Source organism: Syntrophobotulus glycolicus DSM 8271 (assembly GCF_000190635.1).
Taxonomy (GTDB): Bacteria; Bacillota; Desulfitobacteriia; order Desulfitobacteriales; family Syntrophobotulaceae; genus Syntrophobotulus; species Syntrophobotulus glycolicus.
Map to the genome: position 1 here is coordinate 2,531,274 of NC_015172.1, position 229,278 is coordinate 2,760,551.

The 229,278-nt window shown below is 47.2% G+C and carries 243 protein-coding genes and 5 tRNA genes (2 of these 248 running past the window's edge); 49 read left to right on the forward strand and 199 right to left on the reverse strand.

What is annotated here, in order from left to right; all coding sequences use genetic code 11:
* From lon to trhA, 7 genes are all read right to left on the reverse strand, one after another.
* Positions 1–552: the beginning of an endopeptidase La gene (lon, locus tag SGLY_RS12495; RefSeq protein WP_013625637.1), read on the reverse strand. The gene continues 1,863 nt to the left of window position 1, outside the view; 552 of the gene's 2,415 nt are visible here — the first part of the coding sequence; the start codon lies at positions 550–552; the stop codon falls past the left edge of the window.
* Positions 553–617: 65 nt separating this feature from the next.
* Positions 618–2,327, reverse strand: a complete 1,710-nt coding sequence (gene lonB, locus SGLY_RS12500) for an ATP-dependent protease LonB (protein WP_013625638.1) — start codon at positions 2,325–2,327, stop codon at positions 618–620.
* A 172-nt stretch (positions 2,328–2,499) separates the two neighbouring features.
* A complete protein-coding gene (locus SGLY_RS12505) occupies positions 2,500–3,048 on the reverse strand; it encodes a DUF2238 domain-containing protein (RefSeq protein WP_013625639.1) in 549 nt (182 codons plus the stop codon).
* A gap of 225 nt (positions 3,049–3,273) precedes the next feature.
* A complete protein-coding gene (gene clpX / locus SGLY_RS12510) occupies positions 3,274–4,527 on the reverse strand; it encodes an ATP-dependent Clp protease ATP-binding subunit ClpX (RefSeq protein WP_013625640.1) in 1,254 nt (417 codons plus the stop codon).
* Positions 4,528–4,568: 41 nt separating this feature from the next.
* Complete coding sequence (gene tig / locus SGLY_RS12515) at positions 4,569–5,906, reverse strand: trigger factor (RefSeq protein ID WP_013625641.1); 1,338 nt, start codon at positions 5,904–5,906, stop codon at positions 4,569–4,571.
* Positions 5,907–6,086: 180 nt separating this feature from the next.
* Positions 6,087–7,256, reverse strand: a complete 1,170-nt coding sequence (locus tag SGLY_RS12520) for an MGDG synthase family glycosyltransferase (RefSeq protein WP_013625642.1) — start codon at positions 7,254–7,256, stop codon at positions 6,087–6,089.
* A 194-nt stretch (positions 7,257–7,450) separates the two neighbouring features.
* Positions 7,451–8,098 (reverse strand): PAQR family membrane homeostasis protein TrhA, encoded by a 648-nt coding sequence (gene trhA, locus SGLY_RS12525; protein WP_013625643.1) that lies wholly within the window; start codon positions 8,096–8,098, stop codon positions 7,451–7,453.
* A gap of 218 nt (positions 8,099–8,316) precedes the next feature.
* Between trhA and SGLY_RS12530 the strand changes: the two genes are divergently transcribed.
* Entirely contained in the window at positions 8,317–8,814 is a 498-nt protein-coding gene (locus SGLY_RS12530; protein ID WP_013625644.1) for a DUF1836 domain-containing protein, read from the forward strand.
* An 89-nt stretch (positions 8,815–8,903) separates the two neighbouring features.
* Here SGLY_RS12530 and SGLY_RS12535 read toward each other — a convergent pair whose 3' ends face one another.
* The gene (locus SGLY_RS12535; protein WP_013625645.1) at positions 8,904–11,030 is read right to left on the reverse strand and encodes a glycosyltransferase family 39 protein; all 2,127 of its coding nucleotides are present in this window, start codon (positions 11,028–11,030) and stop codon (positions 8,904–8,906) included.
* Between the two features lie 406 nt (positions 11,031–11,436).
* Here SGLY_RS12535 and SGLY_RS12540 point away from each other — a divergent pair, with 406 nt between their 5' ends.
* Complete coding sequence (locus SGLY_RS12540) at positions 11,437–11,835, forward strand: type II toxin-antitoxin system HicB family antitoxin (protein ID WP_013625646.1); 399 nt, start codon at positions 11,437–11,439, stop codon at positions 11,833–11,835.
* 146 nt (positions 11,836–11,981) lie between these two features.
* A tRNA-Leu gene (locus SGLY_RS12545) sits at positions 11,982–12,064 on the forward strand.
* Positions 12,065–12,320: 256 nt separating this feature from the next.
* On the opposite strand, the gene SGLY_RS17620 is transcribed toward SGLY_RS12545, so the two are convergent.
* The 12 genes from SGLY_RS17620 to SGLY_RS12600 form a co-directional block, all read right to left on the reverse strand.
* Positions 12,321–12,509, reverse strand: coding sequence for a 4Fe-4S binding protein (locus SGLY_RS17620; RefSeq protein WP_083811233.1), 189 nt, complete (start codon positions 12,507–12,509; stop codon positions 12,321–12,323).
* Positions 12,510–12,647: 138 nt separating this feature from the next.
* A complete protein-coding gene (locus SGLY_RS12550) occupies positions 12,648–13,007 on the reverse strand; it encodes a NifB/NifX family molybdenum-iron cluster-binding protein (RefSeq protein ID WP_013625647.1) in 360 nt (119 codons plus the stop codon).
* On the reverse strand, positions 12,985–13,845 hold the full coding sequence (locus tag SGLY_RS12555; RefSeq protein ID WP_013625648.1) for an Mrp/NBP35 family ATP-binding protein: 861 nt from the start codon (positions 13,843–13,845) through the stop codon (positions 12,985–12,987). The genes SGLY_RS12550 and SGLY_RS12555 overlap by 23 nt, the downstream gene beginning before the upstream one ends.
* A gap of 46 nt (positions 13,846–13,891) precedes the next feature.
* The gene (locus tag SGLY_RS12560) at positions 13,892–14,779 is read right to left on the reverse strand and encodes a nucleotide-binding protein (RefSeq protein WP_013625649.1); all 888 of its coding nucleotides are present in this window, start codon (positions 14,777–14,779) and stop codon (positions 13,892–13,894) included.
* On the reverse strand, positions 14,757–15,614 hold the full coding sequence (locus SGLY_RS12565) for a nucleotide-binding protein (protein ID WP_013625650.1): 858 nt from the start codon (positions 15,612–15,614) through the stop codon (positions 14,757–14,759). The genes SGLY_RS12560 and SGLY_RS12565 overlap by 23 nt, the downstream gene beginning before the upstream one ends.
* 1 nt (position 15,615) lies before the next feature.
* Complete coding sequence (locus SGLY_RS12570; RefSeq protein WP_013625651.1) at positions 15,616–15,984, reverse strand: NifB/NifX family molybdenum-iron cluster-binding protein; 369 nt, start codon at positions 15,982–15,984, stop codon at positions 15,616–15,618.
* 94 nt (positions 15,985–16,078) lie between these two features.
* The gene (locus tag SGLY_RS12575) at positions 16,079–16,300 is read right to left on the reverse strand and encodes a DUF5320 domain-containing protein (RefSeq protein WP_013625652.1); all 222 of its coding nucleotides are present in this window, start codon (positions 16,298–16,300) and stop codon (positions 16,079–16,081) included.
* 285 nt (positions 16,301–16,585) lie between these two features.
* Entirely contained in the window at positions 16,586–17,332 is a 747-nt protein-coding gene (locus SGLY_RS12580) for a Rossmann-like domain-containing protein (RefSeq protein ID WP_013625653.1), read from the reverse strand.
* 39 nt (positions 17,333–17,371) lie between these two features.
* On the reverse strand, positions 17,372–18,466 hold the full coding sequence (locus SGLY_RS12585; protein ID WP_013625654.1) for an ABC transporter ATP-binding protein: 1,095 nt from the start codon (positions 18,464–18,466) through the stop codon (positions 17,372–17,374).
* A complete protein-coding gene (locus tag SGLY_RS12590) occupies positions 18,463–19,278 on the reverse strand; it encodes an ABC transporter permease (protein WP_013625655.1) in 816 nt (271 codons plus the stop codon). Before SGLY_RS12590 ends, SGLY_RS12585 begins: the two co-directional genes overlap by 4 nt.
* Positions 19,253–20,038 (reverse strand): molybdate ABC transporter substrate-binding protein, encoded by a 786-nt coding sequence (modA, locus tag SGLY_RS12595; protein WP_013625656.1) that lies wholly within the window; start codon positions 20,036–20,038, stop codon positions 19,253–19,255. The genes SGLY_RS12590 and modA overlap by 26 nt, the downstream gene beginning before the upstream one ends.
* A 489-nt stretch (positions 20,039–20,527) precedes the next feature.
* On the reverse strand, positions 20,528–20,914 hold the full coding sequence (locus SGLY_RS12600) for a DUF134 domain-containing protein (protein ID WP_013625657.1): 387 nt from the start codon (positions 20,912–20,914) through the stop codon (positions 20,528–20,530).
* 915 nt (positions 20,915–21,829) lie between these two features.
* Here SGLY_RS12600 and SGLY_RS12605 point away from each other — a divergent pair.
* The 7 genes from SGLY_RS12605 to SGLY_RS12635 all read left to right on the forward strand — a co-directional run bounded on the left by SGLY_RS12605 (position 21,830) and on the right by SGLY_RS12635 (position 27,662).
* Entirely contained in the window at positions 21,830–22,840 is a 1,011-nt protein-coding gene (locus tag SGLY_RS12605; RefSeq protein ID WP_013625658.1) for an ABC transporter substrate-binding protein, read from the forward strand.
* A 114-nt stretch (positions 22,841–22,954) separates the two neighbouring features.
* Positions 22,955–23,743, forward strand: coding sequence for an ABC transporter ATP-binding protein (locus SGLY_RS12610; RefSeq protein WP_013625659.1), 789 nt, complete (start codon positions 22,955–22,957; stop codon positions 23,741–23,743).
* Positions 23,740–24,720, forward strand: a complete 981-nt coding sequence (locus SGLY_RS12615) for an asparaginase (protein WP_013625660.1) — start codon at positions 23,740–23,742, stop codon at positions 24,718–24,720. The genes SGLY_RS12610 and SGLY_RS12615 overlap by 4 nt, the downstream gene beginning before the upstream one ends.
* Positions 24,721–24,743: 23 nt before the next feature.
* Entirely contained in the window at positions 24,744–25,523 is a 780-nt protein-coding gene (locus SGLY_RS12620) for an ABC transporter permease (protein WP_013625661.1), read from the forward strand.
* A gap of 24 nt (positions 25,524–25,547) precedes the next feature.
* Positions 25,548–26,303, forward strand: a complete 756-nt coding sequence (locus SGLY_RS12625; protein ID WP_013625662.1) for a GntR family transcriptional regulator — start codon at positions 25,548–25,550, stop codon at positions 26,301–26,303.
* A gap of 75 nt (positions 26,304–26,378) precedes the next feature.
* Positions 26,379–27,122, forward strand: a complete 744-nt coding sequence (locus tag SGLY_RS12630; protein ID WP_013625663.1) for a sulfite exporter TauE/SafE family protein — start codon at positions 26,379–26,381, stop codon at positions 27,120–27,122.
* A gap of 72 nt (positions 27,123–27,194) precedes the next feature.
* Complete coding sequence (locus SGLY_RS12635; RefSeq protein WP_013625664.1) at positions 27,195–27,662, forward strand: hypothetical protein; 468 nt, start codon at positions 27,195–27,197, stop codon at positions 27,660–27,662.
* Between the two features lie 68 nt (positions 27,663–27,730).
* Here SGLY_RS12635 and SGLY_RS12640 read toward each other — a convergent pair whose 3' ends face one another.
* The 37 genes from SGLY_RS12640 to SGLY_RS12825 all read right to left on the reverse strand — a co-directional run bounded on the left by SGLY_RS12640 (position 27,731) and on the right by SGLY_RS12825 (position 63,665).
* Entirely contained in the window at positions 27,731–28,657 is a 927-nt protein-coding gene (locus SGLY_RS12640; protein WP_013625665.1) for a hypothetical protein, read from the reverse strand.
* 70 nt (positions 28,658–28,727) lie between these two features.
* Positions 28,728–28,801: transfer RNA gene (locus SGLY_RS12645), tRNA-Gln, on the reverse strand.
* A 134-nt stretch (positions 28,802–28,935) separates the two neighbouring features.
* Complete coding sequence (locus SGLY_RS12650; RefSeq protein ID WP_013625666.1) at positions 28,936–30,351, reverse strand: FAD-binding oxidoreductase; 1,416 nt, start codon at positions 30,349–30,351, stop codon at positions 28,936–28,938.
* Positions 30,352–30,378: 27 nt separating this feature from the next.
* Positions 30,379–31,656 (reverse strand): FAD-binding oxidoreductase, encoded by a 1,278-nt coding sequence (locus SGLY_RS12655; protein WP_013625667.1) that lies wholly within the window; start codon positions 31,654–31,656, stop codon positions 30,379–30,381.
* Between the two features lie 97 nt (positions 31,657–31,753).
* Positions 31,754–32,989 carry a (Fe-S)-binding protein gene (locus tag SGLY_RS12660; protein ID WP_013625668.1) on the reverse strand — a complete coding sequence of 412 codons (1,236 nt, stop codon included), beginning with the start codon at positions 32,987–32,989 and terminating at the stop codon, positions 31,754–31,756.
* 202 nt (positions 32,990–33,191) lie between these two features.
* Positions 33,192–34,076 (reverse strand): NAD(P)-dependent oxidoreductase, encoded by an 885-nt coding sequence (locus tag SGLY_RS12665; protein WP_013625669.1) that lies wholly within the window; start codon positions 34,074–34,076, stop codon positions 33,192–33,194.
* A gap of 191 nt (positions 34,077–34,267) precedes the next feature.
* Positions 34,268–35,206, reverse strand: coding sequence for a transketolase family protein (locus tag SGLY_RS12670; RefSeq protein ID WP_013625670.1), 939 nt, complete (start codon positions 35,204–35,206; stop codon positions 34,268–34,270).
* A gap of 1 nt (position 35,207) precedes the next feature.
* Positions 35,208–36,032 (reverse strand): transketolase, encoded by an 825-nt coding sequence (locus SGLY_RS12675; protein WP_013625671.1) that lies wholly within the window; start codon positions 36,030–36,032, stop codon positions 35,208–35,210.
* A 206-nt stretch (positions 36,033–36,238) separates the two neighbouring features.
* Positions 36,239–36,868: a hypothetical protein gene (locus SGLY_RS12680; RefSeq protein WP_013625672.1), complete on the reverse strand. Its 630-nt coding sequence runs from the start codon at positions 36,866–36,868 to the stop codon at positions 36,239–36,241.
* A gap of 187 nt (positions 36,869–37,055) precedes the next feature.
* On the reverse strand, positions 37,056–37,844 hold the full coding sequence (locus tag SGLY_RS12685) for an IclR family transcriptional regulator (protein WP_013625673.1): 789 nt from the start codon (positions 37,842–37,844) through the stop codon (positions 37,056–37,058).
* 193 nt (positions 37,845–38,037) lie between these two features.
* Positions 38,038–38,343: an AAA family ATPase gene (locus tag SGLY_RS12690; RefSeq protein ID WP_041444805.1), complete on the reverse strand. Its 306-nt coding sequence runs from the start codon at positions 38,341–38,343 to the stop codon at positions 38,038–38,040.
* A 70-nt stretch (positions 38,344–38,413) separates the two neighbouring features.
* Positions 38,414–38,842, reverse strand: coding sequence for a M67 family metallopeptidase (locus tag SGLY_RS12695; RefSeq protein WP_013625674.1), 429 nt, complete (start codon positions 38,840–38,842; stop codon positions 38,414–38,416).
* A gap of 8 nt (positions 38,843–38,850) precedes the next feature.
* Positions 38,851–39,657, reverse strand: a complete 807-nt coding sequence (gene moeB, locus SGLY_RS12700) for a molybdopterin-synthase adenylyltransferase MoeB (protein ID WP_013625675.1) — start codon at positions 39,655–39,657, stop codon at positions 38,851–38,853.
* Positions 39,657–39,863 (reverse strand): sulfur carrier protein ThiS, encoded by a 207-nt coding sequence (gene thiS, locus SGLY_RS12705; RefSeq protein ID WP_013625676.1) that lies wholly within the window; start codon positions 39,861–39,863, stop codon positions 39,657–39,659. The genes moeB and thiS overlap by 1 nt, the downstream gene beginning before the upstream one ends.
* Before the next feature lie 103 nt (positions 39,864–39,966).
* The gene (locus tag SGLY_RS12710) at positions 39,967–40,212 is read right to left on the reverse strand and encodes a sulfurtransferase TusA family protein (RefSeq protein ID WP_013625677.1); all 246 of its coding nucleotides are present in this window, start codon (positions 40,210–40,212) and stop codon (positions 39,967–39,969) included.
* Complete coding sequence (locus tag SGLY_RS12715) at positions 40,205–41,065, reverse strand: 4Fe-4S binding protein (RefSeq protein ID WP_041445404.1); 861 nt, start codon at positions 41,063–41,065, stop codon at positions 40,205–40,207. The genes SGLY_RS12710 and SGLY_RS12715 overlap by 8 nt, the downstream gene beginning before the upstream one ends.
* Before the next feature lie 34 nt (positions 41,066–41,099).
* Entirely contained in the window at positions 41,100–42,143 is a 1,044-nt protein-coding gene (locus SGLY_RS12720) for a LacI family DNA-binding transcriptional regulator (RefSeq protein ID WP_013625679.1), read from the reverse strand.
* A 128-nt stretch (positions 42,144–42,271) separates the two neighbouring features.
* Complete coding sequence (locus SGLY_RS17625; RefSeq protein ID WP_013625680.1) at positions 42,272–43,186, reverse strand: glycyl-radical enzyme activating protein; 915 nt, start codon at positions 43,184–43,186, stop codon at positions 42,272–42,274.
* Positions 43,173–45,458 carry a pyruvate formate lyase family protein gene (locus tag SGLY_RS12730; protein WP_041444808.1) on the reverse strand — a complete coding sequence of 762 codons (2,286 nt, stop codon included), beginning with the start codon at positions 45,456–45,458 and terminating at the stop codon, positions 43,173–43,175. The genes SGLY_RS17625 and SGLY_RS12730 overlap by 14 nt, the downstream gene beginning before the upstream one ends.
* A 45-nt stretch (positions 45,459–45,503) precedes the next feature.
* Positions 45,504–46,442 carry a 4-hydroxyphenylacetate decarboxylase activase gene (hpdA, locus tag SGLY_RS12735; RefSeq protein WP_013625682.1) on the reverse strand — a complete coding sequence of 313 codons (939 nt, stop codon included), beginning with the start codon at positions 46,440–46,442 and terminating at the stop codon, positions 45,504–45,506.
* Positions 46,439–46,702 (reverse strand): 4-hydroxyphenylacetate decarboxylase small subunit, encoded by a 264-nt coding sequence (gene hpdC, locus SGLY_RS12740; protein WP_013625683.1) that lies wholly within the window; start codon positions 46,700–46,702, stop codon positions 46,439–46,441. Before hpdC ends, hpdA begins: the two co-directional genes overlap by 4 nt.
* Before the next feature lie 42 nt (positions 46,703–46,744).
* A complete protein-coding gene (hpdB, locus tag SGLY_RS12745; RefSeq protein ID WP_013625684.1) occupies positions 46,745–49,447 on the reverse strand; it encodes a 4-hydroxyphenylacetate decarboxylase large subunit in 2,703 nt (900 codons plus the stop codon).
* A 19-nt stretch (positions 49,448–49,466) separates the two neighbouring features.
* Positions 49,467–50,480 carry a methylcobamide--CoM methyltransferase gene (locus tag SGLY_RS12750; RefSeq protein WP_013625685.1) on the reverse strand — a complete coding sequence of 338 codons (1,014 nt, stop codon included), beginning with the start codon at positions 50,478–50,480 and terminating at the stop codon, positions 49,467–49,469.
* Positions 50,481–50,484: 4 nt separating this feature from the next.
* Positions 50,485–51,150 carry a corrinoid protein gene (locus SGLY_RS12755; RefSeq protein ID WP_013625686.1) on the reverse strand — a complete coding sequence of 222 codons (666 nt, stop codon included), beginning with the start codon at positions 51,148–51,150 and terminating at the stop codon, positions 50,485–50,487.
* A 26-nt stretch (positions 51,151–51,176) separates the two neighbouring features.
* Positions 51,177–52,229, reverse strand: coding sequence for a uroporphyrinogen decarboxylase family protein (locus SGLY_RS12760; RefSeq protein ID WP_013625687.1), 1,053 nt, complete (start codon positions 52,227–52,229; stop codon positions 51,177–51,179).
* The gene (locus SGLY_RS12765; protein ID WP_013625688.1) at positions 52,226–52,999 is read right to left on the reverse strand and encodes a uroporphyrinogen decarboxylase family protein; all 774 of its coding nucleotides are present in this window, start codon (positions 52,997–52,999) and stop codon (positions 52,226–52,228) included. Before SGLY_RS12765 ends, SGLY_RS12760 begins: the two co-directional genes overlap by 4 nt.
* 10 nt (positions 53,000–53,009) lie before the next feature.
* Positions 53,010–54,674, reverse strand: a complete 1,665-nt coding sequence (locus SGLY_RS12770) for an ASKHA domain-containing protein (protein WP_013625689.1) — start codon at positions 54,672–54,674, stop codon at positions 53,010–53,012.
* Positions 54,675–54,740: 66 nt separating this feature from the next.
* Positions 54,741–55,769 (reverse strand): uroporphyrinogen decarboxylase family protein, encoded by a 1,029-nt coding sequence (locus SGLY_RS12775; protein ID WP_013625690.1) that lies wholly within the window; start codon positions 55,767–55,769, stop codon positions 54,741–54,743.
* Positions 55,770–55,781: 12 nt separating this feature from the next.
* Positions 55,782–56,813, reverse strand: coding sequence for an ABC transporter substrate-binding protein (locus tag SGLY_RS12780; RefSeq protein ID WP_013625691.1), 1,032 nt, complete (start codon positions 56,811–56,813; stop codon positions 55,782–55,784).
* Positions 56,814–56,829: 16 nt separating this feature from the next.
* Positions 56,830–58,425 (reverse strand): rhodanese-like domain-containing protein, encoded by a 1,596-nt coding sequence (locus SGLY_RS12785; protein WP_013625692.1) that lies wholly within the window; start codon positions 58,423–58,425, stop codon positions 56,830–56,832.
* A 12-nt stretch (positions 58,426–58,437) separates the two neighbouring features.
* Positions 58,438–59,211, reverse strand: coding sequence for an ABC transporter permease (locus SGLY_RS12790; RefSeq protein WP_013625693.1), 774 nt, complete (start codon positions 59,209–59,211; stop codon positions 58,438–58,440).
* On the reverse strand, positions 59,211–60,047 hold the full coding sequence (locus SGLY_RS12795; protein WP_013625694.1) for an ABC transporter ATP-binding protein: 837 nt from the start codon (positions 60,045–60,047) through the stop codon (positions 59,211–59,213). The genes SGLY_RS12790 and SGLY_RS12795 overlap by 1 nt, the downstream gene beginning before the upstream one ends.
* A 644-nt stretch (positions 60,048–60,691) precedes the next feature.
* A tRNA-His gene (locus SGLY_RS12805) sits at positions 60,692–60,767 on the reverse strand.
* A gap of 9 nt (positions 60,768–60,776) precedes the next feature.
* Positions 60,777–60,853: transfer RNA gene (locus SGLY_RS12810), tRNA-Arg, on the reverse strand.
* 359 nt (positions 60,854–61,212) lie between these two features.
* A complete protein-coding gene (locus SGLY_RS12815; protein WP_013625695.1) occupies positions 61,213–61,776 on the reverse strand; it encodes a DoxX family membrane protein in 564 nt (187 codons plus the stop codon).
* 339 nt (positions 61,777–62,115) lie between these two features.
* Positions 62,116–63,321: a threonine synthase gene (locus tag SGLY_RS12820; protein ID WP_041445407.1), complete on the reverse strand. Its 1,206-nt coding sequence runs from the start codon at positions 63,319–63,321 to the stop codon at positions 62,116–62,118.
* Positions 63,322–63,359: 38 nt separating this feature from the next.
* Entirely contained in the window at positions 63,360–63,665 is a 306-nt protein-coding gene (locus SGLY_RS12825; RefSeq protein ID WP_013625697.1) for a hypothetical protein, read from the reverse strand.
* 324 nt (positions 63,666–63,989) lie between these two features.
* On the opposite strand from SGLY_RS12825, the gene SGLY_RS12830 reads away from it, so the two are divergent.
* Entirely contained in the window at positions 63,990–64,646 is a 657-nt protein-coding gene (locus SGLY_RS12830) for a helix-turn-helix transcriptional regulator (RefSeq protein ID WP_041444813.1), read from the forward strand.
* A 24-nt stretch (positions 64,647–64,670) separates the two neighbouring features.
* Here SGLY_RS12830 and SGLY_RS12835 read toward each other — a convergent pair whose 3' ends face one another.
* The 9 genes from SGLY_RS12835 to SGLY_RS12875 all read right to left on the reverse strand — a co-directional run bounded on the left by SGLY_RS12835 (position 64,671) and on the right by SGLY_RS12875 (position 74,981).
* The gene (locus SGLY_RS12835; RefSeq protein ID WP_013625699.1) at positions 64,671–65,810 is read right to left on the reverse strand and encodes a M20 family metallopeptidase; all 1,140 of its coding nucleotides are present in this window, start codon (positions 65,808–65,810) and stop codon (positions 64,671–64,673) included.
* Between the two features lie 22 nt (positions 65,811–65,832).
* Positions 65,833–67,866 (reverse strand): S9 family peptidase, encoded by a 2,034-nt coding sequence (locus SGLY_RS12840; protein ID WP_169312026.1) that lies wholly within the window; start codon positions 67,864–67,866, stop codon positions 65,833–65,835.
* Positions 67,776–68,807: an ABC transporter ATP-binding protein gene (locus SGLY_RS12845; RefSeq protein ID WP_013625701.1), complete on the reverse strand. Its 1,032-nt coding sequence runs from the start codon at positions 68,805–68,807 to the stop codon at positions 67,776–67,778. The genes SGLY_RS12840 and SGLY_RS12845 overlap by 91 nt, the downstream gene beginning before the upstream one ends.
* The gene (locus SGLY_RS12850; protein ID WP_013625702.1) at positions 68,807–69,850 is read right to left on the reverse strand and encodes an ABC transporter ATP-binding protein; all 1,044 of its coding nucleotides are present in this window, start codon (positions 69,848–69,850) and stop codon (positions 68,807–68,809) included. Before SGLY_RS12850 ends, SGLY_RS12845 begins: the two co-directional genes overlap by 1 nt.
* A gap of 41 nt (positions 69,851–69,891) precedes the next feature.
* The gene (locus SGLY_RS12855; protein WP_013625703.1) at positions 69,892–70,743 is read right to left on the reverse strand and encodes a polysaccharide deacetylase family protein; all 852 of its coding nucleotides are present in this window, start codon (positions 70,741–70,743) and stop codon (positions 69,892–69,894) included.
* A gap of 13 nt (positions 70,744–70,756) precedes the next feature.
* Complete coding sequence (locus SGLY_RS12860) at positions 70,757–71,545, reverse strand: SDR family NAD(P)-dependent oxidoreductase (RefSeq protein ID WP_013625704.1); 789 nt, start codon at positions 71,543–71,545, stop codon at positions 70,757–70,759.
* A gap of 15 nt (positions 71,546–71,560) precedes the next feature.
* Positions 71,561–72,460, reverse strand: a complete 900-nt coding sequence (locus SGLY_RS12865) for an ABC transporter permease (protein WP_013625705.1) — start codon at positions 72,458–72,460, stop codon at positions 71,561–71,563.
* Positions 72,457–73,386, reverse strand: coding sequence for an ABC transporter permease (locus tag SGLY_RS12870; protein WP_013625706.1), 930 nt, complete (start codon positions 73,384–73,386; stop codon positions 72,457–72,459). Before SGLY_RS12870 ends, SGLY_RS12865 begins: the two co-directional genes overlap by 4 nt.
* A gap of 65 nt (positions 73,387–73,451) precedes the next feature.
* Positions 73,452–74,981: an ABC transporter substrate-binding protein gene (locus SGLY_RS12875; RefSeq protein WP_013625707.1), complete on the reverse strand. Its 1,530-nt coding sequence runs from the start codon at positions 74,979–74,981 to the stop codon at positions 73,452–73,454.
* Positions 74,982–75,803: 822 nt separating this feature from the next.
* On the opposite strand from SGLY_RS12875, the gene SGLY_RS12880 reads away from it, so the two are divergent.
* The 4 genes from SGLY_RS12880 to SGLY_RS12895 all read left to right on the forward strand — a co-directional run bounded on the left by SGLY_RS12880 (position 75,804) and on the right by SGLY_RS12895 (position 79,247).
* Entirely contained in the window at positions 75,804–76,493 is a 690-nt protein-coding gene (locus tag SGLY_RS12880) for a DUF3990 domain-containing protein (protein WP_013625709.1), read from the forward strand.
* On the forward strand, positions 76,459–77,100 hold the full coding sequence (locus tag SGLY_RS12885) for a helix-turn-helix domain-containing protein (RefSeq protein ID WP_013625710.1): 642 nt from the start codon (positions 76,459–76,461) through the stop codon (positions 77,098–77,100). The genes SGLY_RS12880 and SGLY_RS12885 overlap by 35 nt, the downstream gene beginning before the upstream one ends.
* 425 nt (positions 77,101–77,525) lie before the next feature.
* Positions 77,526–77,714 (forward strand): hypothetical protein, encoded by a 189-nt coding sequence (locus SGLY_RS12890; RefSeq protein ID WP_041444814.1) that lies wholly within the window; start codon positions 77,526–77,528, stop codon positions 77,712–77,714.
* Between the two features lie 387 nt (positions 77,715–78,101).
* Positions 78,102–79,247, forward strand: coding sequence for a Fic family protein (locus SGLY_RS12895; RefSeq protein ID WP_013625711.1), 1,146 nt, complete (start codon positions 78,102–78,104; stop codon positions 79,245–79,247).
* A gap of 413 nt (positions 79,248–79,660) precedes the next feature.
* On the opposite strand, the gene SGLY_RS12900 is transcribed toward SGLY_RS12895, so the two are convergent.
* The 8 genes from SGLY_RS12900 to SGLY_RS12940 all read right to left on the reverse strand — a co-directional run bounded on the left by SGLY_RS12900 (position 79,661) and on the right by SGLY_RS12940 (position 85,803).
* A complete protein-coding gene (locus SGLY_RS12900; protein WP_013625712.1) occupies positions 79,661–80,260 on the reverse strand; it encodes a helix-turn-helix domain-containing protein in 600 nt (199 codons plus the stop codon).
* 335 nt (positions 80,261–80,595) lie between these two features.
* Positions 80,596–81,048: a hypothetical protein gene (locus tag SGLY_RS12905; protein ID WP_013625713.1), complete on the reverse strand. Its 453-nt coding sequence runs from the start codon at positions 81,046–81,048 to the stop codon at positions 80,596–80,598.
* The gene (locus tag SGLY_RS12910) at positions 81,041–82,195 is read right to left on the reverse strand and encodes an ATP-binding protein (RefSeq protein ID WP_013625714.1); all 1,155 of its coding nucleotides are present in this window, start codon (positions 82,193–82,195) and stop codon (positions 81,041–81,043) included. The genes SGLY_RS12905 and SGLY_RS12910 overlap by 8 nt, the downstream gene beginning before the upstream one ends.
* 583 nt (positions 82,196–82,778) lie before the next feature.
* Positions 82,779–82,855 (reverse strand) — tRNA-Pro (locus SGLY_RS12920).
* 111 nt (positions 82,856–82,966) lie between these two features.
* The gene (locus tag SGLY_RS12925; protein WP_013625715.1) at positions 82,967–83,572 is read right to left on the reverse strand and encodes an XTP/dITP diphosphatase; all 606 of its coding nucleotides are present in this window, start codon (positions 83,570–83,572) and stop codon (positions 82,967–82,969) included.
* 50 nt (positions 83,573–83,622) lie between these two features.
* On the reverse strand, positions 83,623–84,363 hold the full coding sequence (gene rph, locus SGLY_RS12930; protein ID WP_013625716.1) for a ribonuclease PH: 741 nt from the start codon (positions 84,361–84,363) through the stop codon (positions 83,623–83,625).
* 22 nt (positions 84,364–84,385) lie between these two features.
* Entirely contained in the window at positions 84,386–85,090 is a 705-nt protein-coding gene (locus tag SGLY_RS12935) for a TIGR01906 family membrane protein (RefSeq protein ID WP_013625717.1), read from the reverse strand.
* A 53-nt stretch (positions 85,091–85,143) separates the two neighbouring features.
* Positions 85,144–85,803, reverse strand: coding sequence for an O-methyltransferase (locus SGLY_RS12940; RefSeq protein ID WP_013625718.1), 660 nt, complete (start codon positions 85,801–85,803; stop codon positions 85,144–85,146).
* A gap of 66 nt (positions 85,804–85,869) precedes the next feature.
* Here SGLY_RS12940 and SGLY_RS12945 point away from each other — a divergent pair, with 66 nt between their 5' ends.
* Positions 85,870–87,432: an RsmF rRNA methyltransferase first C-terminal domain-containing protein gene (locus SGLY_RS12945; protein WP_013625719.1), complete on the forward strand. Its 1,563-nt coding sequence runs from the start codon at positions 85,870–85,872 to the stop codon at positions 87,430–87,432.
* Positions 87,433–87,437: 5 nt separating this feature from the next.
* Here SGLY_RS12945 and SGLY_RS12950 read toward each other — a convergent pair whose 3' ends face one another.
* The 6 genes from SGLY_RS12950 to spoIIR form a co-directional block, all read right to left on the reverse strand.
* On the reverse strand, positions 87,438–88,022 hold the full coding sequence (locus SGLY_RS12950; RefSeq protein WP_013625720.1) for a Fe-S-containing hydro-lyase: 585 nt from the start codon (positions 88,020–88,022) through the stop codon (positions 87,438–87,440).
* Positions 88,015–88,878, reverse strand: coding sequence for a fumarate hydratase (locus tag SGLY_RS12955; RefSeq protein WP_013625721.1), 864 nt, complete (start codon positions 88,876–88,878; stop codon positions 88,015–88,017). Before SGLY_RS12955 ends, SGLY_RS12950 begins: the two co-directional genes overlap by 8 nt.
* A gap of 28 nt (positions 88,879–88,906) precedes the next feature.
* Positions 88,907–89,821: a glutamate racemase gene (locus SGLY_RS12960; protein WP_013625722.1), complete on the reverse strand. Its 915-nt coding sequence runs from the start codon at positions 89,819–89,821 to the stop codon at positions 88,907–88,909.
* Between the two features lie 175 nt (positions 89,822–89,996).
* Complete coding sequence (locus tag SGLY_RS12965) at positions 89,997–90,434, reverse strand: MarR family winged helix-turn-helix transcriptional regulator (protein ID WP_013625723.1); 438 nt, start codon at positions 90,432–90,434, stop codon at positions 89,997–89,999.
* A 183-nt stretch (positions 90,435–90,617) separates the two neighbouring features.
* Complete coding sequence (locus tag SGLY_RS12970) at positions 90,618–91,310, reverse strand: GerMN domain-containing protein (protein WP_013625724.1); 693 nt, start codon at positions 91,308–91,310, stop codon at positions 90,618–90,620.
* A gap of 66 nt (positions 91,311–91,376) precedes the next feature.
* Positions 91,377–91,973 (reverse strand): stage II sporulation protein R, encoded by a 597-nt coding sequence (spoIIR, locus tag SGLY_RS12975; RefSeq protein WP_242822951.1) that lies wholly within the window; start codon positions 91,971–91,973, stop codon positions 91,377–91,379.
* A gap of 136 nt (positions 91,974–92,109) precedes the next feature.
* Between spoIIR and SGLY_RS12980 the strand changes: the two genes are divergently transcribed.
* Complete coding sequence (locus SGLY_RS12980; protein ID WP_013625726.1) at positions 92,110–92,865, forward strand: ZIP family metal transporter; 756 nt, start codon at positions 92,110–92,112, stop codon at positions 92,863–92,865.
* 110 nt (positions 92,866–92,975) lie between these two features.
* On the opposite strand, the gene SGLY_RS12985 is transcribed toward SGLY_RS12980, so the two are convergent.
* On the reverse strand, positions 92,976–93,671 hold the full coding sequence (locus SGLY_RS12985) for a GDSL-type esterase/lipase family protein (protein ID WP_013625727.1): 696 nt from the start codon (positions 93,669–93,671) through the stop codon (positions 92,976–92,978).
* A gap of 212 nt (positions 93,672–93,883) precedes the next feature.
* On the opposite strand from SGLY_RS12985, the gene SGLY_RS12990 reads away from it, so the two are divergent.
* Together SGLY_RS12990 and SGLY_RS12995 are read left to right on the forward strand one after the other, a co-directional pair.
* Entirely contained in the window at positions 93,884–94,480 is a 597-nt protein-coding gene (locus SGLY_RS12990; protein WP_041444819.1) for a hypothetical protein, read from the forward strand.
* 52 nt (positions 94,481–94,532) lie between these two features.
* Positions 94,533–95,030 (forward strand): YlbF/YmcA family competence regulator, encoded by a 498-nt coding sequence (locus SGLY_RS12995; RefSeq protein ID WP_013625729.1) that lies wholly within the window; start codon positions 94,533–94,535, stop codon positions 95,028–95,030.
* A gap of 79 nt (positions 95,031–95,109) precedes the next feature.
* Here SGLY_RS12995 and SGLY_RS18165 read toward each other — a convergent pair whose 3' ends face one another.
* From SGLY_RS18165 to SGLY_RS13010, 3 genes are all read right to left on the reverse strand, one after another.
* Entirely contained in the window at positions 95,110–95,964 is an 855-nt protein-coding gene (locus SGLY_RS18165) for a hypothetical protein (RefSeq protein WP_013625730.1), read from the reverse strand.
* 105 nt (positions 95,965–96,069) lie between these two features.
* Entirely contained in the window at positions 96,070–96,741 is a 672-nt protein-coding gene (locus SGLY_RS18580) for a cell wall hydrolase (RefSeq protein WP_013625731.1), read from the reverse strand.
* 113 nt (positions 96,742–96,854) lie between these two features.
* Entirely contained in the window at positions 96,855–98,537 is a 1,683-nt protein-coding gene (locus tag SGLY_RS13010) for a S41 family peptidase (protein WP_013625732.1), read from the reverse strand.
* A 187-nt stretch (positions 98,538–98,724) separates the two neighbouring features.
* Here SGLY_RS13010 and ytvI (SGLY_RS13015) point away from each other — a divergent pair, with 187 nt between their 5' ends.
* On the forward strand, positions 98,725–99,798 hold the full coding sequence (ytvI, locus tag SGLY_RS13015; RefSeq protein WP_013625733.1) for a sporulation integral membrane protein YtvI: 1,074 nt from the start codon (positions 98,725–98,727) through the stop codon (positions 99,796–99,798).
* Positions 99,799–99,809: 11 nt separating this feature from the next.
* Here the strand turns inward: ytvI (SGLY_RS13015) and SGLY_RS13020 are convergent, their stop codons facing one another.
* The 18 genes from SGLY_RS13020 to SGLY_RS13100 all read right to left on the reverse strand — a co-directional run bounded on the left by SGLY_RS13020 (position 99,810) and on the right by SGLY_RS13100 (position 116,334).
* The gene (locus SGLY_RS13020) at positions 99,810–100,394 is read right to left on the reverse strand and encodes a TetR/AcrR family transcriptional regulator (protein WP_013625734.1); all 585 of its coding nucleotides are present in this window, start codon (positions 100,392–100,394) and stop codon (positions 99,810–99,812) included.
* A gap of 67 nt (positions 100,395–100,461) precedes the next feature.
* Entirely contained in the window at positions 100,462–103,719 is a 3,258-nt protein-coding gene (locus SGLY_RS13025; protein WP_013625735.1) for an efflux RND transporter permease subunit, read from the reverse strand.
* Positions 103,716–104,930 carry an efflux RND transporter periplasmic adaptor subunit gene (locus SGLY_RS13030; RefSeq protein WP_013625736.1) on the reverse strand — a complete coding sequence of 405 codons (1,215 nt, stop codon included), beginning with the start codon at positions 104,928–104,930 and terminating at the stop codon, positions 103,716–103,718. The genes SGLY_RS13025 and SGLY_RS13030 overlap by 4 nt, the downstream gene beginning before the upstream one ends.
* Before the next feature lie 242 nt (positions 104,931–105,172).
* On the reverse strand, positions 105,173–105,310 hold the full coding sequence (locus tag SGLY_RS18170) for a CD1375 family protein (protein WP_013623800.1): 138 nt from the start codon (positions 105,308–105,310) through the stop codon (positions 105,173–105,175).
* The gene (locus SGLY_RS13035; protein ID WP_013623799.1) at positions 105,310–105,498 is read right to left on the reverse strand and encodes a hypothetical protein; all 189 of its coding nucleotides are present in this window, start codon (positions 105,496–105,498) and stop codon (positions 105,310–105,312) included. Before SGLY_RS13035 ends, SGLY_RS18170 begins: the two co-directional genes overlap by 1 nt.
* Entirely contained in the window at positions 105,498–107,366 is a 1,869-nt protein-coding gene (locus tag SGLY_RS13040; RefSeq protein WP_242822952.1) for a hypothetical protein, read from the reverse strand. The genes SGLY_RS13035 and SGLY_RS13040 overlap by 1 nt, the downstream gene beginning before the upstream one ends.
* Positions 107,293–108,459 (reverse strand): reverse transcriptase/maturase family protein, encoded by a 1,167-nt coding sequence (locus SGLY_RS13045; protein ID WP_013623797.1) that lies wholly within the window; start codon positions 108,457–108,459, stop codon positions 107,293–107,295. Before SGLY_RS13045 ends, SGLY_RS13040 begins: the two co-directional genes overlap by 74 nt.
* Positions 108,460–108,679: 220 nt before the next feature.
* Complete coding sequence (gene avd / locus SGLY_RS13050; RefSeq protein WP_013623796.1) at positions 108,680–109,015, reverse strand: diversity-generating retroelement protein Avd; 336 nt, start codon at positions 109,013–109,015, stop codon at positions 108,680–108,682.
* Positions 108,996–109,226, reverse strand: a complete 231-nt coding sequence (locus tag SGLY_RS13055) for a PDZ domain-containing protein (protein WP_013623795.1) — start codon at positions 109,224–109,226, stop codon at positions 108,996–108,998. Before SGLY_RS13055 ends, avd begins: the two co-directional genes overlap by 20 nt.
* A 31-nt stretch (positions 109,227–109,257) precedes the next feature.
* Positions 109,258–109,572 (reverse strand): hypothetical protein, encoded by a 315-nt coding sequence (locus SGLY_RS13060; protein WP_013623794.1) that lies wholly within the window; start codon positions 109,570–109,572, stop codon positions 109,258–109,260.
* Entirely contained in the window at positions 109,556–109,879 is a 324-nt protein-coding gene (locus SGLY_RS13065; RefSeq protein WP_013623793.1) for a hypothetical protein, read from the reverse strand. Before SGLY_RS13065 ends, SGLY_RS13060 begins: the two co-directional genes overlap by 17 nt.
* A 2-nt stretch (positions 109,880–109,881) precedes the next feature.
* The gene (locus SGLY_RS18270) at positions 109,882–110,721 is read right to left on the reverse strand and encodes a hypothetical protein (RefSeq protein WP_013623792.1); all 840 of its coding nucleotides are present in this window, start codon (positions 110,719–110,721) and stop codon (positions 109,882–109,884) included.
* A 4-nt stretch (positions 110,722–110,725) separates the two neighbouring features.
* Positions 110,726–111,856 carry a baseplate J/gp47 family protein gene (locus SGLY_RS13075; RefSeq protein WP_013623791.1) on the reverse strand — a complete coding sequence of 377 codons (1,131 nt, stop codon included), beginning with the start codon at positions 111,854–111,856 and terminating at the stop codon, positions 110,726–110,728.
* Positions 111,849–112,262 carry a hypothetical protein gene (locus SGLY_RS13080; protein ID WP_013623790.1) on the reverse strand — a complete coding sequence of 138 codons (414 nt, stop codon included), beginning with the start codon at positions 112,260–112,262 and terminating at the stop codon, positions 111,849–111,851. The genes SGLY_RS13075 and SGLY_RS13080 overlap by 8 nt, the downstream gene beginning before the upstream one ends.
* On the reverse strand, positions 112,262–112,546 hold the full coding sequence (locus SGLY_RS13085; protein WP_013623789.1) for a hypothetical protein: 285 nt from the start codon (positions 112,544–112,546) through the stop codon (positions 112,262–112,264). The genes SGLY_RS13080 and SGLY_RS13085 overlap by 1 nt, the downstream gene beginning before the upstream one ends.
* Before the next feature lie 17 nt (positions 112,547–112,563).
* Positions 112,564–113,319 (reverse strand): serine/arginine repetitive matrix protein 2, encoded by a 756-nt coding sequence (locus tag SGLY_RS13090; protein ID WP_013623788.1) that lies wholly within the window; start codon positions 113,317–113,319, stop codon positions 112,564–112,566.
* Positions 113,320–113,335: 16 nt separating this feature from the next.
* Complete coding sequence (locus tag SGLY_RS13095; RefSeq protein ID WP_013623787.1) at positions 113,336–113,929, reverse strand: splicing factor 3b subunit 2; 594 nt, start codon at positions 113,927–113,929, stop codon at positions 113,336–113,338.
* Between the two features lie 2 nt (positions 113,930–113,931).
* Entirely contained in the window at positions 113,932–116,334 is a 2,403-nt protein-coding gene (locus SGLY_RS13100) for a phage tail tape measure protein (RefSeq protein WP_242822953.1), read from the reverse strand.
* A gap of 87 nt (positions 116,335–116,421) precedes the next feature.
* Between SGLY_RS13100 and SGLY_RS13105 the strand changes: the two genes are divergently transcribed.
* Complete coding sequence (locus SGLY_RS13105) at positions 116,422–116,661, forward strand: hypothetical protein (protein ID WP_013623785.1); 240 nt, start codon at positions 116,422–116,424, stop codon at positions 116,659–116,661.
* A 16-nt stretch (positions 116,662–116,677) separates the two neighbouring features.
* Here the strand turns inward: SGLY_RS13105 and SGLY_RS13110 are convergent, their stop codons facing one another.
* The 28 genes from SGLY_RS13110 to SGLY_RS13245 form a co-directional block, all read right to left on the reverse strand.
* Positions 116,678–116,866 carry a hypothetical protein gene (locus SGLY_RS13110; protein ID WP_013623784.1) on the reverse strand — a complete coding sequence of 63 codons (189 nt, stop codon included), beginning with the start codon at positions 116,864–116,866 and terminating at the stop codon, positions 116,678–116,680.
* Between the two features lie 17 nt (positions 116,867–116,883).
* A complete protein-coding gene (locus SGLY_RS13115) occupies positions 116,884–117,264 on the reverse strand; it encodes a DUF6848 family protein (RefSeq protein WP_013623783.1) in 381 nt (126 codons plus the stop codon).
* A gap of 34 nt (positions 117,265–117,298) precedes the next feature.
* Entirely contained in the window at positions 117,299–117,736 is a 438-nt protein-coding gene (locus SGLY_RS13120; RefSeq protein ID WP_013623782.1) for a hypothetical protein, read from the reverse strand.
* 19 nt (positions 117,737–117,755) lie between these two features.
* Positions 117,756–119,186, reverse strand: a complete 1,431-nt coding sequence (locus tag SGLY_RS13125; protein ID WP_013623781.1) for a DUF2586 domain-containing protein — start codon at positions 119,184–119,186, stop codon at positions 117,756–117,758.
* Positions 119,187–119,405 (reverse strand): hypothetical protein, encoded by a 219-nt coding sequence (locus SGLY_RS13130; RefSeq protein WP_013623780.1) that lies wholly within the window; start codon positions 119,403–119,405, stop codon positions 119,187–119,189.
* Positions 119,395–119,907: a hypothetical protein gene (locus tag SGLY_RS13135; protein WP_013625737.1), complete on the reverse strand. Its 513-nt coding sequence runs from the start codon at positions 119,905–119,907 to the stop codon at positions 119,395–119,397. Before SGLY_RS13135 ends, SGLY_RS13130 begins: the two co-directional genes overlap by 11 nt.
* Before the next feature lie 2 nt (positions 119,908–119,909).
* A complete protein-coding gene (locus SGLY_RS13140) occupies positions 119,910–120,410 on the reverse strand; it encodes a phage virion morphogenesis protein (protein WP_013623778.1) in 501 nt (166 codons plus the stop codon).
* The gene (locus tag SGLY_RS13145) at positions 120,411–120,860 is read right to left on the reverse strand and encodes a gp436 family protein (RefSeq protein ID WP_013623777.1); all 450 of its coding nucleotides are present in this window, start codon (positions 120,858–120,860) and stop codon (positions 120,411–120,413) included. It abuts the gene before it with no gap.
* A 14-nt stretch (positions 120,861–120,874) separates the two neighbouring features.
* Positions 120,875–121,762, reverse strand: coding sequence for a Mu-like prophage major head subunit gpT family protein (locus tag SGLY_RS13150; protein ID WP_013623776.1), 888 nt, complete (start codon positions 121,760–121,762; stop codon positions 120,875–120,877).
* Between the two features lie 27 nt (positions 121,763–121,789).
* A complete protein-coding gene (locus SGLY_RS13155; RefSeq protein ID WP_013623775.1) occupies positions 121,790–122,200 on the reverse strand; it encodes a hypothetical protein in 411 nt (136 codons plus the stop codon).
* Between the two features lies 1 nt (position 122,201).
* Positions 122,202–123,257 carry a phage protease gene (locus SGLY_RS13160; RefSeq protein WP_013623774.1) on the reverse strand — a complete coding sequence of 352 codons (1,056 nt, stop codon included), beginning with the start codon at positions 123,255–123,257 and terminating at the stop codon, positions 122,202–122,204.
* 137 nt (positions 123,258–123,394) lie between these two features.
* The gene (locus SGLY_RS13165) at positions 123,395–124,138 is read right to left on the reverse strand and encodes a phage head morphogenesis protein (protein ID WP_013623773.1); all 744 of its coding nucleotides are present in this window, start codon (positions 124,136–124,138) and stop codon (positions 123,395–123,397) included.
* Complete coding sequence (locus SGLY_RS13170) at positions 124,131–125,744, reverse strand: DUF935 domain-containing protein (protein WP_013623772.1); 1,614 nt, start codon at positions 125,742–125,744, stop codon at positions 124,131–124,133. Before SGLY_RS13170 ends, SGLY_RS13165 begins: the two co-directional genes overlap by 8 nt.
* A 14-nt stretch (positions 125,745–125,758) precedes the next feature.
* Positions 125,759–127,519, reverse strand: a complete 1,761-nt coding sequence (terL, locus tag SGLY_RS13175) for a phage terminase large subunit (RefSeq protein WP_013623771.1) — start codon at positions 127,517–127,519, stop codon at positions 125,759–125,761.
* Positions 127,512–128,072 (reverse strand): DUF3486 family protein, encoded by a 561-nt coding sequence (locus tag SGLY_RS13180; RefSeq protein ID WP_013623770.1) that lies wholly within the window; start codon positions 128,070–128,072, stop codon positions 127,512–127,514. The genes terL and SGLY_RS13180 overlap by 8 nt, the downstream gene beginning before the upstream one ends.
* The gene (locus tag SGLY_RS13185; protein ID WP_013623769.1) at positions 128,072–128,386 is read right to left on the reverse strand and encodes a hypothetical protein; all 315 of its coding nucleotides are present in this window, start codon (positions 128,384–128,386) and stop codon (positions 128,072–128,074) included. The genes SGLY_RS13180 and SGLY_RS13185 overlap by 1 nt, the downstream gene beginning before the upstream one ends.
* Before the next feature lie 4 nt (positions 128,387–128,390).
* A complete protein-coding gene (locus tag SGLY_RS13190; RefSeq protein WP_013623768.1) occupies positions 128,391–128,687 on the reverse strand; it encodes a hypothetical protein in 297 nt (98 codons plus the stop codon).
* 12 nt (positions 128,688–128,699) lie between these two features.
* Complete coding sequence (locus SGLY_RS13195; protein WP_013623767.1) at positions 128,700–129,134, reverse strand: hypothetical protein; 435 nt, start codon at positions 129,132–129,134, stop codon at positions 128,700–128,702.
* A 120-nt stretch (positions 129,135–129,254) separates the two neighbouring features.
* A complete protein-coding gene (locus SGLY_RS13200; RefSeq protein ID WP_013623766.1) occupies positions 129,255–129,584 on the reverse strand; it encodes a Mor transcription activator family protein in 330 nt (109 codons plus the stop codon).
* Positions 129,585–129,602: 18 nt separating this feature from the next.
* The gene (locus tag SGLY_RS17190; RefSeq protein WP_013623765.1) at positions 129,603–131,093 is read right to left on the reverse strand and encodes an N-acetylmuramoyl-L-alanine amidase; all 1,491 of its coding nucleotides are present in this window, start codon (positions 131,091–131,093) and stop codon (positions 129,603–129,605) included.
* A 12-nt stretch (positions 131,094–131,105) separates the two neighbouring features.
* A complete protein-coding gene (locus SGLY_RS13210) occupies positions 131,106–131,492 on the reverse strand; it encodes a hypothetical protein (protein WP_013623764.1) in 387 nt (128 codons plus the stop codon).
* Positions 131,467–131,937: a regulatory protein GemA gene (locus tag SGLY_RS13215; protein WP_013623763.1), complete on the reverse strand. Its 471-nt coding sequence runs from the start codon at positions 131,935–131,937 to the stop codon at positions 131,467–131,469. The genes SGLY_RS13210 and SGLY_RS13215 overlap by 26 nt, the downstream gene beginning before the upstream one ends.
* 11 nt (positions 131,938–131,948) lie before the next feature.
* The gene (locus tag SGLY_RS13220) at positions 131,949–132,461 is read right to left on the reverse strand and encodes a host-nuclease inhibitor Gam family protein (RefSeq protein ID WP_013623762.1); all 513 of its coding nucleotides are present in this window, start codon (positions 132,459–132,461) and stop codon (positions 131,949–131,951) included.
* Positions 132,461–132,769: a hypothetical protein gene (locus SGLY_RS13225; protein WP_013623761.1), complete on the reverse strand. Its 309-nt coding sequence runs from the start codon at positions 132,767–132,769 to the stop codon at positions 132,461–132,463. Before SGLY_RS13225 ends, SGLY_RS13220 begins: the two co-directional genes overlap by 1 nt.
* Positions 132,770–132,789: 20 nt before the next feature.
* Positions 132,790–133,764 carry an AAA family ATPase gene (locus tag SGLY_RS13230; RefSeq protein WP_041444955.1) on the reverse strand — a complete coding sequence of 325 codons (975 nt, stop codon included), beginning with the start codon at positions 133,762–133,764 and terminating at the stop codon, positions 132,790–132,792.
* Positions 133,765–133,781: 17 nt separating this feature from the next.
* The gene (locus SGLY_RS13235) at positions 133,782–135,866 is read right to left on the reverse strand and encodes a Mu transposase C-terminal domain-containing protein (protein WP_013623759.1); all 2,085 of its coding nucleotides are present in this window, start codon (positions 135,864–135,866) and stop codon (positions 133,782–133,784) included.
* Between the two features lie 158 nt (positions 135,867–136,024).
* Positions 136,025–136,336 (reverse strand): hypothetical protein, encoded by a 312-nt coding sequence (locus SGLY_RS13240; protein WP_013623758.1) that lies wholly within the window; start codon positions 136,334–136,336, stop codon positions 136,025–136,027.
* A 13-nt stretch (positions 136,337–136,349) separates the two neighbouring features.
* A complete protein-coding gene (locus SGLY_RS13245; protein WP_013623757.1) occupies positions 136,350–136,568 on the reverse strand; it encodes a helix-turn-helix domain-containing protein in 219 nt (72 codons plus the stop codon).
* A gap of 130 nt (positions 136,569–136,698) precedes the next feature.
* On the opposite strand from SGLY_RS13245, the gene SGLY_RS17940 reads away from it, so the two are divergent.
* Positions 136,699–136,881 carry a hypothetical protein gene (locus SGLY_RS17940; protein ID WP_148228055.1) on the forward strand — a complete coding sequence of 61 codons (183 nt, stop codon included), beginning with the start codon at positions 136,699–136,701 and terminating at the stop codon, positions 136,879–136,881.
* 197 nt (positions 136,882–137,078) lie between these two features.
* On the opposite strand, the gene SGLY_RS13255 is transcribed toward SGLY_RS17940, so the two are convergent.
* The gene (locus SGLY_RS13255; RefSeq protein WP_013623755.1) at positions 137,079–137,321 is read right to left on the reverse strand and encodes a DUF6906 family protein; all 243 of its coding nucleotides are present in this window, start codon (positions 137,319–137,321) and stop codon (positions 137,079–137,081) included.
* A 154-nt stretch (positions 137,322–137,475) separates the two neighbouring features.
* On the opposite strand from SGLY_RS13255, the gene SGLY_RS17195 reads away from it, so the two are divergent.
* From SGLY_RS17195 to rfbC, 4 genes are all read left to right on the forward strand, one after another.
* Positions 137,476–137,910: a helix-turn-helix domain-containing protein gene (locus SGLY_RS17195; protein ID WP_013623754.1), complete on the forward strand. Its 435-nt coding sequence runs from the start codon at positions 137,476–137,478 to the stop codon at positions 137,908–137,910.
* A gap of 764 nt (positions 137,911–138,674) precedes the next feature.
* Positions 138,675–139,199, forward strand: a complete 525-nt coding sequence (locus SGLY_RS18665) for an FkbM family methyltransferase (protein WP_427916616.1) — start codon at positions 138,675–138,677, stop codon at positions 139,197–139,199.
* A 137-nt stretch (positions 139,200–139,336) separates the two neighbouring features.
* On the forward strand, positions 139,337–140,239 hold the full coding sequence (locus SGLY_RS13270; RefSeq protein ID WP_013625740.1) for an NAD-dependent epimerase/dehydratase family protein: 903 nt from the start codon (positions 139,337–139,339) through the stop codon (positions 140,237–140,239).
* Between the two features lie 17 nt (positions 140,240–140,256).
* Complete coding sequence (rfbC, locus tag SGLY_RS13275; RefSeq protein WP_013625741.1) at positions 140,257–140,805, forward strand: dTDP-4-dehydrorhamnose 3,5-epimerase; 549 nt, start codon at positions 140,257–140,259, stop codon at positions 140,803–140,805.
* Between the two features lie 60 nt (positions 140,806–140,865).
* Here rfbC and SGLY_RS13280 read toward each other — a convergent pair whose 3' ends face one another.
* Complete coding sequence (locus SGLY_RS13280) at positions 140,866–141,228, reverse strand: hypothetical protein (protein WP_013625742.1); 363 nt, start codon at positions 141,226–141,228, stop codon at positions 140,866–140,868.
* 20 nt (positions 141,229–141,248) lie between these two features.
* Positions 141,249–142,058: a hypothetical protein gene (locus SGLY_RS13285; RefSeq protein WP_148228143.1), complete on the reverse strand. Its 810-nt coding sequence runs from the start codon at positions 142,056–142,058 to the stop codon at positions 141,249–141,251.
* Between the two features lie 475 nt (positions 142,059–142,533).
* Between SGLY_RS13285 and SGLY_RS13290 the strand changes: the two genes are divergently transcribed.
* The 3 genes from SGLY_RS13290 (at position 142,534) to SGLY_RS13300 (ending at position 144,804) form a co-directional block, all read left to right on the forward strand.
* On the forward strand, positions 142,534–142,953 hold the full coding sequence (locus SGLY_RS13290; RefSeq protein ID WP_013625744.1) for a glycosyltransferase family 2 protein: 420 nt from the start codon (positions 142,534–142,536) through the stop codon (positions 142,951–142,953).
* A gap of 236 nt (positions 142,954–143,189) precedes the next feature.
* Positions 143,190–143,969, forward strand: coding sequence for a flagellar motor protein (locus SGLY_RS13295; protein ID WP_013625745.1), 780 nt, complete (start codon positions 143,190–143,192; stop codon positions 143,967–143,969).
* A 13-nt stretch (positions 143,970–143,982) separates the two neighbouring features.
* Positions 143,983–144,804 carry a flagellar motor protein MotB gene (locus SGLY_RS13300; protein WP_013625746.1) on the forward strand — a complete coding sequence of 274 codons (822 nt, stop codon included), beginning with the start codon at positions 143,983–143,985 and terminating at the stop codon, positions 144,802–144,804.
* On the opposite strand, the gene SGLY_RS13305 is transcribed toward SGLY_RS13300, so the two are convergent.
* Positions 144,798–145,835 (reverse strand): M28 family metallopeptidase, encoded by a 1,038-nt coding sequence (locus tag SGLY_RS13305; RefSeq protein ID WP_013625747.1) that lies wholly within the window; start codon positions 145,833–145,835, stop codon positions 144,798–144,800. The two genes, SGLY_RS13300 and SGLY_RS13305, sit on opposite strands and share 7 nt — an antisense overlap.
* A gap of 31 nt (positions 145,836–145,866) precedes the next feature.
* On the opposite strand from SGLY_RS13305, the gene SGLY_RS13310 reads away from it, so the two are divergent.
* The 3 genes from SGLY_RS13310 to ytvI (SGLY_RS13320) all read left to right on the forward strand — a co-directional run bounded on the left by SGLY_RS13310 (position 145,867) and on the right by ytvI (SGLY_RS13320) (position 148,438).
* Complete coding sequence (locus tag SGLY_RS13310; protein WP_013625748.1) at positions 145,867–146,310, forward strand: YaaR family protein; 444 nt, start codon at positions 145,867–145,869, stop codon at positions 146,308–146,310.
* Between the two features lie 52 nt (positions 146,311–146,362).
* Entirely contained in the window at positions 146,363–147,163 is an 801-nt protein-coding gene (locus SGLY_RS13315; protein ID WP_013625749.1) for a CheR family methyltransferase, read from the forward strand.
* Positions 147,164–147,331: 168 nt separating this feature from the next.
* A complete protein-coding gene (gene ytvI, locus SGLY_RS13320; protein ID WP_013625750.1) occupies positions 147,332–148,438 on the forward strand; it encodes a sporulation integral membrane protein YtvI in 1,107 nt (368 codons plus the stop codon).
* Between the two features lie 50 nt (positions 148,439–148,488).
* Here ytvI (SGLY_RS13320) and SGLY_RS13325 read toward each other — a convergent pair whose 3' ends face one another.
* The 8 genes from SGLY_RS13325 to SGLY_RS13360 all read right to left on the reverse strand — a co-directional run bounded on the left by SGLY_RS13325 (position 148,489) and on the right by SGLY_RS13360 (position 152,790).
* Positions 148,489–149,502, reverse strand: a complete 1,014-nt coding sequence (locus SGLY_RS13325; RefSeq protein ID WP_013625751.1) for an ABC transporter ATP-binding protein — start codon at positions 149,500–149,502, stop codon at positions 148,489–148,491.
* Entirely contained in the window at positions 149,453–150,301 is an 849-nt protein-coding gene (locus SGLY_RS13330) for an ABC transporter permease (protein WP_013625752.1), read from the reverse strand. The genes SGLY_RS13325 and SGLY_RS13330 overlap by 50 nt, the downstream gene beginning before the upstream one ends.
* Positions 150,291–151,058 carry a hypothetical protein gene (locus SGLY_RS13335; protein WP_013625753.1) on the reverse strand — a complete coding sequence of 256 codons (768 nt, stop codon included), beginning with the start codon at positions 151,056–151,058 and terminating at the stop codon, positions 150,291–150,293. The genes SGLY_RS13330 and SGLY_RS13335 overlap by 11 nt, the downstream gene beginning before the upstream one ends.
* A 94-nt stretch (positions 151,059–151,152) precedes the next feature.
* Positions 151,153–151,356, reverse strand: coding sequence for a hypothetical protein (locus SGLY_RS13340; protein WP_013625754.1), 204 nt, complete (start codon positions 151,354–151,356; stop codon positions 151,153–151,155).
* Positions 151,357–151,544: 188 nt separating this feature from the next.
* Positions 151,545–151,754 carry a helix-turn-helix domain-containing protein gene (locus SGLY_RS13345; protein ID WP_013625755.1) on the reverse strand — a complete coding sequence of 70 codons (210 nt, stop codon included), beginning with the start codon at positions 151,752–151,754 and terminating at the stop codon, positions 151,545–151,547.
* Between the two features lie 57 nt (positions 151,755–151,811).
* Positions 151,812–152,075 (reverse strand): type II toxin-antitoxin system RelE/ParE family toxin, encoded by a 264-nt coding sequence (locus SGLY_RS17640; RefSeq protein WP_242822954.1) that lies wholly within the window; start codon positions 152,073–152,075, stop codon positions 151,812–151,814.
* A gap of 66 nt (positions 152,076–152,141) precedes the next feature.
* Positions 152,142–152,567, reverse strand: a complete 426-nt coding sequence (locus tag SGLY_RS13355) for a type II toxin-antitoxin system HicB family antitoxin (protein ID WP_013625756.1) — start codon at positions 152,565–152,567, stop codon at positions 152,142–152,144.
* A gap of 67 nt (positions 152,568–152,634) precedes the next feature.
* Complete coding sequence (locus tag SGLY_RS13360) at positions 152,635–152,790, reverse strand: type II toxin-antitoxin system HicA family toxin (protein WP_013625757.1); 156 nt, start codon at positions 152,788–152,790, stop codon at positions 152,635–152,637.
* Between the two features lie 177 nt (positions 152,791–152,967).
* Between SGLY_RS13360 and SGLY_RS13365 the strand changes: the two genes are divergently transcribed.
* Entirely contained in the window at positions 152,968–153,864 is an 897-nt protein-coding gene (locus tag SGLY_RS13365) for a site-specific integrase (RefSeq protein WP_013625758.1), read from the forward strand.
* A gap of 222 nt (positions 153,865–154,086) precedes the next feature.
* Here SGLY_RS13365 and SGLY_RS13370 read toward each other — a convergent pair whose 3' ends face one another.
* From SGLY_RS13370 to SGLY_RS13380, 3 genes are all read right to left on the reverse strand, one after another.
* A complete protein-coding gene (locus SGLY_RS13370) occupies positions 154,087–154,404 on the reverse strand; it encodes a helix-turn-helix transcriptional regulator (protein ID WP_013625759.1) in 318 nt (105 codons plus the stop codon).
* A gap of 1 nt (position 154,405) precedes the next feature.
* Positions 154,406–154,765, reverse strand: coding sequence for a type II toxin-antitoxin system RelE/ParE family toxin (locus SGLY_RS18535; RefSeq protein ID WP_013625760.1), 360 nt, complete (start codon positions 154,763–154,765; stop codon positions 154,406–154,408).
* Between the two features lie 66 nt (positions 154,766–154,831).
* Positions 154,832–155,035, reverse strand: coding sequence for a helix-turn-helix domain-containing protein (locus tag SGLY_RS13380; protein WP_013625761.1), 204 nt, complete (start codon positions 155,033–155,035; stop codon positions 154,832–154,834).
* A 405-nt stretch (positions 155,036–155,440) separates the two neighbouring features.
* Here SGLY_RS13380 and SGLY_RS13385 point away from each other — a divergent pair, with 405 nt between their 5' ends.
* The 4 genes from SGLY_RS13385 to SGLY_RS17210 all read left to right on the forward strand — a co-directional run bounded on the left by SGLY_RS13385 (position 155,441) and on the right by SGLY_RS17210 (position 157,168).
* Positions 155,441–155,818, forward strand: coding sequence for a hypothetical protein (locus SGLY_RS13385; RefSeq protein ID WP_013625762.1), 378 nt, complete (start codon positions 155,441–155,443; stop codon positions 155,816–155,818).
* Complete coding sequence (locus tag SGLY_RS13390) at positions 155,815–156,408, forward strand: hypothetical protein (RefSeq protein ID WP_013625763.1); 594 nt, start codon at positions 155,815–155,817, stop codon at positions 156,406–156,408. The genes SGLY_RS13385 and SGLY_RS13390 overlap by 4 nt, the downstream gene beginning before the upstream one ends.
* Positions 156,395–156,646, forward strand: coding sequence for an Arm DNA-binding domain-containing protein (locus SGLY_RS17205; RefSeq protein WP_052298647.1), 252 nt, complete (start codon positions 156,395–156,397; stop codon positions 156,644–156,646). The genes SGLY_RS13390 and SGLY_RS17205 overlap by 14 nt, the downstream gene beginning before the upstream one ends.
* 84 nt (positions 156,647–156,730) lie before the next feature.
* A complete protein-coding gene (locus tag SGLY_RS17210; RefSeq protein WP_052298648.1) occupies positions 156,731–157,168 on the forward strand; it encodes a site-specific integrase in 438 nt (145 codons plus the stop codon).
* Positions 157,169–157,267: 99 nt separating this feature from the next.
* On the opposite strand, the gene guaA is transcribed toward SGLY_RS17210, so the two are convergent.
* The 3 genes from guaA to SGLY_RS13410 all read right to left on the reverse strand — a co-directional run bounded on the left by guaA (position 157,268) and on the right by SGLY_RS13410 (position 160,238).
* Positions 157,268–158,800: a glutamine-hydrolyzing GMP synthase gene (guaA, locus tag SGLY_RS13400; protein ID WP_013625764.1), complete on the reverse strand. Its 1,533-nt coding sequence runs from the start codon at positions 158,798–158,800 to the stop codon at positions 157,268–157,270.
* Positions 158,801–158,870: 70 nt separating this feature from the next.
* Entirely contained in the window at positions 158,871–159,416 is a 546-nt protein-coding gene (gene hpt, locus SGLY_RS13405) for a hypoxanthine phosphoribosyltransferase (protein WP_013625765.1), read from the reverse strand.
* A 153-nt stretch (positions 159,417–159,569) separates the two neighbouring features.
* The gene (locus tag SGLY_RS13410) at positions 159,570–160,238 is read right to left on the reverse strand and encodes a hypothetical protein (RefSeq protein ID WP_013625766.1); all 669 of its coding nucleotides are present in this window, start codon (positions 160,236–160,238) and stop codon (positions 159,570–159,572) included.
* A 260-nt stretch (positions 160,239–160,498) separates the two neighbouring features.
* Here SGLY_RS13410 and SGLY_RS13415 point away from each other — a divergent pair, with 260 nt between their 5' ends.
* Positions 160,499–162,112 (forward strand): ABC-F family ATP-binding cassette domain-containing protein, encoded by a 1,614-nt coding sequence (locus tag SGLY_RS13415; protein WP_013625767.1) that lies wholly within the window; start codon positions 160,499–160,501, stop codon positions 162,110–162,112.
* A 228-nt stretch (positions 162,113–162,340) separates the two neighbouring features.
* Here SGLY_RS13415 and SGLY_RS13420 read toward each other — a convergent pair whose 3' ends face one another.
* Complete coding sequence (locus SGLY_RS13420) at positions 162,341–162,508, reverse strand: nucleotidyltransferase domain-containing protein (protein WP_083811240.1); 168 nt, start codon at positions 162,506–162,508, stop codon at positions 162,341–162,343.
* 161 nt (positions 162,509–162,669) lie between these two features.
* Entirely contained in the window at positions 162,670–163,050 is a 381-nt protein-coding gene (locus SGLY_RS13425; protein WP_013625768.1) for a hypothetical protein, read from the reverse strand.
* A 233-nt stretch (positions 163,051–163,283) separates the two neighbouring features.
* Here SGLY_RS13425 and SGLY_RS18670 point away from each other — a divergent pair, with 233 nt between their 5' ends.
* Complete coding sequence (locus SGLY_RS18670; RefSeq protein WP_427916617.1) at positions 163,284–163,520, forward strand: tyrosine-type recombinase/integrase; 237 nt, start codon at positions 163,284–163,286, stop codon at positions 163,518–163,520.
* Between the two features lie 102 nt (positions 163,521–163,622).
* Here the strand turns inward: SGLY_RS18670 and groL are convergent, their stop codons facing one another.
* The 22 genes from groL to SGLY_RS13540 all read right to left on the reverse strand — a co-directional run bounded on the left by groL (position 163,623) and on the right by SGLY_RS13540 (position 183,345).
* Complete coding sequence (groL, locus tag SGLY_RS13435; RefSeq protein ID WP_013625769.1) at positions 163,623–165,266, reverse strand: chaperonin GroEL; 1,644 nt, start codon at positions 165,264–165,266, stop codon at positions 163,623–163,625.
* 66 nt (positions 165,267–165,332) lie between these two features.
* Positions 165,333–165,617, reverse strand: coding sequence for a co-chaperone GroES (gene groES, locus SGLY_RS13440; protein ID WP_013625770.1), 285 nt, complete (start codon positions 165,615–165,617; stop codon positions 165,333–165,335).
* Positions 165,618–165,858: 241 nt separating this feature from the next.
* Complete coding sequence (locus tag SGLY_RS13445; protein ID WP_013625771.1) at positions 165,859–166,269, reverse strand: hypothetical protein; 411 nt, start codon at positions 166,267–166,269, stop codon at positions 165,859–165,861.
* Positions 166,270–166,298: 29 nt separating this feature from the next.
* The gene (locus SGLY_RS13450; RefSeq protein ID WP_013625772.1) at positions 166,299–166,631 is read right to left on the reverse strand and encodes a P-II family nitrogen regulator; all 333 of its coding nucleotides are present in this window, start codon (positions 166,629–166,631) and stop codon (positions 166,299–166,301) included.
* On the reverse strand, positions 166,618–167,250 hold the full coding sequence (mobA, locus tag SGLY_RS13455) for a molybdenum cofactor guanylyltransferase (RefSeq protein WP_013625773.1): 633 nt from the start codon (positions 167,248–167,250) through the stop codon (positions 166,618–166,620). Before mobA ends, SGLY_RS13450 begins: the two co-directional genes overlap by 14 nt.
* On the reverse strand, positions 167,247–167,504 hold the full coding sequence (locus tag SGLY_RS13460) for a glutaredoxin family protein (RefSeq protein WP_013625774.1): 258 nt from the start codon (positions 167,502–167,504) through the stop codon (positions 167,247–167,249). Before SGLY_RS13460 ends, mobA begins: the two co-directional genes overlap by 4 nt.
* 93 nt (positions 167,505–167,597) lie before the next feature.
* A complete protein-coding gene (locus SGLY_RS13465; protein WP_013625775.1) occupies positions 167,598–168,431 on the reverse strand; it encodes a DegV family protein in 834 nt (277 codons plus the stop codon).
* A 57-nt stretch (positions 168,432–168,488) separates the two neighbouring features.
* A complete protein-coding gene (locus tag SGLY_RS13470) occupies positions 168,489–168,956 on the reverse strand; it encodes a MarR family winged helix-turn-helix transcriptional regulator (protein WP_013625776.1) in 468 nt (155 codons plus the stop codon).
* 144 nt (positions 168,957–169,100) lie between these two features.
* Positions 169,101–169,925 carry an NYN domain-containing protein gene (locus SGLY_RS13475; RefSeq protein WP_013625777.1) on the reverse strand — a complete coding sequence of 275 codons (825 nt, stop codon included), beginning with the start codon at positions 169,923–169,925 and terminating at the stop codon, positions 169,101–169,103.
* 144 nt (positions 169,926–170,069) lie between these two features.
* A complete protein-coding gene (gene fdhF / locus SGLY_RS13480) occupies positions 170,070–172,754 on the reverse strand; it encodes a formate dehydrogenase subunit alpha (protein WP_013625778.1) in 2,685 nt (894 codons plus the stop codon).
* Positions 172,755–172,777: 23 nt separating this feature from the next.
* On the reverse strand, positions 172,778–174,730 hold the full coding sequence (nuoF, locus tag SGLY_RS13485; protein WP_013625779.1) for an NADH-quinone oxidoreductase subunit NuoF: 1,953 nt from the start codon (positions 174,728–174,730) through the stop codon (positions 172,778–172,780).
* Positions 174,731–174,742: 12 nt separating this feature from the next.
* On the reverse strand, positions 174,743–175,228 hold the full coding sequence (gene nuoE / locus SGLY_RS13490) for an NADH-quinone oxidoreductase subunit NuoE (protein ID WP_013625780.1): 486 nt from the start codon (positions 175,226–175,228) through the stop codon (positions 174,743–174,745).
* A 46-nt stretch (positions 175,229–175,274) separates the two neighbouring features.
* Positions 175,275–175,850 carry a 5-formyltetrahydrofolate cyclo-ligase gene (locus tag SGLY_RS13495; RefSeq protein ID WP_013625781.1) on the reverse strand — a complete coding sequence of 192 codons (576 nt, stop codon included), beginning with the start codon at positions 175,848–175,850 and terminating at the stop codon, positions 175,275–175,277.
* 336 nt (positions 175,851–176,186) lie between these two features.
* Positions 176,187–177,206: a tRNA (adenosine(37)-N6)-threonylcarbamoyltransferase complex transferase subunit TsaD gene (tsaD, locus tag SGLY_RS13500; RefSeq protein ID WP_013625782.1), complete on the reverse strand. Its 1,020-nt coding sequence runs from the start codon at positions 177,204–177,206 to the stop codon at positions 176,187–176,189.
* A gap of 30 nt (positions 177,207–177,236) precedes the next feature.
* Positions 177,237–177,728, reverse strand: a complete 492-nt coding sequence (gene rimI, locus SGLY_RS13505) for a ribosomal protein S18-alanine N-acetyltransferase (protein WP_013625783.1) — start codon at positions 177,726–177,728, stop codon at positions 177,237–177,239.
* Between the two features lie 11 nt (positions 177,729–177,739).
* Positions 177,740–178,492, reverse strand: a complete 753-nt coding sequence (gene tsaB, locus SGLY_RS13510) for a tRNA (adenosine(37)-N6)-threonylcarbamoyltransferase complex dimerization subunit type 1 TsaB (protein WP_013625784.1) — start codon at positions 178,490–178,492, stop codon at positions 177,740–177,742.
* 65 nt (positions 178,493–178,557) lie between these two features.
* The gene (tsaE, locus tag SGLY_RS13515; RefSeq protein WP_013625785.1) at positions 178,558–179,019 is read right to left on the reverse strand and encodes a tRNA (adenosine(37)-N6)-threonylcarbamoyltransferase complex ATPase subunit type 1 TsaE; all 462 of its coding nucleotides are present in this window, start codon (positions 179,017–179,019) and stop codon (positions 178,558–178,560) included.
* A gap of 5 nt (positions 179,020–179,024) precedes the next feature.
* Entirely contained in the window at positions 179,025–180,272 is a 1,248-nt protein-coding gene (locus SGLY_RS13520) for an amidohydrolase (RefSeq protein ID WP_013625786.1), read from the reverse strand.
* Positions 180,273–180,437: 165 nt separating this feature from the next.
* Positions 180,438–180,788 (reverse strand): type II toxin-antitoxin system PemK/MazF family toxin, encoded by a 351-nt coding sequence (locus SGLY_RS13525; RefSeq protein WP_013625787.1) that lies wholly within the window; start codon positions 180,786–180,788, stop codon positions 180,438–180,440.
* Positions 180,778–181,065, reverse strand: a complete 288-nt coding sequence (locus SGLY_RS13530) for a hypothetical protein (protein ID WP_013625788.1) — start codon at positions 181,063–181,065, stop codon at positions 180,778–180,780. Before SGLY_RS13530 ends, SGLY_RS13525 begins: the two co-directional genes overlap by 11 nt.
* A 148-nt stretch (positions 181,066–181,213) precedes the next feature.
* Positions 181,214–181,948: a type 1 glutamine amidotransferase gene (locus tag SGLY_RS13535; RefSeq protein WP_013625789.1), complete on the reverse strand. Its 735-nt coding sequence runs from the start codon at positions 181,946–181,948 to the stop codon at positions 181,214–181,216.
* Complete coding sequence (locus SGLY_RS13540; protein ID WP_013625790.1) at positions 181,945–183,345, reverse strand: Mur ligase family protein; 1,401 nt, start codon at positions 183,343–183,345, stop codon at positions 181,945–181,947. Before SGLY_RS13540 ends, SGLY_RS13535 begins: the two co-directional genes overlap by 4 nt.
* A gap of 289 nt (positions 183,346–183,634) precedes the next feature.
* Here SGLY_RS13540 and SGLY_RS13545 point away from each other — a divergent pair, with 289 nt between their 5' ends.
* Positions 183,635–184,150: a gamma carbonic anhydrase family protein gene (locus tag SGLY_RS13545; protein WP_013625791.1), complete on the forward strand. Its 516-nt coding sequence runs from the start codon at positions 183,635–183,637 to the stop codon at positions 184,148–184,150.
* A 184-nt stretch (positions 184,151–184,334) separates the two neighbouring features.
* Here SGLY_RS13545 and SGLY_RS13550 read toward each other — a convergent pair whose 3' ends face one another.
* The 8 genes from SGLY_RS13550 to SGLY_RS13585 form a co-directional block, all read right to left on the reverse strand.
* Positions 184,335–184,961, reverse strand: coding sequence for an HD-GYP domain-containing protein (locus tag SGLY_RS13550; RefSeq protein WP_013625792.1), 627 nt, complete (start codon positions 184,959–184,961; stop codon positions 184,335–184,337).
* A gap of 9 nt (positions 184,962–184,970) precedes the next feature.
* A complete protein-coding gene (locus SGLY_RS13555) occupies positions 184,971–185,279 on the reverse strand; it encodes a DUF2325 domain-containing protein (protein ID WP_013625793.1) in 309 nt (102 codons plus the stop codon).
* A 295-nt stretch (positions 185,280–185,574) separates the two neighbouring features.
* Positions 185,575–187,059, reverse strand: a complete 1,485-nt coding sequence (locus tag SGLY_RS13560; protein WP_013625794.1) for a glutamate synthase subunit beta — start codon at positions 187,057–187,059, stop codon at positions 185,575–185,577.
* A gap of 39 nt (positions 187,060–187,098) precedes the next feature.
* Positions 187,099–191,655, reverse strand: a complete 4,557-nt coding sequence (gltB, locus tag SGLY_RS13565; RefSeq protein WP_013625795.1) for a glutamate synthase large subunit — start codon at positions 191,653–191,655, stop codon at positions 187,099–187,101.
* Positions 191,656–191,959: 304 nt separating this feature from the next.
* Positions 191,960–193,090 carry an alanine racemase gene (alr, locus tag SGLY_RS13570; RefSeq protein WP_013625796.1) on the reverse strand — a complete coding sequence of 377 codons (1,131 nt, stop codon included), beginning with the start codon at positions 193,088–193,090 and terminating at the stop codon, positions 191,960–191,962.
* A 31-nt stretch (positions 193,091–193,121) separates the two neighbouring features.
* Positions 193,122–194,693 carry a bifunctional ADP-dependent NAD(P)H-hydrate dehydratase/NAD(P)H-hydrate epimerase gene (locus SGLY_RS13575; RefSeq protein WP_013625797.1) on the reverse strand — a complete coding sequence of 524 codons (1,572 nt, stop codon included), beginning with the start codon at positions 194,691–194,693 and terminating at the stop codon, positions 193,122–193,124.
* A 20-nt stretch (positions 194,694–194,713) separates the two neighbouring features.
* Complete coding sequence (acpS, locus tag SGLY_RS13580) at positions 194,714–195,070, reverse strand: holo-ACP synthase (RefSeq protein ID WP_013625798.1); 357 nt, start codon at positions 195,068–195,070, stop codon at positions 194,714–194,716.
* 83 nt (positions 195,071–195,153) lie between these two features.
* Positions 195,154–195,753, reverse strand: coding sequence for a GntR family transcriptional regulator (locus SGLY_RS13585; protein WP_041445428.1), 600 nt, complete (start codon positions 195,751–195,753; stop codon positions 195,154–195,156).
* Positions 195,754–196,035: 282 nt separating this feature from the next.
* On the opposite strand from SGLY_RS13585, the gene eam reads away from it, so the two are divergent.
* Positions 196,036–197,286, forward strand: a complete 1,251-nt coding sequence (gene eam, locus SGLY_RS13590; RefSeq protein ID WP_013625800.1) for a glutamate 2,3-aminomutase — start codon at positions 196,036–196,038, stop codon at positions 197,284–197,286.
* Here eam and mnmL read toward each other — a convergent pair.
* Entirely contained in the window at positions 197,271–198,209 is a 939-nt protein-coding gene (mnmL, locus tag SGLY_RS13595) for a tRNA modification radical SAM protein MnmL/YtqA (protein WP_013625801.1), read from the reverse strand. The two genes, eam and mnmL, sit on opposite strands and share 16 nt — an antisense overlap.
* Before the next feature lie 168 nt (positions 198,210–198,377).
* On the opposite strand from mnmL, the gene SGLY_RS13600 reads away from it, so the two are divergent.
* Positions 198,378–200,600 (forward strand): sensor domain-containing protein, encoded by a 2,223-nt coding sequence (locus SGLY_RS13600; protein ID WP_013625802.1) that lies wholly within the window; start codon positions 198,378–198,380, stop codon positions 200,598–200,600.
* 103 nt (positions 200,601–200,703) lie between these two features.
* On the opposite strand, the gene SGLY_RS13605 is transcribed toward SGLY_RS13600, so the two are convergent.
* The gene (locus SGLY_RS13605) at positions 200,704–201,957 is read right to left on the reverse strand and encodes an ammonium transporter (protein WP_013625803.1); all 1,254 of its coding nucleotides are present in this window, start codon (positions 201,955–201,957) and stop codon (positions 200,704–200,706) included.
* Positions 201,958–202,156: 199 nt separating this feature from the next.
* Entirely contained in the window at positions 202,157–203,419 is a 1,263-nt protein-coding gene (gene amrA / locus SGLY_RS13610; RefSeq protein ID WP_013625804.1) for an AmmeMemoRadiSam system protein A, read from the reverse strand.
* 444 nt (positions 203,420–203,863) lie between these two features.
* Between amrA and SGLY_RS13615 the strand changes: the two genes are divergently transcribed.
* The gene (locus tag SGLY_RS13615) at positions 203,864–205,954 is read left to right on the forward strand and encodes a glutamine synthetase III family protein (protein WP_013625805.1); all 2,091 of its coding nucleotides are present in this window, start codon (positions 203,864–203,866) and stop codon (positions 205,952–205,954) included.
* 123 nt (positions 205,955–206,077) lie between these two features.
* Here SGLY_RS13615 and SGLY_RS13620 read toward each other — a convergent pair whose 3' ends face one another.
* Positions 206,078–206,599, reverse strand: coding sequence for a DUF2179 domain-containing protein (locus SGLY_RS13620; RefSeq protein ID WP_013625807.1), 522 nt, complete (start codon positions 206,597–206,599; stop codon positions 206,078–206,080).
* 351 nt (positions 206,600–206,950) lie between these two features.
* Here SGLY_RS13620 and SGLY_RS13625 point away from each other — a divergent pair, with 351 nt between their 5' ends.
* From SGLY_RS13625 to hydF, 4 genes are all read left to right on the forward strand, one after another.
* Positions 206,951–207,205 carry a TM1266 family iron-only hydrogenase system putative regulator gene (locus tag SGLY_RS13625; RefSeq protein ID WP_013625808.1) on the forward strand — a complete coding sequence of 85 codons (255 nt, stop codon included), beginning with the start codon at positions 206,951–206,953 and terminating at the stop codon, positions 207,203–207,205.
* 295 nt (positions 207,206–207,500) lie between these two features.
* Positions 207,501–208,964 (forward strand): [FeFe] hydrogenase H-cluster radical SAM maturase HydG, encoded by a 1,464-nt coding sequence (gene hydG, locus SGLY_RS13630; RefSeq protein ID WP_013625809.1) that lies wholly within the window; start codon positions 207,501–207,503, stop codon positions 208,962–208,964.
* A 122-nt stretch (positions 208,965–209,086) separates the two neighbouring features.
* Positions 209,087–210,490: an aspartate ammonia-lyase gene (locus SGLY_RS13635; protein ID WP_013625810.1), complete on the forward strand. Its 1,404-nt coding sequence runs from the start codon at positions 209,087–209,089 to the stop codon at positions 210,488–210,490.
* Between the two features lie 28 nt (positions 210,491–210,518).
* Positions 210,519–211,772 (forward strand): [FeFe] hydrogenase H-cluster maturation GTPase HydF, encoded by a 1,254-nt coding sequence (hydF, locus tag SGLY_RS13640; RefSeq protein ID WP_013625811.1) that lies wholly within the window; start codon positions 210,519–210,521, stop codon positions 211,770–211,772.
* Here the strand turns inward: hydF and SGLY_RS13645 are convergent.
* The 10 genes from SGLY_RS13645 to nrdR all read right to left on the reverse strand — a co-directional run bounded on the left by SGLY_RS13645 (position 211,757) and on the right by nrdR (position 221,121).
* On the reverse strand, positions 211,757–212,437 hold the full coding sequence (locus SGLY_RS13645) for a response regulator transcription factor (RefSeq protein ID WP_013625812.1): 681 nt from the start codon (positions 212,435–212,437) through the stop codon (positions 211,757–211,759). The genes hydF and SGLY_RS13645 overlap by 16 nt on opposite strands.
* Before the next feature lie 58 nt (positions 212,438–212,495).
* A complete protein-coding gene (locus SGLY_RS13650) occupies positions 212,496–214,856 on the reverse strand; it encodes a sensor histidine kinase (RefSeq protein ID WP_013625813.1) in 2,361 nt (786 codons plus the stop codon).
* Positions 214,837–215,778, reverse strand: coding sequence for a polyprenyl synthetase family protein (locus SGLY_RS13655; protein WP_013625814.1), 942 nt, complete (start codon positions 215,776–215,778; stop codon positions 214,837–214,839). The genes SGLY_RS13650 and SGLY_RS13655 overlap by 20 nt, the downstream gene beginning before the upstream one ends.
* A 7-nt stretch (positions 215,779–215,785) precedes the next feature.
* Entirely contained in the window at positions 215,786–215,980 is a 195-nt protein-coding gene (locus tag SGLY_RS13660) for a hypothetical protein (protein ID WP_013625815.1), read from the reverse strand.
* A gap of 236 nt (positions 215,981–216,216) precedes the next feature.
* Entirely contained in the window at positions 216,217–216,603 is a 387-nt protein-coding gene (locus SGLY_RS13665; protein WP_013625816.1) for an SHOCT-like domain-containing protein, read from the reverse strand.
* A gap of 18 nt (positions 216,604–216,621) precedes the next feature.
* On the reverse strand, positions 216,622–216,984 hold the full coding sequence (locus SGLY_RS13670; protein ID WP_013625817.1) for a DUF2089 domain-containing protein: 363 nt from the start codon (positions 216,982–216,984) through the stop codon (positions 216,622–216,624).
* Positions 216,985–217,052: 68 nt separating this feature from the next.
* Positions 217,053–217,334: a hypothetical protein gene (locus tag SGLY_RS17945; protein WP_169312027.1), complete on the reverse strand. Its 282-nt coding sequence runs from the start codon at positions 217,332–217,334 to the stop codon at positions 217,053–217,055.
* 485 nt (positions 217,335–217,819) lie between these two features.
* Complete coding sequence (locus SGLY_RS13680; RefSeq protein WP_013625818.1) at positions 217,820–218,488, reverse strand: anaerobic ribonucleoside-triphosphate reductase activating protein; 669 nt, start codon at positions 218,486–218,488, stop codon at positions 217,820–217,822.
* A 12-nt stretch (positions 218,489–218,500) separates the two neighbouring features.
* Positions 218,501–220,624: a ribonucleoside triphosphate reductase gene (locus SGLY_RS13685; protein WP_013625819.1), complete on the reverse strand. Its 2,124-nt coding sequence runs from the start codon at positions 220,622–220,624 to the stop codon at positions 218,501–218,503.
* 32 nt (positions 220,625–220,656) lie between these two features.
* Positions 220,657–221,121: a transcriptional regulator NrdR gene (nrdR, locus tag SGLY_RS13690; protein WP_013625820.1), complete on the reverse strand. Its 465-nt coding sequence runs from the start codon at positions 221,119–221,121 to the stop codon at positions 220,657–220,659.
* Positions 221,122–221,434: 313 nt separating this feature from the next.
* On the opposite strand from nrdR, the gene adhE reads away from it, so the two are divergent.
* Together adhE and SGLY_RS17215 are read left to right on the forward strand one after the other, a co-directional pair.
* A complete protein-coding gene (gene adhE / locus SGLY_RS13695; protein ID WP_013625821.1) occupies positions 221,435–224,002 on the forward strand; it encodes a bifunctional acetaldehyde-CoA/alcohol dehydrogenase in 2,568 nt (855 codons plus the stop codon).
* Positions 224,003–224,030: 28 nt separating this feature from the next.
* Positions 224,031–224,873, forward strand: a complete 843-nt coding sequence (locus tag SGLY_RS17215; RefSeq protein WP_169312028.1) for a hypothetical protein — start codon at positions 224,031–224,033, stop codon at positions 224,871–224,873.
* 88 nt (positions 224,874–224,961) lie between these two features.
* Here SGLY_RS17215 and SGLY_RS17220 read toward each other — a convergent pair whose 3' ends face one another.
* The 5 genes from SGLY_RS17220 to cysK (SGLY_RS13725) all read right to left on the reverse strand — a co-directional run.
* Positions 224,962–226,107 carry a DUF4349 domain-containing protein gene (locus tag SGLY_RS17220; RefSeq protein ID WP_013625823.1) on the reverse strand — a complete coding sequence of 382 codons (1,146 nt, stop codon included), beginning with the start codon at positions 226,105–226,107 and terminating at the stop codon, positions 224,962–224,964.
* Positions 226,100–226,603, reverse strand: a complete 504-nt coding sequence (locus tag SGLY_RS13710) for an RNA polymerase sigma factor (protein ID WP_013625824.1) — start codon at positions 226,601–226,603, stop codon at positions 226,100–226,102. Before SGLY_RS13710 ends, SGLY_RS17220 begins: the two co-directional genes overlap by 8 nt.
* 274 nt (positions 226,604–226,877) lie before the next feature.
* On the reverse strand, positions 226,878–227,762 hold the full coding sequence (gene pdxS, locus SGLY_RS13715; RefSeq protein ID WP_013625825.1) for a pyridoxal 5'-phosphate synthase lyase subunit PdxS: 885 nt from the start codon (positions 227,760–227,762) through the stop codon (positions 226,878–226,880).
* A 57-nt stretch (positions 227,763–227,819) separates the two neighbouring features.
* Positions 227,820–228,749: a cysteine synthase A gene (gene cysK / locus SGLY_RS13720; RefSeq protein WP_013625826.1), complete on the reverse strand. Its 930-nt coding sequence runs from the start codon at positions 228,747–228,749 to the stop codon at positions 227,820–227,822.
* Positions 228,750–228,869: 120 nt separating this feature from the next.
* Positions 228,870–229,278 carry the end of a cysteine synthase A gene (gene cysK, locus SGLY_RS13725; RefSeq protein WP_013625827.1) on the reverse strand. 521 nt of this gene lie beyond the right edge of the window, so only the last 409 of its 930 coding nucleotides appear in the window; the start codon falls outside the window, past its right edge — the gene reads right to left on this strand; it ends in the stop codon at positions 228,870–228,872.

The following is a 229,278-nucleotide window of genomic DNA, read 5'->3' on the forward strand; positions in this document are numbered from 1 at the left end:
GATGTTCATTGCCTCCAGAACAGCTTGTTTATCTTCTATTTTAAGGTTTAAATGAGAAGCGACCAGGTCTGCCATTCTCCCCGGTTCTTTGACCGCAAGGACTGAGCCGATGGTCTCCGGTGAAATGCGCTTGCTTAACCGGGCGTATTCCTCGAATTGGTGATGCAGGCTCCTGCACATCGTCTCAATTTCACGCGTCAGATTATCATCATTGGTCATCCTGATGACTCTGGCCTTAAAGAACGGCTCTTCCTCGATAAATTCATCTACTTGCCCTCTGGTGATCCCTTCCACCAGCACCCTGAGCGTCCCTCCCGGAAGCCTGAGGAGCTGCTTGATCTCGACAATTGTCCCTACAGTATACAGGTCGTCCGGCGTAGGGTTATCAATCTCGATTTCCTTTTGAGCCAAAAGCAGTACCTGCTTATCCTTCAGCATAGCATCCTCAATGGCAGCCATTGAGCGTTCCCTGCCTACATCAAGATGAATCAGCATATATGGAAAAACGAGTATCCCTCTCAATGGGAGAACAGGAAATTCAAGTTTAGGCATTTTTCTATCTCCTCTCGATTATCCTCGGTTCAAATATTCTACCATTTTTACTTTAGGCAAGCAAATCACACCGGCATTTTGATGCCCTTTAAAAGGTTATGCAGAGAAGTGTTCTTTTCTGCCAGATTCACTTCCACCGTTTCCACCCGCGTATTCGGAATCAAGACAGCGGTCAAAACCTCTGTCAGAGAATCGACAGGGATCACCTCCACCCCGTCTTCCATATCTTCAAACTTCATTTGCCAGTTTTCCCGGGGAATGAAAATCCTTTTGCATCCGGCTTGAATCGCTGCTTCTATTTTGGCGCTTACCCCTCCCACAGGCATGACCTTCCCTCTGATCGACAATTCGCCGGTTACAGCACAGGTGTTATCCGCCTTTAACTTTGTGATTGCCGAATATACGGCCGCAGCCATGGCTACCCCCGCTGAGGGACCGTCGATCGGTGTGCCGCCGGGGAAATTGACATGAATATCAAAATTACGGGGTTCCACACCGAACTCTTTGCGCAGTACAGTCATGGCATTCTCCACAGAAGAGCGGGCCATGCTTTTGCGCCGCACTTTCCGGCCTTCCCTGCTGCCCTGTTCTTCTTCTTCAACAATACCGGTTACAAATAAATCCCCCTTGCCGCTGGAGGCGGCATAAGCCGTAACCTCCAATTCCAGGAGCGTACCGGTATTGGACCCATAAACGGCAAGACCATTGACCACTCCGACCTGCGGACTGTCCGGGATCTTCTTTTCGAGGCGCGGTACATACTGTCCGGTTGTCACCACCCATTCAATAATCCGCCGGTCGAGGCAATTCAGCCCTTCATTGCCCGCCACCCCGGCGGCCAGCTGAACGATATTAACAGCCTCCCGGCCATTATTGGCATATTTCTGAATAATATCCAACGCTTCATCACTGATTCGCATTTCAATTTTAGCGGCTGCTTTACTGGCCACTATCCCGATCTCTTCAGGCAATAGATTCCGGAAAAAGATTTCTATGCAACGGGAACGAATCGCCGGCGGGATCTCCGCCGGGCTTTTGGTCGTGGCACCGATCAGCCTGAAATCCGCCGGCAAACCATTCTGAAAAATATCATGGATATGGGCCGGAATATTGTTGTCCTCCGAGCTGTAATAAGAGCTTTCCAACATCACCTTCCGGTCTTCAAGCACCTTGAGGAGTTTATTGATTTGAATGGAATGGAGTTCCCCTATCTCATCAATAAAGAGCACCCCTCCATGGGCCTTACTGACCGCGCCCATCTTCGGTTGAGGGATGCCGGCTACTCCCATGGCTCCCGCTCCCTGATAAATCGGATCATGGACCGACCCGATCAGAGGATCGGCAATCCCTCTTTCATCAAATCTTGCCGTCGCCCCGTCAAGCTCGATATACTTGGCATCAGGAGCAAAAGGGGAAAGATTACTCTTCTTGGCTTCCTCCAGAACCAGTCTGGCCACAGCCGTTTTTCCCACTCCCGGCGGACCGTAAATCAGAACATGCTGGGGATTGGCGCCGCAGATGGCGGCTTTCAGGGCCTTGACCCCCTCCTTCTGCCCGATGATTTCTCTGAGATCCCCCGGTCTCGTTTTTTCCGAGAGAGGAACAGAAAGAGAGATTTTCCGGAGTTTGATCAACCTTTCCCTTTGTTTCCGGGCCTCCTTTTCCAGACTGACTTTGTTTCCCTGCTGCTGCTTAAGGGCAAACCAAAAATAAGCCCCTACAATGATGATAAAGATAAACTGCACGACCATCATCAACATCGCCAATTCATTCATTGCGTATCCTTCCTCCTATGTCATAATATTTCCTAGTATTTACAGGAAGGATCAAAATGAAACATGAAAAGCCGTCAGACCTAAAATCGCCTGGCACCATCATTGCTTTTCTTTACCGTTTGGGATATGATCGATCAATGCTCATTAAAATATGCACTTCAAAATCATTTAATCAAAACAATGTCTTAGAGGATACTACAATAATCGCCGCAATGACAGAACCAAAGGTATTAAATAATAAATCAAAATTCGTATCAGCAAGCCCATCCTGTTCTTTTGTTTTGAATACTGTATCAACAGCAAATTCCATCAGTTCAAACAATACTCCCAACAGGGCCCCTAAAGAAAGAACAAAGATAAAGATCAGTACTTGAGAATGAAATACAGGCTGATAAAGATTACCTAAAACTAAAAATGCAAACAGGCAAAGAGAACAGGTTCCGAACAGGTGAAGGTACCTGTCAAAGACTCTTGACTTTACATAGTAGCCAAGGTTTTTTCCGATAAAGAAATGCATGAAAATCGTCATAACGACCAACAAAACAACGAAATCATAGACCCGGAAATCATATGCGAATTCCAAAAGAATAAAAGCGAGAAAAGCAAAATACGCTAACACAAATCCCAGGAACATTTTCAGATTTTTTCTACGAAAGAAACTTAGAAATGTTGATCCGATCATTAATGTAAAAACAACCAAAGAGATCATTGGCAGATTCATCTGATTTACACCTTTTACAAATTATTCTCACTGTTTTTCAGTGGGCTTATGGTAGCTTTCCCAGATAAAATCAGGTTATACCTCTCTCCATAACCGGTCAGACCGAAGAACACAGCAGGATATTCTGATCAATATTGGAAAATAAAAATGGAACAGCAGATGAGTAATCTCCACTGTCCCAAATCTCTTTTCGTAAAAATAAACTTTGAATCAATGACCTGTCCGTTAAGCCGATTCCTGATTCTTCCCCTCAAGCTTAATCAGCTCGGGATCTGCCTTTTTCACGATGGACTCTTTATTCACGACGCATTTTGTCACATCGGTCCTGGTCGGAATATCATACATGACATTGAGCATGGTTTCTTCCACGATTGCTCTTAGACCACGGGCACCGGTATTACGGCGGATCGCTTCTTCCGCAATCGCTTTGAGCGCATCCTCAGTAAATTCCAACTGTACCCCATCCATCTCCAGCAATTTTTCATACTGCTTGACCAAAGCATTTTTGGGCTCGGTGAGAATACGTACCAAGGCATCCTGATCCAGGGCCTCTAAGGTAACAACCACCGGAATTCTGCCTACAAATTCCGGAATTAATCCGTATTTCAGAAGGTCCCCCGGCATGATCTGTCTGAGCAGCTCGCCGACATTTTTTTCGCTTTTCTTTTGAATCTCAGCCCCAAAACCCATGGTCTTTTTGCCTGTGCGGTTTTGAATGATTTTTTCAATGCCGTCGAACGCACCGCCAACAATGAACAAAATATTTGTTGTATCCAACTGAATAAATTCCTGATGCGGATGCTTGCGTCCTCCCTGAGGCGGTACGCTGGCAACAGTCCCTTCCAGAATCTTCAGCAGTGCCTGTTGTACCCCTTCTCCTGATACATCCCGGGTTATAGACGGATTTTCGGACTTGCGGGCTATTTTATCTACCTCATCAATATAGATGATTCCTCTTTCGGCCTTTTCGATATCAAAATCTGACGCTTGAATAAGCTTGAGCAGGATATTTTCAACATCCTCCCCCACATATCCGGCTTCGGTAAGTGATGTTGCATCGGCAATCGCAAAGGGAACATTCAAAATCTTGGCTAGAGTAGATGCCAGTAATGTTTTCCCGGAACCAGTCGGTCCTAACATGACAATATTGGATTTCTGAAGCTCAACATCGTCAATCTTGCTGCTCTGGCTGATCCTTTTATAGTGATTGTATACCGCCACAGAAAGGACTTTTTTAGCCTGTTCCTGCCCGATTACATATTGATCAAGTATCGCCTTTATTTCGACTGGCTTGGGGATTTCCCCAAAATCGGTATCCATTTCGTCATGCAGTTCCTCTTCGATGATCTCATTGCATAGTTCTATGCATTCATCACAGATATAAACACCAGGTCCGGCAACAAGTTTTTTTACCTGATCCTGAATCTTACCGCAAAACGAACACTTGAGTTGATTTTTGTCATCACCATATTTTGCCAAAATGCTCACCCCTTTTCAGTGAAATATTGTCTCCGGTCAACTTATTCTCCATTGACCTCATTTGCCTCTTGCTTCTGGCCGGCGGATCCTTCCTGGAAATCATTGTTGGCCACCAGAAAATCAATTGTTTTATCGGAAATCATACCCAATTTAAACCAATCTAATTCACCGCGGGCAGCAAGCATTGTCTGTAATTCTTCAACCTTGCGTCCATACTGCTCAGAAAGCCTTGTCATCTCTGCTTGCATTTCTTCATCAGATACTGTAATTCCTTCTTTTTTAGAAATGGTTTCAAGAACAAGCTCTGTTTTTATTCCTTCAACTGCCTGAGGCCGATAGCTTTCTTTGAGCTGATCTTCATTCATATTCAGATATTTCGCGTATTGCTCCATTGTTAAGCCTTGATAAGAAAGGTTTCTGGCCATTTCTTCCACAATGGAGTCTAATTTTGAGGCGACCATGCTCTCAGGAATCTCCACACTGGCATGATTTACCGCCTGATTGACAACCTGGGCACGGAATTCATTTTTCAGCCTTAGTTCAGTTGCCTCAATCATTTTTTCCTTAATATCGGCTTTCAGCTCCTCCAGGGTATCAAATTCACTGATATCCTTGGCGAATTCGTCATCAAGAGGAACCAGCTCTTTACGTTTGATCCCCTTTACCGCGACCTTAAATTCGGCATCTTTACCGGAAAGCTCCGCACTGTGATATTCATCAGGGAAACGTACTTTAACCGTGACCTCTTCACCGATTGAGGACCCGATCAGCTGATCTTCAAAACCGGGTATGAATGTGCCGGAACCAATGACCAGCTCATGATCTTCTCCCTTGCCCCCGGCAAAAGCCACACCATCAACAAAGCCTTCAAAATCAATGGTTACGCTGTCTTTATTCTCAACCTTGCCTTCTTCAACCGTGTTTAACTTGGCATGCGTTTCTTGACGGCGAACGAGCTCTTCATCAACTTTTTCGTCGGTAACTTCCGCCTTCTGGGGTTCCACCTTCAGTCCAAGATATTGGCCAAGTTCAACTTCAGGCTTTACATCAACAATAACCTTGAAAATGAAATCCTTGCCTTCCTCTGCCTGAACCAGATCAACCTCGGGCTTGGAAACAGGAGCAATTCCGCTTTCTTCAACGGCTTTGGCATAAGCAGGCCCAAGCATGGGGTCAATCGCTTCATTAATAATATAATCCTTACCAAGATGTCTTTCTATTATATGACGGGGGGCTTTTCCTTTGCGAAAGCCGGGAATATTTACCTGCCCGGCAACTTTCTTGGCAGCTCTATTGATTGCTTGTTCAAATTCCTTGACATCAACCGTAATTTCCAAAGCCACCTTGTTCTTTTCTACATTCTCCACTTTAACAGACATTGTGCTCCTCCTTGAACCTATCATTGTCATTTATATCTTTTTATATAACCATTCTCTGCTAAAAACAAACCTCGTAAAGTGAATTTCAATAAAAATCTCTGTGTAAAAATCTTTAAAACAGACATTAATATTATCAGAACTTCAAAAAATAATCAACCTTTGCCTCTTATTGATTTCAGCTTAACCACCAATAACCTGTTCCTTGCTGACCCTTTCTTTCTCCCGCAAATTGATGATCGCCCGGGCGGCTTTTTGGGAAGAGCAGTTCGGAAGGGCACTGCCGGCCAGTTTGGACATTTCCCTCAGGATTCCCGGATTTTGCGATAAGTACTGCAAGACTCTGGTCAATTCTTCTGAGCTTAACACCGTCATCCCGCCTCCCGTACTTTCTACAAACTCCGCATTCCCATCCTCCTGCCCGGGAATTGGCTTAAACATTAAAATAGGGAGACCCAAAGTCAAGGCTTCTGATATGGTCAAGGCTCCTCCTTTACTGACCAGAAGATCGGAAGCCGCCATCAATTCCTCAACATAATTGACATACCCCAGGCACTTTAAAGGAAAAAGGCATTCCTTTTCAGATTGCTTCAAGGCCTGATAGTACTCTTCATCTTTGCCGGCTACAATAAGGAACTGAAGCTGGAGCCTGGGATTAAGACGATTAATCGCTTTGATGATCTCAGTGGCTTTAGAGGTGGGCCCATAAGCTCCGCCCATAAAGAGGATTGTCGTTTTATTCGGATCAAAACCCAATTTTTTTCTCAATTCCTCTTTGTCTAAATCCTGCTCGAATTCCAATCTGATTGGGATCCCGGTGATCATAATGCTTTCTTCTTTAATTCCTGCTTCAATCAGTTTCTCTTGAACCTGACGGCAGCCCACAATATACAAATCAATGCCGGGGTGAATCCACATTCCGTGAATGACATAGTCTGTCACTACTGTCACAAGCGGAACCTTAATCAAGCCTTTACGCTTCAGTTCCGCCAGAACACCCGCGGACATAAAATGAGTATTGACGATAATATCGGGTTCCATTTCCCGAATGTAATGAATAAAGCTTTTCTGCCTGAACCCTTTGACAAAATTACGGTATTTATTTTCTGCGTGAGTCGTATTTGTATATTTAAAAATTTTGCCCCAAATTGACGGAGTATTTTTTACCATTTTTAAATAAGCCGTCCGCATAAGAAAATCGGTTCCTTTCGGAAAAAATGAACCGTAATCACAGTGTCTGATTTGCGCGTCCTTCGGAAGCATAGACCTTAAGCCCTCGGCCAAAGCCTCCCCTGCCTGATAGTGCCCGCCGCCGAATTTAGAAGATACGATAAGTATGCGAGGCTCAAACAAATAATTTCCCTCCAAATATAGAAATAATTATTGCTTTTTATATTATAACTGGACAACTATGATTTTTCTTCTTTTTTACATTATATTTTTACATTTATTTTTACAATTTGTTGAAAAAAACCCCATTCACGCGACAGTGAAATGAGGTTTCCTTGACCAATCCGTCCTCTTCTTATAGTGGTTCCCAATTTTCCTTAAACTAAAACATATCGATAAACAAAAACATAATGAGACAGACTGCCTGCCAGAATGAATAAATGAAATATTTCATGGAACCCCAGCTTAAAGACACACAATCTTTTCGGCTTCAGGGCGTAAAAGACTGAGCCCGCGGAATAAAACAGGCCTCCTAAAACCAGCAGGAAGACCCCTTTACCGGGCAGAGCCTGAGACAGGGGGAAAATGAAACCTGCGGCAATCCAGCCTAAAACCAGGTAGAAAGAAGTATACAACCAGCGGGGAGCGTCCAGCCAGACCAGCTTTAAGATTATTCCGATAAGGCTGAGACTCCAAATCGTGATTAAAAGGCCCATGCCCAGCCGGCCATGGAGGGTAACAAGGCATACAGGTGTATAGGTCCCGGCGATTAATACATAGATCATGCAGTGATCCACCTTGCGTAATCCGCGGATCACCCTTTCCCGGGATTTTACACTGTGATAAACAGTTGAGGCAGTATACAGGCAAATCAGGCTTAAACCAAAAATCAGGGCCCCGGTAATCTGCCTCCAGCTACCGGAATCAGCCGTATGAACGATTAAGAAAACCAAACCTGTCAGAGATAGTATCGCACCTGTTAAATGAGACATCGCATTGATTGGCTCCCTGATTCTCGCAAGCATTTGTTAACCTCCTAAATATTCTTGTAATTATATAGTTTTTAAAACTATATACCAGTATATCCATATTATAACTTGTTGTAAACCTCGGCGCAATAGATCTGACGTTAAACGACATCATCATTTAAAAATAGTTCCCGTTTTTTATTTGACGAAATGTTTAATTCAATGATTTTTTGTACTACAATATGAAAATAAGGATTTAGACCGGAGGAAATAAAATGCCCCACAAAGAACTGAAAGACTCGGATATTCCTAATATAGATGTTTACATGGATCAGCTGATCAGCTTTTTTGAAGAGTATCTTGATTCCTACAGAAGAGATCCTAAAGAAAAAGTCCTAACTAAAACCATGGTTAATAATTATGTTAAAAACGGAGTCATGGAGAAACCTACTAAAAGAAAATACAATAAAAATCAGTTAAAGTCTTTATTTATTATTTATCATCTTAAGCAAGTATTATCCCTTCAGGATATTAAAAGTTTTTTTGAGCTTTCTGATTCCATTTATCGCAAAGATGATTTATTCCAAAACTTCCTCGATGCACAAAACAAGGCATCTCAGGATATGGATACCCTTTTAAAAAACACGGAAAACGGAGACCCGAGGGCCATCACCGAAATGATCCTCCACCTGGCTGTCGAGGCTTTTGCCCGCAAACGCCTGGCGGAGAAGCTGATTGATGACATGAATAATCAAAAGCAGACGGAAAACTGAAAGCATTTCTGATGATCAGACATGCTTTCAGATCCTCTCCATCTGCTCTGGCTCTATCGCCGAAATTAAACGGTCTTCATCAATAGGCTTTAGTTTGAACCCATACTGTCTGTATAATCCTTCAAGTCATAAAGCTGAGCGGAGCTTCTGCTCCCCGTATCATTCCCCGCCGACACCGGTTTCCCATTTTCGCTGACCCAGCTCATGATCTCACTGTTGGATCTTCCCCCTCTGTTCCCAGCCATGACATATCTGATTTCCCCTTCAGCCGCCAAAGCTTTGAATTCTTCCAAAGTCAGGGGGCTGTTGTTCCCTAAGAAACCGCCCAGACACATTACGGGCTCTCCGGTCTGAATGATGATATCAGCACAATCATTTGCAGAAGAAACCACAAGAAGATATTTCTGATTGGCTGTTTTATTCTCCTGCAAGAACTCGATCAAAACGGAATTTGCGTTATTTTCATTGATTCTCGCATTGTTCCCATTATTATTGACAGAAGTATTTGTACGATAAAATGATTTAGCCTGTGATAACAATTCTAAACCGGCAGCAGGGAAAGAGCCCCCGCTTCCGGAAAATATTGCTGCCGCTGATCCCACCAACGGCGTGATCAGGATTCCTGTCAAGGCTAAACCGGCCAAAGCTTTCCAGAGCTTATTTTTTTTGTTGCCTCTGTCAGCATCGCTTTCACCTCGAACATCATCATCGTGTTCCTGTTTCTTTCTGAGGTTGATTAAGCCCAAGAGCGCCGAAGAACCGCAACAGGCCAGGGCAACTATCCCCATCAGGATTTTGACAAGATAGCCTGAATCAATAAAATAGCTCAGCATCAGGATGTGCACAGCTCCCGACACAAATAAAGCCGAAGGGAGCAGCCATGATTTCCAGCCTCCCTCTTGATACTGTTCCCACATGGAAGCCATTCCGATACCCGCCAAAGCAGCTGCCGGCGCGGCCATCATCGTCAGGTAATAGGAATGCCAGGTACCTGTGTTATAGCTGAAATAAACAAATTCCGGCAGGAACCACATCAGCCACAAGGCCAAAGCCTGCTTTCTCCGGGTATTCAATCCTGTCCTGAATTTTTCATTGAGGGCGGCCGCAATGAAGCCAAACAGGGCCAGCGGAATAAACCACACGATCTGGTCAGAAAGAATATTTTTGGAGAATAACCTGGACAATCCCGCTGCCGTCTGTCCCCCAAAGCTGCCCGCGAGCCCGCCGCCGGCACCTCTGCCAGCACCGCCGCCAGGCATCATCCCGCCGCCCTGTCCCCCGCCTCCCTGCATCCCTGCAGGCGGCTGTGTGCTCTCACCCTCATTTCCGCTTGTCTCCCGGCCCCTCATCTGCCTGTCATCATTAGTCCCCCCGAAACCGGGACCCCCGCCGGGACCCCGTCCGGAGCCTTTGCTGTCTCCTATTATTCCCGCGATATTAATTCTTTCCAGGCCATTATGTCCGGTGATCAGTTCCATAACCGTATTATTGGTGCTGCTGTCAATATACGGCCTCTGGTTTGCCGGTACAGCATCAACGATCAGGGCCCAGGAAAGAGAGACAACGAGAAGCACCGCGGTTCCTGCCGTCAGATGAAGGATTCTTTTTGGCAAAGAAATTGAGGTAGAAAATAAATAGGTTCCATACAAGGCCGGTAAAATCAAATAGGCCTGAAGCATCTTGATATTAAAACCAAGCCCGACCAGGACCATAGCCGCGATCAGGTATTTGAGCCTGCCTTTTTCAGCCGCGACGGAAACGGCCCAGCAAGCCAGCAACAGAAAGAAAACCAGCATATTATCCACGGTGTTATTTCTGCTTACCGCCACAAAAACAGGCGTCACTGCCAGAAATAAGGCCGAGACCAACCCTGCCGCACTGCCAAAAGACCTTTTGACCAGATGGTACAAAACGATGACTGAAAGCACTCCGGCCAGCGCCTGCGGCAATAAGATACTCCAACCGCTAAACCCGAATATCTTTGCCGAAACAGCCTGAAACCAATATCCCAGAGGCGGTTTGTCGATCGTGACAAAACCGGAGGGGTCAAACGATACAAAAAAGAAGTTTTTCAGATTTAATGTCATGCTTTTCACTGCTGCCGCATAATATGAATTTGCATAACCTTCCTTGCTCAAATTTGTAAAATTAAGAACTGCTGACAACAAAGAAATTAAAAACATGGCCAGTGTTTCTTTGGTCATCTTTTTTTTCATATAGATTCTCCTTTTGATCAAAATCAGCCTGCTCCGGAGAACATTAATTGATTTGAATATCCTATTGAATTAATATACCAAACTACAATAAAAATTTTCTGAATAGCTCCTGAATATTTGCTGAAAAGACTTGAAAATTTTCTTCCATCCTTCATCATCTCTTTTCATTGCGATCATACGTATAAATACACATTCATCTTTACACACGTGTTAACACGTGCTAAAATATTATCAAAAAGAGGGAACAGTAAATGAAAACAGACGAACTGCTCAAGCTCCTAGCACAAAACAACATAAAAATAAAAAGGAAAGAGCAAAAGGTACACTGAACAATATTCTAAAAGACGCGGGATTTGAAATAAGATTCCGTATCTCTCTCAATATAGTTTGAAAGGAGATTCTAATTATGGCTAAATATCTATTTCCCGCAGTTTTTACGCCTGAACCCAACGGCGCCCATTCAATCAATTTTCCCGATATCGAAGGCTGCTATACTCAAGGGGATAACTTGCAAGATGCCTATGAAATGGCTGAGGATGTCTTGTGTTTGCTCCTGTATGATCTCGAGGAATCTAAAGAACCCATTCCCGCCCCTTCAAATCCAACCGATATTGCTTTCGTGCAAGGATCTTTCGTAAGTTTAATTGGAGTTGATACTCTCGAATACAGAAAATTTCATGACAACAAAGCGGTTAAGAAAACACTTACCCTTCCTCAATGGCTAAATACCATTGCAGAAGAAAAGAACGTAAATTTTTCTCAGGTTCTGCAAAACGCTTTAAAGGATCATTTAGGTATTCAATAAGCTCAACAAAAAATAAATCCAGGGATCTAATCATTAAATATGCAAAAGATTATCTTTCATTGATTGATAAATAACCCGATCCAGTGATATAATAGATCAGAATCATTGATGCTGATTAAGGTTTTTACCTTAAACGCTGATTCTATGCGGGAGTGGCGGAATTGGCAGACGCACTGGATTTAGGTTCCAGCGGGAAACCGTGGGGGTTCAAGTCCCTTCTCCCGCACCACAATTTGTCCGAAAACCCGCTGTTCAAGCGGGTTTTAGAGTTTCCTAAGCAACATTTTAACAGTTATTTAACTGTTTTTTTTATTTGCAGACTAAAAGTATAAAAAAAAGAAGGCCATTAAGCCTTCATTGCTTCCACCAATCTTTTCGTTCCCACCATATTGATGGCCCTTTTTAAATTGTATGCAAGGAAACTGAGCCCCAGCTCGCCTGTGGCTTTTTCTATGCCCTTGCATAATAGATTTAGAGTAATATTATTACTTCTTAACTGTTCGAATTGCACCCATAGGACAATAACTTACACATTTTCCACATTCAGTACATTTGGCCGCATCTACAGTTGGAGCTTTGTATCCTTGTTGCTTTAAAGCTCCGACTGGACATACCCTAATAGACGGACACGGATGGTTTTGAGGACACCTATTCTTTTCAACTATAATTGCCATTACAAACAACTCCTTATAAAACAGAATGTTATTATACCCAGTAGGGGTATTGTAGCATTCTGTTTTATAAGAATCAATATATAGCTTTACAACAATTTCATTTGCCTATCTCCCTAGAAGGTATGCCTTTTTGAAATTTTAATGTCCCCCACATTCACCATGATGTTGATGTTGATGGCAAACAGAGCCTGTTGATTGAAGCTGGCCTTGTAAATATTGTTCGACTGCAATTTTGGCATTACCTCTTACACCTGTAATGATTTCAATGTTTTTTTCAGTAAATATTTCGATAGCCCCGGCTCCCATCCCGCCGGCAATAATAACGTTTACTCCAATATCATTTAAGAAGTTAGGTAAAAAACCTGGACGATGACCTGGGTTTTGTACTGCCTCACTTTTAAGGATCTGCTCTTTTTCTGTATCAAAAATAAAGAAACTATCACAATGTCCAAAATGTTCCGAGACCATTGGACCCTCACTCGCTACTGCTATTTTCATTTTCATTTCCCCCTAATCTTTCTAATATTTTCGCTGCATTATCAAGCAAGCTGCCTTCATAAAATTCAATCATTCCTTTATCACAAGCTCCTGCAATTTGGGGATCTATAGGCAGTTTGGCCAGTACAGGCAGTTGCTCTTGAGCAGCTACTCTATCAATAGAGCTTTCTCCGAATATCTGGTAGGTATTGCCGCAATCCGGGCACTTGAAATATGCGAGGTTTTCTACCAAACCAATGATTGGAATGTTCATGGTTTTAGCCATATTTACCGCTTTTGTGACAATCATAGAAACTAACTCCTGTGGTGAGGCAACTACTATAATTCCATCGAGTGGAATGGATTGAAATACAGTCAGCGGCACGTCACCCGTTCCAGGAGGCATATCAATGAACATGAAATCAATATCTGTCCAGATGACATCCGACCAAAACTGTTTAACAACACCGCCCAATATAGGACCGCGCCATATTACAGCGTCTGATTCTCTTGGTAATAATAAATTGGTAGACATGATCTCTATTCCGGTCTTACTTGTGGCAGGAAATAGACCAAACTCGTCTCCTGCGGCCTTCTCCGTAATACCAAAAGCTTTTGGTATTGATGGACCGGTAATATCAGCATCAAGAATTGCGGTATGATAGCCTTTTCGGTTCATTGTTACTGCCAGCAGAGAAGTTACTAAGGATTTGCCCACACCTCCTTTGCCGCTAACAATGCCGATTACTTTTTTGACGTTGCTCATTTCATGCAATTTTTCGCTGAAATCCGTCTCTTCTTTTCTTTCACTGCATTGTTCGCTGCAAGAATTACAATTTTGGCTGCAGTTTTCACTCATTTTTTGCCCTCTATTGTTAATATTCTACATTTATACCATTCCGGGATCACACTTGATTGGAGTACTTTTCTTTGCTGATAAGAAACAGGATTGTCTTTTGAAAAACTTCGCTAACGGCATGACCGGCAAGACAATCCAAGTCTACTATACTTTGCCCGTTATTGATTGCTTTAACAACAGCACTATCAAAAGGAATCTTGCCCATAACAGGGATATTTTGCTCCCGGCACAAAGCTATAATCTTGTTGGTAAGGATCTCATTGGTGTCATACTTATTAATGCAGACACCTATTTTGGGTCCAAAGCTTTGTGCAGTTTTAATTATTCTTTCCATATCACTCAGACCGGAAAGTGATGGTTCTGCAACAATGAGTACCAAGTTTGCACCGCTTATTGAAGCGATTACCGGACAGCCTATCCCGGGAGATCCGTCTATGATTGCCAGATCAACGTTATTGGCATTTTGGAATAATTGTTTTTTAACTTCGGTAACAAGTTTACCAGACGTCCCGCTGCCCATTTTTAACTGAGCCGTAGAAAAAACAGCTTCACCCATATACAGTCTCAGTTCTCCGGCTTTATCCGGCTGAAGAGAAATGGCCTGAACCGGACAAAAAGCTTCACATACCCCACAACCTTCACATTCATAACAACTTACTTCGTATTGGCTGTTATTCTTTTTTATAGCATTAAAGCGGCAGTATTCCAAACAAAGCCCACACGAAATACATTTTCTATAATCTACAACTGCTTTCGGCATGCCAAAATAGTCCTTTTGTTTAGTCAATTTATGGTTTTGAGTTACGAGATGCAGATTTGGTGCATCGACATCACAATCGGCATAAGCTTTTGCCTTGGCTAGTTTAATAAAAGCACCGGTTATCGTTGTTTTCCCTGTGCCCCCTTTACCGCTAAGTATTAATAACTGTTTCATTACCTACCTCCTTAGTCACAGCAGATAATAAATTGCTGAATAATTCCCGGTACTTTTCTTTTTCCCTTATCACAATCAGCCCGTTGGAATTTAGGGTTCCTAATTCAGTGTCAAAGGGAATTTTCCCCAATATATTAATTTCGTTTTTTAGGCAAAAGTCCTCAGCAGGGTTGGCTTCGTCCAGGTATTTATTCAGTATCGCACCATGCGGTTTATTAAAGAGCTTGACTAAATCATGAACCATGCTTAGGTTATGAGCCCCGAATAACGTTGGTTCTGCTACCAGAATGCAATAATCGGCATCTTTTATGCTTTCCATAACAATGCATGCACTCCCCGGAGGGCAATCGATCAAAGTTAGTTCGTTGTCTTGGGAAATAGTTTGCAGTAGTCTTCGGACAATAGGAACTCCCGAAGGCTCCCCGGTATTTAGTATTCCAGTCAAAACCTGAACATTCTCGGATAACCCGCTTTGAATTAAACCTATACTTTGGTCTTTTTCTGTGATCGCTTTATTCAGGCATAGGAGTACACAGCCGTTACAAGAATGGCATATTTCATTAAAAACAATTACTTTGTTTTTGATATATGCAAGGGCGTTAAATTTGCAAAAATCCACACAAGTCCTACATCCATTACATAGATTGTGGTTGATTTCAGGGAGCTTAACCGGCACATTTTCTTCTTTTAGTTTCTCCGGTTTAAAAAACAAATGACCATTTGGTTCTTCAACATCGCAGTCAACATAGATGGAACTTTTGGCGACTGAAGCAAAATTAACAGATACTAAGGTCTTGCCGGCACCTCCCTTGCCGCTTAAGACAGCAATTTTCATTCTAATTCCCTCCGTGCTGGTGAAAACCCGGATGAATATTTTCCAGCAATTCCAGTTTTCCTTCAGCTAAGGCTTTTAGATTATTTTCCAGTGAATCATTTATAGTCCTATACATTTTTATCTCAGCAGCTTTTAATACATCTGCTGCATTCTCACCGCAACGTGGTGTGAGGAGAACATCCGCTCCCGAATCGGCAATTTTTTGTGCTGCCTTAATGCCAGCTCCGCCCTGATTGGCAATTGCGCTGTTGTCTATAAATTTGCTTTCATTTTTTCCCGTATCGTAAATAAGAAAATATGGAGCTCTGCCGAAGGAAAAGCAGATTTTTGCATCCATAGAATTACCTTCGACAGGTATTGCAATCTTCATCGCTCAACCCTCCTATTAAATAATTACTCGGTTTTTCTGCGTAATTACCGCCGCAAGAAATTAACAGGAGCGTCCTCCTGTAATTTTTTCTTTACTATTGACTATTAATTTGTTTATTAATTAAATTAAGTTTCTTTTCTAAAAATTCTTTTTGCTCAAAAAGCAATTCTTTTTTTGTTGAAGAAAAAGTCATATCATCAGTAATCTTTCTGCAAAATCCCTTTCTTCTGCCAGTATTCGCTCTGGTACATAACCCAAAACCATTGCCACTCATTGCTCCACGTCCCAATGGACCCGTTCCGTCTCTGCCAGGCATGAAATCACCTCCTTAGCCAAGTTATTGACATATGCCCTTTATGTTTTATATTATACTGCGTTTTGAACATATGTCAATAACTATAAATAAAAAAACGATGTACGAAAAAGTCATCGGTCCTGTAGATTTAGCATATTAAAATGTTTTTTAAACGAATATATAATTTGAAATATTTTCAATATTTTCCTTTAAGGAAATTTAATAACAGCTTATTGAATGACAATGGTGTAACAGAACTTTAGCCTGTTACACCATTTTTCATATTTATCCGATAATCAGGTTAAACTAAGAAGCCTGCGGACAAAAGCGTTTCAGGCCTAAAAGTGAAGCTGTGCCTGCAATTGTGATACCAAAATAAACAACCGGTTTTTTAATTGGAAGGAAGTTAACAATTGATTTGTTGCAGAGTGTACTTCCCGTGACTAAAAACAAATCTGCCCAAGTCTGAACCTCTTCGAGATCACAGATCCCATCCTCGACCACAATGCCGAACTTTTCTTTGCCGATGTTATCCTGATCCAAGTCAAAAATTCTCAGGCTGTATTTCTCGGATAATACCTCAGACATCGCAGGCTGCAGACCAAAAAGAGCAATCTTAGGATTCCCGTACTCTTTTTCGATCATTTCGACAAGCTCCAAGCTGCATTTCTTGGGGCCCTCATCTTTACAGTGAATCGTCCGGTCAGTCATTTTCAGCTCGCGCATAACTGCATTCAGAGCAGAAATAAAAACTGCCCGTTCAAAGTTTGTCTCAAGCGGCATCGTTGCCAGTTCCTTTAATTTTCCGGAATAAGTGTTAGACATATCTGTAAATGCTTGTCCGCAGGAGCAGCCGAAACACGCCTGCATCATTTTCTCCTTGCCCTTTTGAATTGGAAAATCATCTCTTTCAGGATTTCCGATCGCTTCCTGAAGTGTAAGTACGGAACAGGTAACTTCTACTATTTCCTCATTTAATCCGTTTTTATCAGCCAATTCCTTCAAGGCTCTTTGAAGCTTTAACAGTATAAATTCTGTTTGTTTTTCTTCCATTTTCTTTTCCCTCAGCATAAATTAATTTTTCCCGAGATATCATAGGTTTGCAATCAAATGAATGTCTTCAACATCAATTGATAAAGTTATCTCATCATGAGCTCTGGCAGAAATTCTTTCCCATTCATTCCGGGACAGTACCGCATGCCAGCAACCGTTCCCTCTACAGGTCAACCCTACATAAGAGCTGTTAATGATTACTTTCTCAATCAAAGCATTCCAGCTAATTTTCTTGGAATGGAAACAATCCTCCTTGGAAGATACCTGTATTTGCCCAGCCTGAAGCATAAGGAACAATTCATCAGACATATTTTCCGGAAGCAGATCCTCTGCCAAAGGCCCTGCTGACCAGTTCAGCTCTACATTTTCAAACCAATATGTCCCCTGGATTTTTTTAATTTTACCGCTCACAATGTTTTTATTTTGCAGAAAATCAGCTACCCAAAGGGAGTTTGGTTTGTTAAATACTGTTAAAGGGCTTCCCTGCTGCAAAATCTTCCCCTGATTCATAACAAGCACCTGGTCAGCCAGGTACATAGCATCTTTAAAATCATGGGTTACATGGATAATTCCCATACCTTCATTTTTATGGATATCCTGCAGCAAAGAGCGCAGGGCGTCCCGTTTTTGAGGGTCTAAGGCCGATAACGGCTCATCAAGCAGAAGAACCGGAGGGCAGACAAGAATAGCTCTTGCCAGCGAAACCCGCTGCTTCTCGCCTCCGCTTAAGGTAAGGGGGAAGCAATCCAGCAGGTGAGTAATGCCCATAGCTTCAGCCAACATGGATACTCTTTTGAGAGTACCATGTTCCTTGTGTTTTCTTCGCGCTTTTGCTGCAAATAATATATTTTCCTTTACAGTCAAAAAAGGATAAAGCAAACTATCCTGATAGGCAAATCCAAAACCCCGCATTTCCGGAGGCCAGGCAGAAATCTCCTCTCCTTGCAGAAACACCTTCCCTGATTTGGCTTTGCGCAAACCAGCCAGAGTTTCCAGCATGATCGTTTTTCCGCATCCGGTAGGTCCCAGAATAACAAGATAGTCTTTGCTTTCTAAAGAAAAAGTTATGTCTTGGAGCTTAAATCCTCCAGCCTGAACATTAAGATTTGATACTTCAAACAGAGGTGCTCTCATACCTTTTCCTCATTGTGTACAGCTATTTTTACAACAACTAAAAGAAGTGAAGCCAGGGAGAGCATAACAATAGCCGTTGATATGGCAAATTTTATCTCACCAATTGACATGTTTAAAAAGATAGCTACTGAGAGTGTTTCAGTCTTCATCCGCGTAATTCCTGCTAACATTGCCGTTGCACCAAATTCTCCGAGCGATCTTGCCCACGCCATCATTATCCCGCCAATAATACCCCCTTTAGCCAAAGGCAGGGATACTTTTAAAAAAACCTGAGCGGGTGAAAAACCTAAGGTCCTTGCTACATTTTCCATCCGCCTGTCTACTCCGTTGAATGCCTGCATAAAACTTTTGATGGCATAAGGAGCAGCAATAAACCATTGAGCGACTACTACCCCTAACGGAGTAAAAACAATATTGATTCCGGCCTTAGCTAACCTTTCTCCCAATACCGGGCCAAAACAAATAAGCAGCGCAATTCCGCTGACCAGCGGCGGCAGCACAATTGGAATGTCAACTAAGGTGTCAAATACAGCCCTGCCCGGAAAATTAAAGCGGGACAGAACATAGCCGCAGGGCAAGGCTGTCAGTACCGCAAAAAAGGCAGCTGTCAAAGAAGTCCATAGGGTAAACTTGATCGCAAAATGGAATTCCGGCTGTTTAACGACATTGACGATAGTTGCAAAATCACTATAAGTGCATAACCCAATGATAATAATTAGGAAGAATAAGCTTGTCAGTATAAAAGTCAGCCAAAATGACCCCAAAAATACATGTTTTTTCGCAGCCTTAAGCCATTTTAATTTTAAAGCCATATTTCTCAAAGACTTCCGGGCCATTTTCCTGAAGATATTTCAGAAAATCATTTGCTAAGTCTTTATTGGTCGTATAGACCAAGGAAGCAACAGGAACCTGGTCAATTGCATTTACTTTGGGGTCAATTTCAATAATATCAATTCTATCTTTATCTTTTTGGGTATTGCTAAATTCAACAATTCCAGCATTGCCTTGTCCCATCTCAATAGCAGCTAATACTTTTGCCGGACTTTCTACTACAGCAATAATATTTTTCTCAATTTCTTTGGTTTTACCAATCTTATTAAAGACTATATAAGCGGACTTTCCTATGGCGGTTGCATCCTTATCCGGAATAATCAGTTTAACATTCTGTTTAGCCAAATCCTCTACAGAAGATATCTGGGCTGGGTTTCCTTTGGGAGTAATAATCACTGGAGTGGTATATGCAATCGGACCGGCTACCTGATCAATTAATCCTTTCTGTTTACCCTGATCAATTGCAGCCATTCCGCCCGGTATGTAAATATCGCCTTTTTTAGTTGTCTCAATCTGATTTAGCAAGGTTCCCGAGTTGTTGAAATTGAGCTCAACTTTCACTCCAGTTTTTTGCTCATACGATGAAGCAAGTTCACTGATCGGATCTTTAAGATTAGCTCCGACATAGGCAGTCAATGTTTTCGCCTGAGCAGAGGTTTGGATATTCTGCTCCTTGCTGCAGCCTAAAATGCCAATACAGAATACTATTATTAATATAAATCCACCAATTTTCTTTAACATCCCTTAGATCCTCCTATTATATTTATATATAAATTAAAATGGCGAAGCATTGTATTAATACAAGCCTCGCCATTGAGTTTTTTAAATGACACACATTATAACATGATAAAACTTAATAAAACGCAAAATATTTATTATGTTATGTGTACTTATGTATGGTATATATTATACGCAATTTTTAAACAAAATCAATAATGTTGCCTTACATACATTTATTGTAATAGCATATTTTAGTTCTAATGTTAAATGATCTTTACGTATTGCTTTTCAGGGGTACTTAAGAGTAATTTATTTTTGAAGATATTTTCAAAAATACGTTGGCGTCAGAATTCTTATTATGGCAATTTAGTGAATAGACGATTACCTTAAATTTTGATAGCTTATGTAAAAAAAATCAGGAAAATCAATTCCTGAATTTACAATTTTTATTTATATCAGCTAATACTGTCTGCTTATGGCTTAATGCCACAATAAGCACGGTCTTATCTTCTAATCATCAGTGATTTGTCTGGTATTATCATTATTAAAATTATCGCACCGGTGTTTACGGCACCCTCCGCAAGCGCATGTTTTTTCAATCCCATTGCAAAGTTCGTAATCACCCCCCTCAATTCTCAGAAATTTACCGTTAACTAATGATTCGGCAAGTTTTTTTCGGGCATCATTATAAGTGCGCTGGACTGTTGTTCTTGCAATATGCATTTGCTCAGCACACTCTTCTTGGGTAAATTCCTGTAAGTCAATTAGTCGTATAGATTCATACTCATCTACCGACATAATAACAAAATCCGACTGATTAAATCCAGCATCAAGCGGTCCAAAAAGATTACTCCCGGGCAAGCAGCATACTCGTCTACCTTTTCTCGGTCTTGGCATATTTTACTCCTTTTAAAAGAAATTAGCAGGAGCATATTTGTAATACAATTTACGTTATTATTGCTGCGACCTGCCAACATATTAATAATTTTAGTTATCAACATATGCTCTTTATGCATTATAATAAATTTGCGAACGACATATGTCAACAACTCAATTATAAGGAATTAAAATATGAGGGTATATAGGTTGAAAGACTTTATATTCTCAACGGGATGAGAAAGGCATAACAAAAAGAGCTCCAAAACAGCTGTTTTGAAAAGTGAATATAAGTGAATCGTTATGTGCTGGCGGGAAGATAACTTGTTATACTGAATTAACCATTTCCGCAGAGCCAGCAAATCTACGGTAAAAGTGGAAAACTTTTTGGTTTGGTACTCGGTAGTTCCTGCTTCGCTTGGTGGAGCCAATGGTCGCTATGATAAACTTCTTGTGAACATTATTGACGACAATAACATGTCAAACAATAAGCATCACTATAGATAATGATATTTTTTTGTTTTCAAAATATATTGCATGGATTTAAAAAATCGGTTACAATGTCGTTAGCTTAATAAAATTTGAAATATTGATTTCAACGCTGGCAACGGTGCCTTAAATTATAAGTATTTTATAAAATATTTATAATTTAAGGCATTTTTTGTTTTTGTTGAATGATTATAAGACAAAGAAGTCTTCCGGATCGCTGACGTCAGCGGCAAAGAAGATTTTTTGTGTTATATTAGGCGCCATCAATATTTTAAAAAAGAATCCAACATCAACAAATGACAACATCGCATTTTATTTTTTTAATTGTAAATGTCATGATGTCCGTACAAAGCAAAATGTCTCAAAAGTTAGTAAAAAATGAAAAGGCTCAAAATCAGTGGATTCTTCAGTTCTGTTTTTTAAGCAAAATGAAAGGAACGATGATAAATGAAAAAAATAATAATTGGATTACTCTTATCGATGTTAATACTCTCCGCTGTTGCCACAGGGTGTGCTAAAAAAGAGACTCCGGAGAACAGCGCCGGACAAACAGTAAACTTACCGGCGCCGAAAGTGGTCAAATTTGGCGTTCAACCTTCTTTACAACCGCCTCATATTGCAAATATGAAAGGTTTTTTTACGGAAATTGAAACAAAATATAACACAAAGTTTGAGCTTATCTCTTTTGCATCCGGCGGCCCTGAGAACAATGCCCTGGCAGCGAATGAAATCAGCTGGGCCCAATACGGGATGGCGCCTGCGATTGTTGGAATGGAAAAAGCAGGCGGGATGCTGGTGGCAATAGATATATTGGAACAAACCGCGATTATCTCAGATAAAAGCATCAATACAGTAGCCGATTTGAAAGGAAAAACAGTCGCGTTCCCTGGTAAAGGCTCTCAGCAATATCCGCTTATGCTAAAGGCCTTAGAAGGTGCAGGCTTAAAAGAAGATGATGTTGTCCTTTTAAAGATGGATGCTTCCAATATGTCTACAGCTTTAGAAAAAGGTGAAATATCGGCATACATTGCCTGGGATCCTCATACCACAAAAGCGATAAGCTCGGGGGCGGGAAAGATATTGGTAAAGGCCGAAGAAGTTATGCCGTTGAAAGAAGGCCATTATTTAGGTGAAGGGGTCGTTGTAAGAAAAGATTTCGCAGATGAATATCCGGATTTAACAGAAGATATCGTCAAAGCGATAATGAAGGCAAATGACTATATTGTTGACAATTTATCAGAAACACCGGCTTTGTGGAGCAAAGCGATCGGTTTGGATGAGTCCATTATAAAATTATCCTTAGACAATAACATGTCTGTCTTTGTAAAGGATATTTCTCCTGATTTGGAGGCATTAAATCCATATGTAAAATTGTTGAATGAGTATGGTATTACACAGATATCAGATGTCGACAAATTTTTGGATGAGCACGTGATATTGGATTATACCAAAAAGTAAAAAAGCGGAACTTTCCTATACGATAAGAATGATGATATCAACCATATAGAAATTGAATAGAGCATTCTGTTCAATTTCTTCTTATACAATATAAATTGGCTAGGGGGAAAAATCGTGGATCTAATTGAAATCAAAGACCTTTCTTTAAACTATCAAACGGATGGAGGAGCCTCGTTCCTTGCGTTGGATCAGATCAATCTCAATGTGAGCCAGGGAGAGTTCATTTGCCTGCTTGGTCCTTCCGGCTGTGGAAAAAGTACGTTATTGTATACTCTTGCGCGGCAACTGAAGCCATCCTCCGGAAGCATTAAATTTAATGGAGAGAATTTAGCAAATGTGAGGGATTTTGCCAGAAATGTATCCATTGTTTTTCAGGAGCATGCGCTGTTTCCCTGGCTGACAGTAAAAGAAAATATAGAATTTCCGCTGACCTCAAGGAGCTTATTAAAAGCGCAAATTCATCATACCAGTGACTATTACATGAAGATGGTGGAACTGGAAGAATGGAAGGATAAAAAGCCCCGTCAGCTTTCCGGAGGGATGAAGCAGCGGGTGGGTATTGCAAGGGCCTTGGCGATGGAAACGAATCTGATCCTGATGGATGAACCTTTTGGCGCCCTTGATGCTCAGACAAGGTCAATGCTGCAGGAAGAATTGGTTTCTATCTGGAAGAAGGCAAGTAAGACCATTGTTTTTGTTACTCATGACATCACGGAAGCAATATACCTTGCAGACCGGATTGTTGTGATGGACGCCAATCCCGGGCGTATTAAAGCTGTACTGCCGGTATCCTCAAAAAGGCCCAGAGATACCTCTTCCGATGAATTTAGAATGCTTGAAAATCAAATCAAAGCGATGTTAAAGAAGGATACAAATCTCGTTGATAAGGAAGAAAAGATATGATGAAAAAAATTGTTTTCATTACCACAGGCGGAACCATTTCAATGAAATATGCCCACGAATCAGGTGGCGTTGTTCCTTCTTTATTCGGAAAACAATTGCTGGATTCAATCCGGTTCGAGAACAAGGAAGACTTGGCAATAGAAGTCAACGACTTTTGTCATGTGGGGGGTGGCGAGCTTACGCCGTCCATATATCTTGAACTGTCAAATTTGATTAAGCGGTATCTGGCAAGAGAAGACAAACCGGACGGGTTTGTGATCTCCCAGGGGACCGATACAATGGAAGAAACATCCTTTCTACTTGATCTCTTGCTTGATATTCCGGAGCCCGTCGTGATAACCGGCTCTATGCGAAACGCATCGGAAATGAGTTATGACGGAACAGTTAACCTCTATCATTCCATTCAGGTTGCCGGGAGTGCAAAGGCAATGAATAAGGGGGTAATGGTGTGTATGAACAATAATATTTATGCCGCCATGGATGTCCAAAAGACTCATGCCTTTAATGTTGCCAGCATCGCGGCGCCGGGGAGAGGTCCCATAGGCAGCATATTGGGCGACAGAATGATATTTTATTATCAGCCTCTCTTGAGACAGCATTGTGAACCGGAGCACCTGAATCATAACGTTTTTATTGTTAAGACCGGCATTGGGGAGCTTCCTTTACCGTCAGTATTGCCTGATTACGACGGCTTTGTCATAGAAGGAACGGGATTAGGCAATGGCCAGGCCTGGATGGAGCCCTGGATCAAGGAACAGCTTGCACAGAAAAAACCGGTAATTATCACAACGCGCTGTGCTGAGGGTTGGGTTGACTCAATGTATGCATACCCTGGTTCAATCGGCAGGCTTTTAGAGGCCGGAGTGATTCCAGGCCATGGAGTGAATGGAGTAAAAGCCAGAATAAAGCTCATTGCAGCGCTGGGGAGCAAGATGACCAATAAAGAGATTAAAAGTTTTTTCGAATGGGATCTTTAAACTATAGTGAAGAGGTGCGGAGAATGAAAAAAGATTTATCGTTAGTCAATAAAACCTTTCGTTCAATTCAAAAAATTATCCCTTTTATCCTTGCAATAGCATTCATTTTTATTGTTTGGCAGATTGGTGCGATGATATCGAATAATGCAACATTGCTTCCCGGGCCTACAGTTGTCATGAAAACGTTTCTTGAATTTATCGTATCCGGTGAAGCGATAGAGCATACGGTAGCGAGCCTTTTGAGAATTGTTCTTGCATGGGTCTTATCTGCTTTTATTGCGATTCCTATTGGGGTTATTATGGGCCGGATAGCCCTGTTAGAAAAATTGCTGCATCCTGTTATTGAATTAATTAGGCCCATTTCACCGCTGGCGTGGATTCCGTTAGCTGTTTTGTGGTTTGGTATCGGACTGAGCGGCAAGGTTTTTGTGATCGTGATTGCCAGTTTATTTCCGATTTTATTGAATACGATTTCGGGAATTAAGGGGGTTAATCCCATTTTATTAAAGGCCGGTCAGTCCTTTGGATTTTCACAATTGAGAATTACAACACGTATCTGCTTGCCTGCGGCGATGCCAACCATTGTAACAGGATTAAGAATTTCTTTCGGAAGTGCGTGGATGGCGATTATCGCTGCTGAAATGGTTGCTTCAAGGTCAGGATTGGGTTATATGATTAATGACGGGATGGAAATTCTTCGACCGGATATTGTTATTATGGGAATGGTCATTATCGGTGTGGTTGGTTTTTTGTTTGATGCGGTATTCAGGCATATAGAAAAGTTAATGGGATACAGCCTTTAATAAAATGAAAGTGGGAACACGAGAATGAGTACATTATCGGGACCTTTACCACTGTATTATCAAATTAAGCAGTTTATTCTAGAAAAAATAGAAAATGGTGATTATGAGGTAGGCGAAGCTATTCCGACGGAAGAAACGTTGATGAGAGATTTTGAAGTAAGCCGCACAACGATAAGACAGGCTATTATGGAATTGGTGCAAGAAAAACGGCTGGTCAGAAAAAGAGGAAAAGGTACTTTTGTATCGGAGCCTGCCATTCTGACAAACATGATAAAATACAGTACCTTCGCCGAGGAGATGGATGATCTGGGCAAAAATCATAAAGCCGTATTGATTAAGAAAAGAGTAATAAAAGCCAATGAACAATTGAGCAGGGATCTCAATATTCCCCTGTACAGTGAAGTATATGAAATGATCAGACTGAGGCTGGGAGATAATGAGCCCCTGGTGATTCGAATTTCCTTTATCCCCAAAGAGATCCATCCGTCTTTGTTCGAAAAGAATCTTGAACAAATGCCTTTGTATGAAATACTGAAAAATGATTGTGGAATAATCATCGGAAAAGTCTGCCAAACCTTTCAGGCTGTACTGGCAAGAAGCTGGGAAGCGGAAAAGCTTTCGGTTAAAATAGGCAGTCCGCTTATCTTGTCTACAGGGATCGTATACGATGATCAAAATAATAAGCCCATTGAATGGGTAAAAACACTGTTCAGAGGCGACCGTTATCGATTCTATATCGAGCAAAACCACAATTACGCCGATGAAAACAATTATCGTTAGAATGATGTGCAAATCAAGATAGTGTAAAGCAGCATATGAAAAGTTACACAAACAAATCAAAAAGAGGGGCAATGTATGCAGGCATTATTATTTGGATTGACCGCTCTATTTGCCGGATTCCTCAAAAATGGCTTCGGGATCGGAGCCGGTGCATTTCTTACACCCATTTTATCGCTTTTTTTTGAACCTGCTTATACAATTCCTTTCATGACGGTAATTTTGCTGATTACCGATATCATTGGTGTGAAAAATTGTTGGATGGAATGGGAATCACAGAATTTATTATCATTGATATTTTCCGGCGTAATCGGAACGGTTGTTGGTATCATTCTTCTCATTTATTTACCGGTTCATAATTTTAAAAAGGTCATGGGATTGATCGCCTTGATATACGGATTGTGGATATTGTATACTAAAAGTAAATTTTACCGGCAAAAAAAAGATAATGGAGGCATAAGTCAGGTCTTGGGCTTTCAGACTATTCTATGGGGCAGTGCGGCAGGTGTTATTGGCGCAATGGCTAATGCGGGCGGCATTGTACTAAACATTTACTTATCAAGATTACAGTATGATAGAAGAACGTATATCGGGACGTTAATGATTTTTCTATGTGTCATGGATGGAATAAAGTTCATCGCATTTACGGCATTAGGCTTGTTAGATGTACAAATTTGGTTGAATATCTGGTGGACCATTATCTTAGTGTTTGCAGGAGGTTTTTTAGGGAATAAAATCAATCAATTTATCTCTCAGAATAAATTTGAGCTTTGTGTTTCAATACTGTTATGCTTGTCAGGAACGGCACTGATGTTTACATAAGCTCATCGCTCGGTCGCCAATCCAATCGCTGACACAGGCTTTACCCGCTGGCCTTTATGGAGGAAAAAAGATATGAAATTCCCCCTCGATTCCATCATCGATACCAAGAAAAAGAAAGCAGGTGTTGTCGTTCTGTGCATCGTGCTTATCGCCACTGTCGCTCTGGGAACGAGGTCAGATGATAGGGCTCCACTGTGGGAAAACAGCTTTTATCAATCGGTAAGTTATGATACTGATAAAAAATTATTGAGCTTTACAATCCCTGAAACCATACCAGAAGGTTACCGTTTTTATCTCCATGTCAGCGGACGCATCTTCATGGATGGATCTGACGGCATGAGCTTTCATGCTTTTGATGAAGAAAGCCTAACCTGCAGTTGGAAAGCTGGGAAAACCTACACCTACTCTGTGAACTCAAATGGGCTGGATTATTGTCTGTTATCTTACGGACTTGTGGATCATAACGGAAATGCACAGGAACCTTTGCACGAGATAAAGATTCTTCCTGCCGGGACAAAAACCATTAGTCCTGATCAATAAAAAAACACTTGCGCTTTGACCTTAATCATCGTCAATCGCAAGTGTTTCCGTTTTTCTCTCTTCGTCAATTATAATTTAGTTGTGTTTTCTGTTGTACTTGTGTTATCTTTTCCATTCTGGTCTGTTTTTTCTGGATCTGTCTTTTCCGAATCTGTTTTTTCCTCATCCGTAATGACCAGATTCAGATATTTCTTATCGCTTTCCGGATAAGCAGACCCCTGGAGCTGGATTGTCCCCGTGATCGCGACCACATATTTCCCCGGTTTTATTCCGGAAAAATTCTTTAACAAGATTGTACGGTCATATGTTACATATCTGCCGATAACCGTACCGCTTTCATTGCTTAAAACACACTCCAGCCTGACTTCGGCCTGAGGCCCTGTTACCTTTATTGCCGCGTTCTGATTATTGATTGCAGCCATGGATATTACCGCGGAATTGGCGGGAGAGGTGATTGTTAATGGAACAGCCTTTAAACTGTTCACTGTAAAAGCCGACTGAACAGTTTGGGAAGCAGTGCCGTCTTTTTTGGTGAATTCAATCTTATACTCGTGCGCTTCCGTTAATAAACTGCCGCTCAGAGAATAGACTTGTGCATTATTTAATGAGTTGCTTGCAATTAAAGTTTTCCCGCTATCTGTTGTATCGTAAACAGATAATGCTCCACTGGCCGGGGTGTTAAGCTTAATCGTCACCGTACCTTTCTCCACTACGGCATTATTGGCCGGAGAAGCGATTGTAACGGACTTATCCACGGTTTTATTTGTTGTTGTAGTAACTGATGGAGTCTGTACCTTTTGCTGATATTGCGAAACGTCGGTCGAAGTAATCGGCTGATCGGCGGTTGTGTTTTCAGCGGTTTGATTTTTAGTATATTTCGCATTATGGAATGCGGCGTTGACAGCCGTAAATCCCGTCACAAACACCAGCGTTGTAAACAAAAGCAGGATGGTCAATACCCTTGGTGATCTGCTGATCTTTCGTCCCAAACCCATTCGTCTTCCTCCTTGTAAAAAAAACGTCATTCCTTCATGACGCTCCATTATCCGGGCTTATTTAGATTTCTGGCTGGGGTAGATGGATTCGAACCACCGATGTCGGAGTCAGAGTCCGATGCCTTACCGCTTGGCGATACCCCAGTGCTTAAAACTCATATGTTACCGACCAAGTGAAATTATAATCGATATTTGGGATGATGTCAACCAAAATTCCATAAAGAAAGCAGCCTTAGCCTAACTAAAGCTGCTTTACAAATAACTTGATTATTAAACTTTTATAGATCAATCAGTTTGGTCGGGTTGAAGGTATTTTTGGGGTCAAAAGCTCTTTTGATCTTTTTGAATACATCCATTGTTACAGCACTGAATTCCTGGAAAAGGAGAGGCTTTTTCACAAGGCCGATTCCGTGTTCACCGCTGATTGTACCTTCGAGGCCAAGAGCCAGCTTACAGAGTTCTTTTTCAGCCTTATGAACGACTTCAACTTCATCCTGATTCCTTTGATCAAATAAGATAAGCGGATGAAGATTTCCGTCACCGGCATGGGCAACAACTCCGATTGTTACACCAAAGTCCTTTTTAACCTTTTCAATTCCGGCAATCACCGCCGGGAATTGACTTCTCGGAACCGTAATGTCATTTACACCATAGTTTGGTCTGACACGGGCAACAGATCCGAAAGCAACGCGGCGCGCAAGCCAAATCTGATCCACTTCCGCTGCTGACGACGCAACCTTAAATTCTCTCGCATTGGCCTTCTTCACAATTTCGGAAATTGTCTTGACCTGCTCATCCAGATCTCCCGGATGTCCGTCTACTTCAAGGATGAGAAGAGCTCCGGCATCACGGGGATTCCCCGCATGAACAAAATCCTCAGTGGTATTGATAATCAGATTATCCATCATTTCCAGTGTCGTCGGAATAATACCCGCTGAAACGATATCAGCAACAGACTGAGATCCGTCTTCCGGAGTGTTGTAAATGGCAAGCATCGTCTTTTTGGCCGCAGGAATCGGCAGAATACGAATGGCAATCTTGGTAATAAAACCGAGCGTACCTTCAGAACCAATGATGATTCTCGTCATATCATACATCGGTTCACTGGAAAAATCATTGCCCCCTACCCAGATGACTTTCCCGGTGGGAAGAACAACTTCCAAGCCATAGATAAAGTCACGGGTAACACCATATTTAAAGCATTTCGGTCCACCGGAGCATTCACCCAGGTTTCCGCCTAAAGTTGAAGATTTCCATGAAGCCGGGTCGGGCGGATAATAGTATCCGTATTTAGCGAGGATCTCCTGAATATCCCAGTTTACAACACCGGGTTCTACAAGAGCTACATAGTTATCAACGTCTACTTCAATGACTTTTTTCATCCGGCTGAAGCCTATCGTGATGCTGCCGTTAACCGGAATTGTTCCTCCGGCTTCATTGGTCCCTGCCCCACGGGGAACAAGAGATATGCCCTGCTCACGGGCGAAATTGACAATGTCCACGACTTCCTGGGTTGTTTCAGGGAAAACAATCGCACTGGGTACCCCAAACAACAGTGTTCCGTCATATCCATAAGCATACATCCCGATCTTGCTGGTGATGACATTCTTTTCGCCGCAAATGCTCTTTAATTTGTCAACAGCAGCCTGACTCAATTTAGGGGAACCAACTGTCTGTGTTGCATGACTTGACATATTATAACCTCCTTTTCTAAATTATTCTTATAATTTAATTCCCGGAGCCATGATCCCTTTAGGGTCAAACTCACTGCGGACGGAATTAAGAATACGGGAGATTTCTCCGAGCATTTCATTATCGTTATACGCTTTGCAGCGCAGCTGGCTTCCCAAAAGACCGCTGATATTGCCGCCAAAGCTCATCGCGACCTTATTGATTGCCACAGCATCGGCATCCGGTTTCTTCGTGAATACAGCTATTTTACCGTTCAATCCTTCAACCAGAACGCCCGGATTCTCATCGAGGTTTCCGACGATACCTGTCAGGCCGCTCAGGGCATTGGTCACCTTAGCCGGGCCAACGGTAAATTTAACGGTATTTTGCTCCAAGTTAACCTTTTCGCGGATGAGCAGCCATTTGGCCACAACTTCATCATATTCCGCTTTGTCCTCGACGATCTTGGTTGCGGTTGCCCCGGCTATTCTCAGCTCAGCTTCAATTGTCTTGGCATAGTCCGCGGCAGAAACAGGATAGCTTTCAATGTCCACAAAAACCAAAGCACCGCCTTTTGTCTCCGTCATGATATTGCCAAGAGCCTTACTTACCGCATTCATACGGGTCGGTAAAATTCTGCGTTTCTGAATGGATTTAAACGCAACCGCAGCGGCATTGAGTGAAGGCATATCGGCAATCACGGCCCTGGTCACCTTAGGCACCGGTAATAATTTCACAAGAACCTTAGTAATGATGCCAAGGGTTGCGCGGGTACCGACAATAAAATGGATCATATCATAACCGGATACACATTTAATGCATTTCGTACCGACCTTATAGATTTCGCCTGTGGGAAGCACTGATTCATAAGCAAGAATATAAGTTCTGGTTGGCAAATAGTTAAAGGCTTTGGAGTCGGTATCTCCGATTGCAAAACATCCGGCTATGGAACTTGTGGATACTGCATACGGTTCAGGAGCAAAATATAACTTTTCAGAAGCAAGCTTTTCAACAAGCTCTTGATGATTCATGCCTGCCTGAACCCAGCAGGTAAGGTTTTCATGGTCGATTTCTTCGATAGCCGACATTTTGGACATTACGACAGCGATTCCGCCCTTCAGTCCTTTGGTCTCGACTACCTTACCGCCAACATTGATTTTAACGTTAGCTTCATTCGCAGCGATAACAATTTTAGACACTTCTTCGGTTGAACTTGGAAACACAACAGCGGCCGGCTGCTCATTTCCTCTTAAATATTGTGAAATGTTAGATGTTTCAACATTCTGATCGCCCACAATGGATTTAAGTTTTGAAACAATATCACTCATTACTACCCGCCCTCCCTAAAAATGTTCTTCACTGGCCGGACCAATTCACCAGATGAATGGCCAGACCGTGAGTCAATTAAAAAACCACTTTTTTCATTTAGTTCAATGCAGCAGCCAGAACATCCGCAACATGTTTTACTTCAACATTGGAACCTTTGAGTCTCAGACCACTGTTGATTTTGAGCATACAAGCCGGACAGCTGGTTGCAACAATATCCGCCCCGGTGTTCATAATATTCTGAGCTTTTTGCGCAGTAATCTTTTCCGACATTTCATGATAGAACGCCATAACCAGACCTGCGGCTCCACAACACCTGTTCGCTTCAAACATTTCTACAAAATTCAGTCTCGGAACACTCTTCAGAAGGCTGCGAGGTTCAGCCGTAAGGCTGTTGTAACGGACCATATGACATGGGTCATGCAAGGTCACGCTGACAGGAGTTTCATTTTGAAGCTTATCTGCGATGTCCAGTTCATTAACCACGAATTCAGAGAACTCGTAACATTTTTTAGTAAACGCTTCAGCCTTAGGCAGCATCGAAGCATCCCCATGGAACAGCTCGATAACTTCTTTTTTCAGCATAGATGCACAAGAAGCACAACCGGTAATCACGTAGTCATATTTGCTGAACGTATTGATGATTTTTGTCATCTGTACTTTTGCCTGTTCGAAGTCCCCATAAACATACTGTGGAAGACCGCAGCAGACTTGATCTTTCGGCACAATCACTTCACAATCGTTCTTGGTGAGAACTTTAACAATTGAATGTGCGGAACTCACAAATGCATGGTTCATAAAACATCCGACAAAGAAAGCGACCTTTTTCTTAGGATTAGGGACCGTGATAATCTCCGGCACCTGTTTAGAAAACGGAACCTTTGCCGCAGGCATTGTATAAATGTCAATACCGCGAACAAACTGCAAGGCGTCAACCTTTTTGAGGACACTCTTACCGGTACCGGCAAGGAAACCAAATCCAAACTTTAAGACACCTGGTTTTGCCAAACTTTTTAAGGCAACAGATTTCAGGAACGGCTTCACTCCATGCCTCAGCTTGAGATCACGGCGGGCAGCCAATACGAGTTCATGTCCCCTAACACCGCTGGGACAGGCAACTGCGCATTCACCGCAAAGCAAACAGCTGTTGACCGCATCTTCATAATCATCGTCCGCTTCAACTTTACCGTCTGCCAGAGCTTTGATGAGCTGCACTCTCCCTCTTGCGACCAAGAATTCGGCACCGTCATTCTTGTAGGTCTTACAAGCTCCGTGACAGAACCCACATTTGCCGCAAGTGTTCAGCTTTTCATAAACTTCTGCCAAAACCCCCACGATAATACCCCCCTCTCGCCCAGACTGCTTCAAGTCTAAGCAAAATATTTAAAATATATTGTAACTTAGTTTGTTACCAAGATTATTATATCTTTATTTTACGAACTTTCATAGTATTTGTTGAATTATTCTTACAATTATTTAAAAGAAACTAAATAATTATATGGTAATTGAAAAAATGTCTTGCTACATTGTAATTTTTTTACAATATTTCAATTTTTGTCAAGTTTTCAAGCACTTTCGTGACAGCGGACATATCCTCACCGCCAAAACCGCAAATACTCGCTTCCCGTCCAACCTGATGGGCCAAGGCTCCCAAAAGCAGCCTTACACCCTGATCCCGTGCCAGATTTTCCGCTAACGCCATATCCTTATTCAGCATATCCAAAGTAAATGCCGGTTTAAAATCCCGCTTGAAAACGAAATTCGGAATGTTCCTTCTCAACATCATACTGTCCGCCGTTGCGTTCGACAAAACATCTAAAACCTGATGAGGGTCAAGTCCGGATTTTACAGCCAGAACAAAGGCTTCAGCCAATGCCGCGTTTGCCACTCCGACCAGAAGATTATTCACCAGCTTCATGGCATTGCCACTGCCGGACTCACCCATGTAATAAATGTTTTGCCCCAGAATTTCAAGCAATACGCGCACTCTCTTCAGAGTGGATTCATCACCACCTACCATAATGCTGAGGGTTCCGTTTTGGGCTCCTGTTACTCCGCCGCTGACTGGAGCATCCAGATATTCCGCACCTTTCAGTCTGCATTCCCCGCAAATGCTCTTGGATTCCGCAGGACTAATGGTGCTGTGATCGACAATAACCGTTCCCGGTTGAACCGAATCCAAAATTCCGTTTTTACCACAGACAACTTCGGCTACCTCTTGCCCCGTTGGCAGGCATAGAAAGATCACTTCGGCCAATTCCCCGACCCTTGCCGGGGAGTCGGCCCGGACAGCCCCTAAAGCCGTCAACTCATCCATTACCGGAAGACTTCGGTTCCAAATCGTCAAATCATGGGAGGAATTCAGCAGGTTCACTGCCATCGGCTTTCCCATCTTGCCCAAACCGATAAACCCCAGCTTCATGATTTCATCTCCGTTTCATCTCCACTTATAAAATGATCGATTAAAGAATACGTTCACATTGTCCATTCCTGGTATCTGTAATAGTATATGTATTTATAATTATAATAAATACATATAATTTAGCAAGTATTCTGAAAATTTATTTTTCGCAGTTTTCACCCTCAGGACATGTTATGCTTGTATATCCTTATTTATCCTCTCTTTTGCACTAAAACATTTTTGACGGCTTCAACGATTTTCTCTGCGGTTAAACCCATCGCTTCATGAATTTCATCATATGTCCCGCAAACACCAAATCTGTCTTTTGTTCCGACAAACTGTACAGGAACCGGTTTAGTCGCCGCCAGAAATTCCGCAACGGCTGAACCCAGCCCGCCAATGACACTGTGTTCTTCGGCTGTAACCACTGCCCCTGTTTTATTCACACTGTTCAGGATGGTCTCTTTATCCAAAGGCTTGATGGTATGCATATTGATTACCTCTGCCCTGATGCCTTCCGTAGCCAGTTCCTGAGCCGCAGCCAGGGCCATGGAAAGCATCACCCCACAGGCGATAATCGTCACATCCCAGCCTTCTCTGAGCACATTGGCCTTTCCGATGATAAAGCTGTCCGTTTCCTTTGTGATAACCGGATTGGGAAGCCTCCCTACACGCATATAACATGGTCCCACATGCTCCGCTATCGCTTTAACCGCCTTCTTCATTTCGATACCATCGGCCGGTTCAATGATGGTCATGTTCGGAAGCACCCTGGTCAGAGTGATATCTTCAAAAGGCAAATGTGTCGGGCCGTCTTTACCGGAGGAAGCTCCGATATTATGGCCAATTATCTTTACATTCTGATTGGCATAGCAAACTGAAAGCCTGATCTGTTCCCATCCATTACCAAGCAGGAAATTTGCATAAGCATTGACAAAAGGTATTCTGCCCGCTACCGCAAAACCGGCTCCTGTTCCCACGATATCCGATTCAGAAATCCCTATGTCAAAGAACCTGTCCGGAAAAACCTCTTTGAATAAAATCGTCATTGAAGCCTTGGCCACATCCGCATCAAGAACAATGACGTCCTTATTTTCTTTTCCCAGCTCAACCAGTGCCTCACCATAAGCCTGACGTGGTGCAATCATCATTTTAACTCAACTCCTTTAAGGCTTTTTGCAGCTGTTCATCATTTGGCGCGGCAGCGTGCCAGCCAACTTCATCTTCCATAAAGGATACGCCCTTGCCTTTAATTGTATTGGCAATGATCACGGAAGGGCCTTTTTTATAATTTTCCGCTTCTGCAAAAGCATCATAAATCTGGCTCAAATCATGACCGTCAATCTCAATGGTATGCCAATCGAAGGCATCCCATTTCGCTCTTAAGTCGCCTAAAGATTTCACTTCATCCAGAGAACCGTCAAGCTGCAGCTTATTATAGTCAACAATAGCACAGACATTGTTCAATTTGAAATGGGCCGCTGTCAGCATTGCTTCCCAGCATTGCCCTTCATGCAGTTCTCCGTCGCCCAGCATGCAATATGCTCTCTGATCAGAACCTTTAAGCCTGCAGGACAAAGCAATGCCATTGGCAATCGAAAGTCCTTGGCCAAGCGAACCCGAAGCCATATCAACACCCGGTGTCAATTCACAGCTTGGGTATGCCGGCAATCTGCCTTCCAGCTCCCGGAAATCATTGATTTCTTCCTGGGACAAAAAACCCTTTTCAATCAGCACCGCGTATAAAGCCGGCACTGCATGTCCCTTGGACAATAAAAAATAGTCGCGATCGGGTGATTTAGGATAGGCCGGATCAATTCTCATAAAACACTTGTAAAGAACAGCCAATAAATCTGTTGCCGACAGACAACCACCGGGATGGCCTCCTTTCGCCCTGTGCGTCATGAGCAAGATATTGCGCCGCATATTTGTCGCAGCCCGCTTCGCTTCTTCCAGCTGTTTTTCTTTTTGAGACATTTTTTTAATCCTCCTGGAACATAAAATGTTTATAAAAGCTCAATACATAAATATGTAAGTCCATACTTTAAAATATTACTTTATTTAACGGCAAAATTCCAGTCCTGCCAGTTGTTATTTTGCGTAATATTCCGCTATTTTAAAGAAAAAAGCTGAAAAACAAGACTATTTTTCACCCTTTGCTTATTTTTAGTTTTCATCAGTGGTTATCTTAAAGGATTCCGATAATTTTGGCAAAATGAATAAAATCCGAATAAGTAAGTGGCAGCCTTTTCCGGTCTCAGCCCTTGCCAATCCTTAGTATCCGCAGCCTGACCGAAACGGTTGCGGGCAATACCTTTTTCATTGAGCCAGCCCTTGGCCTGGTCATCACCGATACTGATCTCCCATTCCTTTGTTCTGACAAAATCGACCGGCAGAATACGCAGATTGCAGCGGGCATGAAAAATCTGAACCAGCTTGGCCATAAGAACAAAAAGATAGCTGCCGTCTTTTGCCGGGTTTTCAGTTTGAATATTCGTCATTGTGCATATGCGGTCGGTCAACCCTTTAATACCCGTGAAAGAATCATAGCTTTCAAGCAAACTCATTTGCACAGGGCCCGAAGCAAGCAGACCCGTATAACATCCGATCCCGATTTCCATACCGCAATCCTGAATTGCGAGTACAATTTTATTGCCCTCGATTTGCCATTGGCCGCCGAAACGTGCCAATAGCTCCTCCGCTACTTGAAAAGCAAGAATGTAACGGGAAAGTTCCAGCTCGTCTCTGCCGGAACAGCCCCGGCATTCGCGCTGATGATCATACTGATAATGGGCCAGATCAATAAGGCTCACGGTACTCACTCCTTCTCTATCCATGACGGTTGATCACCATTCACTTCTCGGCAGAGTTTGTTTCATCATTCAAAACTGCGTTTCATAAATTAACCAAAAAAATATCCTTTTATGACTTGTTCAAATCTCCTGTCCACTGATGATATGACCATTAAAAAACTTCCGTCAGAATAAACCAACGGACGTCTTAACTCCTTTGTAAGGTTTTATTGATATGGGAATATCCCATTTGAGCCGATACAGCCTGTCCGGCCTTTCTCAAAACCTCGCTCAGTTTTTCAATATCCTTTTCCAGCATCCTGTTGGTCGGGCCGGAAACACTTATCGCCCAAATCGCCCTGCCGGTATAATTTCTTATCGGAGTGGCCAGACAGAAGATGCCAACCTCATTCTCTTCCGATTCCATGGCAATCCCCTTTTCCCTGATTACCCTCAACTGTTCCAGCAGTTCTTCAGAATCGGTGATCGTTGCCGGGGTAAATTTAAACATTCCCTTTTTCGACAAAATCTGCCTGACCTCTTCTTCGGGCATTGTGGACAGTATCGCTTTTCCGGCGGCGGTACAATGCATATACGCCCTGCGCCCAACCATAGAATGCATACTGATGGTTTTGGGACTTTCCCTCTTATCTATATAGACAATCTCTCCATCTTCATATACAACCAGATTGACAACTTCATCAAAAGTTTTTGCCAGCTGGCTTAAATAAGCTCCGACAATCTTTCGAATCTCCAGGTCATTAAGGAAGCTGATCCCCAGCTCAACAATTTTGATTCCCAAATGATAGCGTTCCCTGTCTTTTTCCTTCTCCACATAACCTCTATAGCATAAGGTCTGCAGAATACGGTGAACAGTGCTTTTATGCAGGCTTATTCTGTGGCCGATCTCAGTTACTCCCAGAGGTTCCTCAGATTGTGCCAATACCTCCAGAATATCCAGCGATCTTTCCAGTGTTTGCACATATCTCTCAGCCATTTACAGTCCCCCATTATCTCAATAAATATATGATTAGCTTTTCTCAAGCAAAATATTTCTAATTTTGTATTTTATCCTATCTAGTATGCAATTAAAAAGCCCATCTGTCAATTGTTTCAAACAAAAAAAATACCGGAATTCGGCTTAAATCCAGGTATCTTTAAGCAGCAGAAAAAGCTTCACGATTTGACGGTTATATCAGCTTGTTTGTCATCGCCGCGTTGTCAACGCCGGCCATATGCTTGAGCAGCCCCGTGTCAAACAGAAAGAGCTTGAAATAAAGCGGCGGGTCTATGGCGGCGATAAATTCATCAAAGGACAGCGGATACAGATTAATCAGGTTGACCATGCCGACCGGATAAGACTTCGGCTTTGCCAAGAGGGTACCGAGCAGGCTTCCGGCTGCAAGGACATGATATTCGTTGGCTTTTTCCTTGAAATATTTCAGGGAGTTCAGCGCGGCGGAGCACTCCTGTATCACAAAAATGCACAGTTTCAAAGGAGAATTTTACACATTATCTCAAAATAATCGACATCATATACACGTTTTCACAAGAAAAAGAGTGCCCTCAGGAAACCGTATTCCATCCAATCTCCAAAATTCGCTGCGTGACCGCGCCGTCCACAATCTCAAAGGCTTTCAACACCGGTGTTTTCTCCGCCAGCGAAAGGATAAGATAGCTTGCCTTGGGATCATAGGCCAGCCGGATATCCTCCTGTGAAGGTCTTGACGGAGTTGACGGATGAGAATGGAAATTCCCCAGCGGCGCAAGCCCTAATTTTCGCATATCTTTGATTGCTTCCAACTGCTCGGCAGGGTCGATGGAAAAATGCTCGGGGCTCTGGTCAGGGTTGGAAAGCAAATATATTTTTTCAATCACCGCATCGCCGTCTTCCAGCTTCCCGGCGATCAGTCCGCAGACTTCGTTCGGCAGCCCGGCCTTTGCGTGACTGACCATCAATTCAAAATCAGATTGTTTTATTGTTATCCTCATCATCGCGCTTCCTACTTCTTTAAATCACATTCCGCCTGCTCATAATCAAACGGCGCCAATATTGCCGGATGTTCGCCGCAGACGGCGCAGTGTTTATCCACAGGCAGCTTGATCTTGCGGAAATCCATTTTGAGAGCGTCGTAGGTGAGCAGATAACCGGTCAGGAGATCGCCTTTGCCGATCATGTACTTTATCGCTTCCATAGCCTGCAAACTGCCGATGATGCCACCCATCGCACCGATTACCCCGGCCTGCTTGCAAGTGGGCACGGCATCCGGCGGAGGCGGCTCTTTAAATACACAGCGATAGCACGGCCCTTCACCCGGCACATAGGTCATGAGCTGCCCTTTGAAGCGGATGATTCCCGCATGAGAAAAAGGCTTTTTAGCCAATACACACGCGTCGTTAATGAGAAATTTAGCCGGAAAATTATCGGTGCCATCGATGATAAAATCATAATCGGCGATCAGATCCATGATGTTGTTTGCGTCCACAAAGACGCGATAGGTTTGGACAGCGATGTCCGGGTTAATCGCCTCCATAGTCTCCCTGGCAGATTGGATTTTCGCCTTGCCGACATCCAGCGTGGTATGGATCACCTGACGCTGGAGGTTGGACAAATCTACCTCGTCGGCATCGGCAATGCCGATTGTGCCGACCCCGGCAGCGGCCAGATAGAGCGCGGCGGGAGCGCCTAAGCCGCCTGCACCAATAATCAGAACCTTGGCGTTCAGCAGCTTCTTCTGCCCTTTTACTCCAACCTCAGAAAGGATAATGTGGCGGGAATAGCGTTCAAGCTGTTCATTGGTAAAAGCCATCAGCGCCCGCCTCCCATGAAGTAAAGAAACTCCACGATATCGCCGTCTTTCAGGACGATCTCTTCAAAAGTTCCGCTCTGGACAAACTCATCATTAATAGAAACCGTAACATACTCCGGGTTTTCCACCTGCTCAAGCTTGATCAGTCCGGCAATGGTCAAGCTCTCTTGATATTCTTTTTTCTCCCCCGCTACAGTCAGTTTCATTGATTAACCCTCCAAAAGTTTATTGACGGTGTTCAGCAAAGCGTCTTTACGGATATAACCGGTCTGCACTCCTGCCCGTCTTTGAAGAAAAGGAGAGCGCCATTTATTCTCCCGCCTTTCTCACGATCAGGTTATAGGTACCGTCGCCGTTGTCAATGAGTTTTAGGATCTGATGCCCCTCATCCTTGATGCTGCGGGGAACATTCTGCACCGGTTCTCCGTCGTTCATGCGGATGGACAGCACTTGGCCGTCATTCAACTCCTCCAGCGCCACCTTTGCCTTGACGAAGGTAACGGGGCAAACGACATCGGTGATGTCAACGGTCTCGTCCACAACAAACTCAGCCATTGTAAGCCGCCTCCATTTCTTTTTTGAATGTGTCCCATCCGGCACGGTCAATCGCCACACGGAAACGCTCGCTTGGATTGGCGTACTGATCGAAGAACGCAAGCGCCGCGTCCGCTGCCCGAAAAAGGACCTCTTTATCGCGGATGATGGGCAGGACCTCCTCACCCTTCGCGATTAAGTTACCGAAGGTTCCGCCAAAAGAGAGGATATATCCCGGTTCGCCCCGCCATGCGTCAAAGGGACAGGACTTCACACAGCGGCCGCAGTTGTTGCATTTGCTCTCATCCAAAAGCAGTTCGGTTTCAGTCTGGGTGATCGCCCCGTCGCGACAGGCCTTGGCGCACACTCCGCAAAGGGTGCAGGCTTCTTTGATCCATTCGATGGTATAGCCGCCCTTGACGCCTAAATCATTCTCCTCGGCTTTCAGGCAGTTGTTCATACAGCCGGTGATCCCGAATTTAAACTTGTGAGGCAGCTCTCGGCCAAAGTAGCGGTCGGAGATTTCACAAGCCAATGGGTATGTCTCAATGCAGCCGCTTGGACATATCGCGCTGCCCTGACAGGCCGTCACAGTGCGCACTCTCGGGCCGCAGACGCCTGTATTCACGCCGCCCGCTTCCAGCTCGGCCTTGACGTCCTCCACGTTTTCCAATTTGACAAACGGAATCTCCACACCTTGCCGGGAAGTGAGATGCACATGCCCGTCGCCGTATTTTTTGCTGATTTCAGCGATGGTCAAAAGCTGCTCCGCCGTAAGGCTGCCGCCCACTACCTTCAGCCGCAGGGAGAAGTGATTCTTCTGCACCTGCCGCATGAATCCGCCGTTTTTCAGCGCCTTGTAATCAGCCTCCATGTTCGTCACCACTTTCCTTTGTTTTTGTTCCCAGTCAAAACGCATTGGCAAGCACCGCAACACTTTGCCTATGTATGAATTCATTTTGCAGGTAGATGCGCAACGGTTTTTTGTGCCGCCGCTCAATTCTGCCAATCAAGGTTTGCACCGCCACATTGCCGATTTCCTGAACCGGCGCCCCCATCGTGGTGAGCATGGGCGATACATACCCGGACAGCTCTATATTATCAATGCCAACGACAGAGACCTGCTCCGGCACCTGGATCTTGGCGTCTTTCAGGCGGTTCATCAGCGCGATGGCGGAGGTATCGCTGGCGCATAAAACGGCGGTCGGTTTGCTCCCGTCGGCCTTGATCAGTTTCTCGGCACCCAAGACGCCGCCTTCGCCGTTGTGTTCGCACGGATACACCAGTTCATCCTCAAAAGCGAGATCATGTTTCCGCAAGAAATTTTGATAAGCGAGAAAACGCACCTCGCTCTCTGTTCCGCCAAGATAACCGATCCGCCTGTGACCCTGCAGGTAAAGATGAGAGAGCGCAATTTCGGCAGCCTCATACGCGTCACAGATGACCTGATCCCATTCCGCGTTGATTCTGCCGCGCCCGGCATAGACAATATTGGCGTAATACCGGTTGAGCAGATCAATCGCGCATTTGTTGAACTGCCCAATGGCAATCGCGCCGGCCGGTTTGAACGATTCAATTTTTTCCCTGATCACATTTGTCATCAGCTTTTCATTGACGTCGAAAATGGAGTAGGAGAACCGAACCGGGTAACCGTGTTCCATGGCTTGCTTCTCAATCACTCTTGAAAGCTGAGATAGAAATGGATTTTCTTCCATGGTATCGGTGCGGCCCAATATACAGCACAGAGAACCGCTGCGCACAGTTTCGCCGCTTTTTTTGCCCTGCTGAAGCTCCCGGGCGCTTTTATTGGGAAGGTAACCGGATTTCTTGACGATTGCCCAAATCCTGTCCCGAACTTCCTTGCTGGCGAAGCTGTCGTTCCGCGAATTGACCACTCTGGATACGGTTGAAACAGATACGCCCGCTTCTTTGGCGATTTCTTTCAGTGTCACCGTTCTCCCCCTTTCCTGTTCCATAAACAAAATCATTATACACAACATTTTCGCAAAAACCAAGGGCAATCAGCGCAAATTTGCGTTACTTTGCGTACATGTTGTGCAAGAATTTCGGGAGCCTTGGTTCAGCGCAAAGGAAGGCAAAATGAACTGCAGATTCTCTTTGCGGTCAGCATAAAATCCTCTGAGGGATGAGGATCGCCGCGCAGTAAATATGGTTTGCCTATTGATTGATATTTTTTCACCCCATAGTCATGAAACGGGAGCAGCTCAACCTGAGCTATGCCTGGTATTTCACTAAGAAAACGCGCAATCGCCGCGATTTCATCCCCTGTATCGTTGATCCCGGCGATTATTGGGATTCTGACCCAAATCTCAGTGCCGAGAGACGAGAGCCGGCGGAGATTTTCTAAAATTACAGCATTATCTGCCCCGGTGTATTTTTTATGAATTTCGGATGAGAAGGCCTTGACATCGAACAAAAATAAATCTGCAAAACAGGCGGCATACTCTAGGCTTGAGAAGGGAACGCATCCGGCTGTGTCAAGCGCAACATGAAAATTTTCTTGCTTCAGCTTTGGCAGGAAATTATGCAGGAAATCAAGCTGCAATAGAGGCTCACCGCCGGAAATTGTCACGCCGCCGCCGGATTCCTGATAATATGGCCGGTCCTTTTTCATGGTTTCCAATAACTCGGACGACGTCTTCCACTCCCCAACGATAGATAGGGCGTCATATGGGCAGATTTTAACACAGCAGCCGCAAAGGACACATTTCGTTTGATCGATATTTCCGCAGCTTCGCATTGCGCCGTTCGGGCAGGAAGCGGAGCATAAATCACACTTTTGGCATACCACGTCATCAAATTGAATCTGCGGATGCATGTCGATGCACTCGGGATTGTGGCACCAGCAGCAGCGGAGATTGCACCCTTTCAGGAAGACGGTAGTCCGTATGCCCGGCCCATCGTTCACTGAAAAGCGTTGGATGTTTGTTACGAGTGCGCTGACCTCATGCCAATCAGGATCAAAAATTCCCATGCTCTGTCCTCGCGATGATTTCGTCCTGTGTTGCGGGCAGCAGTGAACAAAAATATGCTGAAAATCCCGATACGCGCACGACTAAATTTTTGTACTTCTCGGGCTCACGTTTGGCGGCCAGCAGAGTTTCACTGTTGACGACATTGATTTGAATCTCGATTCCGCCGCGGGCAAAGTAGGAATTGATCAAATGGCGCGTCGCCTTGGCGTTCGAAGGATTTTGCAAAAACTGCGGCGAGAATTTCAGATCGAGCACCATGCCGTTGCCGGCGCCTGAAATCTCGGCCTTGACGGCGGAATTGATTAATGCAGTAGGGCCGGAGATGTCCTTGCCCTGCACAGAAGCAAAGCCGTTGGAAAGAGCGGTGCCCGCGAGCCGTCCATCGGGCAGGGCACCGGTAAGATACCCCATTTTGGCGTGATCCTGCACGGTGTACAAACCGATACCGTAGGTCCCTCCGCGGCTGTTCTTCCTGCCCTCGGCCTCATCGATAAAGATATCCACAATGTCGCGGACGAATCTATCGACAGCATCATCATCATTGCCGTATTTGGGACAGGCGCTGATCAAGCGGAGAAGATGCTCATAGCCTTTATAATCTTGATCAAGGGCAACTGCCAACTCAGACAATGTCATTATTTTTTCATCAAACACGAGTTTTTTGATCGCGGCGAGCGAGTCGGCCGTTGAAGCGAATCCCCCGCCGTTTAAGACAGAATTATTGTAGATCGGGCCGCCATCGGCAACATCGCGTCCCTTTTGAACACAGCCTTTCATTGTGAAAGACAAAAAGGGAGCCGGATACAACCTGCCCCAAAAGCTCTCGATGAGATCGGCGCTTTCCAGACCGAGGTTAATATAGGCGCGCAGTTCTCGCTTGAACCAGGCATAGAATTCGTCAAAACTTTCCAGGGAATCAAGGTCGTGACTGTTGTGGAGAGGGAAAACCTCTCCCGTAAGTCGTTGGACGCCGCGGTTGAGCATGAATTCAAGCAGCAGTGGGATATTGATCCTCATGGATTCCGTATTGGAAAAGTCATTTCCGCAGCCAGTCAGCTCTACACAGCCCATAACGGCGAAGTTTACGGCATCTTCATGAGACAATCCCTGTCGTTCTTTGACGGCGATGCAAGCCGCATCGTGAAAAAAGGAAGGAAAGCCGGTGCCGCTTCGCAAGACGTTAAGCGATTCTTCCCAAAGCTCTTCGGGCATATCCGGAGCATAGCGCAGGGCAAGCAGCGGCTGATCACAGCGCAGGCGCTCAGTTGCCCGCAGGCACATAAGGGTAATGGGGTTGCTGATCAATTCGCCGGAAACCGTCGTCCCGCCAATCGTAACATTTTGGTAGCACATCTCGTTGGCAGCAAATTTGAGCCACAAGGCATCGATGATTTCCTGCGCTTCATCCCCGGTAATGTGCCCGGCGGCAAGATCGGCTTGATAGAAAGAGTCGAGATATAAATCCAACCGCCCGACGGAGATGACACAGTTTACGGGCATATCAGTGATCAGAACTTCATGCACCAGCCAGACAAGCTGAACCGCCTCAAAAAAGCTTTGGGGTGGATTTTTTGAGATATGTTTACAGGCCGTGGATATTTTTAACAGTTGCTTTTTTTCAGAAGGATCCTCAATGCTCCGGGCAGAATTTTCTGCTTCTTCCGAATATCTCAGGATATAATTTGAGAACGCCTCAGCACAGCGCAGCATGGCGGAGATATAGCTCTTTTCACTATCCGTATGCTCTCGGCCCAGTTCGGTTTTCGCCTCATCCTGCAGCGCCTTCAAACCTGAGGTCAAAATGCGCTGCTGGCCGGGGATAATATGCCCGCCGCTGTTATGCTTAAACAGCCAGGAATGTACTCCTTTCTGGAAAAAGCGAAGCTTTTTTACCGCGGGATGATGTTCATCGCCGCCGAGATAAGCCTTGATCCGCTCAACCTCATCGTCGATGCAGAAAGGGTCGTAGGGAGGGACTTCCGCCGCATTGTAGCTGTCCGGGGTTTTATGCGGATCGGTGAGATCCCAGGAATACTTGTAAGCGTATCCCGCAAGCACATCACCGGGCAAAACAGATATTTTTTTCTCAGAGAGAAACTCCTCAAAGGCTAAGGCGATTTTTGCAGGGAGATCAAGGGCTGGGTGCCGGGAAAACACCTTGCCGTACACTTGAGCGCGGTGAGGGATGACTTCGCTGTCGTAAAGCTCATTCCTCATTGCATATAGCCTTTGAATCCGGTCAGACAGCCCCGGTTTGTTTGCATTGCTCATCACTATCGCCAGCTTTCGTTTGATTTACACAAGAGCTATGATCGGTCAAAATGGTGTATCCTCGCCGATATAGCACGCAATCCCCTTTTGGGCGAATATCTCTTTCATTCCGGATAGATCAATAGCGGACGGTTTATCATCATATGGGCTCTCCTTGCCAAGCTGACGCCACTTGGATTCCCCCAGGCGGTGAAATCGCAGAAGGTTTATTTCCTTTAAATCCAACCCGCTCATAAACCGGGCGGTGGCGGTCATGTTTTCAACGGTATCGTTATAGCCTGCAACCATTGGAACCCGTATGATCAGCCGCCCTTGATACCCGCTCCTGGCAAGAGCTGTTATATTGCTGAGAATAGGGGTGTTATCGACACCCGTGCGGGAGTGGTGAAGCGTTGGATCCACATGCTTGATATCGATAAAAGCGAAATCAATCTCATCCATCACCGCCTGAAAAACTTCTTCAGCTGCGAAAGCCGATGTTTCTATGGCGGTATGGATGTTTTCCCGCTTTAAAATTGGCAAAAGGGAGAGCAGAAATCCGGCTTGCCTGAGCGGTTCGCCGCCGCTGAAGGTAACGCCGCCGCCTTCTCCCCAAGAACCGCTGTCAATGCGGAGCCGCTCCATAAGCTGGTCTGCGGTGTAATCTTTCCCGCACAGCCTGATCGCGTCCAGGTGACATACTTCGGTGCAATGAAAGCTGATACAATCCGTGCAAATCCCCCGGTCAATCTGCAACGCCCCGTTTGCCGATCTAAGCGCACCGTGGGGGCAAGCCTTGACGCAACGGGAACACCCATCCCTGGCACGGCAGTTTTGCTCTGCAAACAAGATTTTACGCTTTGACTCCATGGCTTCGGGATTGGCGCACCAATCACACTTTAACGGGCATCCGGCAAAAAATATTGTGGTGCGGCAGCCTGGACCGTCATGGGTTGTAAAGCTTTCAATACTGGATATTAACGCTTTATCCTGGATTTCCATCATGCTTTTTCAAAATACCGGCACAGGGAGGCATTAAAGTTCCCGTCGATCCAATAGGGTTTAGCATAACCGGCACACTTACCGAGACCCGCTCCGTCATCGGCATATAACTTACAATGAGCACATTTTGGCAGGGTCTCAAATTCGGGGCAAAGCGGGGCGTCGATCAAAACGATTGCGTCACTCCAGCGGCAGAGCCCTTTTGCCACATCCAAAGGAGCAAAATTTTTGCAATCAGAATGATTGGGGGCAGATTTAATCATGATCTATCAAACTCCTATCCATTTGGATTGTGGACACGCGTCCTAAAGCCCACACTCATATTCAGTACGGGAAATGACCTCGTCTTGAATGGGCTTGCTTAATTCACACCAATAGTGGGTGAATCCTGAAACTCTCACCAGAAGGTCACGGTAATTTTCAGGGTGGCGCTGGGCATCCCGGAGATTGTTGCTGTCCACGATATTATATTGGATGTGGTGACCGCCCAAGCGCATGTAGGCACGGGTAAGGGCGAGAAGCTTTTTTGTTCCGGCATCTCCCGATATCGCGGTTGGGTGGAGCTTGAGATTGAGCATGGAGCTCTGGGTATTGGAATGATCCCACACCGTGGCCGACCGGAAGATGGCATAGGGACCGTTTTTATCGGTGCCCGGATAAGCCGACATGGAAGCGTCGGTATAAGTGGTGCCCGCAAGTCGTCCATCGGGAGTCGCTAAAGTCACACCCCCCTGGGCGTTATGATGGCCGGTGACAAACTGCCCCACTTGGAGTTTCTCGCCGTAGAGCGTTTCCTTGGATGTCACGATTTGCGGGAACCAATCCTCGTAATCGGCAAGGATCGCATCAACATATGGGTCGGCATTGCCGAATTTGGGAGCGCGGAGACAGTCGGCATAAATATCGTCATATTGATCCGAGCCATCCTTCTTGCGGCGGTCAAGTACTGAAAAACTGCCCGATTCCTCGGCGGTATCATAACCGAAATTGTGAAGCAGGGCATCGGTTAATTGCTCCAGACTGTATTTCCCTTCCTCAAAAACCAATTTCTTTATTTGTGCCAGGGAATTGACAAACGTAATTGTGCCGCTGGTTATGGCCAAAAAAGTCGTGTTATAACGGTATCCCTTTTGACCGTTGTGATGGCCGGTTTTTAGGCAGTCAGGCTTCATAAAGGAATTGATAACCGACATGTTGTTCTTGCGTGTGATGTCAAAATAAAGATTATTAAAGCGCGTGAGAACATCAAGGGCTTTGTCGATATAGGCCTTGAGCTGAGTAAGAAACTCCTCGTATGAATGAAAAACCCGGTTGTGAGGCGGAAATATCTGCTTTTTAAGATTGTGGTCATAACCGTTGAAGAGGGTCATCTCCAGCATTTTAGGCAAAGCAAACGGACGAATCCCCCCCATGGTGGTAAGTCCCGCTCCTCCTGGAATTTCATATTTTCTGCCGTTTAAATCGATGGTGTTATAGACCCCCGGAGCAATGGCCAGACAGCCTCCCACAGCGGCGGCGGCGGATTCTTCTTCCGTCATGCCCTCATGGCCAAAGTGCTTGACCAGCATCTTCCTAGAGGTTTGATTGTTGACCCAGGCCGGATATCCCGTGCCTGTCTTGTTGCATTTGGCGCACTGCAGCAGGAAATCCTCGGGCAGTTTCTCATCGTAAAGGCAGGTGATGGTAGGCTGCGGAGTAGAACAGCGGATTCCAGCCTCCACAAAAAGATATTCAAGACGGTTGACCGCCGGCGAGCCGTCCCTTTTAAGGCCTCCTACCGTGAGATTGTTATAGGTGTTTCCGGCATTTCCGCCCACGGTATTGGGGGAAGCGAAGATATCCATTGTGGTTAATTTGATTCTCTGCATCTCCAGGAGCTCAATAACCTCTTCCTCCGTAATTCGCCCCGCCTCGATATCCTGTTCGAACCAGGGATACAAAATCTGACCTAAGCGGCCGGGGGAAACGCCGCAGATCGGATCTTCATTGGACGCGGCAATATGAAGAGCGTGAAAAAGCTGAAGAGCTTCTCTAAACGTGGAAGGCCGATCAAAGGCGATCTTCCGAAGCGTCTTTCCCAATTCGGAATAAATATCGGCGTAGCTTTCCCCTGAATCCTCGACGACATGGCGACGCCGGATCTCATCAGGTAAAGCGCTCTCCCTGGCCGCCAGCTTTTCGGCGAGGGCGGCATGATTTAAAATCCAAGCCTGAATCCCCCGAATGGCAATGATGACGGCCTGATCATAATAAAATCGGTCCATGCCCAGAACACCGTCTCCATCAGCCCTTCCGGCAACGGCGTCTCGTTTTTCTTCCAGCAGCTTGACAAGCCCCTCCAAACCATATTGAAAAGGATAATAGAGGTTCATGGTTTCGCGGCCTTGAACGATGGTAAAGCCGGCATCATCATAGCTGACCTTTGATTCTTGAATCAAATCCTTGAGCGTCTTATCGGGCACAAACTCCTCCATTTGCCTTGATACCGCTTCGGCCGAACGGCCGTCCCAGCTTTGGGCAAGCCGCCGATAGGCCGGAAAATCTTCTTTCCTCAGGCCAAATTTTCCCGCCACCGACTTGACCTCTCCGAAATCGGAGGTGACATTTCCGCCGCCTGTGGCGATCACCCGTTTTCCTCCCGAGAAATTTTCATTCGATCTTGCCAGAAGGAAGCTGTTTTGAATCCAGGGCATAGCGAAAGAACCCCGGTAATTTTTTGATTTCTGCAGGGCAAGCTTCTCGCCCGGCCATATCGTGGGAGTGAGATGTTCAAAGGCGCTTTTGAGCGCTTCGGCGCGCCTTATCACGGGAACGGAACCGTCCAATTCATCCCATCGGCGGGTATACCAATACGTGAATTCATTATCCGCCGAGGAAAGAGATTGATAAAATAACCCTAAAAGCCTTTTGACATTCCCGCCCGTGCCTTCTTTCTCCTCACGAGGTGTATAATCGAATTCGGGCGTGTATGCTTCGGATTTGATCTGCTTTGCAGCCGTCACCGCCATTGTGATTACCCCCTTATGATTAAGATTTGACCGCGCCTGTAAAAGCTTGCAAATTATCCATCGGCGAGGATGTGGATAAGCCGCAGGCAGGAGCGATAATATCAATATTCGATTTGATCAGATGCTCCGTGCGGGCTTCGATAGCCTCTTTCTTCCCTGATTCCAAAAGATAGGTGCTAAGATTCCCCATGGTCAATAGATCGGGATATTCTTCCTTCAGCCCCCTTAAATTGACCATGGCGTCTGTACTGATCACATCGGCATAAAACTCAGGCAGGTATTGCTTCACGCTGTTCATATTGCCGCAGATATGGAGAATCACGCTCCTGTCGGCGGCCTGAACGGCCTCGGTCAATTTATTGATATAGCGCACGGCAAATTCGGAGAACATTTTGGGCCCCAATATTTCGCCTGTAGCGGTGGGATCGGCGATCGAGATGATATCCGCTCCGCTTTCCAGCAGGGTCAGGGCGTAGGCGATCAAAAAATCGGTGACATAATCAAGAACACGGTGCGCTTCAGAAGGTTTTTTCCGAAGCTCTTTCAAAAAAGTCATGGGGTCGACGATCGAAGCCGCCGTGCTGATGGGACCTGTCAGACTGCAAATCAACGGCAAATCCCCCCCGGATAAAGCCGCGGCAGCATTTGCGATGGTTTCAACCCGCCCCTTTTCCAGCAAGGCGGGGATATCCCTGTATTCGACCGCCGATACCGAAGGAAAGAGCTCCCTGGCGATTTTAGGCTCACATTCCAGGGTGCCGAAATCGATTTCCGCCCCCAATATCTCGGGTTCGATTGTCATGCAAAAGGGCACGCCGATGTTCTCGAAGCCGGTAAGCGAGGCCACCCTTTGCGCCAGAGCGCTCATCAGGAGGGCGTCGGAATGAGCGGCAGGCAGAACACTCTCCGAATCCCGCATGACATCAACCACTGCGGCATTCATCATGCCGCCGGGACAGATAACGGGCTTACGGTCGATGGATTTTCGCTTGATCGTTCTGAACAAACGCTCTTTGGGTGATAATTGAGACATGCTATCAAGCTCCTTTATGAGATGAGTCGAACAGCCTGTTCAGCAGTTTCAAGGCATCGGAGGCATTGGTGGAATAGCCGTCGGCGCCGATCTTATCGGCAAAGCGCTGAGAAATGGGACCACCGCCGATAATCACCTTAAAGTGATCACGGATACCCTCCTCCTTGAGCAGGGTGATCACCTCTTCCATGTGCGGCATGGTGGTGGTCATCAGGGTAGAAAGAGCGATGATCTGCGCCCCCGCCTCCTTGGCCTTATCCACGATGATCCGCGGCGGGATATCCCGGCCCAGATCAATCACCTCATAGCCGCCGGCATCAAGCATAATGCGCACGAGATTTTTTCCGATATCGTGGGTATCCCCTTGCACCACAGCGATAACAACCTTTTTCAGATTTTGGCCATCCTCCCGCTCAATATGCGGGGAAAGCACCTGAATGCCGGCATCCATGGCATCGGCGCAGAGCATCAGCTCAGGAATAAAATATTCCTCCTCCTCGAACAAATCGCCCGCCCTTCTCATGCCGTCGGACAGGCCTTTGTCTATGGCCTCGAAGGGGTCATATCCCTCGTTGATCACTTGGTTTGCGGTATCGCGGGAGATGTCCTCATCCATATCCACAACCGCGTCGGACAGCTTTTGAAATAATTCTTCCTTTGCAATCGCCATTACAATATCCTCCTACAGCGCATTCTTCATGCGATATTTTCATCTTTTTTTCGGCCGGCCAAATGGCTGTATTTGCGCACCGCGTCAACCATGGCCTTGAGATTTTCTACAGGGATATTGGGAGCAAGGCCGCAGCCGGGTTGAATGATCACTCCGCTTTTATGCTTCAGTCTCTCTATCATGGCCTTGATATCACGGTCAACTGTTTCGGGCGTACCTAAAAACAAGGTATTGGCGGGATCCACCCCTCCCGCTACCGGAAAACGGCGGTAAAAAATCTTCTGAGCCACCGCAATATCAACCAACTCTGAAAACCAAAAGGAATCGGCCCCGGTATCCTTCATCTGGTCGATGATCGGATACTCGCCGCCGCAGGGATGAAACTGAGCAATCAGCCCCGCGTCATGAATACCGCGCAAGAGACGTCCCTGATGAGGGATCACGATATCGGTAAACATTTTGGGCGAAAGCACCGAAGGACTGCACATGCCGTCCGCCAGCTCAAAAATATCCCCTCCGGCTCTCTTCACTGCCTGGGCCATCCAAATAATGGTGTCCGTTACCTTGTTGCCGATTACATCAAAAAAATCTCTGTCGGTGGCCAGGACATTCATCATTTTCTCGACACCCAACAAACGCGATACGGTGTTGAAAACCCCATGACTTGTGACATGATACACCACCTCGTCTCCCGCTTCCTTCCGCATAAGGCGGATCTGGTCCAACACCACCTTTAAGTGCGGCTCTGTTTCAGGATCGGGGATTTTAATGGCTTCGGCCTGCTCTTTGGTGAATATCGCAGCCTCTCCGAACTGATGATGGTCATCGTGGGGGAAATACAGCTTGCAGCCCAGACTCTTCTGAACGGCATACGCGGTACGAATATTGAAGCAGTCTGCCCGCACCACCTCCCATACCGCCAGCTCGGCTTTGGCCAATGCCTCGGGGTCGTTCAAAATATCCTCGTCAAAATCCCGGCCGATCAGGCGGGGTCCACTGGCCGCGTCATTGGCAAAGACGGGGATATAATCCACTGGTTTGAATTTGTAGGCGTTGAACACACGCTCACGGGAAGTCATCCTATCACTCCTTCCGACATCTCATAGATCGTTTCCGTTACCTTGATATGGGGGCATTGCCGTCCCACAACCACCCGCCTCCCTCTTTCATAACGCTCCAAAACCGCGGCCTGATAATCCTTCCCGGGTATAGGATAACCATGATAGAAAGCAAGGCTATATGTTTCCAGGGGCGAAAATGTGAATGGGCAAACATGGACAACACCACGCCCGCCCTCCGCAAGGAGGCTTTTCAGGAGCAGCACTTGATATTTGGCCGCGAATCGGCGATGATGTTTTTCACCCAGAACAGCAGGCAGAGCCTGCATATCACAAAGAGATATCACCTTGACTCCATGGTCAAAAGCCTTTGCCCCATAATCGGCAAGCGCTTCGGTGAGGGATAAAAGCGCCGCTTCCACCTCGTCAGGATACCGCAGAAGCCATAACGGCAGCCGGGGCGAGCAGACATCACAAAGCAGAGAATAGGGCGCCATCATATTGAGCCAGAGGTTATTTGCTTCCGCGAGAACGTTCAATGAATCCAGCAGATTTTTTAGTTTTTCCTCAAGAAAATGGCATGGGAGACGGTTCAGTTCTTCATGACAATTGATCAAGGGGATCACATCTCCGAAACCGCTGACAGTAGGCGTGATATCAGCCCCAAGAAGGCGGGCCTCAAGAGCCGGGGCCCCTTGATAAGTATAAAAGAGGCCGCCTACTTCCTTTGCGTTTTTTGCCTCATCGGAGCAAAACCGGCTCAAAGCCTCGCGGGTTAATTCAGGATTCATGGGTTATCTCCTAAAAATTCAGTGATTTTACGAACAGCTTCTCAAAATCCGGGGTGTTGGCAAGCTCAACTTTTTCCACCGATTCCACAAGGGCTTTCATCTGTTCTCGGAAGGTCTTATTGAGCAGAAAAGCTGCCGCCCCCGATTGGGATGTGTTTCCGATAAAACGCACTTTGCCCTTGAATACACGCGGCAGAAGCCTGATATCGAGGAGGCTCCTCTCGCGCAGATGATAGCCGAAGGACCCTGCGATCAAAACTTCATCCACCGATTCCGGAGGAACATTCAACTGTTCCAGCAGGGCCACGATTCCGGCGTATACCGCACCTTTGGCAAGCTGAACCTGTCGGATATCCTTTTGGGTGAGATAGACCTTATCCGTGAGATAAAACGTGGTTTTTCCCTCCGTCAATCTGATCTGCTGTTTGATCTTTTCAGAATATCGCGCTTCGCTCTCCTTGACAAACCGTCCGTTTTTGCCTACGATTCCGGTTCGGACAAGCTCACCCACGATATCCAATAGACCGCTGCCGCATATCCCGATCGGTTCCATTCCCCCAATGGTTTTATAGTTGACATTTCCTTCTTCATCAATGGAGAATTCCTCCACCGCCCCCGGCGCGGCTCGCATACCACAGGTAATATTCATGCCCTCAAAGGCAGGGCCGGCCGCCGTTGAAGTGGCCGCAAGCTTCCCGTTCTGCGCGACAGCCATCTCGCCGTTGGTCCCGATATCAATAAAAAAAGTAACACCTTTTCTTTCTGTAAGGCGTGACGCCAATACTCCGGAGGTAATATCCGCTCCCACAAAAGCCGATATGATCGGCGGCAGGTATATGCTGCCAAAGGGGGAAATGCCCAGCCTTTTCGCAGGCAGATAACTGTTTCCCGAAAGATTGGTGTGATAAGGATAGCTGCCCAAAGGGGTGGGGTCAATTCCCGCCGCAAGATGAAGCATTGTCGTATTTCCGCTGTAAACGACGTCATAGATATGAGCGGGATTGATCTCCGCTCTTTTGACGAGTCTATCTCGCAGTTCAGCGAATGCCCCCAGAAAGGCTTCATATAAAGTTGTCAAGCCATCGTCAGAAGCGAAATGGATGCGGGATAGAACGTCTTGCGCATAAGCGCTTTGCGGATTAAGCATAGACTCATGGGCGAAATGTTCCCCCGTTTTTAAATTGACCAGTTCGGCCACCAGGGTGGTCGTACCAATATCAAGCGCGATACCGTATACTTCACCCGCCGTATCGCCCGGTTCGCTCCCCAGAGGCTTTCCATCCCCCAAAATAATCGTATTGCGGCCATCAAACTGTTTCGTAACATAAGGATCCCTATGATAATTGAAAGATTCGCCGCCAGCTAAAATCTGAAGCTTTCTGTTCTCGTCCGCTTTACTTTCCCAAAAAACACCAATATCCTCCAAAACAGCGCTTTGACAAGCTAAAACATACCCTTCCTTCTGCTCGATTTCACTCAGCCGGTGAGAACATTCCCTCTCGATCTCGGAATACCCAAGGGGATCGGCCAACCTGACCTTGCACTTGCCACAAGTACCTACCGCGTTGCAGGGAGCCTCAATTCCAAGGGCCAGCGCACGGGCTGCCTCCAATATAGTCGTACCCTCTCTTACCTCAATTTGAACGTCTTGATTGATAAATCGAACAACCGGCACGATAACACACCTTTCACCTGTGATTGGTTTTCAGCCTATCGAGTTCACCTCGCCAAATGAACCAGATCAATATTTCCCATATTTCTCATGCACCCTGCAAATCGCCCGAATATTCTCCGGCGGAGTATCCCGGGGAACGGAACAATTGGCACTCAGGATAAATCTTCCGCCTGCCTTGCCGTCCTTTATGCATTGCAGGGCCGCTTCCGCCGCTGTTTCCGTCGTTCCCTGATGGAGCACATCCACTGTGTGCAGATTGCCGAAGGCCACAACTTTGTCACTGAATCTTTGCTTGAATTCGGATATTGCTATCTCGTCAAAATGGATGATGTCCACATTCTCCTCACAAACCAGATCCAACCGGTCAGACCAGCAGCCGCAAGTGTGATACATGGTTTTTTTGGCGCCATATTCCTTTAAGGAACCCAAGAACCGCTTTGAATAAGGGTGGACAAACTCACGGTAATGCTTTAAGGATATACATTCGGTATTGGCGACAGGATTGGAGGTGTGGATAATATCAGCGCCTCGGTCGATCAAGGCTTTCCCGTAAGCAATCAGGTTGTCGGTAAGAAAGGAAAGCAGTTCCCTGGCCTCATTCGGATGCCTGATCAAATCGCGGTAGAAATTGGCTTCACCCCTTAGCATACAAGCTGAACGGAAAGGCTGGGACACCCAGGCAAAGAGCGGTACGTCCGGACCGGCTGCCGCTTTTAGCTTTTGCACAAGCGAAAGCATATAGGGCATCCGCCCGTCGGTATTGGGATTGACGAGCTTTAATTTATCCAATTCAGCAAGGGATTTTAAAAAAGGATTGTAATCCACGTATGGAGAATCATCCTCCGGAAATACAAGCTTGGCTCCCAGCGCCTCATCCACCACAGGAACAGCGTTGATATCCCACACCCCGTCTTGATTGAAATCCTGCCTAACCTTGATTTGCGCCCCGATAAAAGAATCGGGGTCCGTGAAAGCCTGGGAAAGGGAGAATCCGGCATATTTCATGCCGAATTCCCTCGTGCTCAAAAGGAATGGGATGCGGTCGGGCAGCTCATGGTTGCAGACCGCCAGTATACGCTCCATAGAAGTCATCATCAGTCTCTCCAGTTATTTCTTATCATATGGATTGTATTCATTGGTATAGATGTCCGAAGGCTTCACCGCGTCCTTCTTGACAATGCCGTTATCGACCATGAAATCAATCCAGTAAGTTACCATGCTTTCAGGCCACAGACCATAATTTACCAATTTAACAGGTTTCCAATACTTGGCCAATTCCGGGTTTTGACCATGCTTCGTCAAGATCTTCTTGACGACTTCCCGCGCTTCATCCGGGTGGGCCTCTGTCCATTGATCGGTCTTCACCAGGGCGGCCACCAGCTTCTTGGTTGTTTCGGGATATTTAGCCATAAGATCGCTGTTAATAAAATATCCCCAACCGGAACCCGCAAGTTCCGGACCCAAGACAGTATAGAGATCGGAGAGTTTTTTTGCGGTGCCGTTTTCAATGAGCTGATCCGCTATTGGGGAACCGTCCACGACCAAATCAGCCTGTTTGCTTTGGAGCACCTGCTCATGCTGGGCGATCGGAACAACGATGATGTTTACATCGTCTACTGTCAGGCCGCCTTTGGCCAGATACTGACGGGTGATGAATTCAAACATGGCACCCTTAGCGCCCAGGGCAATGGTCTTGCCTTTCAAATCCTGCGGGGTTTTAATCGTATCATCATCCGCGCGAATCAATAATTGATAACCGGGGTTCTGGTCGCTGCCGATTGCGGGGCCGCCATAGATAACCTTGATGGGGGTGCCCGCAGCAGCCGCGTTGATGAAGGCCGGAATTGCCGCATTGCAAATATCGGCCTGACCGCCCGCGATCGCCTGGATGGCCGCCGAACCGCCGCCAGCAAGTCCGGCTTCCTCTACCTTCAAGCCTTCCTCGTCAAAAAAGCCTTTCTCCAGCGCGATGTCAAAATTTACAATGTCGCCGTAGTTATTGACAATGTAGCGGAGCGTATAGTCTTCTTCTGTTTTGCCCTTACCCGTCGTCAGAATGACTCCGGCCACAATCGCCACAACGATGACTGCCGCGATCGCGGCGATAACGGTTTTTGTGCTTCTTCTTAATGTTGCCATTGAAAATCCCTCATTTCTAAATAATATTTAATCTTTGGAAATGTGCCATATATTTATTGTCATGGACAAGGCTTTCTTCCCAGGCAAAATATTCCTTTGCCTCTTTCTTGCCATATTCAGAGAGAGGAATATGCCAATCGTCGAGATCAAACCCTGCCGAGCCTTCCTCGAGAGAATATCCTTTTGCCGCCCATGCTGCGCACCCACCCTCAATTACTTTGACGTTCCCATAGCCCAATTCAGACAAGGCAACGGCGGCGAATACCGCTTCAATGGGGTCGGCGGCGGTAAGCAGAATGGAAGTGGCTTTCTCAGGCACTGCCGTGCTGATTCTCTCCTCCAACCTCCCTCTGGGAATCCACCTGCTCTCCTGGATATGTCCCGCGGCAAAATCCCGCCCATAGCTTACATCAATGAGAAGGGGAGGATTTTTACCTGAAAGCGACTCCCGGGCCGCTTCGACGCCGAGCAACTCAACTGAGCCTCGATCGCGCTCATCATCCAGATACCGGTTTGGGGGACTTCCCCGCTCTAATCTGTATCCACGCTCCTTCCAACCATCCAGCCCGTCTTTCAGCACAAAGACATGCGGGAATCCCATTTTGATGTACCAATAAGCGGTGATGGCGGAGCGGGTTTCCCCGTCACTCACCAAAACGATATCCGCGCCGCGGACCGGTACGGCATCTTCGGCGTTTTGTATGGCCTGCCCGCCCGGATAGGACAGGGAATCCGCGATATGCCCCGCTTCATATTCATTTTTTGTGCGCGTATCAATGACATAAAGAGGATTTTTATCTGAATTTTCCTGCCGGAACTTTAGACCCTCAGGTGAGATCAAAGGAATATGATTGGCCTGAGCGAGCTTTTGCGCCGCCAATTCTGCTTTATTCCGACTGTGAGAAGAAGGAACGGATGCGGCAGGCATTTCCTTTTGCAGCTCATAGCCCGCCAGAACCCAGCCAAGGGTGCCGTTGGTCAGATCGAGAACCTCTCCCAAACCCAATTTCTTGACGGTTGCGGAAGCGATAAAGCCCCGGGTTCTGCCGGCGCAGGTCAATACTACCTTCTTGCCGCGTTCCATATAATCAGATATCGCCGCAAAAAGCTCCACGCCCGGGATATTGACCGCCCCGGGTATGCTGCCTGTCTGGTTTACCTCTTCGGCCGGGCGCACCTCAATCACGGTATATCTGGTCAAATATGCATGAAGTTCTTCGGGGGATATCGGTGTCACATCCTGCCAGATCTCGCCAACAATCTCCCCAAAGGCTTTGCTGGGCACATGCAAGCCCTTAACTTCCGGAAATCCTGCGGATTTCCAGCCATCAAGCCCGCCTGCAAGGACATAGACATTGGTATAGCCGCCCTTCTCCAGAGTATTGGCGGCACAAAGCGCCCGATTGCCATCTCCGCTGTATATGACCGTTTTGATTTCCTTATTCGGCACCGATTGAAGAATCTTTCTCTCAAGGGAACGGCGGGAGATAATGGCTGCCCCGAAAATATGGCCTCTTTCATATTCGCAGCGCTCTCTTACATCAATAAGCGCAAAAAGCTCATCGCTTTCCAGAAGATTGTTCAATTGGGCGGGAGATATTGATTTTGCCATGATCGTCTTCCTTTACTCTTCATTTATGGTGGGTTTCCAGAAGGTCAGCTTTTTCTCTATTATCTCTAAGATAAAGTTGAGAATGATCCCGATTAAAGCGATGGTTAAAATAGAGACATACATTTTTGAGATCTGGAAATTATATTGGGAATTGATCACCTGGAATCCGAGGCCAGCCTTTGCTCCGATCATTTCCGCCGCAACAAGAGCCTTAATCGCTGATCCGGAACCGAGCCTCAATCCTGTCATCAAGGAGGGTACGGCCCCTGGCAGCACCACTGAGGAAAGAATCCTTTCAGTATCCGCCCCCATGGAACGGGCGGCCTTAATCAACAGCAAATCGGTGTGCCGGACCCCGCTTATGGTATTCAGCAAGATGTCCCAAACCGATACCCAGAATACGATGGTCACCTTTGATGTCTCTTCGATACCGAAAAACAGGATGAACACAGGAAAGAGAGCCAACGCGGGTATTTGGCGGCAAATATGCACCAGCGGGGAGAAGAAATCAGAAAAGCTCTTAAAATATCCGATCAAAAGTCCTAACGGTATTCCGATCAGAAGGGCAAAGCCGAAACCCAGCAAGGCTCGTTGAAGGCTGATCAGGATGTCGGGAATCAACTCGTGTTCGCCCAAGAAGATCAGCTGAAACCAAGTGATCAGCACATCAGAGAAAGGGGGAAGCAAAGAGGGTCTGATTATTTTCAGACTGGGCAAAATCTCCCACAACGCAAGGATGAAGAAAATCAGAGCACTTTTCTTGATCAATTTTATGACAAATTCCATTATATTCCATCTCCATTATGTATGATCTGCGAGGGCGGGGTTTTGCCGTGAAGAGAATCCGCTATCCTGCGGGTAAGTTCGAGGTAATCTGGTGTGAGGCGCACTCCATCGCGGGGACGGCGGAGTTCTATGGGAAAGATGTCCCGCAAGGTTCCCGGATTTGCGGAAAGAACAACCACCCTGTCGGAAAGATATATGGCCTCGTCTATGCTATGGGTAACAAATATGATGGTTTTTTGAGTCGCCGCCCAAATCCGCAAGAGCTCATCCTGCAATATTTCGCGGGTTTGCGCGTCGAGAGCACCGAAAGGCTCATCCATCAGCAGCACTTCGGGGTCATACGCGAGGGCCCGGGCAATCGCCACCCGCTGTTTCATCCCCCCCGAGAGCTCATATGGATACCTTTCGGCAAATTCCTCAAGCCCCACCAATTCTAAAAATTTCTGGCTGATTTCCCGCCGTTCCTGCTTGGGCATTCCCTTGACCTCAAGTCCATATTCAACATTTTTCCGCACTGACCGCCAGGGGAACAGGGCATAGCCCTGCATCACGATACCTCGATCAAGCGCGGGTCCCTCAACCTTTTTTTCGTCTATATAAATGCCACCCGAGGTAGGCTCAGAGAGTCCTGACAGCAAATCAAGAAATGTAGATTTTCCGCAACCTGACGGGCCTACAATGCTCAGAAACTCCGATTCCCGAACATCAAGACTAAAATCTTTAAGCGCAACAAACTGCTTCACGTTATTGCCCTTTTCCCGTTTGCGGGTAAAACACTTGTTCAGAACCCTAACCGAAATTTTCACACTTTTATCGGCTATTTGTCCAATGCTCATTCAATCTTCTCTCCTTTTGGCACTACAGTTTTCTCGTCATCCTCTTCATCCCATCTACCACTCAAAACAATCTATACAATCCCTATGTGTTTAGTGAGTATTATTGTGCAATAAAATCATCTCCCTGTCAATAGTTTTTTGCTGTAAATTCACGCAAACGTTTGAGTCTTATCGTTTTAAAAAGAGAACCCCATGATCCAAAAATTCATGGGGTTCATTCTATCTTTACTGAATGAGGAACAGCCTCCGAAAAATAAAAAAACTGCTGACAAATACTACTTTGTCAGCAGCCCATTCAGGGAAGTTAGGTCAAAAAAAATGCGTTTGAGCAGCACACATCAATCAATCAATCAATCAATCTTCATAATGACCTTTACATGAAATAATCCACAAGTTATTGTTCTCATCAAAATGATAAAAGCAATTTGATACATTTTATTTAAAATTTCAAAGAAAACAAACTTCATCTTCGATGAAGTTTGTTTTCTTTGGGGTGAATGATGGGGATCACTCCGCTTCGCCTCCGGCTCCGCTTTCATGCCGGGGCGGGAAATTGCTCCCTTTGGTCGCATTTTCTTTTCCGCCCGTTCGATCCCCATCATTCAAAAAAAGAAAACTTCATCTTCGATGAAGTTTGTTTTCTTTGGGGTGAATGATGGGGATCGAACCCACGAATGCCGGAGCCACAATCCGGTGCGTTAGCCACTTCGCCACATCCACCATAATATATGGCGTGCCTGGAGAGATTCGAACTCCCGACGTTCTGCTTAGAAGGCAGATGCTCTATCCAGCTGAGCTACAGGCACAACTCAATTCCGCCGCTGAATCCGGCAGATTTTCAAATAACAGCCAGAGCAGAGGGCCCTGAACAATACTACCTTCGTCTTTGCCCTCAATCGCTTTAATCCCCAGGACTCTGACCATTTTCTGACAGAACCTGTGAATTCCTTTGTCTGTTACCTTGAATATTATGCACAAATTGCACTGAGTTGTCAACCTAAAAAGTTCAGTCCGATCGCAATTCTGGTATGAGTCATCTGCAATTTCAATCGTTCTTTCATTTTAATCCTACCTTGTCAGGCTGCTGTATCTTTTTTCCTGAGACAAAGAAACCGCTGCTTACGGACGGAAAGTTCGTAAACAGCGGTTTCTTTGTTGATATGATTTATTTTGCTGTCTGAGTTCTGGAAACCGGAGCTCTTCCGGCCTTTCTTCCCTTACGGTAGTCGCAGTAGCCGCTCAAGCCGATCATTTCACCGTATTTAGCAAGGTTCATTATAATAATATTCGTCCAGATATAGCCGAAGTTGTTCGCAGATCCAGAAGCAATGAACTGGACATTCAAAAAAAGTCCGAGCAGCGCAGTCCAGAATAATCTGAAGCCCAGAATCATTAAAATGCCAATGGCCATTTCACAAAGAGGAACAAAGAAATCAGTTAGTCCGGGCACACTGTTGAAGATATGGCCCGCAACCCAGGCCCACAATTTATTGATGTATAAAGGGTCGAAACCATGTGCTTTTGGCGGAAGCATGTTGGCCGCCATCGTATCAATCAATTTGGACGCGTGTCCTCCCTGGAAATTCAGCCAACCCGTCGTTGCTTTTCCCCATCCGGCTTGCAGCCAGGCCCAGCCGTAAATAATACGGGCCACCGTGAAAATAACGGCCAAAACAGCTGTCTTGGTCTCTTTAAATTGTTCCTTTATCCAGCTAAAATAATTAAACATCGTCTGATAAAATTCCCTCCTTATATAATTATTAACCAATAACAATATTAATATTATACCTCTGTTTCCCGGAAAAGCGTCCTTAAGCAATCCAATACTATCTTTATAATGTATATAATTTCATAATGATTATAAAGTATTTGCGGGATTAAAGCAAGGATACTGTCAATAAATCTGTCCCTTGATATTGAGTTTTGATGCTTACCGCAAAGCAAATGATCGTCGAACAAGAAGAAAAAACCTGACCATTCCAAGCTGGTTAAATGTGCTGAAAAGGCAGGAGTTAACTTTTCTCCGGTGCTTCAAGATGCTTTGAAGACCGTCTTGGTATTCAGTAAATCAAATTTTAACATCTTCCTCAGGCTTCAATACAGGCAATTCTACCTGCACGGTGTCGGGGTATTTTAATCCCGTACCCGTGTTGAGTATAACAACTTTCTCATCTGCACCAATCCAGCCCTGCTCTCTTAATTTGGATGCAGCAGCTAAGCAGGCCGCCCCTTCTGGGCAGACAAAAGCGCCTTCAGCTGCCGCCAGATCAACCTGAGCCTTCAGGATTTCATCGTCTGCGACGGCGATTGCACAGCCATTCGTCTCATATACAGCCTGTAAAACTAAGAAATCGCCGAGTGCTTTGGGAACCGTAATCCCAAAAGCGATAGTTTTGGCATTTTCCCAGAACACGGAAGCTTCCTTTTTCTCTTCCCAAGCTTTAACGATCGGAGCGCAGCCTGTGGCCTGAACCGCTACAAGCCTGGGCATCTTTTCACCGATCCATCCCATGCTCTGCAGTTCCTTAAGCGCTTTGTAAATTCCGATGATTCCTACGCCCCCTCCCGTCGGGTAAAGAATAACATCAGGGACTTCCCAGTTGAACTGCTCCGCAATTTCCAGACCCATCGTCTTTTTTCCTTCAATTCTATAAGGCTCTTTTAATGTGGACGCATCAAAAATACTGTGTTTGGCCACGGCCCGGCCAACAATCTTGCCGGCGTCACTGATCAGACCATTGACAAGGTAGAGGTCAGCGCCGGTTATCGCGCATTCGTTGCGCGTGATTTCCGGAGCGTCTTCAGGCATTACGATGATGCATTTGATTCCGGCACGAGCGGTATAAATAGACCAAGCGGCACCTGCGTTACCGTTGGTCGGCATGGCCAGGGCTTTAATCCCCACTTCCTTCGCCCTGGATACTCCGACGGCCGCCCCGCGGGCTTTAAAGGTCCCCGTCGGAATAATTCCTTCGTCTTTTAAATAAAGGTTATTCAGACCAAGCTTGGGCCCAATTGTTTTCAAGGGAATGATGGGCGTCATTCCTTCGCCCAAGGAGACAATATTCTTATCGTCTTTCACGGGTAAAATTTCACGGTAACGCCAAAGACTCGGTTCACGGTTTGCCAGATCGCTTTTTTTCAAGGCTTTTCGGGCAGACTCCAGATCATACTGTGCAAGCAATGGACTGCCGCAAAGGCATAACTGTGTTACTTTATCCGCATCGTAGGTTTTTCCGCATTTCGGACATTTCAAATGGGTTAAATAGCTTATTGGCATTTTGGCCCTCCTAAATTTCTTTATTTGATTGGTTATTTGTCTTTTTCAGCGCTGTAAACCTTTAGCTTCCGAGGGTCTTCCTTGCCGTTAAGCCAGCGATTGCGGAAGTAAATCAGAAGATCTGTCGATACCATGATAAAATTGAGCAAGTATAAATATACAACCTCATCATACCGATAGTAAATTTTATTCAGAATCCCCGCAGCATATCCGATGAGGATGACGATCAGGAAAGATGCGCTTTTACCCTTAATGGACCGTGAAGTATAAGCTTTATAAATGGAAAAGGGCCATGCCGCACCGAAACAAACCAGCATAATGATTTCAAAGATGCTCATAATCAGACCTCATTTAGCGATAGACTCTCAGCATTGGCCGAGGCAGTTTGGTCATTTTCTCTCATTTACCTTGAGTTTTCTATCACTCACCTTGGTGTATTTCTCATTTACTTGGATACCTTTCCCTATTTTCTAATTTATTTTATCTATCATACAATTTTATTTTATGTATTACAATAAAATTTTAATTCATGAGTCCGGTTGATCAGACAGTCCCTTCGAAGCGTTGAGATCACAAAAATTAAATTGTATAATTATTTAAGGAGTTTCAACGACAAATAGGGTTTCATGGCTATATGGCTATTAGAGAGGAATGAATTACACTTGGATACGAAAGAGATCCTGCTGGAAAACCTGAAAGCAATCGCCCGGGGGCTTGCTGAAACATACGGACGCAACAGTGAGGTCGTCGTGCACGACCTGAGGGATTTGGAACATTCCGTGGTTTACGTAGCCGGTAATTTAACGAAACGGGAACCCGGTATGCCGATTACCGACCTTGTCGTCAAAGCGCTGCGCCAGGAAGGAAACAGTGCCCAAGATATCATCGGTTATAAAACCGTGACGAAAAACGGCCGCGTTATGAAGTCCTCGACAATTTTCATCCGGGACGATAAGGGAGAAATTTTTGCCTCACTTTGTCTGAACTATGACCTGACAGAGATGTTGAATTTCAAAGCCATTCTGGAAGATTTCTCGCAAATCCGGGGGGCAAATGACGAGAAGCAGGAAACCTTTGCCACCACGGTCCAGGAGACGATCGAATCCTTAGTCAGCCAGGCCGTCGAAATCCTCGGCAAGCAACCGGCTACGATGTCCACCGATGATAAAGTGCGGCTGGTGGGAATTTTGGAGAATAAGGGAGCCTTTCTCATTAAAGGCGCTGTTGACTACGTGGCGGCCGTGCTTGGTGTCTCCAAATTCACCATCTATAACTACCTGAATAAGCTGCGTTCCACCAACGGATTGAATCTGATTTGAGGATTTACGCTGCTTGAAAAGCGCTCAAGTACTGACCATGCTCTCCCCGATCAGACAGGCTAACAAGTTTGAGCGTTGGAGAATATGACTGATTGAAACGAATTCCTGCAGGGAATGGGCCCCTTCCCCTACTGCGCCGAGACCATCCAGCGTCGGAATACCCAGGGCCGCCGTAAAACACCCGTCGCTGGCGCCCCCGGTACCGGCTCCTGCCAGCGAAAAACCAAGCTTTTGGGCAATGTCTTGGGCCCTGGCAAGCAGTATCTTGCTGGTCTCCGCTTCCATGGGCGGCCTCTTGATCGCACCGCTGGCCTGAATCGTCGTCCCCTCGAGATGAGGTTTTAAATGCCGAACCAAACCGGTCAGACGCTCCGCCTCCCTCAGGGATTGGAAACGCAAATCCACTTCGGCATATGCCTTCCCGCTAACGACGTTAGGACCCGTGCCACCGCTGATTACACCGACGTTAACGGTCGAGCCAAGTGTGTAGTCGGTCAGCCCATGCAGGTAGATGACCTGATGGGCCAGCTCTTCAATGGCGCTTCGCCCTTTGCTGTGGTCAATACCGGAATGAGCGGGGATCCCTTGAATCTCAAGTTTATAACGCGCGACCCCTTTGCGCGTGGTCTTTAGCTTTCCCTCGGGCCCTAAAGCAGGTTCGAGCACAAACACCGCGTCGCTTTGACGCGCTTCCTTTTCAATCCATTCCCGGGAAGTCGGGCTGCCAACTTCCTCGTCCGTATTCACCAGAAACACGATTTTTTTCCGCACCACATCGCGCTTAACCAAACTGCCGATGGCATACAAGCCCTGAACCAGGCCGCATTTCATATCAAAGACCCCCGGTCCAAAAGCCCGGCCGCCTGCGATATAAAAGGGCCTTTTTTGCGCTTCCCCTTCCGGCCAGACGGTGTCGGCATGGCCCAGAACAAGAATTTGCCCCGGCCCAGAGCCGACCTGCATTTTAGCATGATCGCCAAAGTCCCTTTGGGCTATGAATTCCACCGCGCCGCCCGTTAATTCCCGGAACCGCTCAGCCGCGTAATGCACCGCTTTATCCGTCAGCCCTTTATTGTTGCTGGGTGAATCCAAATTTACCAAAGCCTCAAGGTCCTTAAGCATCAGGTCCAGATGATTATTTTCCCCATTGAAGATTTCACTCACGAGCCGCCGCCCCCCCTCCTTATCAATGGCTTTCCAACCAGTCCGCGATCGCCTTCAAGCGGGCCCGCCTCTGCTGTGGTCTGCCCGTAGCCGCCATAGCATGCGACGCGCCGGGAAAGCGGATAAACTCAACCTCTTTGCCCAAGCGGCGCAGGGCGTTAAACCATTGTTCAGATTGTTCAATCGGACAACGCTGGTCGTTCTCACCATGCAGTAAAAGAACCGGCGTCGAAACCTGCGGCGCGTACCGGATTGGCGAGCGCTCCATGAGCAGCTCTTCATCCGTCCACAGCTCACCCCCGCCCAGTTCCGCTTTATTGATGCTGAAGCCTAAGTCGCTGTTGCCGAATTTGCTGTACAGATTGCAGACGGTGCGCTCGGAAATGGCGGCTTGGAAACGGTGATCGTGTGCGATCAGCCAGTTGACCAGATAGCCCCCGTAGCTGCCGCCCATCAGGAACAGCGGACCGGTTATTTTTTCCTCCCGGCCGACGGTATCCAGGAACCCCAGGACATCGCCGGCGTCTTTATTTCCCCATTCACCGACAATCGCCCGGGAGAAGCTCTGCCCATAGCCCGAACTTCCCCGCGGATTGCCAAAGATAACCCGGAAGCCTAAGCTGCATAAATAAAGAAAATCATAAAAGAAGGTATCGCCAAAACTCAGGTGCGGACCCCCGTGAATAACCAGCACTGATCCCAAAACCGGCTTGCTGCCCGGACTTCGGGGAGTCATTGTCCAGCCGCGGGTGATGATTTGGTCCTGAGAAGTATATGCATAAGCCTTGATTTCCACTTCCGGCCAAACCAACACCGGGTTATCATTCCAACGGGTCAATTGTTCCGGGCGCACGGAATTTTGCAAGTCCCAGAAGCCGGTATACACTTCCGCCGGCTGCTTGAACGAATCCGCCAGGTAGACGATTTCGCACCCTTTTTCCTCGCAGGAGATGAGATCAAAGGCGATAACATTGGCCGCCAAGGGAACTTCCCGGCATTCCAGCGTATCCAGACGCAGTCTGAAGACGAGCTGCCTGCCTTCCCTGGTTCCGGCAAAGAAAATTTGCCGCTCGTCCTCGCTGATCTGAACGGCGGCGTTAAGCCCGGTTCGCCTTACATCGCTCAAAACCCAGTACCCCACGGGAACGTCCAGATTTACCGCCAGCCATCGGAGCCCTTTTCTTTCTTCAAAAACAAAAAGCTTATCGAACTCCACGCTGTTTTCCGTCGTTTTTTTACCTGCGCCATAAAATTTATCGTTGACCCACAAAAGCGCTGAAATGGATTTTGCGCCCGGACTCAGGGAAGAACGCTGTCCCTGGGCCAAATCCGCAATCTCGATTTGCGGCTGCTTCTCCAGATCATCCCCATCCGAAAATTCCACCACATAAGCAAGACGCCGGCCATCGGCGGAGAAAACCGGACACCGGTGGTCGGACGCGGCAGTGGAAATCCGGGTAAGCTTCGCCGTTTCCACATCAACCAGATAAACATGATCGAAGCCGTTGGGTATCCCCTCCCCATCCAGCTTATAGCGCAGGCGGCGCACCTGGAAGCAAACGCTGTCCCGGTTTTGCTCCCGCGTTATGTAGGCAATTTTGTCGCCCTGAGGGCTCCACGCATAGTCTTTGACCTGCACCCCGGGGACAAGGCATTGCGCCGTGCCCGCGGCAAAGCGATAAAGCCATAATTCATTCACACCGTTCTGATTGCTTAAAAAAGCGATTTTTTCGCCATCCTCAGACCATTTCGGACTATGCCCCCCATAGGGTTCCCCGGTCGTCTGGTCCTGCAGGACAGCCTGCTCCCCGCTTTTTAAGTTGAGCAGGATTAATTCACTGGGATAACTGTCTTTCTCCGCATCGATTCGAGAGCGGGCCAATACCACCCATTCCGGTTGACGGGGATTGACTTGCGGCGCGCCGGGAAGGCGGAGCGCTTCCAGGCCAGGCAGTTCTGCAGCCATCACGCTTCTCTCCCTTCCGTTTTGCTTTTTACTGTTTTGCTTTTCACCAGATGGCAGGCCACCCAGTGCCGGGGTTCGATCTCCCGCCACCGGGGTTCCTCCTGCCGGCACTGCTCCTCGCAGAAATTGCACCGGGTGTGAAAATGGCAGCCTTGCGGCGGATTGAGGGGGCTCGGCAAATCACCGGCCAATATGATTTTCTCGCGGCTGCGCTGGAGCCGCGGATGGGGAACAGGGATCGAGCTCATGAGCGCCTGAGTATAAGGATGCAGCGCATTGGAATATATCCTGTCCACTTGACCCAGCTCAACCAATTTCCCTAAATACATGACTCCGACTTCATCGCTCACATAGCGCACAACAGATAAATCGTGCGAAATAAATAAGTACGTCAGACCCAATTCTTTCTGCAGACTGCTGAACAGGTTGATTATCTGGGACTGAACGGAAACGTCCAGAGCGGAAACCGGTTCATCGCACACGACAAAGCGAGGCCGCAGGGCGATCGCGCGGGCAATCACAATCCGCTGCCTCTGCCCCCCGGAAAATTCATGCGGGTACTTTTGCGCCGAGCTCGGCGGGAGACCCACCAGATCCAGCAACTGCTCAACCTGCGCCCGCAATTCTGCCCCGCGGTACAACCGGTGGATTTTAAAGGGCTCCGCCAATATCTCCGCAACTTTCATCCTGGCGTTAAGCGAAGAATAGGGATCCTGAAAGATCAGCTGAAGATTGCGCCGCGTTTTCCTGAGCTCGTCCCGGTTTAAATGCGTAATCTCCTGTCCGTCAAAAACAATGCTGCCCGAGGTGAGACGGTCCAGATTTAAGATCGTCTTTCCGACCGTAGATTTGCCGCACCCGCTTTCACCGACCAAGCCCATAGTTTTCCCGGCCTGCAGTTCAAAACTGACGCCGTCGACCGCTTTGATGACCTTGCTGTGACCGAAAAACGGCTTCGTATGATAATATTTGGTTAAGTTTTTTACTGCGAGCAGCGGGGTCTTGCCCGCTGTTTCCGTTCCAATATTCATCAGCACTCTCTCCTACTCATCGGGTTCCAACAGGCTACATCATGATTGCGGGCGCCGCCCGCCAATACCGGCGACTTGCTTCTGCAAATATCGGCCGCATATGGGCACCGGGTGTGAAAGGCGCAGCCCGGAGGCAAGTTGTTCAAGTCGGGCACGCTCCCCGGGATCATCTGCAGCTCCCGCGTGCGATCGCCGGCCAAATCCGGAATACTCTTCAGCAAGCCGACGGTATAAGGGTGAAGGGGCTCCAGGAAAAGATCGTCAACTGAAGCAATCTCCACGATCCGACCGGCATACATGACGGCTACCCGGTCGGCTACATCTGCGATCACGCCCATGTTGTGCGTAATCAATAAGATGGCGGTATGGTAATCATCCCGAATCTGTTTCAGGAGATTGAGAATTTGGGCTTGAATGGTCACATCCAAAGCCGTCGTCGGTTCATCCGCAATAATGACTTTAGGATTGCAGGCCAAGGCCAGGGCAATCATTACGCGCTGCCGCATCCCGCCCGAAAACTCGAAGGGAAATTGGCGGTACCGTATTTCCGGATCGGAAATGCCCACTGAATTCAGCAGGTCGATTATCCGCCCATGGATTTCCGGACGTGAGGAAAGCTTCCGGTGCAGCAGCAGAGATTCTTCAATTTGACGGCCGATCTGGATAAGCGGATTCAGGGACGTCATCGGTTCCTGAAAGATCATCGAAATTGAGCCGCCCCGGATCTTGCGCATCGCTTCTTCAGAAATAGCAGGAATGGATATCCCGTCGATTTTAATATCCCCGCCGATGATCCCCGCCCCTTCCGGCAATAACCGCATTACGGATAAAGAGGTAAGACTTTTGCCGCAGCCGCTTTCCCCTACCAGACCGACGATCTCCCGGCGGTTGATTTTGAGGTTGATATTGTGCAGGGCCTTTATTTGCCGGTCCCGCTTCTGAAATGCTACCGATAAATTATTGATATCCAAGACCACATCGGGGTTTTCTTTTTCCATAGCAACCCCGGCAACGTCGCTGTATTCCAAGTTTCCCTGCGCCATCAAAGGTCGTCCCCCTCGTCTATTTCGAATGGCCAAACAGCTTATCCAAAATCAAACACAATTTTCTCCCGGAAGCGATCAGCATACTTGACGGAGTGATAAGCGGCAATATCCGCACAAGTTCCCCACCAAACGGCCGGATCGCGCTTTAAATGGGAGATCAACTGCTCTAAGGCATCGAGCCTGGAAGCGCGGCCGCTCATCCAGGGATGCATGGTAATCAGGAAAAGTCCGCCAAAACGCTTCATCCCGTTAAACTCCTGCTTCCAGAGATCGATGACATTCGCCGGATTTTGCGGAGGACAGCTGCTGCTTCCGCTGGCTGTATAGCGGTAAAAAATAGCGTCGTCCAGCAGCCACTGAACCGGGATTTCCGGAAGACCATCGACCCAATAGGGATGATCATAGCCCATTAAAGAGCTGTCATATAAAACATGGTGCCGCTGCAAAACCTTAAAGGCCGCCTCGGTCATTTCCCAGGACGGCGAGCGGTAGCCCAGGTCTTTTGGGCCGGTGAATTTCCCGAGGGACGCTTTGGCCCTGATCACCGTCTCTTCGATTTCTTCTTCATTCAATTCATCTACCCGTTCATGCAAATACCCGTGCAGGGCAATTTCATGTCCTTGTTCCGCTATTTTCTCTACCGCCTGGGGGTATTTATCCGCAATAAAACCCGGCACAAAAAAAGTCGCGGGCTGTTCCCATCTGGAAAGCATTTCAAGAATGCGGTAAATCCCCTGGCGCGGCCCAAACCTCCGCTGCTCAAGTTCACCAAGGGTACTGGGCCGGGTCTTATGGGTTTTCCAAAGGTAGGGGCTTTCACCGTCGAAGTCAAAGCTGATGCTTACCGCAATTTTTTTGCCATCCGGCCATTGATAGGTCAAATCGTCCATTCCTCTGCCTCCTTCACTTTCCAAGCCCGTGATTTCTTTTATAGGTTCCGGCCGTCCTTCCGCCGTCAACCGTTAAGGTTGCGCCGGTAATAAAGGCGGCCGCCGCAGAGCATAGGAATAAAACAGCCTGAGGCGCGTCCTCTGGTCCGGAGGTCCGTCCCAGAGGAATGCTCTCCACCATTTTGCTCACATAATCATCCGTCAAATGGCTGACCTCGCTGCCCGGAGCAAACCCGGGCGCTACCGAATTCACTCTTATGCCATGAGGCGCCAATTCCAAAGCAAAGGCGCGGGTTAACATCGCCAGGGCCGCCTTGGATACGGAATAAGGACCTCCGCCAACCTGCACGCTGAAAGCAGCGCCGGAAATAATATTGATGACTGAACCGGGGATTTTCCCCTGGATCATCAGCTTTGTCAGATTTTGGGTCAGCAGGAAGGGCGCCGTCAGATTTACGGCCATGAACTCTTCCCAAGCCCGGGGCGGCATATCCATAAGAATCTGCCTGTGATACAGTCCGGCGTTGTTGATCAGGATGTCCGGCGCAGACCATTCTTTTTCGATAACAGCACATAAATCGGCAACCGAGTTTGGTTCCGACAAATCTGTCCGGTGGACAATAAATTCCGTGTTTTTAAACAATGGATCGCGGATCAATTCCTTCAGTTTGTCCTCCCGTATGTCTGATAAACACAGGCTTGCTCCCTGACCGGCAAAGGCTTTGGCGATCCAGGAGCCAAAAATCCCGGCCGCCCCTGTGATCACAACATGTTTCCCCGCGAATTCCTGATCATAGTTCATTGGTCATCAGCTCCTTCATTGCACTTTAGGATCCAAGGCGTCTCTGATCAAATCCCCAATCTGGTTAATCGCGATCACAACCAAAAAGATCGCGCATCCGGGGAATGTGGCGAGCCACCAGGCCTGAGATACGTATTGCTGCCCGGAGGTAAGCATCGAGCCCCAGCTCGGATCGGGCGGCTGAACCCCCAGTCCGATAAAAGATAAGGACGCCTCAAAAATGATCATTAAACCCATTTCGATCGTGGCGACAACCACCAGAGACGGCACAATCTCGGGCAGAATGTGACGGATTAAAATCCTTCCCGTTCCGGCGCCCATCACCTCCGCCGCCTTCACAAAATCCTGGTTGACGGTCGTCAGTGTCTTACCTTGGGCAACCCTGACATACCTGGGCCAGCGCGCTATTCCCAGCACGATGATCATGTTCAAAAGACTGGGTCCTAGGACGGCAACAGTCAAAATCGCCAGCAGAAAAAAAGGAATGGACAAAACAATGTCGGCAAACCGCATGATAACCGTACCAAGTTTGTTGCGGTAATACCCCGCAAGGATCCCCAATAGTCCTCCCGTGATTCCGGAAATCAGCACAGCCGCCACGGAAACCGAAAGTGACACCCTGGTTCCATAGAGCAGGCGGGTAAAAACATCCCGGCCCAATTCGTCCGTGCCAAGCAGATTAAGAGATCCGTCCGCGCTTCTGTAACCCGGGGGCATTAATCTCTGGGTCAGGTCGGTGATATTCGGAGCATGATTGGCAAACCACCCCGGAAAAAGTGCAACGATGATAAATACGGCAATAATCAGAATAAAAGGAACCATCTGGGCAGCATTGCTTTTCAGGATCAAAGGCTTACGATTATTGCGGATTGCAGCCGGCAGTTTCTTCTTCTCCGGCTTAAGTTTTAAGATCATGACGAGGCCTCTTTCCCCAACTTGATTCGCGGATCTACCATCACATACACCAAATCCGTAATCAGGTTAATCACAATGTAAATAACCGATATAAACAGTACGATCGCCTGCACCAAGGGAAAATCCCGGGCATTGATGGCCTGAATCATCAGTTGGCCCAGCCCGGGCCAGGCAAAGATCGTCTCCGTTATCACGGCGCCGCCCAACAAATTCGCTGTTTCCATGCCCACAAGCGTAATAATGGGGATGGCCGCGTTTCGCAGAATATGCCGCCCAATCAGTCTTATCACTCCCGCCCCCTTGGAACGGGCGGTTCTGACATAGTCTTGACCCAGCTGCTCGAGAAAACTCGACCTGGTCATCCGGGCCAGGGTGGCCATGGAAAGGGAAGCCAGCGTGACGGACGGCATAATCAGGGATTTAAACCCGCCGACCCCTGAAGAAGGAAGCCAATGCCAATGAACACTGACCAGCATGATCAGCAGGATTCCCGTCCAAAATGCCGGCATGCTCTGCCCGATCAGAATGAGCGGCATCAATATTTTTTCCACCCATTTGCCGCGGTAAATAGCGCTTAACATGCCCACCGGAATTCCGACCGCTACCGAAAGAAAAAGCGCGCATGCGGCCAACTGGATTGTGTAGGGAAACCGCTGCAGGATAATCTCCGCGACCGGCCGGCTCTGGATGTAGGACCGCCCAAGATCACCCGTAAATAAATTTTTAAGATAATCGATATACTGAACACCCAGTGGCTGGTCAAGCCCAAGCGCATGTCTGAGCACCTCGATATCGTTTGCGCTGGCATCGGGGGGAACCATCAGCAGAACCGGATCTCCAGAAAGATGCAGTGAAAAAAAGACAATCGTGGCAATTCCCAATATCGATATCAAAGCTTGGACAATTCTTCGTCCTATATATGCCATGAGCTTCCCTCCCTCCCACGACGGATCAGCTGCTTCAAAAGGCTCCTGGTTTGCTTACGCCCAAACTAGTTCGTCCACTTCATATCCCGGACAAAGAAATTCTCCTGGGCGTCGGGCTGCCATTGAAGATGCTTCGAAGCGGCGCTGATATTGTAGGCCTGCCAGAGACCGATGCCCGGAACTTCCTCCTGCAGGATCGCGAAAGCTTTTTTATAGTTTTCCAAGCGGACTGCGGTATCGGTTGTTTTACCTGCGGCAGTGACAGCAGCGTCAAATTCCTTATTGGAATAACTGCTCCAGACCGTTCCCGTTCGGAAAAGCGGGAGTATCGTTCCATGGGCGTCCATGGTTCCGCTCGACCAGATGCCGAAGCGGATTCCTCCCCAGTTATGTGCAGGATCCTGTACTTTTTTTAAGTATGTCGCCTGATCGGAGTTGACGATTTTAACATCGATGCCGACTTTGCTCAGGTCCCCCTGAATGGCTTGAATAATGCGCTGGTCATAGGCAGGGGAAGTGGGAAATTCTATAGTAATTTTTTCCAGACCGGCGTCTTTCAATAATTGTTTCGCCTTTTCCGGATTATAGGTGTATCCCTCAACCGTGTCGTCATAACCAAAGGATAAAGGTGTCAATACTTCTTTTACGGGTTTGCCGTATCCTTTTAACAACGAGCTGATGATCGATTCATAATTTATTCCGTAAGCGATCGCTTGCCTCACATTGACGGATTTGGTCGGGGAATCTCCCAGGCAATTTAAAGCTAAATAAGCAACGCGCTCGGTTGCGACGGACAGAGTCTGCAGATCATTGTTTGATTTAAGCACTTCAATATCGTCGGCATTTAAGGCTAAAGCAATATCGGCCTGCCCAGACTGAAGGTCCGCGATCCGACTTGCCGGATTAGATACGAAACGGAAGCGAACACCGGAAATACTTGGCTTGCCTTGCCAATAATCCGGGTTAGTCTCCAGATTAATTTCGACCCCCTTTTGCCAGTCACTGAATTTGTAAGCGCCACTTCCGATCGGATGAAGATTAAAGTTTTCATTGCCGCTTTCCTTCACATACTTTTCCGGCACGATGCTTAGATTGACAAGCTGCGCCAAAAGCGAGGGACTCGGTCCATCCGTCGTGATTGTCACCACGTTCCCTGAAGCATTGACTTCAGTGATCTGACTGTAATTGGCATATTGCGGACTCTTAAAGTCTTTATCCAATATTCTCCGGATGCTGAACGCAACGTCCTGCGCCGTCAGGGGGGCTCCATTTTGAAATTTTATGTCGCTGCGGATTGCAAAGGTCCAGGTGTTCTCATTTTCCTGTTTCCAAGACTCCGCAACCCAGGGCTGTATTTCCAAGGTCTTGGAGTCACGCCGGAGCAAGTTGTCAAAGATATTGCGGTAAACAGTATAACTGTCTGTATTGTATTGCAGGCCGGGGTCCAGGGTAGCCGGCTCATTGGCTAAATCCACCACGAGTCTGTGCTCCTGTTCCGTACCGCCGGTCTGCCCACTGGTTCCACATCCACTGAGCGTCGTCATCAAAACCAAAAGAAGTACGAATGAAAGGGATTTAAATCTTTGTCTTATCATGTTTTCCTCCTTTAAATCATTGCCGCTTAACGACTCGAAATTTGGCCCGTATTTTAGCCGTTCTAAGATTTTGTTACTTTATTCTCTCATTCCTTTCTGCAAAATTTTGTTCTGATTTCCTATGCTTCCTTCTAATTCCGAGTATTTACATAGGATTACTACGTTTTATATTCTAGTAAAGATTACAGAAAGCGTCAAGAACTTTATATCAAATACTCCAAAAAATTATTTCATCTTTAAATAATTTTTTAGTAATTATTACAATAACTTTTATGGCAATGGCCAAAATTAGCAATGAGCTCCAACCACGTCATTTCCTTCTCCTTTTTACTCCCCTCCTTTGCTTCGGCCGAAAAAAGCTGAAGCCCGCAATCAAGCAAAAAACGTATGACTACAGGCTTTATGTAACGTACTCTTTAAATCCTCACCTCGTCAACGCCGGTAAAAGAGAACGCTGATCTTTTCTCATTTTTGTTGCTTTTTGAATTAAATTATATTCAGCTTCAATTGCGCTGTAAGCTTTTCAAATTCAGGATCTTCTTTTTTCAAATTTTTCGTTTCTTCTTTGGAATCACTTTGATCAACGGCATTCATCGTATTCCTCTTGCCTCAAAAAAACACATCATTTATGATGTTATATTTTCATTATCCATTATAAATGGTGTATAACAAGTAGTTTTTTCACTATGAATTTAGGTCAAATGAGCATTGCATTAATATTAAACGTGCAGATTCTTATTGACGAAGTATCGTTATAACGATATACTAAAGTCGTATACTATGCTATCGTTACGGCGATACTGTCTGGGGGAGGAATTTACTATGATTATATATCACGGCTCGTATCAAATCGTGAAACAGCCCGAACTTGGCAAAGGCAAGTCATATAATGATTACGGGCAGGGATTTTATTGCACGGAAAGTCTGGACTTAGCCAAAGAATGGGCCTGCCCGACACAGAAAGACGGTTTCGCCAATAAGTATGCCCTAAATACCGAGGAGCTCTCATTGCTTCACCTTTCCGGCGGCAGCTATCACATATTGAATTGGCTGGCCTTGTTACTCAAAAATCGCACTTTTGACCTGTCTGCGGCACTTGCCGTGCAAGCGCGGGAGTATGTCATACAGACTTTTATGCCGGATTTATCGGGGAAGGATTACATCATAGGCTACAGGGCTGATGATTCATATTTCTCCTTTGCGGAGGATTTTGTCAGCGGAGTCCTTTCTTTGCGAGATTTAAGCGAGGCTATGCGTCTTGGAGCTCTTGGCGAGCAAGTGGTTTTGATTTCTCCAAAGGCTTTTGAGCAAATCCATTTTGAAGGCTATGAAGCGGCAAGCTATCAGGAATATCACATTAAGCGTATGAGCAGGGACAACCTTGCCCGCCAGGAATATCAAAGCAGCAAAAAAGATCTTAAGACATTGAAGAATGACCTGTACATGCTGGATATCCTTAGAGAGGAGATGAAAAACGATGACCCGCGCTTACAAAGAATCCTACCTGAATAAAGCACAGAAAACCCTTGCGGCGATGATGGTCTATGCAGTTTCCGATCTGAAGTACGAACCGGATGAATTCTTCATATTGTTCTTGCAGTCCGGGCTTGTGGATGAATTCGGCAGAGGCAATCCAAAATATATTGCAGGGAAAAGCGGGGTTGAACTTGCCCGCGAAGTCATTTTGATTACAATCGGTCAGTCTGTGGATGTAATTCCTGCGCCGCACTTTGAGCGTTCACCGGTCTATTGGGCTGCTTGGGCGCTGGCATATTATCAATGGTATTCGGGATACAGCTTTAAAGAAATCCATAAAGCCTTGCCTTTTGCCGAACTGTTGAATATGTACTCTACCCTTCACGAGGCCGATATCAATAAGTTTGTTTCAGTAGCGGATAAAGTTTTGATTGAGAACAAAAGGGAAAGCGAAACCAATTTAAGTCGGCTGCGGAAGGCTCGGGGACTTTCGCAGAAGGAGCTTGCTAAAACCTCCGGTGTTGCCCTACGTATGATTCAACTTTATGAGCAGAAGCAAAATGATATTAATAAAGCACAGGCTTCTTCGCTGCAGAGCCTAGCTCAAGCGCTGGGGTGCAAGATAGAAGATTTGTTTGAATGATATTATAGCAACAGACCCTTCGCCACAGTTGAGGAAATGGACGAATCCCTTCTGGCTCAATGGAATAATAGTGTTGGCGAGAGCGACACAATCTATATTCTTGGCCATTTATTTTTCCGTAATGCGGTATCGGCAAACAAATATTTAAACAGACTACACACGCACGCTCTACTTTATTCAACGATTTGCTCATTTCTTCAACTTTTGTGGTATATTTTTCGGCCAAATAGAGCTTATTAATAGAAAAAAGACGTGAATTTGTGTAATTTACCTGCATTTATACCACAAAAGCTGACATAAGTTATCATCATAGCGGTCAGGTCATCCCAAAGGGAACCCTTAATAGTATTGAACGCTCATCAGGAGTTAAGTTCTAATCCCTGATCAAAGCGATTAAATATAAAATCCAGAAGGAGTTGATCATTTTGACAAATCATTTGATCTATCCGGTTGTGGTAGAAAAGGCTGATGAGGCCCAAAATAAATCTGTAACTAAAAATTGTACTTTGCCTAAATGGTTACGTGATGCCGGTGAAGAAGCCGGGCTAAATTTCTCCCAACTTCTTCAAGCATCAATTAAAGATGCTCTTAAAATCAACGAATCTAAATTATGAACTTCATAACCAAATATAAAAATAAGTCCAGGGCAGTTAATTCCCTGGATTTTTTATTGATTTGGATCGCACTATAATCATCTGGTGATACCAACGCTTTAAGCTATCTTATGGTTTGGGTGTTTCATCAAAAAGTGGTCGAGGCAGAGGGCTTTGCTCCGCATTTTGGAGCGGTGCATCTTTAACGATTTCAAATTGTGCATCGCTCGTTTTGTGTAATGTACGTTGATTGTAACATGTTTTGAAAGTTGAAATTCAAACATCTAAATCGCAAACTAAAACAAAAAATCAGCCCCCTCGTTTTTATTTTACTTTATATTTATAAACTAAAATAAAGATGTTATAATGCCCTTGTAATGAACTTTTCGCAAGGGAGGCCGCACAGATATGATGGACAGAGCTGGAAAACTAAAAACAAACCTGTCGGGTGAAGCGGCATATAAATCATTTGCGCCATCGCCGCTGCCGCCCAATCCGACCGTTGAACTCGATAACGAAACAATTGAGCTATTGGTAAAAGCCAATAAGCAGCTTGGTCTTCTGGAAGGCATTGCGGCGAGAATTCCGAACGTTAATTTATTTATATCAATGTATGTCCGCAAGGAAGCGTTGATGTCGTCTCAGATTGAAGGAACACAGGCCACATTGGAGGATGTGCTTGACCCGCTGATTAACGAAAATGCCAATCGTAATGTCGCCGATGTTATCAACTACATCAAGGCAACCGAGTTTGCGATTACCAGGTTGAACGAGCTGCCGTTGTGCAACCGGCTTATTAAGGAAGCACACGCGGTGCTGATGGCAGGCGTTCGCGGACAGGAGAAAAATCCAGGCGAGTTTCGCTATTCTCAAAACTGGATTGGCGGTCAGGGCAGCACATTGAAGAACGCCAGGTTTATCCCTCCAGCGCCGGAAGATATGACGATGGCAATGTCCGACCTGGAAAAATACTGGAGCGACGATGATGGGCTTGATGTTTTGATTCGCGCCGCCTTGATTCACTATCAGTTTGAAGCCATACACCCGTTTTTAGACGGCAACGGATGTATTGGCCGGTTGCTCATCACCTTATATCTGATGGAAAAAGACGTGCTGACAACTCCCGCGTTATATATTTCATATTTTTTGAAAAAGAACCGTATCGAATATTACGACCGTATGAGCGAGGTACGCCGCAACGGAAATTATGAGCAGTGGATCAAATTTTTCTTGCAGGCGATTTATGAATCTGCCGAGGATGCAACGAATACCATTGATAAGCTGACAGTGCTCCATGATAAAAATCTCGTCTCCATCAGCGGGATGGGCCGCGCCTCCAAAACAGCGCTCCGCCTATTCGCTTACCTCGAAGAAAACCCCATCATTGAAATCCAAAAGACAGCGGCGGCCTTGGATACCACATTTAAGACGGTATCCGATTCTGTTCGGCGGCTTTGTGAAATGGGTATCCTGAGACAAAACTCCGGCGAGCAGCGCAACAGGACATTTTCCTATGCCGCCTATCTTGACCTTCTGCGTAACGGGACAGTATAAAAACACCATAAACCATGTGAGAAAATGCTGTGCCATACATAAGCCTAATCGAAACCGCTGCCAAAAAGGTTGTTCAGAAACGCCAACTATTGCTGCAAGAGAAACCGCCCAAACGCAGAAAAGCCCGCAAATAGCGGACTTCCGGACAAAACAAAAACCATCTACAGACAAAATTTCTTTTATCATATAGATAGTATTCTTTAAATGGTCGAAGCAGAGGGATTTGCTCCGCAGCTTCGCTGCTATCACGCCGGGCCAAAATACTCTCTTAGGTCGCATTTTTTGACGGCCGTTCAAATCCCTCTGCCCTGTTAAATTGTATTCATAATGGAATAATAGTGGAAAAAGATTTTTGTTATCAACCTGGATTTATTCGAGGTTTAATCGTCAAATTGGAATTTGCAGCACGACTGTTATGCTCTCTTAGCCCCTCTCAGCAGCACAAAGCTCAGACCAGCTGTAATCAAATATATTGCTGCAAACACAGCGCCGGTGATAATATCTGTCGGATACGGCGCGGCGATACGTCCGAAACAAACGGCAACAATCAAGCTGATGGGCATAAATGCGACCAGCAGAATATTTACCCAATTTATAGCAAACGAAGCTTTTACGCCTGATAACAGCCTGCCGCTGAAATACCCTGCCGCACCAACGACTTGAATAATCATTGACCCCCAAATGCTGGCCGCTGTCTGCTCCTCATACCAAGCACCGAATGCGCAAAACAAGCCGATCGCAAGGAAGGCGGAGGAGGAGATATACAGGATTTTGCTGGTTAAAACGCCATGTGTTCCTTGGTTATTGAGCGCCGGCTCGATGCCCTTGAGGATATAATCCGTCGTCACATCGAAATATTCGCTCATAATGATGATCTTATCCAAATCGGGGACACTCTGCTCGCTTTCCCATTTTGATACGGCCTGACGCGATACGCCAACCTTGTCTGCCAGGTCTTCCTGTGAAATTGCCTTTGCTTTTCTTAAGTTCTGAATTCTGTCCGCAATGTTCATAACTGACACCCCCTTCGTTTGGTAATGCCATTATAAGAAATCTGGCAGTTGCGTCGCCACCATCTGCACTTGGAGATTTGTCAACCGGCGGTTGCGGCGGTGTTTTCATGCTGTGGATGATAGATAAATCCCGGCTCCAAGCCGCTCGACAACTTCTTGTTTATCTGTTTAGCATAAATAATATACATCTTCATAATACCATACTTTATCTACATTAAAAGGATATAGCTCCCTCTTAGCGGAAGCTATATCTTTCTGGTCGGAGTGAAATTATGGGACTTGGAGAAACGCAATAATATTAATGGTTTATAGGTGGTCAGCAAGTAGTGTTTTCACTAAATATTTAAAAAATTTTTTTCAGTTCCAATATACGGTGAAATATTTTCAATATAGTCGAATTGTGTTCGGTTCGTTCCGTTTGCGGTGTAAGATCCAATACGATTTTTAAGCGTCTGAAATTGTTGTCTGGTCGTTGACACGATGGCATGCCGCTCATCTTTAACGACATTTAAATGCATGCCGTTTTTAGAGAACAATTCCGATTTATGCTGGACTTTCTCGCCTTCAGGAAATTCAACCTTGAAAACGTACAATCCAACATCGCGCAAAGAGTCATCGTCTTGAACAGAGTCGAGAGCCTGTTTAACCATTTGCAATCCTTGGCTTAATTTGACCCCATGCTCGGAAAAAATGATATCGCGAACTTTAGGTCGAGCGGTCAACTTCTTTGATACTTGCTCCACTTCTTTATCAGGAATCCAAAAGTGTGGTCGTTGATGTTCATTCATTTATTTTTCCCTCCTTACCAAAACGATAACTCAATGTCGACTTTGGAATACCCGTTATTGCTTCCAATGTCCTAATCGGAATCCCGCTTTTTTGTAGTTTTGATAACGCCCTCATAAAATCGTCACTATCTTCGCTTACATAAAGTGCCGCATGTTTTAGCCAAATCTTTCCGATTTCCTCAATTTCAAGGGTATCTCCCTTTTCCTTGCTCATTACACAATACTTTCCCAATGATTGCAAGAATGTTTGCATTTGTGCGCCGCTCATACCATCAGTCAAAACAATCAATTTTTTGGGGTCAATTTGAAAATCCCGCAAATAAGTCAATAATGCAGAAGAAACAATTTTTTCTCGCTGGCTTTCATTTGGCTCTTCCAAAAGAATAGAAATATCAAACCTCCGCCAAATAGCTGGATCTAACAAGTGATGATGGTTTGTTGCCGCTACCAAAAACACATTGGCTTGCATTTCATCTAAATTCTGCAACAATGTTGTCACAACTCTTTTTAATTCGCCCAATTCATGCGAATCATCTCTCTTTTTAGCAATAGCATCAAACTCGTCAAGAAAAAGCATAATACGTTTTCCTTTTACGAACTCAAAAATCTTCCTAATATTTGTACCTGTTTGCCCTAAGTAAGACGAAACCAAGCCATCTAAACGAACATAGGCTATGGATAAGCCAAGTTCAGCAGCAAGGGCATTGGCTGTCATCGTCTTGCCGCATCCCGGGGGACCACAAAGCAAAATGCGATTTGTTGGAACAACTCCAGATTTGAGTAACTCATCAGATTTCTTTTGTTCGTCAATAATTTGCTGGATAGTATCGCTGGCTTTTTCAGATAACGCCACATCTTTTAACATAATAGTAGGTTGTAATATTTCTACCAAATCCAAAGTGCTATCTTTGTCTTTTGGCAAACCCGCAACAGACTGTACAGAAAACGACATTGAGGATATTGGGCTAATCATGGTACTATTGGCAGGACGCTTCTCAGTTGAATAAGCGTTCTTAAGAGATAGTGCCAGCGAAGAATTCCCTTTCTTCTCCTCATCGTGGATTAAGTCCGAAAGCACCTTTTCAAATTGAGACTCGTTCCCGCTACTGTGCGCTGAAACGAGATTAATTATATAATTAGCCTTCATTATAGTCTCTCCTTCTTGGACACTGCTGTCCATATGATTCATTATAGCCAAATACGAGAGAAATATCAACAGATTTATTGGACACAGTTGGACAGAGATTGTTTGAGTTTGTGTATCGGCGGATTTTTTTGTAAAATGCTCGTAGAATTGTGGCACATAAAGCCATGGAACCGGGTATAGGAAATTATGAGACTGGCCGAGTCGTAACAGGCGGTTTGTTTGTTTTTCTTATCATGTACCAGCGTGACTTTTCGTTTCCAGAAAACATAAAAGCGCCTCTCTCTTTTCGGCTTTGCTGCCGTGTTAGAAAGGGCGCTGACGATGATTTATTTATTCCTTTTCTGTCTAAAAGACCACAGGTGTGGGCTCAAATCCATGGGGATATCAAATTCACTCCTATGATATCCATGAAATCGCAATCTTTTTTGACGGGCATTTTAAGAGTAAAAAAGCCCGGAAATGGTCAAAACAGAGGGATTTGCTCCGCAGCTTCGCTGCTATCACGCCGGGCCTAAACACTCCCTTAGGTCGCATTTTTTGACGGCCGTTCAAATCCCTCTGCCCTGTTAAATTGTATTCATAATGGTCGGGGCAGAGGGATTTGAACCCCCGGCCTCCTGCTCCCAAGGCAGGCGCGCTACCAAGCTGCGCTATACCCCGCCGTTCAGTGACAATGAATAGTATATCCTAAGAAAAAAAGCAAGTCAACTACATTTTCAATGGATTTGATGAATTTTCCGCCGCCGCCGCTTTTATTTGAAGACCGGCAGCCTAACTTTGTTTCGCCAGGTGGTCCAAAACAGAAACAGCCTTGGTGAAAGCCCCGGCCCTGTGGCTTATCCTGTTTTTCTCCTCAAAGGACAGCTCTGCCATTGTTTTTTTGTACTTCTCAAGATAAAATACCGGATCATAGCCAAAACCGCCGCTTCCCATTCGTTCAGACAGGATACGTCCTTCACAGACTCCTTCGGTGACATATTCCCCGCCATCCGGAGTCACTATAGCCAGACAGCATTTAAAGCGGGCTCCGCGCCGCTCTGTGCCAATTCCCTCAAGCAGGTTTAGAAGCCGGTCTATATTGCGGTCATCATCCTTCGGTTCCCCCGCAAACCGGGCCGAACGGACCCCCGGCTCGCCGCCGAGAGCATCTACCTCCAGTCCCGAATCATCGGCCAGTGAAATCAGCCCTGTTCTCGCCGCGGCCTCCCTGGCTTTGAGCAAAGCATTTTCCCTGAAGGTGCTGCCTGTCTCTTCAACCTCGGGGTAATCAGGGAAATCCCCGATAAAGAAAATCCGGCCCAGATTTTTTACCGGGATGAGCATTTCCTGCAGCTCCCTGACCTTTCCTTTGTTCCCTGTTGCCAGCATAATATCCATGAAGCGACTCTCCTCTCTTAAGCTGCCCTTCTTGGGCGGGGGGAGTTTGTTTAACAGATCACCGGCCTGCCGATTTCCTCCAAGGCCTGCCTCTGATAGCCCATCAGGGTTCTGATGCCGTTTTCAGCCAAATCCAAAAGCTCATCCAACTCCTTGCGGTCAAAAGGCTCCTTTTCAGCCGTACCCTGCACTTCAATCAGCTTGCCGGAACCAGTCATGACGACATTCATGTCTACCTCAGCCTTGGAGTCTTCTTCATACGCCAAATCCAGCAAATATTCCCCTCGCACTTTGCCGACCGATACCGCCGCGAGGCTGTCCGTAATCGGATTTGTTTTTAAAAGCCCCGCCCCCAACAGAAATGAGACCGCATCATGCAAAGCGACATAAGCCCCGGTAATCGCAGCTGTCCTTGTTCCCCCGTCAGCCTGGAGCACATCACAGTCCAGCCAGATTGTCTTTTCTCCCAGCTTCGATAAGTCGACAACGGAGCGTAAGGCCCTGCCAATCAGTCTTTGGATTTCCATGGTCCTGCCGCTGAGCTTACCCTTGCTTGACTCCCGTTGATTGCGGACACCGGTCGCCCTCGGCAGCATGGAATATTCCGCCGTTATCCATCCCTTGCCCGCCCCCTTCAAAAAGGGAGGCACCCGGTCTTCGATACTGGCTGTACATAGAACCATCGTTTTTCCTATTTCGATCAGAACAGAGCCCTCCGGGATCTCGGTATACCTCCTGGTTATCCTGACAGGTCTAAGTTCCTGATTATTTCTTTCTGCGATTCTTGGCATTTTAACATCCCCTTCTTGATTACTAAAGCAAGCCTTTTTTTCTCTCGGCCCATTCGACAAATATTCCCGGCACCGTAAGTATAACCAGAAAGACGAAAAAAATAAGAATAATTCTGGCAACCAGGTCAAAAAAGAATTGAGCCGGGACCATTCTGATTAAAACACTGTGCGCGGGGTCAAGCAGCCACAAATCATTCGTGAAAACCAGCCGGTGCATGCTGTCCCAGAATAAGTCAAAATTCAGCGCCATGAAAAACCCGGCCCCCGTTAACAGCAGCAAAAAAAAGCTTGCTCCGGCCAGGCTTCCCCGGGCCAAAAACCGGACAGCCCGGCCCTTGGCAAGAGTTAACATTCCCGCCAGACAGACCATGCTGCACAAGAGACTGATTTTCCTGATCTCATAGCCCTTATTGAGAAGGTCCCGCACATCGGCCATGTGGGCGATTTCCCGCGGAGTCAGGACCTCTTGGCTTACTCCCCCGATACCGGCCTCCATCCGCAAATCATCCCGCCGACCCTGAAGATAGTCAAACAGCCCTTCGGTCACCAAAAGCAGGTCCTCCGACGACATGCCGATTTCCCCGGCCGTACCCAGCTTGAGATATTCCGTCCTGTAATATTCCGCATCAAAAACAGCATATTCAATTATGCTTAATAATACGACCAGAATCAGGGAAAGAGAAAATATGAAACTAAGCAGGTATGCCCAGGCACTCTTTAGCCTCAATCTTTCATCCCTCCCGCCGTCCGGTTATTTATCGGTCAGTTATCCGTCAGTTATCAGTCAGTTATCGGTTCCCGCTCTTTGTGCGCCAGGGCTATTCCGTCTCCCAACGGCAGGACACTGCAGCCAAACCCCTTCAACGCGGTAAGCTCATCTAAAAACTTACGCATTCTGCTGACCATCCGTTCATATTTCGGCTCATATACCGCCCCCGGAACGACCCATCCCCGAAAAAGGACATTATCCACAACCAGAAGTCCGCCGGGATTTAAAAAAGGAACGGTCAGCTCCAGGTACTCCGGATATTCCCCCTTAGCCGCGTCAATGAAGATCAGGTCAAACCTTTCCTTATTCCCCCGCAGAAAATGAAGGGCGTTCTCGGGCCGGAAATCAACAGTTTCCGCCAGTCCGGCTCTTTTCACATATTCCCTGGCCCTGTCCAGCCGGCCCCTGTTCATATCCACGGTCAGAACCCGGCCCCCGTTTTCTTCGGCTCCTCTCCCCAGATAGATTGTGGAATAGCCTATAGCCGTTCCGAGCTCCAGGATCTTGCGGGCCCCGCAGAACCGGACCAGCATCTGCAAAAAATTGCCCACAGCCGGGGTCACCACAGGAATGGTTTCTTCCAGCGCCGTCCTTTCCATTTCCAGTAAAAGCTCGTCTCTGGGGGGAAGCAAATCTTCCAGATATTTTTCCAGGGCGAAAGGATAAAACAAGGTCATTCCTCCGAGTGCTCATTTATGATATACTTCCAAAAAGAATCTTTCCTAAGGAAGAAAAAAATGAAAGAAATATCAACCCTAAGTTTACCACAAACCTTTCAAAAAAGAATGGCCGATTTACTTGGTCCTGAATTGCCTGATTTCCTTGCGTCCTATTTGCGGCCGCGCAGCAACAGCCTGCGCGTAAATACCTTGAAAATCACCCCTGAAGACTTTGCGGCCCTGGGCCTTTTCCCTCTCAAACCCGTACCGTGGTGCCCTGAAGGGTTTTATTACGCGTATCAGGACTATCCGGGAAAACACCCTTATCACCAGGCCGGAGTCTACTATATCCAGGAGCCTTCAGCCATGGCTGTGGCCGCCTATCTTGATCCCCGTCCCGGCGACTGTGTTCTTGATCTTGCCGCCGCTCCAGGCGGAAAATCGACCCAGATCGCCTCTTCCCTGCAGGGACAAGGATTGCTCTGGTCCAATGAGATCGACCGGAAGCGCTCCCGCATCCTCCTGGAAAACCTTGAACGCTGGGGAACCGCCAGGATGATCGTCAGCTGCGAAACACCGGAAAACCTCTCGCAAGCCCTTCCCGGCTTTTTTCATAAGATCTTATTGGATGCTCCCTGTTCAGGCGAAGGCATGTTTCGTAAAGATCCGGGAGCCCTCCGCCACTGGTCTGTCCAGCATGTTCTATCCTGTGCCTTTCGTCAGCAAAAAATTCTGGAATCGGCCGCTTCTCTCCTGAAAGAGGGCGGAACACTCGTCTATTCTACCTGTACGTTTTCTCCGGAAGAAAATGAATACTGCATCATAAATTTTCTGAATAACCATCCTGATTTTGGACTGGAGCCCCTGCCTAAACTTCACCCTGATTTTGTTGAATCGGCCCTTTTGCCCGGTACCATCCGTCTTTACCCGCACCGGGTAGACGGCGAGGGGCATTTTATCGCCAGACTCATGCGCAAACCTTCATCCGCTGTCCCGCTCGGAGAAAAAACCGCCGGACAGCAAAGCAGAGAAAAGCATTTGCCCGGACATCATCAAAATACCACACACCGGCAGGGCCAAGGGAACACTCCAAACAAAAAAACCAAAAGCCCTGACCTCTCCCTCGTGAGCGACAGTGAAATTTTCTCCGACCTGCGGGATCTGCTGCGTCCTGAAGCCGGTGATCTGTTATCCGATGATCCTTCATCCGGCAATCCTTCATCCGGTAATCCTTCATCCGGTAATCCTTCATCCGGTGATCTCTCCTCCGGCGGTCTGTTCTCCTCCGGCCGGCATTCTCTGATTTCTCATGAAGGACACTATTGGCTCGATCCTCTTGCCGGAAAACTCCTGCCTAAGCTCAATATCCTTTGCCGGGGTCTTTATCTGGGCCAAAAAAAGACGGGCAGGTTTCTGCCCGGATACGCACTCGCTCATGCCCAAGAAGCCGGGCATTTCAAAGAATACTCCTCATTTTTAGCAGGATCCCTTGAATTGGAAGCCTACCTCCATGGCGAAGAAATCTCTTCCCCCGGCCCTGACGGCTGGACAGTAATCGGGGTCGACTCTTTCCCTTTGGGCTGGGGACGCCGCAGCGGCGGACGCCTCAAGAATCATTACCCCAAAAACTTAAGACAATAGACCGCTCACCTTAACCTGTACTTTTCCCTTCCTCTTTCATAGAGATTATTTCCTTCACTGTCAATTAAAACAACGGCGGGAAAATCCTCTACGACCAGACGGCAAACCGCCTCGGCCCCCAGATCGGGCCAGGCGATAACCTCCGCTGTTTTGATCCGGGCAGCCAGAAGAGCGCCGGCGCCGCCAATTGCCCCAAAGTAGACAGCTCCATACTCCTTCATCGCCTCTACGACTTGCGGCGAACGCAGGCCTTTACCGATCATTCCCGTGAGTCCGCAGGCGATCAGGCGGGGCGAATAAGCATCCATCCGGCCGCTTGTCGTCGGCCCCGCCGAACCGATCACCCTGCCTTCCGGAGCCGGAGAAGGCCCCATAAAATAAATGATCTGGTTCTGCACATCAAAAGGCAGCTTCTCTCCCCGGTCAAGGGCCTGTACCATTCTCTGATGGGCGGCATCTCTTCCTGTATAGATCACACCGCTGATCAAAACTTTGTCCCCGGCTTTCAGTTCTCTGGCCTGTTCTGCCGTTAATGGAGGATGAACCCGTTGAGGACCGGTATGACAATCCTTCTCCTTCTTTTCAGGCATGATTTTCAATCCCCTCCAAAACAACGCTTAAATGTCTGCTCACATGGCAGTTGATATTGACCGCGACCGGCAAGCCGGCAATATGGGTAGGAAAAACCTCCATATTGACCGCCAGCGCCGTCATTCTCCCCCCAAATCCGGCCGGTCCTATCCCCATCGCGTTAATCTTTGTCAAAAGCTCGTCCTCAATTATGGCCAGCCTTTCCTGGGCATTTTTTTGGCCCTGAGGGCGGAGGAGAGCCTTTTTGGCCAATATCGCCGCTTTCTCCATGGTCCCGCCTACCCCGACCCCGACAATCATCGGAGGACAGGGGTTGGCCCCGGCCTTGTCGACCGTTTCCAGGACAAAACTTTTTACCCCCTCCAGCCCCTCGTAGGGCTTGCACATCTTTAACGCGCCCATGTTTTCGCTGCCAAAGCCTTTGGGCGCAACCGTAATCTTGATTTGTTCGCCGGGCACAAGCTCATAATGGATGACAGCGGGAGTATTGTCGCCCGTATTGATTCTGTCAAAGGGGTCCCTGACAATAGATTTGCGCAAATACCCGTTCACATATCCCCTGCGCACACCTTCATCAATCGCCTCTGTGAGCGGACCGCCGGTAATATGAACATCCTGCCCCAGTTCAACAAAAACAACCGTCATTCCCGTATCCTGACAAATCGGAATATGCTCGGTCTCAGCCAGGCGGGCATTTTCCAGAATAAATCCCAGGGCTTCCTTTCCCAGATCGGATTCCTCTTTGCTTAAAGCGTCTCCCAAAGCTTTCTTTAAATCGCCGTTCATTTTATAGTTCGCTTCAATACACAGTCCTTCCACCGCTTCAATGATCCGGTCAATATGTATCTCCTTCAAGATTCCACTTCCATCCTTTTCCGCTTTCTTATTCAGCTGCCAGATCCTTTAACCGTACATCCCGGAGCCTGATCGAACCATCCATCAGGGTATTTCCGACAGAAACAAAAAGCCCGGGGTCGCCGCTGACAAAATACTTGACCTGACCTTGCTTCCACTGGTCTTCCTTCTCCCGGCTGTTTTGCCGCCGGCTTCCTTCTTTTTCGGCTTTCTCTATTTCCTTAAACGCCTTTCTCAGCTCACTGACGATCTCTACCGCCGGATCGACCAAAACGACCTTTTCCCCGACGAGATCCGTGATCGCAGAATTTAAGAAAGGATAATGCGTACAACCTAGAATGATTGTATCCACACCGGCCTCCGTCAGCGGAGCCAAATACATCCCGACAATATTCCTGGCCTGGTCCGAATCGGCCAGTCCGGCCTCAATCAGCGGCACAAATAACGGACAAGCCTGAGATTTAACCAGAGAAATCGGCTTCTCTCCGCTCTGCCCGCTGGCCCCGCTTTTCTCCGCCAGGGGACGCACCCCCTTTGTCAATACCTTGGTCACGGCCAAATGAAAAGCCTCGCTGGCTACCGTTCTCTCCGTGGCAAGCAGCCCGATCTTCCCGTTTCTGGTCATTTTCACGGCCAAACAGGCCCCCGATTCAATCGGCCCGATAATCGGCAAGTCAAAATCCTTTTTAATGACCGGTAAAGCATTGGCTGAACTGGTATTACAGGCAGCCACAATAATATCCGCTCCCTGGCTGATCAGGAAGGGGATAATCTGGCTGCTGAACGCGATGATCTCTTCCTTGCTGCGGCTGCCGTAAGGGGCCCTGGCCGTATCTCCGAAATAGACAATCCGAGCGTCGGGGATACTGGCCAGAATCTGTTTGACCACGGTCAGTCCCCCAACCCCGGAATCAAATACTCCAATCACATGATGTTTTGCCAATTGATCAACCACCTATGTTTTGTGCTCACAATTCAGTATTATCGTCTAATAATCAAATTTAAATATGATAGGATAATACTCCATTATTATATTCCTGTTCAGACAAATTTGCCATAAGAAAACCTGCCCGGCTTTGGCCTGACAGGCTGTATTGGGAAAAAAAGCTTCCTTGTCCTTATTCCCTCTCAAATTTATGGGCCATTGTCTCCAAAACAGAAATGATTTTTGTCAGTTCCGCCTGGTCATATGTGGAAATGATCCTCTTCAAATGATCCTGCCTTTGCTCGATCGCATCCTTGATCGCCTTTCTCCCTTCGGGCAGGATATTCAGGCGAACGACCCTCCTATCCCTTCTTTCACGAATTCTTTCCACATAACCGGCCTTTTCCAGCTTATCCGCCAAATCTGTGGCCGTACTGCAGGCCGACATAATTTCCTTGCATAATTCGCCCATGGTCATCTGGCCTTTTTCATAAATCAGACACAGCACATCAAATTGCTGTCTGGAAATCCCTATCTTTTCAGCCAGCTGGTTTCTTTGCTTTTGCAAGGATACACAAACCTTTTGAAACAACTGATCAAGGTGGCTGGTCAACTCTATATTTTCAATCACAAGTTCCCACTCCTACCACAAAGAATTTGAAAATTAAAAATATTTTTGCTTTGGCTTATTTTAACATATTTTTCACAGGAATACGAGAGGTATTTCATTTTTTCTTTCAGCCCTGCTGTATCTTTCCAATCGGCAATATTCAAAAATTGAAAAACATTACCCTTTTCTTTTTCGAGGAAGTCTCTAATTGGTAAAAATATTGACCGAGCTGGGTGAACCGCTGTCTGTCCCGGACGAATTGCCCGGTCCTGCCTGAATACTTTCTCCTGACGGATCATTGATCTTTTTTTCCGCTTCCTCAACCAGGTCATTGTTAAAGATAAGCTGATCTGTTTTTTGCCCGCGAAACGTTTTGATTTCCTCTCCCTCTATCCTGATCCGCACCGATTGGACAGTACTGAACTGAGTCAGGGTATTAACCAGTCCGTATAATACGGTTTGCGGCTCCGCTTTGCCATACGCCTGTAAAAACTCTTTACTCAAATCGACAGTCGCCGCTCCATCTTTTAAGGCAATGCCCTTCAAGACGGTTTCAGGATTTGCCGCGGCCTGAACCTCACCGGAAGCTGACTGTGGACCTTTGATCCATTGAACAGCCGATTCCTTAGCCAAACTGACCGTCTTGGGGATGGTTCTGTTTTCCACAATCAAGTTCTTTCCGGTCTTGTCCGGAAAGAACAGCTTGATGCTCTGTTCCCCTTTTACCGCGCTGACCGCCTGATCGGAAGAAAGCGCGGGACTGCTTTCCAGAAGCTGGGCAAGCGGTGTTTTTTCCCCTTCCTGTTTGATCAGACTGCTTAAAACATTGCAGCCTGTAAGCGGAATCAGCAGAAACAGGCCTAAGATGAATACGGAGCGGAACTTTATTTTGCGCATAGAGATTCTCCTTCCAAAGCAATACATTATTCTTCTTGTACAAGCATCATTATTTTAGATATATGCTTACTTCCCGGGAATAGAATGTTTCCCGGCAATAATATTCTTAAAAAACCGGCCCAGAAAGAAAGTGTATTTCCGTGGCTCCTTGCCGTCTACCGGGACCGCGGTCGCCTTTTCCACATTCACGAAACATATCGGCGGAAAAAGAATACACCACCAGTTTGCCCCTTCCGCCTTTCCGATTTTAATGCGGACCGCTTCATATTCTCCCGAAGGAAGGACAATGCTGCCGTAGGACTTGGCCGGAAAGAAATAATTGCCGTGCTCTATTTGCACAGAGTAGTCCCTCCCCCAATTCCGGACTACCCTCTGGGCCGCCGCCAGGATTTCAGGCTCCATGCTTTTCACGATCTCCCTTGACTCGGCAAGAGAAGACGATTTGGCCAAACGGGGAGCGGCCAGCTTTAAGATTTCATCCCTGACGGCATATTTCAGATCCTGATCATCCTCACTGTCGGAATTGGCAATCACATGAAAGCGGATGATTTCCGACGCGTCCGGCTGCGCGGGCAGATCTGCTTTTGCTTCCCCCCGCAATAAGGAAGAAGCCAGAAGCGAGACAATCAATAAAAGTAAAATTATTTTTTTTGTAGTGAACATTTTCATTTTCCCCTTAACGTCATTTTTTCTTTTAAAGAAAGTCTTTCCATTATTTACTTTTTTAAACAAGCAGAATAATCTATTTTTCCGCACAATAGAATGCATTAGCTGATGATTTCAGGAGGAAAACATCCACATGTCTTTGACCTCAGGACTATACCTCATCTATATCAGTACCCTGGCGGGCCTGGCGACTACCTGCGGCGCTTTATTTCTCATGATTCTCGGAGAACCGCCCGATTCTGTTTTTACGCTCATTTTAGGCGGAGCGGCCGGCATCATGTTGTCCGTCGTCACCCTTGATCTGCTGCCTGCCTCCCTCTTCTTTCAGCAGCCGCGACAGTTTTTTCTCGGTTTGGCGGCCGGAATCTTTTTCATGTACCTTACCGAGAAAATCATCAATCACTTGCAGCAGCTGAAAAATCGACATTCCGCGGCGGGCTGCAGCCGTTTAAAAGGGCTGGGCTTTCTGATGGCCGCCGGCATCGCTTTGCATGACCTGCCCGAAGGTATGGCGATTGCCGCCGGCCAGGAGACGACTTCAGCCCTGGGGCTTCTGATTGCCTTAGGCATCGCCCTCCATAACCTGCCTGAAGGCATGGCGATTGCCGCTCCTTTACTGCTGGCAAAGCTTCCGAAAAAAAAGATCGTTCTCTTGAACCTTGGCCTGAGCTTATTTACCCCATTAGGGGCTTTGTTCGGCTTAGGGGCCCTGGCCGTTTTTGAAACGATCATCCCTTTTCTCCTGGCTTCGGCAGCGGGGGCGATGGTCTATATGGCTTTGAACGGGCTTTTGCCTCTTGCCCGCAAGCGCAGCCCGCGCCTGGCCCTGATCGGCAGTGTTCTGGGCTATCTCCTGTTTATGCTCATCCTCTTCCTTCTTCCGCATTAAAAGTGACGCAAAATAAAAACAGACAGCTGCCGGCCCCCCCGCCCGGGGCCAAACAGCTGCCTGTCCTCTTCGTTTTTTCATCTTCCTCTTCTGATTGCGCGTCCGGGTCTCTATTTCAGCATTTTTGCCATATAATCCCCCATCACCTGGTGTCCGGCCGCATTAGGATACCTGTTGTCGCCGGTATCTGTATATTCCGCCTTCAATTTCCCGTCCTGGTCGGCCAATACCTGCTGAAAATCAAGAACAGTGAGATTGTTGTCTTTGGCATAGGAGCCTTCCCAGGCCCTGAAGCTTGCTATACTTTCCTCTGTCCCTGATATCGGCAGAGGAAGCACTAGGATGGGTGTGATCCCTTTCTCCTTCGCCTTACTGACCATTTCCTTGATATTATCCTGAAAGGTTTGGATTCCTACCCCTTTCACCGCGTCGGCATTTCCGGCAAAAAGAATTACCCGGCCCGGTTCCTGCGTGACGACCTTTTGCTCAAACTGCCCCAAAAGATCGGTGGAGGTCAGTCCGCTTTCTCCGGCATTCATCACCTCGACCCCCAATTGACCGGCAAGCTTGCTGGGCCAGGCATTCTCCGCCGTTCCGGGATAACCGGAGGTATAAGAATCACCGATACAAACGATCTTGGTATTCTTCAGCACTGCCCCCTGATTCCCGGCAGCATCCGAGCGGTTATTGACACCCGCTTTATTGTCAGCGCCTTTCCAGACGTCCATCATCCCCACGAATAATACCACACAAGTAATGAGCAATGCTAATTGAATGATTCGCTTTTCCAGTAAATATGTACGCATTTTCATTCCTCCCTCTTCTTTTTTCTACAAAAAAAGTGAGAATCCTTTACTGGAATTGTGATTTCTGTTTATTTTTTAACCACCCTTTTTCGGATCTTCTTCCACACTGAATGAAGTCAAATTGCATACCTTATATGAGGTAATTTATTCCAATAAAGCTTGATGAGGGGGAATGCCCGATCATTTTCCAGAAAAATTTATCTGATGAGGAAATGCGCGAAGCCAACACCCCCCTTACCTTTGCTTTTTATCTTGCCCAGCGTCTAAAGGAGATCCCCTTCAGCCCGGTAAGTCATTTGTTTTTCCCTGTTATTCGCTTTTGGTACCCCAATAGTATCTATTCCCTTATTTTTTTTGATCTTGCCGTGGCTGTTCTGATTAGATTCTCTTCCCTCTACAGCTCCAGCTGCAATCATTTGATCCCCGGCCTCAATCAAGCTTATCCCGACTACGGTACTCTTTGCCGGATTTACGCCAATCAGGCTTTCCCGAATCAGTCTTCTCTCCGGCAGGCTTTCCTGAAACAGCCTCCCTCCAGGCAAACCGCGGCAGCCTCTTCGTCTTCTGTCGAGCCAAAGCCCGATCCTTATACCATCACCTCAATCTTTAATCCTCCTCCCACCATTGAAGCCGATGTTCCTCCCAACCCCAGGAACTTCAGCCTGATTCTTTCCATCTCCGCTCCCTATCCGACTGCCGAGCATGCCGGAATAACCTTTTCCCTGATTCTTTTTGAGCAAGTCAATGTTCCGGCGTTCACCATACCCCTGCTCTCTCTTCTTTACTATTTCCTGGCCAATTTTCTGTAACCGGTAAATCGAAGATGCATAACCTGTTATAAACAGGAGGTGTCGATTGGCTATGGATTATATTGAAAAAGCCCGTGAGCTGGGTATCGCCTTGTCAGAAACTCCGGAAATCCAGCAGTTGAAAGAAGCTGAAGCCGAAATCAAGCAGGAACCGGATGCTTATCAGGGGTTTATCGAATATCAGGAAAAAGAAAAAAACCTGTTATCTTCCCAAATGTTTGGCAAGGTCGTTTCTGAAAAGGATTCTCTGGCCCTCATCGATCTGAAAGTCCGCCTGATCGGCAAATACCCCGTGATCCGCAAATTTTTCAACCAACAGCAGGAATTTGAACGGATCATGGCTTTAGTAAATCTGACCCTGACCACAACCATTTTTGGCATGCCGAGCGCGGACCAGCTGCCCTTTCCCAAGGAAATCAAAGATATGGCCCAAAAAATACTGGAAAATATCGGCGGCGGTCAGGATTCCCCTCCGCTGGACCTGTCCAGCCTCAAAGTTCCCGACGGCTTCAATCTTCCTGAAGAATTGTCTTTTCTGTTTAAAAAATAATCCTATCTTTTCATGAAGGGAAAAGACAGCAGGCCTCTTGCCCGCTGTCTTTTCCCTTTTTTCCGCCGGCCCAAATCTTCTACTCTTCCGGCTGACCGGTCGTCTGCTGCTGCTGGGGTACTTGAACAGGAATGCTCTGCTGGGAATAATTCTGCTGGAGATGGTTCTGCTGCGGATAATTCTGCTGATTCTGCCTCTGATTTTGCAGGCCATATCTGCTCTGCTGATAATCCTGCAGCCTCTGTCCCCCATAGTTCTGTCCCTGATAACTCTGGGACCGGTTAAACACTTGCTGCGGAATAAACTGCTGCTGGACCTGCTGCTGGACCTGCTGCTGAGCCTGCTGCTGAGCCTGCTGCTGAGCCTGAGCCTGGTTTTGCAGCTCACCCGGCTGCCCGGTCTGTTCCTGACCGGATTCCTGGCCGGGGACCTGGCCCTGGCCGGCTCTGCCTTTGAATATTCCGGTGGCCCGGCCTTTGACAAATCCCGCGGCTTTGCCGAATACTGTCCCGCCCGCTTTTTTCAACGGCCCCAGAAAAGCCAGGCCGCCCCCTAATCCGGCCAAAAATCCGGTTTTAACCTGAAGCAGTACGGGACCCTGGGGATAATGCCTGACGGACTGTGGGCTTTCCAAAGAAACGATGACTTTGTCATAGTGAACAAGGGGGACCTGACTTCTGAATCTAAGCTGATATATTCCACTGCCTGCCATAGACAGTGTCCCCGCGCAAAAACCGCTGCTTCCCTTTTCATCCACCAGATAAGCGGCATAGACAGATGGCGCGGAAGCGATCACTGAAGGCTGCGGAAGGTGGGCAACAAGCGAAAAGGAGTTGTCCCCTCCGATTGTCGCTATGCCATTTCCAACGATTCCTTCCACAGATTCCAGAACAAGCTGACGCGGCTGATTCATGGGCTGTCCGAACATCGACATCTCTTTTCCTCCTTATGTATGATATACAGCATATGCCGCGGAGGCCTGAGGTGTTCACCGCACTGACAAAAGCACAACAAACATCAGTTTGCTGTGCCTTCGTTTTTATACACAAAATGTGTGATTCCCAATATTCTTGATCACGGGCCTGGTTTTAATCCACTTATCTGTCGCGATTTTCGGATTATAGTAATACAGGGCCCCGTTCGTCGGATCTTTGCCTTCAAGGGCTGCCTTTGCCGCCGAATACGCGCTTTTGTCAGGAACAAAATCAATCTGGTTTCCGGCGACCGGAGTAAACTGCCCCGGATCAAAGATCACCTTTTTTATGGTTTTCGGGAAACGGGGATCTTCAACTCTGTTCAGGACCACCGCTCCGACAGCCACCTGTCCTTCAAAGCTCTCGCCCCTGGCCTCGGCAAAAATGATTTTTGCCAGGAGCTGCAGGTTTTCTTCCTCTTCATCAGATCCCCTGGACGGTTCTGCCGGGCTGTCCTCCCTTTTCCTTTCGGGGGCGGCTTCTTCCTTCTCCTGACTTTGATCCGCTTTGCCCGCGGGATTTTCATCCAGAAGCTGTACCGAAACAGTGATCTCATCCTGCTGTTCAAAAACTTTTGCGATATTAGGAACAATACATTGCCAAAAACCTGTTTTCAGCCCCATCAATTTGTCTAACAAGCTGTCTTGAGATTCGGAAGCGGCATAAACATTTTGCATACCAAAAATAAACATGAGCGCCGTAATGAAAATCATTTTACGGCATCGTCGGTCAACCAAAAAAATCACCTCTACATGAGAAATATATTCCTATCCTTTCCCATAACAGGTGATTTTTATACATTTGGTTGTTTATTTTCACACAAAGGAATGCTAAATTTTGGGCTGTTTGATCATTTTTCGGCCGTCAGGACCGTTGCCAAAATGCCGTTATGTTCCCTTCCGGCCGTATCCTTTATTCCGGGGTGGATAACCAGCCAGTACTCCGTCTGGGGGCTGAGCAGCTTCGTTGATAATACTTTAAACTGATCCGAAGACCCGTCAAAAATCAGTTCCAGCGGCATCCTTTCACCGGTCTTGACCTCAATCAGTTCGACCTTGTCCAGGGCCACCGAAGCCCGGTCAAGATCTTCCGGGAAGGTAATGGTAAAGGTTTTATTCAGCTCCACCCCGTCCAGCTTGCCGTTATTCAAATAGCCGGGATAAAACACCTTTTGCCGGTCTTTGAGCAGGCTGTCGGGAAAGGCCTCCCAGCCGTTTTTGCTCCCTATCTTCAAAGAACTCGCAGGCAGGGCATCCAAAATCTTATTGGCCGCCTGCCAAAATACTTCTTCCCGCATCTCCGCCAGAGAAAGCACATAGTCGCCGCCGGCGGCCTTGACCTGCAAATAGCCGTTCCTGTCCGCGCCGGTCCCCGTATTTGGGGAAGATTGGGCCAGTCCTCTCTGATTGAGCATCAGGACGGCTGCCGCCAGCTCATCTGTTCCGGTCAGATCAATCTGAGGCTTGATGCCGACCACATCAATCGCTGTTTTTAACGGTGAGTAAAACCTGGATAGGGATGTCTTAAAGATGTCTCCGTTGGACAACGTGAACAAGCCCTTCACCCTGCCCGAGCCATAGGTATTTTCTCCCATCACCAGGGCGCTCCCATAATCCTTCAAGGCGCCCGTCAAAATCTCCGAGGCGCTGGCCGTATACTGGTTGGTTAAGATAATGACCGGATCATTGAGGGTAAACTCCTGCCTGACCGGCAAATATTCCTCATAATCCTGGTTGCGGAACTTGGTATAATAGGCGGCCTGATTTTTAATAAAATACCCCAGGATCTCTTCCGCCTCTTTGGTGTAACCGCCGCCATTATAGCGCAGATCGATAATCCAGCAATCCGCCCCTTCTCCCTTCAGGTTCTTCACCGCCTCGCCGAACTGTTCCGACGCGGAATCTCCAAAGGAATACAGGCCGATATACCCGATGGCCTTATCCAGCATGACCCCTTCCACCTGAGGGAGGTTGATCACCGTCCGCTGTATACTCAGCTCCAAAGGGCTGCCGTCGCGTAATAGCTTGACCTTGACCGTCGTCCCTTCCGCCCCCCTGATCTTGGATACAATCAGCTCCGAGGTCTGGCCGGCCAGGGACTGTCCGTCGGCCTCCGTCATGATATCCCCTTCTTTTATCCCTGCCTGATCGGCAGGATAACCGGCATATACCCTGGTCACAAGGATTCCCTGCGGAACGACCTCCAGCTCGATTCCGATTCCGGTCACCGACCTGTCCAGGGTACTGATCAGGTTATTGTATTCCTGCGCCGTCAGGTACTGGGTATTGGGATCGCCGAGCCGGTTTACCGCCTCTTCGACGGAAGAAGCGTCAAGAACCTCCGGCTTGACCTCATCGACAAAATTATACTGTAAAATTGTTTTTACCTCTTCCAGGACGGAATCACCGGCATAGGCCCTCAAAGGAGACCCGAAAAGAAAGCCGAACATAAAGATCAATGCCGTGAGTGAGGCCAACAAATACGGTTTATTCAAAATTTTTCCGTTTATTATTTTCATTTTCTGAATTTTCATCCCCTGAAATCCCCCTGCTTTTTGTTTTCTGATTGTCTTAATTCAACAAATAAACCGAACCTCCTTCTCTGTTATGGAAAATTTACCGACAGGCCCAAACATTCTGCCCCGGATTGATGGTATAATATAACAATATTAATTATAATAATAACAAAATAATGAATCAATTGATAAAAGGATGAAGATCATGACCAGTTATACAGAATACGCCAAAAAAGTCCTGGTGGTCGTCGGGACCCTTGTTCTGACCCTGCTCGTTCCTTACCTCATCTTTACGACCTTTCCCCATTTTGTACCCTTTATCCTGGCCTATTTTACGGCCACCGCCCTTGACCCCCTGACCTGTCAGCTCGGCAGGCGGTTAAAAATTCCCCTCGTTCCCGCGGTCGTCATCACCAATCTCACTTTTCTCGGATGCCTGGCCTTTCTTTTTTTCTTTCTTGCCAGCCGGATCTATTTGCAGTCCCTGGACCTGTTCTCCTATATCCAGGACCATCTTCCCCAGATTCAGGCCTGGTTCGGCCTGCTCAGCAAAGATATCTCCAGCCTGCTTGAGCTTTTGCCGCCCGGCCTGTCCCTCCAGCTCACCAACGGCTTGAATAATCTGCTCAGCGAGATCACCAACCCGAACCTTTTTGCGGCCCTCGGCCTGTATACCTACGGCCTGTCCACAGCAATTCCCAATTTCTTTTTCCTCGCCATCATCTATTTTGTCTCCGTTTTTCTTTTCCAGCTGAAATTAACGGAAATCCACAGCCGGTTTTACAGCTTTTTCAAGGAATCCTCCAAAAAAAAGGTGCTCTTCATCTTCAGCGACCTGCGTCAGGCCACTTTGGGCTTTTTGAAAGCCCAGCTGATTTTGAGCACCTTAACTTACATTCTTTCTTTCGCCGGCTTAACCCTGCTCGGAGTGAAATATGCCTATGTGATTGCCTTTTTCATCACTCTGGTCGATGTTCTGCCTATCCTTGGCACAGGCTCGTTTTTTGTTCCCTGGGCTTTTGTTACGCTCCTTTTGGGCAACACCTTCCTGGCCGCTGGACTGCTGGTCGTGTTTATCATCATTCTGGTCATCAGAAGGGCTCTGGAGCCGAAAATCCTCGGTGAAAGCATCGGCCTGAGCGCCCTGGCCACGCTGATGAGCATCTGGCTGGGGTTCAAAATCATCGGGGTCGTCGGCATCTTCCTGTTCCCTCTGGCCCTGATCCTGTTAAAGGCCCTGGCCAAAGTGGGGATCATCAACCTGAACTTCAAGGTGTAAGGCCGGCCAGACTACCTGCTCGTTCCATTGATGCCGTGAAAAATCATATCGGCGACTTCCTCATATAAAATCGTCTCCGGATTTTCCTGCTGGAAAATCACGCTCTTGTTGCAATATTGATTGATTGTCCCGATAATGACCGCTGCCGCCAGCTCTTCATTCAGGCCTTCCTTCAGTTCCTTTTCAGCCTTGGCTTTTTGCAAAACCTCCCGCCAGAGCTGTGTAAGCCTGGCGTTCTGCTGGAGGATCGCCGCCCCCATTTCCCTGGCCTTCACCTGGGAGGAGCACAGGATCTTCAGCACCGGCGAATGCTTATGAATGAAGGAAGTCTGATACCGGGCAAAAGCGATGATCTTGTCTTTGATGGTCTCTGCGCCGTCCATACTTTCCTTCATCTCTTGAATAAAAATATTCGCGGCAAATAACATCGTTTCATCAAAAAGCTGCTGCTTGCTTGGAAAATATTCATAGACCGTTCCCTTACCGATCCCTGCGGCCCCGGCGATCTCCTCGATCCGGGCCCGTTCAAAGCCCTGCTGAAAAAATACCCTGACCGCCGCTTTAAGAATCTGAATTTTGCGTTCCTCCCTGCCCATGCTCCAACCCCTTCTTCTGTTATTCATCCTGCTGAGAATGTTTTCATGCCGGCTTCCGGGTCCCGGTCTACCCCTGAACAGGGTTTCCGGGATCAATTGCTACTGCCGGTTTTTCGCTGTCCCCTGTTTTGTCCCCGCCCTTGCCGGAAAAGAACATCCCCTTCACCTTGTTGCTGAAATCGTCAAAGAGGGTATACATCACAGGAATCAGCACCAGGGTCACAACTGTGGATAAGGTTAACCCGAAAACAACGACGATTGCCAGGGGGGCCTGCAGCTCCGCTCCTTCGCCAACCCCCAGCGCCATCGGCAGCATAGCGAGAATGGTCGCCAGCGCCGTCATCAGAATAGGCCGCAAACGGATGGGCCCGGCCTTGATAATGGCCGTATTGCGGTCTTCATGATAGACCTTGCGCCGGGTATTGATATAGTCTACCAGGACAATGGCATTGGAGACGACGATCCCCGCCAGCATAATCAAACCAATAATAGAGTTTACGCTTAACGACTTGCCGGTGAGAAACAAACCCAGAATCCCTCCGGCAAAGCCAATCGGCATCGAAAACATGATCACAAACGGATAGAGCAGGGACTCAAACTGCGAGGCCATCACCATATAAACCAGGAGAACGGCCAGGATCAAGGCCAGGCCCAGATCGCCAAAGGCATCCATCATCTCTTTCTGCTGACCGGTCATCTCATAGGTGTACCTGTCCGGCATCTGGTAAGTATCCAAAGCTTTTTGAATATCCGTGGACACGCTCCCGACATCCCTGCCGCTGAGCTGGCTGCTGACCGTAACTGTGCGCACCTGGTCCTGGCGGGCAATGGAAACCGGCCCTCTCTTGATTGAGATATCGGCGACCTGGTTCAGGGAAACCGTATTTCCCGCCGTATTGTTAATCGGGATTTGCTCCAGGGCCTGAATATTTTGCTTGAAATTCTCATCGCCCCGGATAACCACATCGATTTCCGTTCCGTCATATTTGTAGCTGGTCGCCGTTGTTCCGGCCAGAGAAGCCCTGACCGTCGAAGCGATCTGTCCCGCCGTCAACCCGTACTGGGAAGCGGCCTGGCGGTTGACACTGATCTCAACCTCCGGGATTCCGTCCTCATAGCTGGATTTGACTTCACGGGTGCCGGGGACCCCTTTAACAATCCCCACAACATCATCCGCGACCTCCTTCAGGGTCTCCAGCTCCTCACCTTTGAGGATAATGCTGATCGGCTCCCCGGCATCCCCCATGGACATGCTCTGCAAAGGAGCAACCTTAAGCTCGGCCCCCGGAGTATCCTGAATCAGTCTCCTGATCTCATCGGTGATCTCCTGAACACCGCGGCGCTGAGCCAGAGGCACCAGCTTGACGTTCATGGTGCCGGTATTGCCCTTGGCCGCGACCAGGCCGCTTTCACCGGCAGAACCGGCTTCGATAAATACCGTGTCGATTCCCTGCACATTTTCCATTTTCCCCTCAAGCTCATTCATGAAAGCCGCCGTATTCTCCACCTTTGAGCCATCAGGCAAAGTTACCGTCACCTGGACATAGCCCTCATCAGACTGGGGCATAAACTCCGACCCGACAAAAGCCAGGGAAGACATACAGAGAAAGAAAAACACGGTTGTAAACAAAACCACCTTGACTCTGTGGGTCAAAGACCAGGCCAGGATATCTTTATAAACACTGAGGAGACTCTCGTAGCCCTGGTCAAATTTGGCGTAAGCTTTATTGAACAAGCCCCGGATTCTCAGAAAATACCTGGCGGGCTTTTCCTCAGGCGGACGCATGCCGCCCTCGGCTTTGGCCATGGATTCCACATCAAAATCCTCCCCATCCGGGGCCTTGTCCTGATGATTGATCTTCAGCAGTTTAGCGGCCAGCATCGGCACCAACGTGACGGCCACCACCAGAGACGCGGCCAGCGAAAAGCTGACGGTCAGGGCAAATTGTTTGAATAAGGTTGACGTCAGGCCCTGCACGAAAACAATTGGCAGAAAAACCGCCAGAGTGGTGAGTGTGGAAGCCATCACCGCCACGATCACCTCCGAGGAGCCCTTGACCGCGGCCTCGGTTCTTGAGTACCCGTTCTGACGGAAACGGTAAATATTCTCCAGCACAACGACCGAATCATCGACCAGCCTGCCCATTCCCAGGGCAAGCCCCCCCAGAGTCATCATATTCAGGGTAATATCCGAGAAATAGAGGATGCTGAAGGTCGCGATAATGGAAATCGGGATAGAGGTGGCAATAATCAAGGTTGTGCGGACATTGCGCAGAAACAGGTACAAAATCAGGACCGCCAGCAGCCCGCCGACCATGCCTTCATGAAATACCTGGTTGAGGCTCTTCTTGACATAATCGGCAGAGTCATTGACTAAGGTGATATTTACACCGTCAAGCTCTTTTTCCAGACCGGCGATTTCCGCCTGGGCCGCTTCCGAAACCTTGACCGTATTGGAACCGGATTGCTTCATCAGGGAAATATTGATACTCGGCTTGCCATTGGCCTTGGAAATCGTCGTCTGCTCATCCGGCTTCAGCTCCACATCCGCAATGTCCATCAGCTGGATATTGGCCCCGTTCCCCAGCGGAACCAGGAGCTGTTTAATATCGTCCACCGACGAAAACTCTCCGGTGGTTTTTACCGTAAGCTTTTGGGACCCTTTTTGGACATCTCCGCCCGGCAGGTTGAGGTTTTCCGCCTTCAGTATCCCGGCCAGGGTATCCAGGCTGATCCCGTAACCCTGCATTTTTTCGGCTTTGGTGCGGATCTCCACGATATCCTCGGTCCCGCCCCTGACATCGACCGAGGCTACACCTTCCGCCCTCTCCAGCCTGGGCTTCACCGTATCCTCCGCCAGCTTCTGCAGCTCGGAGAGGCTTTTCCCCTCTGAGGACAAAGACAGGGTCAGGATCGGCATAGACGTCGGATCGAATTTAAAAACCATGGGACTGCTGACATCATCCGGCAGTGCCCCTTTGACCAGATCCACCTTTTCCCTCAGATCGAGGGCGGCGTTATTCATATCCACTCCGTAATTGAATTGGACAATAATGAGCGAGCTGCCCTCAGAAGAGGAGGAGGAAATGGTTTTTAAGTTCTGTACGGTGCCCACGGCCTGTTCCAGCGGCTTGGTCACAAGCTTTTCCACTTCCTGAGGACCGACCCCCTGGTAAGAGGTGCTGACGACCGCCACCGGAATATCCATATCCGGCAGCAAATCAAGAGGAATACGGGTATAGGAAACTATCCCCAAAATAATCACAATGAGGACACACATTAATACCGTAACCGGTCTTTTGACCGAGGATTCAGATATTCTCACTGCTGAGCTCCTCCTCCCGCTTTACCGGGTTCTGCCGTGCCGGCAGCATTCCCTTCCACCGCCTGCCCGTCTTTGGTCACCACCTTGATCTCCGCTCCGTCACTGATCAAGCTCTGGCCTTTGACCACAATCACATCACCGGCAGCCAAGCCGCTGACGATCTCGGATTGCGTGCCGTTTTCCAGCCCCACGGCGACCTCCTTCTCCGTGACAAGGTTATCCTTGACCAGATAAACCACATTCTTTTCCTCGTGGAAGACCACGGCATCGGTAGGAATGACCAGGACATTGCTTTTGGAGGCCACACTCAGGGTCACATTGGCAAACATCCCCGGTTTGATCTTTCTTTCCCCGTTACTAAGATAAACCTTCAGGCTGTATTTTCCCCGGGCATCCGCGGCCACGCTGAGCTCCTCAATCTTGCCCCCGGTTTTCAGGGACGCGGACGGGATCGAGACCTCTGCTTCCTGCCCGTTCTTAATCTGATTGATCTCTTTTTCACTGATACTGACCTCGACATAGACCCTGTTCAGGTCAACCACGGAAGCCGAAGGAGCGGCACTCGTCGCCATCGTGCCGATACTGACATCGAAAGAGGTCAAAATCCCGTCAATCGGGGCCTTGACATCCATATCGGACATCGTCTGCTCTACGGTATCATACCCTGCCTTGGCCTGAGCCAGCTGGCTCTCAATGGCGGCTTTTACCGCGTCCGACGCCGCTAATTCCGCCTGATCCAGCTCCACCTTGCTGATGGCCCCGGCCGCATATAATTCCTTCATCCGCTCTACATTTTTCCTGCTGTTTTCATAATTATCCATACTGGTCCGGTAATTGGCCTCAGCCATCTGAAGCGTGGCCGCAGCCTGGTTGTAGGCACGCGTGACATCCGTTTTATCCAGACTGAACAGCACCTGGTCCTTTCTGACATAGTCCCCGACTTTGCCGTAGACCGCGGTCACCTTACCGGGAGTTTTGGCCAAAACCGGCGCTTCCTTATCGGCCTGAACCTTGCCGCTTAAGAGAACATTGGAAGCAATATCCTGAGCTTTGACCGTCAGGACCTCGACAGGAGTATAGGTCTGTCTGTTTTGCTCCTCAGCCAGTTTCGCCGCTTTATCCCCCATGGCCTTGACCACCTTCAGGCCGATAAGGGCAAGCAAGATGATCACTACCGCAGCGATAATGATCCGTTTCTTTTTCTTGTCCATTTCTTTCCCCCTGCATCTATGTAATCACTGATTTATTGTAGCCGGACAAAATTTTTGGCAAAAAGGGACAAGATTTTTGGCAAAAATTACACCGTTTCTCAGAAGTATTTCCGAGGTATCGTTCGCTTGCATCGACCGCCCCGGAGGGGGTGATTCATGCAAAAGAGCGAGGCCATTTAAGACATCCGGGAGGGAGCAGCCGCGAGGCCGCCCCTCCTTTTGTCTTGCCCGGTTTAAGCGGTCTATGCGCCTTCCACTTCAGCCGCCAGATACTCAGCCACCGGGACGATGTACTCTTCAGGGAGGGACTCGATGTCCCTTTTCTCCCTCTTAATGAGTGCAGCGTATACGGGAATCATGTAATTCTTGACTGCTGCCATTACTGCCCGCCTCCTTGTGTTAGTGTATTGACACGCTCTTCAAGCGCGGCAATCCTTGCATTTGCTTCAAGCAATTCCTCAAACAGTCCGGCCACGGCCTCATAGAGGTCGATATTTAGTTCTTGGGCCTTTTCTACCTTTTCCCTCTTGATTTCAGAGAGAGGCTTTGGATTTAACAATTCAGGCATTACTCAAACGCACCTCCAAATCCATTTATTGAGACTTCGCCTTCATATCCGGGGTTTTTGACAATATGGAAGCGGATGTTTACGCCCCATCTTGTCGCCGTTTTCTCCGCATTGATGAAGTTATAGACTCGGTTGATGAAGACCTGCGCTGTGATGTCTTCCCATGTCGGATTGTCGTCAAAAGCGTTATTACAAGCGTACACGTAGGCCTCCGCGCCCTCGATGTGCCATGTTGGAGTGACAAGGACTTTGGTTGCCATCGCATCGGTCTCGAACGGAGTCGGGAACTCGAACAGGATTTCCGTCTCGTTCTTGCTGAAGTTGAAGACTCTAATCGACGTCGCAAAATTGGTGTCTACAGCCTCAATCTTGAGGGAGTGTGACCCGTTTGTCAGCATGAGCCACTTTTCCTCCGTGAGGGTGATTGTGGCCTCTGTGCCGAGCTCTGCGGTGTATGCTCGGATGACAGTATCGTCAATTTTTTCGGTGATAATCACCGCATCGCCTTCGACGTCGTTCACAATGTAGGTCTTTGAGAAGGCTCCCGTCTGTTGACCGAGGTCTTCATCCACTCCCGAGATGCTCGGCGCGGCGTTTACGCGCTTGAAAGTGTATGTCCTGTACGCCGTGCCACCCTTGCCGTCGCTGACCTCAATCCGAGCCGTGTTGACCGAGTTGAGAGCTAAGCTGAAGAGCTTTTCGTTCGTGATTTCAAGCGTGAGCGTCTGTCCTTTCGGGGCGTTGTTTATCGTTCTGAGCGTTTCAGTATTGAGTTTCTCGACAACTGTCAGTGTGTCTCCGTCCGTGTCATTAACCGTGTACTCAATCTGAAAGCCGAGGTTTTTATCCCCGAGGTTTTGGTCACTTCCCGAGACGGTCGGAGCTGCGTTCACTCTTTGGAACGTCCATACTCTTGTAGCCGTGCCGCCCTTGCCGTCATTGACCGTTACGGAGACGGTATGAGTGCCGAGGCTGAGGCTTGTGACCGGGACGTTGATGCTGTATGTTTGCCCCCGGACTGCATTCGTGAAGGTGTTTGTCTGCACGCCGTCGCGGTATTCCGTTACTGTGAGCACGTCGGACGCATCGGTGTCATTGACCGTGTAGGTGATTACAAAGTCCGCGTTTTTGTCCCCGAGATTTCGGTCTATGTCAGAAATCAATGGGGCAGTATTCAGTACTTCAAGGACGGGCCGCCAGCCGACGATGTCGGTGCGATTCGACTGCCCATTGTTGTTCCAATAGCGGGCCGAAATGTAGCCGCGAAGCGCACGGGTAGCGGTGTTGCCTGTGTAGGTCTCTTGACACCATGAATACATACCCGCCCAATGCCAAAAATCGCCATGAGTGCTCGTGTAGTCAGCCGTTGCAAGGGTAGAGTCAAGGTCTGCCGAAGTGGGAGCAGGGAGCCCTGTGATGACCTCCTCGCGGGTGACGAATCTGTCCCACTCGTTTGTAGCCGGAGAACCGCCGGAGTAGGCGTCCGTTCCGCTCCTGTAGTTGCTGCCGCCCGTCAGAGCTCTCAGCTTGTACTCGGCCCCGTCAATAGTGATGGTTTTGCCAAAAATACGATTGTCGCCGTTGAGGTCGTCCCACGACACATTAGCCAGGATGACCCTGTCACAAATAAGAAGGGTCTTGTCTCCGTCCTTGATTTTGTGCCATTTGAGCTGATTCGCTTCAGTTCCCGGAGTGTTGCCGATAGTCCAGCTTGACATCGTGGTCAAGGTGTTAAAGTCGGCAATGTCTCCGACTGTACTCTGACCTGTCGGCGCGGAGCTGATGCGCCACGGTTTAGTGGGGCGAGGTTGGATTACTCCGCTCTTGTACAGGCCGCCGAGATTGATTGTTCCGAGATATTCTGCCAAAATAAATCTCTCCTTCCACTTTGATATAGGGGTATGGTGCGAAAATCTTCTTGCAGAGGTTGAAGCTGCATGACCAGCGTGCATATCCGAGCCATGAGCTCACGGCCTGAACGACTTCCTTCTTGGTCATTTCCCCGGCCTTTTGCTTTTCGTCCATACGCTTAATGCGTCGCTTCATCGCCTGTTTTGATTTATCCCTCAATAGGCGGTGAGTCGTCCAGATTTTGAAGCCATAGGCATTGACGCCCTGCTCCAACGGGAAAATCTTGGTCTTTTGGTTAGTCTCAAGCCCGAGTCGCTCCTCAAGGAACGTCTTGATTTTTTTGAGGTACTCCTGGGCCTGTTCCTTCGTTGGCGTCACGATGCAAACATCGTCCATGTACCGGGTGTAATACTTCACCTTGAGGAACCTCACGCAATACTGGTCGAGCTTGTCGAGGTAGATGTTCGCCATGTCCTGCGAGGTCACGTTCCCGAGCGGTATTCCTTTTTCTCCTTCCGGGCTTGAGTCAATGATTTTGTTAAGGAGCCGGAGAAGTTTTTCGTCCTTGATTTTCTTTTGAAGGATTCTCTTCAGGATGTCCCTGTCGATAGAGTAAAAGAACTTTTTGACATCTATTTTGAGAATCCATCCTCCGCCGTGCTTCCATTTGCACAACCTCATGTTATGCTGAAGGTGTTCGACCGCCCTGTGATTCCCTTTGTCCTCTTGGCAAGCAAACGAGCCTTTGATAAATACCGGCTTATAGACTTCCTTGAGAACGCTGTGAACCGCGAATTGCACGGTCTTGTCCCGAATATGAGGAGCGGAGATATTTCTCTCTTTCGGCTCGAAAACCTTGAATCGAATGTACTTCCCGACCTCATATTCTTCATCCTTGAGGTCTCGCCACAAGTGGACGAGATTCCTCTCCCTGCACATATCGAAGATGACGGCTTCCTTTTGGAATTTCCGCGCTCCTCGTTGTGTCTCACGGTATCCTTTCGCTATGTTGTCGTAGTCAACAACTGCGTCAAACAGCGGGCTTTTAGTAGTGTTCGTCATAATGGCATCCCTTTCATGAAGCGGCTTGGCAGTTATGACATTGTTCATGTGTTTACACCGTTTCCACAGTGAAGGATTGCCCCTCCCTTGAAGTATAACAAGGACTCGCCGATGAAGCCGTGACCGCATCGGACGAAAGACTTACAGGGCGGGCCGCCAGCCGACGTTGTCGTTGCGATTCGACTGCCCATTGTTGTTCCAATAGCGGGCCGAATTGTAGCCGCGAATCGCACGGTTAGCGGTCAAACAGGGACAACCCTGTGAGTAGTTACTTTTTCCCGTAGTGGGCCTTTATCAGACCCCCGCATATGCGCCCGAGCTCGGAGATTTTCTCTTGCAGCTCATAGGCTTTCTTTTGGGTGATGTACTTCTGATTCCTCGCCATCCCAAAATGAATGAGCAGGAGCTTCAGGTCTGCGTCCACCTCCCGGAGGTAATGGATGCGGTCATCCGTCTTGAGTGCGCTGTACATCATAGTGTTTCGGATGACCCTGTAACATGCCTGTTTTATCTCTTGGCAGAGGCAAAACTTCTCGGACTGCGGGAAGTTCCTCAAAAGGGGATAAATCCTGTCAAGGAAGATTTCAGCTTTCTTCTGAAGCATGGAAGGCTCCACGAATCAAACACCTCTTTTCCCGCAATCTCTCAAGTTCTTGGACGTCTCCGTAATACTCGCATCCGTAGTCGGTGAGCTTGATTGTCGCTTTCTTGTCTGTCCCTGTGATGATGCCGGAGATGATGAAGTCATCATCCTTGAGGCCGGAGCAATCACCGTCGCATAAAGGAACCAATTCACTGAACAAGTTCCCTATCATGCAGCTCAGCTCCCTCCTCGGGCACGCCACTTTATACATAGATTTTCCGCGCCACCGGGTCATAGATGCCGTTGCTGAGCTTGATGTTGCTGAGCGAGCTGAAGTTCTCAATAAACACGTTGTTGGTCATATTATTCAAGGTTGCATCCTTGACGACCTTGAGCTCAGCCTGAAGCTGTGCAATAGAGGCATCCTGAGTTATGGTCTGCGCGGTGACTGCCTGGATGCCGTCGTCCATATGACCGAGATTGTTCTCGCTCAGCGGCGTCCCGTTCTGGATGACTTCGCCCGTTTCCTCGTCGACGACATGGTCTTTCCATCCGACTTTGCTATAAGGATTCAACACTTTCAACCTCCATTTCTGTAAAGCGGTACTTAAAGGCTACATAGAGCCCCTTGCTTTGTGGTTTCGTAAAGACCCTGTCGGTCAGCGCGACCACATCGCCGTCATTGTCGACGAGCTGCACGTTTGAGACGCTGCCGACAACCGCATCGTCAAAGTAGACGTAAATCTTCACGACGTCTCCTTCAACGATAGACTTGAAAATCGGCCTTGTCTGCGGAGCTCCGTTGAGGCTGTACGCCGCATGATGGATAGAGCTCGCGAACCTTTGGGCCTGTTTGTTTAGGCCGATGCCCGTCAATGTCTTCATGGTCATTCATCTCCTTTCGTCATGGTTTTCTCTGATGCGAGAGGATAAGTCACTTCACCATCGCGGGCCGAAGACTTGACCTCCGAGACGGAATCAAAGCCATAATAAAGCGAACAATTCTCCTCGTGGTATATCCTCCGCGATGTCATTGTCCGGCCTGTCAGAGGATAATCCTTGATAGCTCCGCCGCTTTGGGACTGAGCCACGCCCGCCGAGGCGACCATATGGCCGACACACACCGCGATCGGGAAGACGCCGCACACGATAGTCCCGCAAAGGGGATAACGGGAAAATCCCGTCTGCTCCTTGGAACGGATTCCGATGACGTTTCCGCTGTCCACACCGTAGTTAGGCTTTGCACTCGCTTCCTTGACCTTCATCACCTCGGCGTCTATGATGCGGATGTCATTGACGCCACTCGGATTCTTGCCCCGGAGGAAGATGATAAACTCAGCCCATCTCTCCGGGTCTGTCTTATAAAACGGCTCTATGTAGGATTGTTCATATCCGAGAGCCTTGAGGGCAAGGAGGACGCCCGGCCTTGTCCCGGCCTGCTCCGCGATAATGGCCTTCATGGAAAGCCGTGTCCTGTAGGCTTCGGCATCCTCGCCCTTGAGCCGGGGCATTTCCCGGTCTTTACCGTGTTCCGGGAGCATGACCTCGCTTGCGCTGATGACCATTGACTCGGCCCGCACCCGGAAGATGTCCCTCTTGGTGTCGTCAAACAGCTTCCCGACGACCTTGAAAAAGATATAGAACTGATTCGCTGCCTTTTTCCCTTTCCTCAGCGGAGTAAAGAGGAGGCTGAACATGTACTCGCCGAACCTCTCAAATCTCGCCATCGCCTCACGTCCTTTCCACTGTCACCGATACCTCACCGAGGATGATGACCTTGTCGCTGTCAAGGAAGACGTCCTCACTTGGAACCGTAACCTTGACATTGCGGACGGATGCGACCTTGCTTTTGACAGCGTGGACGATGTCGGCGTGAGTGAGCTCGTTGAGCTCCCGGTTTTTCCGTATCTGAAGCAGCTCCGAGATAGCAGCCTTCACGCTGTCGGCGATGCCGTCATCCGAAACGGTGTCCGGGATGGTCACGGTTACGGAGACAGGCTGCTCTATGGTCGTAGAGCTCTTCACGAGCACGTCGTCATAGTTGCCGATAATCTTGTCGACCTCGGCCCGCACCTGTGCAAGGAGGCCCTCCGTCGCTTCTCCCGCCGTCCCTGTGACGATGATGTCGACCGTTCCTTGACCTCTCGGGTGCATATCGTTCACCTTGACAAAGAGCACGCCCGGAACCTGTTCACAAGCGTTTTGATACTTCTCGGCGATGGGCCTTGTGGCAAGCTCAGACCACGAGCGGAGGGTGCGCTCCCGGAGGCTCTCAACGTCCTCAATGTCGCTGCCTTCCCGGACTATCCAGTCAGAACCATTGGAGACCGTGCAGCCGCCCTCTAAATGCGTCAGGGAGCGCGTTATCTGCCCGGGTGGTACATTGTACCTTGAGCCCTCCCGTTCGGCCTCCACGAGGACGCCGACCGTCTCCGCGCCCTTCTGAAGGACGGTATCCTTCAGGACAAAGAATCGGAGCTCCTCGCCGTTGACGTCCTTGATGGTCTTGAAGACGTGCCCTTTGGCAATGCGAACGGCCTCCGCGCCTTCTCCCCTTGTCACAGTGACATAGCCTTGCGTTTTGAGGGCTTCCTTTTGTTTCTTGCCGAAGTCCGCCGCTTTGAGCTTGAGCCATATCCCCTCAGCATGAGCGACAAACATGTTATTGAGCACACGGCGGAGGAGGTTGATGAGCTCGATGCGGATGCGGAGGACTATCATCAAGAGGGTGTAAAAGATGCCGCCCGAGCTGAAGTTCGTTATTGAGAAGCCCTCGCTTTTAAGCTGCGCGACCGTCTCCTCCTTGAGCTTCTCGATGTCCGGGACGGGAAGAATCTCGTCAAGAACCTTTTCATCAATCAATTTCAATCACCTCCACATTTACCCTGTCGACCGTGACGCTCACGCTGTAGGTCTGAGAATCCCCGATAAAGCAAAAGGTAGTGAACACCTTGAGCGCGTCATCCTCAAGCTTTACCTCGGTTGAGATGGTCTCAGAGTCGACGATTTCTCTTCTTTCAAGCTTTTCTCTTATGCGCTCCCCGACCTCTATGATGGTGAGCTCGTCGTCCTCGCTCTGCACGAAGTCGAGAAGCGACCATCCCCACTCAGTATCATAGAAGAGCTCGCCCGCCTGTGTCATAGCCTCAAGCCGGATGTCCTGCATGATGCAGTCGAACCCGGACACAAGAGGCGCGTCGCCAGTGGCCGCCTGGGTGAGCTGCCACGAGGGGTCAAGCTTAATGTCTGTGTCGTTTAACCCTGCCATCAAACCACCTCCCCGATAATGCACGGATTGAGCTCACCGTACAGAAGGCCGACCGCGACGGTTTTCCCGAGCTCGACGTTTACCTTGGAAAGCACTCCGGGAATCTCCGGGAAGCGTTCGTCAATCTCGCCCGTTTTGTCAAGAATCTTGAGGCTGTATTCGTACCACTCGCCCGTGGACGCTGCTCTTGTGACCCTTGCACGCATAAGGCCGGGGAGCTGCAAGTGAGGGAAGTCGGCGGCGAGCTGCTTTGCTATTACACTTTTGACCATTTCCTCAAGCATTGCTCTCCCTCCTTCGGTTAAAAATAGATGTAGGTGCGGATGAACCCCGCCTCGTTGGTAGTAAAGACGACCTTCTTGACCTCGAACTCGCCGGACACCTGCGGGTGTGAAACGCTTATTTTGTGCGAGTGCTTGATGAACGGTGCGGAGACCGTTTCGAGTTCCCACACGCCCCCCGGCCTGTTGAGGGTGATGATGTTCGTCCCGTACTCAAACGAGAAAACCTTTGTTTGTTCGGGCTTCTCTCCCCAATAGAAGACTCCGCCCGAAAAGAAAAACTTCTCAGCGATTCCCCATGCGGCGTGTATCTCGTTAATGACCGAGACCACGTTCTTTTGAAAGATGGGGATTCGCGCCTTTGCCGGATGTGCCGCCGCCGAAAGCTTCATCTTCTGAACCCCGGCCTTTGCGAGGCAAAAGGAGATAATCTCCTGCGGCGTCGCATCTAAAAACGTGTTGTTAATGGCCGTTTCCTCAAGGAGAATCATGTCGTCCTTGAGGAGGATTTCGTTCATGTAACCGCCGCTGTCATACGGCTTGGTGATATATCCTTCGAAGACATCGTCGAAAACCCCGTTGTAACCGAGCTGGATGAGGGCCTTTTCTTTGACGTCGAGAGTGAGCTTCTCTTTGAACTGCCGGGTAAACCTCACCTTCGCCCAATCAAAGTAACTGTCTTTGCTTGAATAAACCTCGATTTCTACGCCTTCCCTGAAGGTGTATTTCCCGAGCTCTACGCTGATTTCGGGATAGAATAATTCAGCCGTTTCCACTCTTAGAATCACTTCCTTAGTACGGCATCATTGAGAGCCTGTTCGCATAGGCCGTCGTGCTTACGTCATCCACAGCGGGGGAGTTGTTGGTCTTGGGAGCCGTCCCCCGGCTGCCGCTCAAATAGCTTTGATATGCCGGGTCGAGCTTGCTTACCGCCGATGAGGTGCTCGTCTGCGAGCTGCCGCTCTTGGATTTTGTCGCCGTGATGGTCATTGGATTGTACGACCAGAACTCAAGGCTCACCGTGAGCTGCTCCTTTTTGCTTTCCTCCTTCGAGCTGAGGCTCTTGAAGATGACCTTCTTGACCCGGCGCGCTGCCGTGTGCTCGTTGATGATTTCATGAACGACAGGCTTCTCCTGTCCTGCCTTTTTGAAAAGGTTTTGTATCTTGTCGAGCTTCTCTTTCCTCGTGGCGTTGGGGCCGTCTTCTAGGATGAGCTCAATCGTCACCTTTGCGTCCTCGTACCCCTCTGCCTGTTTCGCCTTCGCGGAGCTCCCTTCGACTGTCTGCTCTTCGATGAGAGCGTCATCCCTGACCTCTATACTCTTGATGAGGCCGGGGAGGATAACCCCGCTCACTTTAATCGAACTGTCGTCGACAAATATCAAGATTATCCCTCCCCTTCAGCGACGAGCCCGTTGCTGTTGACGTAGTCCTCAATCTCCTTGAGGAGCTTGAGGAGCAGCGGGAGCTCTTTGATTTTGGAGAAGTCCACGTTTAGGAGCAGTTTCTCGATGATGATGCGCCTGTCTCTTTCCGTGGTCGTCTCCGATGTTTCTTTCTCCCGGGAGATTTCCTTGAGGTTGACCTTCTTGACAGGCTCCCGGCCTCCTGTCGTGTCAATTTTGCCGAGCCCCTTCTCCACGGCTTGAGCCGGGAGGTCTGCACCCTGTTCGATGCCCTGCGCCAGCGTGGACATTGTCCTGTGCCCCGAAAGCGTCAGCTCCGCGAGAGGCCCTTCCTTCGCATCCGAGAACGGAAGAAGCTTTCTAACCTTCTGGAAGATGCCTTTTACCGCCTCGACGGGCTTCATGGCCGCGCTCTTGATGCCTTCAACGAGGGTGTCGATGATTCTCGCGCCGCTTTCCCTGAAGAACGCCGGAACACCCATAAAGAATTCCTTGATTGCATTGATGCCGTTGACAAAGCCTTCCTTGATGCGGGTCCACATATTCGAGAAGAAGGCGACTATTGAGTCCCAATGCGTGATAATGAGCATCGGAATCCCTATGAACGGCAGGAATGCGGCGATTGCTATTTGCAGCCAGGTCGGCATCCCCGAGAAGAGATTCCGAATCCAGTCAAACCCGGCCTTTATGCCGTTGACGAAGCCGTTCCAAACGCCTTGTATCCACGAGACCACCGAGTCCCAATTCCGCCAGAGTAGAATAATCGCGGCCACTAAAGCGACGATGCCTATAATAATCCACGTGATAGGATTCGCGAGCAGGGCCGCCGTGAAGCTCCACACCGAGGCGATAAGCTCGGGCATCGCTGTCACCGCCGTCGTGATTGCTTGCTTTGCCATCCCCACAAGGCCGAGGGCCATGTTCTTTAATGCCGTGACCCCGTTAATGGCTGCCGTCCTCGCCATGCTTGCGATATTGACGGCGACGTTTCTGATGCCAGTAACCGCCGACGAGGCAAAGGTCTTAACCGCGCTGAAGCCTCTCTTTAGACCGTCCCCGGCATACAGGGCCTTTATTTGGATAGTTGTAAGCAGGTCGGGGATTCCCCGTATCGCCCGGTAAAAACCTGTCGCAAGTCCCGCCGTCTTGGTGAACACAAGCCCCACGCCGCCGACGACCGCGATTGTCGTCCCGGCCACCATCAGGAAGCCTCCCAGTGCGAGCACAATAATCATGATGACTTTGACGAGCTCCTGATTCTTCTCAATCCATGAGCCAACCTTTGTCAGGACTTCCTCGCCCCTGCCGAGCAGTTCGTTGACGGTGGGGAGGAGGCTGTTGCCGATGGACTCCTTGACGTTCTGGATGCGTTGCTGTAACCGCTGGTACTTCTCGGGCTCCGTGTCGTTGATAGCCGACGCCATTTCCCGGGCGGCCCCGACTCCTTCGCCCATCGACGAGTAAAGGCCGAGGATGTTGTTCTGCAAGTCTCCCGTCTTGGAGTACATGAGGTCAATGAGGGCGACCGCCTCCGTATCACCGAAAGCTTTTTGCAGTTGCATTTTTTCGGCTGCGTCCATCGTCTCTCCGAACTTGCCCCGGAGTTTACCGAGGATTTCCGGCATAGAGAGGAGCTGGTTGTTCGCGTCCGTGAACTTGAGGCCGAGCTCCTCGCCGCCTTTGACAGCCGAGCGGAGGAAAGCTTTGTATTTCGTTCCCGCCTCGGCTCCGCTCATTGTGGCCTGAAGCATACCCAATATAGAGAGCTGCTCCTCAAGGGGCACGTTGGCCGTCGTTGCCGAGGCCCCGAGGGTCTGAATCGCTTGTGCCATCCCTGAGCCCGTGGTCTTGAAGTTCTTGACCGAAGCCGCAATCCCCGCCGAGAACACTTCCCCGAACTCCATATCCGAAAGGTCGGAATAGAAGTTCTTGTATATGCCGTAACCCGTGGCGAAGAGGTTTGTCATCTCCGCGATGCTGGACTTTGTTCCCTTCGCGGTGATACCTGCAAGCTCCGTATACCCGGCGACGCCCGCATCCGTAAGGGAGGAGATGCCGCTCTTGATGTCATAGGCCGCCGTGATGAAGTCGGCTTTCGATGTCCCGGCCCACTGTTCGGAGAAGCTGCGCGCCGCATCCTCAAGGACGCCGAGGTCTTTGACGCCCACCGAGGCAAGCTCACCGAGAGCCCTTTTTGTCGCGAAGGTTGCCTCCACCGGGGCGAGAGCTGAGGCGGTTATCTGTGCGCCGATACCCGCCATCGCCGCCCCGGTCTTGGTCATGTCGCCGAAGGTCTGCTCCATGCTCTGAAGCTTCGAGACAGAGCCGCCGACCGAAGACTGCACACGGCCCATCGGGCCTGTCAGGTGGTCGACCATGTTCATAATGAGGGACAGCTTGAAAACGGATTCTAAGCTCACACTATTCCTCACCCCTTTCGTATGGTATAATTAGGCAAAGGAGGGATTACCATGACCTTGATAATCGTAATGCTCAAAGTTCTCATATTCGCCCTGTGCGCCGGAGCTGCCATCTCCGTCCTTGTATATGTTCCGCTTATGGTCTATACGATTCCCTATGCCTTATGGGTAGGCCATCAAAACACGATGGGAAGGCAGAAGGACAAGGACAAAGAGAGCATCTTCCAGGCCGGGAGGAACGCGACCAAACTATATAAAGCATGGATTACCAGACAAACACCGACCCTTTGATAAAGAGGTCGGTTTTTTATTCCGAGAACACCTTCGAGATAGCTCTCGCAACAATGTCCTCCTCAACCTCTTCGATGTACCTTGCCCGGGCGAGGAGCGCAAGGAATTCATCAAAATGCAGCTCCCCGATATTATCCGGCAGAAGAGCAGGGGGGACGAACCTGTAAATCTCAAGCGTCGCCGCCTCAACAAAGTCCGTCCTCACCCTCCCGAGCTGCTCTTCTACAGCTTCATTAAATTTGCGGTCTTAGACAGCCCGAGCATGGAGAGCAGCTTTTCGCCCGCGCTCAAGGTAAGGGCCGGGTATTCCTCAAGGTCGGCCTCCAATCTGTCGCGGTGCTCAGGGATGATGTTGTCAAACATGAAGGTCTTGAGCGCCTTCGTCATTCCGTTGGCCGCCGTCTTAACATAACGGTCATAGCTCGCCGTGGTCGGCTTCTTGAAGATATAGGAGACCTCAATCTCCGTGTCATCGTCCGGGGTGAGGGTTAAATCAAGCTGATAAACCTTGCCGTGTTTTGTCTTGAGCTCCTCGGTGTTAAGTGCTCCAGACCCGCCTTTTTTAACCTCGGCCTCGTTGGTTTTGATGCTCTTGTCTTCCATTGCATAATCCTCCTTTGACATTTATTTTGAGATATTACAGGGCTTTAACGCCGTCGCTCTCGATTCCGTCCACGATAAGCATGTCAAGGTCAACCTTGATGCTTTTGTCTCCCTGCGCCGCCTTGTTGCTGCGTTTGGTGAACGTGACGGTATTGAGCACATCGCTCCTTGTGCGGTCTCCCTCGTTGGCGTAGGAGACGACAATCTTCGGGATGACCAGCTTGAAGAGCGGTGTCCCTTTGCTTTTGCAGTAGTCAAGCAGCGCGTCATAATCGTCGCGGAGGAGGCTGACCTTGCCTTCGGCCTTGTAGTTGCCTTCTCCGTAGCCTCTCGGTTTCTGACCCTTGCCGTAGGCGAGCTCCTTTTCCAGCTCGTCGTCGTAGGAAATTTCCTGAAACTCAATCGTGAGACCCGGGAGCTTAATATCGACGTCGGCCCAATCGTATGTTTTGCCGTTTACTTTCAATGACATCCTAATCAAGCCTCCTTTCTTAGCTTGCGCTCGGCTTCGTTCTGCCGAGGTCGACTTCGATTTCCCTGATGTATCCTCTGGACACATAGCGGATGGTGACGGGCATTTTCTCGGTCGTGATGATGTCCTGTCCTTCCGGGACTGTGATTGTGGCCGAGGAGATTTCCTTCAGCTTGACCATCTCGTCGAGAGGAGTCTGCATGAACTTCGCCCTTGTTTCGAGCTCGTTTTGCATATCTTCAAGGTCGATGTCGTCCTGCAAGAGCTGAAGGCCCTCTTTGCGGACTTCCTTGATGATTTTGTTCTTGACCCGGACATCCTCAGCATAACGGTAATCCGAGCCGTCCGGGGACATCACGCGAGCATTGGTGACAAAGTAGTCCTCAAGCCCGTCGTATTCCCGGAAGGTGAGGTATTTTGCGGCATCAAGCAGCTCGATATATTCCTCAATCCCCGCGGGCCGGAGCTCTAGCATCTTGCTTTTAGAGATTCCCATGCCCGCCGTGTCCCGGGTCTTGCCGATACTCTGATGAACTTTGGTCTTGGAGTACAGGCCGCACACGATTCCGGCGTTGTTGATTTCCCTTGTGATGCCGTCCATGCCGACATAGAGGGAGCGCGCTGCCACGACCTGAATGTCGGTGTTCTTGATGTCCTTCTTGTCGGCCTCAAGCCTCAAGGCGTAGTCGGCGACATCCTCCTCGTTGTCCGGGACGTATGCCTCAAGCACAAAGAGGAGGGGCTTGTGATAGGTTGCCGCGAGCTCCCGCTGCTGCTCCGATACCGCCGACCATAATGCTTTCTGCGATTCCCCGACGATATGAACCAATTCATAGGGCTCGTTGAAGTTCTTGAGCTTGTCAATGGCCGCCAGCGCGTCGGCGTTGGTCATGGTGGGGGCCGTTGTCTTGAAACGGAAGACGTCGCCCACAAGGAAGGATGTCTCCTCATTCGGCTGCGCACCTTCCGTAAACGTCACAGTCAGGCCCGTCAGGGGGATTTCGAAGGCTCCCGTCAGCGGCACGGTGGACTCGTCGGAATAGCTGTACCCGCCATCAATCGAATACACGAACAGGGCGGTATTTCTGCGGCCTTGCCCGGTGATTCTGACAATTACGTCAAAGGCATTGTAAGGACTCCCGTCAGCGGTTAGGGAACCCGAGCCCGTGCCTGTCTTTTCGACCATTCCCCGGCTTCCTGCCGTGGATGCCGAGACCGGGATGCAGTAAATCCGGTTGGAACCGTTCTCCACCGAATCCATGACCTTGTCAGCAAGCGGGCTCAGGCCGAGGCGTTCCTTGATTTTCGCCGCCGTCATGTTGCCCGTAATGATGATAGGCGTGTCCGACGTAACGGGGGAGACACCGATTTTCACATGGACACCCTCGCCCTTTTCGGTTGCCAGTCCGAGCAATCCGTCAGTAATGTTTGTTGTGACATCTCTAAGCATTTACTTCACCTTCTTTCCGATGGGACTGCCGGAGAATTTTCCGACCGCTGCGTCGAAGTCTTCCTCCGTGACCATCTTGCCCGGCTTCCATCCGAGGGCGGCACACATACCGCTGAAGATGGGGGCGGGCGTTTTTTTCTTGTCTTTGAGCTCCTCAATGCTAAATAGCTTCGGAGCTGCTGTGTCAGCCGTTTCCGGCTGTTGGTTTTTACTCGCCATCTTGAGTCTCCTTTCCCTTGATAACTGATTCGACTTCGACGTCCGTGAGCTTCGCGAAGTCTGTGTCCTTATAAACGCCGCCCATGAATTTGACTTTGACATTGACGGCGACTCTTGCCTTCAGGATGCTGTCATCCTCGTCAACCCATTCCGCCTCCACGACCTCAATCGGGGTATAGTTCCCGTCGATATAGATGCCTTTGTCAAGGGCTCTGAGAAACGCTTCAAAGAACTCCTCCGTCTTCTTGGGGTCGGGGTCTCCGATTATCACGCTGAAGGTCGTCTCCCGGGAGAAAACCTTTCGCCTCTTGTGCTGCGCGCCTGTTTGGTCACTGTATAGTTTTTTTGCGCCGCTTCGGTCGAAGGTTTCCTCCTCGAAGAGCACGGCCCCGATATGGGCCTCCTGTGATGCCCGGAGCTTTTTCATGCTTGTGTAGGGCTTCGAGCGGATTCCTGCTCCCTTCAGCTTTTCGATGAGGTGTTCCCTGCATTCCGTAAACATTTCTAATCCTCCCTGAAGTAATCCTCAAGAGTGCCCTTGATTTCCTGCATGTCGTCATCGCTGAGGCCGAGGAAGGGACGGGCCGGGATGTTGATTCTGACGGTGACTTGCTTCTTCCGTATCCAGCGGCCATCCACTTGAAAGACAAGGCCCTTCGAGGTCTTGGCCCGGATGGTGATTCTCCTGTTCTTGGCCCCAAGCTGATGCGTCGATGCATATATTTTGTTCGTGCCGACCGCGAACCCGGAGGCGTCGGACGTAGTCTTGATGGAATTCTTAAGCCCTGCGCTTTTGACGAGCGTGACGCCGCCTTCCTGCGCCGCCCTGATGGATTGCTTCCATTTCTTCCCGTCCGGGCCTTTTTCCGTTCGGAACCGTTCGACGGTCGACTCGCGGATAGCCTCGGCAATGGAGGCGTTAATGCCTTTCTTGTCGATGTCCGCGAGCTGCCGGAGCCTTTTCATCAAGCTTCTTGTGTCGCCGTCAAGTCTGATGCTGTACATTTACATCCCCTTCAGCTTGTCGCGGGAGAAGAGGCGCGGACTTGATGCGACCGAGAAGCCTGTTCGCGCTGCGGTGGTGGTGTCGACGGCTCCGATTTCGACCTTACCCTCCGCCAGCAGTTCAAAGAACCGAATCGCCGCCTTGTAGCGGTTTAAGTAGTTCTTTTCTCTGTCACTCTCGTCGATACCGATGCGGGAATACAGGTTATAGACGGCGATGTCCTTTGCGAACTTATTGATAACCTGTGGGACAGGGGAGAGAGGGAGAGGGTATCTCTTAGCGAGGTATCCGTCAATCTCCGCCCCTGCGTCCGCGATTGCCCCTTCAATGATGGGGATGATTTTCGCCTCACGCTCGGCCTCGTCTTCTATGTAGTCGCTGCCGATGATGGTGTTGAGGGCATCATCCTTAATCATGGAGCGGACTTCTGCGGTCTCACAATATGCCACGCCGACTCACTCCTTTACTGTGCTGTACCGTCGCTGCCGTAGGCCATTTGCCAGAAGGCATACCCGGAATTTCCGCGAGAGTCGGCTCCGTAGAGGAATTCTTTTCTCATGAAGACGTTCTCGTCGGTCTCGTTGGTCAGGCTCACAAACTTCGGCTTCTGTCTCTCTTGGTAAATGAGAGGCTTGATGGGCTTCTTGGTGCAAAGCAGGAACCACATCGAATCATTTCCGGCCAGGTCGGGAACAACCAGCGGCTCCGCCGTTCCCTTCAGGATGTTGGTTGTGCCGTCAATCTGGTCGGCGAGAAGAATCTTCCTCGCTTCGGTCTCTAAGGCCGGGCCAACGACGAGAAGGTCGGGGACAATCTTGAGAGGCTTGCCGTGTTCGTCCGTTACCGACATGATTGCCGCCCTCGCCGCTGCATAGGATTCCGGCGAAAGTTTGGCCGTTCCCTTGTTGCTGAAGGTCTTTTTGCCGACCTTGTGGGCGTCCGAGAAAAACGGCAGCCCATCATAGCATTTGTTTGTGAATCCGCCCGGGAGCAGTACGAAGACAAGCTCGTCGGGATGCAGGGCCGCGCTCTGACCGAGGGACTGAATCGCCGGAGTGTAGAGCCCGACACGGTCGTCCTCGATGTCGTTGCGGGGAACGCCGACCGTTACCTCGAAGTCCTTGTTCTTGATGGTGTAATCGGATGCCGTCAAACTTTTAATCTGACGGTCTCCAATCCATTCCCGCATCATGGGGATAGTGCCGAGCCATTTGTAATTCTCTTCCCCTGTAACGGAAGGGACGACCGTCGCCACCCTGTCATAGAGGGGCTTTGTTTCGTCAAAGGCTTTGGCAAAGATGGTCTTGAACCCGGTAAAAATGCCCCGGAGTGCTTGCTGATTAACTATCATAGTGCTTTAATCCTCCTTTTCTCCCTGTTATAGGGTTTCGACGGCGACGCCGTCGTCTGTTACTGCGATGACTTTTCCTGCCCGGGAGCTGCCTGTCGCCAATGCGGTCACGGTGCAGTCGTCGACGATATAGCAGTCCTTGAGGACGTGTTCGGCTTTTATTTTGTTGGCTGCTACCGTGGTATTGTCCCAAACGAAGACGCCTCTTCTGACCTTGACGGTCTTGTCTCCGGCTGCGCCTCCCGTGTTGTCGACGTATTCCTCGGCGCGGCCCGCTGCCGTAAGGCCCTCGGCCTTGACAGCGGCCTTTGCGTTGCCGCTCGCATCGAGCACGACAAGCCCGCCGTCATAAATGACCGCACCTGCCGCCACCGGGAGGACGACAATTCTCCCGCCTTCTGCAAGCTCCGGCGTGTTCCTTCCTGCTGTGAGTGCCATGTTATCTCACATCCTTTCCGTACTTCTTGAGGTCGTCCTCGCTGACGCCAAGCTGCTTGCAAATGAGCAGCGTCGCCTCGTCGAAGGTTTCCTCTTTGTTCGCCTTGGTCTCGATGTCAAGCTCGCCCATCGGGACGCCCTGGGGGGCCTTCTCAACGAAGGACTTGAATCCCTCCGGGTCTTTGAGTGCGTACTGCGTCGCCCAATCCTTTTGAGCCGGAGTCAGTTTCCCGGCCTTCAGGGCCATGAGGACGGCGTCGTCTGCATCCCTGCGGGCGATTTTGTCCTTGAGCTCTTTGAACTCCTTCTCAGAAACAGAGCCCTCCGGCTTCTTGTTTGTGAGCGCCACGATTGCGGCGGCCACGTCTTCGGTCTTGGCTCCGGCCTTCAGCCCGAGCATCTCGCAAATCACCTTGTTTGAGACGACCTTGCCTTCATCCTCCGAACCGCCTTCAGGATTCTTGTTCTCTGTGCCCTCCTTGAACTTCTTGGCATCCGCGACGGCTGCCTTGAGGGCTTCCGTGACCTGCTCTTCGGTTGCGTCCTCACCGAGTCCGAGCAGAGCCGCGAGCTTTTTAATGATGTCCATGTCGTTACCTCCTTCATAATCATCAAGTTTGATGGAATTGATTATCGGAAACATCCCGTCAATGGCGGGTGTGTTCGTCAATGCTGCCGAGTGTAGGACTATTGCCTTGCCGTCCGACTTGCGGACGAGGACAACGGGCGAGAGATAGCGGTATTCCCGGTTTTCGAGATACTTCTTTCCCTGCGGAGTCCATTCCACTTTAGCCACAATCGCTCCGTCCTCAATGGATAGGTCTTTAATCCATCCGCCCGCCGGAGCCTGTACATCTTTGAGCGTCTGATGCTCATAGTCAATCACGATGTCGTTACCCCGTTCGAGAAAAGTCTGCTTCATCAAACGGAAGCTTTCCTCATCGACGTCGAAGTCGCCCTTTTGACTCTTGACGTGTCCGAGGGGGAGGAGCTTCACCTTCTCGGGTGCTCCGTTTACTTCTGACTGACCGCCTCTACAGGCGAATAATTTTGCCATTTGCTCACCTCGCTATCACCTTGCTTTTTAGAATCGCTTCTAACCCCGTTAGCACGCGTTATAACGCCCGTTAGAATTCTTTTAGGTATATTTTGCCTTACTCGATGGATAAACTACTAAATTGGGCCTTTTAACGCTTATTGTTTGTCTTTGGCTTTCACGCTCCTCTCAAATGCCTTCTTCAAGGTTTCCGGGTATCCCTTGAGGTCGGGTGTAAACTGCACCTTCGCGGGATTCGTCGAGAAGCTCGGGTCGGGCAGGATGTTCACGAAGCGTCCGTCCCGGAGCTCTGCCGCCTTCGGATTCTCTGTCTCCACCTTGAGCCCCCGCTGCTCGACCTGTCTTTTGGAGAGCGAGCGCACGGTGCAGCGGCATCGGAAGCCGTTCGGCGGATACCATGTGTCCCATACCGGGGAATCTGCCGGGAAGACCCTTCCGTCCATCGCAAGGTGTGAGGGACGGGTGCTCGTGTCGTTCACTGCGTCATATATCCAATAAGGCCGGAGCTTCAGGACATCCGGGTCGGTCATTTGCCTGTAGTGCCCGACTTGATACGCCGTTTGAATGTTCGTCCTGAAGATATTGTCCGCTTGGAAGTTCGTAATTCCTTCGTACCCTTGAGCCTCAAGGAACCCGTTCATTCTGTCCCGGAAGCTCCGCATCGTTTCTCCTTCCTCAATCGCCCGGAGGAGCTCGTCGTGAAACTTCTTGAGAACTTGAACCTTTGTATAGCCCGAGACGGTGAAGGCGAGGGACTGATACTCCGCCGCGATTTCCGAGAACTGCTTCGCTGTGACAGGGATTTTACCCCTGAAGTATTCGACCGCCTCCTCGAAGGTTATCTCCTTGTTCCGGGAGATAACGCTCTCAACTTCATTCATCCCGTATCACCCGCCCCTCAAGGTCTGCATATAGCATCGCCTTTTGAAGGAGCTCCTCAATGTCTTTGACATCCATTTCCCCGGCAAGCCGCTCGACGAGCTCCTCGTTTTCAAAGAGTTTCTTGACAGCGTCGAGGTCTTCGGTGTTGTCAAGCATCTTGAGAACGGGAGCGAAAAGCTTCTTGAACAGGCCCGAGCTCTGTTTGATTGCCGCTGCCGTGAGGCCGTCGATGCGCTGCTGCGTTCCCGGCTCTCCGGCTGCCTGTCCCTTGAGTTCGACCTTTTCGGCTCCGGCTGCCGTTGCTTCATTGGTGACGACCTCCGCCGTTTGCTCCTTCATCGGGATGGGTAGGGCGGAGCCTTTGCTCGGAGCTGCCACTTCCTCACCGTTTTCCGGCTTCGGGATGGAGAACTTCTTATATAGGTGAGAGGTCGGGACTTTGAGCCCAATACTGCAAATCAGTTTCTCATAGATGTCGACCGTTTCCTTGAGGTCTCCGGCCTCCTCGCAATCGTAACGGATGTACGGAATGCGCCTGTCCTCGCCAAAATTGAAGAGGACGAGGGGTCGGATAAGGTCACGGCGGAGCGTCGCGGCAAGAGCCTTGCAGTCTGCGACCGTGAGGTCGTGACGGACTTCGTTGTGCGTCTTGCTTTGTGCGTAGCTGCCGCCCCCGGAGTCGCTGGTGAGCGTCTGTCCAAGGATAGCTTTTGACATCTGCTCGTCACAGTACCGGGCGAGCCGTTCGTATATGTCGAGGCTTGATGTCTTGCTGGACTCCTTGAACTCGATTTCCGTCCCGTCCGGGATGATGCCCGCCGCATCGGAGCCGATCTGAACGAGGGCTCGCATGAGAGCGGCCTTGTCTTCCTCGCTTGCGCCCTGGGCGTACTTGCCGAGGCGAAGGGGCATCCCGAAGACCTCGCAAAAGCTGACCCAATCCTTCAGGTCGTAGTTTTTGAAGAGGTACATCCACGCGACGACCCTCAGAACGCCCGCCCTTGACGGGTGTCCGCTGCGGGCCTTGTAGCGGTGGATTATAAACTTGTTCTCAGGGACAATGATGCCGCTCGGGTATTCCTTGGTGACGACTTTGAAGTTGTCCTCCGCATCCCAAAAGAAACGCTTCTGATGTCTGTTCTTGATTTCCTTGACAACGACTCGGCCATCGTCATAGTCCCATATGATTTCAGAGACCGCGATGCCTTTGCCGATTGCGTCAAGCAAGTCCATCGCCATGTCCTCGAAGTTTTCGAGGCTCTCGATTTCCTGCGCCACGAACTCGGCGATTTCCTTGTCCCGCTCGTCATCCGCATCAAAGGGGATAACTTCAAAGTCGAGGCCCGTGACGGCGTTCTTGCGGGTCTGAAGCTGCGAGAAGAGATGCGGGTCTTTTTCCTCCATCTCCTCGAAGAGCTCCATCTGCCGGAGGACATCCCCGGCGTCCGCTTCCTTGAAGATGGTTGCCAGCTTGACGGGCGTGAGGCCGTTGCTCGGGTAGTCCGAATATTTGTCCTGTACCTGTGCGACCGCGATTTCCGTGAGGTCGGGCCTTCTCAGGGCCGGAGCTTTCGTCTGCTGCTGCCTTTGTTTCTTTTTGCTCAATCCGTCTCACCTCCTTAATACGAGCCGTTTCTGAATTTGAGAGCCCGGCTGATGACGGACTTGTAATCGACCTTTGTCCCGACCTTCAGCTCAAGGGCGGCCCTCACGGCCATCTCAAGAGCGTCCGGCCCGTCGTCGTTCTTGCCCATCGGGTATTCCTTCATCTGCTGAAGGAGGGTCTTGTGCTTCTCGTTGAATTTGATGTACCCGTTCTTGACGAACGGCTGCAAGGACTGAATTCTCAAGTCCTTGTTTTGGATGCTGTTGACCTCCTCAATCGGGAGGTACTCTCCGGCCTCCGCGCTGCGCTGCGCCATGACGTCCTTGAAAAAGTGCTGAAACTGCACCGTCTCGACCCGGAACTTGGCAAAGGGCTTTTTGTAGTCACGCCGGAGCCGCTTTGAGGTCTCGATTGCGTCTTCGATGATGACATCCGGCTTGCGCTTCTCAATAGAGGCGACGACCACATACATATAGCCCGTGCGGGTGTCCTTCGCGAGGCCGATGATTGCCGACGTGTCGCTCTTCTTGTTCTTGCCGAGGGATGGGTCATTCGCCCCCACAAAGAGGAAGCGGCCATCCGAGAAGTCGACCTCGTCGTCTTTGTAATAACTGAACCATTCCTCGTTGAATGCACAGCTTTCGGGGTCGATAGGGTCGTTCTGGATTTCACTGTTGAAGCTGCTCTCGCCTTCAGATACCCGGATAACCATGAGGTCGTAATAAGAGAGCTTGGCTTCCCACAAAACCTCCGTCCCTTCGAGCATCTCCTCGCGATTCGCCTCAAAGAACGCCTTCGCGTCTTCCTGCCTGTCGTCATTGTTTAGGTCGGTATAAATTGCCTCCCATGCCGACCAGAGCTTTTCATTCTTTGCAAAACTGATGACGCCCCTATACTTGACCGTCTTGTACTGCGGATTCTTCGCAACATTGGCGAGCAGCGCGTCGAAGTGGAGGAGCGTCCCGATATATACAATGTCGGTGTAGGTGTCGCCCGCCTTCGACACGGCCTTATAAAACCAATTGCGGAGCTTTTTCCGTTGCTCCGGGGTGTTGACGTTCTCGTCGTTTTCGAGGTCGTCGCAAAGGATAAGGTCAGGACGCCATTGCTTGTGACGCCGTCCACGGATTTTCTTGCCGCTGCCGATAGCCTCAATCTTCACGCCGTTTGAAAGCAGGATGACTCCGGCCTTCCAAACCTTGCCCTGCATATCCCCGAAGTCTTCCCGGAGAGCTGCGTTTTCCTCATACTCCGTCTTGATGTCGGTGAGGAACCCCTCGGCCTGTTCGGAGCTGTCCGAGAGGATGATGATGTAATGCTTGTAACCGTAGGCCGAAGCGTGGACGGTGTCCTTGAAGGTGAACGTCGTCGACTTGGCGTGACCACGGGGAGCCTCAATCGCTCTCCGGCATCCTTCCGCCCGGGAGATTTCTTTCGCGTCCCGGATTGCGTTCTTGCCCTTCATCACGCCATCCTCCCAAATGTCGTCAAGCTCCCCGTGAAACTTCGGGGACTCCCTGACAAAATAGTGGGGGAGGTATGCCCGGCCAAAATATTCAAGGTCGAAGGCCCCGAGGCGTTTCCTCAGTCCCTTCTCACCTGTGAGCTCGGCTCCGTCTTGGTACTCCTTGAAGAGCTGCGCCCGTTCCTTTTGGTGTTTGCCTTCCCGTGTCGCGTATGTCTCGAAAAGCTCCCGCTGATATTGCCTATTGGCGACCTCCTCGCGGTCTTCCGGCTCTTCAAGTTTTTCGATGTATTCCTTGAGGTTAATCATCTGTCAGTATCTTCTCACGGGCCTTTTGGAGGACTGCGTGCAGCTCTCGGGTGAGCTGCGGGTCTGACTTGATTGCCTTTGTCAGGTCGTCCTCAAGGGCCTCGAAAGCAAGCTCCATCTTAGTTTTATAATCCCGTTTGACCTTCTGCTCATAAACTCCCACACGGGAAAGGGAGGCGATGAGCCGCCCGGCCTTGTCAAGCGGCATCTCCGCGAAGTCATCCTCCGCCGTTGACACCCTCTGCATCAAGCCGTCCATCAAGACCATCCTCGACGCCTTTGTGAAGTCGAGGTCGGGATTTTTCTCGACGGCTGCGGCGATTGCTTTTGTCCGTTCAAGGGTCTCGGCGACACGCTGCGCCGCCTGATTCGCACGGATAGCATACCGCCCGACCGCGCTTTTGCTGACGTTGTAACCCTCCGACTTGAGCCATGCTGCAATCTCTTCGTAGGTGTTGGACGTGTCGAGGAGCTGCGCGTCGAGCTGCTCCTTGATGTCGTCCGGGAGCTGTGTGATTTTTGAGCTGACCCTTGTCCGTCTTCTCTCGGCCATTACACATCAACTCCCGGGTCGTCGATTGTCCCTTCGACGAGGTCAACTCCTTTTTTCGTGAGTTTGATGACCGCATCCTTGCGGTATGCGTTGTACGCATTAACCGACCTGTCGACAAAAGCGATGTATTCGCCCTCCTTCAGATAATCGAGATGCTTGCTGATGTCCGGGGAGACAATCATTCCGTCCGCGACGAGTGCGTTCGTTATCTGCCGGAGGAGCAGCGTGTTTTGATGACCCTTGACGAGGCTCCTGATGATATAGCCGCGAATCGCCTTATTGCGGCTAACCTCAAGCTCATTCATCTCATCCATGTTGTCACCCCTCCTTTGTTACTTTGTAGTGCAGTATCTTATCAAGCTTTGCGTTCATGTCGCCCATCTGCTTGTCGACGTTGTTGAGCGTTCGGATGAAGTCCTCCCTTAAGACATAGACAAGAGGGAGGTCACTCTTCAGCTCGGAAAGCTCGGTCTTGACCTTCTCAATGTCATCCGAGTTTTTCTTGATTGCGTCCTTCATGTCACCGATTGCGGTCTTGACCGCCCAACCAATGAGCGCGATGACAAGCGTCGTGATGGTCTGAAGCGCGAACATGAAAATTTGACTTGCTTCCATGCCCTCACTCCTTTATTGCGTCATCGCCTTCAGTTCGAGCACCTTCTCCTCAATGAGCTTGGAGAGATAGTCCTTGAAGCTGCCGAGGTTTTCCTCGATGATTTTTTGAGCCTCCGGCTTTAATGCCGCCGAGATTTCTTCCGCCGCCTGTTTTGACAGGGCGACAAGCTCGGAACGGTCGACCTTGCCGTCTTTGACGGCTTCCCTGAGACTCTTTGCCGTGGTCTGCTCAATGGCGGCCACGGTGACGGTCGTCAGCTCTTCGACATCCTGAAGGGCGTTGTTGAGCAGGCGGCGCGCTTCCTCGTCTTTGAGCTGCGCGGTTTGCGCCTTCACCTTTTCGGTCAGCTTTCGGATGCCGTATGTAGCATACGCCGCAAGAAGACCGATGAGGGCGAGGACGAGGGTGACGACGACATCGCTTGCCATTGTCTGAATGGTTTCCATCTTGACTCCTCCTTTGCAATTTTGGGAATAAAATAACCATAGGAGCGAAGCTCCTATGGTTAATGTTACCTTATGCCTTGTGAAGTTTATATGTGTAGCACTTCTGAGAATTGATTCTTATTACACGGCCTTTTCATCCCCCGGGCCGGGCAAATCAAAGAGGGAAAGCTGACCTTCGGCGTGGCCGTCGCCGCATAACTGTCGTACCCATCGCTCGGTTACATCGTACTTCTTGGCGAGCTCCATGTGATTGTACCCGTTGAACTCCTCTCTAATCCTCGCGTCTCTGACCGGGCGGACGACACTTTCAGTCTTCGGCAGGTATATCGTTGAACCGCCGACGAGCTGTGTGAGCTTGACGAGATTCTCGACGCCGATTGCTTCCGCTATTTCCCTGTAAAGGCCCTCGGGAATCTGTTCGAGCGTGAGCTCTTTTGCTAATGCGTCCATACCGCGACCTCCTGAATCTTATTTACACATTTTGCCGAGTATCCCGAAGACCTCCCCGATTGTGATTGTGTCCCCGAGCTTGGCCGACCAGTATTCCGGGCTACTGATGACGCCCGCCGCGACCAGCTTGTCAAAGCCGTCGCGCTGCCACCGGGGAACGCTTGACTCCTCCTGCGGCGTTTCTTGGGGAGGAGGGAGGACAACGGGCTCCTTCAATATGGCATTGAGTATCTTGATGATGTCGGCTCCGTAGCCGTTGCCCGGATACGCCCATCCGGCCCCGTTGGGATTGTCTCCGGCTCCCAGCCACTCAATATATATTGCGGAGCCTCTCTTGACTAAACCGAAGCGAGGGTCGACGCACGCCTGTTTTAACGCTTCTGTGCTGGCATACGCCTTCAGGTGTTGTATTTGTGCCCTGGCTCCGAGTCTCGGGCTCTCAAAGCTTGCGGCCTGTCCTTGGCTGTTTCCGTTTAAGGCTCCGATACCTGCGTAATTGTTTTGCTCAGGAAGGACGATGCCGCCATATTTGAAGCACCCTGTCTCCTTGAGGGACTGAGCCCAAGCAACATCCGCCCTCACACCTTCAACTTCTGCCTCCTCGACGAATATCTTCGCCAGCTCCTCAATAGTGCAGGAGGGAAGGAGAGGTTTTGGATTTACCTTCAGCGCGTAGGCTGCCATCTGCGCCGCCGTCGCCTCCGTCTTGCCCATGATGAGCGTCCCCTGTTCCTTTGGCTCTTCCTTCGGCGGCTGCGGTACAGAGGAGGAAAGAGGATAAACCTTTTGGCCCTTCTCATCAAACACGCTGTACCCCGGATTCTTGTCGCATTCCACCTTTGCATTCTCAAGGATTCTGTACGCTCCAACCTGAGACTTTGCATCCTCCCAAGTTTTCCGCACCCTGTAGAGCTGCTCTGCGGGAACTGCGCCCTTTTCAATGTACGTCACGCCGAGGAGCTCGCAAATGACCTTTACTTGAGCCTCAGCCATGCTTTCAAGGTTAGCGTCCACCTTCAGGAACGCCTCGTCCACTGCGTTGTCGTGGAACCCGTTTTCAATCAGGAATACGTGCGGCACGCCAGCAGCCACGGCGGAACGGATAACTCCGTAATAATCATATCCTTTGGTTGTCTCCGATTCTCTTGTCTTGGCTCCCCGGTCATTATTCCCCATGACCTTTGAGACCGCTGCCGAAAGTTTTCCGGCCCAAGCCTTGTCTTGGGCGATGCGGACTGAATAGAAGCACTCTACTCCACGGGCTTGACCATTGGCGGCGTTGGAGTGTTCGCTGATGAAGACGTCGCTCCCTTTGGCACGCTTGCCGCGCTCATCAAGACTCGGGTCTTCGTTTTCCGACCTTGTCAGACTGGCATCAATCCCGCACCTGATGAGGGCGTTTCTGAGGAAGTTTGAGAGCTTCCACATCCCGGCATATTCATAATACCCGGTAGGGCCTTTATTCACATTCCCCGGAGCGTGGCCGGGGTCGATGGTTACTTTTTTCATACCGATTCCTCCTTATAATCTCATAATTGGAGCAAATACCTTATCGACATACTCTCCGATGGTGTATTGTGCGCGACCCTCCGCTTTGAGGGCCTCCGTGAACTTCCTTGTCTCAAGCGCAATCTTGAGGGCCTTGAGGACTCCGACCTGCTCCGGCGTGACCTCTCGCATGTCCTTGCCGACCATGTTGAAGACGGCCTGGTAAAGGTAGAATGCGAGGTCTGCTTTTTCTTCGGCGGCCTCCCACTCTGTGAGGATTTCCTTTGCAAACTTCTTGCGGTTGAGCTTTGGCTTGTCGGGAGGGATGACGCCCTTTTCCTGAAGTCTCTTTTTAGCCTCAGCCCGGGCCGCCTTCTCGCGTGCGGTCATTTTCTTAGGTTTCTTTGTTTTCCCCGGCATCGCCTTCCTCCTTCCTGTCGACCATCTTCTTGAGGGCCTCAATGAGCTTGTGGCTCTGCGGAACTGTCAGCCATTCGATGCGGTCGACCTTGAACATCTTTTTGACAAAGCCGTTGATTCGGTCATTGTTGTTGTTCCATCCGAGCTCCCCGGTGAGGGCGTAAATCTTGCGGCGGAGCTTCTCGGTCTGAGGATTGCCGCCCTCGTCCGTCCGCTTGCCGCGCTCAGCCCGGTTGACATCGTCCTTCATGTTGGAGAGTACCCGGCACACCTTGTCGACTTCGCCCTGCGTCAGCTTCCTCATGCTGTCCTTGCCCGTCTCCCGCCCGATGATGCCGTACAGGTCTTCATCGTCAAGGGAGAGCTCCGGGGACTTCGCGAGCCCCCAAATGGTGCGGATAGAATAGCGGGGGCGATTGCGCCCCCCATATGCTTTCCCTGCCATAACACCGCCTCCTAACGCTGTAAAGCTTGCAGCTTCTCCCGGTCGGTCTCATACCAAAAGGTGTCTTCTTTTTTCAGCGACGCTCCGACCCGGAGGATTTCGTCCTCGGTGTACTTCTTGAGTATGTCCTTGTTGATGGTCTCGGTAACAACGATGCAGTCGTTCATCTTGCGGGACTTGAGGCTCTTGATGATTGCCGCGAGCTTTTCCTTCGCCTTCGGGAGTATAACCTTCGTGCTCATGCGGAAGCCCGTCTTTCCGAAGTTCAGCGTCTTTGTCTTGCCGTCGAGCTCTCCCCGGTGCTCCTCAACAAACGCCTTGATGTCCTTGCCGATAGCGGCGATGCGGTCTTGAATAGGTTTCGCCTCCTGCGCCGCCGTGAGCTTAATGCCTTGAATCTGCTTGTTCATTTCGCCCTCTATGTCCACGAGGTCAAGCTCAGCCTCGGCGATTTCCTTGAGGGCGGCGTCGACCTCTTCCCATGTCTTATAGACCGGGGCCTCCTTGATTCTTGTCCTTGCCATTACTTTTCACCTCTTTCGATGTCTGATAGTGTGACGGTTGCGAGTTTGCCTTCCGGGGTAGTGAAGCTCACCCCGACGACCTTCCCGGCCCGAACCTCGAACCCGAGGCCGAGCTGCCTGTGAAACAGTTCAAAGACTTCGACCGGGAGCTCCTCAACGGACTGAGCCTCCCTGATGGGGAGGCAGTTCATCGAGACCGCTGTGAGAATGTTCTGCTTGACCGTCGCCTTGCTGTCGAGCCCTTGTTCGAGGCAGGTGAGGCCGACCGTTACGGCCTCGTCGATTTTTAATGCCGCTGTGCTTCTCATTGTTTATCCTCCTTCCGTCCTTAAAGCATCATCATGTTAGATGCTTGATTGATGATGGTCAGCGTGATTCTGGACTCCCCGCGCTCCTTCATGATGCGGAAAACGTTGTTGAGCGTGCGGTCGAGGAGTCGGAAGCAGCCTGTTTGATGGTTGCACGCCCGGGACTTCAGCTCCGCAAGGGCGTCCTCCTCGACTTCGTAACCTTCGAGGAAGTTATCGACCTCCTTGCCGGAGAGCCCCTTGAGGCTTGCGTAAAAGTCGACGCGATTCGCGAAGCGGGTGAGGTAGGACTTTATCTGCGCTTCGAGCTTCGGCTCGCCCGCGATGACCATGCCGACATCGGACTGGTCGAATATGGCCCGGAGAATTTCCATCTTCTTTTGTGTGTACTTGGAGATGAGCTTGTCCGCCTCGTCGATAATAAGCAGATAACCGCGATTGACGTTGAAGAACTCCCTGATTCCGTTAACGCGCTTCCATATCGTCCCGTAGGTGGTAGGGATGCCGAGAGCCCTTTCGATGGACTCCACGAGGTCTCTTGAGCTCATGGTGTCGTCGCATTCGATATAGGCGACCCGGGGCATCTTGGAGTAATACTTGAGGGCGTGGGTCTTGCCGAAGCCAGACTTTCCGACCACGATGCCGAGCCCGATGTACTCCTGACAGGAATTGCATACGCCGATGATGTTCTGCGCGTCCCGGCTCTCAAAGAAGCTCTTCCGCTTTGTGAAATTGACGACCTTCGCTCTTTCGGCAGTTGCGGCAACGAGCTCCTCACCCGTTACCTCCGCGAGGAAGGCGGTGAGCTTCGCTTCAAGCTCCGTCGCGTCGCTGTCGTATTTCCCGGAAAGATACCGGGAGACCGTCGTCCGTGAATAGTTGATGGTGCTCGCGAGGTCTGTGATGGTCTTGCCTTCGCGTTTAATGTACTCGTTGACCTTGTCTGCAAGAGTTTTAATTTCGCCTGTGTAGGCTTTTGCTGCCGTTGCTTCCATTTTGTTATCCCCTTTCATTATCCGAGTGCTCTCAGTCTCTCAAGGACTGATTGAGCCTTTTGATTGAAGAACTCGTCATCGGAGTCCTTGTGCTGCTTTTGCTTCTTAGAAACACTTCCGGCCTTGAGCTCCTCACGGAACTCCTTATCGTCCGGGAGCTGGATAAGGTTGTCGTTCCTCTTAGCCCTGACCGCGAGGTCTAAACCGCCGACCACGGCGGGAGTGCCTTGTCCGTCCTGCACCCGGAGCTCGTATGGTGTTTGATACCACTCAAGGTCTTCTTTCGTCTCGCGAATCTGCCGCTTTTGCTTCTTGAGGTGCTCTTCGAGCGTGGCCTGTGACATGCGGGGCGCGAACTGTAGTAGTTCAGCCGAGACAGCCTCGCAAATCTTCTTGCCGTTCTTGTCAAAGACATAGAGCTTGGTGACGTCATCGATGTCCCATTTGATGTTGACGGTCTGCCCGATGTAGTGGCAGAGCTCATAATCCGTGTAGAGCGTGCCGAACTTGATAATCCCTTGATTGCGGACGAGGGCGGTGTCGGCCTTCATTAGGAGCATCGCTGCATATTCCCTCAGAGGAGCTGCTTTGACGTACCGCTCGGCGTTCTCAAAGAGCTCAATCGGAGTGACCCATTTCTCGCGAGCATCTTTAAGGCCCCGGTGTTCCCGGACGTGGTACTTCTCGTTCTTCCACTTTGTCCAGAGTGCGTAAAACTCTTCCATTGTGAGGAGCTCACCGCGCTCAAGCATTCCGGGGATGTCCTTCTTCCGCTTACCCGAAGTTTTCGACCCGGTGAGTGTGCCGACATAGGAGGCCATCCATTTTGTGAACATACTGCACACCGTCCCGAAGAAACGCTCCATTTGCGCCTTGCCCCACGGCTCATAAGGGAGAGACCTTGACCAGTCTTCAATCCCTATGGAGCGGTAGAAGCCTTTTGTTTCGCTGTCGAAGTCAAGTTCCTGCATCTTGCGCTCCTTGCGGTTTTGCCCTGTGTTGGTCTCCGCTGTGTAGTCCTTGCCGTTGTCAATGTGCAGGTGTTTCGGCACGCCGCCCGGATTGGAGTAGAGCATCTTGACGAGGCTTTCCTTGAGTATCTGCGAGTTGGCGTCGACACACATCACATCGCCCATGATGCAGCGGCTCCGTGTGTCAACCCATGCAACAAGCTTCGGTCGGATTGCCTTGATTTTCCCGTTCGGGCTTGTGTACTGCACCCAGCAGTCGAAGGTGTGGCCGTCGCCCTGTACGAACTCCATGACCGCGAGGGCCGAAGCGTCACGCTTACCCTTGAGCATCCGGGCATTTTTGAACTCTCTCATTCCGTTGGCGGCGAGATAGTGGGCGTTGCGTCCCCGGAGCTCGTCCATGATGTACTTGATATACCGGGCCACTGTCTTGATGGAGGGATAGCCTTCCCATCCGCTCTCCTTGGCGACCTCCTCGAATTTCGTGTAAAGCATCTCAATCGTGCCCTGATTCTGTGCGAAGTCCTTATTAAACCAAATGTTCTCAATAATAGCCTTCTGCTTGTCCGTCAAGCTTGGAAAGGTGTACGACTGCTTCGGTTTCCGGCATAGGGTGAGCACCTTGAAGAAGTCGAAATTCCGGCCCTCTTCCTTTTCAAGCTTCAGAGCCCACGCGCTCGCTTCGAGGTATCCCTCGGCGTAGCGGTAGAGCGTCCGCTGACTGACTCCAAGCCTTGCGGCGAACTCCTCGGCGAAAGCCGTGCGCTCACCTTCTCCATAAGCGACGAACTCCTGAATCTGCTTTGAGAGCTCGACCGCCTCATAATATTCCCGCTTGTGACTCTCTATGTACCAATTGAGGTCGATATCGAGATACCACGGGGCCTCTTGTGCCTTCTGTTCGATAACAACATCCCTCCCGTCTACTTTTTTTGCTGCCTTGTGGGCCTTCCTTGCTTTGGTGGAGAGGGAGGACAGGGCGACCGTTACCCGGTCTTTGCCGCCGTTCTCTCCCGGCTCCGTTAATGTCTTGAACGCTTTTGGATTGCGCTTGATTCTTTGGACTAATGTGTTGTACTTGATTCCTTCAAGCTCTGCCGCTGTTTCCAGTGTGACGAATGTTTCCGGCAAACCCCTCTCCCTCCTTTCACATTGAACCGTGTCCGCTGCCGTGGTATAATGGCAGGAGAAGATTTTTCGTGAGTCTTCTGGTAAGAGAGCCTGTTCGAGTGGTGTCGGTATGGCTCTCTTTCCTTTTGACCTGATTCCTCATGATGCCATCCCCCCGGTCACGCACTTTTTGTCACCTTTGCCGACTTGATTTTGCCGATGTGCTCCTCAACCTTCCTGAGCTCCTCATGAAGATAGGTGTTTATGTCGCTCAAGGTTTCGATGTTTGCCTGTTTTAAGCTGATGCAATCGAACAAGTCCTCAATATCCTTCTGGATTTCCTTTTGAACCTGCTCGGCTTGCCGCTTGAGCTCGTTCTGCTTCCTTTCCAGAATGATGAGCTTGGTCTCATCGGTGAGCGTCTTACCGCTCATCCCCATCCCGGCCTTGAGACTTTCCAGCTCAAAAAGAAATTCATTGACATTCTTCAAAGTTATTCCTCCTTCATGCTATTTTTTTAAACGATTCCGGGTCTAAATCAAGCACCCTCGCGATACCTTGGAGGTACTTATCCCCCGACCTGTCTCCGTATAGGATGAGATTGAGGTACTTGTTGCTTGTTCCGACCTCTTGTGCGAGCTGCACCTGTGTCATGCCTTTTTCTATGAGCGTTTTCTTAACCAACACGCCGAAGGCGGTCAGTTGTCTCTTGTTGCGCTGCATCAAGCATCCTCCTTCCTGCGCTCTTAGAATTACTTCCGTTTCAAAGTTTGTGAAGTGTTTCGAGTAGTTACTTCCACCTTTTGGCTCTATAATGAGATTGCGGCCATATCATAGAGAGGGGGTGGTAATAATGGATGCTAAAGCTTTTGCTCGTGAATTGGTTGCCGACTTCAAAAAGATGTACCCTGAATACTTCAAGGAAGAAAATGAGTTAATTCCTCAAATGGTCGGCGCAATTTCGCTTATCGCATCTCTGGCGATTGAGAAACATGAGCGGGAGAGTCACCCAAAACATAATTCTCAATCTCTTTGAGAAACTTCAACAACTTCGCGCCGTCTTTTTCGAAAGGGCAATCGCAAGGAGACGTCTGTTCCGAAGGCGTCTCTTTTACTTGCACCAATGCGATGAGCTCCTCGACAATCTCGCAGTCTCTGACCGCCTCGGCGAACTCCTTCTCATAGCCTTCCTTCGGGGTATCCATGCCATAGGTCTTGGAATAACAAAGGCGGTTATGCCATGCCATATCTTTCTGTTCTTTGAGGTACTGAAGGATTGTTTTCATTCCGTTTCCTCCTTTCGCCGCCGCTCTGTTTTCCGAGCGTTGCGGGGATTGTTCTTGTCTTACCCGAGTATTTGTGTACCACTTCGAGCCCTTCGGTCGTCGCCTTCACGACGAGCCAGTTCTCATAATTCAGTCCGGCCTCTTTAAGGCGTATCTTCTGAGCCCGTGTCGGACGCTTTCCGTGTTTCAAAATTTTACCTCCTTCCTGTTCAATTTTCTTTAATCTTCCTCTCAGGTGTGGTATGATTTCCTTGATATATTTCTCTATCAGTCTTATTTTATACAACAACTGAGAGGAAGTCAAGCATAAATCTCTCACTTGTTGTAAGAAGGGAGGATAAACGATGATAGAAATTGAAAAGGTAGGGGAAAGGATAGCGGCCCGTCTCGCAGAGCTCAATCAAATACAGGCCGACCTTTGCCGAGCAACTGGAATGTCTAACAACGCTATCAGTCAGTACGTCACAGGAAAGCGCACGCCTGACACGCTCTCGCTTTATAAAATTGCTTCTTCTTTGGGTGTTTCGATGGAATGGATTCTAACAGGTGAGAACAAACAAGGGAGGGTTAATACAACAAATGAGAGGGCGGGCTTAATGGAACTAACCAAAAAGGAGGCCGACCTTATTGCTATGTTTCGCGCGCTGGACGACCGCGACAAGGAGTATGTTAATAGCACTATTGAGATGCTTTACAGTAAAGCAGTTAAAAAGGGAACGTTATCCGGCTCGATGAGTGGAGGAACAGGGGAAGAGGCAGCCGCAAGTGAAGCTGTTTAATTTTTGTGCTTCTTTGATAGATTTATCTATCTGTTTTTGTCACATTGAAAATCGCCTTTGACGCGCCGATGTAAGTGCCGAAAACCCTTGATATTACGGCAATGTGACAGCTTTTTTGCGATTACATAGCTTTGTCACTTTGAATGAGCCGCCTTTTTGCCTCTTTTTGAGGGTTATCCGCACGGGCGCGCACGGGGAAAGTAACGCGCTGACACCTGAGAAATGCCGTATTTTCGCACTTCTTCGCACGCCCCGCCGCTGCATTTAACACTCACTAACGCTCCGTTAGCACGCCGACCGTCTCGACTTCATTGTCCTTTGATGTTATAATGCAAATATGAGCCGCGATGATGTCCTTTATCCCCCTTGCTGCTGGGGCTTCCGGGACTATCTGAGTGGCTCACACTTTGTAAAAATGCTTATTTTATGCGGTTTTCCGGCCTCGTTGATTAGTTGATAATTGACGCGATGCCCGACAACTCCACGACCACCACGCCCCCTCAAGGCATAAAAAAGACGACATCAATTCACTCGATGCCGTTCTCAATATTTCTGTCACGGATTTCCTTCCATATCCCTCACAAACCCGCATAAATACTGTCTTTTCTCGGTGTCTCCCGACACATCCCGTCTTATCCCGTTTTGTCAATTATCTTGTCTGAGTACAATTTAGATCGAGAAAGTTTGATGATTATGCGGCGCAGTCAGGTGGCAAACAATATTTTCCTCGAAATATAGCATTTTCAAAAGGATATTTTAGATTTATTGATTGTGGGGCCTATACCGGTGATACAACAAGACAACTATGGGCTGAGAAAGGGAAAATTAAAAGACTAGCGTTATTTGAACCGTCAACAGAAAATCTGACGGAGCTTAATAATTGGCTTGCTGATGAAAGTGAATTTATTGCCGACGAAATAACAGTCTTTCCTTGTGGTGTTTATTCTAAAAACGCAAGTTTTAGGTTTAATTCCAATAAAACCTCGTCTGGCATATCGGATGACGGCACAGAGTGTATACAATGTGTCGCAATAGACAATGCGCTATATGATTTTGCGCCGACATTTATTAAAATGGATATTGAAGGTTCAGAGGCCGACGCCCTTTTGGGTGCACAAAAAACCATTTGCAAATACAAACCGGATCTTGCCATATGTGTATATCATTTTGCTGATGATATTTGGGAAATTCCTTTGTTACTGGATAGCTGGAATTTAGGCTATAGGTTTTATTTAAGAACCTATTCATCAAACGGATTTGAAACAGTGCTTTATGCTGTCAGCAAATAATAAATTAAACATATTTAGCTTAATGTTAAAGAAAAAGCCAGGTATTAAAAGTTATAAAATTAAGACTAAAAGCAGATTTTGCACTGCGTTAAGTCAAGGGGCTTAAGTCAAGAAATTGATTCTATTGGAGTGTGAGTATGAATAGGGTATTGATTACTGGAGCAACCGGATTTATCGGTTCAAATCTAGTACGTTACTTCATAAAAAATGAGATTGATGTACATATTATCGTTCGTCCATCCTCAAATCTTACTCTAATTAGCGATATTAAGGACAGCTTATACATACATACATTTGGCGGCACTATCACAGAATTAATTGACATCGTTCGATTGGCCGCTCCAGAAGTTGTTTTTCACTTAGCCGCGCTTTTTATTGCGGAACATAAAACAGAAGACATAAAGCAGCTTATTGAAAGTAATATTCTGTTTGGGACGCAGCTTTTAGAGGCAACAACAAAAAATAATGTTAAATATTTTATTAATACCGGGACACATTGGCAGCATTATACAAGCGAGCAATATTATCCTTCTGATTTATATGCGGCAACAAAAAAGGCGTTTGAAGATATAGCGCGATATTATATTTCAGCATTTGACCTTAGATTTATAACTCTAAAATTAATAGATACATATGGCCCGTTTGATCCGCGTCCCAAAGTGATTTCTATATTAAAAAAAGCGGCTCAAAGCGGTGAGAAGCTTGGAATGTCAGGCGGAGAACAAGAAATGGGTCTGCTATATATTGATGATGTGATCAAAGCCTTTTTAATGGCGTCAGAATATGCTTATAAGTCACCTTCACACACCGAGAAAACGTTTATCGCTTCATCAAAAGAAATAGTCACCTTGAAAGATTTAGTTAGAATCTATGAAGAGATTATAGGAAGAAAGCTACAGATTATTTTCGGGGAGAGGGAGTATAAGAAACGAGAAGTCATGAAAATTTGCTGCACAGACGAAAATATCCTTGCCAAGGCGGATACGTATGGAATCTATGAAGGGTTACAAAAGATGCTGCAGATAGAAGGTATAGGATAGGAGTGATACTGAAAAAGATGGAAATTATTAAGCAATCAAAAATTTCAGGTTGTTTTTTATTAAAACCTAAAACCTTTGGCGACGAACGGGGGACTCTGATAAAGCCCTACCATAGCGATAGCTATAAGGCGCTAGGACTTCATAGTGAATATAACGAGGAACTTGTTGTGACCTCGCATAAGAACGTCATACGCGGTTTGCATTTTCAGAATCCTCCATTTCCACAGATAAAGGTTGTCTCTTGTGTAATGGGCCGGATTCTTGATGTAGTGGTAGACATTCGCAAGGGTTCGCCAACTTATGGGGAATGGGAAGGTTTTATACTGGACAACGAAAACAACTATTCTCTATATGTACCCGAAGGTATGGCCCATGGCTATGCGGTATATTCAGAAAATACGATAGTATGTTATAGAATGTCGAACGTGTTCATGCCCCAACTTGATAGTGGTATAAAATGGGATTCTGCCGGAGTTTTGTGGGATATTGAGAGCCCAATTATTTCGCCAAAAGATTCTGGCTTAATATCCTTTGATAAGTTTGAAAGCAGATTCGTTTATAAGTAAATATGCGCCAGACAAGGACTGAATGAACCAATGAAAAATAAAATCAGTGCCTGTATAAAACTAGCAGAGAACATATGGTTCAAGACATCTTTTAAGTTCGCTGTCATAACAGACAAAGCTGTCCCTAAAAACATTCAAAAGCTGTTCATCAGGAATGCCGCCTGTTGAACAAACGTTTTTCACCGCGCTCAGCGCGTAAACGAAACCAGTGTGGAATTCGTTTACGTTGTTGCCGGGGAATTCTTCTTCTATGTCTTTTATTTCCAAAAGGATAGCCTCCAAGGCGTCCACCATAACACTCATAATCCCATTAATGACATCTGACTTGGCCTCGTCAGCAACCTGTTCCCGGATATAATCCACTCCGGTATCAATTGTGCCTTCCAACTCCAGTATGTTTCTTGCGACAGCAATAATATCCATCAGATTTACCTCATGTTAAACTAACTTAATGGCAATATCTCATTTATCTGCAACACTCGGTGAAAATCAATATTCAGTTTCCTGCACTCCGTGCAGGCGCCCGTTTGTTCTCTTAAATTGTTGATATCCTGCGGCTTCAAATCGAATATGCTTCCGAGGTCAACATCGTATCTGCCACAACATTGCAGTGCTCGGCAGTCCTCATTGAGGGTGATCTGGCTAAACTGGGGGCAGACAAATCCTTCCGGCTTTTTCGCTAGAAATTCCTCTGTAAGATTGTAGAGGAACAGCTCTGTTGACGCTTTTTTCAACAATTCATAATCCATTTCAGACTTCATATATTTCTTCATTAATTCGTAATCATTAATGCCGGCGGCATAGGGCCAAAACCCAAGTTTGTTTTGCCTGGCAAACTCATTTGCTAAGCCCAGCTCCAGTAAATTGTATTGATACATATGGAATATTATAATAACCTTACCTGGAGAGCAACCCATTTTGTAGTAGTTAGCAGCCATTGCCTTTATGTTTAACAGTATTTTTTCAAAATTAAATCCGTGTGATTTGTCATATGAACTCTGGCTGAAGCCCGGCATGGAAAACCATATATGCCGTATGTTTGACAATACGCCCTCTTCCTCAAAGAATACCGGTTTGGAGGCGTTGGTGCTGATGCCCGTTAGAACATTTTCCTGATTAAGAAATTTGATGATTTCCTTAATTCTTGGATGTAAAAAAGGGTCGCCCCACATATAAAGAGCCAGCCAAGTTCGTCCTTGTTCGATAAAACCGTTTTCAAGCAAATGGTATATTGTACGTTTAAATTCTTCCACATTGATAAACTTACCCGAACTTTGCTTGTTCCGGTTTCTTCTTCCGCTTACGCACCAAGAACACCTTGCGTTGCAAATACCGGACACGTCAAACTGGATTACTTCGAACATCGCAATGTGTATCCTTTCTTTATCGGAACATCCTGTTAAAGCATTAATGACATAAATTACGAGTATTACCATAATACAACACGAATTCGTAAAATTCAACAATAATTAATAATACAGATCGTAGGGTCGACATTGTATTTCGGAAATGGCGGTTAGTCTGTCGAAATCGGAGATAAAATATTTAGAAGATTAAATTATGTGTATTATTAGATTTGTTATAGCTATTTTCACATTCAATTTTTAACGGTTTTCTTGCTATTTGGCTTGCTATTTGAGCTTTATTTTTAGAAGGGTTTATTCTTCTATTAAGGGATGGGAAAGTGGAATAAGTTGGAGTAAAATAAAATCTGTGGAGGACGAGAAAATGAACCATAAAATAAGTGCCTGCCTCATTGTAAAGAATGAGGAATCCTGTATTGAACAATGTCTCAAAAATGCAAGAAATTATGTGGATGAAATACTGATGGTGGATACCGGTTCTACCGATAATACGGTGAATCTGGCCAGAAAATACGCGGATAGGATCTTGCATTTTAAATGGAATGATGACTTTTCCTCAGCCCGGAATTTTTCAATTCAGTCTGCTCAAAATGACTGGATAATTGTACTTGACGCCGATGAAACAGTAAAACAATGGGATGAAAAAAATATTAATCATTTTATTAATAAAATGATCCAGACTGTCGACAAAACCGTTTTTAAGCAGAAAGGCTTGGAAATGGTTTTTCTGTGGCGAATAAATTCTGGTGAAGCGAACCAACAAAAATCAGATAAAAAGGGCTAACAGGTGGCAATAATCCCAGTTTCCTCTTCCACATCGCCAGTTTTTTCAAATTCATGCAAGCAAAAAAGAAGCGTCATCCCCCATAATAGAATCTGTTAATCATTTTCCACCATTTTTCTTCTTTCTCTCATCAAGAAATTTGTCACAATAGCTAAAGCTTTGTGTGGGAATTTACGTATTAATAAAGTGTAAGCCAAAATAGAATTACAAAAATTTACAGGGGAGAAATTGTACATATGGATATTACCACTATTGTTGGCCTGCTTCTTGGCATTATCGCGTTGTTAGGCGGCTTTATTCATGAAGGAGGAACACTTGGTTCTCTTCTTTCCGTATCAGCCTTTATGATTGTATTTGGGGGAACCCTGGGAGCGACTTGTATCGGTATCCCGCTTGAGGAACTGAAAAAATTGCCCAAGTGGTTTCAAATTGCTTTCACCAATCAGTCCTTTGGTACGGAAAAGGCTTATCATACTTTGGTCCATTTTGCTGAAAAAGCCCGTCAGGAGGGACTGCTCAGTCTTGAGCAGGAGCTGGAAACCGTTGACGATAAATTCACCAAACAGGGAATGCAGCTGATTATTGACGGGACCGACCCGGAAATCACCCGGAGTATTTTGGAATCCAATATCTCCGTTCTGGAGAACAGGCATAAAGTGGGGACCAGCTTCTTTGAAGCGGCAGGCGGTTTTGCTCCTACAATGGGGATTATCGGTACTGTGATGGGTCTGATCCAGGTTCTTGGGAATCTGACTGATCCTGACAGTCTCTCCGCCTCTATTGCGGCGGCCTTCACTGCCACTCTTTACGGCGTGGCTTCGGCAAACATCATGTTTCTGCCGATCGCCAATAAACTGAAAAGCAAAAATAAAAGTGAAGTTGAGACAATGGAAATGATCATGGATGGAATTATCTCTATTCAATCCGGAGAAAATCCCGCTATCCTGAAAGAAAAACTAAAAACCCATTTGGGGTATTTGCCTGAAAATAACAATACTCAAGAAATCCCGGAATAGATGGAGATAAAATATGGCCAGAAAAAAGCACTCCGAAGCACCAGAAAACCATGAAAGATGGCTAATTACATACTCCGACCTGATCACCCTGCTGATGATCTTTTTTGTCGTGATGTATTCTATGAGCAAGGTCGATAACGACAAGTTCCGAGCAATGGCTGACGCGTTAAACATGACCCTGGGCGGCAGCCCGGGTCGAATCAGTATTGCTCAGACTTCAGGCGGCGACTCTTTGATTGAAACCGGAGGACCGCAAAACAACCCTCAGTCCGCAAGCACCGATCCTGAAAGCTCCGGTCAACTGCAAAAAAATAACAGCGGCAATGTGGATATGGAAACCATGACCATCCTGGACATTAAAGCCAAGCTCGACCAGTTTTCCAAGGCAAACGGAATAGAAAGCAAGCTGATCTCCAGTACCGAAGAACGAGGACTGGTGGTCAGCATCCAGGATACCTTGCTGTTTCAGCCGGGGTCTGCTGAAATTTCCCCTAATGCCCTTGATATCCTCCAGAAAATCAGTTCGGTTTTAGCTGCGTCCCAAAACTATATTAAGGTCGAGGGCCACACCTGCACCCTGCCGATCCATACTTCCCAATACCGGAGCAATTGGGAGCTTTCCGTTATTCGGGCAACCAATGTCGTCCATATTCTTGCCGAAAGCGGGCAAATCAATTCCAAACGTCTTTCGGCGACAGGTTACGGTGAATTCCGTCCCATAGCAAGTAATGATACGGATGAAGGACGAATCAAGAATAGAAGAGTGGACTTAATCATCCTGCGTTCAAAATATGACGCGGTTGAGCCGGGCTTAGCCACGGCCGCCGCTCAGTAAGCCAAGGCCTTAATCAGCTCACAGCCGATTCTTACGGTCTTGTCCACTTTGCCGGGATTGATCATGGACATGTTGTCTTCGGGGGTATGGTTCTTGTCCAGCCAATTCCTGCTTAACATTGTCACGGCAGGAACACCCATGTTATTGAAACTGATCTCATCACTATGATGCCCGTTTCCCGAAACCAACTGGATACCGGCCCCGTTTTTTTGAACAGCTTCGCGGACCTTTTCTGTGAGGGGGTTTTTCCCGGAAGCCCACATGATATAATCATTCTGGTCGCCGTTGCCTACCGTGTCTAAATTCACGACGGCCTCAATCGCTTTTAGGGGAACTGTCGGATGATGAACGAAAAAATCCGATCCGATGTAACCCATTTCTTCAGCACTCCAAAAAGCCGCAATGATTGTTTTGGCGGGACTACGCCCGTTATAAGCTTCTTTGGTAAAATACCGCATGATTTCCAAAACACATCCGCAGCCTGAGGCATTATCATTGGCTCCCGCACAGAGTTTTCCCTGAAAATACCCGAGATGATCATAATGAGCGGATAAGAGAATATATTGGCCTTGCTCCCTTCCGGGAAGCCCTCCCAGAACATTGGCTGAAGGCAAATACAGACCGCCCGCTTCTTTCGGCCGGAAAAGCGCCCTTCCATTAATCAGCCGTTCTTCCATCGGCGGAAAAGAAAACAGCTGCAAGTATTGATCGTTTCCCATCGGATGTAGACCGATCTGGCGAAGTTCGTTTTCTAAATAAATCAAGGCTTTTGTTTCGCCTGATGTTCCGGCCCTGCGGCCTTCCATTTTTGAACCGGAAAGATTCTTGATATCATCTATTGCTTTCCGCCCAAATGCTTGTATTTTTTGTTCTGCGCCATTTTCTTCCAATGGCGGCATTTGCAAAGCAGTTTTCGGATCTCCCAGCCAGTTTTCGACCGCTCCCGCTATTCTGCCCGGAAAAGCTGTCCAAGGCAGCATGAGGGCCCCAAAACCAAAAAGCATTTTCAAAAACGTTCTGCGTGTCGGCATGATTATTTCTACCTTTCAGGGAGGATTTTATATGGCTATTCGGATCGACAGCTCCAAACAATCGGCAATTTCGGAAAATATTGATACACATTCTACATCGGAAAAAAACAGGGCTGAGTTTAGCCATATTTTATCTCAAACCACCAAGTTGAACAGCAAGGAGCTTGAGGATTTTTTACTCAAGCTGGACCTGCAGGGCAAAAAACTTTCCGAATCCCTTTCTGTAACAGATTTGCACGATTTTAAAAATATGGTGAAAAAGTTTCTCCAATCTACTTTTGGTCAAAGCCGCACCATGCAGGAAGAATCCTATTGGGATTTTCGCGGCCAGCCGAAGGTCATGGCCAGAGTGACCAAAATCAATCAAGCCCTGGAAGATTTAGGCCGGCAAATTCTTTCATCCCAGGCGGAACCTTTGAGAGTTCTGGAGAAAATAGGTGAGATCAGAGGTTTAATTGTTGATTTGTTTGCCTGATCACTGATATGATATTCTCAATATTTCATCACCATTATTGGAGGTTACAGCTTTGCACAACTCGCCTATCCTGACTTATGAACAATTTATCAAAGCCTTCCTTCATTTGAGCGGGCTTGACTTAAACTATTATAAAGAGAACCAAATGAGAAGACGGATCAATGCCTTTATGAATAACAATAATTTCCAGGAAAACTATCATGATTTTACCCTTGCCCTAAAAAGAGATCCGCTCCTCTTTGACTCTTTTTTTAAGCACCTGACAATTAATGTTTCTCAATTTTTTCGTGATCAAAGGCTGTGGGATATTTTGAGAACAACGATTTTGCCCCTGATCGTAAACAACCGGCCTTCTGTCAGGCTCTGGAGCGCCGGGTGTTCAAGCGGCCAGGAAGCTTATAGTCTCGGGATAATGATGCAATCGTCCTTTCCCCAGGTGAAATACAATATCCTGGCGAGTGACATTGATGTCAATGTGCTCAAACATGCTCAAAACGGTTTGTATGAAGAAAGGGATTTTATCAGCACCCCCCCGGAGTTTTTGGAGAAATATTTTACTCAATCAAATGGCAAATATCAAATTAAAGAGATCATCAAAAAAAATGTCCGCTTTGTCGAACAAAATCTCTTGACCGACCGCTTTGATTCAGGGTTTGACTTCATCGCCTGCCGCAATGTGGTGATCTATTTTACTGATGAAGCCAAAGAAATTCTATATAAAAAATTTATTGCTTCTTTGAATCCCGGAGGTATCCTGTTTACCGGCAGCACGGAGCATCTATTCGGCTACAATCTGCTCGGATTGAAGCCTATCGCTTCTTTTTTCTATCAAAAGAAAGAGAAAACCGGATGACCGCCACTCCAAATCATGACCACCTGCTCTGGGGGTGTTTTCGTTAACCAATAAAGCCGCACTTTCAAAAAGAAGTGCGGCTATTGTATCTTCCTGATGATATCCTATGATATAATTTGTCTGATCAACTCAGATCAATCGAATATTATTAGAGAAAGCGAAAAACCTATGAAAGATCCTGATACCTTTGATCAAAAAAGAGATCTTATTTTATTTGCGAAAAAAGTCCTGATTACTGTCGGCATACTTTTGGCCACAGTTGCGATCCCTTATGTACTGATGAAAACTTTTCCCTTTTTTCTGCCGTTTATTCTCGCTTATGTCACAGCTTTGTTTCTGGAACCGGCTATTGCTTTTATGGTCAATAAATGGTCTTTCCAAAGAAGTCTTGCCGTAACCCTGATTTATTTGATCTTTGTCGGGATTCTCGCTGTATTGGCTTATTTCATTACGCATAAAATATATCTTGAAATATTGAATGTCATCAGTTATTTTCAGGAGCATTCCATCCAGACCCTAAGCAATCAGTTTCTTCTCACCTGGAAAGGTTATGTAGGTAACACCTATTCATTGCTGCCGGCAGAAGTGATCATCAGAATCAATGAAGGGGTCAGCCAGTTTGTCAACAGCTTGGCTAGTTTAAATATCGCCGCAAATATTGTTGCTTATACCTCAGCCTTTTCTCTCAAAATCCCTAATTTTTTCTTTGACAGCCTGATCTATTTTATCTCGGTATTCTTGTTTTGCCAAACCTTGACCTCCATGCACAGTTGGCTTTTTGGTTTATTCCGATACTCTTCCAAGAAGAAAATTATTGTTGTGCTGAGCGACCTGCGCCGGGCATTATTAGGCTTTATTATCGCCCACTTTATTTTAAGCGCTGTAACCCTTCTCGTCAGCTTTATCGGACTGACCCTGCTGGGAATCAAATTTAAGGTTTCCCTTGGCTTCATCATTTTTATCTTTGACTTTATTCCGATCATCGGAATCAGCACGATCTATTTTATTTGGGCTCTGCTCTCCTTCATTCAGGGGGAAATATTTCTTGGAACCGGCCTGCTGGTCTTGCTGGTCCTGGCAATTGTCATCAGAAAAATTATCGAACCGAAGGTCCTCAGTGAGCAACTGGGCCTGAGCGCCCTGACTACCTTAATCTGCATTTGGGTCGGCCTGAAAACATTGGGAATTGTCGGGGTGATCCTGTTCCCTCTCACTCTGATCTTGATAAAGACCTTGATAAAGGTCGGGCTGATTGACTATAAGATAAAATTTTGAGTTGATGCCCGAGCTGTCCATCCGTACAGCTCGGGTACACCATCTTCGTACTATTTCCAACTGGAATACACGCTGGCAATCACCTGCTCAATCGGAGCTTTTTTTATTTCGACATCACAAACCCCGTCAAATTCAGATAGGAGCCGCATAAGAGTTTTAATCGGAGTTTGGGCAAGGTCAATCTCAAACTCATGAACACCATTTTCCGATGACAATAGCGCCGCGTTTTGAAGCGCCGGCCTAAATCCATTTTCCGTAGTCACAACAACACGAGTCAGATTTCCGGTGATTTTTCTTAATCCATCAAAGTCGCCATCATAGGCGATCTTGCCATCTGCAATCATTAGAATACGTTGCGCCATTTCCTCAAGGTCATCCATGTCATGGCTTGTAACGATGATGGTAACTCCGTCCTCACGATTGATCTTTTTGAGGAAGTCAATCATCTGACGTTTTGCGACAACGTCAAGTCCAAGTGTTGGCTCATCAAGCAAGATGATTTCAGGCGAATGCAATAGCATCATGGCAAGATCGGCCCGCATGCGTTGTCCGAGACTGAGCTCTCTGGCAAATGTTTTGAGCAGCCCGCCGATATCCAGAAGTTCCGTCATCATGGCAAGATTTTTACGGTACAGCGGCTCTGGAATGTTCCACACCACCTTTTTCCACTCAAAACTTTGGATGACCGGATGATCCCACCAAAGTTCGGTGCGATTGCCAAACAACACTCCCAGCTTTGACATCAACTCCCTGCGCTGCTTTTGGGGAGACATGGACAGCACAGAGATTTCGCCGGAAGTGGGCAGCAACATCCCTGACAATAGTTTCATGGTCGTGCTTTTTCCCGCGCCATTCGGCCCGGCATAAGCGACAAATTCTCCTTTTCCAATGTCAAATGCAACATCCGAAAGCGCCGCTATGACTTTCTTCTCGGGCTTAATAAGGTTTCTCAAAATGCCTTTGCCCGAATTGTCCCTTTGCCATTGTGTAAAGTTTTTTGTTACATTGAATAAGCTAACGGCGGAAGCCGTAGGGAACGTATCTGTTAGAGCCTTTTCTGACATAGTCGTTCAGTCCTCTCTTGAAAATATAACTTGCAATAAAAGATAGAATGATCGCATACAGCATGGGATAGTAGGCGCTTAACCCCAGAGGGGGCTTGCCCAAGAGGCATAACGACGGGAACCATGCCATCAATCCTTCGGGGAGAATCGTTAATAGTGGGATTTGAACAAACAGGGGCATCCCAGACAATGGGAATGTGCTCATGAACCATGTTCCTTCTATCGCCGTATAGGAGATTTCTTCAGCGGCTACGGGCGCATAAAACGCCATGCTTGATACGAGATAGGCCCGCGCCACAATAACTGCCATCGTCATCAGCAGATATGCGGCCAGAGATAATATCCAGCCGAACGAAACCTGCAATCCCAATCTGCTGACCGCGATAATCATCAAAATCACGCCGACAACAAAATTGCTGCCGCCCGTAAATGGAGTAAAGCCGCATGTGGCCAATTGTACTTTTATCGGCAAGGGTTGGGTAAACAGGTGCTCAAGCTGTCCTCTCCCGATAATCCTTGAGATATGAATGTTGTTCGCCGAGCCGAACATCATGAAGATGCCGGTTGTCAACGTGGAATAGGCCATCATAAACAACACTTCATCAGCGCTCATCCCACCGATGCCACCAAACCGGACTGAGATTAGAAATACACCGGACACAATAGAGAGATTGGAAATCATATCTGCGCTAATGATGGCCAAGGCATATTTGGTGTCGCGCAGGAGCCATGCCAAATCCATTTTTGCCGATATGCCAAGCAGTTTTATCATGCGTACGAACGTAATTTTATCCGCCATAACTGACCATTCCTTCCTGAGATTTTCGAAACGCAAGTAGGGCCAGCGGCCAAAGAATTAAATTCCAGATAATCTGTAAGGTCATTGTTTCACCTGCGTTCGCCGCCCCTGCAAATATGGATAGCGGCGCCCCACCGAGTGATGCAAAAGGCTGGTACCTCATGGCCTCCGCAAGTCCGAACGGCAATAGGCTAATCGGAATAACTGTTCCTGAAAGAATGGAAACAATCGCCATGCGTATTCGGTAAATCAGCCAGTTCATATTTCTCAGCTTAATGGATAAACACGCGAACAGAAAATCCACAGCAAATCCAAGGGAGATACAAAGCAAGAGGCTGAATAGAAAGTATGGCGATGCCGGCATCAGATTGACGCCCAATAACGGCGAGAAAAACGCCATCGGCAGAGAAAACAACAGCAGCATCGGCATCCAGCCTCCTGCCGTCAGAGCTGCGAGCTGGCCGAGCACCGGAAGCGGTCTGCCGTAGAGCTTCAGCAACACTCCTTCGGAAAGCCATCCGGACGCAGGTGTTTTAACAACCAGCATATCTGCCAGAAGCGCACTGGCGACGGTATATGTGAGCATTTGCTCAAGGGTCATATCAACTTTTGCACCTGACGACATGACCACCTTCCATAAAAAGACCAGAGGAATGAGTGTGGATATCCTGATGATGATGTCCGGCAGCAGATAAATGATGCCACCGTTTGTCTTTTCAAGCGCAGATAACTGCGCGGTTTTCAAATATTTCGTCATATAGAGTTGCTCCTTGTGCGTAATTTTGGACGCAAAAATGCCCGGATATCCGTTTGAATACCCGGGCAACTCACACAGCAGCAAACCTGACTAATCAGGCAAAACTATGATGAGGCAAGAGGCATTCAAAACGGCCAAATTGGGCGTAATTATCCTGTGAAAGCCCAATCCCGGCACAAATAACCGGCAAAAGGGCACAATTCTCCCCTACCGCCGCATTTTTGAATGCATAACCTTTAATGCACTCGCAATAATTTGCAAACACGTTTTCTCGGCTTGCGAATAACGTAGTGTTCATACCTCTCACCACCTTTCATCAACAATTAGACTTAATTTACCATGAGGGGATAATAAAGTCAATTCCCAATTTTCATTCATCAACTCGCTTTTTTGTTTAATATCTTCTTTTCTAAGGCGTAGTATCACTATTTAAAGGTACCACGGCAAGTGTTTTTCCCAGCGGTCGGAGAATTTTTAGGATTGTGGTCAGGTGTGGGGATCCGTATCTCCATTTTCAAGACGAGCAATTACAGGCTGCCGAACACCGCTTAACTCTTCCAATGCCATTTGAGTAATCTGTTGCTCTTGTCTGGCCTGCAATATTTCTCCTACTATTTTTACTTTCAAAGCTATTTCGTCCTGCTCGTCTTCAGTAAGGTTAGACACCAGGTCTTTTCTTAATTCATCCCATTTCATAATTCTTCCTTGCTCCTTTCAAGCCAATATGCAAGATTGCGTTTTGCTTGCTCAATCTCACGGGGAGGAAGTCTTTTGCGTCTTCTTAATACAGTGACGCAGCATCATAAATATATTATCCTTCCAATAGGCGAAGAAGAATCTGTAATTCTTTGGCCGAAGCTCCCATATATCATCCTCAATGTGCTTTACATAGGGCTTTCTGGCCCGGGTTCCATACTCAGCCAACACATCAAAGTACTCAATGATTTTCTTATGGCGAACCCGCTCTTTTTTACTGGTCACGGACTTGCTTTGCAAATCTTTTAAATACTCAATCATAGGTTGTTGGCCAAATTGATTAGAATTTCAAGACCAAAAACACCGGTTGCAAGACAACGTTCGTCACTATTTCTGCTCCTGAGTAGACATCTGATTTAATCCAAGATAATCCATCAGGGCTGTTTGAAACACTTTTGAATAGTTGACTCCTTGAGCCTCTGCCAGTTCCTTCAGCCACGCAGGTATTGTCAGGTTTGTTTTTACGGCCCTATTATCAAGTTCATTTCTTACAATGTCCGGAAAGACAGTAATAGGGGACACCATATAATTGGCCGCTGTGTCAGGATCCACTTGTGGGGATTTAGATGGAGCAGGCACTTCATCTCCATCCTTTTCCATACCGTATATATGCAACCCTAAAGCATCTACAGCTTGCTTTTGTGCCTTTTCAAAATCCTCTCCAAAACTTACACACCCGGGAAGGTCTGGAAAGTAAACACTATAACCTGATTCTGTCGGTTCAAATACCGCTAAATAAGTGAGTTTACGCATAGTTAATATCTCCTTTCTATTGTTCAGGCCAGGGCTTATTTGAGCCCTGCCTGCTTATATATGTTGTTTAGAGTTCCAGGAGCAATATCTCTTTATGACTTGGGACTGTGACCTTACCTGGCTTTGTTGGATGTTTCAGTTGAATATGAGAACCTTCTGTTCTTGCTTCAACTTCTTTCCATCCATCATTATGCAAGATTCTTAATAATTCTATGACGGTCATCTATGCTCCCCTCCCTACAATTAATATTATACGCCTAAATTATACGCATGTAAAGTACTTCGGCTGGCTCCTAAAATTCACGCGCGGGATACGACGAATATATCGCCAATGTCCAACCGCTCACAAAAGGTAAAGGGGCCCCGATATACATATTCTCGGGCGGGTACAGCCTAATTGATGAATATGAAATCATTCCTACGAGACGCAGCACCGGACACGGTACCCTCCTATAGAGATTCTCCGGACCGAAAAACCCATAATAAGTGGTTATCGGCACTGATAATCCCGTTATCGGAGGGCTTCCGGGCCATATTAAACTTCGCTGTGGAATACTACGACCTTCCCAAGAACCCCTGTAACCGGGTGAAGTCCATCGGTAAGAAACGGGCCGATGAAATGAAGTTTTGGACATTAGATCAGTTCAACGAGGTCATCGAGTGCGAAGAGCATCCGGGGTATCATGCCGCCTTTATGACGCTCTACTGGACCGGCATCCGGGAGGGTGAATGCCTTGCTTTAAGCCCCAAAAAGGTACTTGATTCTATCCAATCCTTTGACATCACTGAAACATTCAAGCGCAAAGACGGCGAAGACATCTTCGATGATCCCAAGACCGAAAATAGCGTCCGGGTAGTCTCAATGCCGGACTTCCTATACCAGGAGCTGAAGTATTATATGCAAGCTCTCTATGGCCTGAAAAAGGATGACCGGATTTTCTTCTTCACGAAAACGGCATTAAATAAAGAGCTGGATCGTCTGGCGGAGAAAGCCGGTATCGAACGTATCCGGGTACATGACTTAAGACACTCCCCTGTTGCCTTGCTGATCGAGCTCGGGTACCGGACCCATGCCATCGCCAAACGGATCGGCGATACCCCGGAAGAGGTAGACCGTACCTATGCTCATCTTTATCCAAACAAGGGCCAGGACATCGCCCGGGAACTCAGTAGACATCAAAACGGTATTGTCCGGGACGCTGCACCCCTGGATGACGACGGCGAGGTGTATAACGAGAAAGAGGTCGCCGAAAGTTTGGAAGCTGAGCATGTTTTTCATGATTTAAAGGTAGTTTAAGATATTAGTGCCAAATTAATGCCACGAGACAAAAAACAAAGCCGGAAATCCAGTGTTCATGCTGGTTTCCGGCTTTATCGTGCTTACTCCCATTCAATAATAGAAAGGTGTTTTCCTTTAGTTTCTAATGTTTTTCAGCCTTTTTCATCCCTGTAACACCCTTATTTTCTACCTATTATTTTTATTCTATGAAATTTTCAGTATCATAATAGTATCACTCAATTACCTTACTTCTTGTGCTCCGGTGGGAGTTGATACTGCTGGAGGAACATCTACCACTGCCAGAGTTTTCCCAAGTGGACGCAGAATTTTGAAAATAGTTGAAAGCTGCGGATCCGCTTTGTTATTTTCAATCCGCGCGATATGAGTCTGATTGATTCCACAGAGTGCATCAAGCTCGGCTTGGGTCATTCCCTTTTCTTTTCGGGCAGACAGAATCTCACCCACAAGCTTCACTTGGAAGTCAATTTCATCCTTTTCATCTTGCGACAAGGAGGTCAAACCGTTTTTTACATCATCCCAATTTCTACCGATAGCCATATCACCTGCTCCTTTCCAAAAAATCTTTCAGATTTCGTTTTGCTTGCTCAATCTCTTGCCGCGGCGCTTTTTGGGTTTTCTTTATGTAATGGTGAAGGATAACAAATGTATCCTCTTTCCAGTATGCATAAAAAAACCGATCATTGGTAGGCCGCAGCTCCCAAATATCATCTTCAATGTGCTTTGATGCCGGCAGACCAGCCCGAGAACCATACATTTTCAGCAACTCAAAATATTGGTATATTTTTTTGAGCCGAATACGACTGTCTTTGCTCGTTAGGGCCTTCAAATCCAAATCATCAATATATTCAGTAACCGGCGATTTGCCGCTTTTGTCCTCGTAAATTATTACGATGAACATCCTTAGTGTTCCCCACCTTCTACACTATATAACTAATTCGTTCTTTTTGTCAATGATTGGAACCAATTAGTTCTTTTTTATTTCTACGACATCTTCAATGTTGCAATCGAGAGCAATGCATATCTTTTCTAATACCGCCAGTGCCACATATTCGTTCTTGCTGAGCTTTGCAAGGGTAGCGGTAGAAAATCCTGCGGCTTTCGCCAATTCCAGCTTGTTCATTTTTTTATCAATGAGCTTCTTCCATAGCGGATCATACGATAAAGCCATATAATCACCTCCACGCTTATCCTACCACATATGTTTTACTATATCAAAATATTTTTTTATATTCTCTCAAAAAAGTATTGACATCCCTTGCTTGATGCTGTAATATGAAACATAATATAAAGCAAAAGAATATTTTAATAAAACAAAATATACCGTAGGGAACACAAAATGTCAACGAAGCAGCAAGAGCGAGCAGCTTCTCCAGCGCCTCGACCGTGAGCAGGAGTGGAAACCTTACGAAAGCGACCGTAATGTAAAGCAGGCCGATTATGAAAGATTAACGGATAATGACATTGAGCCCAATCTATTTGATGAATACCTTACATTAAGCCAATTAGCCTCAGCTCTGGAAGTATCCGAACAATTACTGGAATATAAAATAAAATACTGACCGGGAGAATAACGATGAAATCAAGATTGTTAATAGCCTTGGTTGTTTTAATTTTCACTTTCATGGCCTTGAGCGGCTGCTCAAAAGAGAATCCACCGGCGGCTGATCCGGGAGTTACCCAGCCGGAGGCAAACTACAGTATCAAATATGAAGTTATAAACGACCAGGACTACGGCACGGACCTGAAAAATCATTCGTTCCGGGTCGTCGTGGCCGCCGATGCATCCGATGACCAGCTGCTTTGGTTGTTCAATAAGCTGGACAATAAGAAATATACGGACGTCACGGTCTGGTTTTTCTCAGATAAAAAGCTGGTCGACAACGGCGATCCTTATGATGTCGCTATCGCTAAAAGAATCGGCCGGGCCGGAGAACCGAAGATAACGAAATGACAGGGCACCTCGTAACACACATCTGGCAATACAAGTATCCATTTCTCGTGTTAAGGCTCCTGCTTTCCTATCCCCTGTGCAACTGGACGGCCGAATATTATCTCCGAAGCCGCGAATATGAGACGGGCCTGGAGTTTATCAGGTTTGCCCGCAAGATTCTGGACGCTAATGTCGGTCGGATCCCGGCGCTGGAATTGGAAATCTATGACCGTAAGCTTATAACCATGAACCTGGTCCTACTGGACTACCTAAACCGCTGGAATTCTTATATTGAATACTTTGACTCTACGCTCGCCTCGAAACCCTACGTCATTCAATATAAGAAGGAAAAACAGCCGGCCGTAAACGATAAATATATGATCGGCGAGGATAGCCGATTCGTCCAGGTTCATTTTCTTTACCCAATGGATCAGAGATACGACATCACCTGCAGGAAGCTCTCCCGGCAGAGTGCCGGCAAAAATGTTGAACATCTGAAAAGACACAGCCGGTCTATGCTGCAGTGGGAAGACCTCGATCGACGCTACGCTCAAATTATTGATAGACTGAACTGGCTGCTGAAGGGAGAATATGCCTTTGCCGGCATATAAAGACGAAACGCGCAAAACCTGGTATGTCAAATTTTATTATCCAAACTGGAAGGGTGAGTACAAGCAGAAGAAAAAGAGAGGCTTTAAATTAGAAAGAGATGCTAAGGAGTTTGAAAGGCAATTTTTGCTTAAAGTCAGCGGCAGTCTGAACATGGCCTTTCAGTCCCTGGTCGAACTTTATTATGAAGACTTCGAGCACCGGGTCAGGGGCTCCACCCAGGACACCAAAAAAGTATGATCGACACGCACGTCCTGCCGACCTTTTAAAGCAAAGATTATCTCTGAGATTTCAAACGCTGATATTCGGCGCTGGCAAAACCTCATGCTAAAAAAGAAAAATCCCCGGAATGGGAATCCATATAAGCCTACCTACCTACGGTCTATCAACAGCCAGCTGAGTGCCATATTAAACTTCGCTGTGGAATACTACGACCTTCCCAAGAACCCCTGTAATCGGGTAAAGTCCATCGGTAAGAAACGGGCCGATGAAATGAAGTTTTGGACGTTGGATCAGTTCAACGAGGTCATCGAGTGCGAAGAGCATCCGGGGTATCATGCCGCCTTTATGACGCTCTACTGGACCGGCATCCGGGAGGGTGAATGCCTTGCTTTAAGCCCCAAAAAGGTACTTGATTCTATCCAATCCTTTGACATCACTGAAACATTCAAGCGCAAAGACGGCGAAGACATCTTCGATGATCCCAAGACCGAAAATAGCGTCCGGGTAGTCTCAATTGGAGGCCGAGCGTATTTTTCATGATTTAAAGGTCGTTTAAATTTATAGAGCCAAAGTAGAGCCACGAGACAAAAAACAAAGCCGGAAATCCAGTATTCATGCTGGTCTCCGGCTTTTTTCTTCTTATTCCCACTCAATCGTCCCGGGAGGCTTACTGGTAATGTCATAAACAACCCTGTTGATTCCCGGAATCTCGTTCACAATCCGGTTGGAGATGACCTCCAGGAGCTCATACGGGAGTTTCGCCCAATCTGCAGTCATGGCATCATCACTGGTTACCGCCCTGAGAATGACGGGATAACCGTAAGTCCGGCCGTCCCCCATGACCCCTACACTGCGGATGCTGGGCAGAACCGCGAAGTACTGCCAAATATCCCGATGCAGGTTGGCTTTTCTGATTTCTTCCCTGACGACGGCATCTGCTTCCCGCAAAAGGTCGAGTTTTTCCCGGGTGATCTCTCCTATGATTCTGATGGCAAGACCCGGTCCCGGGAACGGCTGGCGCCAGACGATTTCTTCAGGCAGGCCGAGCTCAATCCCCACTTTGCGGACTTCATCTTTAAACAGCATCCGCAAAGGCTCGATCAGTTCGAACTTCATGTCCTCTGGAAGTCCGCCGACATTATGATGAGTTTTAATCGTTTCAGCTGTTTCTGTCCCGCTTTCAACAATATCCGGATACAATGTTCCCTGCACGAGGAAATCAACCTGGCCAAGCTTGCGGGCCTCATCTTCAAAGAGCCTGATAAATTCGTTGCCGATAAGCTTTCTTTTTTCCTCAGGCTCGGATACTCCGCTTACCTTAGCCATAAAACGTTCATCGGCTTCGACGAAGTCAAGGTTTAAATGAAATTGTTCGGTAAAAGTCTTTTTTACCTGCACGGATTCATCTTTCCGCATAAACCCGTGATCAACATAAATGCAGGTCAACTGGTCCCCGATGGCCTTATGGACAAGTACTGCCGCTACCGAAGAATCCACACCGCCGCTCAAGGCGCAAAGAACCTTTTTTCCTCCTACTCTTTGCCGGATTTCACTGATTTGAGTTTGGATAAAAGATTCCATTGTCCAATTACCCCTGCACCCGCAAATACGATAAAGAAAATTCTCCAGCATAGCCTGTCCGTCCGGAGTATGCTTTACTTCAGGATGATACTGCACGGCGTAGAGTTTCTTTTCTTTGTTGAACATGGCTGCCACTGGTGTATTTCCAGTATGGGCGGCCCTTTCAAACCCTTCGGGGATGACCTTTACCGCATCTCCATGACTCATCAGACATTGACGTTTTCCGATCAGCCCTTCCCATATCCCTTCATTGACATCAATCGTCACCTCGGTCATTCCATATTCATGGGCTTGAGGCCTTTCTACTTCCCCCCCAAACTGAATGGTCATCAGCTGCATGCCGTAACAGATTCCAAGAATCGGTATCCCCAGTTCATATATTTCCTTATCGATCCTCGGAGCATTTTCCTGGTTGACACTTGCCCCACCACCTGAAAAGATGATCCCTTTAGGGTTCATCTCTTTAATCTTTTCGATCGGGGTTTTATAGGAGATCATTTCCGAGTATACATTGGCTTCCCTCACTCTGCGCGCAATAAGCTGGTTATACTGCCCGCCAAAATCGAGCACCAAGACTAGTTCCCTTTCCATATTCAATCACCTTTCTCTGATCAGATCGATTTACAGTATTTCGGGCATTTTATCGTTATTCAACATCCGCCTAATCCTGCTCAGTATATACCTCCGGCTTAAGTGCCCCTATGTAAGGAAGGTTCCGATAAGCTTCATTGTAATCCAGTCCATAGCCAACCACAAATTCGTCGGGAATGACGAAGCAATTGTAATTGGGATATACTTCTGTTCTCCTGCGCCCCGGCTTGTCCAGCAAGGCAGCGATCTTCATGCTCAAAGGCTTTCTCCTGCCCAGATTTTCCTGAAGGTATTTTAGTGTCAATCCGGTATCTACAATGTCCTCAACAATAATAATATGCCTGTCTTCAATACTGGAATCGAGATCTTTCAGAATCCTGACCTCACCTGAGGACTTGGCTGAGGCCCCATAACTTGATACTGCCATAAAATCATATCTTAAAGGAAGCTTTATCTCCCTGATTAAATCCGCCAGAAAGGGAACAGCTCCCTTTAATATTCCAATCACCAATAAATCTTTACCTTGATACTCCTCTGTAATCTGCGCTCCTAACTGAGCAACCCGTTTTTTTATTTGATCTTCGGAAAGTAAAATCCGGTCCAGATATTCCTCCATTTTTTCAGCTCCCTAATAAAGAATCTATCACGCATTATAGCATAAATACCCACATTTGAGTATGGATAAGATTCTTTGCCGCAATGATCTCCTTTCGTGATCTAAGCCTCCTGATCTAAGTAAGATAAGATGTAAGCTCATGTCTTATCTCTTTTATTTTGCGCCTTCAGGAGCCTGGATCAGAAATTTCTTGCCCATTTCGCTGAATTCTATTTCTATGGTCATCGGCTCGCCGCTTTCTTTGTTTTTTGCCTGAATCACCGCTTTGTTTACTGTCTTGCTCCTTTTATCTATATACAGAGTGTAATCAAAACCGGTCCAAAACCGCTCCAGTATCTGGTTCTGAATACTTGGCTGAAGACTAACTACCCAGCAATTCCTCTTATTCAAGACCTCCTGTCCCTTAAGGACCACCCCGCCGGCTTCTTTTAACTGTAAGACAGATAATGGGTTAAGCTCTAGCAAAAAAGCTTCCTGCAAAACAGAAATATCCGAATATTTTACCCATTCCTTGCTAAAGGGATCCTTATGGTAAAGAACATCCTGGATTTTGATCATCTCGATATTGGTTCCGGCCAGTTGTCCATAAATCCGAATATTTTCCCCGCCCTTTTCACCAAGAATTGTCGTCAATTGACGGTTGTTGCCGTCAACCCATTGCTGCTGACTTATGGTATAAGCAAAAGAATCGGCTTCATTCATGTTTTGCAGACTGACCGAAAGCAGATTATTCGGATTGGGCTGACGGGTCTGTATATATATTGCGCCTGCCGCGATCAAGCTCAGAATGATCATGGATAGGATGAATACCTTTTTTTTCATTTTCTGCCCTCCCGGCTGAGTTCTTGCTTAATCATATTCTCAGACAGCCGAAACTATTACTATGCATCGTGACTTATCTGTTTTAACGCATTAATCATTATCCTTATTTGTATTGATTTATGGTATTATTTAGATTAATTCCATTCTCGGATCTGCTGTACCGATCACCTGTTCTTGTTTCATTGATCGCATCTGTTCTTCATCTGATTTTAGTGTTATAATTTAGTGTTGCAAAATATTTTTTTGAAGGAAAGATAAACATGATCAGTACCAATGGCGTTACCTTAAGGTTTGGCAAACGAGCCCTTTTTGAAGATGTCAATGTGAAATTCACACCCGGAAACTGTTACGGGTTGATCGGTGCAAATGGCGCGGGGAAATCCACCTTTTTAAAAATACTTTCCGGGGAGATTGAACCAACCAATGGTGAAGTTGTCATCACCCCAGGTGAAAGAATTGCCGTCTTGAAACAAGACCACTTTGAATTTGATGAATATACTGTCCTTCATACCGTTATCATGGGGCATGCCAGATTATACGAGATTATGGTGGAAAAAGACTCCTTATACGCAAAACCGGATTTTTCCGAAGAAGATGGCCTGAAAGCCTCCGAGCTTGAAGGAGAATTTGCCGAATTAAATGGCTGGCAGGCTGAATCGGAAGCTGCGGAATTATTAATGGGCTTGGGAATTCCCAAAGACCTCCATGATAAAACAATGCATTCCCTCAACGGCAATGAGAAGGTTCGTGTACTCTTGGCCCAGGCCCTGTTCGGAAACCCCAATATCCTGTTATTGGACGAGCCGACCAACCATCTTGACCTGCAATCCATTGTCTGGCTGGAAAAATTTCTTTATAACTTTGAAAGCACAGTTATTGTCGTCTCCCATGACCGTCACTTTCTGAACAAAGTATGTACCCATATCGCCGATATCGACTTTGGAAAGATCCAGCTCTATGTAGGAAATTATGATTTCTGGTATGAGTCCAGTCAACTGGCACAAAAACTTATGCGGGAATCAAATAAGAAGAAAGAGGATAAGATTGCTGAATTACAAAGGTTCATTGAGCGTTTTAGTTCTAACGCTTCTAAAGCCAAGCAAGCAACTTCCCGGAAAAAACAACTGGAGAAGCTGACCCTTGACGATATCAAGCCCTCTTCACGTAAGTATCCCTATATTGCTTTTTCCTCCGACAGGGAGGCGGGCAATGATCTCTTAACTGTACAGAATATCAGTAAAACGATTGGCGATGAAAAAATTCTGAATGATCTCAGCTTTATGGTCAATAAAGGAGATAAGATTGCTTTTGTCGGCCCTGACAGCCATGCGAAGACTACTCTGTTTAGGACTCTGATGGGTGAGCTCGCTCCTGATCAGGGAGAATATAAGTGGGGAATTACCACAACCCAGGCCTATTTCCCCAAAGATAATACGGAATATTTCCAGAAAAACCTCAGTTTGGTTGATTGGCTCCGCCAGTTCTCCAGAGACCCTGATGAGACTTTTGTACGGGGTTTTCTGGGCAGAATGCTTTTTTCAGGTGATGAATCCCTCAAATCTGCCAATGTCATATCAGGGGGGGAGAAAGTCCGCTGTATGCTTTCAAGAATGATGCTGAGCGGCGCCAATGTTTTGATCCTGGATGAACCGACCAATCATCTGGATTTAGAATCGATCACCGCGCTAAATAACGGTTTAATCAATTTCAGCGGAACTGTACTCTTTGTTTCTCAGGATCATCAATTCGTCCAAACGATAGCGAACAGGATTATTGAGATCACTCCTCAAGGATTGATTGACAGGCAAATGGAATATGACGAATACTTGGATAATGAAAACGTTAAGGCTTTACAGGAGTCCATGTACAGTTAAAATTCTGTGCGAGAAGACACGGCATCTGTATGCGAGAATACTTTCGTTTCCTAAAAGGAAATAAACCGCCCCTGCCCATCGATTGATATGCTCCCTTCGTAGTAGACAGTTAAATTAATGAAACTGTTTCTATGAAGGGAGCATATTTTATGGATGCCCAGCCTGTCCATGATCCTGCTGGATGGCACCGCTGCCGTTGCTGTCTCTATTACTTGTTATCTATCTTTCTCAGTCCTCTTCAACTTCTGTCATCTTGCCTCCATCGATACGTAAATCTATATCGCTGTCCTGAAAAGCTTCCCCGCGTGCATAAGAGCCAAATAGATAAGCTCTGCTCACACCATAGCTCTTTAGAATGGGAGCTATGATACTGCTGATTTCCTCTACCGCATAAATCTTATCGTTTAATTTATCGTTATAATCCTGATTCCGCTACCCCTTGGCTACCCCTTAGTTCCAATGCATTACAGTATTTCCATGGCTCACGTTCAAACTTTTTAATTTCTTGATCATTACCTTAAATTTTCTATAATTTGATCTTTAGCTAACATTCTTCTTTACACCCTCTTTAAAATATTCTCATCTACAAAAAGATTTCTATGTTTAAACTCTGCCGGTGAAATATACATGAAGAGCAGTTTGAGATTCCCCTTAGCGTTACAGTCAAAATAAGGTTCACTTGAATAATAGTCTTTCTTGAATACCCAAGATGGTACATTCAAATTATAATCATTTGCCAGTTTATGAACAGCAGCAGCCATGAAAGCTTTTTGATATACCGGCAAATCGTAATTACTCGGTTCTTCCTCAATCATCTTTTGCTGATTTTCTGAATCTTGCCGGTAAAATTCATCCAAGAAATTCCCTAGAACAATGTAAAAATCCTTTCCCTGATGAATTTCGTTAAAAACTTGATCTATGGTTTCATTAGCGTTCATAGACGGATACCTTCTTTCGATTACGCCTGCCATTCTCATGCTAAAGCAAGGTGTTGTTATTAAGTATTATACATTACCGTTTTTTTTACAGTAAAGTTTCTTTATCTTTTTGCAACTGATTGATATTTCCGCTCCAATGAGGAAAGCTTCATATCTTTTTTCAGTAACCTTTTGGGGGGTATGGGGGCAAAGCCTCCAGAAGGGGTTTGGGGGAACCCCAACAAGCTATTTGGGTGCGTGAGCACCCAAATAGGAAAGGCTTCGTTTTTATTTTTCTGGAGAAAGACATCGGCTACCCAATATATGTGAAGCACGTGGATTACCGAATGTCCAGAATTCTGAAGTTCGCAGGATTAGACGAGGGCCCAACGCCACATAGCTTAAGGCACACTCACGCTTCATTATGTGCCGAGGCCGGAGTACCTTTGCACGAAAAAAAGAAGCCGCTCAAAGGTTCAGCAACCTCATGAACGACCTCTTATCAATCTTTACAAAATTTCTGTCGCTACCCCCGCGTTACCCCGCAGGGTTTTTCATTACCTAAAAAGGCTTGGGACTTTTCCAGCGGTTCCTTACATCATGCCGCCCATGCCCATGCCACCCATACCGCCCATACCGCCCATTCCTGGAGCAGCAGCGCCTTCTTTTTCCGGGAGGTCTGCAACCAGGCATTCGGTTGTAAGCACCATAGCGGAAATTGAAGCGGCATTCTGCAGAGCAGAACGAGTAACTTTGGCAGGATCAACAATTCCGGCAGCGATCATATCTTCATATTTTTCCGTCATTGCGTTAAAGCCAACGCCTCTGGCCGCGGTCGTGACTTTTTCAATCACAACTGATCCTTCCAAGCCGGCGTTATTGGCAATCTGACGAACCGGTTCTTCCAGAGCACGGCGTACAATCAGAACACCGGTGCCTTGGTCGCCGGTCAGTTCAATTTCGTCCAGTGCGGGAATCGCATCAGCATAAGTTGTGCCTCCGCCGGAAACAATACCTTCTTCTACAGCTGCGCGAGTTGCCGCCAAAGCGTCTTCAATGCGCAGTTTCTTTTCTTTCATTTCAGTTTCAGTCGCTGCGCCGACCTGAATTACGGCAACACCGCCTGAAAGCTTAGCCAGGCGTTCCTGCAGCTTTTCACGGTCAAAATCAGAAGTTGTTTCCTCAATCTGTTTCTTGATGACTTCAACTCTGCCTGTAATCGCCGCGTTCTCGCCCGCTCCGTCAACAATAGTGGTTTCTTCTTTGTTGACACGGACCTGACGGCAGCGTCCCAGCATATCCAAAGTCGTATTCTCAAGTTTCAGGCCCAGGTCTTCGGTAATGACCTGACCTCCGGTCAATGTGGCGATATCTTCGAGCATAGCTTTACGACGGTCGCCGAAACCGGGAGCTTTAACCGCAACCGCGGTAAAGGTGCCGCGAAGCTTATTGACAACCAGTGTGGCAAGGGCCTCCCCTTCAACATCCTCAGCAATGACCAGAAGGGCTTTCCCCGACTGGACAACCTTTTCCAGTACAGGGAGGATGTCCTGAATCGCACTGATCTTTTTGTCGGTGATCAAAATGTAAGGATCATTGAGTACAGCTTCCATTTTATCAGTATCGGTGATCATATAAGCAGAGGTATAACCACGATCAAACTGCATTCCCTCTACAACTTCCAGCTCAGTCGTCATCCCTTTGGCTTCTTCAACCGTAATGACACCATCTTTGCCTACTTTTTCCATAGCTTGGGCAATCAGCTCACCAATCGTCGAATCCCCAGCGGAAATCGAAGCAACCTGGGCAATCGCATCTTTGCTTTCCACTGTTTTGGCATTGGATTTGATATCGGCCACAACCACCTCAACAGCTTTTTCAATACCCCGTTTGATTTCCATAGGATTAGCACCGGCAGCAACATTTTTCAGGCCTTCACGAATGATCGCCTGAGCAAGCACTGTCGCGGTCGTCGTTCCGTCGCCTGCCACATCATTGGTCTTGGTTGCGACTTCTTTCAATAATTGAGCACCCATATTTTCAAATGGATCTTCCAATTCGATGTCACGGGCAATCGTCACCCCATCGTTTGTGATCAGCGGTGATCCGAATTTTTTGTCCAATACTACATTGCGTCCCTTGGGACCAAGGGTTACACGGACTGCTTCCGCCAGCTTATTTACACCGCGCTCAAGAGAATGGCGGGCTTCTTCATTAAAACTAATTTGCTTAGCCACAATAATTAACCTCCTAATGATAAATAGCCTGAACCAGGCTCATCTTCTTCACTTAAACAGTTCCATTTAGCCGATGACAGCCTGAATGTCTGATTCACGCAGAATCAGATATTCTTCCCCGTCAAATTTGACTTCGGTTCCTGCGTATTTGGAATAAATGACTTTGTCTCCGACTTGAACATCAACAGCGATTCTTTCACCCTTTTCAATTCTCCCCGGACCTACTGCAATGATTTCCCCTTCCTGGGGCTTTTCTTTGGCAGTATCGGGCATAATAATACCGCTCTTTGTTCTTTCCTCTGATGGAACAGCTTTGATGATGACCCTGTCGGCCAGTGGTCTAAGTTTCATATTGAGATTTCCCTCCTTAAATATTATCATGTTTTGATATTGTTAGCACTCATCTTGATCGAGTGCTAACACCTAGGTATAATAATATGCAAGGATATGATCTTATGCAAATCTACCCAAGCACTATTATTTAAGAATATACCACGATTACTTAATATTTCTTCATTTTCCTTAAGATTACTATACCTAATAATAATCGGTATCAAAACCTTAATTTTCCGTACTTCTATATTAATTGCCTTTAATGAGGAAATTTATTCGCTCCGGCTAAAGAAAACGTTACTCCGCTGAAGGTTAAAACCTCATCAAATTCCAGAAAATCAGTATTCTTTTCTTGAGCCGCCGACACCAGGTCGGAAATTGGTTTAGCCGTAATGATCATGTCCCGGGGTTCCATGAAATGAGCGATCAGCTTAAAATGCTGGGAATTAAACCTGACGGCCATATCGACTCCATTGTCCCACTTGAACTGGACGACATAGGAGTCTCCATTTTCAGTCGAAAACCAGTTATAGGTATATTTTGATAGCCCTGAGTTTTTGACACCGGCAATCTGTTCGGCAAATTCCTTCACATAGAGGATCACGACATCCCGCCCGTCTTCCAGCTTACCGAAGCCCGCCTGCTCAGGGGAATAGGCCTTAGTCAGCATACCTTCCCCTCCTTCTTGCTCTCGGCAGCTTATTTCTCCTGTTCACCGGTACGAATACGGGTAAGCTCCTCAACAGGTGAAATCCAGATTACCCCGTCCCCGACATTCCCTGTTCCGGCAATCTTCATAATCAATTCCTTGACTTTTTGGCTGTCTTCTTCCGGAACAACAGTTTCAAGCTTGATTTTATTTAATAAACGGGTTTTGAACTCTTTGCCTCGATAAATTTCCGTCGTGCTCCCTTTTTGTCTCCCCCAGCCCAAAACTTGAGAAATTGTGATTCCGCTTACGCCCATTTCTGCAAGAGCCTTTTCAACCTCCTCCAGTTTATTTGGTCTGATCACCGCTTCAATTTTCTTCATCTTCCTTCATCCTCTCCATATGATTTCTGATTTCATTCCATTCCTCCGGGGTATTCACATTGGTTAATGAACCGGCATACTCCTCAAACCGGAATATCTTCGTGTTGGATTCGCCGGCCAGTGCGCTCAGGCTCAGTCTGCCTTCCCTGAGATGCTTAAACGCTGTTCCCTGCAGTCTCTGATGATAAAAAGCATGCAGCGGATGCAGCCTTCCGGAAGCATACGGCATGACAAGGTCATAGTCCTCGGTCTCCCCAGCCAGTTTGATGATCGCCTCAGGGCTCAGAAATGGCATATCACAGGCCGCTGCAAAAACATAATTGTAATTTGACGCCTGCAAACCAGAGTATATCCCGGATAAAGGTCCTTTTCCGGGAAACAGGTCCTTAACGACCTTAAACCCAAACTCTTCATACATTTCACCATCCCGGGCACTGATTAATACTTCGGCAAAGACACCGGATAATACCTTCAAGCTTTTCTTGAGCACCGGTATTCCCCTGATTTCCAGAAAAGCCTTGTCCCTCCCCATCCTTGAGCTGTTTCCTCCCACAAGAAGCAGTCCCGTCATCTGCAGCTTAGTTTCAGACTTATCCCAATCATCTTCAATCCTGTTCATTCTTTCTCCGGATGATTAATGTCATACGAAGAAAAAGCCTGCTGGTATTTTTTCCGGTTAAATCCTGAAAGGACTTCATCCCCCACTTTCATCACCGGTACCCTGAGGGAATTTGTTATTTTCCTCATTTCTTTGAAAACAGAGGAATGAATCACCTTTTTCTCCTCAAAAGCAACACCCTTATTTTTCAAGAATTGCTTAGCCTGAAAACAAATCGGACATAAAGGAAGTGTGTACATTATCAGCTTTTCCATGACTGTCCCTGCCTTTCATTGCCAGAATCTCTTGAGGTTTCAGGAGGACACCTGAATAAGATTATCCCTGAATGATATTATACCAAAAGATCATCACATGATTACACCTAATCCTACACAACCTGCTCCTAAATGAGTCCCAATCACAGCACCTAGTTCAAAAATAATCACTTCTCCGATCTTGTATTCTTTAAAAAGAACTTCCTGAAAATCCATCAGACTCTCTTTATTTACGCCATGGGCCAGGGCAACCGTCCGACCCTCAAGATCGATTCCCTTATTTTTGAGGTCCTCGATTACCCAGGCAAAAGCTTTTTTCTGTCCCCTTGCTTTGCCGACCATGGAAACCGTACTGTCCGCTACTGAAACAATCGGTTTGACGCCAAGCAGATTTGCAGCCATAGTCGCTGTCAGCCTGCCACCCTTGACCAAGTTTTCCAGGGTGTCCAAAATCGCGTAAAAGTTCACTTTGTCCCTGGCCGTTTCCAGCCGGGCCGCAATTTCCTCAAAGGATTTGCCTTTCTGCGCCATTCTGGCCGCTTCAATAACCAGCAATCCCAAGCCGAAACTCGCCGTATGGGAATCAATCAACTCGATTTTTCCCCTGCCTATGGTGTCCCGGGCAATTAAAGACGAGTTATAAGTACCGCTCAGAGCGGCCGCAATAAATATTCCAATGACCTCATCACCCTGATCAATCATTTTGGTGAACTCTTCAATAAACTGACTGGGATTCACCTGAGCTGTCGTCGGCAGTTTTTCCGCCTGAGCCATCTTCGTGAAAAACTCTTCTGATGTGATCTCTTCCCCGTCCAGAAAAGACTCTTCTCCAAATAAGACTCTCAAAGGAACGATTGTGATTCCTAATTCCCGGGCTAAGTCTTTCGGCAGATCACAAGTGCTGTCCGTCAAAATTTTTACTCCCATTTTTACCTCCGAACATCTCCTGATTTTTTATTGGACATTCTTCACTGGTTCTGGCCTCTAATCATTATTTTTTATTTTTGTCAGCTCATATTTCTCCCTGAAATATTCATTAATATTTTCCAGGGCTAAAATCAAAACGTTCATTTCTTCCTCTGACAGTTTATTCATTGTTGTATTAATCATATCCTTGTGAAAATCCGCATGCCGCTGGTATACGGCTAAGCCTTTTTCAGTCAGAGAAAGCAAGACGATCCTGCGGTCTTCCTCACTCTTCGCTCTCTGAACATAGCCTTTGCGCACAAGATTATTGACCGCAATGGTCAATGTCCCTATCGTAATGTCCAAATCTTTAGCTGCCGAAGACATATTCCGGGGTTCACCTATTCCAATAACTTCGATAATATGTATTTCAGTGATGGACAAGTTTTTGAATTTCTCACATCTTAACGATTTTTCCTCGATATTAGGGATCTGATTAAACAGTTTGACCAATATTTCATTGAGGGTCCCATAGACACTGCTCATCTTCTGCACCCGCCAATATATTTTGAATATCAAAATAACTAATCCTACTATAAATAGTATTAGAAACAATGTCAATTTTCCAGCCACAAAAAAACGCATCTTTAATGATGCGAAATTTTTGATGATTTTCCTCAATTTCAGTCCTTACTCTTGTTCCAACAATGCGCTCCGTTTCAAAATTAATTCAAGATCATCTCCCAAAGCTTCTTTGACCAGAGAATTATCGCAATTCAGCAAATAAGCCTTGGTCTTTCTTATCTTAAGGTTGGGATCGACATGCTCTTTTTCTAAAATGATCCCTTTATCCAGCATATATTGGACAAGCTCTTTTACTTCAGTCATGTTGCGTGATAATCCCCTGCTCAATTCATTCCTCACCTTGGTGGAAGCCAAATAGGGAAGTTTGATCTGCATATCAATAATAATTTTCAAGCTAAGTAGAATATCTTTTTCCGGCTCATAACTTTCTGTCATACAGCTTTTCGTTAATTCCAGAAAAACATCCATACTTTCACAGAAAGGTTCTAAATCATGATGGATTTTGCCCTTGACACCGATAATTTTTACTTTCTTGCCCCAAGCTCGGATTTTTCTTACTAGAGACATAAAATCACCGTCTCCGGTAAAAAGAAGGAAGATATCAAAGGAGTCCGGTCTTGTCAGAAGGATCTCCTGGGCTTCCAGCATTAACTCGTGGTCTGCCGCATTCGGTCTTAATTCAGTCTGGGCAAAACTATTTTTCCCGTAAACATGGCGGGTAATGATCGATTTTTTTTCAAAAACAGTCTGCATGCGCCAAAATTCTTCTTTGTCAAAATTTGCGTAGAGAAAAATCACTGATAATTCCACATCGATGCTTTGCGCATACTTATGAAGAGCTTCAATAAATACTTCCGGCATGATTCGGCAACCTTTTTCAGCTAACCCTGTCCAGATATTTTCATAATCAATAAAAGCTACTGCCTTCAAAGAATATAACCTCCTTCCATCCCTATGTTCTACTATATGCATGGAAGGACAAGAAGTGACAAGCGACCAAAAAGGATGCCTCAAGCCTTAACGCCTCTGAGACATCCTTGAAAACCCGAGCCCTGAAATGAATAGATTATATGGTCATTCCTCTATCTTCTTGATCTTAACTGCGCAGACCTTGTATTCATACGTCCCGGAAACCTTGTCACAGGCCCCGCTCGTGATAAAATTGGCCGGAGCGTCCTTATAATGGAAGGTCATGAAGACCATCCCGGGCAAAACCTTGTCCGTAACCACTATTCTGGACCTGATTTCTCCGCGCCGCGAAGCCACCGCAACAATCTCCCCATCTTTTATCCCCAGTTTCTCCGCATCCAGAGGGTTGACCTCCGCCAGCTCCTCAGGAGCATGCTCAAACAAGGATGCCGAATAGAGGGTAGAGACATTATAATGCTGGAGCTTACGGCCCGTACTTAACAGCAGCGGATACTCCTCATCAGGCATTTCTTTGGCATAAGCGGCTTCAATCGGCATAAAGAGACCCTTGCCACGGGTGAATTTATCCTTATGCAGATATGGTGTCCCCTCATGGTCTTCTCCAAAGACAGGCCATTGCATCCCTTTGATTCCCAGCCTTTCGTGTCTGATTCCGGCATACTGAGGAGTAAGAGAAGAAATCTCCTTCATGATTTCCGCCGGGGCTTCGTAGTCAAAGTGATGGCCCATAATCGCCGCCAGATCACAAATAATCTTCCAATCCGCTTTGGCATTGCCGACAGGGTCAATAGCCTGATTGACCATTTGCACCCGGCGTTCAGTGTTGGTGAATGTTCCCGTTTTTTCCGCAAAACTTGCTCCCGGCAAGACCACATCGGCCAGTTTCGCTGTTTCAGTCAGAAAAATATCCTGAACAACAAGAAAATCCAAAGCTTGCAGTCCGCGGCGCACATGGTTGGAATCAGCATCAGTTGTCGCCGGATCTTCACCCATAATATACATGGCTTTAAGCTGACCGGCTAAAGAAGCCTCAAACATATCAGGGATCATGTATCCCTTTTGAGCGCTCAGTGTCACACCCCAGGCCCCTTCAAATTTTCTCCGGACACCAGGGTCAGTCACCTGTTGATATCCCGGATAGACATTGGGCAGTGCTCCCATATCACAGCCGCCCTGAACATTATTTTGACCGCGCAGAGGGTTTACACCGGAGTTCTCCTTGCCGACATTCCCTGTCAGCATGGCGAGGTTAGCCAAGCTCATGACATTATCCGTGCCATGGGTATGCTCAGTAATCCCCAATGTATAGAAAATCTGGGCCCTCTCCGCACAAGCATAGATCTCTGCCGCCCGGTAGAGCTGTTCCTCGGGGACGCCCGTAATTTTGCTGACCTTATCCGGAGTGTACTCTCTCAGCAGTTCCCTCAGATTTTCAAACCCTGTGGTCCGTTCTTCAATAAATGCTTTGTCTTCCCAGCCATGAGCCAAAATGATCTGCATGATCCCATTGATTAATGCAATATCCGTTCCCGGCTTCAGCCTCAGCCAAAGCTCGGCATGGTTAACCAATTCGATCCTGCGGGGATCAACAACAATTAGACGGCAGCCATTGCGTACAGCCTGTTTGATCTTGGTCCCGATGATTGGGTGAGCTTCCGTAGCATTGGTCCCGATTGCAAAAATCACCTTGGAATCAGGGATTTCTTTGATTGAATTGGTCATCGCGCCTGATCCAAAGGAGGTCGCCAATCCGGCCACACTCGGAGCATGGCAGACCCGGGCACAGTGGTCTACATTATTTGTTCCGATTACGACCCGCATAAATTTCTGCATCACATAATTATCTTCATTGGTACAGCGGGCTGAGCTTAATGCCCCCAGGGAATCGGCTCCGTATTTGTTCTTGATTTCCTTGAATTTAGAGGCGATCAGCTCTAAAGCCTCATCCCATTCCGCTTCCACCAATTCATTGTTTTTTCTAATTAGCGGTGTGGTCAGGCGTTCAGGGCTATGCACCAGATCAATTCCGAAACGTCCCTTGACACAGAGAAACCTTCCATTGACGGGAGCGCTGGCATCAGTCGTAACCCCGACGATCTTACCGTCCCGCACATTGAGGTCAAAACCACATCCCGTTCCACAAAACGGACAGGTTGTTCTGACCTTTTTCAGCTCCCAGGGTCTCCCCCCGGCAATCATTTTCTTCTCCGTCAGAGCACCGACAGGACAAACAGCCAGGCATGTCCCGCAGAATACACACTCTGATTTGCCGTATGGAAGATTAAAAGCGGGACCGACTCTGGATTCAAAACCCCGGTTAACATAACCGAGCACATTATTGACCTGAATTTCCGAACAGGCCCGCACACATTTACCGCAGAGGATACACTTATTCAGATCCCGTAAAATAAAAGGATTACTGTCATCAATCTCATCTTCTCTTTTTTGCCCTTGAAAGACATCTTTCTTTACCCCGTACTCATAAGCGTATTGAGCGAGCTCACAATTCCCCATTTTTTCGCAGGTCAGACAGTCAATATCATGATTGGCAATCATCAATTCCAGTATTGTCCGCCGGGCTTCCCTGACCTCAGGGGTATTGGTCCTGATCACCATACCCTTCTGGACCTTGGTCGAACAGGAAGCAACCAGTCCGCGCGCGCCCTCAACTTCAACCATACATAATCGGCACGCCCCTGAATCCGTGAGCTCCGGATCATGACAGAGTGTCGGGATCTGGATATGGCTTTCTCGGCAGGCTTCAAGGATGGAGAGATTTGCCGGAACCTGCCTCTTTTTTTCATCAACTGTAATTGTGATCCATTCCATGTGCTCACCCCTTTCTGATCCGGTCAGGATACCGTAACAGCCCCAAATTTACATCGCTCAAGACATGTTTGGCATTGAATACAATTTTCCGTTTCAATCTCATAAGGAGTATTTTTATCTCCGAAAATGCAGCCGGCCGGACAATGTTTGGCACATAACCCGCAGCGCTTGCATTTTTCATGATCAATGGAGTATTTCAGAAGAGTAGTACAAACATGGGCTGGGCAGCGTTTTTCTTTAATGTGGGCTTCATATTCCGGCCTGAAGTATTTTATTGTGGCCGAAACAGGATTGGGGGCAGTCTGGCCCAACCCGCACAAGGAAGTCTTCCTGATCACACCGGCCAGCCTCTCCAGATTCTCCAGATCTCCTTCTTTGCCTTCTCCTTTTGTGATCCTCACTAATATTTCCAGCATTCTCTTGGTTCCCTCGCGACAAGGCGTACATTTGCCACAGGACTCATTCTGGGTAAAATTCAGGAAATACCTGGCCATATCCACCATACAGGTTGTTTCATCCAAAATGGTCAGCCCCCCGGAACCAACCATGGCCCCGACAGCGCCCAGACTGTCAAAATCAACCGGGATGTCCAGCATGCTTTCAGGAAGGCAGCCTCCGGACGGGCCGCCGATCTGGGCGGCCTTGAATTTCTTGCCGCCTTTTATGCCCCCGCCGATATCAAAAATGATTTCGCGCAGGGTGATCCCCATCGGAACTTCCACAAGTCCGGTATTGTTTACTTTTCCCGTCATGGCAAAAATTTTGGTTCCCTTGCTCTTCTCCGTGCCGAACTGGCTATACCAACCGGCACCGTTCAGGATAATATGCGGAACATTGGCCCAAGTCTCGACATTATTGATATTCGTCGGTTTGCCCCAAAGCCCCTTGACCGCAGGGTAAGGAGGCCGTACTCTCGGCATACCCCGCTGTCCCTCGATCGAAGCGATCAGGGCTGTCTCTTCACCACAGACAAATGCCCCTGCTCCTTCTTTGATTCTCAGCTTAAAATGAAAACCGGAATTGAGAATATTCTTCCCCAGCAAGCCGTATTTTTCCGCCTGTCCAATCGCTGTTTTCAGGCGCTCGACAGCCAGGGGATATTCGGCGCGGCAATAAATATAGCCTTCAGCGGCCCCGATCGCGTAAGCGCCAATCAGCATACCCTCGATCACCGCATGCGGGTCCCCTTCCAGGACACTGCGGTCCATAAACGCTCCGGGGTCCCCTTCATCCGCATTGCAGATCAAATATTTTTTATCCCCTTCGGCAGCACGGCAAAAGCTCCATTTCAGTCCTGTCGGGAACCCCGCTCCGCCCCGGCCGCGCAAACCGGACTGTTTCACCTCTTCAATGACTTCCTCGGGCTTCATTTTTTGCAGGACCTTTTCCAGCGCCCGGTATCCCTGATGCGCAAAATACTGACTTACCCTCTCCGGATCAATTAAACCGCACTTCTTGAGAATTACTCTGTTCTGTTTGGCATAAAAATTCACCGATTCGTAGGTAGAGGCCGTTTCTCCTGAAAGCGGATCTTTAAATAACAGTCTTTCGATTTTCTCTCCGCCGACAATATCCCTGGCTACAATCTCCGGGATATCCGACGGCTTAACTTTTGTATAGAAGGTTTTATCCGGTTCAATAATCAGGATAGGTCCCTGCTCACAAAAACCATGGCATCCTGTTGAACGGACCTGAATATGCTCATCTAAACCCTGCGCGGCAAGTTCCTCTCGGATCAGATCGATTAAACGGTTAGAACCTGAGGACGCGCAGCCTGTACCGGTACAGATCAGGACCTGTCTCATGCCGCCACCGCGGGGATTGGTCATTTTAGCCAGCAACCGGGCTCTTTCGCTGCGACAGATCTCATCATCATGACATAAAGGCCCTTCGGTTCTGCATCTCACATATTGATTGCAGGGAGCTTGCACAGAATGACCACATTTCTCACAGCAATGATGCGATAAGGCTTCCATTTTGCTTCACTCCTACTCGTATTTGTCCAACGTTTGCATTACGGCCTGGGGAGTCATATTTCCATAAACCATGTTATTGATGGAAATAACAGGAGCCAAACCACAGGCACCGATACAGGCGACGGTTTCCAACGTAAAACGGCCGTCCTGCGTCGTTTCTCCCGCCTTAATGCCCAGCCCCCGTTCAATCGTTCTTAACACGTTCAAGGCACCTCTGACATGACAGGCCGTCCCCATACAGACCCTGATGACATTACGCCCCATGGGGGTAAATCTGAATTGAGAATAGAATGTAGCCACCCCGAACACTTCTGCTGCCGGAATCTCTAATTTTTCAGAGATCACACGCATGATCTCTTCCGATAAATGGCCATATATCTCTTGGGCTTTCTGAAGAACAGTGATCAAATTGCCCGGTTCTTTCTTATTTTCCGCAATCATTCCAAGAAGCTCGTCCTTTTTCCGGTCAGGCTGCTCCAATGTCTTTTCCTTACACACGCCGTTCCCCTTCTTTCTCTTCAAATACGGCATATTATCAGCAATTCTATCTTTGATAGATTACACCATTTTCAGTAACGAGTAAAGACATTCTCTGATCATGCTCCTCCGTGCTGATCTTACCTAAAACCTGGCACTCAAACGCCAGGCCGATGATTGGGGTCCCTGCGGGAAGCAGGGGCAGAAACCGGTCATAATACCCCCCGCCATAGCCTATCCTGCGGCCTTCCTGATCAAAAACCAGCCCGGGCACAAGGACGGCCTCAATCTCTTCCGGTTGAACCGGTCTGGCGCAAGTTTCCTTAGGTTCCCGGATACCCATGTAGCCGGCCGCCAGATCATCTTCCAGGGAAGCTATCTCACAGGGAATAATCCTGTTCTCCTTACAAAGAGGAACCACTAATCTTTTCCCCATCCCAATTGTTTTTCTGGCCAAAGAGGTCGTTTCAACTTCATCCCGGATCTCCAAGTATAACATGACAGATTGTGCCTGGCAGAACTGAGGCAGGGTCAGAACACACTCCATAATCCGACGACTTTTTGTCCTGCGTTCTTCAGGAGTCAGGTTGGCCCGGTATCGCCCGATTTTTTGGCGCAGGTTATCTTTTTCTTCAGCAGCCATCTTTTTCTCCTTAATCATCAATCCCCGAATCAGTGATCACTTGTAAGCTTTTTGTTCAATTCGACATATATTTTTTATTTTCAAGTAAATGATGGATTATTTTTATTTATTTTTTAAACTTTAAGCGTTATCCCCAGATCAAGTCTGGAAAAGCAGGGCGATTGATCACTCTTATCCACATTATCCACAAGTCCTGTGGATAAGTTATTCTTTCCTTTATCTTGAATAAGGCTCTTAAAATTTAAAAAATAACTGTCCAACGAAAAAATAATTCCATCATTATTCAAAAAAGATTAAAGTTCAGCGAGTCATTTCTACAGAAATATTACAATTTTCCTATAAATTTAAACCCGGAACAGCATTTAATTTCCAATTTGCATAATCTCCGGCCAAAAAGTGAAAATAGCCCGCCATGGCAATCATGGCTCCATTATCCGTGCAGAAAACCGGCGAAGGGAAAATCAAGGGAATATTTCTTGCCGACAATTCACTCCCCATGCTTTTTCTCAGCAGAGAATTGGCCGCTACCCCCCCGGCCAGGGCAAAGGTCCTCACTTCATACCTGTCCAAGGCCCGGATGGATTTTCGGACCAGTACATCTATTGCCGCTTGCTGAAAAGAAGCCGCAAGATGATTAACATCCACAGGTTCTTTTTTCATTTTGGCTTTGTTGAGAATATTGAGGGCGGCAGACTTCATTCCACTGAAACTGAAATCAAGGCTGCCCGGTTCAAGCATCGCCCTTGGCAATTCATAAGCACAAGGGTCCCCCTGCAAGGCCGCTTTCTCGATTAACGGCCCTCCGGGATATCCAAACCCCAGAGCCCGGGCAATCTTGTCCAGCGCTTCACCGGCGGCATCGTCCCTGGTCCCCCCAAGGACTTCATAATCCAAATGACCCCGAAAAAGAATAAGATTGGTATGCCCTCCCGAAACCAAAAGGGCCATCATCGGAAAAACAATCTCCTGCCGTTCTATAAAATTGGCATAAATATGCCCCTCCAAATGATTGACTGCGATTAAGGGTATCCCTGCCGCATAAGCCATTGCTTTTGCTCCGGCAACTCCCACCAGTAAGGAACCCACAAGTCCCGGTCCATAAGTAACGGCAATAGCGGAAAGATCGGAAAATCCAATTCCGGCTTCCCTCAATGCCTGTCCGACAACCTCTCCCAAATGAAGACAATGTTCCCTTGAAGCAATTTCAGGCACAACCCCTCCATATTTTTGGTGGGTTTTGACTTGTGAAGAAATCACATGGCTCTTCAAATCCGTTCCATTAAATAAAACAGCTGCCGATGTTTCATCACAGCTTGTCTCAATTCCGAGAATCACAACATCTTTAGTTGCTTTCAAAGCCTTTTCTCCTTTTCCGGCCCCGGTAAATTAAAGTGAAGCCCACATAATCAAGGCATCTTCACGGTTATCAGTATAGTATTTACGGCGGAATCCCGCCGGGCGAAAACCAAGTTTGGTATATAGTTTCTGGGCGGTGTAGTTTGATACTCTTACCTCAAGGGTAACCCGGCTCATGTGCTCCGTCCTTTTCAGGGTTTCCATAACTGTCTTTAAGAGATATTCTCCCCAGCCCTGACCTCGATAAGCAGGACTGACGGCAATGTTGGTAATATGACCTTCTCCCATTACATTCCATAACCCCATATATCCGATCATTAAACCATCCAGTTCCAATCCGAAATATCTTGCCAGATAATTATCCACCAGCTCCGACCGGAAGGATTCCGCTTTCCAGGGGGTTGGGAAAGAAGCTTCTTCAATCTCAACCACTTTAGAGATGTCTTCCAGCGTCAGAGGCCTGATCATTCCATGGAGTCGTTTCCCTTCTGCGGGGATGCTGCCCAGTTCAGTTTGATCCATATCGTTCCCACCTATAATCTTTGTTTTGTTAAAATATGTTCTGAACCGGCCATCTGCTCCATTTTTTTGTGATAATTTACTTCGGCTTCAGAAAAACGTATATAGCAAGGTTCAACAGCTGCAGGCAATTCTATCCCCTCTATCTGAAACTGTTGATATTCACTCCATACTTCCTGTACGGCATATGCTCCGCGGGGCAAGGCCTGATACCGGGGAAGGACAACTCCCTGACCGTCCATGATGTCCAAAATTTTTGTTTCCGCAGCCTGGGCCGCGTCTCCGGCAAAAAGAACCTTACGCCCTCTTTCCTGCAGCTCGGCTAGCAGTCTTTCGGGAGCTTTGGCGCAGGGACCGGTGATTTGTCTGCGGCTATCCCCCCGCCAGCTGTAAACAGCTGTATACCATTCATTTTTGCGAGCGTCAAGGATGACTGCGATATCCTCACCATGGGCATAGCCTGCCCAGGAAATGACGTCCAGAGAAAGCACTCCCAGCAAAGGAATATTTAAGACCTGAGCTAATCCCTGGGCAGTCGCGATTCCGATCCTGATTCCTGTAAAAGACCCCGGGCCGCGGACAACTCCGATAAAATCAAGCTCCGCCAGACTCCACTCCGCTGCTTCCAGCAGTTGGTGAAGCATGGGCACCAGCCGCTCCGAATGGGTCTTTCCCGTATCAAGAAAAACTTCCTCGACAAGCTTGCTATTTTCGCCCAGTGCTAAAGCGGTAACTTTTGTTGTGGTATCGATCGTTAAGTACTTCATTTTTCCGTCCTTATTGAACTTCACTCGGAATGGTTTGCCAAAGACAATTCCGCCCCGCTTAAATCTCAAGTCTTGAGCGCCCGGCAAATCTGCTCGTCCGCTCTGATCAGAATCTCTCTTTCTTCTTCCCCGCTGCCCAAGATAGAGATATCGATCTTTTCCTCAGGCAGGATGTCTTCAATCACTTCCGGCCACTCCAAAAGACAGATACAATCCTCCCGGAAATAATCCGGTACCCCGATGATTTCAGCTTCTTCAGCATTTCGAAGTCTGTAGAGGTCCATATGGACCAGGCGGACAGGCTGACCCTTGATTTGGCCCTGGTATTCCTGAATCATGGTGAATGTCGGACTTGTCACCTGCTCTTTGACTGCCAGAGCCTTTGCCAGCCCCTTGGCCAAGACCGTTTTTCCGGCCCCCAGTTCTCCGTTCAAACAGAGAACCTCTCCCCCGCTAAAAAGAGAACCCAGCTTACTTCCGAAAGCAAAAGTTTGTTCCGGGGTTTTTGATTGCAGTGTCATTTCCATGCTTTTTATTCCACATCCTGTTTTTTGATCTCATCCTGCCCTGACTTAATCAGTTGACCATTGATGACGACGATAACAGGATCAGAGTTTAAATCCAAAGGCCTGCCATTCCAAACCACAAGATCCGCATCTTTGCCTTCGGCCAGGGAACCGATCCGCCCATCCACCCCCAATATTTCCGCGGGCCAAATCGTGAGAGCCTTGAGGGCATCTTCCTCTTTCATTCCATTTTTCACGGCTAAAGCGGCACATAAGGGCAGCTGTTCAATAGGGGTCACCGAATGATCGGTCATAATCGCCACCTTAATTCCTGCTTGAGCTAAAATCCCCGGGGTTCTAAAGGTTTTATCCTTCAGCTCTACCTTAGCCCGGTTCACAAAGGACGGGCCCACTATAGCGGGATATCCCGTCTCCGCGAGAATATCGGCAATTTTATGCCCTTCGGTACAATGCTCAAGAACCAGATCAACATTAAATTCCCTGGCAATCCGCACAGCGGTCATAATATCATCCGCCCTGTGCGCATGAGCCCTCAGAGGGATTTTTTTATCGAGCACCAAGCCGATGACCTCCATGCCCAGATCTCTCTCCGGCAATTTATCGGGATCCTTTTTGCCCTCTGTCATTTTTCCCTTATACGTCTGGGCGTCAACAAGAGTCTGACGAAGAAGCGCCGCTGTGCCCATCCTGGTCATCGGCATCTTTTTCTGTTCGCCGTAAACAACTTTGGGGTTCTCTCCGAAAGCCACCTTCAAGCCCGCCGGCTCCCTTAAAATCATTTCCTCAATAATCCGTCCTGCTGTTTTCAGCACCACCCCCGTCCCGCCAATAACATTGGCACTTCCGGGGCAGGTGAACACCGCGGTGACTCCTCCCATCCGGGCATCATGAAAACCAAGGTCCTCGGGATTAACACCGTCTATGGCCCTGAGCTCAGGTGTCACAGGATCGGTCATTTCATTCACGTCATCCCCTTCAGACTGATAAATCTCTTCCCCTATTCCGACATGACAATGGGCATCGATAAAACCGGGAAGAATATAATTTCCCCCGGCGTCAATAACACGGACGTTCTCCCCGTTCCGGCCCAGCACTGCCTTGGTTTCCGATTCCTTTTCAGATTCTTTCCAAAGCGTATGCCTGATGATTTTTTTGATTTTACCGTTTTCAATCAAGATGCTTCCGGTAAATTCAGTTTCTCCGGTCATTGGAACGATTTTGCCGTTTGTCAGAAGGATACTGTTTGCTTTCATCTTTTGCTCATTACCTCTCTATCTTTGCCTGATCATCTTTCAGATTTTCTCTTTTTCCTTTAGATTTTCTTTTTATTTTTTATCATTCAGACCTTTTCCCGGAAAAAAATAAGTCCAGCGTCAGGTCCTTAAGTCCCAAGCACTGAACAGCCGTGTTCACCTATTTCAAATCTCAGTCAAACCCAGACTGACTTCGATCGCTTCATCAACCCTGAGCATAACCTCCGGGTCTAAAACCGCAACTTTTTCTTTTAACCTGCTTTTATCGATCGTCCTGATTTGCTCAGTAAGAATTACGGAATCCTTTTCTAATCCGCTGCGCTTTGATTTCACTTCCACATGTGTCGGCAGCTTGGCCTTGGAAATTTGGGACGTGATTGCCGCAATAATGGTCGTCGGACTGTATTGATTCCCAATATTGTTTTGGATAACCAACACAGGTCTGGTTCCCCCCTGTTCCGAGCCAATGACGGGGTTTAATTCAGCATAGTATATTTCCCCGCGTTTAATACTCATATCCCACGCTCCATGCCATTTTCCTTTCATAGCATATTGTGGCTTCTTCTTCTGCAATGCACAAATCCTTTGCTATTCTCAAATTAATATTTGCCATCTCCTGATATCCTAAACGCATTTGCTCTCGTATTCCCGCCCTTCGTCTCTCCAGCAGCACACTGTATATCGCCTCTATAATAAAATCGTTTCTATCTTTTTTTTCTGTTGAGACTAAAATATCCACTTCCTCAATAAGGCTTTGCGGTAAAGACACGATAATGCGTTTATGTTCCGCCACGCCAAGCACCTCCTGACAATTAGACACACTATATTTTATTATAGCTATTTACTAGGAAAAGTGTCAACGATCTCACGCCTTCAGATGGGTGATTCGGAAGAAAAAGTCCTCCTGAACGCCATGTAAATTATGGTAATGGCCTGATTTCTCAGCCATTTTTAAGAAACCTGTTTACTACAGCCTGATGTGCCGCGATTTCCCAGGAATCATCCAACTGCCTCAATTCGCTGTCAACCCCTTTTCTTTCTAAAGCGAGTCTTAAAAGGAGATCGGCCAGATGAGGATTTTTGGGCAGCAAAGGCCCGTGCAGGTATGTACCGAAAACATTTTTATACCGCACCCCCTCCGTCCCATCCTCTCCATTATTGCCATACCCTCTTAAAATCCTGGCCAATGGCTGCACTTCACTTCCCAAGTAGGTCTTGCCGGAATGGTTTTCAAACCCGACGATGGTTTTCAAGGAGGACGGCAAATCAGACTCAGCGATCACATTGCCAATCAGACGCTTTTGACCGGCGACCGTGTATAAATCAAGGATAGAAAGACCGGGAATTCTGATGTCCTCACCAGTTTGATAGTATTGTCCCAGCATTTGGTACCCGCCGCAGATGGCCAAAACTACCAGGCCGTCTTCAACAGCCTCTTTGATCTCCTCCCGGCGCTTACCAAGATCCTCGACAAGGATATTCTGCTCACGGTCCGACCCTCCCCCCATAAACAGGATATCCGCTTTTTCTATCCTCAGAGGATCTCCTAAGGATATTTTATGGACCTCAGTCTCCACGCCCCTCCATTTACTTCTGGCCGTCAAAGCGAGAATATTGCCCCTGTCACCGTAGAGATCCAAAAGATCGGGGTATAAGTGATAAATATGAAGCTTCATCCCGCAGCGGCCTCCTTCCTGGTCCCGGCGGAAGCCTGATCCCTTGCCAGGATATCCCGCAGCGGAAAGAGCATAGTATATGTCGGCAGGATGAACAACGCTTCGTCAGGTTCTGTCCGCATCTCCAGTTTTCTTACAGCGAGCTCCGCAGCATGCTCTATCTCAATCATGCTCTCAGGCAAACCCGCGTATTTCAACCTCAACGCCATATCCTCCGCTCTAAGACCAGAACAGATGATCTGCCTGATCTTTTGAGTGTTCCCAAAAGCCTCGAAATCAACATCCCATAGCCAGGAGATGTCCCTCCCGTCGGCGGCCAAGTCATTAATCGCAATCAGCAGCCTGAGATCCTGATTCAGATGGATCAGGGTCTGAATGACCTGATTGAACCCCATCGGATTTTTGACCAGAGTCAGAGTAGCCCTTTTGCCGTTCAAAACAAAGTTCTCCATTCTGCCCGCATCAGATACAAAGCCTGCCAGACCCTTGCGAATATCTCCCGGGTCAATCCCCAGCCTCATCGCCGAACAAAAAGCGGCCAAGCCGTTATAAAGATTATAATAGCCCTGAAGAGGCAAGAAGAATTCCTGCTCATTATCCCGCAAATCCTTGGCCAGAACGGAAAATTGTATTCCATCGGTCCGTGTATTGATATCATCGGCCGTAAGATCCGGCTCAGGGCGTCTGAAGCCACAGCCCCGGCAATAATATAATCCAAGCTGCCCATAGTGGAAAAGCTCATAGGAAAGTTCTTCTCCGCAAAGCGCGCAGTATTTTCCTTCCCTGGTTTCATCACTGGTTTGCGCACTGCCCGGAAGACTTTTTACGCCATAATAGTAAACATGCTCTCTGCCAATCCCCATCCTGGTCACCAAAGGATCATCGGCATTTAAGATCAACTCGGTTTGTTCGGGCAAAGCTTCTTTTACCAGCCGCACCGTCGTATCCAGTTCTCCGTATCTGTCCAGTTGATCACGGAAAAAATTGGTGACCACCGCCATTCGGGGCCGGATATCTCTGCATAGCACCGGAACGGTTGCTTCATCGACCTCCAGCAGGAGAATATCCGCCAGAGGTTTCCCTCCGAAGCTTGTATTTTGAAGGAGGGCTCCGGCAATCCCCGTGATCATATTGGCTCCTTCTCTGTTGAACGCCACTCTGATTCCGGCCGAGCGTAAAATTGCCGCCAATAAGTTATTAGAGGTCGTCTTGCCATTGGTCCCGGTAATGATGACTGTTCCCCTGGCAAAGGACATCCCAAGTTGGTTAACGACATACGGATTTAACTTGCTTGCCAGCAGGCCCGGAAAAGTCGTCCCTTTTCTGCCTGTCATTTTCATTAATATTCCCACTGTTTTTCCGATCCAAAGAGCCAGCCAAAATCGAATCCCTTTCACAACGGTATCTCCTATTACTTCTTATTGTCATTAAAAGTATTATCAACAAAACTTCCTTCTGCTTAAACATCTGCAGAGCATTAATCACCAAACAGCCTTCTCCCAGGCAGCCCCACGTAACAAAACCCTGGAAGCAAAACTCTTTGCCAGGCGGAAATACTGATCTGGACATTGAATTACTTAATATATATAATGTTTTTGGATATCATTCAAGAAAATTTACCGGATATACCTGTTTAAATCATAAGGTATGTCAAACAGCCGGTATGCATAAGAAAGGAAGTATCCCATGATTATCCCTTATCAAGATAAAGTCCCCTCCCTTGGCGAAAACGTTTTTATTGCCGATGGGGCTAAGGTCGTAGGCAATGTCACAATTGGCGACTATTCCAGTGTCTGGTTCAACAGTGTGATCAGGGGCGATGTCGATTCTGTAACAATCGGCCGGCGGGTTAATATCCAGGATATGACCGTAATCCACGAAAACGGCGGTCAGCCGACCCTGATTGAAGATGATGTCACGATTGGTCACTCCAGCATCCTGCATGGCTGCACCATTCGCAAAGGCTGCCTGATCGGCATGGGAGCCTTGATTCTCAACGATGCGGAGATCGGGGAATATTCCATGGTCGCCGCAGGTGCCCTGGTTACCGAAAGAAAAGTCTTTCCTCCCCGTTCCCTTATCATGGGTTCCCCGGCCAAGGTAGTACGGGAATTAAGCGCTCAGGAAATTGAGTCCATTCAGGAATCGGCACTCCGCTACATGGAAAAGGGACAGGAATACAAAGGAAGCAGTAAGAAGTGACATTGAACTTTCCCCTAATCACTGTTTAAACAGTATCATTATAGCATATCATCATGAGTGCTATCCCAAATATTGCTCTTTGTCCGCATCATTCTTATTTTTACAAATAAAAAAACCACTTGAACTTCATGTAAAAGTGGTTACAAAACAAATTTCCTTTATGATCATGGCAGACCAATCACTTCTATGATATTTCTTTAATCGTTTTGATTTGCTTTTGTGTCTGGAACTGAATCTGCCACCTATTCATCAGCTTAATGCCCTCTTCTACGATTATGGGATCAAATTGTATCCCCTGGTTCACCATGAGTTCTTTTCTGCACTCTTCCCAGGACATCGCCTCCCGGTATGGCCGTTGGGAAGTCATGGCATCAATGGAATCAGCGACCGCAATAATTCTTGACCCGACCGGAATCCGCTCCTGCTTTATTCCTTCCGGATAGCCCCTTCCATCCCAGCGCTCATGATGGTAAAGTACAATCTCCGCAATCTGGTGCAGTCTTTTCGATTTATTCAGGATATTATAGCCGATCTCCGGATGTCTTTTTATCTGTTCCCATTCATAGGGGAGCAGTTTTTCTTCTTTATTCAGGATATGTTCGGGAATACCCAGCTTACCAATATCATGTAAATGTGCCGCCAAATGAATATTCTTTAGTCTGATGCCTCTCATTCCAAGGTTCCTTGCTATATCCTGTGTCATATCTGCAACACGTGTCGAATGTCCGCTTGTATAGGAATCACTTACTTCTAAAGCTGTAGTAAGGCATTCTATGGCATCATGCAATGCATCTTTTTCGATAAAAAACATTATTACCCGTTACATAGTGGACGGCTTACTGCTGAATGTTGTTTCCATCTGTTGGATCAGCCCTTCCAGGGAACTTGTACTACAGCTATGACTGCGGATAATCTTTATATTATTCTTTTTTGCTTCTTTGACAGCAGTAACGATCATTTTGTGGGACACTGTTCCGGTAAACAGTATCACCCCATCCGGTTTGCCGATAGCTTTTTCAAACCGCGGCGGCATTTGTGTATATACTTTGGCCTGATGACCCCTTCTGCCAATGATTTCTTTGTACTCTTTATGCATTCCGTCATGTCCCCCGATCACTACAATACTCATCACTACCCATCCTTTCCTATCCTCAATAGCCCCGATCACCGATTATTTGATATTGAAAATCATTATCAATACCATGTGTATTAGTTTACCAGTTTTATTTTTGGGTGTCAACAGAAAACTGCATAACCGTCCTCCAAATGCTGGCGCATTTAAGAAAAAAACCGCCGCTCAAGCAGCCGTTTGATCTCAAGATTAAAGACCCTTCCACGGCGCTCGGCGACGGATATATGAATAATGGATTAATCATCAATTTTCGTCAAAAACAGACCCTGTTCTCCGGTTCCGGAGACAAGAACTATTTGATCAGGCTTTTCCCCATAAGGTATTTATCTACTTCCCGGGCAGCCAGCTTTCCCTCTTGAAAAGCCCAGACAACCAGGCTCTGTCCCCTGCGCATATCCCCTGCGGCAAATACTTTTTCCACACTGGTTTCAAAAACCTCGTATTCCGCATTGACATTGCTCCTGGGGTCACGTTCCAATTGAAGCTCTTCCGGAATCGCATCTTCCGGACCTAAAAATCCCATAGCAAGAAGCACAAGATCCGCCTTCCACACTTTTTCGCTGCCCGGAACCTCCTGCGGAACAAATCTCCCCAAAGCATCTTTTTCCCAGGTTACGTTTACCGTATGGACTTCTTTGACCTCTCCCCGTTCATTCCCCACAATTTTTTTGGTCGATAAAAGATAATTTCTGGGATCTTTTCCATACAGGCTGATCGCCTCTTCCTGGCCGTAATCCACTTTGAGTTTCTTCGGCCATTCAGGCCAGGGATTGGATTGCTCTATTCTCTTTGCGGGGGGTTCAGGCATAATCTCAAACTGGAAAACGCTTGCACAGCCATGCCTGATCGAGGTCGCCACACAGTCAGTCCCTGTATCGCCGCCCCCGATAATAATGACATTCTTCCCTTTGGCACTGATGTATTTGCCATCCTTAAGACTGGAATCCAAAAGACTTTTGGTGGTTGCTTTCAGGAAATCCACTGCATAGTAAACTCCCTTGAGATCTTTTCCTTCCACATTCAGTCCTCGGGGTTTCGTTGCTCCCGCGCATAAGACTACGGCATCGTATTGGTCCACCAGCTCCTGGGCTTTGATGTCTCTGCCGATTTCCGTGTTGAAGACAAATTTTATTCCAGAGGCTTTCATGGACTCCAGCCGTCTTTCAATAAACCGCTTCTCCAGCTTCATGTTCGGTATTCCATACATCATTAAGCCCCCGGCCCGGTCATCCCTCTCATATACCGTAACATCATGACCTACGGCATTCAGATAGTAAGCGGCTGACAATCCCGCCGGACCAGAACCGACAACAGCAACCCTCTTTCCGGTTTCCTTGGCTTGATTGGGTTTGACCCACCCTTCGGCAAACGCTTTTTCAATGATCTCATATTCAATACTGTTGATGGTCACCGGGTCCATAATGTAGCCCTCTGTACAGGCTCCTTCACATGGCGCCGGACATACTCTGGAGGTAAACTCCGGAAAAGGGGTCGTTCTGATTAGTCTTCTGTATGCTTCTTTCCATTGTCCCTTATAGACCAAACCGTTCCACTCAGGAATAAGGTTATGCACGGGACATCCTGAAGCAGCTCCGTTTAAGATCACTCCCCCATGGCAGAAAGGGACGCCACAGTCCATACATCTAGCCCCTTGGGTTTTTAAGGTCTCAGGGTCCTGGGGCAACCGTATCTCATTCCAATCTTTGATCCTCTCTTTGGGAGGCCTCTTTTTCGGGTCTATTCTTTGATATTCTAAAAATCCAGTCGTTTTTCCCATGATCAGTCCCACCTTAATTCCTGTAGTACTTGAAACCTCTTAACACTCGCCCTTAAATGCAGCCATCAGTGCTTCCTCGCCTTTTAACCCAGCCTTGTGGGCCCTATCAATATTTTCAAGCATACGTTTGTAGTCTTTAGGTATTACCTTGGTAAATTTCCGCCCATAGGTTTTCCAGTCCTCAAGAATTTTCCTGCCCAGAGGGCTGCCGGTGTATTCCGCATGTTTCTGAATCATTGCTTGAATTTCCTTTAGCTCCTCTTCGGAACTGACGCTTTCCAGCAATACTATAGATTGATTACAGTTTATTTCATCAAAGTTTAAGACATAAGCGACACCGCCGGACATCCCTGCCGCAAAATTTCTGCCGGTCTTACCCAGGATCACCACTTTGCCCCCGGTCATATATTCGCAGCCGTGATCACCTACTCCTTCAACAACGGCCTTGACCCCGCTGTTGCGGACACAGAATCTTTCCCCTGCGATACCATTGATATATGCTTCACCTGAAGTGGCGCCGTAGAAAGCGACATTACCGATTAAGATATTTTCTTCAGGTACAAAATCGGAATTTTTGGGAGGATAGACGACAATCTTACCACCGGAAAGCCCTTTCCCGATATAATCATTGGAATCCCCTTCTAATTCAAGAGACATTCCCTTGGGAACAAATGCTCCGAAGCTCTGACCGGCTGAACCTACAAAAGTCAGCTTGATGGTATCCTCAGGAAGTCCTTCTTCCCCGTATCTTTTGGATATTTCATTCCCTATGATGGTTCCGACCACTCTGTCCACATTATTAATTTTCAATTTAGCCCGAATGGATTTTTTGGATTCCAAAGCAGGCTTGCACATTCTGAGAAGCTTTTTCATATCCAGAGATTCTTCGATCATATGATTCTGAGGCTGTGTTTTGTATCTGCCGATATCCGAACCGGCATAAGGCTGATAAAGAATCTTGGATAGATCCAGCTGCGAAGCCTTCCAATTTTTTATATTTTCCTTATTCTTCAGCTTATCCGTACGGCCAACCATTTCATTGACCGTTCTAAATCCAAGCTTAGCCATGATTTCACGCATTTCCTGAGCAACAAACCTCATGAAATTTTCCACATGCTCCGGTTTACCTGCAAAATATTTTCTTAACTTCTCATCCTGGGTGGCAATGCCCACCGGACAAGTGTTGAGATTACATACCCTCATCATGACACAACCCATAGCAATCAGCGGTGTTGTGGAGAATCCGTACTCTTCGGCCCCCAGCATCGCCGCAATAACAACGTCTCTTCCCGAGAGCAGCTTGCCGTCTGTTTCCAAAACCACCCTGTCCCTCAGCTTGTTCAGGACCAGAGTCTGATGGGTCTCGGCCAGACCAAGTTCCCATGGAAGTCCTGTATTCTTGATGCTGGTTCTGGGTGAAGCCCCTGTTCCGCCGTCATAACCGCTGATCAGGATGACATCTGCTTTGCCCTTGGCTACCCCTGCCGCAATTGTCCCCACACCCACTTCGGAAACAAGCTTGACATTAATGTTTGCTTCTCTGTTGGCATTTTTCAGATCGTGAATGAGTTCGGCCAAATCTTCAATCGAATAAATGTCATGGTGGGGCGGAGGTGAAATCAGATCGACACCAGGTGTGGAATGCCTGACCTTGGCAATGGCCGGGTAGACCTTGCGCCCGGGAAGCTGTCCGCCCTCACCCGGTTTTGCTCCTTGGGCCATTTTGATTTGAATTTCCACAGCATTAGACAAATAGTTGCTGGTCACCCCAAAACGCCCCGAAGCAACCTGCTTAATCGCGCTGCAGATAGAATCTCCATTAACCAACGGTTCAAACCTGTCCGGGTCTTCTCCGCCTTCACCGCTGTTGCTTTTCCCTCCCAGCCTGTTCATGGCCGTGGCCAGACATTCATGGGCCTCCCTGCTGATCGAACCGTAAGACATGGCCCCTGTCTTAAACCTCTTCACAATAGCCTCAACAGACTCCACTTCTTCAATCGGGATCGTGTCCCCGGCAGAGATGTTAAATGCAAGCAGATTCCTCAAGGTATAGATTTCCTCATTATTGATCTTTTTGGAATATTCCTTGTAAAGACCATAATTGCCCTCCCGGCAGGCCCTCTGCAGCATATAGATGGTTTCCGGATTATACATGTGGATTTCTCCGTCGTCCTTACATTGGAAAAACCCGCCTGTTTCCAAGGTTTCGGCATAAAGGATATTTTCCTCAAAAGCACTCTGGTGTCTCATTTGATTTTCCAGAGCGATTTCTTCCAGGCCGATCCCCTCAATTCTGGATGAGGTAAACGTAAAGTATTTGTCAATCAAGTCCTTTTTCAGCCCGACCGCTTCAAAGATCTGGGCCCCATGGTAGCTGCGCATCGTTGATATGCCCATTTTTGTCAGGACTTTCAGAATGCCCTTGACCGCCGCCTTGATATAATTCTTTTTCGCTTCCGCGTAGCTTCGTCCGTTTGTCTGGCCTTTTTCCGCAAGGTCCCTGATGGTTTCATAGGCAAGATAAGGGTTGATCGCGGTCACGCCATAACCGATTAACGTGCAGAAATGATGAACTTCCCTTGCTTCTCCGGATTCCAGAACAATACCGACATTGGTTCTGTTTTCTCTTCTGATCAGGTGGTGATGCAGACCGGCAGAGGCTAAAAGGGCGGGGATTGCGGCGTATTCTTTATTGACGCCCCTGTCTGAAAGGATCACAATATTAACCCCTTCACTGATGGCCTTGTCCGCTTCCCGGAAAATTCTGTTTAAAGCCTTTTCCATAGCTTTAGCCCCATCAGCTGCTTTATATAAAATCGATATTGTTGTTATTTTAAACTGCTCGTGGCGCAAACATTGAATCGCCTTTAACTGTTCATTGGTCAGGATCGGAGACTCCAGAAAAATACTGGCTGTGTTTTCCCGGTGCGGGTCCAGCAGATTTCCGGCATTTCCGAGCAGCATACTGCTTGAGGTAATGATTTCTTCCCTGATTCCGTCAATCGGCGGGTTGGTGACTTGGGCAAAAAGCTGTTTGAAATAAAGGTACAGCATCTGCGGTTTCTCAGATAATACAGCCAGCGGAGAATCCGCGCCCATCGCCCCGACAGGGTCGAGAGCGTCGACAGCCATCGGATAGATCATTTTCTCAATATCTTCAGAAGTATAACCAAATGCTTTCTGCTGCTGAATAAGCTCCTCCCCGGCTTCCTTTTCTTCAGCCTTCTCCACCGGGACATCACTTAATTTTACAATATGCTGATTAATCCATTCTTCATAAGGATAAGACACGGCGACACTCTTTTTTATTTCCTCATCGGAAATAATTCTTTTGGCCGCGGTATCGATCAGCAGCATTTTACCTGGTTCCAGCCTGCCTTTGTATTCTACGTTTTCCGGTTTAATATCCAAAACCCCTACTTCGGAAGCCAGGATGACCTTATCGTCTTTGGTGACATAATACCTGGAAGGCCTGAGTCCGTTCCTGTCCAATACCCCGCCAATCACCGTACCGTCGGTGAAACCCATGGCAGCGGGTCCGTCCCAGGGTTCCATCACAAAATTATGGAATTCGTAAAAATCGGTTTTTTCTTTGGACATCAACTCATTCTTTTCCCAGGGTTCAGGAATCATCATCATCACGGCATGCGGAAGAGACCTTCCGGCCAGGTGGATAAACTCCAGGCTGTTGTCAAACATGGCCGAGTCACTGCCCGACTCGTCAACAATGGGATAAACTTTGGAAATATCGTCAAACAAGGAGGAATCAATACATTTCTGTCTCGCCCTCATCCAGTTTACATTGCCTCGTATGGTGTTGATTTCACCATTGTGCACAAGATATCTGTTGGGATGCGCTCTCTCCCAGCTGGGGAAAGTGTTGGTGCTGAACCTGGAATGAACCATCGCCAATGCCGATATAAAGTCCAAATCGGAAAGGTCCAGATAGAAATTTCTGAGCTGTTCCGCCGTAAGCATCCCTTTATAGACGATCGTCTTTGCCGAGAGACTGGCAACATAGAATGTTCCGCCTTTTTCTTCACACATTGGAACGATCGCTTTTTCCGCTCTTTTTCTTATCACATAAAGCTTTCTCTCAAAAGCCATTTCATCGGTAATTCCGGGACTTTTTTCAATAAAGACCTGAATAAAACGCGGCATGACCGCTTTGGCGCTTTCGCCGATTTCCAACATATTAATAGGAACTTCGCGCCACCCCAGAATTTTCTGGCCTTCTTCTTCCACAATCTTCTCAAAGGTTTCCATCTGCGTCCTGCGGAAATCATCGTAGCGGTGGGCAAAGATCATCCCTACCCCATAGCTTCCCTTTTCAGGCAAATCAAAGCCAAGCACCTCACATTCTCTTGTGAAGAAATCGTGAGGGATCTGAACCAGAATACCCGCTCCGTCACCGGTTTTTTCATCAGCTCCGCTCGCGCCCCTGTGAGACAGGTTTTCCAGGACAGTTAAAGCTTCCTCAACAATGTCATGTGATTTCTCACCCTTAATGTTTACGACAAACCCCATCCCACACGCATCATGCTCAAATGCCGGATCGTAAAGACCCTGTTTTTTTGGTAATCCATAATTTTCCATAATACACACCCTTTATTGGAGTTTACACATTATGCTGTTTTAGATTCTATCAAAAATTCATCTATAAAATAACTATTTTCGTCAAAATATTTTGTATTCATTTAGGATTTCCCAGATAAAGATCGTCATCATCATCTTAATGAATCCCCTATGTATGTTAACACATTAATTATATATTTTTCTACTTTTTTATTCGAACCGGAAACAGGGATAAAATAACATCAAAAAATGTCTCAATTAAATGAGACAACTGATTTTGGGCCCTCTTTGTCGTCCACGCAGATTGAAGCAATTTCTCAGTAGATTATTTCGGAATCTGACTTGTATCGATATAGACCCGGGGCACTCTCTGTGAAATGCCGCAGAGGATTTCATAACTGATGGTCCCCGCGCATTCAGCCATTTGAGCGGCAGTGAGACTGCTTTTTCCTTCAGAACCTAAAATGGTTACTTCATCACCTATTTCGACCCCTTCGATACCGGTAACATCAATCATTGTCTGATCCATACAAATTCGCCCGATAACCGGCGCATACCGGCCTTTGACGATGACATTCCAATTATTGGACAATGATCTTCTCAGTCCGTCCGCATAGCCTAAAGGCAGAGTCGCCACCAAGGTCGGAGCTTGCGCAATAAAGGTCCTGCCATAGCTCACACTGTCTCCCGCCGCGATTTTTTTCAGATGAACAATCCTGGCCTTTAAGGACATCAGCGGTTCAAACCCGTTTTCCCCTTCCCAATGATTCATGGGCAGCTGCCCGTAAAGCATGAGTCCCGGGCGGCATAATTCATATTCTTGATCCCTAAGCTGCAGGATCGCGGCACTGTTGGCGACATGCCTCATGGGAATATTTAATCCGGCTGTTTTTAAGCTTTCATAAAGACCGTCAAATCTTTTTAACTGCGTAAAAGCAAAGCCAAGGTCAATTTCATCGGCTGTCGCCAGATGAGTATAGATTCCTTCGATCTCGATACCGGGAAGCTGCGCTATTTTCAAAATATTCTCCAAAGCATCTTCCTGAAAGCCAATCCTGCCCATCCCCGTATCAACCTTAATGTGCAAAATTGCGGGAATCCCCTTCTTTTCTGCCTCCAATGAAAATGCTTCCGCCTGTTCCAACCGGAAAACCTCCGGAATGATTCCTTCGGCAACGATTCTCTCCGCCTGGTCAGGCATCGTCGGGCCAATGAGCATCACTGTTACTTCCGGGAATTTTTCCCGGATTTGCAAGGCTTCTTCTAAAATCGCCACTCCAAAGCGCCTGACCCCTTCTTCTTTGAGTGTGCGGACAATCTCAAGCGCTCCATGTCCGTAAGCATTCGCTTTGACAATGGCCATCACTTCACTGTTGGTCTGCCGACAGATTCGCCGGTAATTTCTGCGTAAGGCTCCAAGATCTATACAAGCCCAAGCAGGACGCATTCCGTGCATTATTCCCTCCTCCAATCCTACCGAATTCGGATTATTCTTCAACTTCCAGGGTCTTCCTGACCTTAGGAAGCATATCGGCGACTTCCGCAGCCGTAAACCCGGCAGACCCATAAATCCCGCTTAATTCATCGGCTGCCCGGCCATGCAGAAATGTCCCCAGACAGGCTGCCCCGAGCAAAGGGACTCCCTGAGCGGCATAAGCCATGATGCATCCTGTCAGCACATCACCTGTCCCTCCGGTACCGAGCCCGGGGTTGCCGGTCGGATTAAGGAATACCCGGCCATCCGGGGAAGCAATGACCGTTACCGCTCCTTTTAAGACAACGATAGCACCCCATTCTATGGCCTTAGCCAAAGCCAGTTCCACTCTGCTCTCCTGAACCTCCAAAACAGTGCATTGACAAAGCCGGGCCATTTCTCCCGGATGGGGAGTCACGACCAGAGATCCCTGCCCTTTTCGCAGGGAAAGCAGCTCGGGCTGTCCGGCGACCAGATTTAAGGCGTCGGCATCAAGAATGACCGGAACTGAAGTATCCGCCAGGATACTCTTGATCACGGGAAGAAAACCGCTGTTTGGCTTTAACCCGGGACCAACCGCACAGGCATCAGCTTCGGTCAGTCTTTCCAATACAGCATTCCAGGCGCCCTGCCCCAGCATTTCGTAATCAGGCGCAGGCCAGACTGTTCCTTCAATCACACCCCGGTCAACCGTTTCCACAATTCCCTCCGGGACAACCATTTGCAGCAGCCCAATCCCGCTGCGCAAAGCACCGCGCCCCCCCAGAACTACCGCTCCGCTCATCCCTACCGATCCCCCGATAAAGACGCCTGTACCATGTGTTCCCTTATGTCCCTGCCGGTTCCTGACCGGAATAAGGGGCTGAATAATCTCAGCTGTTAATAAATAGGTCGTAATTTTTTCTTCATATATGATATTCTCCGGGATAGAAATTTGATCAATCAGCAGTTCACCGGTATAGACCGGCCCTTCCCCGAGAAAATGCCCAAGCTTGGCCAGTCCAAAGGTTACGGTATAGTCAGCCTTGACCGCTGTGCTTGATACTTTACCACTATCCGCTTCCAAACCGCTTGCAATATCTACCGCCAATACCGGAGCACTGCATTTGTTCATTTCCGCGACATACTTTTGCGTAAGGTCAGGCAAGCTTCCTTTAAATCCCGTCCCATAGAGAGCGTCAATGACAATATCGGCCTGGATCAGAGCCAGTCTGAAAAGGCGAATCTGCATTTCATCTTCGACCTGAACGATCTTACCGCCCATTTTTAAATAAAGCTCATAATTCAAACGGGCATCCCCGCCCAGTTCTCCTCCCCCGGCAAAGAAAAAAACGGTAACTTCCATCCCGGATACAGAAAGATGACGGGCAACCGCAAAGCCGTCTCCGCCATTATTTCCTTTACCGATTAAGATGACCGCCTTTTTCCCCGGTATTTTGGGTTGTCTTTCCCCATGTAATATTTTTCTGACCTGACGGACTACAGCCAGGGCGGCATTTTCCATCAGGACTATCCCGGGTATGCCAAATTTATTGATGGTATTGGCATCGATATTCCTCATCTGGCCGGCAGTGACTAAACGCATCTCCTTTTCCTCCTTCGTGATTAAAAGATCATCGCTGTCGCCGCAGCTTGCGTCTGATTGTGGGTAAGGCTTACACGGGCTTTTGTGCATCCCCTGTTGATCGCTATGGTCCGGGCCTTTTCACTTAAAATTACCTCTGGTTCACCATTTTCACTGCTGATTATTTCTATATCATGCCAGGAAATCCCTCTTATTCCCGTCCCCAATGCTTTTAAAACAGCCTCTTTCCCCGCAAACCTGACTGCGAATGAGGAGATGTTCCGTCCTTTTAAAGCCTCCAGCTCCCTTGCCGAAAATAGTCTTTCCAGAATACGAGGATGTCTCCGGCAAGAATCGGCAAACCTTTGTATTTCGATGATATCTATACCCGGATACAACTCGATTCCTCCTCTTTTTAAGAAAGCTGTTCCTGTCCAAATCCGGCCTGTCGTCCATTTTCGTTTACTTTGTCCAGTACGTTCTATATTAAATCCCTTACTTTTATCTGTTCCTGAACTGAACTGACAACCAGAAGAATATCTCCTTCTGTCAGAACAAACCCCGGACCGGGCGAAAAATTTTCGATTCCATTGCGGACAATCCCCACGACGGTTGCCCCGGTCAGCTCCCTGACCTTAAGTTCCCGCAATGATTTACCGATCGCCTCAGAGTTCTTTTCTATCTCAATTTCTTCGACATCATTCCATCTGGAAATAAACCTGTCCGCATAGGTTTGAACCTTATTGAGCAAGATATCGATTTCCCGGTCAATCGCTCTTCTGTTATCGATCAGTTTTCTCAGTTCTCCTAAAAAAGTCTGAATTTCGTTTTTTTGATTATAGGATCTTAAAAATTTCTCTGCCTGAAGCTTTGACCTGACAATGATTCCGACTCCCTGTCTGACATCAACAACATCTTCGTTCTGCAATATCGCAATAGCTCTGCGTATGGTTTCCGGGGAAACATTGAACCGTCCGGCCAATGTTGAACGTCCATGAATTTTTTCCCCTTCCCGGTATTCCCCGAGAACAACCGAATGGGCAATTTCGTTTGCTATCTCCTGATACTTCGCTGGTTCCAAGTTAATCCCTGTCCTTCCAATTATTGATATGACCTTAAAGATATTGAATAGATCAAAATACTTTTCCATACATTTTACTTCAGATACAAACGAATAACAACAGACGTTCTTTCCTCCTGCCAAGAGAAAAGATCCGACAATTAGACATTATTTCCTAAAATATGTCTATTGACATCAGACAACTTATACTTTAATATGTAGTTGTCAGTTCGTTATTTGTCATTAATCCTGTCTTCATATCATATATTGAGTGATCTTTTTTTTTGAGAAAGGAAGATGAACATGGCATTGGAAGATAAACAGATATATGAAGAATTAAGCAACCGCTACTCCATCCTACGCACGGAAGAACTCAAAAAAAAGATTGAACCCTATCTGAAATCTCTGGAAACAATCCCTGCCGGCCTCAAGTCGGAAGAATTGTTTCAGATCAATAAGAACAATATCCTAGCCTATTTTAAAGCAGAGCCCGAAAAGTGGAATGACTGGCACTGGCAGCTGAAGCACCGGATCACTGATGTGGAAACTCTGGATGGTATCGTCGGTCTTTCCGCCGTTCAAAAAAAAGAAATCTCCAAGGTCGGCCGGGTCTATCGCTGGGCTATTTCTCCTTATTATCTCAGCCTGGCCGATTTCTCCAATCCGCTTGACCCCGTTCTGATGCAAGGGCTGCCGACAGGAATGGAATTAGAAGATGACAAGGGAGAGGAAGACCCTATGGCAGAGGCCCTGACATCTCCCGCTCCCTGTATCACAAGAAGATACCCCGACCGCCTGATCATTAATGTGACCAATATGTGCGGGATGTATTGCCGGCACTGTCAGCGCCGGCGTAACATCGGCGAAATCGATTCCCATAAAAACAGACAGGACCTCAGCGCCGCTCTCGCTTATGTCCGGGAGAACCCCGAAATCAGGGATGTCTTGATTACCGGTGGGGACGCCCTATTGCTAAGCGACGAAACCCTGGACTGGCTGTTAAACGAATTGCATCAAATTCCTCATGTTGAAATCAAACGGCTTGGCACCAGAGTCCCCGTAACCCTGCCGGCGAGAATCACAGACCACTTGGTCAACATACTGGCAAAGTATCCACCCTTATATCTGAATACTCAGTTCAACCATCCAATAGAGGTAACTTTGGAGGCTAAACAAGCCGTTGACCGGTTGATCTCGGCGGGAGTCATTCTGGGTAATCAGGCTGTTCTCCTCAAAGGAATCAACAACCATCCCAATATCATGAAAAAGCTCAATCAGGAGCTTTTGAAAATAAGGGTCCGTCCCTATTACATTTTTCATGCCAAAAATATTAAAGGAACAAAGCATTTCATTCCCTCTATTCAGGAGGGGCTTGCCGTGATGGAGCATCTCCGCGGCTATACTTCAGGATTAGCCGTTCCTACTTATATTATCAATGCTCCCAAAGGCGGAGGGAAGATACCCCTTCTGCCCCAGTATCTCCTGTCCCTCAATGAAAATAAAGCGGTTTTCCGTTCCTGGGAAGGCAATGTCGTGCATTATGAGACTCCATAATTTTTGCCTTGCCAGCTGTCCCGATTTTCAAGTTCTTTTTCGATCGCATTAATGACCTCCCATTTTTTCCTGGTCCACTGAGGTGCAATGACCTGTCCCAGTGGGCCATCTCCCATTAATCGGTGTATGATAACGGCCGGAGGGAGGATTTCCACAATATCAGCGATCAGCTCAATATACTCCTCTAAGGTCATTAATTTGAATTCTTTTCGTTCAAAGAGCCCGGCAAGAGCCGTCCCTTTTAATACGTGCAAGGAATGGAGCTTTATTCCCTGAATATCCAATTTGCTCATTTCTCTTGCCGTTGCCAGCATCTGGCTGCGGTCCTCACAGGGAAGCCCTAAAATCACATGCACACAAACCCTGATGCCCCGTGCTCTCAGCTTGTGGAAAGCTTCCAGAAAACAGGCATAGTCATGTCCCCGGTTAAGCCAGGCCAAGGTGGAATCATGTATCGACTGCAGGCCCAGTTCTATCCATAAATAAGTTTTCCGGTTGATTTTTTCAAGAACATGGAGTACTTCTTCATTGATGCAGTCCGGTCTTGTGGAGACCGCTAACCCTACAACATCCTTTAGCGCCAAAGCCTCGTCATAAAGCTTTTGCAAATCATCGGGGTCGGCATATGTGCCTGTAAATGACTGAAAGTAGGCTATATATTTTGCTTTCGGCCATTTTTTTTTGGTCCTCTCTCTGACTTCACCGAACTGTTCGGCAAGCGTCAATGCCCTGTCTCCGGCAAAATCGCCCGAACCTTTGGTACTGCAGAATATACAGCCATGTGTGCTCAGGCTCCCATCCCTGTTCGGACAGGTAAATCCTCCGTCGAAGGCTACCTTGATGACCTTTTCACCAAAGACCTGACGCAGGTGGTGATTAAACCCATGATATCTTTTCTTGTCCCATCTTCTACATTCAGTCATAGCTGCTCCCTTTGCTCTTTGGGGGACTTTTCATTTTTCTTTGCCCGCAAAAACGATGATTTATTCATCCAAAAGATAAATATTCCCCTGATAAATTACGATAAATTATTATCGGATTTATTTTTTATTATAGCAGGAAAAAATTTTTTTGATAAATGGTGAACATTTATGATCATAAACACACAGGACAGTCTTAAATTTCTGGTGGAAAATACAAATGATGCTTATATTCTGTTCCAAACGATTGGAAGAGAAGACCGGACCATTGATTTAACGATAGTGGAAATCAGTGCGTCATTTGAAAAGATTGCCGGATATCAGAGAGAGGAGCTTCTCCATAAAGACCTTAAAGAGCTCTTTCCGGACTCCCGCTCTGATCATCCGGACTGGGCTGAAGTATTAAAAAATACTGTCTTACATCATCAGCTCCTGTCTTTTGAATATTTCTCCAATCTAAATGAAACGTACTATTCTGTCATCATCATTCCCTTCACCTCAAAGCAACGGCTGGTTTATTTCCTTGATATCACTCAGACCAAAAGAAATGAATCGAAAATAACTCAAAAAAATCATGAGCTGATTCAATTGAAAAAAGAGAAAAAAGAAATTGAACTGAGTGAAAAGCGTTACAAAACTCTTGTGAACAACCTGGGGGACATCATTTACACCTGCAATCTGCGGGGGATGATTACCATGGTCAACAAAATGTTTTGCCAATTAACAGGGAAAACCGAAAAAAAGATTCTCGGGACAAGGATAACCGATTATTTCAACCCTGAAAATACGGCAATTGCTTGGGACAGGGCAATTGCCGAGCTTATGCTGACCGGAGAGCCCGCTCATCTGGAATATCAATATTTCTTACCGGACGGGAGCTCCCGTTTTTACTACGCTACATTATCACCAATATCTGATTTGAATAAGAAGATCGTTGGTTTTATCGGTTCAAATCATGATATTACAAGTCTGAAAATCAACGAACAGAAAATGATTTCCCTGGCCTATCACGATTCTTTGACCAAACTGCCCAACAAGACTTTGTTTTTAGACAGACTAAGAACAGCGATCTCTATCGCCGAGAGAAACAAAGTCAAAATAGGAGTTGCTTTTGTTGACCTGGATAATTTCAAAGAACTAAATGCTGTTTATGGTCATGATCACGGGGACAAACTGCTTTTTGAAGTAGCCCAAAAGCTGGTTTCCTGTGTGCGCAGTTATGATACCGTTGCCCGGTTCGGCGAAGATAAGTTCCTGGTATTGTTTCAACATCTCATCCATGTCAATGAGCTGTTTACCGTATTTGAACGAATCAGGCTGGCCCTTTTTACCCCGTTTTCCATTGGCCGGCACTCCATCAGCCTTACGGCGAGCATTGGCATCGGAATTTATCCTGATGATGGTGTTGATGCCAATGAAATCATCTTAAATGCCAATACCGCAATGGACAAAGCAAAAAAAATGGGCAAAAACTGCTACTATTTCTATAATGATCAATTCAAAGAGGCGCTTAACCGGCAAAATATGCTGCGGACGATGCTGATCAGCGCGATGAATAACCAGGAATTTTTATTATACTATCAGCCGCAATATGAAATTCCCACCAGAAGGCTGCGAGGATTTGAGGCCTTGCTCAGGTGGAATAACCCCGCGTTTGGCTTGATCCTGCCGGTAGAGTTTATCAAGATCGCCGAAGAAACCAAGCAAATCATTCCGCTGGGAAAATGGGTGATCAAAAACGCGTGTGAAGTCTGTAAAATGATTAATGACAAATATGGATTGAACCTGATTGTTTCCGTGAATATCTCTCTTGTCCAGCTCCAGGAAAAAGATTTTTTCGATACGATCATGGAAACCGTCAAACATTCGGGGATAAAACCGTCAAATTTAGAACTGGACATAAAAGAAAATGTGATTATGGAAAACTTTGACTATATGGTCTCCGTATTAAAAAAATTAAAAAAGGCCGGGATCAGAATCGCACTTGATGATTTCGGCTTGAGCAACCTCTCTTTGAGCCAATTGAAGAGACTGCCCTTAGATATGGTCAAACTGGACAAAGAATTGCTCAATTATATTGAATATCCCAATTCCCAGGGAGCGTTGACTGATTCCATCATTGACTTGATTCATCATCTGGATATTGAAATGCTGGCTGAAGGAGTGGAGAATAAAGAGCAGGTGGATTATCTGCTTAAGGGAAACTGTGACAATATTCAAGGATTCTTTTTCGCCGAACCTGTGGCCAGAGAAAAAATCGAAGAGATCATTGAAAAAGGTGTTTCTGAGAATGAAGCGCAAAGCAGAATGATTCAAAAAATCGGTCTGACTTATGAAGAATTATTTAAACAACCCGCAAGATATCTCGGCAAAAATTGGGATATCCGACAATAAGCCGTTATCCAAGCAGACATGAAAAACCGTTCCGGTTGATTTTCGGAACGGTTTGTTCATTTTACGATCTGTTTTTATTTTTCTTCCATGATCAAGCAGCCGATTAAAGATTGCTGAATGAAGTGCTCAGCCCATCGATGTCAGAATAAGCGCTTTCTCCATGCTGCGTGCTGTCAAGACCTGTTTCTTGTTCAATATTTGAAGCGGCAAGGGGGGTAAAGATTCCAACCACTTTGAGGATGATGAAAGTTGCGACTGCTGCGTATGCGTAGGTTGCCAAAGTTGCAATGAGCTGAATTTTTACCTGTTCGAAGTTTCCGGAGTAAAACAGTCCTTCGTTGGCAACCAGCGGATTTACTGCCGCTGTACAGAAGATCCCTGTCATCAAGGCTCCGATGGTTCCGCCGATACCGTGAATACCAAAGACATCCAGTGCGTCATCATAGCCAAGCTTTTCCTTGAGGACAGCAACCGAGAAGTAGCATACTACACCGACGATCAGTCCCAGCACAATCGAGGCCAGAGGTGTGATGAAGGCGCAAGCCGGAGTAATACCCACCAAACCTGCTACCGCCCCGGAGATTGCACCGAGCATTGTCGCTTTACCATGATGCAGCTTTTCCGAGATCATCCAGCCGAGAAGTCCCATGCAGGCGGCGATATGGGTGTTGGCAAAAGCCAATGCTGCAGTCCCATCCGCTGCGAGCTCACTTCCGGCATTGAATCCGAACCAACCGATCCAGAGCAGGGCCCCGCCAAGAACGACGTAAGGAATGTTATGGGGGATAGTGGGATCGTTGGCTTTATTGTAGCGTTTGCCAATGACAATTGCCGCCACAAGTCCCGAAATCCCTGAACTGATATGAACTACAGTCCCTCCGGCAAAGTCAAGGGCACCCAGGCTTCCCAGCCATCCTCCGCCCCAGACCCAGTGAGCGACAGGCGCATAAACCACTAAGCTCCACAGGGCGAGAATTCCCACATAAGCCGGGAAACGCAGTCTTTCAGCAGTGGCCCCTGTGGCCAGCGCCGGAGTCAGAATGGCAAACATCAACTGAAAAGCTACAAATAAAATGTGAGGGATTGTCATTTCACCTTTCGGATCCAGTCCGACATCCTTAAGTCCCAGGTAATCAAGTCCACCGATAAGTCCGTTTATATCCGTACCAAAAGCTATTGTGTAACCGATAACCACCCAGAGAATTGTTACAATTCCAAGTCCGGCAATACTTTGCATCATTATGGACAGAACATGGCGTTTTTTTACAAGTCCTCCGTAAAAGAATGCTAATCCGGGAATCATGATAAAAACAAGTGCGGCGCTAATGAGCATAAAAGCGGTATCCCCATTATTCATTTTTCTCTCCTCCTTTTTTTCTCATGACAAAAAAAAGCCTCAGAAAAGCGTTGCGCTTTCCGAGGCTCCGTTGCCAATGTTTTAAGAATTTATCTTGTGATATTACTATATTACCCCTTTGGGTTTCTGTAAAGTGGTTTTCTAAATAAATATTGTATACACAAGCTTTTTATCTTTTGTAATACAGTATACATTGTTTTTACTCATGAAACCTTTCCACTTCAAATCTCCAAAGCTCGACCTCTTCTTCCGGCCAAATGCCTGCCTTCTGCCTGACTATACGGATTTGTTCCTCCACCGTTTCGATCCCTTCCAGACGCGGCAGCAATAGCCCCACTTTTCCTCCGCAGCGGATGATGACACCATAAAGCTGAGGATCAAGCTCTTCCGACCCTGTAATTTTTTGCGGGTCACTCAGTACATCTACCGATATCCGGAGCAGTTTCAGTTCATCGGGCTGCACAGGCCAGAAGCGAGGGTCCTGGGTCCCTGCCGCTATGGCATTATGCCTGATCTCCGCAGCCAGATTTTCACGGGCCGGCTGAACAGTTCCTATGCAGCCTCTGAGTTCACCATCCTTTTTCAACGTGACAAAACAGGCTTTTTTTTCTTTTAATAAAGGATCACCCGGAATATGCAGCTTATCAAAAGCCTGCGCGTGAAGATGGTGCTCCAGACATTCCCGGGCATAGCCGGCAATAGGTGCGGAACGATAAATTTCAGCCGTGAGATAGCCCACCCCAAAAGGACCTTCATAAGACAGGACCTTGGGAGAACCTTCCCGGGCGCCCAAAGCAAATAGAAGAGAGTGATACCCGCACTGCCCGGCCGCTTCCAGCATGTCTTGCGGAATACCTCTGATGATGGCCGTATCCTTCTGTATCCCTTTCACAATGATACTGTCAAATTTAGGACCGTCAGGGTGAAAACCGTAAGGACCATCTTCCTTCAGCCGGTGGGACAGATCCCCGCTGGCTAAAATCGCGCACCTGGTTTCACTGCCGCTGAAAATCTCCCCTGCCAATCTGCCCAATTCCTCTGCTTGCCGCAAGGGCATTCCAAAAACAATAACCTTCCCTTGCCAACCGGCTTTCTTGAGAAAATACAAGGGAACAAGGGCGGCATGATCAAGCTCGGCTTTTACAGGCTGAAGGCTGCTTATTCCTTCCTGCGCCGATGCCAGCAGCATCCCGTCCACTTCAAATTCCAGTTTGACATTTCCCGCGCCAAAGCTCCCAAAGTCTCCTTTTACCGTTTCTCCTTCCAGATAAGATAATCCCTGCCGGCTTAAAGGAGCATGGGGAGATACCAGAACAACAGATTCTACTTTCAAATCAACCAGGGTCTCAGCAATTTTTTGATAAGACTCTATTGTCGCCTGACAAGCCCTTTCCTCTCCCTTTCCGATCTCGGCAACAATCAGCGGAGGATGGGGGACAAAACCAACATAAACAAGACTCATGCGTAATCCCTCCTAATTAAGACGATAAATCAAAACCGTTTTTTTTCGTGCAAAATACATCTTGTAAAACAAAACCTGTAATTTCAAGAAGGATATTCTAAAAACCACGGCAGATATTAATTCATTTTCTTTTTTTCCAATGCTTTTCCTTCTTTATTTATTAAACCGGCAAAAAAAATTAAATCATCCAGTGAAAAGTATTCCATTCCCGCCAAAAACAAAGAATGTTTTTTCTATCTTTTACTATCCTGTATACATTGCAAAACTACTTGTATCCTATATTAAAGTATGTTAAGTTTTTAAATATAATAAGCAAGTAAGCAATGACGCTTAACTCGGTGTTTTTAGACCGCCTAGGTGGGTGTTTTTTGCTTTTTTTGCTTTTTTCCGGATTGTTTTCAACATTAGATGCTTTATCTGCAATTTTTAAGGAGGATTTTAGAAATGGAGATCTTTGGTTCAAATGTTTTCAATGATACCGTTATGCGGGCCAGACTGCCCAAAGCTACCTACAAAGCCTTGAAAAAAACGATTACCCAAGGTACCGCTCTCGAAGCCAGTGTTGCTGAAACCGTTGCCAGCGCCATGAAGGACTGGGCAATTGAAAAAGGGGCTACCCATTTTACCCATTGGTTCCATCCGATGACCGGTTTGACCGCGGAAAAACACGACTCCTTTATTTCACCAACCGAGGACGGCAAAGTCATCATGGAATTCTCCGGCAAGGAGCTGATCAAGGGGGAACCTGACGCCTCTTCTTTCCCCAGCGGCGGTATCCGCGCAACTTTTGAAGCCAGGGGCTACACAGTCTGGGATTGCACTTCACCGGCATTTTTAAAAGAAGATAAGAATGGCAGTACCATCTTGTGCATTCCAACCGCCTTCTATTCATATACCGGAGAAACACTGGACAAAAAGGCTCCTCTTTTAAAATCAATGGAAGCTGTATCCAAACAAGCCTTACGTGTGCTGAAGCTATTTGGGAATACTACGGCGACCAAAGTCATTTCCACTGTCGGACCGGAACAGGAATACTTCCTGATCGACAGAAATTTCTTTGAACAGAGAATGGATCTGGTTCTGACCGGAAGAACCCTGTTTGGGGCTATGCCTCCCAAAGGCCAGGAAATGGAAGACCATTACTTTGGCACGATCAAGGAGCGTATCTCCTCTTTTATGAAAGAATTGAACGAAGAACTATGGAAGCTGGGGATTCTCGCGAAGACTCAGCACAATGAAGTTGCTCCCGCCCAGTTTGAAATCGCTCCAATTTTTTCGACAACCAATGTTTCCACAGACCATAATCAGCTGGTCATGGACTGTTTGAGAAAAGTCGCCCTGCGCCATGATCTGGTCTGCCTGCTCCATGAAAAACCATTTGCCGGAGTGAACGGTTCAGGAAAACACAATAACTGGTCTTTGGGGACAGATGACGGACAAAACCTGCTTGAGCCGGGAAATAGTCCGCATGGCAACGCTCAATTCCTCACCTTCCTGTGCGCTGTGATCGAAGCTGTCGATAACTACGCCGAACTTCTCCGGATCTCTGCCGCCAATCCCGGCAATGACCACAGGCTTGGCGCTAATGAAGCCCCTCCGGCCATTATTTCCATCTTCCTGGGTGATCAGCTGAACGATGTGATCAACCAGTTGGAAAAAGGCGGCGCTACCAGCTCCAAAGCCGGAGAAATCCTCAAGGTCGGTGTCGCCACCTTGCCGGAAATTCTCAAAGATACCACCGACCGCAACAGGACCTCTCCTTTTGCGTTCACCGGAAATAAGTTTGAGTTCCGGATGGTTCCCTCCAGCGCATCTATCGCTTGTCCGAACATGATCCTGAATACCATTGTTGCGGAATCCCTCTCTCAGATTGCCGATAAACTGGAAAAAACCAAGAATTTCAACAAGGAACTCGCTTCCCTGCTCCAGGATATCATCAAGAAACACAAACAAGTTGTCTTCAACGGCAACAACTATTCTGATGAATGGGTCGTCGAAGCTGAAAAACGCGGACTTCCCAATATCCGTTCCATGGTTGAAGCTCTGCCTTATTATATCTCTGAAAAGAGTATCTCCCTGTTTACCAAACATGGTGTGCTGACTGAAGGGGAACTTCATGCCCGCTATGAAATCCTGCTCGAACAGTATACAAAGGTAATCAATTACGAAGCAAAAACCATGCTGGACATTGCTCAACGTTCCATTTTCCCTGTTTCTTCCAGATATGCCGCTGAACTGGCCGGCAATATTTTAAGCATCAAAGATGCCCTCGGTACAGCACCTGCCGCTGAAGAAAGCTTGCTGAAGGAACTGGTTGCGACCAACAATCTTTTCCTGGAAAAAGTTAATGCTTTGGAAAAAGCCATAAACGGTGCTGCCGAGATCGATGATGCTTATAAATTGGGTCTCTACGCACATGATACGATCTTCGCCGCCATGGCTGAACTGCGGGTTTACGGCGACAAGCTGGAAACTCTGATTGATGCTGCTCAATGGCCCTTCCCAACCTATGCGGAGATGTTGTTCCTTTTATAATTTATTGAAAACAACTGCCAAACCAACAAAAGAGGCATTATCTCCACAAAGGGATAATGCCTCTTTTGTTCGGGACTAAAAGGTTTTTCCTTACCAAACGATCTAACCTGTTTTTCTCAGGTTCTACCGCATCTTGCATAACCAGAACCCTCCTTTAAACGTCTTCGGTTCATGAAAAACCACAAAAGCATGGGGGGATTTTTCATCTATGATTGTCATCAGCTCTTTTTGCCTGTTCCTTTTCGTTAAAACATCAAGGACCAGCCTTTTCCCGTCTCTGCCGTCGCCGATCCAGGATGTGACCCCAAAACCCTGTCCCCTGATCACCTTGACCAAGGTATCGTCATCAGAGTCAATAATGACCTGAGCCGTTAAATATCCTAAAGCAAGCCTCTCTTCGATCAGGCTTCCCAGGAAAACTCCTATCCCATAACCTATACAGTAGGCAGCGATATTACATGGGCTGTTCAAGTTATTCAGAATGATTGACAGGCCCATGATATAGACAAAAATTTCTATGACGGAAAGCAGTGACGCATAAAGGCTCAGCCCCTTGATCATCAGAATAAACCTTACCGTCGTCAGGGAAACATACGTGATGTTGATTGCCATGATGATCAATACAAGCTGCCAGACTACGTTCATTCGTATCACCTTATCATTTTTATTTGTTGGACCGGTATCCTCATTATTTTATTTCCAGTACCTGTTTGTTGCCTTGTTTCCAGTATATATTCCCTCGTCACACTCATTTTATCATAATCCACTCCGATTCCAAATCTGGTGATTCCTTATGCTTATGTTTCTGATGATTCCTTGATCTTGATAAATCCATCTTGCTCCCGGAGCTAAAATCTGTTATATTTTAATCAATAGAATATTTACCTGACAGAAAAGTATGTTCTGATCTGGAAGGAAGCGGTTTGTCCTTTTGTTCTTTTTTGCTTTCTTCCGTCAGGAAGGAAGCTTTTAGTTTTTCTAAGAGGGTGTGATCAGATGAAGAAAGTAGCCGTAATCAGTGCCATTCTGGAAGACCCGGAAAAGACCCAGCTCCAGTTTAATCATACGGTTGCCTCATTTAAAGGAATCATCAAGGGCCGTATGGGCTTGCCTATGCCCGACCAGGAAATTTCCGTCATCTTTATCGCGGTATTAGGAGAAACAGATGAAATCAACAGTCTTACCGGAAAGCTGGGTAAAATCGAGAAAGTATCAGTAAAGACTGCCATATCCAAAAAAGATTTTGATTAATCTTTCCCCGCCGCGGCAGGGAAAATATCGGAAATCTCTTATTGCACCCTGATCGAGCATCACGTCTCAATAAAATCATATGTTTCGAACCTGACAGAAAAGACCTGTTCTGATCTGAAAGAAGAGAAATCAACCGTTTGACTATCGACAGTTTGTATTTTTCTTTTTAAGAATACGGACTGAAAACGGATTGCTGCTTTTCTTCAGAGAAAAGCTTTTTTATTTCAGCTCCTTAACATAATTTTTTCTGAAATCAGAACACTATTAAAAACAAAGGCATGAGGAGGAAAACCAGATGAGTACAAAAATTTTAGAAAAAGAAAGAACAAGCCCTGCCGATCCTGAAGTCGCTTTCATCAACAATGAACAAATCAATGAGGATCTGGCTCAGGCCAAGACAGCTCCCAAAGAAGAAGTTCAAAGGATCATCGCTAAAGGCAGAGCCGCTAAAGGTCTTACTCCCCAGGAAACGGCCATTTTGCTGGAAGTCACAGACCCGGAACTGAAAAAAGAGCTTTTTGCCGCTGCCCTCGAAGTGAAAGAAAAAATCTACGGAAAGAGAATCGTTATGTTTGCCCCTCTTTACCTCAGTAATTATTGCATTAATGAATGTACTTACTGCGGCTACCACCGTTCCAACAAGGAGATGCCCAGACGCAAGCTGACGATGGATGAAATCGCTGAAGAGATCAAGATTCTGGAGAAAATGGGACACAAGCGCCTGGCCCTGGAAACGGGTGAAGACCCTGTCAATTGTCCGATCGAATATGTTTTGGATGCCATTAAAGTGATCTATGAAACAAGTGAAGAGCAGGGGGAAATCCGCCGGGTAAATGTCAATATTGCCGCGACAACGGTTGAAAATTACCGGAAATTAAGAGATGCCGGCATCGGTACCTATATTCTCTTTCAGGAAACCTACCACCGGCCGACCTATAAAAAGCTCCATTTGAGCGGACCAAAGTCCTCCTATCACTATCATACCACCGCCTTTGACCGGGCAATGGAGGGCGGTATTGATGATGTGGGTGCCGGTGTTCTATTCGGTCTTTACGACTACAAATTCGAGGTCCTTGCTTTACTTTATCATGCCCTTCACCTTGAAGAAAAATTTGGTGTCGGCCCTCATACTATCTCTGTTCCCAGAATCAGGCCTGCCTCAGGGATGAGTCTGGATCAATTCCCTTATCTTGTTCAAGATGAAGATTTCAAAACAGTTATTGCTATCCTGCGCCTGGCTGTGCCTTACACGGGAATTATCCTCTCGACCAGAGAAACTCCCGAATTCCGGGATGAAGCCATTAAGCTTGGGGTATCCCAGATCAGCGCAGGCTCATGTACAGGTGTAGGGTCTTACAAAAAGGAATTTGCCGAAGAGAATTCCTGTTCCGCTGATCACAAGACAGATGCCACTGCCCAATTCCAGGTCAGCGATGAACGTACTCCTGAGGAAGTCTTGATCAACCTATGCTCCCAAGGCTATCTCCCCAGTTACTGTACAGCCTGCTACCGGACAGGCCGGACAGGGGACAGGTTCATGCAGCTGGCCAAAACCGGAAATATTTGCAATGTCTGTCTACCTAACGCCCTGACTACTTTTCAGGAATACCTGATGGATTATGCTTCACCTCAGCTAAAGGAACTGGGTGAAAGAACAATTGAAAATTTTGTGGAAGAAATTCAGAATGATCGAATCAAAGAGCTGACAATAGGCAATCTTGAAAAGATTAAAGAAGGGCAGCGCGATTTCTTCGTCTGATCCGCCCTCCTTTCAATTCAGTGATGCTCCCATGCAGCAGTCTTGATTTCCCAAACAGCGCTGAATACTCTATAATTGATATCATCAAATCAGTCTAAACACTTTGCATTGGAGGTTATTCCATGCGCATCGAAAAGGATTTTTTGGGAGAAAAACAAGTACCCGAACATGCCTATTGGGGAATTCACACTCAGCGTGCTTTAGAGAACTTCCCTTTATCCGGCCATCCTGTCCACTCCAATTTGATTAAAGCTTTGGCTTTGGTTAAAGTATCGGCAGCACAGGCCAATATGGAATTAGGATACCTGGACAATGATACGGGATATGCCATCATTGAAGCCGGTTCGGAGATCGCCGCAGGTAAGCTTGCCGACCAGTTTCCCACAGATGCCCTGCAAGGAGGGGCCGGAACCTCAACCAATATGAATGTGAATGAAGTCATTGCCAACAGGGCGACTGAACTTCTGGGGGGCGGGAAAGGCCAATATCTGGTTGATCCTTTGAACCATGTCAATATGCATCAATCGACAAATGATGTCTATCCGACCGCTTTAAGGATTGCCGCCATCAAAATGCTGCTGCCTTTAAGCGAGCAGATCGCCGAGCTGCAGGATGTCCTGCAGCAGAAAGAAGCAGAATTCGCCGGTATTTTAAAACCGGGGAGGACCCAGCTACAGGATGCCGTCCCCGTGACCCTGGGCCAGGAATTCAGCGGCTGGGCCCAGGCTGTTGCCCGGGACCGCTGGCGCATCTACAAGGTTGAGGAACGGCTGCGCCAGGTCAATCTTGGCGGAACAGCCGCTGGAACAGGTATTAATGCCCCCCGTGAATATATTTTTCTGGTCATAGAGAAATTGCGCCAGAATACCGGAATAGGTTTAGCCAGAGCCGAGAGCCTGATTGATGTTACCCAAAACGCCGATGTTTTCACGGAAGTATCCGGTCTGCTTAAGGCTGCCGCGGTGAATTTGAATAAGATCGCCAATGATTTGCGCCTGCTCTCCTCCGGTCCCTTCGCCGGCTTTGCCGAAATCCGTCTTCCGGAAAAGCAGGCAGGTTCGACAATCATGCCCGGAAAGGTTAACCCAATTATCCCGGAAGCAGTAAATCAGGTCGCTTTTCAGGTGATTGCCGCTGATCTTGCCATCACCATGGCCTGTCAAAACGGCCAGCTGGAGATCAACCAATTTCTGCCTCTCGTCACCTATAACCTTTTACAGGCCATTGATCTTCTTGGCAAGGGTGCTTCCATTCTCGCCTACAAATGCGTCAGCGGGATCACGGTCAATGAGGAAAGATGCCTTGAGCTTGTGGAGCACAGTTTGATCACAGCTCCCATTCTCATGCCTGTTCTGGGTTATGCTAAAACAGCAGAAGTGGTTAAATACGCCCGCCGGGAAAAAGTCACTGTCCGCCAGGCGGTCAAGGATCTCGGCTACCTCAGCAGTGAAGATGCCGAGAAGGTCCTGGATTATCATCTGATGGCCAGACCCGGATCAGCGGACAAACCTTTACGTGAAGAGTAATTCATCATCAGAAATGAGGAAGATAGACATGCAGGATACACCCAAAGGTTCCCGTTTGCATATATCACTCTTTGGCCGCCGAAATGCCGGTAAATCAAGTTTGATCAATGCGCTCACCAATCAGGACATCGCCCTTGTTTCCGATGTGCCGGGAACAACTACCGATCCTGTTTATAAAGCAATGGAAATTCTGCCGATCGGGCCGGTCATGCTGATTGATACGGCCGGGCTGGATGATGTAGGCTCTCTGGGAGAGCTGAGGGTCCGGAAATCACGACAGGTTTTGGACAAAACGGATGTCACTTTGCTGGTTGTGGATTCCGGTACTGGATTTGGGGATTTTGAAAAAAATATTTATGATCTTTGCGTCGAGCGGAATATTCCCGTCCTGATTATCTTTAACAAGATTGATCTCATCAATGAAGACCAAAAAAAGGCCCTGCAAAACAACCTTGAGCAAACATACGGTCTTTCTTTGCAAAATCCGCAAACATCAGCCCCTCAGGCCCTTTTTGTCAGCTCAGTCACTAAGGAAGGGATTTTGCAGCTCAAACAGAATTTAAGCAAAATCAAACCTACCGAATGGCTTGCCCCGGCAATCGTCGGGGATCTGGTGGAACCGGGTTCCATGATTGTCCTGGTCGTCCCGATTGACATGGCTGCCCCTCAAGGCCGCTTAATCCTTCCTCAGGTTCAGACCATCCGGGATATCCTCGATCATGATTGCCTGACCGTCGTCTGCAAGGAGTATGAACTAAAAAAAGCCCTGGACTCTTTAAAGGAGCCTCCGGCCCTTGTGGTCACCGATTCCCAGGCCTTTTTGAAAGTATCTGCCGATGTTCCCCCCGAGGTTCCCCTGACATCATTCTCTATTTTAATGGCTCGTTATAAGGGGGATTTGCTTGCTCTTGCCGAGGGTGCCAAAGCTGCGGAAAGACTCAACCCCGGAGACAAGATCCTTATTGCCGAATCCTGTACCCATCACCAGCAGCCTGATGATATCGGCAAGGTCAAAATCCCCCGCTGGCTGAGACAAATGGTGGGAGGGGAGCTGCATATCGATTACTCCAATGGGAGCAATTACCCGCACAACCTTGACGAATATCAACTGATCATCCATTGCGGGGGCTGTATGCTTAACCGCAAGGAAATGCTGCACCGTATTAACCAGGCCCAAAATAAAAACATTCCAATCGTCAATTATGGAATGCTTATTGCCGTAGTCCATGGTATCCTGCCCAGAGCCTTAAAACCTTTGGGAATCGACTATAAATCAATATAAGCCCACTTTACAACAGCTTCCAGGCGTGTAGTTACTTTGAGCTTTTTCTGAATGTTTCTGATATGGAGATCCACCGTTCTTTTTTTTATTCCCAGAGCGGCTGCGATCTCTTTGTTTTGCAAGCCCTTGTTCATCAGCCTGGCAACTTCCACCTCTCTGGAGGTAAACAGCTGAAACATGGATTTATTTGCTACTAACGGGACCTTAAAATTGTTATTGTTGATTAAAGAACGCGGTGAAGTTTCCAGCCCTTCAGAAAAGACGGTTTCCCCTTCATAGACTCTAAATATAGCTTGAATCATTTCCCTGACTGAACAATCCTTGAGTAAAAATCCGGCTACCCCTTTATCCCCATAGGTCAAAATGAAAGCGGCGGGATTTAGATCGGTCAAAATAATCACTTTCAGATGAGAATTGATTTGCTTCATCCGGCCGATGAAATCTGTCCTGGAAAGCTTTAGACTGCAGCTGTCCAGCAGCACGACATCCGGGTCGGCAGTATTCACGAATTCCAAACATTCATTTTCGTTCTTGGCTACCCCAACAACAGTAATTCTGGGCTCTACCGCCAATAAAGAGACTGTCCCTTCTGCAAATGAAGTATGATGATCTAAAATCAACACTTTAATCTGATCCGGTATCTCTTCATTTAAGGATAAGGACAATTTTCTCCCTCCCTCTTCGTCTTTTTGTTAATCGAGTTTTTCATTTTAAAAGTCCGATTCAAATAATCGGAATACTGGCCTGGACAACTGTCCCGTTAAAGTCTTTAGCGCCTACAAGCAGTTTTCCGCCTAAATTTTCTATTCTTTCTTTCATCCCGGCGAGCCCGAAATAGCCCTCGGTCAGGATCAGGTCCTCTATTTTACTTTTCTCAAAAACCTTACCGGAATTTTTAACCATCAGCAGTATGGTGGATTCCCTGATCTCAATACAGACCGTGAGCCTAAAGACCCCGGAATGTTTAGCGGCATTCATGATCCCTTCCTGTAGGAAACGGTAAGCGGCCAATTCGACCTCCTCACCGAACCGGTCCTCTTTCGTGATGCCCACAGCTTCCAGCGAAATGACCACCAGTTCGTTTTGCATAATCTCTTCACAGAGCAGCTCAACCGCTGAAAGGAGACCTAAATTATTCAGGAATGGAGGGCGCAGCTCTCCGCAGATCAGCCGCAGATCAAAATTCAAATCCTCAACAAGTTCCTGCATTTGAGTCAGTTCATTCTGCACCTGTTCATCAGCTGTTCCCTGTTCAAGCAGGTGCTTAATCCTGCGGTTTAAATCAAGACCTAACTGTAACGGACCGTCATGGATTTCCGAAAAGATATTTTTCCTTTCGTTTTCCGTGTTTTTGAATAAAGATTGATTTAAGGTCTGAAGCCCTTGGATTCTTTTTTCCGAAAACTGGACATTACGGGCGAACCGGCTGATTTCCTGCGATAGTTCTTCAATAAGATACCTGACTTTAAGATGATAAGCCAACTGCCTTGCGATCAAGGTAATTTGAGGCAATTCATCTTTTTCAAACCTTATGCGGGAAAACCGATGGCCTAAAAATATCCCGCATCTGAATCCATCAGAGAGAAAGGGAACATATATCTCAGCGGGAAAATCCGGGGGCAGCAGCCTGGTTTCCGCAGTCACCATCCGGTCTTCCTGAAAATAGTTTTCGAGCAAGGTAATTTCCTCCGTTTTTGTCTGGAAGATACCTTTAGCCTTCTTTATATATTTCTTATTGTTGTCTTTAATAACGATCAATGCGCCTTCAATAGCAAAGCTGTTGACCATTTCTTCTAAAACCTGATCGTCATGATTTAACGTCGTCAGATTTTTATTTAAGCTAAGAATTTTTGTCTCAAAATTGTTTTTTGCTTTAACAAATACATGATGGTTAAACGCTATTTTGACTAAAGACTTAATGATTATTGCACAGAACATCAGCAGAAACGTTAACGATAATGAAGCTAAATATAATTCAAAACTCAGGTTTGAAATAACACCCAAACCAGAGAGTGCAAGTGGAACTATAATACTTGTTAATACTCCTTCAATGCTTAATGAAATCATTTTTCTGAAAAGCCTTCGACTGTCTGGCAAATACTTGTTGACAATTACATAGTACCAGGTAAAGGGTACAACAGCTATAGGTAAATAGCCTAGTCTCAATATTAAAATTCTGTCAAAATCAAAGATTATGGGAATCGCATTAAATAGTATAAACGGAAAAAGACCTACAGTTATCCCCAGAAGCAATATACAAGCCTGATTTTTTTCCGGCCTATCATTTGGTACCTTTGTCAATTTAGCTAGATTCCATGAGACTACAAAGACTCCTAAGATTATGTTTATTAAATTTAACTTTCTTAATTCATTAAAATATTGAATCAGACCAGTAAATTGAAAGAATTCAACAATAACGATTATAAAATAAAATGTTAATAATATATAATGACCTAGACTGTTTAAATCATTTTTACGTTTAGTAAGTAAAACTGATACAAAATTGAATAACAATAGTGGTATTGTTGAAAAAAATACTGATTCCAGTTCCTTAGCAAATATTATTGCCCTGCTTGAGGCTGGAGCAATAATAACAGCTAACGCGATACACCAGTTCAACCAAAAAAAAGTGCGTGCTTCTATTGAACCAGATCGTCTCAACCATGTAATGAATCCCAAAAACCAAAAAATTAACGCTAGGATAACCCAGACACTTTCACTTAATGCTGTCCCGAAAACAGACTTTTCAGTTACTGACAGAAAGACATTTTCTGTGGACTGATCTGTTTTTTGAGCTTCTATAGAAGTAGCACCTTCTATAGTATTCCATTTCTGAACTAAACGATAATTATGTGGGTCCTCACCATCGACTTTTAAAATAATATCCCCTTTGTCGATTCCCGCTTTATACCCCTCTCCATAAGGATCACAAATATCGACAATCCACTGTCCATTACTATTTTTTAAATCAAGACCAATATATGAATGATTAATGGCTGCAATAAAATATACTATCCCCAATAAAATAAAGACAGCACTTGCAAGATAATATATTCTTCGCTGACTAAACACTTTCTTCCACAAGTTTTATCATCTTCCTTTTACGTTTTCCAGAGGCGGGAACACTTTGAATTATTTCCAAAGATTTTTGCCGAAAAAGCTCATACATCACTGTACAATAATGAACTACTCCTTCATCAATTACAATCTTTTCAAGTAATTCCTGTACTTCTTTTTTTTTGCACTTTTCCTTTAACAATTCATTAAAATCACGAGCTTTTTTATCTTGGAGAACCGTTTGAAGATAAATGTAAGGCAGGGTTTTCTTATTGTCTAAAAAGTCTTTTTTCTTGCTTAAATTTGTAAAATCATTTAAATCATTACTAATTTGATTCATTATTCCATAGTTAGCCCCAAACTCTTCTAGTTTCAATACAATCGATTCAGGTGCCCTGCCCATAACACCCCCAATTTTACAAGCAGCAGCAGTTAAACTTCCGGATTTTTGTCTGATTAATTCAAAATATTGATCCAATTCAATTTGTTCACTAATGCCATATAAAACTTCTTGATATTGACCGACACTTGCTCTTATCCCCATACAATTAAAGATAGAACAAATTTGTATTGCCAGGCTCCTGTCTTTGATTCGTGCAACAGATTGATATCCTAGCATCAGAAGGCAAAGAGCCAGATTTATAGCACTAGCAGTTGGGATCTTACGCCATGGCATCTCATCATTGTCCTGGTCCTGAATATCATCAAAGATATCTGCTGCCAGGGCAATAAACTCCATGGCAATTGCCCCTGACAGCGCGATTTCAGATTTTCCGCTGACACATTCACAATTCATTAGAACCAGGTGGGCCCATTTATACGGTTCCTTCTTCTTCAACTCGGCCTCAAAAGATGAAGTTATTAATTGCAACATTTCCTGGCCTAGTCCTGCTTCTGTTAAAATATCATCAATTTCAACAGAAATAATTTCGTTATGCAAAAGTGTCATTCTTTTTTTACATCCAGTCTGCCAATGGGAGTGTGTCTATTGCCAGAACACCTCCCGAAACCTCAGCCTTAGTAAAAACACTCCGAATAACTTCAAGTTCCTTGTCTTTTAATTCTGAAGGTCTGTCCTGATTTTGAGATAAAGAGTGCATTGGGTTTTTAACATGCTCATGAACGAATTTTGCAATGTCCTGATAGTTCATTGAAGACGCCTCCTTTTTTTACAAGAAATGTTTTATGTGTGTTATATTAGACATATCTTTCCAAATTCCTTCAATGTTTGGAAAAAAAATTTGGCTTTTTAATCATTAAAGTAAGTGATTTTTTAATATAAGAAAATTCATTTATCCTTTAGATTATAAAAAGAGAAGCCTCTTCCAGTTATCTTACACGAACTTTCAAGGCTCCTTGATTTTCATCTGAATCTTTTCAGTTATTGTTATTCGACATAAACCTCAACCCTTGTCTTACCGTCCTCAGCATCAACTTCCACGATTTTCCCTTCGGCCCCGTCTTTAATGGCTTGAACGATTTCCTCGATATCAATCTTCTCCAGACCGGCTTCTTTGAGTTCCGGCGCAAATTTAGTCCCGATTCTCAAACCGACATCGATCAGCGATAAGGGGATGTTGACCTTGGCTTTGGTTTTATCATTTTCGGCCTTAACATCAATTCGAAGCCATTTCATATTTTTTGTCTTTTCCGGGCTTCCGGCAGCATTTGCTCCTTTTTCCAGAGCCTCCATGAGCTCCAATCCCTCTGAAGCCGTAATCTTGCCTTCCTCAACCATTTTCAGAATCTGCATTTTTTCTTCATTGCCCGCCATTGTTATCACCTCCTTCTTTTAATCGCTAAGCAGCTTAAGCGCTTCTTCTTTACTGATTTCACCTTTGCTGAGCTTATCGAGAATGTCCTTGCGGTTTGCCGTTTCTTTCTGTTCCACCCTGTAGCCTAAAGCAGCGATCACTTCTTCCAGTTTATTTCGTACAGTGGGATAGGAGATATCCAGTTCCTTTTCAATTTCCTTGATATTCCCCCTGTTTTTGATGAAGATTTCAACAAAATGCTTCTGCTGCTTGCTCAGCTTGCAAAATTTACACGGCTCAAATTCCCCGCTGATCACGGTATGACAGGATTTACAGCTAAGCTCGGTCACTTGCATTTCCTTATCACAGACCGGACATTTGCCAAGAAGTTCATATTTCAATCCTTTCACCTCCTCAAAATCCATTTAAGTATTAAATCATTTCCAATTGGTTCCTTTAGCATGATATCCTATACGATTGAAATCCTGACTGCAATCTGTTCATCTGTTTTCTGGACATCGGCTAAAACAAAAGGTTCCATCCCAGATAATTCATGAAAAAGCAGGTCGATTGAATCCAGAATCTCAGGCAACGATTCTTCCGGAAGAGATAGCTGCCCATTACCGTCAGTTTGCTTCTGCTTCGACCATTTTGGGTTCTTCAAAGAATGTTTGACCGCAAATCGACAAATCCTTCTTAACAGGCTTATCGGTATCGCCGGAATAAATATCCTCAGCCAACCTTTCCGCACGTAAATTTTTATCTTCCTCGAACGCATGCCATCACCTGCCATCAACGTAATAGGTGTTTTCACTAAACTATTTTAATTAAATAATTAAATTTATTTATTATATAATTAATTATATTAATATTTTTGCTGTTGTCAATATCATTTTTACTATTCTTGATGTTCATATTGATATTTTTAAATTATAATCCACATTTATATTAATATTTTTTATTATCATATTGACTGACTGATATTGTATGGACAGATTGGACTATTTTGCTCTATGAGCAGCATAGGTATCCACCCATTAGTACCTACATTTTTGCCGTTTCTCGAAAGAAGAATGCCCATTGATCAAGACTTTTCAGGTTTCATCATCCAATCTTTTTCTTAAAGCGGTCAAGTCAGGTTCCATAAAACTGATGACACGGAAATTCAGATCATAACGATACCGGGGTGTATGAGCACCCCGGTATCGTTAATGGTTGCAATATGATATGGGATGTTTACAATCCTCTTGTCTCACATCCCAATTTCCTTGCCATCTCCCTTAATTCGCCATCAGAAAATCCCTCATAGGTTTTCCCGTCCAGTACTCCCCCGGGAGGTTCCCTGAACTGCTGAAGAATCCACTTTTCACCCGCTCCCAGATATTCACGGATCAACCGCAGCTCCTCCGGACTGTGCCAGACCGGTAAGACCGTGGTCCTGAATTCGTGCTGTATCCCTGATGTCCTGAGCCAGTTTACCGTCCGGCCAACCTTTGTCCAGGCTTCCGGGCAATTTGTCAGTTGTGCATATTTTTCCGGAGCGGCTTTAATATCCAGGGCGATATAGTCTAAAAACGGAGCAATTTCCTTTAGTTTTTCCAAATTGCTGCCATTGGTATCCAGCTTCAGCTTGAATCCAAGCTCCTTGATCCCTTTAGCCAGAGTCTTGACCTCTCCGGAGAGGAGCGGTTCCCCTCCGGTCAGACATACTCCATCCAGCAGGCCTTGCCTTGTTTGCAGGAAACTGCAGACCTCCCCGGTTGAAATCCCGGGTTTCCCTTCATTCTTTACCAGCGTGGGATTATGACAGTACCCGCACCGGAAATTGCAGCCGCTAAAAAAGACCGTTGCCGCGATTAACCCGGGATAATCGACCAGAGAAAAGGGTTCGATATCCACCAGCATTTTTCATCACCCTTATTTCGCTACCCCGTCGAACAGGCTTGGTGTAATTCCTGCAACAACATATCTGCGGGTTTCTTTCTTTTCTTCCTGCTTGCCGGGATTCATTGCCGAGACCGGCCGGTAAAAACCGGTCACTCTGGTCATGACCAAAGTCTCACGTCCGCAGATAGGACAATTGAAGTGCTCGCCTTTAATATATTTGTGGTCCTCACAAATGCTGAATGTCGGTGTCAAGGTAAAATAAGGCAGCTCATATTTTTCAAAAATCCTGCGCACAACAGCTTTGGCCACGGCCAGCTCATCAATGCTCTCCGCAAGGTAGCCGTGCAAAACTGTTCCGCCGGTGTAAAGAGTCTGGAGATCGTTTTGCAGCTCAACAGCTTTAAAAAGGTCACTGGTATAATTCACAGGCAGATGAGTAGAGTTTGTATAGTAAGGCTCCTCTTCTCCGGCAGTAATAATATCCGGATAATGTTTCTTATTGAGCCTGGCCAAACGGTAGCTGGTCCCTTCGGCCGGTGTGGCTTCCAGATTATAAAGGTCTCCGTCCTCTTCCTGGAACTGCTGGATTTTTCCCCGCATATATTCCAAAGTCCTCTTGGCAAAATCCTGGCCAAAGGCGGTTGTGATATTATCCGTGTCCGATGTGAAATTGCGGATAGCTTCGTTCATTCCCACGAGACCGATTGTCGAGAAATGATTGGTCCAGAACTTGCCGAACCTCTTTTTAATATCCCTCAGATAAAACTTGGTATAGGGATAGAGGCCGCTGTCGGTCAGTTTTTCCAGAATCTTGCGTTTTGTTTCCAGAGTTGACCTGCCAATCGCCATATAGTTATCCACAAGCTCGATATATTTTTCCCAGTTCCCTTTCGCCAGATACCCGTATAAAGGCAGGTTGAGGGTAATCACACCGATGCTTCCCGTCAAAGGATTGGCGCCGAATAATCCGCCCCCGCGCTTTCTGAGCTCCCGGTTGTCCAGCCGCAGACGGCAGCACATGCTGCGGGCATCTTCCGGGTTCATATCGGAGTTAATAAAATTGGCAAAGTAGGGGATGCCATATTTGTCTGTCATCCTGAAAATAGCATTGGATACCTCACTGTTCCAGTTAAAACCTTTGGTAATGTTATAGGTAGGAATGGGAAAGCTGAAAATATTGCCGTCAGCATCTCCTTCCAGCATCACTTCACAGAAAGCCAGATTAACGATATCCATCTCCTCCTGGAAATCACGGTAAGCAACATCGAGCAAGCGGCCGTCGACAATAGCCGGTTCATCCTTAATTGCAGACTCATCTGCCCTGACATCCAGAGTAATATTAAAAAACGGGGATTGGAACCCGACCCTGGTCGGAACATTAACATTAAAAATAAATTCCTGAATCCCCTGTTTAACCTGCCCATAGTCCAGCTTATCGGCCCGGACGAAAGGCGCCAGATAAGTGTCAAAGCTTGACAGCGCCTGGGCCCCTGCCGCTTCACCCTGAAGTGTATAGACAAAGTTGACGATCTGACCAAGAGCTGAGCGGAAATGCCTGGCGGGCTTGGATGTGGTTTTGCCCTCCGCCCCGCGGAAACCCACCAAAAGAAGGTCTTTCAGATCCCACCCGACACAATAAGGGGCCAGATCTCCGGTATCATGGTTGTGCAGGGCTCCGGTCTCATGGGCTTTGCCGACTTCCGCAGGCAGAATTGACTGCCAGAAAGCATTGGTGGCCTTACTGGTCACAAACCTGTTTAACCCCTGGACAGAAAATCCCATATTGGAATTTTCTTTGATTTCCCATGTGCCAAGCCCAAGATAATCGGAAAAGAGCTTATTATTTTCCTCTTTGGCCTTTTCCTGGTTGCGGATAATCTCATGCTGGAACCGGTAGCGGATATAAGACCGGGCAACCTTTGTGTTTCCGGTCCGCATCAGGATATCTTCCACCTTATCCTGAATATATTCAATTGTGATCCCATCCCCACTGCTGAAATTCTCATTCAAATCGGCAACGACCCGGTCCGTAATGATTCGCGACCACTGGTCAACATTATCTGCTCCTGTCGCAGTCAGGGCCTTTTCTACAGCCTGTTGAATCTTGCCGGAATTAAAAATTTCTTTTCTGCCATCCCTTTTGACCACATACATGTTTCGTGTTTCCCCCTTGCTTATGTATTATATTATTTAGAGCTTTTATTTTTTACTAATTGGTCAAGCTCTTCCATGAATCTCTCAATGTCTCTGAACTGCCTGTAAACAGAGGCAAATCTGATGTAGGCAATCTCATCTATTTCAAAAAGACGGTTCATAATCGCTTCCCCGATTATATTGCTGTCCACTTCCCGTTCGTTCATATCTCGCAGTTCTCTCTCAATATCTGAGACCACATTCTCCAATTGTTCGGTGGACACCGGCCTTTTTTCACAGGCTTTGAGCAATCCGTTCATGATCTTCTGCCGGGAAAATGATTCTCTTGTCCCGCCCTTTTTGACCACGATGAGCTGAACATCCTCATATTTTTCGTACGTAGTAAAACGCCGGGAACAAACCTCACATTCCCTGCGGCGCCTGATTGCCGTTCCAGCTTCAATTTGTCTGGAGTCCAGGACTTTGGTCTCATCGCTTTGACAAAAAGGGCAACGCATCTTTGCTCTCCTTTCTATATGTTGTTATATAAATATAATACCACCACTACATCTAGTTGCAAATGGCTATTTAGATTTATTTTAAATTATTTTCCCCGCACAGAATACTTTAAATGATCTCATTCTTTATTTTTCTTTGTTTTTTATTTTCTCCGGAAATTTTCTAAAAATTTCATTTTTTTGTTTTTTAAAAAAAGGATTTTGGCCTGGGTTGTTAAATTTACTTACTATTAGAAAAATCTATTTTGATCACGAATAAAAAAATAGATTAACCAAAAAATAAGAAGACGAAGAAAAATCAGGAGGGTTGAAAATGGAAAAAACACAAAACTCCGAAATAGATAAATTAGTTGATCAGGCCTATCTTGCTTTGAATTCCTTTATGACCATGGATCAGGAGCAAATTGACCATATTGTAAAGGAAATGGCTTTAGCCGGACTTGAAAAACAGCTCTACCTGGCTAAACTCGCGGTGGAAGAAACCGGGCGCGGAATCATAGAGGACAAGGTCACCAAAAACATCTTTGCAACGGAATATATCTATCATAGTATTAAGTACATCAAGACGGTCGGGATCATCGATGAAAACGATTATGAAAATATTGCCGAAATCGCCGAACCGGTGGGGGTTATCGCCGGGATCACTCCTGTGACCAATCCCACTTCGACCACCCTATTCAAATCGATTATCGCTATGAAAACCCGTAACCCAATTATTTTCGCCTTTCATCCCAATTCCCAAAAGTGCAGCTCCGAAGCGGCGCGTATCGTCAGAGACGCGGCCGTCAAGGCCGGGGCGCCGGAAAACTGTATTCAATGGGTGGAGAGCCCTTCGATAGAAAAAACAAACGAGCTGATGAATCATAAAAGGATTTCCCTGATCCTGGCTACCGGCGGCTCAGGTATGGTCAGGTCGGCTTATTCCGCAGGAAAGCCCGCACTTGGGGTCGGGCCGGGAAATGTCCCCTGCTATATTGAAAAATCAGCGGACATCAAAACCTCTGTTACCGATATTATTATTTCCAAGACTTTTGACAATGGGATGATTTGCGCTTCCGAACAATCTATTGTAGTTGATGAAGCGGTTTTCTCCGAAGTCGTCTCTTATATGAAAGAGCTGAAGTGCCGTTTCTTAAGCAAAGAAGAAATTCAAAAGCTGGAAAAGGCAGTGATTAATCCTCAAACCGGAGGCATCAACCCGAACATTGTCGGCCAAAGCGCCTATACCATCGCTAAAATCGCCGGTATTGACACCCCCTCCGATACCAAGATTCTGATTGCAGAGCTGCCCGGAGTGGGCCGGGAATATCCTCTCTCAGCGGAGAAGCTGAGTCCGATCCTGTCCTTTTATAAAGCCAGGGATTCCCGCCATGGCATTGAAATCTGCGATAAAATCGTGCGTTTCGGGGGATTAGGCCATTCCGCAGTGATCCATTCCCATAATGATGATATCATCAGGGAATTTTCCTCCGTCATGAAAACGGGACGGCTGATTATCAATCAACCATCTTCCCAGGGAGCAATCGGGGATGTCTACAATACTTACCTGCCGTCACTTACCCTCGGCTGCGGCTCATTCGGCCATAATACCACCACCTCGAATATTACGGCTGTTAATCTGATCAATAAAAAAAGGGTAGCGAAAAGGACTGTAAATATGCAGTGGTTTAAAATCCCGGACCGGATCTATTTTGAATATGGTTCAACCAGGTACTTGGAAAAAATGCCCGATATCACCAGAGCCATGATTATTACGGATAAGGTTATGCTCCAAAACGGATTTGTTGATAAAGTCCTTTATTATTTAAGAAAACGCCAGGATTATGTTCACAGTGAAGTATTTGCGGATGTGGAGCCTGACCCTTCTATCGAAACAGTCCAAAGAGGCCTGTCCGTAATGCGCTCTTTCCGCCCTGATGTGATTATTGCTTTAGGCGGCGGGTCTCCCATTGACGCTGCCAAAGCGATGTGGATGTTTTACGAGAATCCGGAGGTTGACTTTGAAGCATTGACCTACAAATTTATGGATATCCGCAAACGCATTTATAAGATCCCCCGGTCCGAGCAGAAAGCAAAATTTGTAGCTATTCCCACTACTTCGGGTACAGGTTCGGAGGTTACTTCTTTTGCTGTGATCACGGACAAGGCCAAAGAGATCAAATACCCAATCGCTGATTATGAACTGACGCCTGACGTCGCGATCATTGATCCGGAATTTACGCTCAGCATACCGGCAAGCGTTACTGCCGACACCGGTCTGGACGTGTTAACCCATGCTATTGAATCCTATGTTTCCATCATGGCGTCCGATTATACAGATGCTTTGGCCGTGAAAGCCGCTCAGCTTGTTTTTAAATATCTGCCCCGGGCCTATCAGAACGGTTCGGACCGGGAGGCCAGAGAAAAGCTCCATAATGCCTCCTGTATCGCCGGAATGGCCTTCACCAATGCCTTTTTGGGGATAAATCACGCCTTGGCCCATAAACTGGGGGGCGAATTCAATATTCCTCACGGGCGGGCCAATGCGATCATGCTCCCCCATGTGATCCGCTACAACAGTCAGATCCCCAGTAAGTTTGCGATCTTTCCTAAGTACGGCTATTATGCGGCCCCCCAAAAATATGCCGAATTGGCGGAAGCTATCGGCCTTCGTTTCAGAACCCCTTCGGAAGGAGTAGAAAAGCTTGTTCAGGCTATTATAAAATTGCAGTCCGAACTTAAGATGCCTCCTTCGATATCTGCTGCCGGAGTAACCAAGGAAGCATTCGAGAAAAAAGTCGACCGTCTGGCCGAGGAAGCCTTTCAGGATCAGACAACAACCGCCAACCCACGCTTGCCCCTGATTTCCGAACTGAAAGAATTATATCTTCAAGCTTTTTAAGAGTAAATATTGGTCAGATATGCACATTTTGGAAACATATGCCATATTATTTTATGTGGTGTATGTTTCTATTTATTATCCCCTTAAGGAGGTGCCCATCATGAATCCTCGTTTAATTCAAGAAGCCTCAGTATTGCTGAAAAATATCGGCCCGATCATTAGCCAAGAAATATTTCCCCGCCTTACAGAGAAGTATGGTCCGGTTGTCGCAAAAAAAATCGGCCTGCCGGTAGCAAAAAAAGTAGGGCCTCCCATCGCCCGTAAAATAGGGCTTCCTATCGCCCGTAAAACCGGGCATATCCTGATGCAAAAAGCAGGTTATCCCCTGCTCAATAAAATCATCGGTCCGATATCAACGACGGGCCTTACAGAGTCTGTAGCAACACCTGACCCATCCGTTCCCGTAATTCCCGCCCCTCTCAAAAAAAGTTTTTTCAAAATTCCCAGTTTGCCATCGGTTTTGCGAAAAAAGAAAGTCCCTTCTTCCAACAATTTAAAGCCGCCTCTTCCAAGTCATCAATCTACCAATCCAGCCCTGAATACAACCACAAAACCAGCGGTGACACCGCCCTCAAATCCTTTTGCCAACACAGGGAATAGTCCCTTTTCTAAATCTTCTCACAATCCTTTTCTTACCCAAACCAGAAGTTCTTTTGTCAACTCGTCCGGCAATCCTTATCTTCAGTCAACGAATCATCCTTCCGTTCCTTTACCTGACAGCCCTCCTATCCATTCCTCCAATGATCCTTCTGTCGGCTTAGAGAACGACCCTGTTAATTTGCCAGACAATGCTCAATCAATTGATTACCAACCTTATTCTGTCAATACAAATCCCTTTCACAGAGGAAACAGACAATCTTTTCCCTTCTAGCAACAGAAAATCACATGATTTCGTGAGGGCTTAAACGGAATCGAGCTATGGGATATTCTCCGATAGCTCTTTCTTGTCGTCTGTTATTCTATTTTCGTCTGCGCCACAAAAGGTATCCTCCCCAGCCGGCTGCTCCTGTCAAGACCAAAGGCAGCAAATATCCGACCCCTACGAATACGTAATTCAGAGTGTTCCAGGCAAAGCTGATCGTTTTAATCAATGCGTTTCGAAAAGCTTTTAGCGTTGCCTGCCATTTAACCGGCTGCCAGGGATCTTGAATTTCCGGATTAAGATCGTTTTTCTGAAGTTCAAAGGATACTTCGGCATAATTCACCTGATTATCCCAAAACTTGATTTGTCCTTCCAGCTGCTCGATCTGCTGTCTGACATTTGCCAGCGCCCCTTCTACCTTTAAAATATCCTCAACAGATTTCGCCTGTTTGAGAATGTCCAAATACCGTTTTTCTTCTTCCTGCCAGTGCTTTAATCTCATCTCGGTATCATGATATTCATTGGTGATATCATTACCGGAAATTTGTTTGGAAAGGATTTTCCCCCAATTGGCTATCCCGCTTTGGAATAAAGACAATTTTTCCGCAGGAATTTTTACCGTGATATGCCCGCCGGAATCATGATCACTTCCCCGGTGATATGATTCCACTACATATCCTCCGCTCTTTTGAGCTTCGCTGCTGATCTGTTCTATCGTATCCATGATATTTTCAACCTGAAGACTGACCTGCATATTTTGAATGATTTTCCGCGAGGAACCTGCCGTTTCCGCAGGATCAGAATTCGCTGCCGGGATGCTTTTTTGATCGTTTTGCTTTACATCTAGACCCAAATCTCCTGCAGCCTGATCCAGGGAAGCAACGTTCCTGGCTTCCCCGGCAGTCACCTGAGAAGCCTTGGGGAAGAACAATTCATTGCTACCATATCCTACAATGGCCAATAACAGCAAGCCCATTGCAGGAAGGGCTATTTTCAAGCCGACCTTTTTAACATTGCCGAAACGGATTAACCTTTTTTCAGAAGAATCGGTTCTTTTCTCTGCTTCCTTCTTGCTACCGATACCCAGCATGTCTTTTTCCTCTTCCCGGTCCATTTTACGCATTGCCAGTTGTTTAATCCGTTCTTTTGCCTCGTCATCAACCTGGCTTTGCAAAAAAAACTTCTCTATATTTTCTTTATCCCCATCTTCTTCCCAATACAAGAACGGGTTCTTTTTAGGCATTTTTACCACCCCCGGTCGCTCCCAGATAAAGCTTGCGAAAGCTTTTCTTAGCCCTGTAAAGAATGCTGTCCACTGCGGTTGAGGAAATTCCCAGAATTCTTCCTGCTTCCACCGCACTAAAGCCTTCGGCAAGGCGAAGTTGGATCACTGCTGCCTGCTGCGGTGTCATTCCGGCCAAAACTTGACTGATGCTTAACATATTGAGCCAATGATCACTATGTCCGTCATCCGATGCATTGGAACCCTCCAAAGGGATTACGGATGGCATCCGTTTAAGGTGACGGTAGTAATCTGCGATTTGATGATAGGCAATGCTTAATGCCCAGGTTTTAAGAGAGCTTTGCCCTTTAAATTTGGGCCAGGCCCGCCACACCTTGACAATGATTTCCGCCGTCTGGTCCTCTACCTCACAACTGGGCACCCGTACCGCCACAAACCGGTAGATCACGGGGAGAAGTTCCTCGTATATTTCAGTAAAGGCTGCATCCATCTCCAAAATGATCAACAGCCTCCTTCCCATTTATGGATTTGTTCTATGATATTTAGACGTTAGCTCATCTTGATTTCTGACGTTGATTTTTTACCTATGTTATCGAATATTATATCAGGGAAGATAGCCGTAAATATGATTTCCTACGAGGAGAAAAACCGTTTTCTATAATAAAGACCATGTTCAAAAAGTAGAACATGGTCTTTCGATGAGTCACTATATCACATTTTTCAAACAGATCATTACATCGGAAAAGATAAGGTGTCAGAGCAATTTAACCTTACCAGCCTCTCTCCTGCATCCGTTCATTCTGAGCAATAGCGGATATCTCCAAGCCGGGCATTGCTTCTCCCAGGTCTCGGGAAACTTCGGCCAGCAATTTGGGATCATTGTAATTGGTTGTTGCCAGGACGATAGCTTTGGCTCTGGCCTGAGGATCAGCTGATTTGAAGATGCCTGACCCCACAAATACTCCATCTACCCCGAGCTGCATCATCAATGCCGCATCTGCCGGAGTGGCAATCCCGCCCGCAGCGAAGTTGACCACAGGTAACCGGCCGTTTTCAGCGACATCGACAACAAGATCGTAAGGCGCCCCCATTTCCTTGGCCGCTGTCATCAGTTCTTCCTTGGGCAAGGCGGCCAGCTTTCTGATTTCACCCGAAACGGTACGCATATGTCTGACCGCTTCCACGACATTGCCTGTTCCCGGTTCTCCCTTTGTCCTGATCATCGCCGCCCCTTCACCGATTCGGCGCAATGCCTCACCCAGATTTCGGGCTCCGCAGACAAAAGGCACTTCATAGTTAAATTTATTGATATGAAACAGATCATCGGCCGGTGTCAAGACTTCGCTCTCATCAATATAGTCTACCCCAAGCGATTCCAGAATCTGTGCTTCGACAAAATGCCCTATTCTGGCTTTAGCCATAACCGGGATGGTAACCACTTCCATGATTTTTTGAATAATTGTCGGATCAGCCATCCGGGCAACCCCGCCGGCAGCACGGATGTCCGCCGGGACCCGTTCCAGAGCCATTACTGCACAAGCACCTGCTTCTTCGGCGATTTTTGCCTGTTCAGGTGTTGTGACATCCATGATCACACCACCCTTAAGCATCTCAGCCAAACCTGTCTTCAGTTTCCATGTCCCTGTTACGCTCATACTCTCCTCCAACTGTGCTTATGCCGTTTATTAATGTTTATTCGGAACGCAGTGATCTTAAAGCTCTTGAAATAATGCTGTGCTTAAATATCTTTCACCGGTATCAGGCAGGACAACCACAATTAGCTTTCCTTCATTTTCAGGGCGTTTCGCCAGCTCTAAAGCCGCAAAAGCCGCCGCACCCGAGGATATTCCGACCAAGATGCCTTCTTCTTTGGCAATCTTTCTCCCTGTTTCAAGGGCCTGATCGTTGGTGACTTTAATAATCTCATCAACGATTTTGCCGTTAAATACTTGGGGCACAAATCCCGCTCCAATGCCCTGAATTTTATGCGGACCTGGATTCCCGCCTGAGAGAACCGGGGAATCAGCGGGCTCAACCGCGATGGCTTTGACATTGGGATTACGCTGCTTGAACACTTCTCCCAGGCCGGTTATTGTGCCGCCTGTCCCAACCCCGCCGACCACGATATCCACTTTGCCGTCCGTATCGGCCCAAATTTCTTCGGCAGTTGTCTGGCGATGAATAGCAGGGTTTGCCGGGTTCTCAAATTGCTGGGGAATAAAAGAATTTGGGGTTTGTTCCGCCAGCTCCAAAGCTTTCTTGATTGCGCCTTTCATTCCTTCCGCCCCTGGGGTCAGCACCAATTCCGCCCCATAGGCTTTTAACAGGTTGCGCCGTTCAATACTCATGGTATCGGGCATGGTCAGAATCAATTTATATCCTCTGGCTGCCGAAACAAAAGCCAGACCAATACCTGTGTTCCCACTTGTGGGTTCAATAATTGTCGTATCTTGATTAATTAAGCCTTTTTCTTCAGCATCTTTGATCATGTTAAGCGCTATTCTATCTTTTACACTTCCGCCCGGATTAAAAGACTCTAGTTTTACCAGAACATCAGCCTTTAATCCCTTAGTCAGCTTTTTCAATTTCACTAAGGGAGTCCCGCCAATCAAATCAGTGATGTTTTCATAGATTTTTCCCATTGTTAAAATCCCCTTTCCAAATATACATAATACCTATGTATTTTATAGGCATTATGTATATTATATTATTAAAATTTTCCCAAATTGTCAAGTCTTATTCATCATTTACAAAATTATTGTCTAGTCCTCTTGAAACAGAGGTGTGCTTAAATACCTTTCACCGGTATCAGGCAGGACGGCCACGATTAATTTGCCTTTGTTCTCCGGACGTTTCGCAATCTGCAGAGCGGCAAAAGCAGCGGCGCCAGAAGAAATGCCCACTAATACTCCCTCTTCCCGGGCTAAACGCCTGGCAGTTTCAAAAGCTTCTTCGTTTTTGACCTTGAAAATCTCGTCAACTACTTCTGTATTCAGGACATCGGGAACGAACCCGGCTCCAATCCCCTGAATTTTATGGGGGCCGGGCTGGCCGCCGGAAAGTACGGGCGAATCGAAAGGTTCAACCGCAACCACTTTAACATCCTGTTTGCGTTTTTTGATTACTTCACCCGCCCCGGTAATTGTTCCCCCTGTACCTACACCGCCAACC

What these genes read in the sequence shown, in the direction of transcription:
- SGLY_RS13195 (WP_013623767.1), bottom strand. Translation starts at nt 129,134, where the DNA reads ATGGAAACCATTCAGACAATGGCAAGCGATGTCGTCGTCACCCTCGTC.
- SGLY_RS13370 (WP_013625759.1), bottom strand. Translation starts at nt 154,404, where the DNA reads ATGGCTATCGGTAGAAATTGGGATGATGTAAAAAACGGTTTGACCTCC.
- SGLY_RS13045 (WP_013623797.1), bottom strand. Translation starts at nt 108,459, where the DNA reads ATGAACAATGTCATAACTGCCAAGCCGCTTCATGAAAGGGATGCCATT.
- mobA (WP_013625773.1), bottom strand. Translation starts at nt 167,250, where the DNA reads ATGAACAGGATTGAAGATGATTGGGATAAGTCTGAAACTAAGCTGCAG.
- spoIIR (WP_242822951.1), bottom strand. Translation starts at nt 91,973, where the DNA reads ATGTTCACTACAAAAAAAATAATTTTACTTTTATTGATTGTCTCGCTT.
- ytvI (WP_013625733.1), top strand. Translation starts at nt 98,725, where the DNA reads ATGACCAGTTATACAGAATACGCCAAAAAAGTCCTGGTGGTCGTCGGG.
- SGLY_RS13300 (WP_013625746.1), top strand. Translation starts at nt 143,983, where the DNA reads ATGGCCAGAAAAAAGCACTCCGAAGCACCAGAAAACCATGAAAGATGG.
- SGLY_RS13685 (WP_013625819.1), bottom strand. Translation starts at nt 220,624, where the DNA reads ATGTATGTGGTCAAAAGGGATGGCAGAAAAGAAATTTTTAATTCCGGC.
- SGLY_RS13335 (WP_013625753.1), bottom strand. Translation starts at nt 151,058, where the DNA reads ATGACGAAATATTTGAAAACCGCGCAGTTATCTGCGCTTGAAAAGACA.
- SGLY_RS13655 (WP_013625814.1), bottom strand. Translation starts at nt 215,778, where the DNA reads ATGACACTTTTGCATAACGAAATTATTTCTGTTGAAATTGATGATATT.
- guaA (WP_013625764.1), bottom strand. Translation starts at nt 158,800, where the DNA reads ATGGAAAGGGAACTAGTCTTGGTGCTCGATTTTGGCGGGCAGTATAAC.
- SGLY_RS12670 (WP_013625670.1), bottom strand. Translation starts at nt 35,206, where the DNA reads ATGATGATTGCACCACGTCAGGCTTATGGTGAGGCACTGGTTGAGCTG.
- nrdR (WP_013625820.1), bottom strand. Translation starts at nt 221,121, where the DNA reads ATGCGTTGCCCTTTTTGTCAAAGCGATGAGACCAAAGTCCTGGACTCC.
- SGLY_RS12865 (WP_013625705.1), bottom strand. Translation starts at nt 72,460, where the DNA reads ATGATCTTAAAACTTAAGCCGGAGAAGAAGAAACTGCCGGCTGCAATC.
- SGLY_RS12620 (WP_013625661.1), top strand. Translation starts at nt 24,744, where the DNA reads ATGAAAAAAGATTTATCGTTAGTCAATAAAACCTTTCGTTCAATTCAA.
- SGLY_RS13225 (WP_013623761.1), bottom strand. Translation starts at nt 132,769, where the DNA reads ATGAGAAGCACAGCGGCATTAAAAATCGACGAGGCCGTAACGGTCGGC.
- SGLY_RS13380 (WP_013625761.1), bottom strand. Translation starts at nt 155,035, where the DNA reads ATGGCTTTATCGTATGATCCGCTATGGAAGAAGCTCATTGATAAAAAA.
- SGLY_RS13470 (WP_013625776.1), bottom strand. Translation starts at nt 168,956, where the DNA reads ATGAGCAGTGTCTATGGGACCCTCAATGAAATATTGGTCAAACTGTTT.
- SGLY_RS12555 (WP_013625648.1), bottom strand. Translation starts at nt 13,845, where the DNA reads ATGAGTGAAAACTGCAGCCAAAATTGTAATTCTTGCAGCGAACAATGC.
- tig (WP_013625641.1), bottom strand. Translation starts at nt 5,906, where the DNA reads ATGTCTGTTAAAGTGGAGAATGTAGAAAAGAACAAGGTGGCTTTGGAA.
- rimI (WP_013625783.1), bottom strand. Translation starts at nt 177,728, where the DNA reads ATGGATCAAACTGAACTGGGCAGCATCCCCGCAGAAGGGAAACGACTC.
- SGLY_RS13620 (WP_013625807.1), bottom strand. Translation starts at nt 206,599, where the DNA reads ATGAACGTAGTCTGGCAGCTTGTATTGATCATCATGGCAATCAACATC.
- SGLY_RS13165 (WP_013623773.1), bottom strand. Translation starts at nt 124,138, where the DNA reads ATGAATGAAGTTGAGAGCGTTATCTCCCGGAACAAGGAGATAACCTTC.
- SGLY_RS12870 (WP_013625706.1), bottom strand. Translation starts at nt 73,386, where the DNA reads ATGGCATATATAGGACGAAGAATTGTCCAAGCTTTGATATCGATATTG.
- SGLY_RS13325 (WP_013625751.1), bottom strand. Translation starts at nt 149,502, where the DNA reads ATGTCAGAAAAGGCTCTAACAGATACGTTCCCTACGGCTTCCGCCGTT.
- SGLY_RS12505 (WP_013625639.1), bottom strand. Translation starts at nt 3,048, where the DNA reads ATGAATCTGCCAATGATCTCTTTGGTTGTTTTTACATTAATGATCGGA.
- SGLY_RS17190 (WP_013623765.1), bottom strand. Translation starts at nt 131,093, where the DNA reads ATGAAAAAAGTAACCATCGACCCCGGCCACGCTCCGGGGAATGTGAAT.
- SGLY_RS12910 (WP_013625714.1), bottom strand. Translation starts at nt 82,195, where the DNA reads ATGAAGGCTAATTATATAATTAATCTCGTTTCAGCGCACAGTAGCGGG.
- SGLY_RS12785 (WP_013625692.1), bottom strand. Translation starts at nt 58,425, where the DNA reads ATGGCAAAATCAATATCTCCCGCCCAATTGAACAATCTTCTGGAAAGC.
- SGLY_RS12625 (WP_013625662.1), top strand. Translation starts at nt 25,548, where the DNA reads ATGAGTACATTATCGGGACCTTTACCACTGTATTATCAAATTAAGCAG.
- rfbC (WP_013625741.1), top strand. Translation starts at nt 140,257, where the DNA reads ATGGAAATTATTAAGCAATCAAAAATTTCAGGTTGTTTTTTATTAAAA.
- SGLY_RS12675 (WP_013625671.1), bottom strand. Translation starts at nt 36,032, where the DNA reads ATGTCTCAAAAAGAAAAACAGCTGGAAGAAGCGAAGCGGGCTGCGACA.
- SGLY_RS13055 (WP_013623795.1), bottom strand. Translation starts at nt 109,226, where the DNA reads ATGATAGGGAACTTGTTCAGTGAATTGGTTCCTTTATGCGACGGTGAT.
- SGLY_RS13150 (WP_013623776.1), bottom strand. Translation starts at nt 121,762, where the DNA reads ATGATAGTTAATCAGCAAGCACTCCGGGGCATTTTTACCGGGTTCAAG.
- SGLY_RS13520 (WP_013625786.1), bottom strand. Translation starts at nt 180,272, where the DNA reads ATGAAAGCAAACAGTATCCTTCTGACAAACGGCAAAATCGTTCCAATG.
- SGLY_RS13600 (WP_013625802.1), top strand. Translation starts at nt 198,378, where the DNA reads ATGATCATAAACACACAGGACAGTCTTAAATTTCTGGTGGAAAATACA.
- SGLY_RS12580 (WP_013625653.1), bottom strand. Translation starts at nt 17,332, where the DNA reads ATGGAAGAAAAACAAACAGAATTTATACTGTTAAAGCTTCAAAGAGCC.
- SGLY_RS12715 (WP_041445404.1), bottom strand. Translation starts at nt 41,065, where the DNA reads ATGGAGGCTGATTACAAGGCGCTGAAAAACGGCGGATTCATGCGGCAG.
- hydF (WP_013625811.1), top strand. Translation starts at nt 210,519, where the DNA reads ATGCAGGATACACCCAAAGGTTCCCGTTTGCATATATCACTCTTTGGC.
- SGLY_RS12585 (WP_013625654.1), bottom strand. Translation starts at nt 18,466, where the DNA reads ATGAGAGCACCTCTGTTTGAAGTATCAAATCTTAATGTTCAGGCTGGA.
- SGLY_RS12635 (WP_013625664.1), top strand. Translation starts at nt 27,195, where the DNA reads ATGAAATTCCCCCTCGATTCCATCATCGATACCAAGAAAAAGAAAGCA.
- SGLY_RS12980 (WP_013625726.1), top strand. Translation starts at nt 92,110, where the DNA reads ATGTCTTTGACCTCAGGACTATACCTCATCTATATCAGTACCCTGGCG.
- SGLY_RS13190 (WP_013623768.1), bottom strand. Translation starts at nt 128,687, where the DNA reads ATGGAAGCAAGTCAAATTTTCATGTTCGCGCTTCAGACCATCACGACG.
- SGLY_RS13080 (WP_013623790.1), bottom strand. Translation starts at nt 112,262, where the DNA reads ATGGCAGGGTTAAACGACACAGACATTAAGCTTGACCCCTCGTGGCAG.
- SGLY_RS13035 (WP_013623799.1), bottom strand. Translation starts at nt 105,498, where the DNA reads ATGCCTGAATTGTTAAATCCAAAGCCTCTCTCTGAAATCAAGAGGGAA.
- SGLY_RS12765 (WP_013625688.1), bottom strand. Translation starts at nt 52,999, where the DNA reads ATGAATCCTGAATTAACCCGCGAGGCTTTGAGCCGGTTTTGCTCCGAT.
- SGLY_RS13425 (WP_013625768.1), bottom strand. Translation starts at nt 163,050, where the DNA reads ATGAACGCTAATGAAACCATAGATCAAGTTTTTAACGAAATTCATCAG.
- SGLY_RS18535 (WP_013625760.1), bottom strand. Translation starts at nt 154,765, where the DNA reads ATGTTCATCGTAATAATTTACGAGGACAAAAGCGGCAAATCGCCGGTT.
- SGLY_RS12775 (WP_013625690.1), bottom strand. Translation starts at nt 55,769, where the DNA reads ATGATGACTTCTATGGAGCGTATACTGGCGGTCTGCAACCATGAGCTG.
- SGLY_RS12825 (WP_013625697.1), bottom strand. Translation starts at nt 63,665, where the DNA reads ATGAGCATCTTTGAAATCATTATGCTGGTTTGTTTCGGTGCGGCATGG.
- hpdB (WP_013625684.1), bottom strand. Translation starts at nt 49,447, where the DNA reads ATGGCGGTGACGGCTGCAAAGCAGATCAAATCCGAAGCATACACGCCC.
- SGLY_RS17220 (WP_013625823.1), bottom strand. Translation starts at nt 226,107, where the DNA reads ATGCCTAAAAAGAACCCGTTCTTGTATTGGGAAGAAGATGGGGATAAA.
- SGLY_RS13525 (WP_013625787.1), bottom strand. Translation starts at nt 180,788, where the DNA reads ATGAGTATTAAACGCGGGGAAATATACTATGCTGAATTAAACCCCGTC.
- SGLY_RS12945 (WP_013625719.1), top strand. Translation starts at nt 85,870, where the DNA reads ATGAAAGAAATATCAACCCTAAGTTTACCACAAACCTTTCAAAAAAGA.
- SGLY_RS13355 (WP_013625756.1), bottom strand. Translation starts at nt 152,567, where the DNA reads ATGCGTAAACTCACTTATTTAGCGGTATTTGAACCGACAGAATCAGGT.
- SGLY_RS13185 (WP_013623769.1), bottom strand. Translation starts at nt 128,386, where the DNA reads ATGGATGAGATGAATGAGCTTGAGGTTAGCCGCAATAAGGCGATTCGC.
- SGLY_RS12855 (WP_013625703.1), bottom strand. Translation starts at nt 70,743, where the DNA reads ATGGACGATTTGACCTATCAATGGCCGGATGGCAAAAAAATTGCGGTA.
- SGLY_RS13305 (WP_013625747.1), bottom strand. Translation starts at nt 145,835, where the DNA reads ATGCCGACACGCAGAACGTTTTTGAAAATGCTTTTTGGTTTTGGGGCC.
- SGLY_RS13390 (WP_013625763.1), top strand. Translation starts at nt 155,815, where the DNA reads ATGACAGGGCACCTCGTAACACACATCTGGCAATACAAGTATCCATTT.
- modA (WP_013625656.1), bottom strand. Translation starts at nt 20,038, where the DNA reads ATGTTAAAGAAAATTGGTGGATTTATATTAATAATAGTATTCTGTATT.
- SGLY_RS17210 (WP_052298648.1), top strand. Translation starts at nt 156,731, where the DNA reads ATGCTAAAAAAGAAAAATCCCCGGAATGGGAATCCATATAAGCCTACC.
- SGLY_RS12995 (WP_013625729.1), top strand. Translation starts at nt 94,533, where the DNA reads ATGGATTATATTGAAAAAGCCCGTGAGCTGGGTATCGCCTTGTCAGAA.
- hpdC (WP_013625683.1), bottom strand. Translation starts at nt 46,702, where the DNA reads ATGATTAAATCTGCCCCCAATCATTCTGATTGCAAAAATTTTGCTCCT.
- SGLY_RS12850 (WP_013625702.1), bottom strand. Translation starts at nt 69,850, where the DNA reads ATGGCGCAGGGAAACTTGGAATACAGCGACGTTGCCGGGGTTGCTATG.
- moeB (WP_013625675.1), bottom strand. Translation starts at nt 39,657, where the DNA reads ATGGCTTTTACCAATGAACAGCTTGAACGCTATTCCCGCCACATTATC.
- amrA (WP_013625804.1), bottom strand. Translation starts at nt 203,419, where the DNA reads ATGAGTCTTGTTTATGTTGGTTTTGTCCCCCATCCTCCGCTGATTGTT.
- SGLY_RS17620 (WP_083811233.1), bottom strand. Translation starts at nt 12,509, where the DNA reads ATGGCAATTATAGTTGAAAAGAATAGGTGTCCTCAAAACCATCCGTGT.
- SGLY_RS12630 (WP_013625663.1), top strand. Translation starts at nt 26,379, where the DNA reads ATGCAGGCATTATTATTTGGATTGACCGCTCTATTTGCCGGATTCCTC.
- SGLY_RS18165 (WP_013625730.1), bottom strand. Translation starts at nt 95,964, where the DNA reads ATGTCGATGTTCGGACAGCCCATGAATCAGCCGCGTCAGCTTGTTCTG.
- SGLY_RS13020 (WP_013625734.1), bottom strand. Translation starts at nt 100,394, where the DNA reads ATGGGCAGGGAGGAACGCAAAATTCAGATTCTTAAAGCGGCGGTCAGG.
- SGLY_RS13345 (WP_013625755.1), bottom strand. Translation starts at nt 151,754, where the DNA reads ATGAAATGGGATGAATTAAGAAAAGACCTGGTGTCTAACCTTACTGAA.
- SGLY_RS13180 (WP_013623770.1), bottom strand. Translation starts at nt 128,072, where the DNA reads ATGGCCGAGAGAAGACGGACAAGGGTCAGCTCAAAAATCACACAGCTC.
- SGLY_RS17940 (WP_148228055.1), top strand. Translation starts at nt 136,699, where the DNA reads ATGGATGCTAAAGCTTTTGCTCGTGAATTGGTTGCCGACTTCAAAAAG.
- ytvI (WP_013625750.1), top strand. Translation starts at nt 147,332, where the DNA reads ATGAAAGATCCTGATACCTTTGATCAAAAAAGAGATCTTATTTTATTT.
- SGLY_RS17625 (WP_013625680.1), bottom strand. Translation starts at nt 43,186, where the DNA reads ATGGGAATTTTTGATCCTGATTGGCATGAGGTCAGCGCACTCGTAACA.
- SGLY_RS13575 (WP_013625797.1), bottom strand. Translation starts at nt 194,693, where the DNA reads ATGCGTTTAGTCACTGCCGGCCAGATGAGGAATATCGATGCCAATACC.
- SGLY_RS13160 (WP_013623774.1), bottom strand. Translation starts at nt 123,257, where the DNA reads ATGGCAAAATTATTCGCCTGTAGAGGCGGTCAGTCAGAAGTAAACGGA.
- SGLY_RS13415 (WP_013625767.1), top strand. Translation starts at nt 160,499, where the DNA reads ATGATCAGTACCAATGGCGTTACCTTAAGGTTTGGCAAACGAGCCCTT.
- mnmL (WP_013625801.1), bottom strand. Translation starts at nt 198,209, where the DNA reads ATGACTGAATGTAGAAGATGGGACAAGAAAAGATATCATGGGTTTAAT.
- SGLY_RS13465 (WP_013625775.1), bottom strand. Translation starts at nt 168,431, where the DNA reads ATGGGAGTAAAAATTTTGACGGACAGCACTTGTGATCTGCCGAAAGAC.
- hydG (WP_013625809.1), top strand. Translation starts at nt 207,501, where the DNA reads ATGAGTACAAAAATTTTAGAAAAAGAAAGAACAAGCCCTGCCGATCCT.
- SGLY_RS13030 (WP_013625736.1), bottom strand. Translation starts at nt 104,930, where the DNA reads ATGGACAAGAAAAAGAAACGGATCATTATCGCTGCGGTAGTGATCATC.
- lonB (WP_013625638.1), bottom strand. Translation starts at nt 2,327, where the DNA reads ATGAATGAATTGGCGATGTTGATGATGGTCGTGCAGTTTATCTTTATC.
- pdxS (WP_013625825.1), bottom strand. Translation starts at nt 227,762, where the DNA reads ATGAGCGTAACAGGGACATGGAAACTGAAGACAGGTTTGGCTGAGATG.
- SGLY_RS13155 (WP_013623775.1), bottom strand. Translation starts at nt 122,200, where the DNA reads ATGGCACTCACAGCAGGAAGGAACACGCCGGAGCTTGCAGAAGGCGGG.
- adhE (WP_013625821.1), top strand. Translation starts at nt 221,435, where the DNA reads ATGGAAAAAACACAAAACTCCGAAATAGATAAATTAGTTGATCAGGCC.
- hpdA (WP_013625682.1), bottom strand. Translation starts at nt 46,442, where the DNA reads ATGATGGAAATCCAGGATAAAGCGTTAATATCCAGTATTGAAAGCTTT.
- SGLY_RS13615 (WP_013625805.1), top strand. Translation starts at nt 203,864, where the DNA reads ATGGAGATCTTTGGTTCAAATGTTTTCAATGATACCGTTATGCGGGCC.
- rph (WP_013625716.1), bottom strand. Translation starts at nt 84,363, where the DNA reads ATGCCAAGAATCGCAGAAAGAAATAATCAGGAACTTAGACCTGTCAGG.
- SGLY_RS13460 (WP_013625774.1), bottom strand. Translation starts at nt 167,504, where the DNA reads ATGGAAAAGCTGATAATGTACACACTTCCTTTATGTCCGATTTGTTTT.
- SGLY_RS13445 (WP_013625771.1), bottom strand. Translation starts at nt 166,269, where the DNA reads ATGCTGACTAAGGCCTATTCCCCTGAGCAGGCGGGCTTCGGTAAGCTG.
- SGLY_RS13245 (WP_013623757.1), bottom strand. Translation starts at nt 136,568, where the DNA reads ATGCAGCGCAACAAGAGACAACTGACCGCCTTCGGCGTGTTGGTTAAG.
- SGLY_RS12985 (WP_013625727.1), bottom strand. Translation starts at nt 93,671, where the DNA reads ATGCGTACATATTTACTGGAAAAGCGAATCATTCAATTAGCATTGCTC.
- SGLY_RS12885 (WP_013625710.1), top strand. Translation starts at nt 76,459, where the DNA reads ATGACCCGCGCTTACAAAGAATCCTACCTGAATAAAGCACAGAAAACC.
- SGLY_RS12895 (WP_013625711.1), top strand. Translation starts at nt 78,102, where the DNA reads ATGATGGACAGAGCTGGAAAACTAAAAACAAACCTGTCGGGTGAAGCG.
- SGLY_RS12875 (WP_013625707.1), bottom strand. Translation starts at nt 74,981, where the DNA reads ATGATAAGACAAAGATTTAAATCCCTTTCATTCGTACTTCTTTTGGTT.
- SGLY_RS13560 (WP_013625794.1), bottom strand. Translation starts at nt 187,059, where the DNA reads ATGGGAAAAACGACTGGATTTTTAGAATATCAAAGAATAGACCCGAAA.
- SGLY_RS12590 (WP_013625655.1), bottom strand. Translation starts at nt 19,278, where the DNA reads ATGGCTTTAAAATTAAAATGGCTTAAGGCTGCGAAAAAACATGTATTT.
- SGLY_RS13140 (WP_013623778.1), bottom strand. Translation starts at nt 120,410, where the DNA reads ATGTACAGCATCAGACTTGACGGCGACACAAGAAGCTTGATGAAAAGG.
- SGLY_RS12540 (WP_013625646.1), top strand. Translation starts at nt 11,437, where the DNA reads ATGGCTAAATATCTATTTCCCGCAGTTTTTACGCCTGAACCCAACGGC.
- hpt (WP_013625765.1), bottom strand. Translation starts at nt 159,416, where the DNA reads ATGGAGGAATATCTGGACCGGATTTTACTTTCCGAAGATCAAATAAAA.
- SGLY_RS13210 (WP_013623764.1), bottom strand. Translation starts at nt 131,492, where the DNA reads ATGCCGGGGAAAACAAAGAAACCTAAGAAAATGACCGCACGCGAGAAG.
- SGLY_RS12750 (WP_013625685.1), bottom strand. Translation starts at nt 50,480, where the DNA reads ATGTCTCAATTATCACCCAAAGAGCGTTTGTTCAGAACGATCAAGCGA.
- SGLY_RS13290 (WP_013625744.1), top strand. Translation starts at nt 142,534, where the DNA reads ATGAACCATAAAATAAGTGCCTGCCTCATTGTAAAGAATGAGGAATCC.
- SGLY_RS13495 (WP_013625781.1), bottom strand. Translation starts at nt 175,850, where the DNA reads ATGGCTGCTGAAGAAAAAGATAACCTGCGCCAAAAAATCGGGCGATAC.
- SGLY_RS12710 (WP_013625677.1), bottom strand. Translation starts at nt 40,212, where the DNA reads ATGGCTGAGTTTGTTGTGGACGAGACCGTTGACATCACCGATGTCGTT.
- SGLY_RS12565 (WP_013625650.1), bottom strand. Translation starts at nt 15,614, where the DNA reads ATGAAAATTGCTGTCTTAAGCGGCAAGGGAGGTGCCGGCAAGACCTTA.
- SGLY_RS12560 (WP_013625649.1), bottom strand. Translation starts at nt 14,779, where the DNA reads ATGAAACAGTTATTAATACTTAGCGGTAAAGGGGGCACAGGGAAAACA.
- SGLY_RS13665 (WP_013625816.1), bottom strand. Translation starts at nt 216,603, where the DNA reads ATGGCGGGCAATGAAGAAAAAATGCAGATTCTGAAAATGGTTGAGGAA.
- SGLY_RS12640 (WP_013625665.1), bottom strand. Translation starts at nt 28,657, where the DNA reads ATGGGTTTGGGACGAAAGATCAGCAGATCACCAAGGGTATTGACCATC.
- SGLY_RS13135 (WP_013625737.1), bottom strand. Translation starts at nt 119,907, where the DNA reads ATGTTTACGGAATGCAGGGAACACCTCATCGAAAAGCTGAAGGGAGCA.
- SGLY_RS12795 (WP_013625694.1), bottom strand. Translation starts at nt 60,047, where the DNA reads ATGAGCATTGGACAAATAGCCGATAAAAGTGTGAAAATTTCGGTTAGG.
- SGLY_RS12790 (WP_013625693.1), bottom strand. Translation starts at nt 59,211, where the DNA reads ATGGAATTTGTCATAAAATTGATCAAGAAAAGTGCTCTGATTTTCTTC.
- SGLY_RS13625 (WP_013625808.1), top strand. Translation starts at nt 206,951, where the DNA reads ATGAAGAAAGTAGCCGTAATCAGTGCCATTCTGGAAGACCCGGAAAAG.
- SGLY_RS12530 (WP_013625644.1), top strand. Translation starts at nt 8,317, where the DNA reads ATGCCCCACAAAGAACTGAAAGACTCGGATATTCCTAATATAGATGTT.
- SGLY_RS12845 (WP_013625701.1), bottom strand. Translation starts at nt 68,807, where the DNA reads ATGAATATTGGAACGGAAACAGCGGGCAAGACCCCGCTGCTCGCAGTA.
- SGLY_RS12570 (WP_013625651.1), bottom strand. Translation starts at nt 15,984, where the DNA reads ATGAAGATTGCAATACCTGTCGAAGGTAATTCTATGGATGCAAAAATC.
- SGLY_RS12730 (WP_041444808.1), bottom strand. Translation starts at nt 45,458, where the DNA reads ATGAGCAATGCAAACAAACCGGGGCTGTCTGACCGGATTCAAAGGCTA.
- SGLY_RS12535 (WP_013625645.1), bottom strand. Translation starts at nt 11,030, where the DNA reads ATGAAAAAAAAGATGACCAAAGAAACACTGGCCATGTTTTTAATTTCT.
- SGLY_RS13545 (WP_013625791.1), top strand. Translation starts at nt 183,635, where the DNA reads ATGATTATCCCTTATCAAGATAAAGTCCCCTCCCTTGGCGAAAACGTT.
- SGLY_RS12780 (WP_013625691.1), bottom strand. Translation starts at nt 56,813, where the DNA reads ATGGCAACATTAAGAAGAAGCACAAAAACCGTTATCGCCGCGATCGCG.
- SGLY_RS18270 (WP_013623792.1), bottom strand. Translation starts at nt 110,721, where the DNA reads ATGGCGAGATTTGAGAGGTTCGGCGAGTACATGTTCAGCCTCCTCTTT.
- SGLY_RS13635 (WP_013625810.1), top strand. Translation starts at nt 209,087, where the DNA reads ATGCGCATCGAAAAGGATTTTTTGGGAGAAAAACAAGTACCCGAACAT.
- SGLY_RS13680 (WP_013625818.1), bottom strand. Translation starts at nt 218,488, where the DNA reads ATGCTGGTGGATATCGAACCCTTTTCTCTGGTCGATTATCCCGGGTTA.
- SGLY_RS12900 (WP_013625712.1), bottom strand. Translation starts at nt 80,260, where the DNA reads ATGAACATTGCGGACAGAATTCAGAACTTAAGAAAAGCAAAGGCAATT.
- SGLY_RS12615 (WP_013625660.1), top strand. Translation starts at nt 23,740, where the DNA reads ATGATGAAAAAAATTGTTTTCATTACCACAGGCGGAACCATTTCAATG.
- SGLY_RS13230 (WP_041444955.1), bottom strand. Translation starts at nt 133,764, where the DNA reads ATGGAAGCAACGGCAGCAAAAGCCTACACAGGCGAAATTAAAACTCTT.
- SGLY_RS12695 (WP_013625674.1), bottom strand. Translation starts at nt 38,842, where the DNA reads ATGATGAGGATAACAATAAAACAATCTGATTTTGAATTGATGGTCAGT.
- tsaB (WP_013625784.1), bottom strand. Translation starts at nt 178,492, where the DNA reads ATGAAGTACTTAACGATCGATACCACAACAAAAGTTACCGCTTTAGCA.
- SGLY_RS13120 (WP_013623782.1), bottom strand. Translation starts at nt 117,736, where the DNA reads ATGTCATTGAAAGTAAACGGCAAAACATACGATTGGGCCGACGTCGAT.
- SGLY_RS13200 (WP_013623766.1), bottom strand. Translation starts at nt 129,584, where the DNA reads ATGGACGCATTAGCAAAAGAGCTCACGCTCGAACAGATTCCCGAGGGC.
- SGLY_RS13340 (WP_013625754.1), bottom strand. Translation starts at nt 151,356, where the DNA reads ATGAACACTACGTTATTCGCAAGCCGAGAAAACGTGTTTGCAAATTAT.
- SGLY_RS12605 (WP_013625658.1), top strand. Translation starts at nt 21,830, where the DNA reads ATGAAAAAAATAATAATTGGATTACTCTTATCGATGTTAATACTCTCC.
- SGLY_RS13410 (WP_013625766.1), bottom strand. Translation starts at nt 160,238, where the DNA reads ATGAAAAAAAAGGTATTCATCCTATCCATGATCATTCTGAGCTTGATC.
- SGLY_RS13360 (WP_013625757.1), bottom strand. Translation starts at nt 152,790, where the DNA reads ATGACCGTCATAGAATTATTAAGAATCTTGCATAATGATGGATGGAAA.
- SGLY_RS13100 (WP_242822953.1), bottom strand. Translation starts at nt 116,334, where the DNA reads ATGAACATGGTCGACCACCTGACAGGCCCGATGGGCCGTGTGCAGTCT.
- SGLY_RS13105 (WP_013623785.1), top strand. Translation starts at nt 116,422, where the DNA reads ATGACCTTGATAATCGTAATGCTCAAAGTTCTCATATTCGCCCTGTGC.
- SGLY_RS18170 (WP_013623800.1), bottom strand. Translation starts at nt 105,310, where the DNA reads ATGGCAGCAGTCAAGAATTACATGATTCCCGTATACGCTGCACTCATT.
- SGLY_RS17640 (WP_242822954.1), bottom strand. Translation starts at nt 152,075, where the DNA reads ATGATTGAGTATTTAAAAGATTTGCAAAGCAAGTCCGTGACCAGTAAA.
- SGLY_RS12650 (WP_013625666.1), bottom strand. Translation starts at nt 30,351, where the DNA reads ATGTCAAGTCATGCAACACAGACAGTTGGTTCCCCTAAATTGAGTCAG.
- gltB (WP_013625795.1), bottom strand. Translation starts at nt 191,655, where the DNA reads ATGGAAAATTATGGATTACCAAAAAAACAGGGTCTTTACGATCCGGCA.
- trhA (WP_013625643.1), bottom strand. Translation starts at nt 8,098, where the DNA reads ATGCTTGCGAGAATCAGGGAGCCAATCAATGCGATGTCTCATTTAACA.
- SGLY_RS13065 (WP_013623793.1), bottom strand. Translation starts at nt 109,879, where the DNA reads ATGAAGACATTGACGGGCATCGGCCTAAACAAACAGGCCCAAAGGTTC.
- SGLY_RS13535 (WP_013625789.1), bottom strand. Translation starts at nt 181,948, where the DNA reads ATGAAGCTTCATATTTATCACTTATACCCCGATCTTTTGGATCTCTAC.
- SGLY_RS13385 (WP_013625762.1), top strand. Translation starts at nt 155,441, where the DNA reads ATGAAATCAAGATTGTTAATAGCCTTGGTTGTTTTAATTTTCACTTTC.
- SGLY_RS13555 (WP_013625793.1), bottom strand. Translation starts at nt 185,279, where the DNA reads ATGAGTATTGTAGTGATCGGGGGACATGACGGAATGCATAAAGAGTAC.
- SGLY_RS13280 (WP_013625742.1), bottom strand. Translation starts at nt 141,228, where the DNA reads ATGGATATTATTGCTGTCGCAAGAAACATACTGGAGTTGGAAGGCACA.
- SGLY_RS13270 (WP_013625740.1), top strand. Translation starts at nt 139,337, where the DNA reads ATGAATAGGGTATTGATTACTGGAGCAACCGGATTTATCGGTTCAAAT.
- SGLY_RS13310 (WP_013625748.1), top strand. Translation starts at nt 145,867, where the DNA reads ATGGCTATTCGGATCGACAGCTCCAAACAATCGGCAATTTCGGAAAAT.
- SGLY_RS17195 (WP_013623754.1), top strand. Translation starts at nt 137,476, where the DNA reads ATGATAGAAATTGAAAAGGTAGGGGAAAGGATAGCGGCCCGTCTCGCA.
- SGLY_RS12550 (WP_013625647.1), bottom strand. Translation starts at nt 13,007, where the DNA reads ATGAAAATAGCAGTAGCGAGTGAGGGTCCAATGGTCTCGGAACATTTT.
- SGLY_RS12600 (WP_013625657.1), bottom strand. Translation starts at nt 20,914, where the DNA reads ATGCCAAGACCGAGAAAAGGTAGACGAGTATGCTGCTTGCCCGGGAGT.
- SGLY_RS12665 (WP_013625669.1), bottom strand. Translation starts at nt 34,076, where the DNA reads ATGAAGCTGGGGTTTATCGGTTTGGGCAAGATGGGAAAGCCGATGGCA.
- SGLY_RS13085 (WP_013623789.1), bottom strand. Translation starts at nt 112,546, where the DNA reads ATGCTTGAGGAAATGGTCAAAAGTGTAATAGCAAAGCAGCTCGCCGCC.
- SGLY_RS12815 (WP_013625695.1), bottom strand. Translation starts at nt 61,776, where the DNA reads ATGTTTAATTATTTTAGCTGGATAAAGGAACAATTTAAAGAGACCAAG.
- SGLY_RS12655 (WP_013625667.1), bottom strand. Translation starts at nt 31,656, where the DNA reads ATGAGTGATATTGTTTCAAAACTTAAATCCATTGTGGGCGATCAGAAT.
- SGLY_RS13130 (WP_013623780.1), bottom strand. Translation starts at nt 119,405, where the DNA reads ATGGCGAGTAAAAACCAACAGCCGGAAACGGCTGACACAGCAGCTCCG.
- fdhF (WP_013625778.1), bottom strand. Translation starts at nt 172,754, where the DNA reads ATGGAATGGATCACAATTACAGTTGATGAAAAAAAGAGGCAGGTTCCG.
- terL (WP_013623771.1), bottom strand. Translation starts at nt 127,519, where the DNA reads ATGATTAACCTCAAGGAATACATCGAAAAACTTGAAGAGCCGGAAGAC.
- SGLY_RS13295 (WP_013625745.1), top strand. Translation starts at nt 143,190, where the DNA reads ATGGATATTACCACTATTGTTGGCCTGCTTCTTGGCATTATCGCGTTG.
- SGLY_RS12905 (WP_013625713.1), bottom strand. Translation starts at nt 81,048, where the DNA reads ATGAATGAACATCAACGACCACACTTTTGGATTCCTGATAAAGAAGTG.
- SGLY_RS13660 (WP_013625815.1), bottom strand. Translation starts at nt 215,980, where the DNA reads ATGAACTATCAGGACATTGCAAAATTCGTTCATGAGCATGTTAAAAAC.
- SGLY_RS13550 (WP_013625792.1), bottom strand. Translation starts at nt 184,961, where the DNA reads ATGTTTTTTATCGAAAAAGATGCATTGCATGATGCCATAGAATGCCTT.
- SGLY_RS12760 (WP_013625687.1), bottom strand. Translation starts at nt 52,229, where the DNA reads ATGACTTCCCGTGAGCGTGTGTTCAACGCCTACAAATTCAAACCAGTG.
- eam (WP_013625800.1), top strand. Translation starts at nt 196,036, where the DNA reads ATGGCATTGGAAGATAAACAGATATATGAAGAATTAAGCAACCGCTAC.
- SGLY_RS12880 (WP_013625709.1), top strand. Translation starts at nt 75,804, where the DNA reads ATGATTATATATCACGGCTCGTATCAAATCGTGAAACAGCCCGAACTT.
- cysK (WP_013625826.1), bottom strand. Translation starts at nt 228,749, where the DNA reads ATGGGAAAAATCTATGAAAACATCACTGATTTGATTGGCGGGACTCCC.
- SGLY_RS12860 (WP_013625704.1), bottom strand. Translation starts at nt 71,545, where the DNA reads ATGAACTATGATCAGGAATTCGCGGGGAAACATGTTGTGATCACAGGG.
- SGLY_RS13365 (WP_013625758.1), top strand. Translation starts at nt 152,968, where the DNA reads ATGAATATGAAATCATTCCTACGAGACGCAGCACCGGACACGGTACCC.
- tsaE (WP_013625785.1), bottom strand. Translation starts at nt 179,019, where the DNA reads ATGGAAATGACACTGCAATCAAAAACCCCGGAACAAACTTTTGCTTTC.
- SGLY_RS12970 (WP_013625724.1), bottom strand. Translation starts at nt 91,310, where the DNA reads ATGCGCAAAATAAAGTTCCGCTCCGTATTCATCTTAGGCCTGTTTCTG.
- SGLY_RS12575 (WP_013625652.1), bottom strand. Translation starts at nt 16,300, where the DNA reads ATGCCTGGCAGAGACGGAACGGGTCCATTGGGACGTGGAGCAATGAGT.
- SGLY_RS13450 (WP_013625772.1), bottom strand. Translation starts at nt 166,631, where the DNA reads ATGAAGAAAATTGAAGCGGTGATCAGACCAAATAAACTGGAGGAGGTT.
- SGLY_RS13220 (WP_013623762.1), bottom strand. Translation starts at nt 132,461, where the DNA reads ATGGCAAGGACAAGAATCAAGGAGGCCCCGGTCTATAAGACATGGGAA.
- thiS (WP_013625676.1), bottom strand. Translation starts at nt 39,863, where the DNA reads ATGAAACTGACTGTAGCGGGGGAGAAAAAAGAATATCAAGAGAGCTTG.
- SGLY_RS13010 (WP_013625732.1), bottom strand. Translation starts at nt 98,537, where the DNA reads ATGAAAATTCAGAAAATGAAAATAATAAACGGAAAAATTTTGAATAAA.
- SGLY_RS12950 (WP_013625720.1), bottom strand. Translation starts at nt 88,022, where the DNA reads ATGCCTGAAAAGAAGGAGAAGGATTGTCATACCGGTCCTCAACGGGTT.
- SGLY_RS12925 (WP_013625715.1), bottom strand. Translation starts at nt 83,572, where the DNA reads ATGGATATTATGCTGGCAACAGGGAACAAAGGAAAGGTCAGGGAGCTG.
- SGLY_RS12755 (WP_013625686.1), bottom strand. Translation starts at nt 51,150, where the DNA reads ATGGCGATTGCAAAGGAAGAATTATTTCAAAAGCTGTCCGACGCGGTT.
- groES (WP_013625770.1), bottom strand. Translation starts at nt 165,617, where the DNA reads ATGAAACTTAGACCACTGGCCGACAGGGTCATCATCAAAGCTGTTCCA.
- SGLY_RS13215 (WP_013623763.1), bottom strand. Translation starts at nt 131,937, where the DNA reads ATGGCAGGGAAAGCATATGGGGGGCGCAATCGCCCCCGCTATTCTATC.
- SGLY_RS13330 (WP_013625752.1), bottom strand. Translation starts at nt 150,301, where the DNA reads ATGGCGGATAAAATTACGTTCGTACGCATGATAAAACTGCTTGGCATA.
- avd (WP_013623796.1), bottom strand. Translation starts at nt 109,015, where the DNA reads ATGCTTCAGAAGAAAGCTGAAATCTTCCTTGACAGGATTTATCCCCTT.
- SGLY_RS13125 (WP_013623781.1), bottom strand. Translation starts at nt 119,186, where the DNA reads ATGCTTAGAGATGTCACAACAAACATTACTGACGGATTGCTCGGACTG.
- SGLY_RS13115 (WP_013623783.1), bottom strand. Translation starts at nt 117,264, where the DNA reads ATGGAAGACAAGAGCATCAAAACCAACGAGGCCGAGGTTAAAAAAGGC.
- SGLY_RS13605 (WP_013625803.1), bottom strand. Translation starts at nt 201,957, where the DNA reads ATGAATAATGGGGATACCGCTTTTATGCTCATTAGCGCCGCACTTGTT.
- SGLY_RS12685 (WP_013625673.1), bottom strand. Translation starts at nt 37,844, where the DNA reads ATGGCTGAGAGATATGTGCAAACACTGGAAAGATCGCTGGATATTCTG.
- alr (WP_013625796.1), bottom strand. Translation starts at nt 193,090, where the DNA reads ATGCACGGAATGCGTCCTGCTTGGGCTTGTATAGATCTTGGAGCCTTA.
- nuoF (WP_013625779.1), bottom strand. Translation starts at nt 174,730, where the DNA reads ATGGAAGCCTTATCGCATCATTGCTGTGAGAAATGTGGTCATTCTGTG.
- SGLY_RS12990 (WP_041444819.1), top strand. Translation starts at nt 93,884, where the DNA reads ATGCGCGAAGCCAACACCCCCCTTACCTTTGCTTTTTATCTTGCCCAG.